Annotated in this window: 208 protein-coding genes, 6 pseudogenes and 1 riboswitch (1 of these 215 only partly in view); of the genes and pseudogenes, 87 read left to right on the top strand and 127 right to left on the bottom strand. The window is 66.8% G+C overall.

Annotated features, from left to right (window positions below; all coding sequences use genetic code 11):
- The 5 genes from rpoD to HWX22_RS11095 form a co-directional block, all read right to left on the bottom strand.
- Positions 1–2,380, bottom strand: the 5' portion of a protein-coding gene (gene rpoD, locus HWX22_RS11115; protein ID WP_082721897.1) for an RNA polymerase sigma factor RpoD. It extends 38 nt beyond the left edge of the window; only the first 2,380 of its 2,418 coding nucleotides appear in the window; its start codon is at positions 2,378–2,380; its stop codon lies beyond the left edge, outside the window.
- Positions 2,381–2,468: 88 nt separating this feature from the next.
- Complete coding sequence (dnaG, locus tag HWX22_RS11110) at positions 2,469–4,346, bottom strand: DNA primase (protein WP_175915630.1); 1,878 nt, start codon at positions 4,344–4,346, stop codon at positions 2,469–2,471.
- Between the two features lie 72 nt (positions 4,347–4,418).
- Complete coding sequence (locus HWX22_RS11105; RefSeq protein ID WP_059524656.1) at positions 4,419–4,865, bottom strand: GatB/YqeY domain-containing protein; 447 nt, start codon at positions 4,863–4,865, stop codon at positions 4,419–4,421.
- Positions 4,866–5,050: 185 nt separating this feature from the next.
- The gene (rpsU, locus tag HWX22_RS11100) at positions 5,051–5,263 is read right to left on the bottom strand and encodes a 30S ribosomal protein S21 (protein WP_006479415.1); all 213 of its coding nucleotides are present in this window, start codon (positions 5,261–5,263) and stop codon (positions 5,051–5,053) included.
- 106 nt (positions 5,264–5,369) lie between these two features.
- On the bottom strand, positions 5,370–6,599 hold the full coding sequence (locus tag HWX22_RS11095) for an NAD(P)/FAD-dependent oxidoreductase (RefSeq protein ID WP_279610433.1): 1,230 nt from the start codon (positions 6,597–6,599) through the stop codon (positions 5,370–5,372).
- A 121-nt stretch (positions 6,600–6,720) separates the two neighbouring features.
- Between HWX22_RS11095 and tsaD the strand changes: the two genes are divergently transcribed.
- A complete protein-coding gene (gene tsaD / locus HWX22_RS11090; RefSeq protein WP_175915628.1) occupies positions 6,721–7,761 on the top strand; it encodes a tRNA (adenosine(37)-N6)-threonylcarbamoyltransferase complex transferase subunit TsaD in 1,041 nt (346 codons plus the stop codon).
- 108 nt (positions 7,762–7,869) lie between these two features.
- Here tsaD and folE2 read toward each other — a convergent pair whose 3' ends face one another.
- The 4 genes from folE2 to HWX22_RS11070 form a co-directional block, all read right to left on the bottom strand.
- Positions 7,870–8,679: a GTP cyclohydrolase FolE2 gene (gene folE2, locus HWX22_RS11085; protein ID WP_059819618.1), complete on the bottom strand. Its 810-nt coding sequence runs from the start codon at positions 8,677–8,679 to the stop codon at positions 7,870–7,872.
- A gap of 154 nt (positions 8,680–8,833) precedes the next feature.
- Entirely contained in the window at positions 8,834–10,738 is a 1,905-nt protein-coding gene (dxs, locus tag HWX22_RS11080) for a 1-deoxy-D-xylulose-5-phosphate synthase (protein WP_059531480.1), read from the bottom strand.
- Positions 10,739–10,818: 80 nt separating this feature from the next.
- Positions 10,819–11,703 carry a polyprenyl synthetase family protein gene (locus HWX22_RS11075; RefSeq protein WP_059678806.1) on the bottom strand — a complete coding sequence of 295 codons (885 nt, stop codon included), beginning with the start codon at positions 11,701–11,703 and terminating at the stop codon, positions 10,819–10,821.
- Positions 11,700–11,993, bottom strand: a complete 294-nt coding sequence (locus HWX22_RS11070) for an exodeoxyribonuclease VII small subunit (RefSeq protein ID WP_006479428.1) — start codon at positions 11,991–11,993, stop codon at positions 11,700–11,702. The genes HWX22_RS11075 and HWX22_RS11070 overlap by 4 nt, the downstream gene beginning before the upstream one ends.
- Before the next feature lie 271 nt (positions 11,994–12,264).
- Here HWX22_RS11070 and HWX22_RS11065 point away from each other — a divergent pair, with 271 nt between their 5' ends.
- A complete protein-coding gene (locus HWX22_RS11065) occupies positions 12,265–13,371 on the top strand; it encodes an aromatic ring-hydroxylating dioxygenase subunit alpha (RefSeq protein ID WP_175915627.1) in 1,107 nt (368 codons plus the stop codon).
- Between the two features lie 115 nt (positions 13,372–13,486).
- The gene (locus tag HWX22_RS11060; RefSeq protein WP_175915626.1) at positions 13,487–14,356 is read left to right on the top strand and encodes a sulfurtransferase; all 870 of its coding nucleotides are present in this window, start codon (positions 13,487–13,489) and stop codon (positions 14,354–14,356) included.
- A 52-nt stretch (positions 14,357–14,408) separates the two neighbouring features.
- Here the strand turns inward: HWX22_RS11060 and HWX22_RS11055 are convergent, their stop codons facing one another.
- The 3 genes from HWX22_RS11055 to polA all read right to left on the bottom strand — a co-directional run bounded on the left by HWX22_RS11055 (position 14,409) and on the right by polA (position 20,049).
- Positions 14,409–15,284: a dienelactone hydrolase family protein gene (locus tag HWX22_RS11055; protein WP_059689622.1), complete on the bottom strand. Its 876-nt coding sequence runs from the start codon at positions 15,282–15,284 to the stop codon at positions 14,409–14,411.
- A gap of 397 nt (positions 15,285–15,681) precedes the next feature.
- Complete coding sequence (locus HWX22_RS11050) at positions 15,682–17,016, bottom strand: NAD(P)/FAD-dependent oxidoreductase (protein WP_059531493.1); 1,335 nt, start codon at positions 17,014–17,016, stop codon at positions 15,682–15,684.
- A 279-nt stretch (positions 17,017–17,295) separates the two neighbouring features.
- Positions 17,296–20,049 (bottom strand): DNA polymerase I, encoded by a 2,754-nt coding sequence (gene polA / locus HWX22_RS11045; protein ID WP_175915625.1) that lies wholly within the window; start codon positions 20,047–20,049, stop codon positions 17,296–17,298.
- Between the two features lies 1 nt (position 20,050).
- Here polA and HWX22_RS11040 point away from each other — a divergent pair, with 1 nt between their 5' ends.
- Together HWX22_RS11040 and HWX22_RS11035 are read left to right on the top strand one after the other, a co-directional pair.
- The gene (locus HWX22_RS11040; RefSeq protein WP_059531499.1) at positions 20,051–20,809 is read left to right on the top strand and encodes a TIGR00730 family Rossman fold protein; all 759 of its coding nucleotides are present in this window, start codon (positions 20,051–20,053) and stop codon (positions 20,807–20,809) included.
- A gap of 389 nt (positions 20,810–21,198) precedes the next feature.
- The gene (locus HWX22_RS11035; RefSeq protein ID WP_059531502.1) at positions 21,199–21,489 is read left to right on the top strand and encodes a hypothetical protein; all 291 of its coding nucleotides are present in this window, start codon (positions 21,199–21,201) and stop codon (positions 21,487–21,489) included.
- Between the two features lie 125 nt (positions 21,490–21,614).
- Here HWX22_RS11035 and HWX22_RS11030 read toward each other — a convergent pair whose 3' ends face one another.
- A complete protein-coding gene (locus tag HWX22_RS11030; protein WP_175906510.1) occupies positions 21,615–22,547 on the bottom strand; it encodes a LysR family transcriptional regulator in 933 nt (310 codons plus the stop codon).
- A gap of 40 nt (positions 22,548–22,587) precedes the next feature.
- Between HWX22_RS11030 and HWX22_RS11025 the strand changes: the two genes are divergently transcribed.
- The 9 genes from HWX22_RS11025 to HWX22_RS10985 all read left to right on the top strand — a co-directional run bounded on the left by HWX22_RS11025 (position 22,588) and on the right by HWX22_RS10985 (position 30,170).
- Entirely contained in the window at positions 22,588–23,169 is a 582-nt protein-coding gene (locus HWX22_RS11025; RefSeq protein ID WP_244135214.1) for a cupin domain-containing protein, read from the top strand.
- 50 nt (positions 23,170–23,219) lie between these two features.
- Positions 23,220–24,032, top strand: coding sequence for a glucose 1-dehydrogenase (locus HWX22_RS11020; protein ID WP_175915624.1), 813 nt, complete (start codon positions 23,220–23,222; stop codon positions 24,030–24,032).
- A 24-nt stretch (positions 24,033–24,056) separates the two neighbouring features.
- Complete coding sequence (locus HWX22_RS11015) at positions 24,057–25,028, top strand: aldo/keto reductase (protein WP_175915623.1); 972 nt, start codon at positions 24,057–24,059, stop codon at positions 25,026–25,028.
- 165 nt (positions 25,029–25,193) lie between these two features.
- The gene (locus HWX22_RS11010) at positions 25,194–25,436 is read left to right on the top strand and encodes a hypothetical protein (protein WP_244135213.1); all 243 of its coding nucleotides are present in this window, start codon (positions 25,194–25,196) and stop codon (positions 25,434–25,436) included.
- Between the two features lie 75 nt (positions 25,437–25,511).
- Positions 25,512–25,694 carry a hypothetical protein gene (locus tag HWX22_RS11005; protein ID WP_175915622.1) on the top strand — a complete coding sequence of 61 codons (183 nt, stop codon included), beginning with the start codon at positions 25,512–25,514 and terminating at the stop codon, positions 25,692–25,694.
- Positions 25,695–26,473: 779 nt separating this feature from the next.
- Positions 26,474–28,222, top strand: a complete 1,749-nt coding sequence (locus HWX22_RS11000) for a DUF6531 domain-containing protein (protein WP_175915621.1) — start codon at positions 26,474–26,476, stop codon at positions 28,220–28,222.
- Positions 28,223–28,368: 146 nt separating this feature from the next.
- The gene (locus HWX22_RS10995) at positions 28,369–28,950 is read left to right on the top strand and encodes a hypothetical protein (protein ID WP_175915620.1); all 582 of its coding nucleotides are present in this window, start codon (positions 28,369–28,371) and stop codon (positions 28,948–28,950) included.
- A 317-nt stretch (positions 28,951–29,267) separates the two neighbouring features.
- Entirely contained in the window at positions 29,268–29,810 is a 543-nt protein-coding gene (locus HWX22_RS10990) for a hypothetical protein (protein ID WP_175915619.1), read from the top strand.
- Positions 29,811–29,843: 33 nt separating this feature from the next.
- Positions 29,844–30,170: a hypothetical protein gene (locus tag HWX22_RS10985; protein ID WP_208456472.1), complete on the top strand. Its 327-nt coding sequence runs from the start codon at positions 29,844–29,846 to the stop codon at positions 30,168–30,170.
- A gap of 578 nt (positions 30,171–30,748) precedes the next feature.
- Here the strand turns inward: HWX22_RS10985 and HWX22_RS10980 are convergent.
- Positions 30,749–31,060: pseudogene (locus tag HWX22_RS10980) on the bottom strand (Presumed portal vertex protein); the annotation flags it as partial.
- Here HWX22_RS10980 and HWX22_RS10975 point away from each other — a divergent pair.
- Both HWX22_RS10975 and HWX22_RS10970 read left to right on the top strand, forming a co-directional pair.
- Positions 31,056–31,229 (top strand): annotated as a pseudogene (locus HWX22_RS10975) (P2 family phage major capsid protein); the annotation flags it as partial. The pseudogenes HWX22_RS10980 and HWX22_RS10975 sit on opposite strands and share 5 nt — an antisense overlap.
- A pseudogene (locus HWX22_RS10970) lies at positions 31,229–31,698 on the top strand (tyrosine-type recombinase/integrase); the annotation flags it as partial. The pseudogenes HWX22_RS10975 and HWX22_RS10970, both read left to right, overlap by 1 nt.
- A 100-nt stretch (positions 31,699–31,798) precedes the next feature.
- On the opposite strand, the gene HWX22_RS10965 reads toward HWX22_RS10970, so the two are convergent.
- Positions 31,799–33,325, bottom strand: a complete 1,527-nt coding sequence (locus tag HWX22_RS10965) for an AMP nucleosidase (RefSeq protein WP_175915618.1) — start codon at positions 33,323–33,325, stop codon at positions 31,799–31,801.
- 129 nt (positions 33,326–33,454) lie between these two features.
- Between HWX22_RS10965 and HWX22_RS10960 the strand changes: the two genes are divergently transcribed.
- From HWX22_RS10960 to HWX22_RS10940, 5 genes are all read left to right on the top strand, one after another.
- Positions 33,455–33,862 (top strand): hypothetical protein, encoded by a 408-nt coding sequence (locus HWX22_RS10960; RefSeq protein ID WP_059466512.1) that lies wholly within the window; start codon positions 33,455–33,457, stop codon positions 33,860–33,862.
- Positions 33,863–33,969: 107 nt separating this feature from the next.
- Positions 33,970–34,968: a homoserine kinase gene (locus HWX22_RS10955; RefSeq protein ID WP_175915617.1), complete on the top strand. Its 999-nt coding sequence runs from the start codon at positions 33,970–33,972 to the stop codon at positions 34,966–34,968.
- Positions 34,959–35,768: a BPSS1780 family membrane protein gene (locus HWX22_RS10950; RefSeq protein ID WP_059531507.1), complete on the top strand. Its 810-nt coding sequence runs from the start codon at positions 34,959–34,961 to the stop codon at positions 35,766–35,768. Before HWX22_RS10955 ends, HWX22_RS10950 begins: the two co-directional genes overlap by 10 nt.
- Positions 35,769–35,920: 152 nt before the next feature.
- Complete coding sequence (locus HWX22_RS10945) at positions 35,921–36,373, top strand: MarR family transcriptional regulator (RefSeq protein WP_059818763.1); 453 nt, start codon at positions 35,921–35,923, stop codon at positions 36,371–36,373.
- 155 nt (positions 36,374–36,528) lie between these two features.
- Entirely contained in the window at positions 36,529–36,948 is a 420-nt protein-coding gene (locus HWX22_RS10940) for an organic hydroperoxide resistance protein (RefSeq protein ID WP_031399791.1), read from the top strand.
- A gap of 108 nt (positions 36,949–37,056) precedes the next feature.
- Here the strand turns inward: HWX22_RS10940 and HWX22_RS10935 are convergent, their stop codons facing one another.
- Both HWX22_RS10935 and HWX22_RS10930 read right to left on the bottom strand, forming a co-directional pair.
- A complete protein-coding gene (locus HWX22_RS10935) occupies positions 37,057–37,233 on the bottom strand; it encodes a DUF3563 family protein (protein ID WP_006753395.1) in 177 nt (58 codons plus the stop codon).
- A gap of 81 nt (positions 37,234–37,314) precedes the next feature.
- The gene (locus tag HWX22_RS10930; protein WP_175915616.1) at positions 37,315–38,424 is read right to left on the bottom strand and encodes a PHB depolymerase family esterase; all 1,110 of its coding nucleotides are present in this window, start codon (positions 38,422–38,424) and stop codon (positions 37,315–37,317) included.
- Between the two features lie 249 nt (positions 38,425–38,673).
- Between HWX22_RS10930 and HWX22_RS10925 the strand changes: the two genes are divergently transcribed.
- The 4 genes from HWX22_RS10925 to HWX22_RS10910 all read left to right on the top strand — a co-directional run bounded on the left by HWX22_RS10925 (position 38,674) and on the right by HWX22_RS10910 (position 41,806).
- Positions 38,674–39,372, top strand: a complete 699-nt coding sequence (locus HWX22_RS10925; protein WP_059818761.1) for a phosphatase PAP2 family protein — start codon at positions 38,674–38,676, stop codon at positions 39,370–39,372.
- Between the two features lie 140 nt (positions 39,373–39,512).
- Positions 39,513–40,310, top strand: a complete 798-nt coding sequence (gene modA / locus HWX22_RS10920; protein WP_175915615.1) for a molybdate ABC transporter substrate-binding protein — start codon at positions 39,513–39,515, stop codon at positions 40,308–40,310.
- Positions 40,311–40,320: 10 nt separating this feature from the next.
- Positions 40,321–40,998 (top strand): molybdate ABC transporter permease subunit, encoded by a 678-nt coding sequence (gene modB / locus HWX22_RS10915; RefSeq protein ID WP_059819617.1) that lies wholly within the window; start codon positions 40,321–40,323, stop codon positions 40,996–40,998.
- A 106-nt stretch (positions 40,999–41,104) separates the two neighbouring features.
- A complete protein-coding gene (locus tag HWX22_RS10910) occupies positions 41,105–41,806 on the top strand; it encodes an ATP-binding cassette domain-containing protein (RefSeq protein WP_059818759.1) in 702 nt (233 codons plus the stop codon).
- Positions 41,807–41,979: 173 nt separating this feature from the next.
- Here the strand turns inward: HWX22_RS10910 and HWX22_RS10905 are convergent, their stop codons facing one another.
- From HWX22_RS10905 to HWX22_RS10895, 3 genes are all read right to left on the bottom strand, one after another.
- Positions 41,980–42,825: a TOBE domain-containing protein gene (locus HWX22_RS10905; RefSeq protein ID WP_175906529.1), complete on the bottom strand. Its 846-nt coding sequence runs from the start codon at positions 42,823–42,825 to the stop codon at positions 41,980–41,982.
- 48 nt (positions 42,826–42,873) lie between these two features.
- Entirely contained in the window at positions 42,874–44,502 is a 1,629-nt protein-coding gene (locus HWX22_RS10900) for a CHAD domain-containing protein (protein WP_175915614.1), read from the bottom strand.
- A 139-nt stretch (positions 44,503–44,641) separates the two neighbouring features.
- On the bottom strand, positions 44,642–45,025 hold the full coding sequence (locus HWX22_RS10895; RefSeq protein ID WP_059818757.1) for a tautomerase family protein: 384 nt from the start codon (positions 45,023–45,025) through the stop codon (positions 44,642–44,644).
- Positions 45,026–45,133: 108 nt separating this feature from the next.
- Here HWX22_RS10895 and HWX22_RS10890 point away from each other — a divergent pair, with 108 nt between their 5' ends.
- From HWX22_RS10890 to HWX22_RS10870, 5 genes are all read left to right on the top strand, one after another.
- Positions 45,134–45,991 (top strand): LysR substrate-binding domain-containing protein, encoded by an 858-nt coding sequence (locus HWX22_RS10890; RefSeq protein WP_175906535.1) that lies wholly within the window; start codon positions 45,134–45,136, stop codon positions 45,989–45,991.
- A gap of 41 nt (positions 45,992–46,032) precedes the next feature.
- The gene (locus HWX22_RS10885) at positions 46,033–46,956 is read left to right on the top strand and encodes a DMT family transporter (RefSeq protein ID WP_059689599.1); all 924 of its coding nucleotides are present in this window, start codon (positions 46,033–46,035) and stop codon (positions 46,954–46,956) included.
- 67 nt (positions 46,957–47,023) lie between these two features.
- Positions 47,024–47,803, top strand: coding sequence for a HAMP domain-containing sensor histidine kinase (locus tag HWX22_RS10880; protein ID WP_175915613.1), 780 nt, complete (start codon positions 47,024–47,026; stop codon positions 47,801–47,803).
- A gap of 75 nt (positions 47,804–47,878) precedes the next feature.
- Positions 47,879–49,219: a hemolysin family protein gene (locus tag HWX22_RS10875; RefSeq protein WP_059689595.1), complete on the top strand. Its 1,341-nt coding sequence runs from the start codon at positions 47,879–47,881 to the stop codon at positions 49,217–49,219.
- Between the two features lie 22 nt (positions 49,220–49,241).
- Entirely contained in the window at positions 49,242–49,826 is a 585-nt protein-coding gene (locus tag HWX22_RS10870; RefSeq protein WP_175915612.1) for a thiamine phosphate synthase, read from the top strand.
- Positions 49,827–49,865: 39 nt separating this feature from the next.
- Here HWX22_RS10870 and HWX22_RS10865 read toward each other — a convergent pair whose 3' ends face one another.
- Positions 49,866–51,515 carry a DUF3459 domain-containing protein gene (locus tag HWX22_RS10865; protein WP_175915681.1) on the bottom strand — a complete coding sequence of 550 codons (1,650 nt, stop codon included), beginning with the start codon at positions 51,513–51,515 and terminating at the stop codon, positions 49,866–49,868.
- 302 nt (positions 51,516–51,817) lie between these two features.
- Between HWX22_RS10865 and HWX22_RS10860 the strand changes: the two genes are divergently transcribed.
- Positions 51,818–52,528: a class I SAM-dependent methyltransferase gene (locus HWX22_RS10860; protein ID WP_175906543.1), complete on the top strand. Its 711-nt coding sequence runs from the start codon at positions 51,818–51,820 to the stop codon at positions 52,526–52,528.
- A gap of 54 nt (positions 52,529–52,582) precedes the next feature.
- On the opposite strand, the gene HWX22_RS10855 is transcribed toward HWX22_RS10860, so the two are convergent.
- Positions 52,583–53,236, bottom strand: coding sequence for a DUF1345 domain-containing protein (locus tag HWX22_RS10855; protein ID WP_059531549.1), 654 nt, complete (start codon positions 53,234–53,236; stop codon positions 52,583–52,585).
- 136 nt (positions 53,237–53,372) lie between these two features.
- On the opposite strand from HWX22_RS10855, the gene HWX22_RS10850 reads away from it, so the two are divergent.
- Positions 53,373–54,098, top strand: a complete 726-nt coding sequence (locus HWX22_RS10850; protein WP_175906545.1) for a metallophosphoesterase — start codon at positions 53,373–53,375, stop codon at positions 54,096–54,098.
- Positions 54,099–54,186: 88 nt separating this feature from the next.
- Here HWX22_RS10850 and HWX22_RS10845 read toward each other — a convergent pair whose 3' ends face one another.
- The gene (locus HWX22_RS10845; protein WP_059818752.1) at positions 54,187–54,885 is read right to left on the bottom strand and encodes an RES family NAD+ phosphorylase; all 699 of its coding nucleotides are present in this window, start codon (positions 54,883–54,885) and stop codon (positions 54,187–54,189) included.
- Between the two features lie 2 nt (positions 54,886–54,887).
- Positions 54,888–55,307, bottom strand: a complete 420-nt coding sequence (locus HWX22_RS10840) for an MbcA/ParS/Xre antitoxin family protein (protein WP_059531557.1) — start codon at positions 55,305–55,307, stop codon at positions 54,888–54,890.
- Positions 55,308–55,540: 233 nt separating this feature from the next.
- On the opposite strand from HWX22_RS10840, the gene HWX22_RS10835 reads away from it, so the two are divergent.
- Positions 55,541–56,323 (top strand): ABC transporter substrate-binding protein, encoded by a 783-nt coding sequence (locus tag HWX22_RS10835; RefSeq protein WP_175915611.1) that lies wholly within the window; start codon positions 55,541–55,543, stop codon positions 56,321–56,323.
- A 978-nt stretch (positions 56,324–57,301) separates the two neighbouring features.
- Here HWX22_RS10835 and HWX22_RS10830 read toward each other — a convergent pair.
- Together HWX22_RS10830 and HWX22_RS10825 are read right to left on the bottom strand one after the other, a co-directional pair.
- Complete coding sequence (locus HWX22_RS10830; protein WP_175906550.1) at positions 57,302–58,774, bottom strand: sigma-54 dependent transcriptional regulator; 1,473 nt, start codon at positions 58,772–58,774, stop codon at positions 57,302–57,304.
- A gap of 431 nt (positions 58,775–59,205) precedes the next feature.
- Positions 59,206–60,123 (bottom strand): metal-dependent hydrolase, encoded by a 918-nt coding sequence (locus tag HWX22_RS10825; protein ID WP_175915610.1) that lies wholly within the window; start codon positions 60,121–60,123, stop codon positions 59,206–59,208.
- Between the two features lie 582 nt (positions 60,124–60,705).
- Here HWX22_RS10825 and HWX22_RS10820 point away from each other — a divergent pair.
- Entirely contained in the window at positions 60,706–61,047 is a 342-nt protein-coding gene (locus HWX22_RS10820; protein WP_059531564.1) for an FKBP-type peptidyl-prolyl cis-trans isomerase, read from the top strand.
- 26 nt (positions 61,048–61,073) lie between these two features.
- Positions 61,074–61,841, top strand: a complete 768-nt coding sequence (locus HWX22_RS10815; RefSeq protein ID WP_175915609.1) for an AraC family transcriptional regulator — start codon at positions 61,074–61,076, stop codon at positions 61,839–61,841.
- A 4-nt stretch (positions 61,842–61,845) separates the two neighbouring features.
- Here HWX22_RS10815 and HWX22_RS10810 read toward each other — a convergent pair whose 3' ends face one another.
- The gene (locus HWX22_RS10810; protein WP_059819614.1) at positions 61,846–62,316 is read right to left on the bottom strand and encodes a helix-turn-helix domain-containing protein; all 471 of its coding nucleotides are present in this window, start codon (positions 62,314–62,316) and stop codon (positions 61,846–61,848) included.
- 156 nt (positions 62,317–62,472) lie between these two features.
- On the opposite strand from HWX22_RS10810, the gene HWX22_RS10805 reads away from it, so the two are divergent.
- Positions 62,473–63,705 (top strand): MFS transporter, encoded by a 1,233-nt coding sequence (locus HWX22_RS10805; protein ID WP_175915608.1) that lies wholly within the window; start codon positions 62,473–62,475, stop codon positions 63,703–63,705.
- A 165-nt stretch (positions 63,706–63,870) separates the two neighbouring features.
- Here the strand turns inward: HWX22_RS10805 and HWX22_RS10800 are convergent, their stop codons facing one another.
- From HWX22_RS10800 to HWX22_RS10755, 10 genes are all read right to left on the bottom strand, one after another.
- A complete protein-coding gene (locus HWX22_RS10800) occupies positions 63,871–65,037 on the bottom strand; it encodes a glycosyltransferase family 4 protein (RefSeq protein ID WP_059531574.1) in 1,167 nt (388 codons plus the stop codon).
- Positions 65,037–66,221 carry a glycosyltransferase family 4 protein gene (locus tag HWX22_RS10795; protein ID WP_059531577.1) on the bottom strand — a complete coding sequence of 395 codons (1,185 nt, stop codon included), beginning with the start codon at positions 66,219–66,221 and terminating at the stop codon, positions 65,037–65,039. Before HWX22_RS10795 ends, HWX22_RS10800 begins: the two co-directional genes overlap by 1 nt.
- Positions 66,218–67,684, bottom strand: coding sequence for a glucose-6-phosphate isomerase (locus HWX22_RS10790; protein ID WP_059531583.1), 1,467 nt, complete (start codon positions 67,682–67,684; stop codon positions 66,218–66,220). The genes HWX22_RS10795 and HWX22_RS10790 overlap by 4 nt, the downstream gene beginning before the upstream one ends.
- Before the next feature lie 10 nt (positions 67,685–67,694).
- On the bottom strand, positions 67,695–68,831 hold the full coding sequence (locus HWX22_RS10785; RefSeq protein ID WP_059818745.1) for a glycosyltransferase family 4 protein: 1,137 nt from the start codon (positions 68,829–68,831) through the stop codon (positions 67,695–67,697).
- Positions 68,832–68,958: 127 nt separating this feature from the next.
- A complete protein-coding gene (locus tag HWX22_RS10780; RefSeq protein WP_175915607.1) occupies positions 68,959–69,918 on the bottom strand; it encodes a glycosyltransferase in 960 nt (319 codons plus the stop codon).
- 61 nt (positions 69,919–69,979) lie between these two features.
- A complete protein-coding gene (locus tag HWX22_RS10775) occupies positions 69,980–72,205 on the bottom strand; it encodes a polysaccharide biosynthesis tyrosine autokinase (RefSeq protein ID WP_175915606.1) in 2,226 nt (741 codons plus the stop codon).
- A gap of 50 nt (positions 72,206–72,255) precedes the next feature.
- Positions 72,256–73,434 (bottom strand): polysaccharide biosynthesis/export family protein, encoded by a 1,179-nt coding sequence (locus tag HWX22_RS10770; protein WP_124621109.1) that lies wholly within the window; start codon positions 73,432–73,434, stop codon positions 72,256–72,258.
- Positions 73,428–73,871: a low molecular weight protein-tyrosine-phosphatase gene (locus tag HWX22_RS10765; RefSeq protein ID WP_059531598.1), complete on the bottom strand. Its 444-nt coding sequence runs from the start codon at positions 73,869–73,871 to the stop codon at positions 73,428–73,430. The genes HWX22_RS10770 and HWX22_RS10765 overlap by 7 nt, the downstream gene beginning before the upstream one ends.
- A gap of 40 nt (positions 73,872–73,911) precedes the next feature.
- Positions 73,912–75,327, bottom strand: coding sequence for a UDP-glucose/GDP-mannose dehydrogenase family protein (locus HWX22_RS10760; protein WP_175915605.1), 1,416 nt, complete (start codon positions 75,325–75,327; stop codon positions 73,912–73,914).
- Between the two features lie 71 nt (positions 75,328–75,398).
- A complete protein-coding gene (locus HWX22_RS10755; RefSeq protein WP_059532388.1) occupies positions 75,399–76,772 on the bottom strand; it encodes an undecaprenyl-phosphate glucose phosphotransferase in 1,374 nt (457 codons plus the stop codon).
- Between the two features lie 427 nt (positions 76,773–77,199).
- Here HWX22_RS10755 and HWX22_RS10750 point away from each other — a divergent pair, with 427 nt between their 5' ends.
- A complete protein-coding gene (locus HWX22_RS10750; protein ID WP_175915604.1) occupies positions 77,200–78,726 on the top strand; it encodes a mannose-1-phosphate guanylyltransferase/mannose-6-phosphate isomerase in 1,527 nt (508 codons plus the stop codon).
- Between the two features lie 121 nt (positions 78,727–78,847).
- Here HWX22_RS10750 and HWX22_RS10745 read toward each other — a convergent pair whose 3' ends face one another.
- From HWX22_RS10745 to HWX22_RS10705, 9 genes are all read right to left on the bottom strand, one after another.
- Positions 78,848–79,789 (bottom strand): DUF6566 family protein, encoded by a 942-nt coding sequence (locus tag HWX22_RS10745; RefSeq protein WP_175906568.1) that lies wholly within the window; start codon positions 79,787–79,789, stop codon positions 78,848–78,850.
- A 723-nt stretch (positions 79,790–80,512) separates the two neighbouring features.
- Positions 80,513–81,094 (bottom strand): DUF3501 family protein, encoded by a 582-nt coding sequence (locus HWX22_RS10740; protein ID WP_059531610.1) that lies wholly within the window; start codon positions 81,092–81,094, stop codon positions 80,513–80,515.
- 44 nt (positions 81,095–81,138) lie between these two features.
- A complete protein-coding gene (locus HWX22_RS10735; protein ID WP_175906570.1) occupies positions 81,139–82,476 on the bottom strand; it encodes a heterodisulfide reductase-related iron-sulfur binding cluster in 1,338 nt (445 codons plus the stop codon).
- A gap of 123 nt (positions 82,477–82,599) precedes the next feature.
- Positions 82,600–83,022 carry a rubrerythrin family protein gene (locus HWX22_RS10730; RefSeq protein ID WP_059466550.1) on the bottom strand — a complete coding sequence of 141 codons (423 nt, stop codon included), beginning with the start codon at positions 83,020–83,022 and terminating at the stop codon, positions 82,600–82,602.
- 311 nt (positions 83,023–83,333) lie between these two features.
- A complete protein-coding gene (locus HWX22_RS10725; RefSeq protein ID WP_175915603.1) occupies positions 83,334–84,602 on the bottom strand; it encodes an RNA polymerase sigma factor in 1,269 nt (422 codons plus the stop codon).
- Positions 84,599–85,015 carry a VOC family protein gene (locus tag HWX22_RS10720; protein ID WP_059531616.1) on the bottom strand — a complete coding sequence of 139 codons (417 nt, stop codon included), beginning with the start codon at positions 85,013–85,015 and terminating at the stop codon, positions 84,599–84,601. The genes HWX22_RS10725 and HWX22_RS10720 overlap by 4 nt, the downstream gene beginning before the upstream one ends.
- 35 nt (positions 85,016–85,050) lie before the next feature.
- Positions 85,051–85,470 carry a YciI family protein gene (locus HWX22_RS10715; protein ID WP_175915602.1) on the bottom strand — a complete coding sequence of 140 codons (420 nt, stop codon included), beginning with the start codon at positions 85,468–85,470 and terminating at the stop codon, positions 85,051–85,053.
- Between the two features lie 125 nt (positions 85,471–85,595).
- Complete coding sequence (locus HWX22_RS10710; RefSeq protein WP_059689518.1) at positions 85,596–85,949, bottom strand: YciI family protein; 354 nt, start codon at positions 85,947–85,949, stop codon at positions 85,596–85,598.
- Positions 85,950–86,530: 581 nt separating this feature from the next.
- Complete coding sequence (locus tag HWX22_RS10705) at positions 86,531–86,740, bottom strand: hypothetical protein (RefSeq protein WP_159085694.1); 210 nt, start codon at positions 86,738–86,740, stop codon at positions 86,531–86,533.
- Between HWX22_RS10705 and HWX22_RS10700 the strand changes: the two genes are divergently transcribed.
- From HWX22_RS10700 to HWX22_RS10690, 3 genes are all read left to right on the top strand, one after another.
- On the top strand, positions 86,739–87,125 hold the full coding sequence (locus HWX22_RS10700; RefSeq protein WP_059531622.1) for a DUF883 family protein: 387 nt from the start codon (positions 86,739–86,741) through the stop codon (positions 87,123–87,125). The genes HWX22_RS10705 and HWX22_RS10700 overlap by 2 nt on opposite strands.
- A 64-nt stretch (positions 87,126–87,189) precedes the next feature.
- A complete protein-coding gene (locus HWX22_RS10695) occupies positions 87,190–87,774 on the top strand; it encodes a YSC84-related protein (protein WP_059531625.1) in 585 nt (194 codons plus the stop codon).
- A gap of 231 nt (positions 87,775–88,005) precedes the next feature.
- Positions 88,006–89,058 carry an AI-2E family transporter gene (locus HWX22_RS10690; RefSeq protein ID WP_059531628.1) on the top strand — a complete coding sequence of 351 codons (1,053 nt, stop codon included), beginning with the start codon at positions 88,006–88,008 and terminating at the stop codon, positions 89,056–89,058.
- A 9-nt stretch (positions 89,059–89,067) separates the two neighbouring features.
- Here HWX22_RS10690 and HWX22_RS10685 read toward each other — a convergent pair whose 3' ends face one another.
- The 6 genes from HWX22_RS10685 to HWX22_RS10660 form a co-directional block, all read right to left on the bottom strand.
- Entirely contained in the window at positions 89,068–89,571 is a 504-nt protein-coding gene (locus HWX22_RS10685; RefSeq protein WP_175915601.1) for a thioesterase, read from the bottom strand.
- Positions 89,572–89,737: 166 nt separating this feature from the next.
- Positions 89,738–90,754: an NADP-dependent oxidoreductase gene (locus tag HWX22_RS10680; RefSeq protein ID WP_175915600.1), complete on the bottom strand. Its 1,017-nt coding sequence runs from the start codon at positions 90,752–90,754 to the stop codon at positions 89,738–89,740.
- Between the two features lie 34 nt (positions 90,755–90,788).
- Entirely contained in the window at positions 90,789–91,577 is a 789-nt protein-coding gene (locus tag HWX22_RS10675) for an SDR family oxidoreductase (protein ID WP_175915599.1), read from the bottom strand.
- Between the two features lie 424 nt (positions 91,578–92,001).
- Entirely contained in the window at positions 92,002–92,589 is a 588-nt protein-coding gene (locus HWX22_RS10670) for a phosphatase PAP2 family protein (RefSeq protein WP_175915598.1), read from the bottom strand.
- Between the two features lie 80 nt (positions 92,590–92,669).
- Positions 92,670–93,986 (bottom strand): Nramp family divalent metal transporter, encoded by a 1,317-nt coding sequence (locus HWX22_RS10665; RefSeq protein WP_175915597.1) that lies wholly within the window; start codon positions 93,984–93,986, stop codon positions 92,670–92,672.
- Positions 93,935–94,996 (bottom strand): helix-turn-helix domain-containing protein, encoded by a 1,062-nt coding sequence (locus HWX22_RS10660; protein ID WP_175906582.1) that lies wholly within the window; start codon positions 94,994–94,996, stop codon positions 93,935–93,937. The genes HWX22_RS10665 and HWX22_RS10660 overlap by 52 nt, the downstream gene beginning before the upstream one ends.
- Positions 94,997–95,463: 467 nt before the next feature.
- On the opposite strand from HWX22_RS10660, the gene HWX22_RS10655 reads away from it, so the two are divergent.
- Positions 95,464–96,384 (top strand): LysR family transcriptional regulator, encoded by a 921-nt coding sequence (locus HWX22_RS10655; RefSeq protein WP_059818729.1) that lies wholly within the window; start codon positions 95,464–95,466, stop codon positions 96,382–96,384.
- Positions 96,385–96,503: 119 nt separating this feature from the next.
- A complete protein-coding gene (locus tag HWX22_RS10650; RefSeq protein ID WP_059466564.1) occupies positions 96,504–96,905 on the top strand; it encodes an OsmC family protein in 402 nt (133 codons plus the stop codon).
- Positions 96,906–97,005: 100 nt separating this feature from the next.
- Here HWX22_RS10650 and HWX22_RS10645 read toward each other — a convergent pair whose 3' ends face one another.
- Positions 97,006–97,887: a Dyp-type peroxidase gene (locus HWX22_RS10645; RefSeq protein ID WP_059531647.1), complete on the bottom strand. Its 882-nt coding sequence runs from the start codon at positions 97,885–97,887 to the stop codon at positions 97,006–97,008.
- A 485-nt stretch (positions 97,888–98,372) separates the two neighbouring features.
- Here HWX22_RS10645 and HWX22_RS10640 point away from each other — a divergent pair, with 485 nt between their 5' ends.
- Together HWX22_RS10640 and HWX22_RS10635 are read left to right on the top strand one after the other, a co-directional pair.
- A complete protein-coding gene (locus HWX22_RS10640) occupies positions 98,373–100,235 on the top strand; it encodes an ABC transporter ATP-binding protein (RefSeq protein WP_175906584.1) in 1,863 nt (620 codons plus the stop codon).
- Positions 100,236–100,350: 115 nt separating this feature from the next.
- Positions 100,351–101,064 carry a riboflavin synthase subunit alpha gene (locus HWX22_RS10635; protein ID WP_175906586.1) on the top strand — a complete coding sequence of 238 codons (714 nt, stop codon included), beginning with the start codon at positions 100,351–100,353 and terminating at the stop codon, positions 101,062–101,064.
- A gap of 86 nt (positions 101,065–101,150) precedes the next feature.
- On the opposite strand, the gene HWX22_RS10630 is transcribed toward HWX22_RS10635, so the two are convergent.
- From HWX22_RS10630 to HWX22_RS10580, 11 genes are all read right to left on the bottom strand, one after another.
- Positions 101,151–102,392, bottom strand: a complete 1,242-nt coding sequence (locus tag HWX22_RS10630; protein WP_175915596.1) for a voltage-gated chloride channel family protein — start codon at positions 102,390–102,392, stop codon at positions 101,151–101,153.
- 79 nt (positions 102,393–102,471) lie between these two features.
- Positions 102,472–102,574: riboswitch (Fluoride riboswitch) on the bottom strand.
- A gap of 57 nt (positions 102,575–102,631) precedes the next feature.
- Positions 102,632–103,651 carry a chemotaxis response regulator protein-glutamate methylesterase gene (locus tag HWX22_RS10625; protein WP_175915595.1) on the bottom strand — a complete coding sequence of 340 codons (1,020 nt, stop codon included), beginning with the start codon at positions 103,649–103,651 and terminating at the stop codon, positions 102,632–102,634.
- Positions 103,648–105,963: a hybrid sensor histidine kinase/response regulator gene (locus HWX22_RS10620; protein WP_175915594.1), complete on the bottom strand. Its 2,316-nt coding sequence runs from the start codon at positions 105,961–105,963 to the stop codon at positions 103,648–103,650. Before HWX22_RS10620 ends, HWX22_RS10625 begins: the two co-directional genes overlap by 4 nt.
- A complete protein-coding gene (locus tag HWX22_RS10615; RefSeq protein ID WP_175915680.1) occupies positions 105,960–106,664 on the bottom strand; it encodes a chemotaxis protein CheW in 705 nt (234 codons plus the stop codon). Before HWX22_RS10615 ends, HWX22_RS10620 begins: the two co-directional genes overlap by 4 nt.
- A 45-nt stretch (positions 106,665–106,709) precedes the next feature.
- Positions 106,710–108,125 (bottom strand): CheR family methyltransferase, encoded by a 1,416-nt coding sequence (locus tag HWX22_RS10610; RefSeq protein ID WP_175915593.1) that lies wholly within the window; start codon positions 108,123–108,125, stop codon positions 106,710–106,712.
- Positions 108,122–108,634 carry a chemotaxis protein CheW gene (locus HWX22_RS10605; RefSeq protein ID WP_175915592.1) on the bottom strand — a complete coding sequence of 171 codons (513 nt, stop codon included), beginning with the start codon at positions 108,632–108,634 and terminating at the stop codon, positions 108,122–108,124. Before HWX22_RS10605 ends, HWX22_RS10610 begins: the two co-directional genes overlap by 4 nt.
- The gene (locus HWX22_RS10600; protein ID WP_175915591.1) at positions 108,631–110,307 is read right to left on the bottom strand and encodes a methyl-accepting chemotaxis protein; all 1,677 of its coding nucleotides are present in this window, start codon (positions 110,305–110,307) and stop codon (positions 108,631–108,633) included. Before HWX22_RS10600 ends, HWX22_RS10605 begins: the two co-directional genes overlap by 4 nt.
- 123 nt (positions 110,308–110,430) lie before the next feature.
- A complete protein-coding gene (locus HWX22_RS10595) occupies positions 110,431–111,564 on the bottom strand; it encodes a hybrid sensor histidine kinase/response regulator (RefSeq protein ID WP_175915590.1) in 1,134 nt (377 codons plus the stop codon).
- 515 nt (positions 111,565–112,079) lie between these two features.
- Complete coding sequence (locus HWX22_RS10590; RefSeq protein ID WP_175915589.1) at positions 112,080–113,663, bottom strand: Na+/H+ antiporter; 1,584 nt, start codon at positions 113,661–113,663, stop codon at positions 112,080–112,082.
- A gap of 251 nt (positions 113,664–113,914) precedes the next feature.
- Complete coding sequence (locus tag HWX22_RS10585; RefSeq protein ID WP_059689501.1) at positions 113,915–115,348, bottom strand: aldehyde dehydrogenase family protein; 1,434 nt, start codon at positions 115,346–115,348, stop codon at positions 113,915–113,917.
- Between the two features lie 28 nt (positions 115,349–115,376).
- Positions 115,377–117,017, bottom strand: coding sequence for an acetolactate synthase large subunit (locus HWX22_RS10580; protein ID WP_059531686.1), 1,641 nt, complete (start codon positions 117,015–117,017; stop codon positions 115,377–115,379).
- A 376-nt stretch (positions 117,018–117,393) separates the two neighbouring features.
- On the opposite strand from HWX22_RS10580, the gene HWX22_RS10575 reads away from it, so the two are divergent.
- Entirely contained in the window at positions 117,394–117,711 is a 318-nt protein-coding gene (locus HWX22_RS10575; RefSeq protein ID WP_107938181.1) for a type II toxin-antitoxin system RelE/ParE family toxin, read from the top strand.
- A gap of 3 nt (positions 117,712–117,714) precedes the next feature.
- Positions 117,715–118,014 carry an addiction module antidote protein gene (locus tag HWX22_RS10570; protein ID WP_006750245.1) on the top strand — a complete coding sequence of 100 codons (300 nt, stop codon included), beginning with the start codon at positions 117,715–117,717 and terminating at the stop codon, positions 118,012–118,014.
- A 48-nt stretch (positions 118,015–118,062) separates the two neighbouring features.
- On the opposite strand, the gene HWX22_RS10565 is transcribed toward HWX22_RS10570, so the two are convergent.
- The 5 genes from HWX22_RS10565 to andAc form a co-directional block, all read right to left on the bottom strand.
- A complete protein-coding gene (locus tag HWX22_RS10565; RefSeq protein ID WP_175906600.1) occupies positions 118,063–119,349 on the bottom strand; it encodes a DUF445 domain-containing protein in 1,287 nt (428 codons plus the stop codon).
- A 164-nt stretch (positions 119,350–119,513) separates the two neighbouring features.
- Positions 119,514–120,734 (bottom strand): anthranilate 1,2-dioxygenase system ferredoxin--NAD(+) reductase, encoded by a 1,221-nt coding sequence (gene andAa / locus HWX22_RS10560; protein ID WP_175915588.1) that lies wholly within the window; start codon positions 120,732–120,734, stop codon positions 119,514–119,516.
- Positions 120,724–121,050 (bottom strand): anthranilate 1,2-dioxygenase ferredoxin subunit AndAb, encoded by a 327-nt coding sequence (gene andAb, locus HWX22_RS10555; protein WP_039344765.1) that lies wholly within the window; start codon positions 121,048–121,050, stop codon positions 120,724–120,726. The genes andAa and andAb overlap by 11 nt, the downstream gene beginning before the upstream one ends.
- Positions 121,051–121,066: 16 nt before the next feature.
- On the bottom strand, positions 121,067–121,552 hold the full coding sequence (andAd, locus tag HWX22_RS10550; RefSeq protein WP_059531699.1) for an anthranilate 1,2-dioxygenase small subunit AndAd: 486 nt from the start codon (positions 121,550–121,552) through the stop codon (positions 121,067–121,069).
- Positions 121,553–121,569: 17 nt separating this feature from the next.
- The gene (gene andAc / locus HWX22_RS10545) at positions 121,570–122,841 is read right to left on the bottom strand and encodes an anthranilate 1,2-dioxygenase large subunit AndAc (protein WP_059448779.1); all 1,272 of its coding nucleotides are present in this window, start codon (positions 122,839–122,841) and stop codon (positions 121,570–121,572) included.
- A gap of 212 nt (positions 122,842–123,053) precedes the next feature.
- On the opposite strand from andAc, the gene andR reads away from it, so the two are divergent.
- Positions 123,054–124,010, top strand: a complete 957-nt coding sequence (gene andR / locus HWX22_RS10540; protein WP_175906604.1) for an anthranilate 1,2-dioxygenase regulatory protein AndR — start codon at positions 123,054–123,056, stop codon at positions 124,008–124,010.
- Positions 124,011–124,184: 174 nt separating this feature from the next.
- On the opposite strand, the gene HWX22_RS10535 is transcribed toward andR, so the two are convergent.
- Entirely contained in the window at positions 124,185–125,075 is an 891-nt protein-coding gene (locus HWX22_RS10535; protein WP_175915587.1) for a LysR family transcriptional regulator, read from the bottom strand.
- A 91-nt stretch (positions 125,076–125,166) separates the two neighbouring features.
- Between HWX22_RS10535 and HWX22_RS10530 the strand changes: the two genes are divergently transcribed.
- From HWX22_RS10530 to catC, 3 genes are read left to right on the top strand one after another with little or no spacing between them, the layout of a single operon-like run.
- A complete protein-coding gene (locus HWX22_RS10530; RefSeq protein WP_175915586.1) occupies positions 125,167–126,300 on the top strand; it encodes a muconate/chloromuconate family cycloisomerase in 1,134 nt (377 codons plus the stop codon).
- Positions 126,301–126,336: 36 nt separating this feature from the next.
- Complete coding sequence (gene catA / locus HWX22_RS10525) at positions 126,337–127,239, top strand: catechol 1,2-dioxygenase (RefSeq protein WP_059531711.1); 903 nt, start codon at positions 126,337–126,339, stop codon at positions 127,237–127,239.
- 40 nt (positions 127,240–127,279) lie between these two features.
- Positions 127,280–127,570, top strand: a complete 291-nt coding sequence (catC, locus tag HWX22_RS10520) for a muconolactone Delta-isomerase (protein WP_050017398.1) — start codon at positions 127,280–127,282, stop codon at positions 127,568–127,570.
- Positions 127,571–127,709: 139 nt separating this feature from the next.
- Here catC and HWX22_RS10515 read toward each other — a convergent pair whose 3' ends face one another.
- Positions 127,710–128,495, bottom strand: a complete 786-nt coding sequence (locus HWX22_RS10515) for an NAD(P)H-dependent oxidoreductase (RefSeq protein ID WP_175915585.1) — start codon at positions 128,493–128,495, stop codon at positions 127,710–127,712.
- Positions 128,496–128,581: 86 nt separating this feature from the next.
- On the opposite strand from HWX22_RS10515, the gene HWX22_RS10510 reads away from it, so the two are divergent.
- Both HWX22_RS10510 and HWX22_RS10505 read left to right on the top strand, forming a co-directional pair.
- Positions 128,582–129,475, top strand: coding sequence for a LysR family transcriptional regulator (locus HWX22_RS10510; protein ID WP_175915584.1), 894 nt, complete (start codon positions 128,582–128,584; stop codon positions 129,473–129,475).
- Positions 129,476–129,661: 186 nt separating this feature from the next.
- On the top strand, positions 129,662–130,066 hold the full coding sequence (locus HWX22_RS10505) for a DUF2471 family protein (protein ID WP_059601528.1): 405 nt from the start codon (positions 129,662–129,664) through the stop codon (positions 130,064–130,066).
- Between the two features lie 125 nt (positions 130,067–130,191).
- On the opposite strand, the gene HWX22_RS10500 is transcribed toward HWX22_RS10505, so the two are convergent.
- Positions 130,192–132,225, bottom strand: a complete 2,034-nt coding sequence (locus HWX22_RS10500) for an NADPH-dependent 2,4-dienoyl-CoA reductase (RefSeq protein WP_175915583.1) — start codon at positions 132,223–132,225, stop codon at positions 130,192–130,194.
- Positions 132,226–132,301: 76 nt separating this feature from the next.
- Here HWX22_RS10500 and HWX22_RS10495 point away from each other — a divergent pair, with 76 nt between their 5' ends.
- Positions 132,302–133,384, top strand: coding sequence for an AraC family transcriptional regulator (locus tag HWX22_RS10495; RefSeq protein WP_175906616.1), 1,083 nt, complete (start codon positions 132,302–132,304; stop codon positions 133,382–133,384).
- Between the two features lie 124 nt (positions 133,385–133,508).
- Here the strand turns inward: HWX22_RS10495 and HWX22_RS10490 are convergent, their stop codons facing one another.
- From HWX22_RS10490 to HWX22_RS10480, 3 genes are all read right to left on the bottom strand, one after another.
- Complete coding sequence (locus HWX22_RS10490; protein ID WP_175906618.1) at positions 133,509–133,958, bottom strand: DUF126 domain-containing protein; 450 nt, start codon at positions 133,956–133,958, stop codon at positions 133,509–133,511.
- A complete protein-coding gene (locus HWX22_RS10485; RefSeq protein ID WP_175906620.1) occupies positions 133,951–135,198 on the bottom strand; it encodes an aconitase X in 1,248 nt (415 codons plus the stop codon). The genes HWX22_RS10490 and HWX22_RS10485 overlap by 8 nt, the downstream gene beginning before the upstream one ends.
- 68 nt (positions 135,199–135,266) lie before the next feature.
- Entirely contained in the window at positions 135,267–135,695 is a 429-nt protein-coding gene (locus tag HWX22_RS10480; RefSeq protein WP_175906622.1) for a MarR family winged helix-turn-helix transcriptional regulator, read from the bottom strand.
- 110 nt (positions 135,696–135,805) lie between these two features.
- Here HWX22_RS10480 and HWX22_RS10475 point away from each other — a divergent pair, with 110 nt between their 5' ends.
- The 5 genes from HWX22_RS10475 (at position 135,806) to HWX22_RS10455 (ending at position 141,474) form a co-directional block, all read left to right on the top strand.
- Positions 135,806–136,726 carry a LysR family transcriptional regulator gene (locus HWX22_RS10475; RefSeq protein WP_175906624.1) on the top strand — a complete coding sequence of 307 codons (921 nt, stop codon included), beginning with the start codon at positions 135,806–135,808 and terminating at the stop codon, positions 136,724–136,726.
- Between the two features lie 107 nt (positions 136,727–136,833).
- Positions 136,834–137,265 carry a MarR family winged helix-turn-helix transcriptional regulator gene (locus HWX22_RS10470; RefSeq protein WP_059531741.1) on the top strand — a complete coding sequence of 144 codons (432 nt, stop codon included), beginning with the start codon at positions 136,834–136,836 and terminating at the stop codon, positions 137,263–137,265.
- A 64-nt stretch (positions 137,266–137,329) separates the two neighbouring features.
- The gene (locus HWX22_RS10465; RefSeq protein WP_175906625.1) at positions 137,330–138,421 is read left to right on the top strand and encodes an HlyD family secretion protein; all 1,092 of its coding nucleotides are present in this window, start codon (positions 137,330–137,332) and stop codon (positions 138,419–138,421) included.
- Positions 138,422–138,434: 13 nt separating this feature from the next.
- A complete protein-coding gene (locus HWX22_RS10460) occupies positions 138,435–140,009 on the top strand; it encodes a DHA2 family efflux MFS transporter permease subunit (RefSeq protein WP_175915582.1) in 1,575 nt (524 codons plus the stop codon).
- Positions 140,010–140,025: 16 nt separating this feature from the next.
- Positions 140,026–141,474 carry an efflux transporter outer membrane subunit gene (locus tag HWX22_RS10455; RefSeq protein WP_175915581.1) on the top strand — a complete coding sequence of 483 codons (1,449 nt, stop codon included), beginning with the start codon at positions 140,026–140,028 and terminating at the stop codon, positions 141,472–141,474.
- A gap of 69 nt (positions 141,475–141,543) precedes the next feature.
- Here the strand turns inward: HWX22_RS10455 and HWX22_RS10450 are convergent, their stop codons facing one another.
- Positions 141,544–141,954: a TIGR02594 family protein gene (locus HWX22_RS10450; protein WP_175915679.1), complete on the bottom strand. Its 411-nt coding sequence runs from the start codon at positions 141,952–141,954 to the stop codon at positions 141,544–141,546.
- Positions 141,955–142,299: 345 nt separating this feature from the next.
- Between HWX22_RS10450 and HWX22_RS10445 the strand changes: the two genes are divergently transcribed.
- The gene (locus HWX22_RS10445; protein ID WP_175915580.1) at positions 142,300–143,253 is read left to right on the top strand and encodes a hypothetical protein; all 954 of its coding nucleotides are present in this window, start codon (positions 142,300–142,302) and stop codon (positions 143,251–143,253) included.
- A 210-nt stretch (positions 143,254–143,463) separates the two neighbouring features.
- Here the strand turns inward: HWX22_RS10445 and HWX22_RS10440 are convergent, their stop codons facing one another.
- From HWX22_RS10440 to HWX22_RS10425, 4 genes are all read right to left on the bottom strand, one after another.
- Positions 143,464–145,911 (bottom strand): heavy metal translocating P-type ATPase, encoded by a 2,448-nt coding sequence (locus HWX22_RS10440; protein ID WP_279610432.1) that lies wholly within the window; start codon positions 145,909–145,911, stop codon positions 143,464–143,466.
- Between the two features lie 219 nt (positions 145,912–146,130).
- Positions 146,131–146,397, bottom strand: coding sequence for a DUF5676 family membrane protein (locus HWX22_RS10435; protein ID WP_175915579.1), 267 nt, complete (start codon positions 146,395–146,397; stop codon positions 146,131–146,133).
- Between the two features lie 72 nt (positions 146,398–146,469).
- Positions 146,470–147,126 (bottom strand): isoprenylcysteine carboxylmethyltransferase family protein, encoded by a 657-nt coding sequence (locus HWX22_RS10430; RefSeq protein WP_059699793.1) that lies wholly within the window; start codon positions 147,124–147,126, stop codon positions 146,470–146,472.
- A complete protein-coding gene (locus HWX22_RS10425; protein WP_244135210.1) occupies positions 147,110–147,364 on the bottom strand; it encodes a DUF2933 domain-containing protein in 255 nt (84 codons plus the stop codon). The genes HWX22_RS10430 and HWX22_RS10425 overlap by 17 nt, the downstream gene beginning before the upstream one ends.
- A gap of 488 nt (positions 147,365–147,852) precedes the next feature.
- On the opposite strand from HWX22_RS10425, the gene HWX22_RS10420 reads away from it, so the two are divergent.
- Genes HWX22_RS10420 through HWX22_RS10410 form a run of 3 tightly spaced genes read left to right on the top strand, consistent with a single transcriptional unit; the run spans position 147,853 to position 149,866 of the window.
- A complete protein-coding gene (locus HWX22_RS10420; RefSeq protein WP_175915578.1) occupies positions 147,853–148,515 on the top strand; it encodes a LemA family protein in 663 nt (220 codons plus the stop codon).
- 17 nt (positions 148,516–148,532) lie between these two features.
- Positions 148,533–149,366: a TPM domain-containing protein gene (locus HWX22_RS10415; RefSeq protein ID WP_175915676.1), complete on the top strand. Its 834-nt coding sequence runs from the start codon at positions 148,533–148,535 to the stop codon at positions 149,364–149,366.
- Positions 149,367–149,368: 2 nt separating this feature from the next.
- Positions 149,369–149,866, top strand: a complete 498-nt coding sequence (locus HWX22_RS10410; RefSeq protein WP_175915577.1) for a TPM domain-containing protein — start codon at positions 149,369–149,371, stop codon at positions 149,864–149,866.
- Positions 149,867–150,029: 163 nt separating this feature from the next.
- Here HWX22_RS10410 and glmS read toward each other — a convergent pair whose 3' ends face one another.
- The 7 genes from glmS to HWX22_RS10375 all read right to left on the bottom strand — a co-directional run bounded on the left by glmS (position 150,030) and on the right by HWX22_RS10375 (position 159,874).
- Positions 150,030–151,847 carry a glutamine--fructose-6-phosphate transaminase (isomerizing) gene (gene glmS / locus HWX22_RS10405; RefSeq protein WP_059531768.1) on the bottom strand — a complete coding sequence of 606 codons (1,818 nt, stop codon included), beginning with the start codon at positions 151,845–151,847 and terminating at the stop codon, positions 150,030–150,032.
- Between the two features lie 47 nt (positions 151,848–151,894).
- Positions 151,895–152,983, bottom strand: coding sequence for a hypothetical protein (locus tag HWX22_RS10400; protein WP_175906632.1), 1,089 nt, complete (start codon positions 152,981–152,983; stop codon positions 151,895–151,897).
- 92 nt (positions 152,984–153,075) lie between these two features.
- A complete protein-coding gene (locus HWX22_RS10395; RefSeq protein ID WP_175906634.1) occupies positions 153,076–155,229 on the bottom strand; it encodes a hypothetical protein in 2,154 nt (717 codons plus the stop codon).
- Positions 155,230–155,526: 297 nt separating this feature from the next.
- The gene (locus tag HWX22_RS10390; protein WP_175906636.1) at positions 155,527–156,297 is read right to left on the bottom strand and encodes a hypothetical protein; all 771 of its coding nucleotides are present in this window, start codon (positions 156,295–156,297) and stop codon (positions 155,527–155,529) included.
- Between the two features lie 14 nt (positions 156,298–156,311).
- Positions 156,312–157,328 carry a YaiO family outer membrane beta-barrel protein gene (locus HWX22_RS10385; protein WP_175906638.1) on the bottom strand — a complete coding sequence of 339 codons (1,017 nt, stop codon included), beginning with the start codon at positions 157,326–157,328 and terminating at the stop codon, positions 156,312–156,314.
- Between the two features lie 11 nt (positions 157,329–157,339).
- On the bottom strand, positions 157,340–158,335 hold the full coding sequence (locus HWX22_RS10380; protein WP_175906640.1) for a polymer-forming cytoskeletal protein: 996 nt from the start codon (positions 158,333–158,335) through the stop codon (positions 157,340–157,342).
- A 3-nt stretch (positions 158,336–158,338) separates the two neighbouring features.
- The gene (locus HWX22_RS10375; RefSeq protein ID WP_175906642.1) at positions 158,339–159,874 is read right to left on the bottom strand and encodes a glycosyltransferase; all 1,536 of its coding nucleotides are present in this window, start codon (positions 159,872–159,874) and stop codon (positions 158,339–158,341) included.
- Between the two features lie 1,243 nt (positions 159,875–161,117).
- On the opposite strand from HWX22_RS10375, the gene wecB reads away from it, so the two are divergent.
- Positions 161,118–162,335: a UDP-N-acetylglucosamine 2-epimerase (non-hydrolyzing) gene (wecB, locus tag HWX22_RS10370; RefSeq protein ID WP_175915576.1), complete on the top strand. Its 1,218-nt coding sequence runs from the start codon at positions 161,118–161,120 to the stop codon at positions 162,333–162,335.
- 38 nt (positions 162,336–162,373) lie between these two features.
- Here the strand turns inward: wecB and HWX22_RS10365 are convergent, their stop codons facing one another.
- The 6 genes from HWX22_RS10365 to HWX22_RS10340 form a co-directional block, all read right to left on the bottom strand.
- Positions 162,374–163,147 carry a hypothetical protein gene (locus tag HWX22_RS10365; RefSeq protein WP_175915575.1) on the bottom strand — a complete coding sequence of 258 codons (774 nt, stop codon included), beginning with the start codon at positions 163,145–163,147 and terminating at the stop codon, positions 162,374–162,376.
- A 101-nt stretch (positions 163,148–163,248) separates the two neighbouring features.
- Positions 163,249–165,111: a methyl-accepting chemotaxis protein gene (locus tag HWX22_RS10360; RefSeq protein ID WP_175906646.1), complete on the bottom strand. Its 1,863-nt coding sequence runs from the start codon at positions 165,109–165,111 to the stop codon at positions 163,249–163,251.
- A 151-nt stretch (positions 165,112–165,262) separates the two neighbouring features.
- A complete protein-coding gene (locus tag HWX22_RS10355; protein WP_175915574.1) occupies positions 165,263–165,940 on the bottom strand; it encodes an OmpA family protein in 678 nt (225 codons plus the stop codon).
- Between the two features lie 18 nt (positions 165,941–165,958).
- Positions 165,959–166,723 (bottom strand): flagellar motor protein, encoded by a 765-nt coding sequence (locus HWX22_RS10350; RefSeq protein ID WP_175906648.1) that lies wholly within the window; start codon positions 166,721–166,723, stop codon positions 165,959–165,961.
- A gap of 23 nt (positions 166,724–166,746) precedes the next feature.
- A complete protein-coding gene (locus HWX22_RS10345; protein WP_059819607.1) occupies positions 166,747–167,994 on the bottom strand; it encodes a cyclic nucleotide-binding domain-containing protein in 1,248 nt (415 codons plus the stop codon).
- A gap of 235 nt (positions 167,995–168,229) precedes the next feature.
- Positions 168,230–168,892, bottom strand: coding sequence for a glutathione S-transferase family protein (locus HWX22_RS10340; RefSeq protein ID WP_175906649.1), 663 nt, complete (start codon positions 168,890–168,892; stop codon positions 168,230–168,232).
- 303 nt (positions 168,893–169,195) lie between these two features.
- Between HWX22_RS10340 and phaZ the strand changes: the two genes are divergently transcribed.
- The gene (gene phaZ / locus HWX22_RS10335) at positions 169,196–170,554 is read left to right on the top strand and encodes a polyhydroxyalkanoate depolymerase (protein WP_175906651.1); all 1,359 of its coding nucleotides are present in this window, start codon (positions 169,196–169,198) and stop codon (positions 170,552–170,554) included.
- Positions 170,555–170,677: 123 nt separating this feature from the next.
- Here phaZ and HWX22_RS10330 read toward each other — a convergent pair whose 3' ends face one another.
- From HWX22_RS10330 to HWX22_RS10300, 7 genes are all read right to left on the bottom strand, one after another.
- Positions 170,678–171,145 carry a hypothetical protein gene (locus tag HWX22_RS10330; protein ID WP_175906654.1) on the bottom strand — a complete coding sequence of 156 codons (468 nt, stop codon included), beginning with the start codon at positions 171,143–171,145 and terminating at the stop codon, positions 170,678–170,680.
- Between the two features lie 68 nt (positions 171,146–171,213).
- On the bottom strand, positions 171,214–171,351 hold the full coding sequence (locus HWX22_RS10325; RefSeq protein WP_167359252.1) for an HHHH-motif protein: 138 nt from the start codon (positions 171,349–171,351) through the stop codon (positions 171,214–171,216).
- Between the two features lie 293 nt (positions 171,352–171,644).
- Complete coding sequence (locus HWX22_RS10320) at positions 171,645–172,079, bottom strand: cupin domain-containing protein (protein WP_059531811.1); 435 nt, start codon at positions 172,077–172,079, stop codon at positions 171,645–171,647.
- A gap of 70 nt (positions 172,080–172,149) precedes the next feature.
- Positions 172,150–172,917, bottom strand: a complete 768-nt coding sequence (locus HWX22_RS10315) for an ATP-binding cassette domain-containing protein (protein ID WP_059511632.1) — start codon at positions 172,915–172,917, stop codon at positions 172,150–172,152.
- A 33-nt stretch (positions 172,918–172,950) separates the two neighbouring features.
- Complete coding sequence (locus HWX22_RS10310) at positions 172,951–173,664, bottom strand: ABC transporter permease (RefSeq protein WP_059466623.1); 714 nt, start codon at positions 173,662–173,664, stop codon at positions 172,951–172,953.
- The gene (gene hisQ / locus HWX22_RS10305; protein ID WP_059531818.1) at positions 173,661–174,350 is read right to left on the bottom strand and encodes a histidine ABC transporter permease HisQ; all 690 of its coding nucleotides are present in this window, start codon (positions 174,348–174,350) and stop codon (positions 173,661–173,663) included. The genes HWX22_RS10310 and hisQ overlap by 4 nt, the downstream gene beginning before the upstream one ends.
- A gap of 175 nt (positions 174,351–174,525) precedes the next feature.
- The gene (locus HWX22_RS10300; protein ID WP_175915573.1) at positions 174,526–175,299 is read right to left on the bottom strand and encodes an ABC transporter substrate-binding protein; all 774 of its coding nucleotides are present in this window, start codon (positions 175,297–175,299) and stop codon (positions 174,526–174,528) included.
- Positions 175,300–175,793: 494 nt separating this feature from the next.
- On the opposite strand from HWX22_RS10300, the gene hutC reads away from it, so the two are divergent.
- The gene (hutC, locus tag HWX22_RS10295; protein WP_059466626.1) at positions 175,794–176,489 is read left to right on the top strand and encodes a histidine utilization repressor; all 696 of its coding nucleotides are present in this window, start codon (positions 175,794–175,796) and stop codon (positions 176,487–176,489) included.
- A 16-nt stretch (positions 176,490–176,505) separates the two neighbouring features.
- Here hutC and HWX22_RS10290 read toward each other — a convergent pair whose 3' ends face one another.
- Positions 176,506–177,747, bottom strand: coding sequence for a glycosyltransferase (locus HWX22_RS10290; protein ID WP_175906657.1), 1,242 nt, complete (start codon positions 177,745–177,747; stop codon positions 176,506–176,508).
- A 94-nt stretch (positions 177,748–177,841) separates the two neighbouring features.
- Between HWX22_RS10290 and HWX22_RS10285 the strand changes: the two genes are divergently transcribed.
- The gene (locus tag HWX22_RS10285; protein WP_175915572.1) at positions 177,842–178,462 is read left to right on the top strand and encodes a TetR/AcrR family transcriptional regulator; all 621 of its coding nucleotides are present in this window, start codon (positions 177,842–177,844) and stop codon (positions 178,460–178,462) included.
- A 252-nt stretch (positions 178,463–178,714) separates the two neighbouring features.
- The gene (locus tag HWX22_RS10280; RefSeq protein ID WP_059531827.1) at positions 178,715–179,068 is read left to right on the top strand and encodes a hypothetical protein; all 354 of its coding nucleotides are present in this window, start codon (positions 178,715–178,717) and stop codon (positions 179,066–179,068) included.
- Between the two features lie 51 nt (positions 179,069–179,119).
- Here the strand turns inward: HWX22_RS10280 and HWX22_RS10275 are convergent, their stop codons facing one another.
- The 4 genes from HWX22_RS10275 to HWX22_RS10260 form a co-directional block, all read right to left on the bottom strand.
- Positions 179,120–179,947, bottom strand: a complete 828-nt coding sequence (locus HWX22_RS10275) for an alpha/beta hydrolase (protein WP_175915571.1) — start codon at positions 179,945–179,947, stop codon at positions 179,120–179,122.
- A 112-nt stretch (positions 179,948–180,059) separates the two neighbouring features.
- Positions 180,060–180,977, bottom strand: a complete 918-nt coding sequence (locus HWX22_RS10270; protein WP_059448822.1) for a LysR family transcriptional regulator — start codon at positions 180,975–180,977, stop codon at positions 180,060–180,062.
- A gap of 239 nt (positions 180,978–181,216) precedes the next feature.
- On the bottom strand, positions 181,217–181,462 hold the full coding sequence (locus HWX22_RS10265) for a DUF3717 domain-containing protein (protein ID WP_006761486.1): 246 nt from the start codon (positions 181,460–181,462) through the stop codon (positions 181,217–181,219).
- Between the two features lie 263 nt (positions 181,463–181,725).
- The gene (locus HWX22_RS10260) at positions 181,726–183,261 is read right to left on the bottom strand and encodes an amino acid permease (RefSeq protein WP_175906664.1); all 1,536 of its coding nucleotides are present in this window, start codon (positions 183,259–183,261) and stop codon (positions 181,726–181,728) included.
- A 598-nt stretch (positions 183,262–183,859) separates the two neighbouring features.
- Here HWX22_RS10260 and HWX22_RS10255 point away from each other — a divergent pair.
- The 3 genes from HWX22_RS10255 (at position 183,860) to argG (ending at position 188,283) form a co-directional block, all read left to right on the top strand.
- Complete coding sequence (locus HWX22_RS10255; RefSeq protein ID WP_175906665.1) at positions 183,860–185,392, top strand: sensor domain-containing diguanylate cyclase; 1,533 nt, start codon at positions 183,860–183,862, stop codon at positions 185,390–185,392.
- A gap of 153 nt (positions 185,393–185,545) precedes the next feature.
- Positions 185,546–186,616 (top strand): FUSC family protein, encoded by a 1,071-nt coding sequence (locus HWX22_RS10250; RefSeq protein WP_059818683.1) that lies wholly within the window; start codon positions 185,546–185,548, stop codon positions 186,614–186,616.
- Between the two features lie 329 nt (positions 186,617–186,945).
- Positions 186,946–188,283, top strand: a complete 1,338-nt coding sequence (gene argG, locus HWX22_RS10245) for an argininosuccinate synthase (protein ID WP_059531840.1) — start codon at positions 186,946–186,948, stop codon at positions 188,281–188,283.
- Positions 188,284–188,414: 131 nt separating this feature from the next.
- On the opposite strand, the gene HWX22_RS10240 is transcribed toward argG, so the two are convergent.
- A complete protein-coding gene (locus HWX22_RS10240; RefSeq protein WP_175906667.1) occupies positions 188,415–189,218 on the bottom strand; it encodes a hypothetical protein in 804 nt (267 codons plus the stop codon).
- A 460-nt stretch (positions 189,219–189,678) separates the two neighbouring features.
- Here HWX22_RS10240 and HWX22_RS10235 point away from each other — a divergent pair.
- From HWX22_RS10235 to HWX22_RS10220, 4 genes and pseudogenes are all read left to right on the top strand, one after another.
- Positions 189,679–189,864: pseudogene (locus tag HWX22_RS10235) on the top strand (LysR substrate-binding domain-containing protein); the annotation flags it as partial.
- 128 nt (positions 189,865–189,992) lie between these two features.
- Positions 189,993–190,619, top strand: a complete 627-nt coding sequence (locus HWX22_RS10230) for a LysE family translocator (protein WP_059531846.1) — start codon at positions 189,993–189,995, stop codon at positions 190,617–190,619.
- Positions 190,620–190,633: 14 nt separating this feature from the next.
- A complete protein-coding gene (locus tag HWX22_RS10225; RefSeq protein WP_175906669.1) occupies positions 190,634–191,395 on the top strand; it encodes a class I SAM-dependent methyltransferase in 762 nt (253 codons plus the stop codon).
- 50 nt (positions 191,396–191,445) lie between these two features.
- Entirely contained in the window at positions 191,446–192,669 is a 1,224-nt protein-coding gene (locus tag HWX22_RS10220) for an RtcB family protein (RefSeq protein WP_175906671.1), read from the top strand.
- 114 nt (positions 192,670–192,783) lie between these two features.
- On the opposite strand, the pseudogene HWX22_RS10215 reads toward HWX22_RS10220, so the two are convergent.
- Positions 192,784–192,918: pseudogene (locus tag HWX22_RS10215) on the bottom strand (methyltransferase); the annotation flags it as partial.
- A gap of 91 nt (positions 192,919–193,009) precedes the next feature.
- Here HWX22_RS10215 and HWX22_RS10210 point away from each other — a divergent pair.
- Positions 193,010–194,305 (top strand): aminotransferase class I/II-fold pyridoxal phosphate-dependent enzyme, encoded by a 1,296-nt coding sequence (locus HWX22_RS10210; RefSeq protein WP_175906673.1) that lies wholly within the window; start codon positions 193,010–193,012, stop codon positions 194,303–194,305.
- Positions 194,306–194,405: 100 nt separating this feature from the next.
- Positions 194,406–195,131: a hypothetical protein gene (locus tag HWX22_RS10205; protein ID WP_175906674.1), complete on the top strand. Its 726-nt coding sequence runs from the start codon at positions 194,406–194,408 to the stop codon at positions 195,129–195,131.
- Positions 195,132–195,141: 10 nt separating this feature from the next.
- Here HWX22_RS10205 and HWX22_RS10200 read toward each other — a convergent pair whose 3' ends face one another.
- The gene (locus tag HWX22_RS10200; RefSeq protein ID WP_244135209.1) at positions 195,142–195,639 is read right to left on the bottom strand and encodes a hypothetical protein; all 498 of its coding nucleotides are present in this window, start codon (positions 195,637–195,639) and stop codon (positions 195,142–195,144) included.
- 33 nt (positions 195,640–195,672) lie between these two features.
- Positions 195,673–195,948 carry a DUF4148 domain-containing protein gene (locus HWX22_RS10195; RefSeq protein WP_175906880.1) on the bottom strand — a complete coding sequence of 92 codons (276 nt, stop codon included), beginning with the start codon at positions 195,946–195,948 and terminating at the stop codon, positions 195,673–195,675.
- Positions 195,949–196,263: 315 nt separating this feature from the next.
- Between HWX22_RS10195 and HWX22_RS10190 the strand changes: the two genes are divergently transcribed.
- Positions 196,264–197,424: a porin gene (locus HWX22_RS10190; protein WP_175906676.1), complete on the top strand. Its 1,161-nt coding sequence runs from the start codon at positions 196,264–196,266 to the stop codon at positions 197,422–197,424.
- A gap of 205 nt (positions 197,425–197,629) precedes the next feature.
- Here the strand turns inward: HWX22_RS10190 and HWX22_RS10185 are convergent, their stop codons facing one another.
- Positions 197,630–197,878 carry a hypothetical protein gene (locus tag HWX22_RS10185; protein ID WP_244135208.1) on the bottom strand — a complete coding sequence of 83 codons (249 nt, stop codon included), beginning with the start codon at positions 197,876–197,878 and terminating at the stop codon, positions 197,630–197,632.
- A 294-nt stretch (positions 197,879–198,172) separates the two neighbouring features.
- Between HWX22_RS10185 and HWX22_RS10180 the strand changes: the two genes are divergently transcribed.
- Positions 198,173–198,463 (top strand): DUF4148 domain-containing protein, encoded by a 291-nt coding sequence (locus HWX22_RS10180; protein ID WP_175906678.1) that lies wholly within the window; start codon positions 198,173–198,175, stop codon positions 198,461–198,463.
- A 94-nt stretch (positions 198,464–198,557) separates the two neighbouring features.
- Here the strand turns inward: HWX22_RS10180 and HWX22_RS10175 are convergent, their stop codons facing one another.
- From HWX22_RS10175 to HWX22_RS10125, 11 genes are all read right to left on the bottom strand, one after another.
- Positions 198,558–199,985, bottom strand: a complete 1,428-nt coding sequence (locus tag HWX22_RS10175) for a heavy metal sensor histidine kinase (RefSeq protein WP_175906679.1) — start codon at positions 199,983–199,985, stop codon at positions 198,558–198,560.
- A complete protein-coding gene (gene irlR / locus HWX22_RS10170) occupies positions 199,982–200,665 on the bottom strand; it encodes a heavy metal response regulator transcription factor IrlR (RefSeq protein ID WP_059466657.1) in 684 nt (227 codons plus the stop codon). Before irlR ends, HWX22_RS10175 begins: the two co-directional genes overlap by 4 nt.
- Complete coding sequence (locus HWX22_RS10165) at positions 200,665–203,877, bottom strand: CusA/CzcA family heavy metal efflux RND transporter (protein WP_175906680.1); 3,213 nt, start codon at positions 203,875–203,877, stop codon at positions 200,665–200,667. The genes irlR and HWX22_RS10165 overlap by 1 nt, the downstream gene beginning before the upstream one ends.
- A 56-nt stretch (positions 203,878–203,933) precedes the next feature.
- A complete protein-coding gene (locus HWX22_RS10160; RefSeq protein ID WP_175906682.1) occupies positions 203,934–205,403 on the bottom strand; it encodes an efflux RND transporter periplasmic adaptor subunit in 1,470 nt (489 codons plus the stop codon).
- A 26-nt stretch (positions 205,404–205,429) separates the two neighbouring features.
- Positions 205,430–206,734 carry a TolC family protein gene (locus tag HWX22_RS10155; RefSeq protein WP_175915570.1) on the bottom strand — a complete coding sequence of 435 codons (1,305 nt, stop codon included), beginning with the start codon at positions 206,732–206,734 and terminating at the stop codon, positions 205,430–205,432.
- A gap of 228 nt (positions 206,735–206,962) precedes the next feature.
- Positions 206,963–208,171 carry a phosphotransferase gene (locus tag HWX22_RS10150; protein ID WP_175906686.1) on the bottom strand — a complete coding sequence of 403 codons (1,209 nt, stop codon included), beginning with the start codon at positions 208,169–208,171 and terminating at the stop codon, positions 206,963–206,965.
- 36 nt (positions 208,172–208,207) lie between these two features.
- The gene (gene pnuC / locus HWX22_RS10145; RefSeq protein WP_175915569.1) at positions 208,208–208,819 is read right to left on the bottom strand and encodes a nicotinamide riboside transporter PnuC; all 612 of its coding nucleotides are present in this window, start codon (positions 208,817–208,819) and stop codon (positions 208,208–208,210) included.
- A gap of 59 nt (positions 208,820–208,878) precedes the next feature.
- A complete protein-coding gene (locus HWX22_RS10140) occupies positions 208,879–211,110 on the bottom strand; it encodes a TonB-dependent siderophore receptor (RefSeq protein ID WP_175915568.1) in 2,232 nt (743 codons plus the stop codon).
- Positions 211,111–211,729: 619 nt separating this feature from the next.
- Positions 211,730–211,933: a DUF2970 domain-containing protein gene (locus HWX22_RS10135; RefSeq protein ID WP_059531896.1), complete on the bottom strand. Its 204-nt coding sequence runs from the start codon at positions 211,931–211,933 to the stop codon at positions 211,730–211,732.
- Positions 211,934–212,057: 124 nt separating this feature from the next.
- Complete coding sequence (locus HWX22_RS10130; protein WP_175915567.1) at positions 212,058–214,130, bottom strand: pyridoxamine 5'-phosphate oxidase family protein; 2,073 nt, start codon at positions 214,128–214,130, stop codon at positions 212,058–212,060.
- A gap of 31 nt (positions 214,131–214,161) precedes the next feature.
- A complete protein-coding gene (locus tag HWX22_RS10125) occupies positions 214,162–214,806 on the bottom strand; it encodes a glutathione S-transferase (protein WP_175906691.1) in 645 nt (214 codons plus the stop codon).
- A gap of 126 nt (positions 214,807–214,932) precedes the next feature.
- On the opposite strand from HWX22_RS10125, the gene HWX22_RS10120 reads away from it, so the two are divergent.
- Positions 214,933–215,877: a LysR family transcriptional regulator gene (locus HWX22_RS10120; RefSeq protein WP_175906692.1), complete on the top strand. Its 945-nt coding sequence runs from the start codon at positions 214,933–214,935 to the stop codon at positions 215,875–215,877.
- Positions 215,878–215,940: 63 nt separating this feature from the next.
- On the opposite strand, the gene HWX22_RS10115 is transcribed toward HWX22_RS10120, so the two are convergent.
- Positions 215,941–216,597: a TetR/AcrR family transcriptional regulator gene (locus HWX22_RS10115; protein WP_175906693.1), complete on the bottom strand. Its 657-nt coding sequence runs from the start codon at positions 216,595–216,597 to the stop codon at positions 215,941–215,943.
- An 88-nt stretch (positions 216,598–216,685) separates the two neighbouring features.
- On the opposite strand from HWX22_RS10115, the gene HWX22_RS10110 reads away from it, so the two are divergent.
- The 3 genes from HWX22_RS10110 to HWX22_RS10100 are packed head-to-tail and all read left to right on the top strand — an operon-like array spanning position 216,686 to position 220,141.
- Positions 216,686–217,588 (top strand): SDR family NAD(P)-dependent oxidoreductase, encoded by a 903-nt coding sequence (locus HWX22_RS10110; RefSeq protein ID WP_059531908.1) that lies wholly within the window; start codon positions 216,686–216,688, stop codon positions 217,586–217,588.
- On the top strand, positions 217,585–219,147 hold the full coding sequence (locus HWX22_RS10105; protein WP_175906694.1) for an NAD(P)/FAD-dependent oxidoreductase: 1,563 nt from the start codon (positions 217,585–217,587) through the stop codon (positions 219,145–219,147). Before HWX22_RS10110 ends, HWX22_RS10105 begins: the two co-directional genes overlap by 4 nt.
- 7 nt (positions 219,148–219,154) lie before the next feature.
- Positions 219,155–220,141, top strand: coding sequence for an alpha/beta hydrolase (locus HWX22_RS10100; protein WP_059818661.1), 987 nt, complete (start codon positions 219,155–219,157; stop codon positions 220,139–220,141).
- A gap of 40 nt (positions 220,142–220,181) precedes the next feature.
- On the opposite strand, the gene HWX22_RS10095 is transcribed toward HWX22_RS10100, so the two are convergent.
- The gene (locus HWX22_RS10095) at positions 220,182–220,580 is read right to left on the bottom strand and encodes a carboxymuconolactone decarboxylase family protein (RefSeq protein WP_175915566.1); all 399 of its coding nucleotides are present in this window, start codon (positions 220,578–220,580) and stop codon (positions 220,182–220,184) included.
- A 378-nt stretch (positions 220,581–220,958) separates the two neighbouring features.
- Positions 220,959–221,849 carry a highly repetitive protein gene (locus tag HWX22_RS32360; protein ID WP_347879467.1) on the bottom strand — a complete coding sequence of 297 codons (891 nt, stop codon included), beginning with the start codon at positions 221,847–221,849 and terminating at the stop codon, positions 220,959–220,961.
- Between HWX22_RS32360 and HWX22_RS32355 the strand changes: the two genes are divergently transcribed.
- From HWX22_RS32355 to HWX22_RS10070, 5 genes are all read left to right on the top strand, one after another.
- On the top strand, positions 221,794–223,035 hold the full coding sequence (locus tag HWX22_RS32355; protein ID WP_347879466.1) for a collagen-like triple helix repeat-containing protein: 1,242 nt from the start codon (positions 221,794–221,796) through the stop codon (positions 223,033–223,035). The two genes, HWX22_RS32360 and HWX22_RS32355, sit on opposite strands and share 56 nt — an antisense overlap.
- A 120-nt stretch (positions 223,036–223,155) precedes the next feature.
- Positions 223,156–224,439, top strand: a complete 1,284-nt coding sequence (locus HWX22_RS10085; protein ID WP_175915564.1) for an isoprenylcysteine carboxylmethyltransferase family protein — start codon at positions 223,156–223,158, stop codon at positions 224,437–224,439.
- Between the two features lie 234 nt (positions 224,440–224,673).
- Entirely contained in the window at positions 224,674–224,823 is a 150-nt protein-coding gene (locus HWX22_RS10080) for a hypothetical protein (protein ID WP_156441416.1), read from the top strand.
- 105 nt (positions 224,824–224,928) lie between these two features.
- Positions 224,929–225,606 (top strand): histone acetyltransferase, encoded by a 678-nt coding sequence (locus tag HWX22_RS10075; RefSeq protein WP_175915563.1) that lies wholly within the window; start codon positions 224,929–224,931, stop codon positions 225,604–225,606.
- Between the two features lie 54 nt (positions 225,607–225,660).
- Entirely contained in the window at positions 225,661–226,233 is a 573-nt protein-coding gene (locus tag HWX22_RS10070) for an NADPH-dependent FMN reductase (protein WP_059818655.1), read from the top strand.
- 37 nt (positions 226,234–226,270) lie between these two features.
- Here the strand turns inward: HWX22_RS10070 and HWX22_RS10065 are convergent, their stop codons facing one another.
- The 3 genes and pseudogenes from HWX22_RS10065 to HWX22_RS10055 all read right to left on the bottom strand — a co-directional run.
- Positions 226,271–226,906, bottom strand: a complete 636-nt coding sequence (locus HWX22_RS10065) for a DUF2894 domain-containing protein (RefSeq protein ID WP_175906703.1) — start codon at positions 226,904–226,906, stop codon at positions 226,271–226,273.
- On the bottom strand, positions 226,903–227,547 hold the full coding sequence (locus HWX22_RS10060; protein WP_175906705.1) for an OmpA family protein: 645 nt from the start codon (positions 227,545–227,547) through the stop codon (positions 226,903–226,905). Before HWX22_RS10060 ends, HWX22_RS10065 begins: the two co-directional genes overlap by 4 nt.
- Before the next feature lie 3 nt (positions 227,548–227,550).
- Positions 227,551–228,861 (bottom strand): annotated as a pseudogene (locus tag HWX22_RS10055) (DUF802 domain-containing protein); the annotation flags it as partial.

Genomic DNA, 228,861 nt, shown 5'->3' with positions numbered 1-228,861 from the left:
GGCTCGGGTGACGCAGCTTGCGCAGCGCCTTCGCCTCGATCTGACGGATCCGCTCGCGGGTAACGTCGAACTGCTTGCCGACTTCCTCGAGCGTGTGATCGGTGCTCATCTCGATACCGAAACGCATCCGCAGCACCTTCGCCTCGCGCGGCGTCAGCGAATCGAGCACGTCCTTCACGACGTCGCGCATGCTTGCATGCAGCGCGGCATCCGCCGGCGCGACCGTGTTGTTGTCCTCGATGAAGTCGCCGAGATGGGAATCGTCGTCGTCGCCGATCGGCGTTTCCATCGAGATCGGCTCCTTCGCGATCTTCATGATCTTGCGGATCTTGTCTTCCGGCATCTCCATCTTCTCGGCGAGCGTTGCCGGATCCGGCTCGAGACCGGTTTCCTGCAGGATCTGCCGCGAGATGCGGTTCATCTTGTTGATCGTTTCGATCATGTGAACCGGAATACGGATCGTGCGCGCCTGGTCCGCGATCGAACGCGTGATGGCCTGGCGGATCCACCACGTCGCGTAGGTCGAGAACTTGTAGCCGCGACGGTATTCGAACTTGTCCACCGCCTTCATCAGGCCGATGTTGCCTTCCTGGATCAGGTCGAGGAACTGCAGGCCGCGGTTCGTGTACTTCTTCGCGATCGAGATCACGAGACGCAGGTTCGCCTCGGTCATTTCACGCTTCGCCTGACGCGCCTTCAGTTCGCCGGCCGCCATCTGGCGGTTGGTTTCCTTCAGGTCCTTCAGCGGCAGCACGACGCGCGCCTGCAGGTCGATCAGACGCTGCTGCTGTTCGCGGATCGCCGGAACGTTACGCGACAGGACCGCGCTGTACGGATGGCCTTCGGCCGTGATCTTCTCGGCCCAGTCGAGATCCGTCTCGCTGCCCGGGAAGCGCGCGATGAATTCCGAACGCGGCATGCCGCACTTGTCGACGACGATGTGCAGGATCTGACGCTCGACCTGACGCACTTCGTCCACTTGCGCACGCAGCGTGTCGCACAGACGCTCGACGGTACGCGCGGTGAAGCGGATCGTCATCAGCTCGGTCTGGATCGTTTCCTGCGCCTTCAGGTAGGACTTCGACTTGTAGCCTTCCTTCTCGAACGCGCGGCGCATCTTGTCGAACCACTCGCTGATCTGCGAGAACTTGTCGAGCGATGCACGCTTGAGGGCTTCGAGTTGAGCGGCGTTGGCCGACGCCTGAGCGGCACCGTCATCCTCCTCCTCTTCCTCTTCTTCCTCTTCCTCTTCGGCTTCCTCGTCCTCGTTCTCGATGGCTTCGGCTTCCTTCGCGGAGAAACCGTCCGTATCGGCGGAGTCCGAAGCATTCGGATCGAGCAGGCCGTCGACGAGTTCGTCGACGCGGATCTCTTCGTTCGCGACGCGCTCGGCCATCGCGAGGATGTCGGCGATCGTCGTCGGGCACGCGGAAATCGCCATCACCATGTGGCGCAGGCCGTCCTCGATCCGCTTCGCGATCTCGATTTCGCCTTCGCGCGTGAGCAGCTCGACCGTGCCCATCTCGCGCATGTACATCCGGACCGGATCGGTCGTGCGACCGAATTCCGAATCGACGGTCGACAGCGCGACTTCCGCTTCTTCCTCGACTTCGTCGTCCGACGATGCGGCCGGCGCGTTGTCGTTCAGGAGCAGCGTTTCCGCGTCCGGAGCCTGCTCGTAAACCGCCACGCCCATGTCGTTGAACGTGCCGATGATGCCTTCGAGGGCTTCAGTTTCGGTGAAGTTGTCCGGCAGGTGGTCGTTGATTTCGGCATACGTGAGGAAGCCGCGCTCCTTGCCGAGCTTGATCAGCGCGCGCAGCTTCACGCGGCGCTCTTCGAGCTCCTCGGCCGTGCCGGGCGTGCTCGTCGCGAACGCTTCCTTCAGCAGCGCCTTTTCCTTGGCGCGACGATCGCGCACCTTGGATTTGCCCGGGGCAGCCGCGGCTGCGGGCTGCTCGTCGCTCTGATTTGCGTCGTCATCGACGGATACTTCGTTCAGCTTTTTGGTCATGGAGTTCGCCGTACCGGCTATATCGACTCGCGGCTGCTGGACGACAGCCGGTTGAACCGTGGGTGCATGAGTAGTACGTACTGCCGTTTCGTCCGCGGCGGCAGTCGTGTCCCTTGCGCTTTTCGCACTTGCCCGCTTCGCCGCCGGCTTGGCCGGCCCGGAGTCGGGTCTGGCGGCAGCCCGTGTTCTGGCTGCCGGCGCCGGCGCAGCCTGAGCAGTGCCGGCCGCGGTTTTCTTTCCTGCAGGGGCTGACGTGGCTGAAGACGTTGTCCTGGTGGAAGAAGCAGACTTGGCCGCTGTGACCTTCGTGGTCGGCTCCGTCGAGCCCTTGCCTGTTGCTTTCTTTCCGCCTGTCGTCTTTGCCATCGCGATTCTCGCCTCTGCTTGGAAAACAAACCGCTGGAAACCTTATATTATAGCACGCTGGGGCGCCCTCTCTTGGCGCCCCGGCCGCCTACAGCCCGAGCCGACGCTTCATGTCGGTTCGCTGCTGGTTCAATTCCGTCAATTCCGCCAGTTCCTCGGGTGTGAAGGTGGACTGCCGCGCAAGCCGGTCGAGCCGGTCGCAGCAGGCGTCATAGCGCATCTTGAGCACCGCGGCCTGCAGTTCCTCCCCCGCGATCCGTTCCTGTTCACGCTGCCGCTCGGGCACCGTCTCGTCTTCCGGATTCTGTAACAGCAAATCGCGGACGTTTTCATCATAGTCCAGAATTTCGCGGAAGATTTCCTCGTAAGTCGCGCCATTCGAGGACGTCCGCAGGACATCCGACAGCAGCCGGAACTCCGCGCCGTCGCCCAGCGCACGCGCATGCTCGACGACTTCGGCGAACAGCTCGCCGATCCGCGGCAGCGCGCGCAGGGTCGCAAGCTGTTCGTCGTCGAGCTGCGTCGCGATCCGCGGATGCATCACGAGCGTACGCAACGCGCGCTTTTCACTGTCGGTCACACGCCGCCGTTCGCTGCGCGGGGGCGCCTGGCGCGCCGGCGTCGCGATGCGCGCATCGACGTCCGACAGCCCCGCGACTTCCTCGAACGGGATATCGAGCCGGTCGGCGAACATGTGCATGATCTGCGCACGCAACGCGTTCGCCGGCAGCGCCTGCAGCAGCGGCTTCGCGTCGAACAGCGCCTTCGCGCGACCTTCCGGCTGGTCGAGCGCCTTGCCGGCAATTGCTTCGTTCAACAGAAATTGTGACAGCGGCATTGCGCGCTCGACCTGCTCGGAAAACGCTTCCGCGCCGAATTCGCGTACGTAGCTGTCCGGATCGTGCTCGGACGGCAGGAAAAGGAATCGGATCGTCCGGTTGTCCGCCGCATGCGGCAGGCACGCCTCGAGCGCGCGGCGCGCCGCACGCCGGCCGGCCGAGTCACCGTCGAAGCTGAAAATGACCGTGTCGGTCTGACGCAGCAACTTCTGCACGTGAATCGGCGTGCATGCCGTGCCGAGCGTCGCGACCGCGTTCGGAAAGCCGAGCTGCGCGAGCGCGACGACGTCCATGTAGCCTTCGACAACCAGCACGTACTTGCGCTCGCGGATCGCGAGACGCGCCTCGAACAGCCCGTACAGCTCACTGCCCTTGTTGAACAGCGGCGTTTCGGGCGAATTCAGATACTTCGGCTCGCCGCTGCCGAGCACGCGGCCGCCGAACCCGATCACCTGCCCCTTCACGTTGCGGATCGGGAACATGATTCGCTCGCGGAACCGGTCGTAGCGGCGCGCGACGCCCTGTGCATCGGTTTTCTCGCTGACGATCACGAGGCCCGATTCGACGAGCGAGTCGTCGCGGTAGTCCGGGAACGCTGTTTCGAGGTTTTGCCAGCCGTCCGGCGCATAACCGAGCCCGAAGCGCGCGGCGATCTCGCCGGTCAGGCCCCGGTTCTTCAGATACTGGATCGCGACCGTCGCGCCGCGCAACTGCTTGCGGTAGTAGTCGCACGCGGCGGACATCACGTCGGACAGCGCGGTCGCGACCGATTTCGACACGGGCGCCGGATAGTCGCCGCCACCCGCACCGCCCCCGCCACCCCCGCGCATCGACGGTTCGTGCGGCACGGTCAGCCCGACCGATTGCGCGAGCTCCTGCACGGCTTCCGGGAACGTGAGCCCCGCGTGTTCCATCAGGAAGCCGATCGCCGTGCCGTGCGCGCCGCAGCCGAAGCAATGATAGAACTGCTTGGTCGGGCTGACGGTAAACGACGGGCTCTTCTCGTTGTGGAACGGGCACAACCCCATGAAGTTGGCGCCGCCCTTCTTGAGCTGCACGTACCGGCCCACCACGTCGACGATATCGACGCGGTTCAGCAAATCCTGCAGGAACGAATGCGGAATCACCGTGGGATCGAGCGAAAAAAAGACAATACGACGCCCCGGTGCACGCGAACGCGGCGCGCCGGGAAGCGGGTTTTACTTCGACAGCGCGGCCTTGACCTGCGCGGAAACGGCCGTCATGTCGGCGCGGCCGGCGAGCTTGCCCTTCAGCACGCCCATCACCTTGCCCATGTCCTGCGGGCCAGCCGCGCCCGTTGCCGCGACCGCGGCCTGGACTTCGGCAGCCACTTCGGCGTCCGACAGCTGCGCGGGCATGTATGCGCCGAGCACGGTCAGTTCGGCCTGTTCCTTCGCGACGAGATCGTCGCGGCCGGCGGCTTCGAACTGGCTGATCGAGTCCTTGCGCTGCTTGATCATCTTGTCGATCACCGCGGTGATGCCCGCGTCGTCGAGGGTGACCCGATCGTCGACCTCGCGCTGCTTGATCGCGGCCATCAGCAGGCGAATCGTCGCCAGACGCTCGCTTTCCTTCGCGCGCATCGCGGCCTTCATGTCTTCGCTGATCTGCTCTTTCAAACTCATCTTGCACCCGGGATGGAAACGTGACTTCGACGCCCGCGAACGGGCGTCAACACAAAAACCCGCTTGGGACTAAGTCTCAAGCGGGTTGCTCGAATCCGGCATCGGCGACTCGCGGCCCCGGATCGAGGCCGATCGCGCGGAGGTCGCCGGTGCGCCGCTCAGTGAATCGTGCGGCGCTCAATCGTTCAGTACAGCTTCTTCGGCAGCGTCTGGCTGCGGATCCGCTTGTAATGACGCTTCACCGCGGCAGCCTTCTTGCGCTTGCGCTCGGCGGTCGGCTTCTCGTAGAACTCCCGCGCACGAAGCTCGGTCAGCAGACCGTTCTTCTCGATCGTGCGCTTGAAGCGGCGCATGGCGACTTCGAACGGCTCGTTTTCTTTAACGCGAATGATCGTCATGATCCGACACGAATAAAGGTTTGCAGGGAAGATTTATGAGTATAGCAGAGCGCCAGGCAAAGACATAAGGGCCGGGTCCCGTCAATGGCGGGCCCGCGCAGCCGTGTCAGGCGCCCCGCGCAAACTCCGCCGCCGCCTGCCCGGCCGCCGTGCCGGATGCCCACGCCCACTGGAAGTTGTAGCCGCCGAGCCAGCCCGTCACGTCCACCGCCTCGCCGACAAAGAACAGCCCCGGCACCCGCGCGCTCATCATCGTCGCCGACGACAGTTCGCGCGTATCGACGCCACCCTTCGTCACTTCGGCCTTCTTGTAGCCCTCGGTGCCGTTCGGCGTCAGCGTCCAGCCGGACAGCGCGTCGCCGATCTGTCGCAGCGTCTTGTCGGGCAGGTCCGCGAGCCGCGCATCGGCCGCGACACGGTGCGTGTCGAGCCAGACGTGAGCGAGGCGCGACGGCACCCAGTCCGCGAGCAGCGAGCCGATCTGGCGCTTCGACGTGCGTTTCGCGTCGAGCAGGTCGGCTACCGCGTCGCGCTGCGGCAGCAGGTCGATGCGGATTGGATCGCCGGACTGCCAGTAGCTGGAAATCTGCAGGATGCCGGGGCCCGACAGGCCCCGATGGGTCAGCAGCAGGTCCTCGACGAATTCGCCGCCGCGCTTCTTGTCGCCGGTCGACACGCGCACTTCGAGCGACACGCCGGACAGCGCCGCAAACGGTTCCCAGTCCTGCTGCGCGAAGGTGAGCGGCACGAGCGCGGGCCGCGTATCGACGAGCTTGTGGCCGAACTGCTTCGCGAGCCGGTAGCCAAAGTCGGTCGCACCGATCTTCGGGATCGACAGGCCGCCGGTGGCAACGATCAGCGCGCGTGCGCGGATCGACCCCGCCTGCTGCGTGTCGAGCGTGAAGCCGTCGGCCGACGCGTGGCGCACCGCGTCGACAACCACCGGCCGGCGCCAGGCAATGCCGCCCGCGTCGCATTCGTGCTTCAGCATGTCGATGACCGCGTCGCTGCCGTGATCGCAAAAGAGCTGCCCCTTGTGCTTTTCGTGCCAGGTGACGTGATGGCGCTTGAGCAGCCCGAGGAAGTCGCGCGGCGTGTAGCGCGCAAGCGCCGAGCGCGCGAAATGCGGATTCGACGACAGGTAGTTGTCGGGGCCCGCGTAGAGATTCGTGAAGTTGCAGCGGCCGCCGCCCGAGATGCGGATTTTCTCGGCAAGCCGCGGCGCGTGGTCGATCAGCACCACGCGGCGGCCGAGTTGCCCGGCGACCGCGGCGCTCATCATCCCGGCGGCGCCCGCGCCGATCACGGCGATGTCATATGTTTCCATGGCGCGGATTGTACCTGCCCGGCCGCGCACCCGGGCCGCGCCCCGGCGGCGGCAGGCCCTCGCCTGCTATAATTTGCGGTTACGTTTACCTTCCTGCGGCGCGCTCGACGCAGCTCGCCCCGCCTCTACCATGCTCGTTCTCGGCATCGAAAGCTCCTGCGACGAAACCGGCCTCGCGCTCTACGACACGCAGCGCGGCCTGCTCGCGCACGCGCTTCATTCGCAGATCGCGATGCACCGCGAATACGGCGGCGTCGTGCCCGAGCTCGCATCGCGCGACCACATCCGCCGCGCGCTGCCGCTGCTGGAGGAAGTCATGGCACAAAGCGGCACGCGCCGCGAGGACATCGACGCGATCGCATTCACGCAAGGCCCCGGCCTCGCCGGCGCGCTGCTGGTCGGCGCGAGCATCGCGAACGCGCTCGCGCTGGCATGGAACAAGCCGACCGTCGGCATCCATCACCTCGAAGGCCATCTGCTGTCCCCATTGCTCGTCGACGAGCCGCCGCCGTTCCCATTCATCGCGCTGCTGGTGTCGGGCGGCCACACGCAGCTGATGCGCGTGACCGATGTCGGCGTGTACGAGACGCTCGGCGAGACGCTCGACGACGCGGCCGGCGAAGCCTTCGACAAAACGGCGAAGCTGATCGGCCTCGGCTACCCGGGCGGCCCGGAAGTGTCGAAGCTCGCGGAAACGGGCACGCCGGGCGCCGTCGTGCTGCCGCGTCCGATGCTCCATTCGGGCGACCTCGACTTCAGCTTCAGCGGCCTGAAGACGGCCGTGCTCACGCAGATGAAGAAGTTCGAGGCGGCAAAACTCGAAGGCGAAGCGCTCGAACGCGCGAAGGCCGATCTCGCGCGCGGCTTCGTCGACGCGGCCGTCGACGTGCTCGTCGCGAAGTCGCTCGCCGCACTCAAGAAGACGAAGCTCAAGCGCCTCGTCGTCGCGGGCGGCGTCGGCGCGAACCGCCAGTTGCGCGCGGCGCTGTCGGCCGCCACGGCCAAGCGCGGCTTCGACGTGCACTATCCGGATCTCGCGCTCTGCACCGACAACGGCGCGATGATCGCGCTCGCCGGCGCGTTGCGGCTCGGCCGCTGGCCCGAGCAGGCGAACGCCGACTACGCGTTCACGGTGAAACCGCGCTGGGATCTCGCGTCGCTCGCACGCTGATTCGCACGACGCACCGGCACGTTTCGGAATACGCCAGCCAAAACACAAAGGCCGCTCGATCGAGCGGCCTTTTCCGTTGCAGCGGCAAAACGCCGCAGCAGCGCAACGTTACGCGGCGTGCCGCTTGTCGCGCTCGATCAGCGCATACGCGCTGTGATTGTGGATCGACTCGAAGTTCTCGGCTTCGAGCACGTAGGCGACCACGCGCTCGTCCGCATCGAGACGCTGCGCGACGTCGCGCACCAGATCCTCGACGAACTTCGGGTTTTCGTACGCACGCTCCGTGACGAACTTCTCGTCCGGACGCTTCAGCAAGCCCCACAGTTCGCACGACGCCTCTTCTTCCGCGATGCGGATCAGCGCCTCGACCGGCAGGTCGGCCGCGAGCTCGGCGTCGATCGTCACGTGCGAGCGCTGGTTGTGCGCACCGTACTGCGAAATTTTCTTCGAGCACGGGCACAGGCTCGTCACCGGCACGAGCACCTTCAGGAACAGGCGCGCTTCGCCGTTGCGGCTCTCGCCCGCGAGCGTCACTTCATAGTCGAGCAGGCTCTGCACGCCCGACACCGGCGCCGTCTTGTTCACGAAGTACGGGAACGTGACCTCGATGCGGCCGGCCTCAGCTTCCAGCTTCTCGAGCATCGACGCGAGCATCGCACGGAAGCGCTCGACCGTCAGCGGCGCACGATTCTCCTCGAGCAGCGCGACGAAGCGCGACATGTGCGTGCCCTTCTGATCGGCAGGCAGGCGCACGTCGAGATTCCAGACGCCGACGGTCGGCTGCACGTCGCCGCTCTCGGTGCACACCGTCAACGGATGCCGGACCGCCTTCACGCCCACGCGCTGAATCGGAATCTGGCGGGTATCCACCGTGCTCTGCACGTCGGGCATCACGAAGGCGGGATTCATCTGGTTCATCTTGTTCAATCCTTGTAAGCCGCGCGTCCGACGACGCGCACGCCGCGTCATGCGGCAGCCGGAAAAGCAACATGGGCCCGCAGGCCCATGTTTTCCGCATCAATGTAGACCGGTTGCGCCAGTCGCACCGACGCCGCCCGCAGGCGGCGCCAGCTTATGCGACGCGCTTCGCCTGACCGGCGACATCGGCCGCCGGGCTCAGGAAGCGTTCGCGAATCGACTTCGCGATGCCCGCGCCGTCGAGGCCGCATTGCGACAGCAGCTTCGCCGGATCGCCGTGATCGATGAACTGGTCAGGGAGGCCCAATTGTATTACGGGTCGGATAACCCCACTGTCCATCAGGGCTTCGACGCAGGCCGAGCCCGCACCGCCCATCACGCAGCCTTCCTCGACCGTGACGAGGTAGTCGTGCGTCTCGGCGAGTTCACGCACAAGCGCCGCGTCGACCGGCTTCACGAAGCGCATGTTCGCGACCGTTGCATCGAGCTCTTCGCCCGCCACGAGCGACGGCGCGACCATCGTGCCGAACGCGAGAATCGCGACGCGCTTGCCTTCCGGCTGCGACGTGCGGCGACGCACTTCACCCTTGCCGAGCGGGATTTCGGTGAATTCCTTCACCGTCGCCACGCCCGTGCCCGCGCCGCGCGGATAGCGCACCGCGGTCGGGTTCGGCTGCTGCAGCGCCGTGTGCAGCATCTGGCGGCATTCGTTCTCGTCGGACGCTGCCATGATCGTCATGTTCGGAATGCAGCGCATGAACGCGAGATCGTACGCGCCCGCGTGCGTCGCACCGTCCGCGCCGACGAGGCCCGCGCGGTCGATCGCGAATACGACCGGCAGGTTCTGCAGCGCGACGTCGTGGATCAGCTGGTCGTACGCACGCTGCAGGAACGTCGAGTAGATCGCGACGACGGGCTTCAGCCCTTCGGTCGCGAGGCCGCCCGCGAACGTCACCGCGTGCTGCTCGGCGATGCCGACGTCGTAATAGCGATCCTTGAAACGCTTCTCGAACTCGACCATGCCCGAGCCTTCGCGCATCGCGGGCGTGATGCCGACGACGCGCGAATCGCGCTCGGCTTCATCGCACAGCCATTCGCCGAACACCTGCGTGTACGTCTTCTTCGCGGGCGTGGTCGACGGCTTGATGCCTTCTGCCGGGTTGAACTTGCCGGGGCCGTGGTAGAGCACGGGATCGGCTTCGGCGAGCTTGTAGCCCTGGCCTTTCTTCGTCACCACGTGCAGGAATTGCGGGCCGCGCAGTTCGCGGATGTTCTGCAGCGTCGGGATCAGCGAATCGAGATCGTGACCATCGATCGGGCCGATGTAGTTGAAGCCGAACTCTTCGAACAGCGTGGCCGGCACGACCATGCCCTTCGCGTGCTCCTCGAGCTTGCGCGCGAGTTCGAGCACCGGCGGCGCGACGCTCAGCACGCGCTCGACGCCCGCGCGCGCGGCCGCGTAAAAGCGGCCCGACATCAGGCGGGCGAGATGGCGGTTCAGCGCGCCGACCGGCGGCGAAATCGACATGTCGTTGTCGTTGAGGATCACGAGCAGCTTCGCATCCTCCGACACGCCCGCGTTGTTCATCGCCTCGAACGCCATGCCGGCCGTCATCGCGCCGTCGCCGATCACCGCGATCGAGAAGCGGTCGTCGCCGTTCAGCTGGCTGCCGATCGCCATCCCGAGCGCCGCCGAGATCGACGTGCTCGAGTGCGCGGTGCCGAACGTGTCGTATTCGGACTCGCTGCGGCGCGGGAAACCCGAGATGCCGTCGTACTGGCGCAGCGAATGCATCTGGTCGCGGCGGCCCGTCAGGATCTTGTGCGGGTAGGTCTGATGACCCACGTCCCAGACGATCCGGTCGTTCGGCGTGTTGAACACGTAGTGCAACGCGATCGTCAGCTCGACCGTCCCGAGGTTGGACGACAGATGGCCGCCCGTCTTCGACACGCTGTCGAGCACGAACGCGCGCAGTTCATCCGCGAGCGGTTGGAGTTGGCGACGATCGAGGCGGCGCAGATCCGCCGGGTCGTCGATGGTTTTCAGCAAGTCGTACATCGTCGTTCCATTGTAGGAAATCAAACGCGCCCGCATTCTATTGCACGCACCGTAGCGTGTGCGCAGCGGCGGGCTTCGCGTCAGCTGACCCGGTTCACCACCAGGTCGGCAAGTTCGGCGAGACGCTGTGCGCGTGCGCCGAACGGTTTCAGCGCATCGTGCGCTTCGGCGCGCAGCTGGGCCGCGAGCTCACGCGATGCGTCGAGGCCGAGGATCGATACGTACGTCGGCTTGTCGTTCGCCGCATCCTTGCCGGCCGTCTTGCCGAGCGTCGCCGAATCGGTCGTGACGTCGAGAATGTCGTCGACGACCTGGAAGGCCAGACCCACGGCACCCGCGTAAACGTCGAGCGCGGCCATCGCTTCCGCCGACGGCGTGTCGCCTGCCAGCGCGCCCATCCGCACGGCGGCACGCAGCAGCGCGCCCGTCTTCATCCGGTGCATCGTCTCGAGCTGTTCGCGCGTCAGCTTGAGGCCGACGCTCGCCAGGTCGATCGCTTGCCCGCCGGCCATGCCGATCGAGCCGCTCGCCAGCGCCAGCTCGCGCACGAGCGCAGCCTGCTGCACCGGAGTCAGTGCCGCGGCGTCGGTCAGCGCGACGAATGCCTGCGACTGCAGCGCATCGCCGACCAGCAGCGCCGTCGGCTCGTCATACTGCACGTGCACGGTCGGCTTGCCGCGTCGCAGCGCGTCGTCGTCCATGCACGGCATGTCGTCGTGCACGAGCGAGTAAACGTGGATCATCTCCAGCGCCGCCGCCGCTGCGTTGCGCGCCGCTTCGGTCGCGCCGGTCAGTTCGCCTGCTGCATGGCACAGCAGCGGGCGAACGCGTTTGCCGCCGCCAAGGACCGCGTAGCGCATCGCCTCGTGAAGTTGCGTGGGCACCACATTATCAGCCGGCAAATAGTGGCCGAGTGCGTCCTCGACACGGTCGAGCACGGACCGCATCCATTGTTCGAATGTCATAGATCGTCGTCTTCGCCGTCCGTGGCGGCCGTTCCGGACGAAAGCGGCTTCAGCGTCGCGCCGTCGAGCACGCGAACCTGCTGCTCCACTTTCTCGAGCTGCTGTTGGCAAAACGCAACGAGGGTCGCACCGCGGCGATACGCCGCCAGTGAATCCTCGAGGCTCAACGCGCCGCCTTCCATCCGGGCAACCAGCGTCTCGAGTTCCGCGAGCGCCATCTCATAATTGTCCGGCAACGGTTCGGTGCCATTGCCGGGCGGCGTGGCGCCTGGGGATGCGGTTTTCGCCATGGACGAGGGTGTCAAATTTCAAAACAAGTCGGACATTCTACGGCAAAAGAGAATTCTCCGATCTGCCGACGTGGGCAGCCCGGCACATCTTCCGGCCCCATCTTCGACACACGGGGTGCGCACCCGGATTGCCTGCCGACAAAAAATTGACACAAATCAGGCACTTAATCCTAGCCTTGCGAGGCGAACCGGGTATAATTCCGCGTTTCCCTAAATCGATTTTTCGATGGTTGGGTTGTTCACTGCTTTCACGCTAACACCGGGAGTGGGAATGTCCAATCTGAGCGATGCGCTTCAGTTGAAGTCGGCTCACAGCCAGCTTCCAGTCACTGCATATTTCGATGAGGCGCTCCTTGAGCGCGAGATCGAAACCCTCTTCAAGAAAGGACCTCGTTACGTCGGGCACGAATTGATGGTGCCCGAGGCGGGGGATTATTTTGCGCTGCCGTCCGAAAAGGAAGGCCGCGTGCTGGTCCGCAACCCGGCGAACCAGATCGAACTGCTGTCGAACGTGTGCCGTCACCGGCAGGCGATCATGCTGAACGGGCGCGGCCATACGCAGAACATCGTGTGTCCGCTGCACCGCTGGACGTACGATCTGGAAGGCCAGCTGCTCGGCGCGCCGCACTTCCCCGACAAGCCGTGCCTGAACCTCGGCAAGAGCCCGCTGCAGAACTGGCAGGGGTTGCTGTTCGAGGCCGAAGGCCGCAACGTCGCGCGCGATCTCGCGAACCTCGGCACGAAGCATCACTTCGACTTCTCCGAGTATCACTTCGATCACGTCGAAGTGCACGAGTGCGACTACAACTGGAAGACGTTCATCGAGGTCTACCTCGAGGATTATCACGTCGTTCCATTCCACCCGGGCCTCGGCAGCTTCGTGTCGTGCGACGATCTCAAATGGGAGTTCGGCGACTGGTACAGCGTGCAGACGGTCGGCGTGCACAACGCTCTCGCGAAACCGGGCAGCGCGACCTACCAGAGGTGGCACGAGCAGGTGCTCAAGTTCCGCAACGGCGTGCCGCCGGAGTTCGGCGCGATCTGGATGGTCTACTACCCGGGCCTGATGATCGAGTGGTATCCGCACGTGCTCGTCGTGTCGTGGCTGATTCCGCGCGGCCCGCAGAAGACGACCAACATCGTCGAGTTCTATTACCCCGAGGAAATCGCACTGTTCGAGCGCGAGTTCGTCGAGGCCGAGCGCGCCGCCTATATGGAGACGGCCGTCGAGGACGACGAAATCGCGATGCGGATGGACGCAGGCCGCCGCGCACTGATGGCGCGCGGTGAATCGCAGGTCGGCCCGTACCAGAGCCCGATGGAAGACGGCATGCAGCACTTCCACGAGTTCCTGCGCCGCCACCTCGGCGACATCTGACCGCGCGCGGCGCGCCGGCGCCGCATGGCATTCGGCATATGAAAAGACGGGTTTCGGCCCGTCTTTTTTTGTTTAGACTTGGAGTATCAGGCCGTTTGCACTCCAGGGAGCCGTCATGCCACATACCCACTACACCACGCTCATCTCCGCAGCCAATCTCGCCGAGCGGCTGGCCGCGGCGCCGGGCAGCGTCGCCGTGTTCGACTGCCGCTTCGACCTCGTCGATCCGGGCGCAGGCGAGGCCGCCTATGCGACCGGCCATATTCCCGGCGCGCAGTATCTCCATCTCGACCGCGACCTGTCCGGCCGCAAGACCGGCACCAACGGCCGCCATCCGCTGCCGACCCGCGACGCATTCGCGACGCTGATCGCCAGCCGCGGCGTCAAGCAGGGCCAGCAGGTCATCGCCTATGACGCACAAGGCGGCGCCTATGCGGCGCGGCTATGGTGGCTGCTGCGCTGGCTCGGGCACGATTCCGTCGCGGTGCTCGACGGCGGCCTGCAGGCATGGGAAGCGGCCGGCCAGCCGCTGACCGCCGACGTGCCACACCAGGCCGCCGGCGACTTCCGCGCAACGACCCCGCTCGAATCGACGGTCGACGCGGCGGCCGTGCTCGCGAACGTGACGTCGGCCAAGCGCGTCGTGATCGATGCGCGCGCACCGGATCGCTATCGCGGCGAAAACGAAACGATCGATCGTGTCGGCGGCCACATTCCCGGCGCACGCAACCGGTTCTTCAAGGACAACCTGGCCGCCGACGGCCGTTTCAAGACCGGTCATGAGCTGCGCGAGACGTTCACCACGCTGCTCGCCGGCACCGAACCGAACAGCGTGATTCTGCAATGCGGGTCCGGCGTGACCGCATGCCACAACGCGCTCGCGCTCGAAATCGCGGGGTTGCATGGCGCGTCGCTGTATCCGGGCTCGTGGAGCGAATGGAGCGCCGATCCGTCGCGACCGATCGCGACCGGCCCGAACCCATAAGCACCTGCGTGGCGCGACGACAAGGCGGCGGCATCCGCCGCCGCTGCTTCGTTTACATCACGCCGTACTTGTGGAACCACTCGATCGCGCGCTTCCAGCCGTCCTCGGCATCGCCCTTCACGTAACTCGGCCGATAATCGGCGAAGAACGCGTGTCCCGCATCCGGATACACGACGATCTCCGATTGGCGCGCGAGCTTCGAGTCGCTCGTCTGGATCGCCTTGCGCATGTCCGCGAGCGACGCCTGCGTGATGTTCGTGTCCTTCTCGCCGTACAGCCCGAGCACGGGCACCTTCAGCAACGACGCATGATCGACCGGATTGAACGGCGTCATCTCGTCGGTCGTGCCCTCGACGAACCCGTACCATGCGACGGCCGCCCGCACGTGCGGATTGTGCTCCGCGTACAGCCACGCCTGGCGGCCGCCCCAGCAGAACCCCGTCACGCCGAGACGCGACAGGTCGCCGCCGTTCTTGCCGGCCCATGCGACGGTCGCATCGAGATCCTCGGTGACCTGCCGGTCGGGCACCTTGCTGATGATGTTGTCGAACAGCTCCTTCATCGTCGGATACTTCGATGCATTGCCCTGGCGCGCGAACAGGTCGGGCGCGATCGCCAGATAGCCGAGCTTCGCGAAGCGACGGCAGACGTCGGCGATATGCGCATGCACGCCGAAAATCTCGTGGATCACGATGACGACCGGCAGGTTCGTCTTGTCGACCGGCTGCGCGCGATACGCAGGGATGCTCGCGTCGCCCGAGCGGATCTCGATGGTGTCGACGTCCAGCCCGCTGCTGTCGGTCGTGATGGTCTGCGCCGACACGGGCAGCACGGCCGCCGCGAAGGTGCCGCCCAGCGCGGCCTGCATGAACTTGCGGCGCGAGAACGGAACGTGGGGAACCAGGCTGTCGACTTCGGGTTTCAACATGAATGCACTCCTCGATTGGGCGCCGCCGTCACGGCCAGGGACTCGCCCCGGCACCACGCCGGCGGACGGCGCGGATGTCGCGGCGGTTGGCACCCCGCCGCAAGCGGAAACCCGGACAAGATGCCCAATAATCCGTTGTCGCGTCAACTGTCAGATGTGTAAGACTCGATTACGACGATGCAATGCCGTAGCACCCATCGGTATCGATAACCGCGGCAACCCGGCCCGGCAAGTCCATGCGCGGCACGATGCGGCGAGCGCCGGCGCGCGCGCGAATGTCCGTGGATTGAGTCGAAATGACGCGCAATGAACAGGCCCGGTGCGCGAATCCGCGGTCAACCGCACCTGAAACGACAACGGGCAGGAATCCCTGCCCGTCGGTGCACGAACCGTGCGGTCAGTGCAGCTTGACGCGCGGCAGCGTCGTGCGACGCAGCCAGTGCGCGAACGTATCGAGCACCATGCGCGGATAGCCGTGCAGCGCCGCAATGTGCAGGCGGTACAGCGACATATACATGAAGCGTGCGAACAGCCCTTCGATCAGCATGTTGCCGCCGATCAGTCCGCCCATCAGGTTGCCGACCGCGCTGAAATGGCCGAGCGACACGAGCGAACCGAAATCGCGATACGTGAATTCGGGCAGCTGACGTCCGTCGAGCCGGCAGCCGATCGCCTTCAGCAGAAAGCTCGCCTGCTGGTGCGCGGCCTGCGCGCGCGGCGGCACGTTGCGCTCGTTGCCGGGCCATACGCATGCCGCGCAATCGCCGAGTGCGAAGACGTTGTCGTCGGTGAACGTCTGCAGTGTGCGGCGCACGTCGAGCTGGCCGAGCTTGTTGACCTGCAGGCCGTCAAGATTCGACAGCACGGACGGCGCCTTGATGCCGGCCGCCCAGACCGTGAGATCCGCGCGCACCGACTTGCCGCTCGCCGTATGCACGAAACCCGGCGCGACCTCGGTCACGCGCTCGGCAAGCATCAAGCGCACGCCGAGCTTTTCGAGCAGCTCGGCCGTTGCGGTCGAGACGCGCTCCTGCAGCGCAGGCAGAATCCGCGGCCCCGATTCGATCAGCACGATGCCGACGTCGTGCTGCGGGTCGAGCTTGTGCAGCCCATAGACGGACAGCACCTGCGCAGTGTTGCGCAGCTCGGCGGACAGCTCGACGCCCGTCGCGCCGCCGCCGACGATCACCACCTGGATGCGCGGCTCGTCCGCCGCTCCCGGCGCGGGCTGCGCCGGCGCCTGGTGCTCGGCGCGCATGCACGCGGCGATCAGGCGCTTGCGGAAGCGCTCGGCCTCGCCGACCGTATCGAGCGCAATCGCGTTTTCAGCCGCGCCCTGCACGCCGAAGAAATGCGTCGTGCTGCCGATCGCGATCACGAGCGTGTCATATTCCAGGTCGCGCGCAGGCAGCAGTTCCGCGCCGTCGCTGTCGTTGACGGGCGACAGCGTGATGCGCTTCGCCGCGCGATCGAGCGCGGTCAGTTCGCCCTGCTGAAACTCGAAGCCATGCCAGCGCGCCTGGGCCGCGTATTCGAGTTCCTGCGTGAACGGGTCCATGCTGCCGGCCGCGACCTCGTGCAGCAATGGCTTCCAGATGTGGGTCGGATTGCGGTCGACGAGCGTGACGAGCGCACGCGCGGGACGATTGCCGCGCGCGCCGTAACGGTCGCCGAGCCGCGTCGCCAGTTCCAGGCCGCCCGCGCCTCCGCCTACGATGATGATCCGATGCATCCGATTCCCCCTTTGCGATTCGAAACTGCTGCCGCCGGACGATGCAGACGCGATACGTTCGCGCCGCCCGTTGGATTAACCGGTTCGGACATCATCGATGTGCAGTTCGAAACACTTCGACGCACCGATCCCGGAACGCGGGGCGCGCTGCCCCCGCGACAATGACCTGACTGACATGCATTGTCCGGGAGCTTGCGCGTTGACCACAAGCAAACCATCTCGATATTCAGCATCCCTGCAACAATATGCCGCGGGACGCGGGAATCACGCGGGGGTGCGTCAGTGTGCCTCTTCCCAGTTCGCGCCGGCACCCACTTCAGCGACCAGCGGCACCTTCAGCTTCGCCACACCGCACATCATTTCCGGCAGTTTCTCGCGCACGAGCGACAGTTCGTCGTCGGGCACCTCGAGCACCAGTTCGTCGTGCACCTGCATGATCATCCGCGATGCGAGCTGGTCGCGCGTGAGCCAGTCGTCCACCGCGATCATCGACAGCTTGATCAGGTCGGCCGCCGTGCCCTGCATCGGTGCATTGATGGCCGCACGTTCAGCGGCCTGGCGGCGCGGGCCGTTGCCGCCGTTGATCTCCGGCAGCCACAGGCGGCGGCCGAAAACCGTTTCGACGTAGCCCTTTTCCTTCGCCGCCGCGCGCGTGTCCTCCATGTACTGCGCGACGCCCGGGTAGCGCGCGAAATAGCGGTCGATATACAACTTCGCCGCATCGCGCGTGATGCCGAGGTTCGACGCGAGGCCGAACGCGCTCATCCCGTAGATCAGCCCGAAGTTGATCACCTTCGCGATCCGGCGCTGATCGGAGTTGACCTCCAGCGGCGTCACGCCGAACACCTCGGCGGCCGTTGCGCGGTGGATGTCCTCGCCCTGCGCGAACGCGCGCAGCAGCGACGCGTCGCCCGAAATGTGCGCCATGATCCGCAGTTCGATCTGCGAATAGTCGGCCGACACGATGCAGTGACCCGGCGACGCGATGAACGCTTCGCGGATCCGCCGGCCCTCGGCCGTGCGCACCGGAATGTTCTGAAGATTGGGATCGTTCGACGCGAGGCGGCCCGTGACCGCGACGGCCTGCGCATAGTTCGTGTGCACGCGGCCCGTTGCGGGATTCACCATGCGCGGCAGCTTGTCGGTGTAGGTCGACTTCAGCTTCGACAGCCCGCGATGCTCGAGCAGCAGCTTCGGCAGCGGGTAATCCTCGGCCAGCTTCTGCAGCACTTCTTCGTCGGTCGACGGGGCGCCGCTCGGCGTCTTCTTCACGACCGGCAACTGCAGCTTCTCGAAGAAGATTTGCCCGATCTGCTTCGGCGAGCCGAGATTGAATTCGCCGCCGGCCAGTTCGTACGCTTGGCCCTCGAGTTCGATGAGCCGCGTCGCGATCTCGCTGCTTTGCGCCTGCAGGCGTGCGTCGTCGATCAGCACGCCGGTGCGCTCCATCTTGCGCAGCACGAGCGACACCGGCATCTCGATCTCGCGATACACGCGCTCGAGGCCCGGTTCGCGCGCAACCTGCGGGTACAGCGCATGATGAAGCTGCAACGTGATGTCTGCATCTTCGGCGGCGTACGCGGCAGCCTGCTCCAGCGCCACTTCGTCGAAGCCGATCTGCTTCGCGCCCTTGCCGGCCACGTCTTCATACTTGATCGTCTTCACGCCCAGATGGCGCAGCGCGAGGCTGTCCATGTCGTGCGTGCGGTGGGATTCGAGCACGTACGATTCGAGCAGCGTGTCGTGCTCGATGCCGTTCAACGCGATGTCGTAGTTCGCGAGCACCTGCGCGTCGTACTTCAGATGCTGGCCCACCTTCTTGCGGTCGGCCGATTCGAGCCATGGCTTCAGGCGCGCGAGCACGTCGTCGATCGGCAACTGCTCGGGCAGGTCGGGGCCGCGGTGCGCGACCGGAAGATACGCGGCCTTGCCCGGCTCAACCGAGAACGACAGGCCGACGAGCCGCGCGGTCATCGGATCGAGCGAGGTGGTCTCGGTATCGAATGCGGTCAGTGCGGCCGCATCGATCTTCGCGAACCATGCGTCGAACTGTTCCCAGGTCTGGATCGTGTCGTATTCGCGGACGATGTCCGCCGCGACCACTTGCGCCGGCTCGCCTTCCGGCGCATCGGCGCCGCCGCCTTCGGCGGGCGCGCTGTCGACTTCGCGCAGCCACGTCTTGAAGCCGTATCGCGCGAAGATGTCGCGCAGCAGGTCGCGTGCTGCGCCGTCGCTCTTCAGCGACGCTTCGATCGATTCGAGATGCGGTGCGAGATCGCAGGCCGTGTCGACGGTCACGAGCTTGCGGCCGAGCGGCAGGAAGTCGAGCGCGCGGCGCAGGTTGTCGCCGACCACGCCCTTGATCTCGCCCGCGTGTTCGATCACGCCGTCGAGGCTGTCGTATTGCGACAGCCATTTCACGGCCGTCTTCGGCCCGCACTTCTCGACGCCGGGCACGTTGTCGACGGTGTCGCCGATCAGCGCGAGGTAGTCGATGATCCGCTCGGGCGGCACGCCGAACTTCTCGATCACGCCGCCGCGATCGAGCGTCTCGTTGGTCATCGTGTTGACGAGCGTGACGTGATCGGTGACGAGCTGCGCGAGGTCCTTGTCGCCGGTCGACACGATCACGTTCATCCCGTGCCGCTCGGCTTCGCGCGCGAGCGTGCCGATCACGTCGTCGGCCTCGACGCCCTCGACCATCAGCAGCGGCCAGCCGAGCGCACGGACCGCGCCGTGAATCGGCTCGACCTGCAGTGCAAGATCGGGCGGCATCGACGGACGGTTTGCCTTATAGTCGGCATAAAGGTCGTCGCGGAACGTCTTGCCCTTTGCATCGAACACGCAAGCGCTATACTCTGCACTGACTTCCTTGCGCATACGGCGCAGCATGTTGATGATTCCGTAGAGCGCTCCGGTCGGCTCCCCGCCAGGGCCACGCAAATCAGGCATCGCATGGTAAGCCCGATACAGATAGCTCGAACCGTCAACCAATAGCAGGGTCTTACCTTCCAGATTTCGTTCTTCAGGCATTATGAACAAGAGAAAAGTGATTCCGAGTCTGCGTTCGCTCGCAGATCAAGAACGCGCGACGGCCAAGAAGGCGCGCGCATCGTGGCAGATGTTCACGATTATGGCAGAGTTTATCGAGGCGACCGAGTACCTGTCGGAGATCCGCCCGGCCGTCAGCATCTACGGTTCTGCCCGTCTCAAACCGGACACGCCGCACTACAAGCTGGCCGTGCAGATCGCGCGCAAGCTGTCCGACGCCGGCTTCGCGGTGATCTCCGGCGGCGGCCCCGGCATCATGGAAGCCGCGAACAAGGGTGCGCACGCCGGCAAGGCGCCGTCGGTCGGCCTGAACATCGAGTTGCCGCACGAGCAGGCGGGCAACCACTATCAGGACATCTCGTTGCGCTTCCGCCACTTCTTCACGCGCAAGGTCACGTTCGTGAAGAACTCCGACGCGGTGATCGTGATGCCGGGCGGCTTCGGCACGCTCGACGAGTTGTCCGAGGTGCTCACGCTGATCCAGACGAAGAAGTCGCGCCTCGTGCCGATCATTCTCGTCGGTAGCACGTTCTGGCAGGGGCTGCTGCAATGGTTCCGCGACCAGCTGATTCCGATGGGCCTCATCAATCCGGAAGACATGAATCTGATGCAGGTGATCGACGATCCCGACCAGGTGCTCGACGCCGTGCTCGCGTTCTACGAGGACAGCGGCGAGGAAGAAGGTGCGGACGGCGAAGACCATCCGCCGCGGCCCGAAGAAGACCGCATGTTCTATCTGTAATTCGATCGGTGCGATGGCCTGCCTCACGGCCGGCATCCCGTCTCCCGCGCGGCAGGCACGGCAATTCCGCCACCTGCCGCGCGTCATTTTGTAACGCCGTATTAATCCCGCCGTGCGGCCGAGCGCCGCCGAATGTCAAATCCGGGCAGCCTGCATCGCGCAATGCCGTCGACGCTTCCCATGCCCGGCCCGTCATTGTCAAATCATGCAGCCTGTCGTCGATCCGGCCGGCGTGCCTGGCGTCAATCCACCGTAACAAACCCGTCTCGCCTTTTTCGCGCCGCACCTGCACACTGCATCTCGTCGGCGTGGCGTCCCCCCGGTGGAACGATCCCCCTCGCGTCCATCGCGTCGCGCCGGCCTTTGACAACGACATCACGGAAAACAACATGAAACGCTCACTGATCGCCCTCGCCTTCGCCGGCCTCGGTCTTTCGCTGTCCGGCCTCGCCCATGCCGTCAACGTCGACGTCAACATCGGCACGCCCGCGCCGGTCGTCGTCGCGCCCGCGCCTGTCGTGGTCGCACCCGCGCCGGCGGTCGTGATCGGCTGGCACGGCGATCGTTACTGGGACGGCCGCCGCTACTGGGAGCGTCGTGAGTGGGAAGATCATGAGCGCCATCGCGGTCACGGCGGCTACCATTGCCCGCCGGGACACGCGAAGAAGGGCGAGTGCTGAGCACCACGGCTCGAACGTCGACGGCAAGGCCACCTGCGCGCTACGGCGCTAGGCGGCCTTGCCGCTTCTGAACGACACGCTCCGGACCGACGGGCCGCCGCCGGAGCCCGAGCCACGTCACTTCGTCACGCCGCGGCATCGGCCAATGGAAGCGGCGCCAGATCCGGATGCGCGCGGAGCCGGTCGGCAAGAAAATCCATCAGCAACCGGTTCCTGCGCGGCAGATGCGTGCGTTGCGGCATGCACAGGTAGAGGCCGTAGCGGGACGTCGCGTGCCGGGTCAGCAACGGCACGAGGCGCCCTTCGCGCACGTGTGCGTGAACCGAATAGCCGAAGAACTGGCCGATAGCCGCGCCGCTCAGCACGGTGTCGAGCTCCGCGTCGATATCGTTGGTCGCGATGAACGGATTCATCTGCCGTGTATGCACGCTGCCGTCGACGAAGAATTCCCACGGAAACGGCTTGCCGGTGCGCGGGTACAGAAACGCGGTACAGCGATGCTCGCTCAATGCGTCGATCGTCTGCGGTTCGCCATGACGACACAGATAGGCCGGCGCGGCACAGACGATCAGCTGCAGATCGGCGACGCGGCGCGCAACCAGTCCGCTGTCGGGCAGATTGCCGGTCCGAACCGCGAGGTCGATCCGCTGCTCGACGACGTCGGCCATATCGTCGCTGACGATCAGCTCGGCGGTAATGCCAGGCTGACGGTCGCAAAACTCGCCGAGCAACGGCGCGAGAAAGCGTCGGGCCAGCGAATACGGCGCCGCGACGCGGATCGTCCCCACCGCCTGCGCGCGATCGTCGTCCAGCATGCGCAGCGCACTCTCCAGCTCACCGACCGCGCCGCGACACTGGGAAAACAGGCGCTCGCCCTCGACCGTCAGCACAATCCGGCGCGTTGAGCGCTGGAACAGCCGAACGCTCAGCAATGCTTCCAGCGCGGCGATCTGCTTGCTCGCCGCCTGTGGCGTGATACCCAGCTCGCGGGCGCCCGCGCTGATGCTGCCCGCCGCCGCGACGCGGACGAATACCGTCAGCGCTTTCAAACGATCCATTCGTTACTCCGTCGAGCCCGACTCGCGCGGGCATTCATCGATGGCTTCGCAACGCGTGTCGGTCGCGTTGAAGCGGTTTCAACCGAACCGGCACTATTCGCACCGCGGCCGGCTTCGCACAATGGCGCTGTCTTCAACGCTCCGGCCCGGCAGGCCGCACGCCATGAACCAGCGCCCATTCTCCATCGTTTCCCGGACCGTTGCCGCCATCGCGCTGATTGTCACGGGTGCGTCGCAAGTCGCCGCGCAGGACGCCGCCCCGAACGTCCGCGCGATCGAAACGGTGTTGCTGCGAACCACGGATGCATGGGATGGCTCGCGATATCGCGCCTACCCGCGGCAGCAACCGGAAGTCACGGTCGTACGCTACACGATCCCGCCGCACGCGGTGCTGCCCTGGCACATGCATCCGTCCATCAACGTCGGCTACGTGCTGTCCGGGCATCTCAGCGCAGTACGCCGAAGCGACGGCAAGCGGCTCGTGCTCGGTCCCGGCGACGTGGTACCGGAAATGGTCGGCGGCGTGCACCGCGGCGAAACCGGCGACGAACCCGCCGAGCTCATCGTGTTTTATGCCGGCACGCCCGGACAACCGCTGACGGTACCGATCAGCGAAGACTGAGCACCGGTCCGCCGGCCACCCCGTTTCCCTTCATTCCGGAGTCCTCCATCATGTCCGAATCACGCATTTCGCCCGCCCCGCTCGCGCCGTTCGCCGACACGCCATCCCGCCTCGACGGCCGCGTCGCGCTCGTCACCGGCGGCGGCACCGGCATCGGCCGCGCCGCTGCACTGGCGTTCGCACGACGTGGCGCCCGCGTGGTCGTCGCCGGCCGGCGCGCGGCGCTGCTCGACGAAACCGTGCGGGCGATTACCAAACGCGGCGGCGAAGCCTTCGCGATGGCGGTCGACGTCTCCCGCGCCGAGAGCGTGCGGGCGCTCGTCGACGCGGCAATCGGGCGCTACGGCGCATTGCATGTTGCCTTCAACAATGCCGGGGCCGAAGGCACGTTCGCACCGATCGTCGAACAGACGGAGGCCGACTTCGACGACGTGATGGCGACCAATCTGAAGGGTACGTGGCTGTCGATCAAATACGAAATGGAAGCGATGCTCGCGCACGGAGGCGGTGCGATCGTGAACACGTCGTCGTGGCTCGCCAAAGGCGCGCTTGCCGGCTCGTCGACCTATTCGGCAAGCAAAGGCGCGCTCGATGCGCTAGTGCGCGCGGTTGCACTCGAAGGCGGGCCGCACGGCATCCGGATCAACAACGTGAACCCGGGCATCATCGACACGCCAATGGCACGCCGCTTCGGTGACGACGAGATGTTTCGGCCGTTCGCCGCGTTCACGCCCGCGCGGCGGATCGGCACGCCCGAGGACGTCGCCGACGCGGCCGTCTGGCTCTGCAGCGATGAAGCGCGCTTCGTGACCGGCGAATCGATCCTCGTCGACGGCGGCTACACGATCGCCGGCATGCGCTGAACGGCGCCGCGGGAGATCGAACCCATGGAGTACGTGAGACTGGGAGAGTCCGGGCTGAAGGTGTCGAAGCTGTGCCTGGGCTGCATGACCTACGGCGATCCGTCGTGGCGGCCGTGGGTCACGACCGAGGACGTGGCTCGCCCGTTCATCCGCGCGGCGCTCGACGCGGGCGTGACGTTCTTCGATACGGCCGACGTCTACTCGGGCGGCGAGAGCGAGCGCATTCTCGGACGCGCGCTGCGCGACTTCACGACCCGCGACGACGTGGTGATCGTGACCAAGGCGTTCTTTCCGACCGGCGACGGACCGAATGCGCGCGGGCTGTCGCGCAAGCATCTGCTCGCGAGCATCGACGCGTCGCTGCAGCGCCTTGGAACCGACTACGTCGATCTCTACGTCATCCACAGGTTCGATCCGGAGACTCCGATCGAAGAAACGCTCGACGCGCTCGATACCATCGTGAGGAGCGGCAAGGCCCGCTATCTCGGCGCATCGTCGATGCACGCGTGGCAATTCATGAAGATGCTCGCCTTCCAGCGACATCACGGCCTCGCGCCGTTCGTGTCGATGCAGAGCCAGTACAGCCTGATCTGCCGGGAAGACGAGCGTGACATGCTGCCGCTGTGCATCGACGAAGGCATAGCGTACACGCCATGGTCGCCGCTCGGTCGCGGGCTGCTGGCCGGCTCGCGCGGCGCACGGACGACGCGGGCCGCGACCGACCAGCAGATGGTGTCGTGGTACGACGGCCGCGACGCGGTCGCCGCAACCGTGGAGACGGTCGGGCAGGTCGCGCAGGCTCGCGGCCTGCCCGCCGCCCGGATCGCCCTCGCCTGGGCGCTGCGGCAACCCGGCATCACGGCGCCGATCGTCGGGTTGTCAAAGCCGCATCACTTGACCGATGCGCTCGCGGCACTCGAGCTGACGCTCGACGATCGCGAAACCGCGTTGCTCAAGGCGGCATTCGACCGGACGATCGAACCGGCGCAATGGTAAGCGCGGCGCCGGCAATCGGATCGGGCCAGGGTATCGATGGCAAACCGGCCATAGCGGGCGCGCGACCGTCCATCGCACTCGCCTTGGACGTCCGGTCCGGCGGCTAGCCGGACCGTATGGCGCCGGTGGCAGCATTGCCCTTGCGCGAGGCCAATCCCGCCAGTCATGCCGCTCATCCGAATCCGGGTCGTCGACGATGCCCTCGCGTCCGGCATCGTCGCGCCGACCGACATGCTCACGGCGGCCAATCATCTCGCGTCGTCGACACCGCAAGGCCGCGCGACTTCACCGTTGCGCTGGCGCGTCGAATCGATCGGCGGACGGCCCGTGTGCGCGGCTTCCTGCCAGTTCATCCTGGTCGACGGCGCGATCGACGACGGCAGCGCCGCCGACGCACGGAAGGCGTAGCGCGCCGACGCCGTCGCGACACGCAAGTGGGTGTTTCCGACGGAGATCGAAGGCTGCTGGGGCAGCCGCGGCACCGTGCGCCGCCTGCCTGACATCATGGCGCATTTCGGCGGCGCGACCCTGCAGGCGCTCGGAGAGCAGCGGCTGGCGGCCAAGCGGCGCACGCATGCGACCAGGATCATCGACGCGCTGCATGATTCGATGCACGAGACGGGCCTGGGCGAATCGCACGAAGCGGCCGCGCAAGCTTTGCGTTGACAGACGTTCGCAACGCGCATCGTGGCCGAACGCGCGTGTCGACGAGAGAAAGGCCGGCCGGCCCCGGTCGCCGGTACGTCGCACATCGCGACGCCCATCGTCACCGGGGTCGGCGTTCACATCACTGAAACGCCACTTCCGCAAAGCTCCGCAGCTTGCGGACACAAAATCGCATCAAGTCAAGGCGTTCCGCCATTTCCTCAAACTTTTTGCGAAGATACCACTTACGATTACACGGGGATTTCAACAGCATTCTTGGAGCAAGTTAGACGACTTTTTCGGGCGGTCAAACACTGCCTTCGGAGTTTTATCGACAAGCCAAGATTCATTAAAAATCAAAACCTTGCGCAACTCGCAAAATGCAAAATGCAAAATGCAAAATGCAAAACCAAGTCTAATTTCACTGTAGTTTGCGCACAACTTCGGTCGAACAGTTCCGCACGCCATTCCCCAGGTGCTACGCATCCAATCTCTCGCACGAGATCCTCGACCGGTGTCTACCCCGAACGCAAAAAAACATTCCAAATTGTCCAACGCGCGGCACTGCCGCAGAAGTCCGAAGAGCCGCATGCGCTTCGCCGCAACCTGTGTCACGAGAATTTCGTAGTCGTCGAATGACACAAGTTGCTCGCCGCACCAACCGATCAACCTGCAAGCCCTATTCATTTGTCATTGTACAAAAATCCCCTCTGACAAGATATTTTCTGACTTGTCATAGTGACCTTGATCAAAAGACACTCGACAGTCTAACTCTATTTAATTGAGTTTCGAGACATTAGATGCGTGACGAGAGAAATCGGAATATTCCCATTTTTTGCAGCCCTTCTGATTGGCTATATCGCCTAACGGTCGCCCTCGCATTACTCCTGATTGCATTTGGAGCACGTGCAGATGCTTGCTTCACGCTTTACGCACAATCAGGAGCCAGACCAGGAACGAAGACCTGCGAACTCGATGTGGTCAGCGGTACTCCTGGCGGAATGGCCAACTATGCGTGTATCAACGATCTTGCGCAGATTACGCAATGGTGCAATGCAATTGAATCTGATCCCGAGCCTGAAAATACTTGTCCGGTAGCCGACCCGGTGTTCCCCGGGAGCGGCGCAGTTACGCTTAGTGCGACCGACTTCGCTAGCGGTGACGACGTACCGTTACTGTTTACGCGGACCTATCGATCCAAGCCCCTAGCACAGAATCTGAATGCGATGGGGATAGCATGGTTCCATAACTGGCAACGTCATCTGGTGCTGGCGAGTGCCAATATTAGCAATTCATCAAAGATACTTGCGTATCGCGAGAACGGCGAACCCATCACGTTTAACTGGACGGGGGATTCTTGGCGCACTAAGGGCTTTGCCGCTTTAACGCTAGAGAAGAGCGACTCCGGCTGGACGCTTACCAATCAGATTAATGATCGGATCGAATCCTATTCGGCTGAGGGTGTTTTGTTGTCGGAAACGACGAGATCGGGCTTTGCGCGAACATTGACGTATGACAGTACTGGCCTGCTAACCACGATCACTCAGCACGCTGCAGGGACAAGCTCCTACTACGATTTGGCACTTCGCTTGGACTACGATGACCAGCGCCGTCTTTTACGCCTTAATGATCCAATGGCGGGCATGACGCAGTATGGATACGACGCGAATAACAATCTCGTTTCCGTTACTTGGCCTGATGGTAATACTCGCAGGTACATGTACGATGACCCTCGATTCAAGAACGCTTTGACAGGTGAAATCGATGAAGCGGGGACGCGAATCGCGACGTGGGAATATGACGCACTGGGGCGGGCTTCAACAGTAAGTCACCCGGATACAACGCGCAACGTGCAGCTGGTGTATGGCCACGACTCTACCTCCGTCACAGATAGCCGAGGCACGACGACACTGAATTTTTCGTCAGTTGGCGAAAAGCTGCGCGAAACCGGAAGTAACTCCGTCGGCGGCAGTGGGAATTTGAAATGGGATGCGTCCGGGCGGCTACTGAAGCGCAGTTACGCGAGCGGCAACGTCATCGAATACAGCTATGACGATTTTGGCCGTCCCATTCGAATGGCTGTTCGCAGTACTACTGGCATGGCAGTTACCTCGATACGCTACGCCGACGCGATCAGTCTGCACCCTTCGATGATCGCATCGCCACGCATGCTATTGAGTCTTGTCTACGATCGGCGGGGCAACGTAACCGGAATCAGCGAAACGCCAACGACTGATATTAGTGGTGAAAATGGATTCAACGCGTTTAGAGGCGAAGGTGTATCACGCGCCTATGGGAGGACCTATGATCAATTCAATCGTCTAATTTCGACTCGCGTTTATGAAGATGGTCGCGAGACGGGGGCGTTTAATTTTGAATACCATTACGATGGCAATATTTTTTCGGTCAAACGACTTGGAAAAAATGGTGCCGCATCGAGCCTAATAGGCAGGCGCGACAATATCCATCGCATTGATAGCGGTATTAATCAAAACCGCCTTTTACCGTTGGATATGACCAGCGCGGTCGTCCGAACACTCTCTCGATAATAGAACAGGCTTCTCCCGTAAATGGCGAGATAAAGCGCAGTGTGATATTGAGGTACCAGTATTTACCTGACGGACAGATCGTTTCGCGTACCGGAAAGCTATATTCAACGACTCTAGGCCATCCCCGCCTGTTAAGTAGCGATGAGATGGATCGATGGGTCGCCAGTCTTGAGGCCAATGATCCGTCGATTAGCCCGCCTATAATCGATTTGCGGCTTGGCATGGCGCCATTTGAGTCTGCGCCTGATGCCATTAAGCCGATTTGTGTCGAGTGCTTCCTCAATCCTGCGCTGTCTTGGGGGTGGGTGGCGGCGTCGAACCAAGACGATCCATTTACAATCGTCGGACTGGCCGGTGCAATCCGTGGCGCGTTGCAAGGGATAGCACAGCAGTGTAGCCCGACACAGCTGACCAATGATCAGCTGATTGCAGCGGCAACCCGCTCGTACAATCACACTGGACTATCCACGTTGTCCAGAGCATGGGGGAAACATTCAGAGCGCAATGGACAAATTAACAAATACTATCCAAGACTGACAGGAAACATTGCTCAAAATAATGCTTTTACGGAAAAATGGGCGAGAGATCTATTGGAGAATCCTACTACCACGAGAAAAGAATTGGGCCGCGGCGGTATCGAGTATCGCGCACCGAATGGAACGGGTATGCGATTCGAGCATGATGGGTCATTTAATACAGTGCTCGATCCCACATGGGAAAAATATTGACACACCAGTGAAGAGAGAACGAAAAGTGCGATAATATACCTCCTGTCACCGTGCAGTTTCGAGCATAACAAAATTGAGGCTGTACGGTAGAGACTGAAATATGACAGGCAGTGCTTTGTCGCTTGAGCAAGGGAAACCGTCTATGCCGAGCCGGCCGATCTGTTCGCTGCTTGGCACTAAATCCCAAACCAATTTTTCGTGACCACTTAACGTTCTTGAGATGACAACTGGGCGACTACTGCAGTTTGACTGCAGGCGCTGTTCTATCATGACGGTGCCGAGCTAGCACAGTCTCAATATGGAGCAACTGTATTCAGATGAAAAAATGGAAACCAGGGGATATCGCCGCACGATCGGACGTGCCCCCGTGGCAACAGATTCTCGATCTTTTTGACAGTGACATCCACTCTTTGCCAGATGTATTCGTGGACGGCCTGACCCCAGATCAAGCGGTAGCGGTTTACGAATGGGTCATGTCACAGTGTCGAGCGTCTGAGGATTGCACCGTCTGGTATGTCAAAGAGCAGAAGGATCTTCCAATTAGCTCTTTTCCAACGCCCGCACGGGCGTACGTTGCGGGTGAAATCGAACCATTTCGACATGGTCTTGTTGGCCTTTCAATCAATGGTGTCGAGTTGCCTTACTTAACTATTTGCATGGAAAGCATCGGGAGCTTGTCGTTCGATTATCAAAAAGGGCCGAAATGGAATGAGATTACCATTAATGCCTTTCTTGAATTATTGGTCCACATCCGTAAATTGGCACCTCATGCTCTGATATGGCACGCCGAAGAAGGTCATAGCAGTAGGCCTACTCCTCAATTCGCTGAAGCGCTTCTCCAATTCGAGATTGAGCGGTAAGACGACACACCACTATTAGCATTGTGGCCACTGATGGCGCCGCCCATCGGCGACACTATTCGCAAAGAAGCCGCAATGAAGACAATAATCGTTGAAAATTATTCGCTCGACTGGTCTTCCATCCCATTCGAATACGATTACTTAACACTAGAGATTCGGCTTGGTATTGATCCAGTCGTTGTCGTTAATCGAGAGCATGGGCTAGACAATCTGGAAGTCGAACTCTATGGCCCAATTCCGAACGGTACAATGTGTTACAAAATTCCATTGGACCGTCTGATTGATGCTTTGATTGAGTGCCGCGATTCAATGAAAGGGGCTAAATGGCGCGATATGTCAAGTGATGACCGCAAAAATTGATATAACAGATTCCTCGCAAGAGTGCTGGGGAGCGCGTGAGACCAACAGCACACGCGGGCCTTCACGGCAGACGATCGTTGCCCGCTCCGTCAAGGACGCATCGCGATTCTCTGGACGAGTCATGGAAGCCAAGGGACATGCGGTTTTCGAAGTACGACGGAAGGGTACAGGAAGGGAATCCGTGTGCCGAAATTGCATAAGCAAGGCGCGTAAAATTGCATAAAGTAATCGGGCTGCCGAGCGCCGCGCGGCCCTTGTTGGCCAGCCCTGAGCGGCCAGCGCATGCGTGCATAAAGACCACTCGTTTTTGCGGGCAGGTGGGGCAGGGTCACAACTGCGCGCGCCGGGTCTGAATCGTCATTCCAGGGGCAGGGTCGGGCCCCTGGAATGACGCCTCCGATGCGTCAGGCGGCCCGCCTCGGCCCTGCGGCGGTCCGATCCAGCCCTAAAGGGTGTGTCGACGCGGCGGCCGCTCAGAGGCGCCCTAATCCGCCGAGGCTACGCACTGGCGACGGACGCAAAAAAGCCGCCGACACCAAAGTGCCCGGCGGCTTTGCTTTGCCGGTTGTGGTCGGGCGTCAGCCCTTCGGCGTCTCGAAGTCCCTGAACCGCACGACCTCGATACCGAGCCAGTCGTTCACCTCCCGGAGTCGCGCCTTCAGCGGTTTGATCTCGAGACCGTTGAATACCTCCGCCGCCTTTTCCACGTCACCGAATCCGCCCGCGTTCGACGGAATGATTCCCATAAGCTGCGGCGGCACCCGGTGCGCCGCGAGCTGATCCTCGACCGTCACCTACTTGATGTTCCAGAATTCGTCCTTCGCCGCGACCTCGCCGATCGGCAGGAGCTGGATGCCGTCCTTCTTCCCCTTCGGCGCGTACATGAACATCCGCTATCAGCAGCTCGACGCGTGGGCGAAGTACCCCGACTTCCAGGCGCGCGTGCGCGATTCCATCATCGTGCGCCAGGCACTCGATCGCATCATGATCGGCTGGAACGGAGAAAAGGTTGCGGCCGACACCGATCTCGCCACGAACCCGCTTCTGCAGGACGTGAACAGACTGCTCAACGTATCGGCGACCTGCTCGCGCTCAACTGGCAGAACGTGTCCGATGAGGGGATTTCGTTTCACCCGAGCAAGACGGTCAACAGCAGCGGCGTGCGCCTGCTGATCGAGATGACGCCCGACCTGCGAGAAACACTGGATCGAGCGCGAGGCGGCAAGATCACCGCCATCGGGCCGGTGATTTGCACACACGCCGGCGGTCGCTTCACTTATATCGGTGCGTACTCAGGGTGGAAGCGCGCTTGCGAGCGCGCACGATCGGCCTACGAGAAAGACTGCGAAGAAAAGGGAATCTCCCCGAACCCGCTTTACCTGATCGGCATGCACTTCCACGATCTGCGGGCGAAGGCGCTGACCGATCTGAAACGGCAGCGTGGGGCTGCGGCAGCGCAATCACTGGCCGGGCACACGACCGAAAGCATGACAGCGCACTACACGAAATCGCGCGAAGTCGAACGCGTGCAACCAGTTGCATTGGCACGCGCAAGTTAGACACTGACGCTCATGTTAGACGCGAAGGTTCCCCGGACCTGCCGGGGAGCCTTTTACCTCAAAGGTTTGTTACTGAAACGCCACTTCCGCGAAGCTCCGAAGTTTCCGGCTATGAAGCTTGTCGAGCCCGTTCGTGCGCAGAATCTCCATCGCCTTCACGCCGATCTGCAGATGCTGGTCGACCTGGCCGCGATAGAACGTGTCGGCCATGCCCGGCAGCTTCAGCTCGCCGTGCAGCGGCTTGTCCGATACGCACAGCAGCGTTCCGTACGGTACGCGGAAACGGAAACCGTTGGCGGCGATCGTCGCGCTTTCCATGTCGAGCGCGATCGCGCGGCTCTGCGACAGCCGCTGCACGGGCTCGCGGTGATCGCGCAGTTCCCAGTTGCGGTTGTCGACGCTCGCGACCGTGCCCGTGCGCATCACGCGCTTCAGTTCGGCTCCCTCCAGACGCGTGACCTCGGCCACGCCGCGCTCGAGCGCGAGCTGCACTTCGGCGAGCGCCGGGATCGGCACCCACAGCGGCAGGTCCGCATCCAGCACGTGATCCTCGCGCACGTAACCGTGCGCGAGCACGTAGTCGCCGAGGCGCTGCGTGTTGCGCAGGCCCGCGCAGTGGCCGAGCATCACCCAGGCATGCGGACGCAGCACCGCGATGTGATCGGTGATCGTCTTCGCGTTCGACGGACCGACACCGATGTTGACCATCGTGATCCCGCTGCCGTCCGCGCGCTTCAGGTGATACGCGGGCATCTGCGGCAGCCGCGGCGGCGCGGCGCCCTCGGCCGGCTCGCTGCCGAGGTTCGCGTTGTACGTGATGACGTCGCCCGGCTCGACGAACGAACTGTACTGGCTGCGGTACGAGCGCACGTCCGGATCAGTGCTTTCCGTCATCATCGCGCGGCCGAGCTTCACGAACTCGTCGATGTAGAACTGATAGTTCGTGTAGAGCACGTAATTCTGGAAGTGCGTGGGCGACGTCGCCGTGTAGTGACGCAGCCGATGCAGCGAGAAGTCGACGCGCGCGGCGGTGAACAGCGCGAGCGGATGCGGCTCGCCGGGTGCCGGCTCGAACGTGCCGTTGACGATGCGGTCGTCGAGGTATGACAGGTCGGGCGTATCGAAGATGTCGCGCATCGCGAGCAGGCGGTCGCGATCGAGCTCTCCTTCGAGGTGGATGCCTTCGGGAAACGCGAAGTGAACCGGAATCGGCTGCGACGACACGCCGATCTCGATCTTCACATGGTGGTTCTTCGACAGCAGGCGCAGTTGCTCGCGATAGTAGTTCGCGAACAGGTCGGGACGCGTGACGGTCGTCTCGAACACGCCGGGGCCCGCGACGAAACCGTACGAACGGCGCGAATCGACGTGCGTGTTGACGTCGGTGCGAATCCGCACGAACGGATAGCACGCGCGCACGTGCTCGGTGATCGATTCATGGCGGCGATAACGCGCGAAGGCGTCGCGCAGGAAGCCCGTATTGGTGTCGTAGATGGCCGACAGCCGCGCGACGGCGGCAACGGAATCGTCGAATGCTGCGACGGGCGGGCTCTCGGGCGTCAGCACCCGATGCCGGCGGCTCAAATCGTTCTTCATTTTCATCACCTCGTCTGATCGAACGACATTACCACGGAACCCGGTCACGCTCATGGCCGCCCGCTTGCACGCGAGGGCCGGGCCGCGCGCAGTATTTGCTAAAATCGGAAGGTTCACTGGAGACTCATCATGAAGCCGCTCATTCTCGTCGCCGCTGCCGCCGTGCTCGCTGGCACGTTTGCCGCCGCCGGCGCCGCCTACGCCGCCGGCGGCACGCCCGACGCCGACGCGCAGGCCCGGGCCGAGGCCAACGAAGCCGCCGGCCTGCCCGATCTCCGCAAGATCAACCGGCCGGGCGCCGAAGTCACGTCGAAAGTCGACTTCGCCGACATTCGCCGCACGCCGAGCTTCCATGAAAAGAGCAAGAACGGCACCGAGGTCACCGAGTATCGCGATCGCGGCAAGCCGGTCGAGATCGACGTGAAGTCGAACTTCGGCACGCGCTACCAGATGAGCTCGACGCTCGACACGTCGCCGAAGCCGCACGACGCGGGCGTCCCGATCACGCGCCTGCCGTCGGTGAACCTCCGCTACTGATTTCCCCCCGCGCCGCGTCGATCCCGACGCGGCGCGCCGGCTTTCCCTTCACCTCCTGTCGCGCCGCACGCCGCGCGCGTGCCGACAACTGACCAGACGCATCTCGCATGGCCGTTTTCACCGCTGTTTCCGACTCCGATCTCGCGCAATGGATGCGCCACTACGAACTGGGCGACGTGCTGGCGTTCCGCGGCATTCCGTCCGGCATCGAAAACAGCAACTTTTTCCTGACGACGACGCGCGGCGAATACGTCCTGACGATCTTCGAAAAGCTGACGGCGGAGCAACTGCCGTTCTACCTCGATCTGATGCGCCATCTGGCCAGCCACGGCGTGCCGGTGCCGGATCCGATCCCGCGCGACGACGGCGCGCTGTTCGGCATACTGCACGGCAAGCCGGCGGCGATCGTCACGAAGCTCGACGGCGCGGCCGAACTCGCACCGGGGGTCGAACACTGCATCGAGGTCGGGCAGATGCTCGCGCGCCTGCACCTGGCGGGGCGCGACTATGCGCGCCATCAGCCGAACCTGCGCAGCCTGCCGTGGTGGCAGGAAAACGTGCCGGCGATCGTCCCGTTCATTTCCGACGCGCAGCGCACGCTGCTCGAAGACGAACTCGCGCATCAGGCCGCGTTCTTCTCGTCGGACGACTACGCGGCGCTGCCGAGCGGCCCGTGTCACTGCGACCTGTTCCGCGACAACGTGCTGTTCGCGCACGCGGCGCCCGGCACCGGTCATGACGTCCGGCTCGGCGGCTTCTTCGATTTCTATTTCGCGGGCTGCGACAAATGGCTGTTCGACGTCGCGGTGACCGTCAACGACTGGTGCGTCGACCTCGCGACGGGCGTGCTCGACGTCGCGCGCGCGGATGCGCTGCTGCGCGCGTACCAGACGGTCCGGCCGTTCACGGCCGAGGAGCGCCGCCACTGGAGCGACATGCTGCGCGCGGGCGCGTACCGCTTCTGGGTGTCGCGCCTGTACGATTTCTACCTGCCGCGCGCGGCCGAAATGCTCAAACCGCACGACCCCGGTCATTTCGAACGCATCCTGCGTGAGCGTATCGCCCACACGCCCGCGCTTCCTGAGACCCATACCGCATGCAACTGATCGAAGTGCCCGCGAAAGCGGGCTATGTCTGGTTCCGTCAAGGCATCTGGCTGTTCCGCCGGAACCCGCTCGCGTTCATCACGCTGTTTTTCACGTACCTGCTGGCGATCACGCTGGTGTCGATGGTGCCGGTCATCGGCGCGGCGCTGCCGCTGCTGTTCATCCCCGGCATCGCCGTCGGCTTCATGGCCGCGTGCCGCGACACGGTGGCCGGCAAGCCGGTGATGCCGACGATCCTCATCGACGGCTTCCGCTCGTACGGCACCGTGACGACACAGCGGCTGCTCGTGCTCGGCGTGGTCTATGTCGCGCTGATGGTGCTGGTGTTCGCCGCGTCGTCCGTCGTGGACGGCGGCGGGCTGCTCACCATGATGCTGGGCGCGACGAGCGAAACGAGTCCGACGCCGGAAGCGCTTGCCGCGCAAGGCACGCTCGGCGCGCTGCTGCTGGCGACGCTGCTCTACGCGCCGGTCGCGATGCTGTTCTGGTTCGCGCCGGTGCTCACCGCGTGGCACGACATCCCGCCCGCCAAGGCGCTGTTCTTCAGCATCGTCAGTTGCTGGCGCAATCGCGGCGCATTCGTGGTGTACGGGCTGCTGTGGTTCGGCGTCGCGCTCGGCACGTCGTTCGGCCTGTCGCTGCTGCTGCAGGCGCTCGGCGCCGGCGCCTACGTGCTGACGATCATGATGCCGGTGACGATCATCATCGTCACGATGATGTACTGCTCGTTCTACGCGACCTATCGCGGCTGCTTCGGCGTGCAGGAACCGGGAGCCGCGACGCCCGCGTCGGGCCGTTGACGCAGACTCGGCCGGCGCACGCCGCCGGCCGTCCATCTCCCCTCCCGGCCCCGGCGCCCCAACCTTCGCGCCGCCCCCTGTTCAATCGAATCCGTTGCGCGCAAAATAATTTGCATGCAAATCGTTAGCGCGTCCGCCGCGCCCCCCGAATCATGGACCGCCTGCCCCCGCTGCCCCAGACGCTCGACGAGCAACTGTGCTTCGCGCTCTATTCGACTTCCCATGCGATGACGAAGGCGTACAAGCCGCTGCTCGACAAGCTGTCGCTGACCTATCCCCAATATCTTGCAATGCTCGTGTTGTGGGAGCGCGACGACATCGCCGTGAAGGACATCGCCGCCCGCCTCGACCTTGACCCGGCTACCGTCACGCCGCTGCTGAAGCGGCTCGAGGCGCTCGGCTACGTCGAACGCGTGCGCAGCGCGACCGACGAGCGTGTCGTCAACGTGCGCGTGACCGCGGAAGGCCGTGCGCTGAAGCTCAAGGCGCGCTCGGTGCCCGCCGATCTCTTCTGCGCGATGCAGCAAACGCCCGAGTTCCTGGTCAGGCTGCGCGCGGATCTCCAGCAATTGCGCAACGCGCTGTCGACCGCCAACGAAGGCTGACGGCACGTCGATCTCAAACAAGCCCGGCACCGCCGGGCTTTTTCTTCAAAATTTCATTTGCACACAAATCATTTGTGTTCTATATTTCGTTCGTGGCCGGCGACACCCCGTCCGACCGGACCGCTTCCTACCACTCTTCCGACAGGAGCTGCACCATGAACATTCTGTACAAGACCAGCGCCACGAGCACAGGCGGCCGCGACGGCCGCGCGGTATCCGCCGACAACAAGCTGGAAGTGAAGCTGGCCGCGCCGCGCGAGCTCGGCGGTACGGGCGCGGAAGGCACGAACCCGGAGCAGCTGTTTGCCGCAGGTTACTCGGCTTGTTTCCTGAGCGCGATGAAGTTCGTCGCCGGCCAGAACAAGCAGGCGCTGCCGGCCGACACGCAAGTGACCGCGGAAGTGGGCATCGGCCCGAACGATGCCGGTGGCTTCGGGCTCGACATCGAACTGCGCGTGTCGCTGCCGGGGCTCGACAAGGCCGACGCACAGGCGCTGGTCGACAAGGCGCACCACGTGTGCCCGTATTCGAACGCGACGCGCAACAACGTGCCGGTGCGCCTGACGGTCGTCTGACGCAACGCGCGGCGCCGAATGCAAAAAGGGCGTGTGCGGCTGCTTGCCACACACGCCCTTTTGCGTGATTCGCCGGACCGGCTGGTAAGCCGGCCCGCGCTGCGCTGCTTAACGCGAGCCGAACGAGAACGGACGGTTCATCGCCGCTTCGCGATCGATCTTGCGCATGCGGAATTCGAGATCATAGATGTCGGTTGCTTCGGACAGGTACGCATCGGCGCGCTCTTTCGCGGCCTTTTCAGCGTTCTTGGTCAGCATCAGGAAGAGGTGGCTCAGCAGGTACATGGTCGATCTCGCAATCCAAAGGTTCTTTGACTAGGGTTTTCCCGAATTATAGGGAAAACCCTAGCCTTTGGCCAGCGTCGATCAGACGGTGCGTCGTTCGGTCGCCACAGTGCGCCGATTCTCTTCGAAAAAGGACCAGATCATCGCGCTCGCATCGGGGCCGACCGCCGCATGAAACGGCACCGCTTCGTCGCCCCCCGCCCATGCATGATCGAGCCCTTTCACGTGACAGAGCCGCACGATCGACTCGCCGTCGCGACGCACATCGGTGATCTGCGCGCCTGCCTCGCGCGTTTCCACACGCTCGCCGCCGCGCAGTGCGCCGCGGCTGTCCGCGAGCCCGTTCAGGCGCATGAACTGCACCATCAACTGGTCCGCATTCTTCGGCGCGACGACATGGTCCCGGTCGCCCTGCACGATCAGCACGGGCATGCCCGGATACGCGCCAGCATCGACCACCGTGTCGACCACCGCGGCCGGATTCTGCCGGAGGCCGCGCCGCATCACGTCCATCGCACTGATCCCGGAATTCGCCTCGCCGAGCGCGGGGCCGGAGTGCAGCGCCACCGCCGCGAAGCGATCCGGGTGGTGCAGCGCGAGGAGTGCCGCCAGGCCCGCGCCGGCCGATAGCCCGGCGACGTAGACGCGCGATGCGTCGAAGCCGTGCTCGTCGACGAGCGCGTCGACGAGCGATGCGACCGCATCCGCCTCGCCGCGGCCCGCGCGGTCGGTGTCTTCGTACCAGTGCCAGCAGCCGTGCGCATGCGCACGGACCGACTGCTCCGGATACAGCACGGCGAAGCCGTACTTGTCGGCCAGCAGGTTCATCCGGGTGCCCTGCGCGAACTCGTCGACCGATTGCTGGCAACCGTGCAGCATCACGACGAGCGGTATCGCACCGCGCCGCCGGCCAGGCGGAACGTACAGACCGTAGGCGAGCTGCTGGACCAGGCGGCCGAGCGCGGGCGCCATCGGGTGTTCGCCGCGCGTCCACTCGCCGGCCGCCCATGCAGCCGCGCGCGGCCGCACGCGCGACTCACGCGGTGGGGACAGATCGGTCGCGGCGGGCGACGCCGCAGCCTCGAGCGTATCGCGCGCGATACGCTGTGCATCGCGCGCCGCACGTTTGGCGGCCGGAGACAGCATACGTTTCATGCCGCCCAGCCATACCTTCGTCAGACTTTTGGTCATCGATCGGGCTCGCAGTCAGGAAAAATAGGGGGACAACACTCGGTGCATCGTTTGACTTTGTGCAATGCACCATAACATTGTTTCTGGGATTTTTCCTGCGCGCGGATAGTTCCGCCACGGCGCAAAAAACGGGCCTCGAGCATACGCGGCGCTATACTGGGGTTTAGCCGCTTGTTTCCGTTGTAGTCGTTCTTCCCGGCTCGCGCGTTGATTTAAGCATTCGTCCCGCCTCTGCTCGTTCCCCTCCCGATGTTCGACCTGCCCTCTCACCTGTGGATCATGATCACCGCGTTCGGTGGCGCCGGCCTGACCTTGCCGCTCGCGATCACGATCGCCGTGTGGCTCGCGCTCGGCTACTCGTGGCAGCGCGCGGCCGCGTGGCTCGGCGTGCTCGCCGTCGCGATCGGGGTCGTCGCGCTCACGAAGATCGCGTTCCTCGGCTGGGGCGTCGGCATCCGCGCGTGGGACTTCACGGGATTCAGCGGCCACGCGATGCTGTCGACGTCGGTCTATCCCGTCGCGATCTTCCTCGCGCTGATCCGCACGCGCACGCCGGTGCGGATCGCCGGCATCGCGCTCGGGCTCGCGGCCGGCATCGCGGTCGGCGTGTCGCGCGTCGCGCTCGACGCGCATTCGCCGTCCGAATCGATCACCGGCTGCATCGTCGGCGCGATCGCCGCGCTGGCATTCATCGCTGGCTCGTGGCACGCAGTGCCGCACCGCTGGTCGGTGCCGGCGGTCGTCGTGAGCCTCGCGCTCGTCACCGTCGCGCTGCACGGCATCACGGTGCCGTCGCACCGCTGGGTCACCCGGGTCGCGCTGGAACTGTCGGGGCACGAGCGCCCGTTCGTCCGTGCCCGCTGGAAAGCCAATCCCAACTACCGGCCGGCATCGCAGCCGTCGTCGCTGCACCGCACCGGCTCGCCGCCGCCGTCGATGCACGCGTGACGGGGCGCCCGCACATCCTTCCCGTCGCCTTCCAGATCTGAAGATTTCATGCGCGCCGGCGCATGAACGGTATGTCGAGCGTTATAACCCGCCCTATATTACGATTACGGTTTCAACCATTCCATTCGAACGACCAGACCATGCGCCCAACCGTCCACCCGCTTCGCCGCACCCTGCTCCGCCTGCTGCCGCTCGCCGCGCTTGCCGCAGGCATCGCGTTCAGCGGGCCGGCTTCCGCTGCCGATGAGCTGGTCGTGTCGGCGGCCGCAAGCCTGACGAATGCGTTCAAGGCCGTCGGCGATGCTTATCAGAAGCAGCATCCGGACACCAAGGTGCTGTTCAACTTCGGCGCGTCGGACGTGCTGATGCAGCAGATCGCCAAGGGCGCGCCGGCCGACGTGTTCGCATCGGCCGACCAGAAGGCGATGGATCGTGCGATCAGCGAAAAAGTCATCGTGCCGGGCACACGCCGCGATTTCGCGGCGAACTCGCTGGTGCTGATCGTGCCGGCCGACAGCCACGCGGCCGCGCCGACGTCGCTGAACGACCTGACGGCGCCCGGCGTGAAGCGCATCGCGTACGGCGACCCGGCGTCGGTGCCGGTCGGCCGCTACACGGAAGGCGCGCTGCGCGCGGCCGGCGTGTGGGACGCCGTCAGCGCGAAGGGCGTGCTGGCCGCCAACGTGCGCCAGAGCCTCGATTACGTCGCGCGCGGCGAAGTCGACGCGGGCTTCGTGTTCGGCACCGACGCGGCGATCATGCCGGGCCGCGTAAAGGTCGCGCTGACGGTGCCGACGCAGACGGCCATCACCTATCCGATCGCGGTGGTCAAGGACAGCCGCCATGCCGCACAGGCGCAGTCGTTCATCGACTTCGTCGCGTCGCCGCAGGGCCAGGCCGTGCTGGCGACGTTCGGCTTCAAGCCCGCAGGCAAGTGAGCGCAGCATGATGCAGGACGCCTGGGTGCCGCTGCTATTGTCGCTGAAGGTCGCCGGCTGGGCGACCGCGCTCGACATCGTGCTCGGCGTCACCGCCGCCTTCATGCTCGCGCGCTGGCGCTCACCGATGCGCGACGTGGTCGATTCGCTGCTGACGCTGCCGCTCGTGCTGCCGCCGACGGTGCTCGGCTATTACCTGCTCGTGCTGCTCGGCCGACGCGGCGTGTTCGGCGCGTGGCTCGACAAGCTCGGCATCGAACTCGTCTTCACGTGGCAGGGCGCGGTGATCGCATCGATGGTCGTCGCGTTTCCGCTGATCCTGAAATCGGCGCGCACGGCGTTCGAAAGCGTCGATCCGCATCTCGAGCGCGCGGCACGCACGCTCGGGCTCGGCGAAGCCGCGGTGTTCTTCCGCGTGACGCTGCCGCTCGCCACGCGCGGCATCCTGGCCGGCGCGCTGCTCGCCTTCGCGCGCGCACTCGGCGAATTCGGCGCGACGCTGATGATCGCCGGCAACCTGCCCGGCCGCACGCAGACGCTGTCGGTCGCGATCTATGCGGCGGTGCAGGCCGGCGACGACAGCACGGCCAACTTCCTCGTGCTGGTGACCTCGATCACCTGCGTGCTCGTGCTGCTCGCGACCGGCTGGCTCGTGCCGTCGCGCGCCGGGCGGAGCCAGCTGACATGACGCGCCGGCCGCCTCCGTACCGCCGCGCCTCACGGGCCGCGGCAAAACGCCTTCCCGTCGCGCAAGCGGCTTCCCGCACGCGCGGCGCGGCACGACGGAGGCCCGCATGAGCGTTGCCGTCGACATCCGCAAGACCTACGTGAACGCGGAGCGCCGCTTCACGCTCGACGTGTCGTTTACGGCCGCCACGCAGCGCGTCGTGCTGTTCGGGCCGTCCGGCGCGGGCAAGAGCATGACGCTGCAGGCGATCGCCGGCCTGCTGTCGCCCGACGAAGGCACGATCGCGCTGAACGGCGAACCGCTGTTCGATTCCGCGCGCGGCATCGACGTGCCGACCCGTGCGCGCCGCGTCGCGTATCTGTTCCAGGACTATGCGCTGTTTCCGCACCTGAACGTGCGCCAGAACATCGCGTTCGGGCTCACGTCGGGCCTGCGCAACCCGCGTGCGAAGACGGTGCCGCCCGAAGTCGCGTACTGGCTGCAGGCGTTCGAACTCGACACGCTCGCCGGGCAATTCCCGTCGCAGTTGTCGGGCGGACAGAAGCAGCGCGTCGCGCTTGCCCGCGCGCTCGTTGCGCAGCCGCGCATCCTGCTGCTCGACGAGCCGTTCGCGGCGCTCGACGGCGCGATGCGCCAGCGCATGCGCCACGAGCTCGCCGAACTGCAGGCGCGGCTCGATATCCCGATGGTGCTCATCACGCACGATCCCGACGACGTCGCCGCGTTCGGCGACCAGGTCGTGCAATTGAGCGAAGGACGCGTGCAGGCCACCACGCCGCACGCCGAGTGGCCGACGCGCGTCACCTGATCGCGCGAAGGCGGTGGCCCGGGCGGCCACGTTCGACCTGAGAGAAGCCGCACTGGCGGCACAAGTTGCAAACGGGATCGAAGCCGGCGCCTCGCGTACGTCGGGCGGCGCCGGTTTCGCCTCGTCCGCCCACGGTCATCGCCGGAAACGGCTCATACCGCCGTCGCGCGCGATCAGCCCGTCACCGCGAGAATCACGCTCGATGCCTTGAACAACGCGATCGCACGCCGGCCGGCGTCGAGCTGCAACGCCCCGACGCTGTCGTTCGTGACCACGGCCGTGAGCGTCCCGCCGCCGTCGAGCGCCAGCGTCACCTCGCTGTTCACCGCGCCCGCCGCGACGGCGTCGACCGTCCCGCGCAACTGGTTGCGCGCGGATACCTTCAGAGACGCTTCGGCGCCGCCTTCGTCGTCAACCGCCAGCACGACCCACGACGCCTTCACGAGCGCGCACGCATCCGCGCCCGGCTGCAGGCCGAGCGCGTCGGCGCTTTCGTGCGTGAGCACCGCGACGATCACCTGCCCGCCGGGCAGCACGAGCGTCACCTCGTCGTTTACCGTGCCGCGCACGATCGATTCGACCTTCCCGAACAACTGGTTGCGCGCGCTCGTCTTCATCCCGATCCGGCCGATCAGCGCCCAGTCGACGTCGAAACCGGACACCGCCGCGCTCGCGGCGTCGATGAAGCGGCGATGCTCGCGCTCGATCGTGCGGAACGCGGCGATCAGCGAGGTCGCGCGCGGCGTCAGCGTCGTGCCGCCGCCGCCCTTGCCGCCCGTCGCGCGCGTCACGAGCGGCTCGCCGGCCAGGTTGTTCATCGTATCGATCGCATCCCACGCGGCCTTGTAGCTAAGCCCGACGGCCTTCGCCGCGCGCGTGATCGACCCGGTGTCGCCGATCGCCGCGAGCAGCGCGATGCGGGTGGCGCCGCCGAGCGTCTGCTCGCCCGCGCGCAGCCACAGTTCGCCGCCCAGTTCGAGCGGTCCGGCGGAAGAGGAAGGAGGCGACGCGTCGCTCATCGGTCTGTCTGAAGAAAACGGGTGGCCATTATAGTGAGCGCGCGAGGCTCAGCGCGGCTTGCCATCCAGCTTCGGCGGACGCAGGCTCGCGAGCAGCGTCTCGGCGTCCCTCGCCGCGCGTTGCTCGAGCGCGGCACCGTAGCCGCGCACGAAACCCAGCTGGTAAGCGGGCGCCGCCAGTTGCTCGAGATGATGCAGCGCGACGATCGTGTCGTTCGCCTCGCCGAGCACGCTTTGCACGCGCGCGAGCGTCTTGACCGTCTCGTTGCGCGTGCGGCGCGAGGCCAGCGACGCGAAGAATTCGAGCGCATAGCGCAGCCGCTTCGCGTCGATCCGCACCTGATGCCGCGCGGCCGTGTCGAGCGACGTGAGCGACGGCGACGCATACAGGTGACCGAACAGCCGCCGCACGCGCTTGGTTGCATGCCGCCGCAGCGACGGTGTGTCGTCCGCATCGGTCGGCGGCAGCGCGAGCCCGCACAGCCACTCGAGCCAGCCGAGCGTCAGTCGCGCATAGCGCGCCGAATGCAGCGCCTGGCGCAGTTCGACGCGCGCGGTCAGCGCCTGTACGCGCGCGGCGTCGAGCGTGCCGTCCCAGTCCGCGCTGCCGCCGTCGGCAGCGATCAGCGCGGGCAGGCTCTCGGTCGAGAACACGTCCCAGTCGCGCACTGTGCCGAGCAGGGCCGCAAGCCAGCGCAAGTCGACGCCGAACGTGTTCTGCCATTGATCGTCCGCGAAACGCGGGAAGAAGCGCATCAGCGTACGCAGCCGTCGCAGCGCGACGCGCATCTGGTGCACGAATTCGGGATCGTCGCGGTCGAGCACGCCGCGCTCGTTGCCGAGCCATTGCGCGGCGATGTCGCCCGACAGCGCGAACAGCGCGGCCCGCTGCGTGCGGATGCCGGTGAGGTCGACGAGTTGCGCCTTGACCGGCCCGGCGACGGCAGGCTCGCCCGCGCACGCGCGATCGATCACGCTGGTCAGCTGCACGAACGCGGGCCATGCGCCGCTGAGCTCGCGCGCGGCGGCAAACAGCGCGCGAAGCGCGGCCGTGCGTGCGGCGGCGGTTTCCCAGTCGGGCGCCGCGAGGCGCAACTCGACATGGCGGCGCGGCGGTTCGGTGCCGCCGTGCAACGTGATGTCGTCGAGCGTCATCTCGACCACCACGCCGCTGTCGTCCGCCCAGCGCCCGCGCCGCCGCTCGCTGACGAGCCGCGGCCGCGCCGGCGCCGACGCTGCGGCGACCGCCGCTTCATCAACGTGGCCGGGCACGACGCGGTCGCCCTCGCCCGCGGCCTCCGCCGATTCCGTATCGGCAACCGGCCCGGACGCCGGCGCGGCCACGACGATGCCTGCATGCTCGGCATCGAACAACTCGCGCTCCACGACGCCGGGCGCGAATGCCTTCGTGCGTGACGCAACGACCCGCCGCCCCTGCACGTTCGACTCGATCCACGTCCACCAGCATTCGCCGGGGTTCGGTTCGGCCTCCTCGACCTGGCACGGCTCGATCGTCACGCGCTCCTGGCCGCGCCGCATCCGCACCTGCGGACAGATCCGCCACGCACGGACGAGTTCGGCACCGAAGTCGCGCTGCTCGCCACGGGCGCGGCTTCCCGTCTTGACCGGCCAACCTTCCAGCGACAGGCACAACACGATTTCCAGCACACGCGACATGGAGGCTCCTGCACATGAAGAATCGCCGGCGCATCCTTCGCGCCGGCGTGGCCCGTGAAGCAGCTTCCATAGTACACGCCGCGAAAACGCGCGGGAAACGATCTGGCCCTGTCGCGCCTGTCGCGTGTCAAACGACGTATCAGACGACGTATTGCGCGATGCCGTTGCCGAACGACCAGTCCTCCTTCAGCACTTCGACGAGACTGATGAATACGTCCTGCGGCCGCACGCCGGGCTGCCGCGCGAGGTTTTCGGCGATGGTCCGGTACAGCGCCTGCTTCTGCTCGAGCGTGCGCGTGTTGTTCGCCGTGATCTGGATCATCACGAGATCGTCGCTGCGTTCGATGTCGAGGTAATGGCGGCCGAACACGAAGTTATCGGCCGAATGCTCGGTCACGACCATGAAGATGTCGTCCTCGGGCACGTTGAACGTGTGCATCAGCGCGCGATGCACGCCGTCGACGAGCGCCGCGCGGTAGGCGGCGGGTTTGCCTTCGCGCACTGCGATACGGGTGAACGGCATGGTCTGCTCCTTTCGGTGACGTTGAAAAGTGGAAACGCCACGCCAGATTAGGCGCGCATAACTATAATGAACAGTCATCGATCAATATTTCATTCATTTTCATCTGAAATGAAAGTCCTCGACCTCGATGCAGTGCGCGCGTTCGTGCTGGTCGCCGATCTCGCGAGCTTCACACGCGCCGCCGACGCGCTCGGCACCACGCAATCGGCCGTCAGCCTGAAGCTGAAACGGCTCGAAGCGCACCTCGGCAGGCCGCTGCTCGCGCGCACGCCGCGCGTCGTCAAGCTGGCCGCTGACGGCGAGAACTTCCTGCCGGCCGCCCGCGCGCTGCTCGACGCGCACGACCAGGCGCTCGGCGCGATTTCGGCCGGCACGCATCGCCTGTCGCTCGGCGTCAGCGAGCACGTTGCGGTGCCCGACCTGCCGGCCGTACTGACGAGCCTGCACCGGCAGGATCCCGGGCTGTCGCTGGAAATGCATCTGGGAATGTCGGCGAGCCTGCTCGCGCAATACGACGAAAGGCGGCTCGACGCGGCGATCGTGCGGCACGAACCGGGCGAGGATCCGCCGCGCGACGACGGCACGCTGCTGTTCACCGAGCCGCTCGCGTGGCTCGCCGCGCCCGACTGGACGCCGCGCGCCGGCGAGCCGCTGCCGCTCGCGGTGCTGGCCGGGCCGTGCGGCGTGCGGGCCGCCGCGCTGCGCGCGCTCGAGCATGCTGGACGCCCGTGGCGCGAGCGCTTTACGGGCGGCGGCGTCGCGGCGGTCACGGCGGCCGCCGCGGCCGGGCTCGCGGTCTGTCCGCTGGCCCGGCGCGTCGCGCCGCGCGCGCTGGTCGACGTCGGCGCGAAATTCGGCTTGCCGCCGCTGCCGCACTCGCAGGTCGTGCTGTATTCGCGCGTGCGCGACGCCCGCGCGGCAGCCGCACTCCGAAGGTTTTCCGACAGCCTTGCAATCTCGGCGTAAACTAATCCGTTTCGCCGTTCGCAATCTTCCGAAGAATTCCGATGAAGCCCGAAGCCCGCAAGCACCTCCGCGCCAACCTGCTGATGCTCGCCGCCGCCGCGATCTGGGGCTCGGCGTTCGTCGCGCAACGACTGAGCCTCGACGTGATCGGGCCGTTCCTGTTTACGGGGCTGCGTTTCCTGCTCGGCGCACTGGTGCTGATCCCGCTGCTGACGTTCAACGCGGGCTCGCGCGCGCAGCTTGCGGCGATTCGGCGCGAACCGGCGCTCCTCGCGCCGGGCCTCGCGCTCGGCGGGCTGCTCGCCGTGTCGATCTCGCTTCAGCAGTTCGGCCTGCAGTACACACGGGTCGCGAACGCGGGCTTCATCAGCTCGCTGTACGTCGTGATCGTGCCGCTGATGGGCGTGTTCGTCCGCCACCGGATCGGCGCCGGCACGTGGTTCGGCGCGCTGCTCGCGGCGATCGGCCTGTATTTCCTCAGCATCGACGAGCATTTCTCGGTGCTCTACGGCGACTGGTTCCAGCTCGTGGGCGCGGTGATCATCGCCGCGCACGTGATGACCGTCGGCCATTTCGCGAAGCGGCACGATCCGCTCGTGCTCGCGTTCCTGCAGTTCGTCGCGTGCGGCGCGCTGTGCCTCGCGGTCGGCCTCGTGATCGAGCCGGTCAGCGTCGCGATGCTGCGCAGCGCGCTGCCGACGCTGCTGTACGGCGGGCTGCTGTCGGTCGGCGTCGGCTATACGTTGCAGGTCGTCGCGCAGCGCGATGCGGCGCCCGCGCACGCGGCCGTGATCTTCAGCATGGAAGGCGTGTTCGCGGCCATCGCGGGCTGGGCCGCGCTCGGCGAGACGCTGACGCTGCGCGCGCTGGTCGGCTGCGCGCTGATGCTGGCCGGCCTGCTCGCGTGCCAGTTGCTGCCGAACGGCGACGCCCGGAAAAAGGACGAGGACGCGCTGCCGGCGTGACACGCGCGATCCCTATAATGGCGGTTCGCGTGTTTTTCATGCCAACCGCTTCCGACAGGCCAGCTCCGTGACGTCCCATCCCGTCGATCCCGCCGCCGACCTCCTGCGCGAACGCGCAGCGCACTATGCCGCCGAGGCCGCGCTGTTCCTGCGCGACCAGGCGCTGTCCACCGCATCGCACGACCTGCGCAGCCCGTTGAACGCGATGCACAGCTGGGCGTACGTGCTCGAGCGCCAGCTCGCCAGCGCCGACCCGAACCTGCAACGCGCGCTCGCGGGCATCCGCGCGGGGATCGACCAGCAGGTCGCGCTGATCGACGACGTGCTCGACGCGCCGCGCGCGGCAACGCGCACGCTCGCGATCGCCGTGCAGCCGTTCGCGCTGCGCCCGTTGCTCGACGACACGCTCGCACTGGTGCGCTTCGCGCTCGCCGACGCGCGGCAGGTGACCATCGACGCGACGCTGCCTGACGGCGAACCGTCACTGAGCGCCGATCGCGAACGCATCGCGCAGGCGCTCTGGACGATGCTGACGACGGCCGTCGAAACCAGTGCCGCCGGCAGTCGCGTGACCTTCACATGCACGCGCGACGGCGCGCTGTGCGTCGCGCACGTCACCTGCGACGTGAGCGCCAACGCCCTCGCCGATCCCGCGCTGCCGCACGCATTCGAACCGTTCGCCCGCAGCGAGATGCTGCGCGCGCGCGACGCGAAGCGCGTCGCGTGGACGCTCGCGTTGTGCCAGCGTGTCGCGCTCGCGCACGGCGGCACCTTCACCCACACCCCGTTCGCCGACGGCTCCGCCGTCACCCTCTCGCTCTCCGTCCCCTGCGAGGCGCCGGTGTAACCGATCGGCGCCCGAATAATTACATTTCCCTTTCCGGCCCTATACTGATGGGCCTGTCATGACTGGAGCGATTCTTTGTTACAGATCTTCGCGCTCATCGGCGCGTTGTTCCTGGTGGCCCTGAACGGGTTTTTCGTCGCGGCCGAATTCGGCCTCGTCAAACTGCGCGCGACACGCGTCAAGACACTTGCCCGCAAGCACGGCCTGCGCGGCCGCATCCTCGCAGTCGTGCACGGCCGGCTCGACGCGTATCTGTCCGCCTGCCAGCTCGGCATCACGCTCGCGTCGCTCGGCCTCGGCTGGGTCGGCGAGCCGGCGTTCGCGGAACTGATCGGCCCGCTGCTCGACCTGATCGGCGTGCAGTCCGAACGCATCGTGCACCTGATCTCGCTGGTGTTCGCGTTTTCGCTGATCTCGTTCCTGCACATCGTGGTCGGCGAGCTCGCACCGAAATCGATGGCGATCCGCCAGTCGGAAAAGGTCGGCCTGTGGGTCGCGCTGCCGCTCTACGCGTTCTACTGGGCGATGTATCCGGCGATCTGGGTGCTCAACAGCAGCGCGAACGCGGTGCTGAGGCTTGCGGGCCTGTCGGCCGACCACGGCGGCGACGCGCACTACTCGACCGACGAACTGAAGCTGATCCTGCGCAGCCGCCGCAGCGCGGGCAACGCGGCCCAGCCGGCCCGCGGCACGTACACCAACGACGAGTGGAACACGCTCGCGCATTCGCTCGATTTCTCGTCGATGACGGTGTCGGACCTGATGCGTCCGGCACACGAAATGATCGGCCTGCGCCGCGACCTGCCGCTGCCCGACAACATGGAGATCGTCGCGCGGCACCGCTTCAGCCGCTATCCGCTGTTCGAGGATGCGTCGCGCGAACAGGTGAGCGGGCTGATCCACCTGAAGGACCTGCTGCTCGCGCGTCATGCCGGTGCGGCGCTCGAGGATCTGTCCGACTACGTGCGCCCGGTGCAGTACGTGAAGCCCGACATGCCCGCGCTGGAACTGTTCCGCCGCTTCCGCAAGGGCGCGCCGCACTTCGCGCTGGTCGGCAACAAGGGCGAGAAGCCGATCGGCTTCCTGACGCTCGACAACCTGCTCGGCGCGCTGGTCGGCCAGATCCACGACGAGTTCCGCCAGGGCGATGCGGACTGGAGCCGCCTCGACGACGGCACGCTGATGGGCAAGGGCAGCCTGCCCGTCGTGTCGCTCGAGCAGGCGCTCGGCATCGACATCGACGAAGGGCGCGCAGAATCGGTCGGCGGCCTCGTGATCCAGGCGCTCAGCGATTTGCCGACCGAAGGGCAGCGCGTGTCGTTCGATCGCTTCGACGTCGTCGTGAAGAAGATGAACGGGCCGCGCATCGTGCTGGTGCGCGTCTATCCGAAGATCGCGAAGGAGGCCGACGAATGACGGCCGCCGCTTGCCGCACGCGATGACGCCGACGCTGCCGCGCTGCTGCGTGATCACACCGGAGCCGGCGTCCGCGTCGGCCGCCGATTGCCGCGCATTCCTCGACAGGCTGTCGGCCGTGCTCGCACGCGGCGAGACGCTCGTGCAGTTGCGCGTGAAGTCGTTCGATGCGGACGCGTTCGCGCGGCTGGCCGCCGATGCGCTCGCGCGCTGCGACGCGGCCGGCGCGCAACTGATGCTCAACGGACCGATCGACGCGGCGGGCGTGATGCAGCTCGACGGCGCGGGCTGGCACCTCGACGGCGCCGCCCTGCGCGCCGTCGCGCAACGGCCGCTGCCGGCCGCGCGCCGCATGTCGGCCGCATGCCACGCGGCCGACGATCTCGAGCTGGCCGCGCGCGCGGGCGTGGATTTCGTCACGCTGTCGCCCGTGTTGCCGACGCTCAGCCATCCCGGCGCACCGACGCTCGGCTGGACGCGATTCGCCGCGTTGGCCGCGCAGGCCGCGATGTCGGTCTATGCGCTCGGCGGCATGACACGCGCGCATCTCGACGACGCGCGCCGCCACGGCGCGTATGGCGTCGCGGGCATTCGCGGCTTCTGGTAAGTGTGCGGCCGGGCGCGCCAGCACCCGGCAATTCAAACATCATGCGCCAGGAACGGGACGCACTGCGCGCCGTGCGCTGTCGTCGATGCGGCGCACGTCGTGCGTCAGCGCGTAGCGGTTGACGTCACCCGTCAGCCACGCGACGAGCGAATACGGCGGCAACTCCCCTTCATCGACCCGGTCGCGTGCGCGTGCCGGCGTCTCGAACACGACCTGCCCACTCGGCGCATCGAACGGCACCGCGTCGGGCGACAAGTTCAATGCGATGGTCAGCGTCTCGTCATCGGCGAGCCACCATGATGCGAGCAGCGCATCGGCATCGCCGTCACCGCTCGCCTTCAGCGCATGCGCGTCCTGCGGCCGGCAATCGGACAGCCGCGGCGCAATCAGCTTCGCGCGCACCGCGAGCGCCGACTGCACGAAATGCGCACGATCGACATCGCGCGCGGTTTCATCGAAGATCAGCGGGATCTGCGGCGTGAGCAGCGACAGCGCAAGCGCCGCGAGGCCCGGCGTTTGCTCGTGGTCGCCATGCTCGCTCTCGTGCCATGCGCCATCGGACAGCACCAGCGACGTGAGCGACAACCCTTCGGCGCATGGACCGTCGCCCGCCGTGGCCGGCTGGAATGCCGCGCCTGCCGCGGTCAGCGCGCGAGCAAGCGTATGGATCGACTGGTGAGGCGAAATCCCTTCGTGCGCCGACACGTCGCGCCCCGTCAGCCGATGCAGCGCGCGTTCTCCGCAACCGTTCCACTGCGCATCGAAATGCGTATCGGCCAGATGCACCGGATGACGCTCGCTGCCTAGCACGAGATGGATCATCCGGTCGGCCGGCACGGCCGCACGCACGCGGTCGGCGATCTCGCGCAGCCACGACGTGCCGATCCGGTCGGCCTCGCGCAGCCGCAAGCCGTCGCAACGGTATTCGTCGATCCAGTACAGCGCGTTGTCGCAGAAGAAGTCGCACACCTCCGGATGGTCGAGCGCGAGCGGCGGCACCTGCAGCGGATCGTCGCCCGTGTGGAAGAACGGCGCCGCGTAATGACGCAGCGCGTCGGTGCCGCTGCCGAAGCGCGCGTAGTCGAGTTCCAGCAGCACCGCGAGACCGTAGCCGTGCGCATCGTCGATCAGCGCCTTCAGTGCGTCGGGACCGCCTTCCGCCGCGAGCGGCGCGAACGGCAAGCTGTCGTGCGGCGACGCGAGCAACTCCAGCGCGGTCACGCCGAGACGGGCAAGCTGAGGCAACCGGCGGCGCACGCCGTCGAAGCCGCCCACCGCGTGCGGACGAATCGCGTACAGCGCAATGTCTTCCCACGCACGTCCGCGCCAGAACGTGTTACGCCACGTGAACGCGCGCGGATCGACGACCTCGCTCGGGCCGTTGAGCCCGTCGGGTTGCGAACGCGACGCGGGATCGGGAATCGACGTGACGTCGTCGAGCCGATAACGGTAACGCGCGCCCGCACCGCATTCGACGAACGCTTCGAACCAGTGCGGGCCGGCCGCCGTCATCGGAACGAGCGTCGGGCCCATGCCGGTATCGAGTTCGAGCTGGACATGCGTGCTGCCCGGTGCCCACACGCGGAAATGCGTGCGCGGCGACGTACCGATCGCGCCGCAGGGCTGCGCGCCGGACGGCAGGCAGTGAATGTAGTGCTGCGCATACGGATCGTGCGGACAATCTGACATCATGCGCTCCTCGTGCGTGCCGAGCGGCATGGCCGCGCGGTCGGCGCGGCGCATCGTGGCCCGGCATGCGACGGCCAGGCAGAGGGGGAGAAAAGTATGCGCCGGTTTCACGGCCGCGATGCATCGAATCCTCACATTTTTAAATGCGAATCGACCCCGCCAATGTTTGCGCGTATCGCGCGCCGAATCGGGTAGTCCGCATACCGGAATGTCCGCTCGCCTTGTTGCGCGGCCGGCCCGAGCTTACGCTCCGTGCGATGCGCGTGGGCACCCCGTCCGCGCCCGAACCCGAGGAATCCGCCATGTCGCTCCCCGCCAGCGCCGCGAAGTTCGATCCGGCACGCGCGCACGAATACGCCGAACAATCCCGCATCGCGCTCGCCGGCTACGACGCGTGCCACGAGCTCGCCGCTTGCATGCTCGCGTCGGCGATCGATGTGCCGGAGGCACGGCTCCTCATCGTGGGTGCGGGCGGCACCGGGCAGGAAATCTGCGTACCCGCGGCGCTGGAGCCCGGCTGGCAGTTCACGGCCGTCGATCCGTCCGCGCCGATGCTCGCGCTCGCGCGTGCCAACGTCGAAGCGGCGGGTTTCGCCGCCCGCACGCAATTCGTCGAGGCCGGCGTCGACGCGCTGCCCGATGCGCCCGCCTTCGACGGTGCGACGTTGATCGGCGTGCTGCATCACGTCCCCGGCGACGCGGCGAAGGCCGCGCTGCTGGACGCGATCGCGCGCCGCCTGAAGCCCGGCGCGCCGCTCGTGATCGCGGGCAACTATCGCCGCTACGCGGACCACCCTCGCCTGCTCGACGCGTGGCAGCAGCGCTGGCGGATGAAGGGCGCATCGCCCGACGCCGTGCGTGCGCAGCTTGCGAAAATCCTGCAGGGTGCCGATCCGCCGGTTGCCGAGGAAGCCGTGTTCGCGTTGCTGCACGATGCGGGCTTCGATGCGCCGCTACGCTTTTTCTCTAGCCTCTTCTGGGGGGCGTGGATCGCGGTGCGGCGCGGCGCGTGACAACGCGAAACGCCGTGAAGCGGCGGTCTCCACGAGCCGCTCGAATTACCCGCGTCAGCTCAACAGCCCTGCCGCGACGTTGATCGATAGCCCGAGCACGGCCATGTTGAAGTAGAACGACAGGATCGACTGCGCGAGCACCGCGCGCCGAGCGGAGCGGTTTGCGAGCGACACGTCGGCCGTCTGCGACGCGACCGCGAGCGTAAACGCGAAATAGAGGAAATCCCAGTAATCGGGCTCGGGGTTGCGGTCGGGGAACCGCAGTGCGCGATCGCTGCTCGGCGAGCCGTAATAGAGCCGCGCATAGTGCAGCGTGAAGATCGTCGGAATCAGGAACCATGCGCCGAACAGCGTCGCGCCCGTGACCGCGTAATGGCCGAGCCCGGCACGAAAGCCGACGTTCTTCGCGGTGGCGAGTTCGATCGCGATCGCGGCGACGCTCGCGACCGTCGCGATGCAGATGACCGTCAGCACGGTCGTCGCGTTCTCGTCCTCGCGGATCGCGATCTCGCGCACCTGATGATGATGCGCGGTGACCATGCGCACCCACATCAGCACGAGATACAGCCAGATCGTGCAATCCCAGCCGATCAGCGCGCGCGCGGTCGGCCTCAACTGCAACGGCAGCAACACCGCGCACAGCACGCCCGCGGCGAGGGCGGCGACCATGCGCGGCCGATTGCGTAACACCTGCGGATAAAGCGTCATCGTACGATTCCGAAAGCGGATGGAAAGGATTCGGCCGGCGTGCGAGCGACCCGCTGCGCCGCGCCGGGCGGTACCGCCCCGATTATCGCCATTCCTGCATGACGTTGCGATGGGCGTGAGCGCCTAAGATATCGGGATGACTCCCGTCCTCTGCCATCATCCCGCGAACGCGGCCGGCCGCGACTTCGTCGTCGGCGATCTGCACGGTTGCGTGGATGTGCTGCGCGCGCTGCTGCACGACATCGGCTTCGACCCGGCTCGCGACCGGCTGTTTTCGGTCGGCGATCTCGTCGATCGCGGCCCCGCCTCCGAAACCGCGCTCGAGCTGCTCGACCGCCCGTGGTGCCACGTGGTGCGCGGCAATCACGAAGAAGTGCTGAGCCTGGTGTCGCGGGGCAAGCTGTCGCCCGACGCGTGGCGCGGAATCGGCGGCGACTGGGGCGCCGATCTCCCGCCGGAACGACTGCACGCGCATGCGGCACGCGTCGACGCGCTGCCGCTCGTGCGCGTGATCGGCGACGGTCCCGCGCGCTTCAACGTGCTGCATGCGGAATTCTTCGGCCCGGACGCCGAACTCGACACGGGCAGCTATTCGCCCGACGTGCGCGAGCGGCTGATCTGGGGGCGCGACCTGGTGCAGGGGCTCGCCGACCCGGCCCGGCAGGCCGGCCTGTCGCTGACCTGCACCGGCCACACGCCCGTGCGCGCGCCGCAGCGCATCGGCGCGCAATGGTTCATCGACACCGGCGCGTTCGCACCATCCGGACGCCTGACGATCGTCGAGCCGCGCACGGGCGAGACGTGGTCGCTCACCCAGGCCGACGCGCGCGCACGTCACGCGGGCGACCTGCCGCTGCCTTGAGGCCTTCACGCCGATAACGGACCTGAGGCCCGCGGCGTTCATGGCGTGCCCCACCCGCACGCGTTTGCGTTCGCGAGCACCGCGCGAGCTAGCCGACCTGGTTCAATTCGAACACCGCATCGATCGCGGAACCGTTCCAGTTGTATTCGAGGTACGCCGCGTGATGGCAGTCGCGCAGCACCGTCGTGCGGAACGCCGCGAGACACTCGCCGCGCGGGTCGCGCACCGACGGATAGACGATCCCCGCGCCGCCCGCGCTGCGCACTGCACGGCCGAACGCCTGCCCGGCGCTGTAGTCGAGCGGATCGAGCAGCCCCGGGCTGCGCTGCGGCCAAGTGCGCACGTCGGCGACGTCGCCCTGCGCGTACACCGTGTACAGCCGCATCTGCTGGCGCATCGGCGCCTCCTTCGTCGCGGCCAGGAACAGCCCGCTGTGATAGCGCGTCTCGGCGATCGCCGTATCGCGCGACCGCCCGCAGTAGAACACGCCGTAGCTGCCGTCGGAAAAGCGGCTGCCCTGCGGATTCAGGTGCGTGAACGCGGCCATGATCGGCCCCCAGCCCTGGCCGTAGCGGCGCTCGGCCGGCGGCACGAGTTCGAGCGTGCCGACTTCGTTGCGGATGCGGTCGTTGGTCAGCGATTCGAGCGCATAGAGCGCGTCGAAATCCTCGGCGGACGCGACGCGGTCGAACAGGTTGATGGCCGGAAAACGGGTGGGAATCACGCGATAGGCAGGTGCCCAGTCGACGACGGTCGTGGGCCAGTGTTGGACTGCTTCGATCGGCATCGTCACGCCCAGCCACCCCGCATCGCGTCGAGATATTGACGCACGGCAACCAGGTCGCCGACGTTGCCGGCGAGCATGCGGTCGAGCGCGCGCTTGCCGCCGAACGGCGCGGCGTCGTTGGGCCGCTTGACCCAGGTGTCGGCCGCGGCCGGCTGCGGCAGCAGGATCTGCAGCGCCTTGTAGATGCCGAGCAGCAGCGATAGCCGCTCGAGCGTATCGCGCGGCAGGCGCGCCGATTCCGGCGCGGCCTTCCACTTGAAGAACGTCGAGCGGCCGGGCGACCCGAGCAGCACGATCTGTTCGTCGATCGTCAGCTCCCAGTCGCGCGCGATGTTGAAGAATGCGCGCAGGCCGGCCGCCGACATCTGCGCGACCGAGGCCTGCCGCGGGGCGGAATGCGGATCGAAAGCGGGCTGTGACATGATCGTTAGTCTCGAAACGAATTTACTAACAAGATTAGTCCATTTTCGTATTTTTGCAAGGGTCGTCCCCCACCGCGTCGGCATTCCGTCCGAAGGATCGATATTTTTTGTCCATTCTGGACTGCGATTTTATTTTCTGCGTTAATGACCGTGCGGACGGCGCACCGGGACGCGGTACGTCCCCGCAGCAACCGTGTCGCCCAGAACCGGATAGACCACGCCAAGGAACCACCATGAAGAGACTGATTGCCGCCGTTTCGATCGCCCTGCTCGCGGTATCGGCAGGCCCCGCCGTCGCGAAGGACTGGACCACGCTGCGCTTCGGCACCGACGCCAGCTACGCGCCGTTCGAATCGAAGGCGCCCGACGGCAAGCTCGTCGGCTTCGACATCGACCTCGGCAACGAGATCTGCACGCGGCTGAAGGCGAAGTGCGTGTGGCTCGAGAACGATTTCGACGGAATGATCCCGGCGCTGAAGGCGAAGAAGTTCGACGCGGTGCTGTCGTCGATGTCGATCACGCCGCAGCGCGCGGAACAGATCGGCTTCACGACGAAGATCTACAACCAGCCGACGCGGCTCGTCGTGAAGAAAGGCTCGCCGCTGCAGCCGACGGCCGAATCGCTGAAGGGCAAGTCGATCGGCGTCGAACAGGGCACGACGCAGGAAGCGTATGCGAAGGCCTACTGGGCCAAGCAGGGTGCGAACGTCGTGTCGTATCAGAACCAGGACGGCGTGTATGCCGACCTGACGTCGGGCCGCCTCGACGCCGCGCTGCAGGACGAGGTGCAGGCCGCGATCGGGTTCCTGAAGTCGCCGCGCGGCGCGGGCTACCAGTTCGTCGGGCCCGAACTCGTCGACGAGAAGGTGCTCGGCATCGGCGCCGGCATCGGGCTGCGCAAGGAAGATACCGACCTGAAGGCGAAGATCGATCGCGCGATCCTCGACATGGTCAAGGACGGCACGTACAAGCGGCTCGCGTCGAAGTACTTCGACTTCGACATCTACGGCGGCTGAAGCGGTGCCGCGCGCGCACGGGTGCGATGCCCGTCGCGCGCGGCCTGACCGCCCCTCCCCTGCTCGCCGGACGGCGACGCCTCCCTGACGTTCGCCGTCGCGCCGGTTCGTCGTCCGTATCGCGCATCCGGACGCGGCACGTCATTCGCATTGCAAACGGATCGCCTGCGCTGGCGACCGCAGGCGCTCGACGTCGTCAATAAGCGAAGATCGGGCGCCGGGGGACCGGTGCCCGCGTGCACATCCCCATGCGGATCGGGTTGGCGAGCGAGAAAGCGCCGGCCCGGCGCGGATGACCGGGTATCAGCCGGATCCGCCTCGCACCGGGCGCGGAGAGGTGGCCTGTCGACGCATGCCGGCCGGCAGCAAGATGCGCGGTCGACCGGCGATGGGTCGAATCACTGCGATCGCGGCCTGCCGGCCGCGGCGTGTGGCGATCGTTCGTCATTTTTCTACCCCGTATTCGATCCGTAGCTTGTACCGGAAACCGGACAACGCCGGCGCCCCGACGATCCGTCGACAACGGCCCATGCCGTTCGGAGCAGGGCTGTGCTGCCCGTCCGTCCGGTCATCCCCCGGACTGCGTCCTTGCCGGTCCTCGCATGGTTCGCTGCCGAACCGGCCGGACGCCACGTCGTCGACTTTCGCACCTCAAACTTCGCAAGGAGCGGGCCAGCTTCGTTCCGGGCCGGCCGCACAAGGCTTTCGTCGGACAAGCCCGCGGCCGGAACGGTCGGGGCAGGCAGGACGTTGCGAAACTGAAACATGGCGGGCGCGGGCGCGCGCGCCCGTGTGACGGCGACGCCTTGTCAGACAAGGCGCGCGGACGATCCGGAAAATTTTCCCGGCGCGGGCGGCACGCCGCCGCGCGCGTTTGCATGGGCGATTCGGGCGGCCGCCGGCAGGAAACGTTTCACGCGCTTTACATGGCGCCGGCCGCCCGCGCACGGGACGACCGCGGACGCTTCCCGCCGCCGTTCAGCCGACTCGCTGATGGTCGGCGTCGTCCGGCGGCGCGCCGTCCTTTCCGCCGTTGTCGCCGTTGTTGTCGTGGTCGTTGAGCCCGTGCTCGATCATCATCCGGTAAAGCGTGACGCGCGAGATGCCGAGTTCGGCGGCGGCCTTGTTGATCCGGTGATCGTTGCGCAGCAACGCGTTTTCGATCGCGGTGCGCTCGGCGAGCGAACGCGCCTGCTCGAGCGTCACGGGCTCCGTTTCGCCCGGGACATCGAGCCCGAGATCGTGCGGCGTCAGGAGCCGGCTCTCGGCCATCACGATCGCGCGGCGCACCCGGTTGATCAGCTCGCGCACGTTGCCGGGCCACTCGTAGCGGCGCATCGCGTCGAGCGCGGCCGACGTGAAGCCGCTGATCTTGCGGCCGCTGTCGGCCTTGTATTTCTGCAGCACGTAATGCGCGAGGATGTCGATGTCCTTGCCGCGCGCACGCAGCGGCGGCTCGTGAATGCGCAGCACGCAGAGCCGGTGATAGAGGTCCGCGCGGAAGCGTCCGGCTTCGACCGCGCCGTCGAGATCCACGTGCGTCGCCGAGATGATCCGCACGTCGACCGGAATCGATTCCTGGCCGCCGAGCCGCTCGATCTTCCCTTCCTGCAGGAAGCGCAGCAGGCTCGCCTGGCTTTCGACCGGCATGTCGCCGATTTCGTCGAGAAACAGCGTGCCGCCGTTCGCGGATTCGATCCGGCCCGCGCGCCGCTGGTTCGCCCCGGTGAATGCGCCGCGCTCGTAGCCGAACAGTTCCGACTGCAGCAGGTGATGCGGAATCGCACCGCAGTTGATCGCGACGAACGGCCCTTTGCCGCGCACCGAGCGCTCGTGGATCGCGAGTGCCGTCAGCTCCTTGCCGGTGCCCGACTCGCCGGAGATGAACACGCTCGCGTCCGTTTTCGCGACCTTGCGGATCGTGCTGAACAGCTGCTGCATCGCTTCGCAGTTGCCGATCATCCCGTGCTCGCCGATCGACGCCGCGTACGCCGCGCCGTCGACGCGATCGAGCGCGGCCATCCCGCGCGCGTGGCCGAGCACGTGCGAAATCCATTCGTACGGCAACGGCAGCGTCACGTAATCGAAACAGTAGCTGCGGATCAGCTCGCGCACGGCAACGCCGATCGTGATGCCGGCCTGCGCGACGGAAATCCAGCCGATCGCCGGCTGGCTCAGACACGCCTTCAGCGCGGGATAGTCGCGCGACGTGAAGCCCGAGAAATCGACGAGCCCGGCGGCAACGTTCACGCCGGACGTCATGTTCTGCGCGGCGCCGGCCGTCTTCGCGACCGAGATGTCCCAGCCGAGCTCGCGCAGTTGCGCCAGTAACGGCTCGTCCGGCGAACGCATGATGACGAACAGCTTGCGTCCGGCCTCGGGAGCGGTAACGGACACGAACGGCATCTCGGACGCCGTCGTCCCGCTTGCGTCGGGTGACCTTGCAACCATCGTTGTTCCCCGCTTGGCGTTGGTATCGTGCGCCGGCTCGCCGCCGCATCCGAAGGACCTCGATCGAACTGACATATTGGCCGCATTTCCGTCCGAATAAAATCCCCCCGGGCAATAATCGCGCGCCGGGCGGATCCTTTCATGAACGGTATATCGGTGCCGCCGACGCGCGGCTAGATGGGTGATATCCCGGTGGCGCGGCGCGTGAGAAACCACGGCCGTACGGGTATCGGGCGCGCGAAGCCGCGCCGGTGCGGGCGCGCCGGTGCGCCACGCGACGCCGGGCACGAGGAATCGGACCGGCGGCAGGCGCCGGCGCGGCCGCGCCGGCCGTACCGGCGCCTGCTCGCGCAACCGTTTTCCGCTTGACGCCAGTCAATCGTCGGAAGAAGTGGAGTTGATGCACGAACGCAACACGTGGCGCGGCGGCGTCAGCGCCCCGATGCGAGCGGCGCGAGTGCGTTGGCGCGGCCGCGTCCGGCCGACGCGCCGTCGTGTTCGCCGTAGGCGGCGACGAGCGCGTCGACGCGCGCGAGGTGGTGGCGGTTGTCGTGGTCCCACGGATGGAAGCCCGGCCGGAAGAAGCTCAGCCATTCACCCGCGATACGCGGGAACAGCCCGCGGCGCGGCCCGTACAGGAATGCCATCATGCGCAGCATGCCGCGCACGCGATGCCTGATGTCGCGATCGCGCGACAGCAGCGTCACGTGCATCAGGAACACGGTCGGCCAGAACGTCAGCGTCGTCACCAGGTACACGCCGACGCGGATCAGATAGCGGCGCGGGCCCGGCTTCATCACGGCGTTCCACACGTCGTAGGACACGGCCTTGTGCTCGGTTTCCTCGAGCGCATGCCACAGCCACATCTGCCGGTAGCCTTCGACCGAGCCGTCGAGGCGCGTCGGGTCGCTCAGGAGCCAGTCCGCGAGCATCGCCGTGTAGTGTTCGGCGGCGACCGTGTGCGCGAGCTGCACCGAATGCGGCAGCGTGCGCTTCACGAAGCCGAGCACCGTCCATACGCGCTTGTCGAGCTTGCGCGCGGGCAGGCGGTTGGCCTGCATCAGCTCGTTGTATTCGACGTGCTCGCGCGTATGCATCGCCTCCTGGCCGATGAAGCCGAGCACCTGCCGCTTGAGCACCGGGTCGTCGATCCGGTCGCGATAATTGCGCACCGAATCCATGAAAAAGCGTTCGCCGGCCGGAAACAGCAGCGACAGCGCATTGAAGAAGTGGGTCACGTGCGGGCCGAGCCCATTCCAGTCCTTCGCGCGTTCGACCGGCAGGTCGAAGCGCAGGTCGCGGCGCACCGGCATCACCTCGGCGGCGGTGGCGGAAGCGGCTGACTTCATGTTCGTCGTTCTCCTGGTTTTCGGGCGGCCCGGCAGCCGTCGCGGCCTTGTCGGCGCGGGCCCGGGCAGCGCATCGCGCAACGCCGAAATCTTGACATCGATAGCTGTAAAGATAGGCGCCGGCCGGCGCCGCGCGCAAGCCGCGCGGTAGACGCGCGCTTCCAAACAGGGCACGGTCGGCAGCGCGGAAAAAGCGACGTTCGAGCGGCGTTCGCGCATGCCTCGATTCGAACGCGCATGCCGGTACGGGACCGCCAGCCGGGCGGCGCGCGCACGCGCCGAAATCGGCACGAAAACGCCGCGTGACGGGCGTTTCACGGGATCGCGCGATGGCGCTCGACGTGACGCCGAGCAGCCGGGTGGCGCCGATTCATACGCGCGCCCCGTTCGCGCGGTGCAACCCCGTCGCTCCGGTTCGCGAAAAATTCAAACGCGCGTTCCATTGGCATATCGGGCGGGTTATGCGAAGACCGCCGCGACCGACCCGCGATCGGCACGCGGACGGGCGCTCGCCGCGTACGGCGGCCCCCTGCCCGCTCGCCTACAATAGCGGTTTTACCCAACCCCTTTTCAGGAGAAGTCATGTCTGTCACCACGACCGCATCGGGCCTCAAAATCGAAGACCTGACCGAAGGCACCGGCGCGCAGGCGCAAGCCGGCCAGACCGTCAGCGTCCACTACACGGGCTGGCTGACCGACGGTCAGAAATTCGACTCGAGCAAGGACCGCAACGACCCGTTCGCGTTCGTGCTCGGCGGCGGCATGGTCATCAAGGGCTGGGACGAAGGCGTGCAGGGCATGAAAGTCGGCGGCGTGCGTCGCCTGACGATCCCGCCGCAACTCGGCTACGGCCCGCGCGGCGCAGGCGGCGTGATCCCCCCGAACGCGACGCTCGTGTTCGAAGTCGAACTGCTCGCCATCTGACGACGCCGCCGGCCGACGTCCTTCCGATGGAACGCATCCCGTCTCCCGCCATCGCGCTGCGCCGTTACGACACGTGCGAAGCATCCGACGTGCACGACTTTCACCAGGTCGTGATCGGCGTCGATGGCGCGATGGTGATGGCGGTGGACGGCGTCGGCCAGCGCATCGACCGGCACGCGGCGTGGCTGATTCCGGCCGGCGCGCGCCACGATTACGCGGGCCTCGGCGACAATCGCCAGCTCGTGCTCGACTTGCCCGCCGCGTCGCTCGCGGTGCCGCGGCGGCTGTTCGACAGCGCGCGTGCCGTGTCGATCGACCCGGCGCTGACGTCGCTCGTCGCGCAGGTCGCGGCGGCGGCCGCGCAACTCGACGGGACGGCTGGCGACACGCGGCGCGCGCATCGCTTCCAGTGGCAGGCCGCCGCGCGTCTGTGCGACGCGCTGCTCGACGATGCCGGCCTCACCGCGCCCGCTGTGGGCCTGGATTTCGCGCGCATCGACCGCTGGCTGCGCGCGCGGCTCGCGGAACCGCTGCGCATCGCCGATCTCGCCGCGCACTGCGGTTACGGGATGCGCCGCTTTCATCAACTGTTCGTCGACGCGTTCGGCGAAACCCCGCATCGCTACCTGCAGCGGCTGCGGCTCGACGCCGCCGTCGTGCTGCTCGCGGACGGCCGCCATCCGCTCGTCGACATCGCCGGCATGGTCGGCTTCGCCGACCAGAGCACCTTCACGCACGCTTTCACGAAGCGCTTCGGCGTCGCGCCCGGGCGCTGGCGCGGCGAGCGGCACTGAGCGCTCACGCGCGCTTCCCGCCCCCCTCGTCGCCCACTTTCCGCACGACCGTCTCCGCCGCCTTCAGCGGCCGGCCGTCGTCGTGCCGAAGCGCGAGCTTGCGGATCGCGCGGCCGGTCTTGCGCTCGACCAGCACCGAATGCGGCTCGCCGCGCTCGAACAGGTTCGCCTCGCCCCACTGCCGCAACATCACGATCACCGGAAACAATCCCTCGCCCTTCTTCGTCAACGCGTATTCCTGATACGCGCTGCCGTCCGACGCGGGCACGACTTCGAATACGCCTGCGTCCACCAGCATCCTGAGCCGGTCCGACAGGATGTTGCTCGCGACGCCGAGGCTCGCACGGAAATCGCCGAACCGGCGCACGCCGTCGAACGCGTCGCGCACGATCAGCAACGCCCAGCGATCGCCGACGATATCGGTCGCCCGTGCCACCGGGCACGGCGAATCCGCAAGACTTTTCTGCCTGGCCATATTGCTCTCCGCTGTCGCGCCGGCGCCCTCGCGGGCCGCCGGCCGTCCGTGCGCGGGCCCGTCGCCCGCCGTCACACAGGTTGCATTTTAAAACTACTTTTCCTACACTCACACTGATTTCAAATTGCAACCACTTGAGCAAGCATGAGGCCCACCATGAAATCGTCCTGTTCAGGAACGGTCGCGTCGAACGCGGCATCGCGCGCCGCTCGTCCGGTCGCCATGTCAGGCGTGCCGACGGCGCTCGTCGCGCTGCTGGCCGTGTGCTGCGCGGCGAGCGTCGCGAACGTGTACTACGCACAGCCGCTGCTCGACTCGATCGCACATGACTTCGGTGTATCGCAGGCGGCGGTCGGCGGCGTCATCACCGCGACGCAGCTCGGCTGCGCGCTCGCGCTGCTGTTCGTCGTGCCGCTCGGCGACCTGCTGAACCGCAAACGCCTGATCGCCGTTCAACTTCTGCTGCTGACGGCGGCATGCATCGGCGTGGCCGCCTCGTCGACGCGCATCGCATTGCTGGCGGGCATGGTCGCGGTCGGGCTGCTCGGCACCGCGATGACGCAAGGGCTGATCGCCTGCGCGGCCGCGCTTGCGGGCGCCGGTGAGCGCGGCCGCGTGGTCGGCGCGGCGCAGGGCGGCGTCGTGATCGGCCTGCTCGCCGCGCGCTCGCTTGCGGGTGTCGTCACGGATGTCGCCGGCTGGCGCGCGGTTTATCTGGTGTCGGGCGCGCTTGCGATCGCGATGCTGATCGCGCTGGCGCGGCTGTTGCCCGATGCCCACGCGCCGCGCGAGCGCATCGGCTACGCGGCGCTGCTCGGTTCGATGGTCACGCTGCTGCGCAACGAGCGCGTGCTGCGTGTGCGCGGGGCAATCGCACTGCTGATGTTCGCGGCGTTCAGCATCTTCTGGAGCGCGCTCGTGCTGCCGCTGAGCGCGCCGCCGCATGCGATGTCGCATACGCAGATCGGCGCATTCGGACTGGTCGGCGCGCTGGGTGCGGCCGCCGCCGCGCGCGCGGGCCGGCTCGCGGATCGCGGCCTCGGCGAAGCCACGACCGGCGCCGCGCTCGCGCTGCTCGCGCTCTCGTGGCTGCCGCTCGCGTTCGCCGGTACGTCGATCGCGCTGCTGGTTGTCGGCATCGTGCTGCTCGACGTCGGCGGGCAGGCCGTTCACGTCGTGAACCAGAGCATGATCCTCGGCGCGCGGCCCGATGCGCATGCCCGCCTCGTCGGTTGCTACATGCTGTTCTATTCGGTCGGCAGCGGGCTCGGCGCGATTGCGTCGACGATGATGTATGCGCACGCCGGATGGATCGGCGTCTGCGCGCTCGGCGCGGCGGTCAGCGTGGTTGCATTCGCCGTCTGGGCCGTGACGCTCAGGCGTGCATGACGCGTCGCGACGTGTCGAAGTGTCGAACGCGGAGCGCTGAGCGCGAATCGCGGCGTGCCTCGCATAGAACGAAAAAACCGGCTCGCCCGGTTCGGGCGGCCGGCATGCGGACCGGACGCATGCGCGTGCGCCGGCCCGACCGTCGCGGCGGCGTGCCGCGTTCGCTTACCCCGCCGCCTGGATCGCCTCTTCGTACACGCCGGCGACGCGTCGCGCGATCACCGCGTTGTCGAAATGGTCGCGCGCGTAGCGCTTGCATGCGGCCTCGTCCGGCAGCGTGATCGCGCCCGACAGCGCGCCGCCGAGCCCTTCCGCGATCGCATCTGCGCCCGTCGACGGCAGCACGAGATCGCTGGACAACCCGGCCACCGCCTCCGGCAGCCCGCCGACCGGCGTCACCAGCACCGGCGTACCGGACGCCAGCGATTCGACCGTGATCAGCCCGAAGCCTTCGAGCGCGACCGTCGGCACCACGCTGACCGTCGCCGCGCGGTACAGCGCCGCGAGATGATTGTCGGGCACGAAGCCGAGCAGCTTCACGTTGTCCTGCAGCCCCGCGTCGTCGATGCGCTGCTGCAGTTCCTCGCCGATCTTGCCCTTGCCGGCGATCAGCAGCAGCACGTCCGGGTGACGGTGCTTGACGAGACCGATCGCGTCGATCAGGTCTTCCAGCCCCATGCGCCGCACGAGCCGGCGCACGGCCAGCACGATCGGCCGGTCCTGCGGCAGTTGCAGCTTGTGCCGCGCCTCGGCCGGCGTGAGCGGCGTATCGAACTGCGCGGTATCGACGCAGCCGGGAATCACGCGCACGCGCGACGGATCGATGCCGTAGCGGTTCGTCAGGATCTGGCCGAACGCCTGCGACAGCACGATCAGGCGCGACGAGCGCGTATAGACGGCCTGTTCGAGATAGCGCTTCGCGCGCTGCCCGAGCGACGCGGCGCCCTCGACCTGACTTTCGTCGGCCCACGGCCCCTGGAAATGCGACACCTGCGGAATCCCGCGCGTCACGTCGAGGCCCGGGAAGGTGTACAGCGCGAAGTGCGACGAAATCACGTCCGGCCGCTCGCTGCGAATCTCGTCGCGCAACGCGCGGCGCGCGGCGAGCATGCGGCGCGCGAGCGGCTGCGACGCGGGTCCGAAGCCCTGGATCGCACCGCCCGTGTCGTCGGCGACCTTCGGCGAACCGGCGACGAGCCCGCGCACCTCGACGCCCGCGCCGGGCAGCGCGCCGACGAGCGAGTAGTACATCCGGTCGAGGCCGCCCGCGCGTTCGGGGAACCAGTGCATGCCGATCTGCAACGATTTGATCGGCCGGGAAGATTGGGACATTACGACTGCTCCTGCGTAACCGCATGCTCGACCCGCTCGAACGCGGACGGCTGCGAGGGTTGGCCGATGCGCCGATAGAGCGCGACATACTGGGCGCCCATATGGGCCCAGCCGAAACGGGTCATCAGTTCACGGGCCGCGTCGCCCATCGCGCGGCAGGTGTCGCGCGACGCCGCGAGCGAGCCGATCGCCTGCGCGAGCGCGGCCGGATCGTCGGGGTCCTCCAGCACGATCCCGCAGTCGCGCGTGATGATTTCCGCGCCGCCGGCGGTGCGCGCGGTGACGACCGGCAGCCCGGCCGCCATCGCCTCGAGCAGCGACAGGCTCATCGCTTCGTAGCGTGACGGAAACACGTATGCGTCGACCGAGCGCATCAGCGTCGGCATGTTCTTCACGAGACCGAGGAAATGCACGCGCGAATCGATGCCGAGCGCGCGCGCCTCGTCCGGATACGGGCTGCCGGGCAGATAACCGGCCACCGCGAGATGGACGTTCGCCGGCAGCTTCGTCAGCGCCTTCAGCACGGTGCCGAGGTTCTTGCGCGGCGTGCGCAGATCGCCGACGAACAGCAGCAGGAACGCATCGTCCGGCAGCTTGAACGCCGCTCGATCGGCCTGCGCGCCCGCGAACGCGCTGCCGTCGACGCCGTTGTAGATCACGCTGATCTTGCCGCTGTCGATGCCGAGCCCGGCGATCTCGTCGGCCACCTTCTGCGACACGGCCGTGATCGCGCGCGAACGCCGGTACGCCCAGCGCTCGAGCGCCGTATTCACGCGCGTGTAGACGTACTGGTACGCCGACCACAGCCCCTTCGTCAGCCCGAACGGGTAATACGGACTCTTGAACCAGCCGCCGTGCACGAAGTGCGCGGTATTCACGTCGGCCTTGATCCACGAAATGAAACCGTTCACGTGCAGCACGTCGTACTCGCCGCGATGCGCGCGCAGCCACCACGCGCTCTTCAGCGCGAACACCTGCTGCTTGACGAGATTCGACGGCCAGAAGCCGCCGACCTTCACCGGCACCCAGCGCACGCGCGGGTCGGCCAGCAACTCGGGCGCGACATGCGACGCGACCAGCGTGACCTCGTAGTCTTCGGCCAGCGCCGCGCGCGCGATTTCGTAATTGACGCGGCCCTGCCCGTCGTTATGTCGCACGACGTGCGTGACGATCGCGATTCTCAATGGTCGCCTCCCCGTGAACGCGCGGCGGCCAGCAGGCGCTGTGCCTTCTGCCAGTGCGCCGCGGATAGTATTGAAAAAATGGCCGTGAACAGCAGCAGGCCGCCCGTGCCGATCAGCGAGTTCGTGAACACGAGCATCGCGAACACCGACAGGCACAGGCTCAGGCATGCGCCGACGAACTTGTCCTTGCGCAGCTTGAACGCCGCGCGCAGCGTGCGGGCGAGCAGCATCACGACGCCCGACAGGTACAGCAGCGTGCCGGGCCAGCCGAGCACGAACGGCACGTTCATCACGCCGCTGTCGAAGCTGCCGTACTTGCCGAGCTCGCCGCTGTCGCTCGACAGCTTGGTGGACGCGCCGGTCGCGCCCATCCCCTCGCCGGCGACGTCGGTGAACGCCGTTTGCGCGAAGGTCGCGTAGAACTTGTTGCGGTCGTCGTAGCTGCGATCGTCCTTCAGGTTCGTGATCGACTGCAGGCGCGCGCCGAGCCGGTCGGCCACCGGCCCGACGGTCAGCAGCGGCACGCACAGCCCGACCAGCACGACACCGCTGATCAGGATCCGCATCCGCACACGGTTGCTCGACTGCACGAGCTGGATCGCGAGCGCGATCACCCAGCCGCCCCAGGTCGAGCGCACGAGACACAGCGCGAACGACACGAAGCCGGCGGCGCCCGCGAACCAGCGGACCTTCTGCGGCGCCGCGAACACGAACACCAGCGCGCCCATGATCGCGAACGCGAACGGCCCCGACGAGTTCATCGTGCTGAAGACGCGGACACCGTACGGCACCGGCTCGCCCTGCGAACCCATGTCCGAGCCGATCATCCACAGCACGTCCCACTGCGGCATCACGAAGTACTGCACGACCCCGTACACGCCCATCACGAGCATGCCCCACATGAACGTGGACAACAGCACGTCGCGGTACTCGGGATAGTCGCGCGAGTTGACCATGATGTGAAAGCCGATCAGCACCGGGTACACCCAGTTCGCGAGGTCGTAGGTCGCGGCCATCACGCCGCTCGACACGATCCCGACCAGATACGCATACGTGAGCCCGAACAGCATCAGCAGCACGGGAATCCCGCGCCGCTGCGCGAGCACGCGGTAATGCCTGAGCAGCCCGAACCCGGCGATCATCGTCACTGCGAGCGGCGCGACCTGGATCAGGCTCGTCGGCGTGAACGCGCCCTTCGACCAGTCGGCGAGACGCCGCACTTCGGGGCTCAGGAACCACACCCACCACATGAAGCCGACGTAGCGCGCCGGGCTCTTGAAATACAGCCAGATGCCGACCGCGATCGCCAGCACCGGAAACGCGAGCGTCAGCACCTTGCCCTGGTGAATGGCGATCAGCGCGGCGGTAAACGTCCACAGCCCGGCCTGCCCGACCCAGTGCTTCGGTTCGGGCAATCGGCTGCGGCTGCGCGACGGTGCGCGTTCGGCGGCAATCGTACTCATCGATCCGCTCTCACCGCGACGACGGGCGTGAATCCGCGAGCGGCATCGCGAGACCGGCCGCCGCCGGCGTGCGACGCCGGCGCAGCATGTCGCGCGTGATCCGCACGTGCTGTTCGGCGAACGCCTGCGTGGTCAGGTCGCGCTCGCGCAGGCACGCGGCCGCGGCACGCGCGCATTCGAGCGCGGCGACCGGATCGGCCGCGAAGCGATCGGCGGCCTGGCGCATCGCCGCCGCATCGAACGCCGGCACGTAGGCGGCCGTGTCGTGCGGGAAGTAGTCGCTGAGCCCGCCGACGTCGGACACGATCATCGGCTTGCCGACCGCCGCCGCCTCGAGCATCACGGTGATGCCCGATGCGTGGAAGTTCGGCCGCAGCGGCACGACGATCACGTCGGCCCACGCGTACAGCTCGTGCTGCTTCGCGAGGCCCGAGGCCGAGCCGATCTTCACGTTCGGCGCATGCCACTCGCGCGGCACGCGGCGCCGCGTCGCGAGCCGCACGTCGTAGCGTTCGTCGCCGCCGAACGCGGCGAGGAACGTGCGCCAGTCGCGATCTCGGTCGTTGCCGATCGCCGCGATCCGCAGCGGCCGGTTCGGCTGCCACTGCCGCGGCTCCGTCGGCGGGAAGTCCTGCGTGTTCAGCCCGTAGTAGACGAACTCGGCTTCGCGCCCGAGAAAGCGGCGGCACAGCTCGGCGTTGTCGCGGGCGAGCGTCGTCAGCGCGTCGGCGCGCGCGAGCAGCTTGCGGTACAGCCAGCGGCGCGGGCCACCGAACGTGTTCCACTTGTCGAACAGCCACACGCTCTGCGCGAGCAGCAGCGGACGCTTGCCCTGTGCGCCGGCGAGCTTCAGGATCAGCGCGGCGGCGAGATGCTCCTGCTCGGTGTGCGTCCAGATCACGTCGGTGCCCAACAACGCGGCGCGATTGCGCCACGCATGCACGACGTCGAAGCCGAGCGCCGCCTTCAGCGCACGGCGCGCGAGGCTCGCGACGCGGTTCTCGCGCCGGTCCTGCGAATAGGTCAGCCGGAATTCGTCGGATTCGGCGTGGTGATAGCCGTACAGGCAGCCGATGTTCTCGCCTTTCCGGTAAGTACGCGGATCGGCGCCGTAGAACAGGTGGACGTGAACCTTCGTGGAATTCATGCAAGCCTCCGCCGGGCCGCCCCAAGGAGGCTGACCGTCCCCTCGGGGGACAGCGAACAAAGTGAGCGTTGGGGTCGTACCATTTCAAGCCCTCCGGGGATGGCCGCGCGTCGTGCGCGCAGCCCGTTCAAGACGTCACCGGCGGCATCGCCGCACGATGGGGGGCAAGGTCGGCGCGGCGCGCATCGCGTGCGCCGCGGCGCACCGCGCGCCAATGCTCGCGCACGCGCTCGCGCCGCGCGGTATGCAGCGACAGCAGCACATGTGCGAAGCCCGGATAGACGCGCGTGCCGATCAGCGTCCACCACCACCACGCGATCTCGCGCCGCACCGGCGGCAGATGCTCGCGCAGGATCAGATGCAGGTTGTACGCGCCGTTGCTGATCGCATTGAGCGATGCGGCATCGCGCCGGTCGTCGTCGAAACGCTCGGCCGGAAAATGATCGACCGCGATCGCCGGGTCGTAGACGAGCGTCCAGCCGTCGCGCTGCACCTGCATGCTGAAACCCATGTCGTTGTGCACCTGCGCGCCGGCGCCGCGCAGCCGCGTATCGAAGCGCAGACGTTCGATCGCGGCGCGGCGGTAGCTCATGTTCGCGCCCTTGAGCATGTCGACTTCGCGCGCGCCGCCGACGCCCAGATGATGGTTGCCGATGATCTTGCCCGACAGCGTGAGCTGACCGACGAGCTCGCGCGACTCGTCGAGCACGCGACCCTTCTCGTGCACCCAGTCGCGGCCGCCGACCGCACCGACGCGCGGGTCGGCCAGGAACACGGCCTCGATACGCGCGAGCCAGTCGGCGCGCGGCGCCGCGTCGTCGTCGGTGATCGCGACGATGTCGCCGTTCGTCGAGTCGAGCCCCTTGTTCAGCGCGGCGACCTGCCCCGGCACGTCGACCGGCACGATCCGCAGCGGCAGCATGCCGCCGACCGACGGGTCGGCGAGGCGCTCGTGCGTGGCATCGTCCTCCGGGCGCGCGACCACGATCACCTCGTCGGGCAGCCGCTGCTGACGCTGCAGCGCCAGCAGGCAGCGCGCGAGGTCGGCGGGACGCCTGTAGGTCGGAACGAGCACGGAAATTTTCATCGAGGGTTCTCCAGTCGGCCGGGCGGCGCTGCGCACGCCGGCCCGGTTTCGTGCAATGCCGTCAGGCGCTCAGGTATTCGTGGACGGCCGCATAGCCGCGGCCGTAGCCGCGCGCCTTCGGCGGCACGCCGTTGAAGATCCCGCCTTCCAGATCGACGCCCGCGGTACGCAGGCGCTTGATCGCGTCGGCGATCTCGCCTTCGGTATGCATGCCCGAGCGCAGCACCATGAAGGTCGCGCCGGCCATGCGGCCGATGATGGTCGCGTCGGTCACCGCCAGCACCGGCGGCGAGTCGATCAGCACGACGTCGTAGCGCTTGCCGAGGCCTTCGAGGTATTGCGGCAGGCGCGTCGACATCAGCAGCTCCGACGGGTTCGGCGGGCGCGTGCCGGCCGAGATGAACGACAGGCCCTGCACCGGCGTCTCGCGGATCGCCTCCTCGAGCGGCGACTGATCGCTCAGCAGTTCCGACAGGCCCGGCTGCGCGGTAAGGCCGAAGTAGCGGTCGAGCATGCCGCGACGCATGTCGGCGTCGATCAGCAGCACGCGCTTGCCCGAATGCGCGAGCAGCACCGCGAGGTTGACCGTCAGGAAGCTCTTGCCGATGCCCGGCGTCGGACCGGTCAGCACGACCACGCGATTCTTCGCGTCCATCATCGCGAACTGCATCGCGGTGCGCAGGCTCCGCATGCTTTCGACGCTCAGGTCCTTCGGACGCAGGCTCGCGAGGATCGGCCGCGCGCGGCCGCCGCCCTTCTCGGCCATGGCGTCGAGCTTCACCTGCTCGGTGCTTTGCGGCACCAGCCCGTACAGCGGCAGGTTGAAGGTGCGCTCCACGCGATCCGGATCCTCGATGCCCTGGAACAGGTTGCGGCGCAGGAACACGACGCCGGTACCGAGAATCAGCCCGAGGAACACCGCGGCCGACAGGATCAGTACCTTCTTCGGCTTGACCGGATCGCCCGGGCGCAGCGCGGAATCGACGAGGTGGATGTTGCCGCCCGTGCCGGCCTTCTGCACCGACAGTTCCTGCACGCGGTTCAGCAGCAGCACGTAGATGTCCTCGGCGACCTTCGCGTCACGCTGGAGCTGGACGGCCTTCACTTCGGTCGCCGGCAGGCTGCGGAAGCGGTTGCTGAACTTGTCCTTCTCGCCCTGCAGCTCCGCGAGCTGCTGCTTCGCGGCGATCACCATCGGATGCGAATCGGTGAAGCGCTGCGCGAGCGACGCGAGCTGCAGGCGCTGAGCCGCGATCTGCTGCTCGTACTGCACGCTACCTTCGAGGTAGACCTTCGCCTCGTCGCTCGCGTTGATCGAGCCGGACGTGCGCTGATACTGCGTCAGCGCGGCTTCCGCGCGCTCGAGGTCGGACTTCAGCCGCGGCTCCTCGCCCTTCAGGAAGTCGAGCATCTTGGTCGCTTCGGCCTGCTTCGCGATCACGTGCTGGTTCAGGTACGACTGCGCGAGCGCGTTCGCGATCGCGGCGGTCTGGTCCGGGTCCTTGCCTTCGAGCGAGATCTGCACGACGCCCGTCTGCTTGCCCTGCTCGGACACCTGGATGCCCGACTGGAAACCGGTGATCGCATCGAGATCGTTGTAGCGGACCACGGTGAACTGCGTGCCCGGACGCGCGACCAGCTTCTGCACGAGCAGCGTCACGCCGCCGCCCTGCTCCGATTCGCCGACACGACCCGACAGCAGGCGGCTGCCGTTCGGTCCGACCAGCGTATACGTGCCGTTCGGGCCGGCCGTGAGCGTCATCTTCTTGCCTTCGAGCGCGGGCACGACGTTGATCGTGTCGACGTCGGCGACTTCGCCGCCCCATGCGTACGACCGCAGGCCGAACCACGCGCGCGACGGCTCGCCCGGCGTCGCGACGCGCGCGGACAGGCTGCCGAGCAGCGGAATCGTCTTCGGCACGACCGAGAAGTTCAGCTTGAACTGCTCGACGACCGGCGTGACGACGCCGCGGCTCTTGATGATCTCGATTTCCGCGTCGGTCTGCGCCTGCTGCGGGCCGCTGTTGATCGTCGCCCCTGTCTGCGTCTGCGTGAGCGCCTGCGACGTGTTGTCGTTGCTCTCGACCCGCACGTGCACGTCGGCCTGGTACACCGGTTTCGCGATGTAGCAGTAGAGGCCGGCAAGCGCGATGACGGTCACCGCGATGCCGAGCAGCAGCCAGATGTCGTCCATCAACACCTGGAGCAGCTGGCCGAGGACGACGTCCTCTTCCTCGGTTTTCGCGGTCAGATCCGCGTAGGCGTGTTTTGCTTGCGTGTTCACCATTCGTTCCCGCTTGAGTGGTGCCGGGGCGGAGGCGCCGCCCCGGCGGGCTATCAGCGCGTGATTTGCCGCATGTAGAAGATCGTCTGGATCGTCGGCAGCACTTGCTGCAGCACACGGTTGAACTGCACCGAGCTGGCCGTGCTGACGTAGACGACGTCGAGCGGCTGGAGCGGGAAGCGGCTCGACAGCATCAGCGCATCCGGCTGCGTCATGTCGAGACGGAACACTTCCGGCTTCGTCGGGTTGTCACGCATCCCGCGCATCACGTAGATCTTGCGCGGGTTCGCATCGGTGTCGAGGATGCCGCCGCCGGCCGTCAGCGCGTCGGCGATGGTCAGCCTGCCCTTGAGCATCGGCACCGTGACCGGTGTCTTGACCTCGCCCATGATGAACACGCGGCTGTCGCTGCGGTCCGGCACGTTGACGATGTCGCCCTGCTGCAGCATCACGTTCTGCTTCACTTCGCCGCGGTCGAGCACGCCGTTCGCGTCGAGCGTGTACAGCTTGCCGTCGCGCGTCAGGCGCACGCGCTGCAGGTCGGCCTCGGCGGTCGAGCCGCCCGAGCGCGAGATCGCGTCGACCAGCGTCAGCGGCACGTCGCTCATCGCGAGCGGGCCCGGCGTCTTCACCTCGCCCGTCACCTGCACCTTCTGGCTGCGGAACGACAGCACGCGCACATCGAGCTGCGGATTCTTCACGTAGCGCGCGAGGCGCGTGGCCAGCTCGTCGCGCGTCTGCGCGATCGTCTTGCCCGCCACGTGGATGCGGCCGACGAACGGGAAGAAGATCGTGCCGTCGGCGGCCACGGTCTGGCCGTACGGATCGGCCTGGCCCGGCAGCGACGACGAATACGGCTGCTGCAGCGCGCCCGCGATCGTCTGCGTCGTGTTGCCGCCGCTCGAGAACGACTGGCCCTGCGGCGTCGTCAGCTCGGGGTGGTCCCACACGGTGACGCCGAGAATGTCCTGCGGGCCGATGCGGTAAACGTACTGCGACGGATCGGTGTAACGGCCCGGCGGCAGCGGGTGTTCGACCTGCTGCTTCTGCAGCTGATCCATCACCAGCTTCGCGTCGATGTAATGAACCGGATAGGTTTCGGCCTGGCCTTGCCGGCCTTCGTCCTTCAGGTTCGACGAGTCGAGATAGTTGCCGGGCGCGGTCGCGCACGCCGACAGGAATGTCGTCATCGCGACGGCGAGCGCCAGCGGGCGCATGGGACGTTTCAGCATAGTTTTTGCAGCCATCCTTGAACCAGACGTTCGATCAATGAGTAGCTCTCGCGATAGTCGGCCTCGGGGCCGCCATGCGGATCCGCGATCTCGGCGTCCTCCCACTTGCCCAGCAGGTGGACCTTGCCGCGCGCGAACGGATCGACCGATTCGACGGCCTTGATCTGTTCGCGCTCGCTGACGAGAATCAGGTCGGCGTCGCGCACGATCCGGCGCGACAGCCGCCGCGACCGGTGCGTCGTTGCATCGACGCCGCGCTCGGCGAGCAGTTGCCGCATCACCGGATCGATGCCGTCGCCGTCGTTCGCACGCACGCCGGCGGAGTGGAACGTCACGCGCGGGCCGCCACGCGACGCCGCGTGCGACTTGAACAGCAGTTCCGCCGCCGGACTGCGGCAGACGTTCGCGTGACAGACGATCAGGATGTTCCGGAACATGGCGTCTCGATTCGGGTTACGGGTAACGGCGACGCGCGGATTACGCGTTGGCGCGCGCGGCGCCCGGCACACGGGCGGCGACGGCCTGGCGCGAGCCGGGGCGGCCGATCGGGTGGTATTCGATGCCTTGCTCGCTCATCGTTTCCGGCTCGTACAGGTTGCGGCCGTCGAAGATCACCGGCGATTTCCATTGACGGCCGAGCGCGACGAAATCCGGGCTCTTGAACGCCTTCCATTCGGTAACGATCACGAGCGCGTCGGCATCGCGCGCGGCCTGGGCCTCGTCGTCGACGAAGGTGAGGCGCTCGAGCCAGCTCGGGTGATCCGCGAGATCGAGCGCGAGCACGCGGCGCGCTTCCTGCTGCGCGACCGGGTCGTACGCCGCGATGCGCGCGCCGCGCGACAGCAGCTCGGCGATCAGCTCGCGGCTCGGCGCCTCGCGCATGTCGTCGGTGTTCGGCTTGAACGCGAGACCCCAGATCGCGAACGTGCGGCCCGTCAGGTCCTCGCCGAAACGCGCGACGATCTTGTCGGCGAGCACGCGCTTTTGCGTCGCGTTGACCGACGACACGGCCTTCAGGATCTGCAGCGACTGGCCGTGCTCGTCGGCGGTGCGGATCAGCGCCTCGACGTCCTTCGGGAAGCACGAGCCGCCGTAGCCGCAGCCCGCATACAGGAAGTGATAGCCGATGCGCGGATCGGAACCGATCCCGCGGCGCACGGCCTCGATGTCGGCGCCGAAGCGGTCGGCCAGGTTCGCGAGCTCGTTCATGAACGAGATGCGCGTCGCGAGCATCGCGTTCGCCGCGTATTTCGTGAATTCGGCCGAGCGCACGTCCATGTACAGCGTGCGTTCGTGGTTGCGGTTGAACGGCGCGTAGAGCTTCTTCATCAGCTCGCGCGCGCGCTCGCCCGGCACGTCGTCGTCGCAGCCGATCACGATGCGGTCCGGCCGCGTGAAATCGTCGACCGCCGCGCCTTCCTTCAGGAATTCCGGATTCGACACGACCGAGAACATCGGGGCATCGCCGCCGCGTTTCGCGAGTTCCTCGGCCACCGCCGCGCGCACGCGCTCGGCCGTGCCGACCGGCACCGTCGACTTGTCGACGATCACCTTGAAGCCCTTCATGGTGCGGCCGATGTTGCGCGCCGCCGCGAGCACGTATTGCAGGTCGGCCGAACCGTCCTCGTCGGGCGGCGTGCCGACCGCGATGAACTGCACGTCGCCGTGCGCGACCGCGGCCTCGATGTCGGTCGAGAAGCGCAGGCGGCCGGCCGCGCGGTTGCGCGCGATGACTTCCTTGAGGCCCGGCTCGTGGATCGGCACGCCGCCGTTGTTCAGGACGTCGATCTTCGCCTGATCGACGTCGAGACAGAACACGTCGTGCCCGATGTCGGCGAGACAGGCGCCGGTGACAAGACCTACGTAACCGCTGCCGATGATAGTCAGATTCATGATGTGTCGGACCTCGTGACCAATGATTCGAAATTCGTGAAACCGGAGTGTCTGCGCGGGATGAAACCGCGTCAGTACGCGTTGCTGCCGGTGAAGCCTTTCCAGAGCGTCAGCACGACGATCTTGATGTCGAGCCAGAACGACCAGTTCTGCATGTAGTACAGATCGAGCTTCACGCGTCCCATCATCTTCTCGATCTGGTCGGTCTCGCCGCGAAAGCCGTTGATCTGCGCCCAGCCGGTGATGCCCGGCTTGATCCGGTAGCGGAACATGTAGCCCTTCACCAGATCCTTGTAGATGTCGTCGTGCGCGAGCGCATGCGGCCGCGGGCCGACGACCGACATCTCGCCCTTCAGCACGTTGATGAACTGCGGCAGTTCGTCTAGGCTCGTGCGGCGCAGGAAGCGGCCGACCGGCGTCACGCGCGAGTCGTTCTTGGTCGCCTGCGTGACCTGCCCCGCGACTTCCTGATGCACCTTCATCGAGCGGAACTTGTAGATCTCGAACTCGTGGCCGTCGATGCCCTTGCGCTTCTGGCGGAAGAACACCGGCCCGCGCGACGTGAGCTTGATCAGGCACGCGATCAGCACCATCGCCGGCGCGAGCGCCGTGAGCGCCGCCAGCGCGAACAGCCGGTCGAACACGAACTTCGGCAGGATCCGCACGTCGGTGATCGGCGACGCCGCGAGGTTGATCGCCGGCACGCCGAGCACCTCGACCACTTCCTGGTTGAAGAACGACAGCGTGCGCACGTCCGGAATGAAACGGATATTCACGAAGTCGTGGCGGAACACCGTCACGATCTGGTGAATCCGGCGCTCTTCCGTGATCGGCAGCGTGAGCCACAGCTCGCTGATCGCGCGGCTGCGCACCAGCCACACCAGCGATTCGAACTGCCGCTCGATGCGCACGTCGTCGAGCGCGACTTCGCCCGGCACTTCGCTTTCGTCGTACACGCACACCGGGTTGAAGCCCGCTTCCGGACGCGCCCGCATCTGTGCGATCAGCCGCCGCGCCGCCGGCGTGCCGCCGACGATCGCCACCGCCTTCAGGTTGTAGCCGCCGCGGCGCAGCTGCCGGAGCACGACGTGCACGCAAGCCTTGGAGCCGGCAAGCAGCGCCATCGTCACGAGTGCCCAGTAGCCGAGCCACAGTCGCGACAGGTCGCCCGACTGGTGGAAGCTGAAGCTCATCAGGATGCCCGCGAGCTCGACCACCAGCCACGCGAACGCGACGCGCCCCACCAGCCCGACGAGGCGCTTGCCACGCCACGACTGGTAAATGCCGATGGCCGGAAAGAACACGACGACCAGCAGGCAGTCGAACAACACCGTCGTGCGCTGCAGGTCGTTGAGCCAGATGCTGCCGCCGTGCAGCGCGGCGGCGATCAATGCCCCCAACACGACCATCGCAATATCGATGACTCTCGCCAGCACGCTCAACATGTCCGCTTCCTCTTTGAACAGGCGTTTGCCGAACAGCTCCTCGTGCAGCCCGTGCCGCACCTTCGATTCAAACGTTGCATGACGCTATTGAAGCGACAAGAAAATCGCGCCTCAAGCGCTCAAGTATTTCGAAAAATAATCGGAAATTCTTGCCGCGAGATTCTTGAATTAAATCGGCACGTTTTCCCGAATCGGTCGTGAATCGGGATTTTTTCGAGAACTTTACGGACCCCGCCAACCCTTTGCAGGATGGGGCCCCAGCCAGATTCAGCGAATTATTTTTTATTTTTTTATTTGCATCGCGTGCGATAGGGGAAAAATTTCCATGACGCATGCGCGCCGAATATCGCGCATATCGCCCGGTTTTATTGTCGATTTACTTCATGCTACAAAACAGGCACTGACTTCAATCGAGGAGAGTGTCATCATGAATGCTCCGGCCGTGGCAGCCGATACGCGCCCTTCTTCTTCCGCCGCAACCGACGCCGCGACGCGTGTCGCGGTGCAGCCGGTGATCCTTGCCGGCGGTTCGGGCACGCGTCTGTGGCCGATGTCGCGCGAACACTATCCGAAACAGCTGATCGGCCTGCTCGGCGATCATTCGCTGCTGCAATCCACCGCGCTGCGGCTCGACGGCCTCGCGACCAGTCATCCGCTGAACGACGACGTGCTGATCGTGTGCGGCGAGGATCACCGCTTCACGACCGCCGAGCAACTGCGCCTGACGGGCAAGCGTGCGGCCATCATGCTCGAGCCGCTCGGCCGCGACACCGCGCCCGCGCTGACGCTCGCCGCGCTGCGGATCGTCGCCGGCGGCGGCGATGCCGTGATGACCGTGATGCCGGCCGACCACGCGGTGGCCGACCAGCCGCGCTTTCATGCGGCCGTCGCGGCCGGCGTGCACTGCGCGGCCCAGGGCAAGATCGCGACGATGGGCATCGTGCCGGGCCGCGCCGAAACGGGCTACGGCTACATCCGCGTCGGCGCGCCGCTCGGCGACGCCGCCACCGGCAACCTCGACGTGCGCCGTCTCGACCGCTTCGTCGAGAAGCCGCATCTCGAACTCGCGCAGCAGTACGTCGCATCCGGCGAATACTGGTGGAACAGCGGGATCTTCATCGTGCGCGCGTCGGTGTGGCTGAACGCGATCCGCCAGCTCGAACCCGAGATCCTCGCGGCCTGCGAGCAGGCCGTCGCACGCGGCAAGGACGACGGCGACTTCTTCCGCGTCGATCGCGACGCGTTCGCCGCGTCGCCGTCGAACTCGATCGACTACGCGGTGATGGAGCGGCTCGTGAACCTGCCGCAGCTGTGCGAAAGCGTCGTCGTGCCGCTCGACGCGGGTTGGTCGGACGTCGGTTCGTGGGACGCGATCTGGCAGATCCTGCCGAAGGACGAAGCCGAGAACGTCGGCCGCGGCCACGTGCTGTTCGAAAACGCCGAATCGACCTTCGCGCATTCGGAAAGCCGGCTCGTCGCGTGTGTCGGCACACACAATCTCGTCGTCGTCGAAACGCCCGATGCCGTGCTCGTCGCCGACAAGTCCCGCGTGCAGGACGTGAAGAAAATCGTCGGGCGCATCAAGGCCGAACGCGGCGCCGAAGCGACCGATCACCGCAAGGTCCATCGCCCGTGGGGGCATTACGACTCGGTCGACACGGGCGAGCGCTTCCAGGTGAAACGCATCGTCGTGAAGCCGGGCGCGCGACTGTCGCTGCAGATGCACCACCACCGCGCCGAACACTGGATCGTCGTGCGCGGCACCGCGCGCATCACGCGCGGCGACGAAACCTTCCTGCTGTCCGAAAACGAATCGACGTACATCCCGCTCGGCGTGTCGCACCGTCTCGAGAACCCGGGCAAGATGCCGCTCGAACTGATCGAAGTGCAGTCGGGCGCGTATCTCGGCGAGGACGACATCGTCCGCTTCGACGATACCTACGGACGCCAGTGACGCAATGCCTGCCGGGCGCGCCGTCTCGACGGTGCGCCCGGCATCACGGAAATAACGAACACAAAAAAACGCGCGGGCGTCGTGACGGACGACGACCCGCGCGTTTTCGTTCGGACGACGATCAACCTACGCGATACGCGTATTCGCGGCGGTCCGCTTGCACCGGGTCGTTGCGGCCCTCGGACAACGCGCCCGCACGACGCTCGGCGATGAAGCGCTTGATGTCCGACTCGGCACGCGCCAGCGCGGACAGGCCGGCCAGCACCTCGCTTTGCGGCGCACGCACCGGTTCGTCGCTCGCTCCATGGCGATCGATCCACTGACGCGCCCAGTCGAGCGCGTACTGCTCCGCTTCCTCCGCATCGGTGAAGCGCGGACCGATCAGGCCCGAGCGCTCGACGCGCCGGTCGTCCTGCATGATCTCGGCCCACGCGCGGTACATCAGGTTCTGCACCGGCTGCGCGCTGCCGCGGATCGTATAGCCGCGGTATTCGTCGACTTGCGGTTCGGCAGCGGCGAAGCTCGCGGCGGACGGACGCCCGTGACGCAGCCCCGCGGGCTGCGCGCCCGGCACCGCGAACGACGCACCGGACGATGCTTCGGCGGCGCCATTCGGCATCGCGGTCAGCGAAGCGCCCTCGCCATCCCAAACGTTTGCCTGCGCGACCGGCAGTTGCCACGACTCGGGGTTCTGCCAGAACACGCCGCGCAGACGGTCGTTGTCGGGCACGGGCTCCGCACGGCATGCCGGCGCGACCGGCACCGGCGGCGGCGGCACGTACGCGAACGTGCGCCCGCTGAACTGGGTCAGCACGTCGATCATCTGCAGCAGCGTGCCGTTCGCGAGCCACTCCTCGTAGCGGCGGCGGCACGTCGGCCCGGACGGATAGCGCCCGGGTAGTTTCGACCACGCTTCACCGGTCGTCAGGATCCAGAGAACCGCGTTGGCGACGACGCGCGGTTCGGCTCGCGGACGGCCTCGACGGTTCAGCCGAATGGGTTCATCGGCGATCAGCGCTGAAAGTCGAAACCACTCTTCATCGTTAAGCTCATCGAAGAACATAGTCGATTTCTCCACGCAGCCAGGCCGGGGCTGCGATTGTCGGCGCCGTCGTCACGCATCGCGTCACGGGGCGGCCCGGTTGCACATTATGGTTATCCGATTGTTGTGCATGCCGGTGCGACACCGCACTTTCACGGTGCCGCCATTCACGGCAATGGCGCACAAACTACGGTCTCACTCCAATGTGGGAATTTTTGTGCACGAAGCATACCATCCTCAGGGTTTATCTCAATATGACAATGACTTAATGTTACGCACTGAAACAACCTGCCATGGATGCGCAATCAATTTACGCTTGAATTTTTTTACGCAATCCTTATGCGAGATGCTGGGAAGCCCCGTCTGGCGGGGCTTTGCGAGGCCCGCCAGACAGGCCTCCGGCGTTGTTCCGACCCTTGCCCGCAACCCTCCCGGGAATCGCCGCCGAAAATCGGTAAATCAGGGAAAATTTCGTAACAAGATATTCACGGATCGGTAATTCGTTCAAATTGCATTCAACTGAATTTTCCCCGCGCACAATCTTGTTATTGTTTCTCCGCGAGTAATGAAAGCGGTCTGAGGCCGATGCACATCGTTTCTGCGCATGCAAGCGTCGACGGGTTTGTTACATCTCGGCGTAGCAGACAGCCAACGGCGGCGGGCGCGACGATCGGGCGCCGCGTTTCGGGTCGGAACGATGTGGGGAATCCGCGCGATACGGGAAGCGGCGCCGGGCCGCGCGCGTCAGCGCAAGTCGCCGGCCAGCGACGCGGCGACGTCCGCGTCCACGCGTTGCGGCGGCATCGTATAGGCCGGGTGATCGCAGCCGATCGACAGCGTCGCGCCGCCCTTGAGCGCCGCGCGCATCGGCCCGTCCAGTTCGAAGCGCACGAAATGCACGGCCGAGGTCTTCTCCGCGTTGTCGCGATCGAGATCCTCGTCGGCGATCGCGTAGACGTCAGGGTGCCCGTCGACGCGCAGGTACACGCGATCCTCGACGCCGATCAGCCGCGCGAGCGCCGCCCGCCGTTCGGCCTCGTGCTCGTATTCGATCTGCAGCGTCGCCTTCAGGTTGGTGCCGTCGGGCACGAGCGGCAGATAGGCCTCCAGTTCGCCTTCGATGCCGGCCTCGTCGAAGATCTTCTCGATGTGCAGCATTTCCTGGATCTGGTAGCGGATCGTGGTCTCGTCCTCGAACAGGAGGCGCAGATGGTTGCCGAGCGCCACCGCGCGGCGGCGCTTGTACGCGACGAGCCTCGCGTGTTCGGCCTTGCGGATCTTCGCGTACGCTTCGAGCGTCAGCAGCGAGTCGCGGGTCAGCGTCATGGCGTGTCCTTGGATAGCGTCGATGTCTTCGTTGAGCGGCCGGTTCAGATGCCGTACGCGCGGCGCAGCAGCGTCAGCGGATGCGCGAGCGGCGCGGCGGGCAACCCTTTCTCGTCGATGCCCTGCACGATGTGATGGCCGGCGAGCGCGCAGTCCGACGACACGACATCCGGCTTCGGCTCGGCCATCGCCTTGAACACCGGCGCACCGATCCGCATCGCGTCCGCATGAAAGGCCTTCTTCACGCCGAACGTGCCCGCATGCCCCGAGCAGCGCTCGACGACGTTCACGCGCGTATCGGGCACGAGCGACAGCGTGTCGGCCGTCTTGCGGCCGATGTTCTGCACGCGCGCGTGGCACGGCACGTGATACGACACGGTGCCGAGGCCCTGCTTGAAATCGGTCTTCAGCAAACCGTCGCGATGCCGCGCGATCACGTATTCGAACGGATCCCAGAATGCGTCGGCCACCGCGCGCACGGCGTCGTCGCCGGGAAACATCAGCGGCAGTTCGCTCTTGTACATCAGCACGCAGCTCGGGATCGCGCCGATCAGCGCATAGCCTTCGCGCGCATAACGCTCCAGCACCGGAATGTTCACGGCCTTCTTCGCGGCGACGCCCGCAAGGTTGCCCTGCTCGAGGAGCGGCATCCCGCAGCACGCTTCGCGCGTGACGAGCTCGTACGGGATCTCGTTGTGCGCGAGGATCGCGAGCAGGTCGTGGCCGATGCCCGGCTCGTTGAAGTTCACGTAGCACGTCGCGTAGATCGCGACCTTGCCCGGCGTGCGTTCGCCATCACGTGCCGGCGGGCCGTCCGAGCGCTTCGCGGCACGCCGAAACTTGCGCGGCGCGAACTCCGGCAGCCATGCGTTGCGATCGACGCCGAGCGCCGCTTCGAGCGCGTGGCGCGCGGGCGGCGTGCGATTCACCGCGTTCACCGCCTGCGTGACGATCGGAATGCCCGCGAAATGGCCGAGCGCGTCGGTGTTCGACAGCACCTTGTCGCGCAGCGGCGCCTCCCCGCGCTTGTAGCGCGCCGCCTTGCCGCGCAGCATCAGGTGCGGGAAGTCGACGTTCCATGCGTGCGGCGGCACGTACGGGCATTTCGTCATGTAGCAGAGGTCGCACAGGTAGCACTGGTCGACGACCTTGCCGAACGCGTCCTTCGGCACTTCCTCGATGTCGCCCATCGGCGTGTCGTCGACGAGATCGAACAGCGCGGGAAACGCGCCGCACAACGACACGCAGCGCCGGCACCCGGCGCAGATGTCGAACACGCGCGTCATTTCCGCATCGATCGCGGCCTGGTCGTAGAACGCTTCGGACTGCCAGTCGAGCGGATGCCGCGTCGGGGCTTCGAGACTGCCTTCCTTGTGTGGCATGGGGCGCTCCAGCGTGGCGCGCATGCGCGCGGACGCGCCGCCCGCGTGATGCGGGCAGCGATCAACGCACGGCCGGCCGCAGGATGTCGGGCCGGGCCGTGCTGCCTTGCTGCCGGACTCGCGTCAGTCGACGAGTGCGTCGAGCGCCTTCGTATAGCGGTTGGCGTGGCTGCGCTCGGCCTTCGCGAGCGTCTCGAACCAGTTCGCGATTTCGTCGAAGCCTTCGTCGCGCGCCGTCTTCGCCATGCCCGGATACATGTCGGTGTATTCGTGCGTCTCGCCGGCGATCGCCGATTCGAGGTTCAGCCGCGACGAGCCGAACGGCAGCCCCGTCGCCGGATCGCCGACTGCTTCGAGGTATTCGAGGTGGCCGTGCGCGTGGCCCGTTTCGCCTTCGGCAGTCGAGCGGAACAGCGCGGCGACGTCGTTCTGGCCTTCCACGTCGGCCTTCGAAGCGAAATACAGATAGCGCCGGTTCGCTTGCGATTCGCCCGCGAATGCGGCCTTCAGATTCTCTTCGGTCTTGCTGCCCTTGAGTTGAGCCATTTGCGCCTCCGTTCGAGTCGGCGCGGCCGCGTGCGAAGCCGGGCCGATGATGTATGTGGGGAACGAAGCGCAGGCCGGACGCGCACGCTTCGTGCCTTTTAATCTAGGCGCTGGCGTTCGCATCCCCCAATAGGCTTTTTCAATCCGCTCGATAGCGGAGGGCGGGAATGAGGGACAGTTGACGGGAGGGAGCGGGATGGGTCGCGTCGTCGGGTGGGTCGGCGTTATGCTCGGGATTCGGCTTCGGGCTTCGGGCTTCGGGCTTCAGGCGCGACGCCCGGTGCGCTCGCACCGGCGTCGCTCGTCACGCGTCACGCATCCGTCGCGCGCTTCAACAACAATTCCCTTTCACGCTCGTTGCGGGTCAACTCCGCCGCACGACGGAACTCGACCTTCGCTTCGTCGGCGCGGCCGAGCTTCGCGAGCAGGTCGCCGCGCACGCTCGGCAACCAGTGATAGCGTGCGAGCGCCGGATCGTCGCGCAGCACGTCGACGATTTCCAGTGCCGCGGCGGGCCCGAACGCCATTCCCACCGCCACCGCGCGGTTCAGCTCGACGACCGGCGACGGCGCGACTTCGGCCAGCGCGTCGTAAAGCGCGACGATCTGTGCCCAGTCCGTTTCCGACGCATGCCGCGCGCGGGCATGGCACGCCGCCAGCGCGGCCTGCAGCGCATACGGGCCGCGCACGCCGCCGAGCTTCGTCGCCCGCTCGAGCGCGGCGAGGCCGCGCCGGATCAGCAGCGGATCCCAGCGGCTTCGGTCCTGGTCGAGCAGCAGCACGGGCCGCCCCTGTGCATCGGTCCGCGCGTGCATGCGCGACGCCTGCAGTTCCATCAGCGCGACCAGCCCGAGCACCTCGCTTTCGTCCGGCACGAGCCCGGCCAGCACGCGGCCGAGACGCAGCGCCTCGTCGCACAACGCCGGGCGCGTCCAGTCGTCGCCTGCGGTCGCCGCATGGCCTTCGTTGAACACCAGGTAGATCACTTCGAGCACCGACGCGAGCCGCGCGGGCCGCGCATCCACGGCTGGCACCTCGAACGGCACGCGCGCCGCCGCGAGCGTGCGCTTCGCGCGCACGATGCGCTGCGCGATCGTCGGCTCGGGCGACAGGAACGCGCGCGCGATCTCGCTCGTGGTCAACCCGCCGAGCAGCCGCAACGTCAGCGCGACGCGCGCATCGGTCGACAGCACCGGATGGCACGACGTGAAGATCAGCCGCAGCAGGTCGTCGCCGATATCGTCGTCGCTCGCATCGGCGAGCGCATCCGCGATGTCGGGGACGACGTGCGCTTCGAGCGCGTCCATTTCATGCCCGAGCTGGTCACGCTTCGCTGCATGCAGCGACTCCTGCCGGACCCGGTCGAGCGCGCGCCGCTTCACGGCCGTCATCAACCATGCGGCCGGGTTGTCGGGCACGCCGTCGACGGGCCAGTGCTCGAGCGCCGCGACGAGCGTGTCCTGCGCGAGTTCCTCGGCCACGCCGACGTCGCGCACCACGCGCGCGGCGCGGGCAATGATCTTCGGCGCCTCGATCCGCCAGACCGCTTCGATCGCACGGTGAGTCGCCTCACGCGTCACGACGCCTGCCCCTGGGTGGCAGCGTCCAGCGGCATGGCCATCAGCTCCCATGCGTGGCCGTCCGGATCATCGAAACCGTGGCCGTACATGTTCGGATACTCGCGCGGCGCTTGCGGCGCGGAGCCGCCGGCCGCGAGCGCCTTCGCGACGATCTCGTCGACCTCGGCGCGGCTGTCGCACGACAGGCACGACAGCGCCTGCACCTGCGTCGCCGGATCGACGATGGTCTTGCCGGTGAAGGTCTGGAAAAACGGCCGCACGAGCAGCATCGCGAAAATCGTGTCGCTGATCTTGATGCAGGCGGCCTGATCGTTGGTATAGGCCGGTACGACTTCGAAGCCGAGTGCCTGGTAGAACGTCTTCGAGCGAGGCAGGTCGGCCACGGGCAGGTTGATGAAGACCATCTTGTGCATGACGGATGCTCCGGTGAGATTGGATTCAGGCAGATTCAGGCTTGGGTGCGGCCGACGTGGAGATCGCGGAACCGCTCGACCGCCTCGCTCGGTGTGAGGTCGTCGAGCTCGAACAGCGGCCGCACCTCGATCTCGCAGTCCATTTCGGCGCCGAACGGCGCGGGAAACCGGCGCGTCCATTCGAGCGCCTCGTCGCGCGAGCGCACCTGGATCAGCGTGTAGCCGGCAATCAGCTCCTTCGTCTCCGCGAACGGGCCGTCGACCACCGTGCCCTTGCCGCCGGTGTACCGCACGCGCCAGCCGCGCGCGCTCGGCCGCAAGCCGTTCGCGTCGAGCAGCACGCCGGCCCTGGCCAGCTCCTCGTGGTAGACCGTCATCGCCTCGACCAGCCGGTTGTCCGGCAACGCATCGGATTCGCTGACGGCGTTCGCCCGGATCATGATCATGAATCGCATCGCTCACTCCTTGTCATCGGTGAAAAGGGGCGTCCGTTCATCGGCGCCTTATCCGGACGACGGGCGGCAGACCGCCGGATCGACGTGCCGCGCGACGAATCAGGGTAAATACCGAGGTGCAGCCGTTACAGAAAGCACGGGCCGACCGCGCGCACTTCGACCGTGCACCATTGCGCGGCCGGGCACTGGCGCGCGATCTCGATCGCTTCCTCGCGCGTGTCGACATCGACGATGAAGAAACCGCCGACCATTTCCTTCGCCTCGGCGAACGGGCCGTCGACGAGGCGCGTCTCGCCTTCGCGCACCTGCACGCGCGTCGCGCGTTCGGAGCGCTCCAGCGACTCGACGCCGCGCAGCACGCCGCGCGCTTTCAGCGTCTCCGCGAAATCGACCATTCGCGCGTACAGCGCCTGCCCGTCTTCGAGCGTACGTTCGGCGCGCTGGCCGGTCGGTTCGACAATCAACAGCATGTAGGACATGGAAATCTCCTGTGGGGGCCGTGCGCGGACGCGTTCGGATCGCAGGCCGGAACGATGCGTCAGATGCGAAGCGTAGCAGCCCGGGCCGGCCCTGCCTTCATCGTTGGCCGTTCGGCACTGGCCTGATGGCCAATTCGATCACAACACACGATTTTGCCGTCAGGATGCTTGCCCGGACCTTCGAATTTTCTTCCCGTGGAGCGCTCCATGTCACACCTGCCGCCGTTCATGCCGCCGCCTCGCTTCGCCGGTTTCGCCGCCCGCGTGAAGGCCGTGCATGCCTGACACACCAACGCCGCTGAGCCGATCGCGCTGCAATCCGTGCTCGATTACAAAACCCCGGCGCAACGGGCCGCCTGTTACGCATCCGATGCATATCGCTCGTCGGACCACGATCCCGTCGTCATCGGCCTCGGGCTGGACGACGGCGCCGCCTACGGCCATCGCGGGCACAAACCCTGCTCCACGAAGAAATGGACGATTAGTGCAATTGCATCGGTATGGCACGTGCAATGGCACTATTTACCTGACGCATCGGGCGACGCCATATTTACCGGACTTTCACGTCGCGCAACGGCTCGCTAGGTCGTTTCGCCCGAAGCGCGAAATTTTTTCAACCGCCGCCGCGCCCCGTCGCGCGGGGCTTCCCGGGAAACTTGCAGACGAATTGAAAATTTGTCTCGAAACTCAATTGGCTGATGTGAATCACATTGGTTGCTGGGATTCGTCTTATCTTCAAATGGGCCTGCAAATCCGGGCTGCAAACCAAATCCAAGGAGGATAAACATCATGGCGCTCACCGACTCGATCGAACACAAGCTGGACCGCGGCCTGTCCGATATCCGTCGCACCGGCCGGCGCGTGGGACGCTCGGCACGCTCGGCCGCCCGCGACCTGCATGCGGACGTGTCCGACGATCTGCGCGGGCTGGTCGATGAACTGGAAGACCTGCTGAAGAACGACGGCGACGGCGATATCGCCGCGCTGCGCAAGCGCGTGCAGTCGCGGCTCGACGAAGCGCGCAGCACGCTCGACTACGCGTCGGGCAGCGCGGCCGCCCGGCTGCGCGATTCGGCCGAGCGCGTGTCGCAAGCCGTGCACGACAACCCATGGCAGACCGCGGGCGTCGTCGCGGGCCTCGCGTTCGTCGCGGGCCTGCTGCTTGCCCGTCGTTGAACGGGGCTGCCCGCACCGCCGCCCGCCCCATCCGTTCTCAACCCGACAACGAAGGAGAAACGCCATGCAGAAGTCTCTCGCCCTGAAGGCCGCCGCCGCCGTCATGCTCGGCAGTCTCGCCCTTGCCGGTTGCACCACCACGCCCGACAAACCCGACAACGCATCGGCCAGCGCGTCGAAACGCGAATCGATCGACGCGAGCGTGAATGCGACGCTATCGCGTCTCTATTCGACGGTGCCAGGCTCGCGTGAACTCGTCGCGAAATCGCGCGGCGTGCTCGTGTTCCCGAACGTGCTGCAGGCCGGCTTCATCGTCGGCGGTCAGTCGGGCAACGGCGCGCTGCGTGTCGGCGGCAGCACCGTCGGCTACTACAACACGTCGTCGCTGTCGGTCGGCCTGCAGGCGGGCGCGCAATCGAAGGCGATCGTGTTCCTGTTCATGACGCAGGATGCGCTCGACTCGTTCCGCAAGTCCGAAGGCTGGTCGGCCGGCGCCGACGCCTCCGTCGCGGTCGTGAAGGTCGGCGCGAACGGTGCGGTCGATTCCAACACGGCCACCGCTCCGGTCGAGGTACTGGTCCTGACCAACGCGGGCCTGATGGGCGACCTGTCGGTCAACGGCACCAAGGTCACCCGCCTCCACATCTGACGAGCCGACACGGCCCCAGGGCCGATTTGCTTCCCGGCAACGCCGCGACTCCGGTCGCGGCGTTTTCGCGTGCGCCGCGCGCAGCGGCTATGATGGCGGCACCTTTGCGGGCATACTGCCCGTCGGGCCGCCCTGCGCGCGCTTCGCCGCGAACCCGTGACGTTCGCGAGCCGATCGCGCCCGAGGCAACGAAATTCAATCAAACCAGGCATCAATCTGCGTGAACCATCCATGGATAGCGGACACGATCACCAAAAATTCTTCTATTTCCTGCTGTTCGCGGTCACCGTCGGACTGTGCTGGATTCTCGCGCCGTTCTCCGGCGCCGTCTTCTGGGGCACCATTCTCGCGATCCTGTTCCAGCCGGTGCAGCGCTGGCTCGCCGCGCGCTTCGGCAAGCGGCGCAACCTGGCCGCGCTCGTGACGATGTCGCTGATCATCCTGATCGTGATCCTGCCGCTCGTATTCGTCGCGGCGACGCTCGTGCAGGAAATCGCGTACGTGTACCAGGAACTCAAGAACGCGCAACCGAATTATTCGCAGTACTTCCATGACATCATTCACGCGCTGCCGACGTCGATCCAGAACCTGCTGCAGAAATACGGGCTGACCAACATCCCCGGCATCCAGAAGAAGCTGACCGACGGCGCCGCGCAGATCAGTCAGTTCGCGGCAACCCAGGCGCTCAGCATCGGACAGAACACGTTCCAGTTCGTCGTCAGCTTCGGCGTGATGCTGTACATGGTGTTCTTCCTGCTGCGCGACGGCGGCGAGATCGGCCGCCGCGTGCGCCGCGCGATGCCGCTCGACGAAGAGCACAAGAACCTGCTGCTCGCGAAGTTCACGACGGTGGTACGCGCAACCGTGAAGGGCAACATCGCGGTCGCGCTCGTGCAGGGCGCGCTCGGCGGCCTGATCTTCTGGATCCTCGGGATCGAGGGCGTCGTGCTGTGGGGCGCGCTGATGGCGTTCCTGTCGCTGCTGCCGGCGATCGGCGCGAGCCTCGTGTGGGTGCCTGCCGCGCTCTACTTCCTCGCGATCGGCGCGATCTGGAAATGCGTGATCCTCGTCGCGTTCTGCGTCGGCGTGATCGGCCTCGTCGACAACCTGCTGCGACCGATCCTCGTCGGCAAGGACACGAAGATGCCCGACTGGGTCGTGCTGATCTCGACGCTCGGCGGGATGGCGCTGTTCGGCATCAACGGCTTCGTGATCGGACCGCTCGTCGCCGCGCTGTTCATGGCGAGCTGGGACATCTACGCGCGCGCCGAACAAGGGGAATGACGCAACGCGTCACGGATGTCGAATCCTGATCACGACGGGCGCCACGGCGCCCGTTTCCATGTCCGGCCCCGCGACCGTCAGCTCGCCGCCATACGGGCCGACACGATGCGCACGCCCCGCTTCCAGCGGCACGATCCGATCGTCGCGCGCATCGCGCCATGTCGCGCGAACCTGCGCTTCCGCGGGCCGCGAAAGCGGCTGGCCGTCCAGTTCCACCAGCGTCACATGCGCGCCGGGCAGGCGCCGGCCATGCGCATCGAACCGGAGTGCCGCCGCGGTCGCGCTGCTTGACGCGCCGATCGACGGCGCGTCGAATCGCACGTCGTACAGATCGACGAGCGCGCCGGTGAATTGCACGATCCCATTCGCGTGAGCCTGCTCGGCCGCACCCGCGCCCGACATCGCGAACGCGATGCCGAACCCGGTTGCGACGATCCGCAACTTTGTGCCAATGCGCCGCTTCGTTCGATCACGCACCGCCGCCGGTGCCGCCTGCCCCGTCTTCGTTTGCATGTTTCGCCTCCCGTTTTGCCGTGCAAATGAAAAACGGCGGCGTGACGCGCATGTCACGCCGCCGTTTGCTGGCAATTACTTTAAGGAGAGCGGCCGGAACAATATATGGGACGAGTCTTAAATTGATACCGGACGATGCAGACTCAACGCGCGCGCATGCCGCGGCTCATGCGTCCGGATCGACGCGCAGCACGAGCTTGCCGCGATGGTCGCCGTCGAAAAGTCGATTCAGCACGTCGGGAGCGTTCTCGAGCCCGTCGGCGACGGTTTCCTCGGCCTTGAGCCGGCCGTCGCGCAGCCATCCGGCGAGCGTCTGCACCGCTTCGCGGCTCTTGCGGTAATCGAGGATCAGGAAGCCGCGCATCGTGAGCCGCTTCGAGATCAGCACGCCGACGTCGTCCGCCGCGCGGCCGCTGTTGTAGTTCGAGATCACGCCGCACAGCGCGACACGCCCGCCGATCACCATCCGCGACAGCACCGCGCGCATCACCTCGCCGCCGACGTTCTCGAAGTTCACGTGCACGCCGTCCGGTGTCGCTGCCTTCAGTTGCTCTCGGAAATCGTCGGCCTTGTAGTCGACGGCCGCGTCGAAGCCGAGCGTCTCGGTCAGGTAGCGGCACTTGTCCGCGCCGCCCGCGATCCCCACCACGCGCGCGCCGTGAATCTTGCCAATCTGGCCGGCGATCGAGCCGACCGACCCGGCCGCCGCCGACACGACGAGCGTCTCGCCGGGCTGCACCGGCGCGATGTCGGTCAGCCCGTAATAGGCGGTCAGGCCGCTCATCCCGCACGCGCCGAGCAGCGTCGGCAGCGGCAGGCCCGACTGCGCGGGCAGCTTCACGAGCTGCGCGGCCTGCTCGGCCGGCACGACCGCATAGTCCTGCCAGCCGACCAGCCCCTGCACGAGATCGCCCTGCGCGAAACCCGCATGGCGCGACGCGACCACGCGCCCGATGCCGAGCGCGCGCATCACTTCGCCGATCGCGACCGGCGGCAGGTATTGCGGAACGTCGCGCATCCACACGCGGTTGGTCGGATCCATCGACAGATACAGCACGCGCACGAGCACTTCGCCGTCGGCGAGCGCCGGCACCGGCGTTTCGACGAGCGAAAAGTGTTCACGGCCGACCCGCCCTTCCGGGCGCGTCTTCAGCAGCAGCTGGCGGTTCACGGGTGTCGACACGATGTTCTCCTCCGGTTGTTGTCGTCGATGCGCGTCAGACCGCGCACATGCCGCCGTCGATCACGAGTTCGGCGGCCGTTACGAAGCGGCTTTCGTCGGATGCGAGATAGACGGCCGCATGCGCGACGTCGTCCGGATCGCCGAGCCGGCGCAGCGGAATGCCGCGTGCGAGCTTGCGCGTCGCATCGCGTTCGCCGAGCGACTGGAACAGCGGCTCGACGATCCCCGTGCGAATGAACGCCGGGTGAATCGAGTTGCAGCGCACGTCGAGCTCGCGGCGCGCGCAGTCGATCGCAACCGACTTCGTCAGCGACGCGACCGCGGCCTTCGACGCGTTGTACGCGGTGAAATCCGGTTCGACCTTGAACGCGGCCACCGACGAGATGTTGATGATCGACGCCGGATGGCTCGCGCCCAGGTACGGCAGCGCGTGCTTGCAGCCGAGCACGATGCTCTCGACGTTGATCGCCATCACGCGCCGCCATTCGTCGAGCTCGATCTGCGCGGGCGCGCCGATCGACCCGACGCCGGCATTGTTGACGAGCACCGACAACCCGCCCATCGCTTCGTTCGCCTGCGCGAGCAGCGCCTGCCAGCGCGCCTCGTCGCGCACGTCCTGCGTGGCCGCAAACGCGACCGGCGCCGCGTGTCCCGCATTGAGTTCCTGCGCGAACGCGTCGAGCACCGGCGCGTCGGCGACGTCGGTCAGGAACACGCGCGCGCCCTGCTCGACCATCCGGCGCGCGATCGCGCGGCCGAGGCCACCGGCGGCGCCCGTGATGTACGCGCACTTGCCTGCGAGGCGCGGGGAAACGACTGTCATGGGACCTGCTCCTATCGTGAATCGTCGTGGCGGACCGGTGCCGCGACGGCGGTTGCCGTGCGCGGGCCGACGGCCGCGCGGTTTGCGCGAGTATAGCGAGCCGACCGCACCGCGTCGGACAAATCGGGCGGGCCGCCGCTGCCGGCCACGATCGAACGAACGCCAGCGTACGCGATTGCCGCCGATCGATGAAATGAATATTCGTAATGCCCGGTCATAGACCCGGCTCATGACCTTCGCCTCTCCGAGCGACGGGACGAGCCTGTCCGGCGCGCCGGATCACCGCGAATATCGATTCAATGAACGCGCAACGCCGGATTTTGGTAACGACGAGGAAAGAATTGGATGTGACTCGGCGGGGCCGCCGCTGCGGGCAACAACATCACCTGACACCGGGATACCGACGCCCCGGGAAAAACGACCGTCAGAACCCGTTGCCGGACGTGCGCATGAATGCGCAGAACTGCGGGGAATGCGTATCGATCATCTGCTGGAACGGTGCGCGATTCCCGTACGCGATGCCGGACACGAGCAGCAGGCAGACGGCCGCGATGCGCGGTGAGAACGAGCGCTTGTGCGCCCGTTCGTAGGTCCGCAGGAACACCAGCGCGACCAGCGCGCCGAGCAGCCAGCCGACGACGACTTCGGGAATCGTGTGCGAGTGGTCGAACACGCGCGCGACGGCCGTCACTGCGCCGACGGCGAGGCCCGCCGCCACGCCCGGCACCTTGCCCGCACGGAAGGCCTGCCACAGCATCGACAGCGCGACGGTCCACACGGACGTCGACAGCATCGTATGGCCGCTGATCACGCGGAAGTCGAACTGCGGGATCTCGACACCGCAGCCCGCATAGAGAATCTTGGTCGCCCCGACCAGGCTCATGCCGGCCGCGAGCAGCACGATCCAGCGCACCGCGAGCCGCCAGTCGGACAGTGCGAGCCAGACCGCGCAGGTCAGCGCGACCGGCAAGGTCAGCGCGGCGTCGCCGATGTTGCTGATTTCACTCCACATAACGGACGTCGAACGGCTGACAAAACGCGCAGTTTAACGCACGCGCGCCACGCGCCTGTTTCAGCCTGTGACAGGCTGTATCAGCCCGCGACACCCGTAATCAGCAGCAGGTTAGTGCCGGTAATGACGGCGAACAGCGTCCATGCGGCGACCTGCATCCTGCGGCCGATCGCATGCTCGCCCATCACGTCGCGATCGCTGACCGACCGGATCAGCGGCCACATCGCGAACGGCAGTTGCAGGCTCAGCAGCACCTGGCTCCAGACGAGCAGTCGCCCGACCGAGTTCTCGCCGAGCCACAGCACGCCGATCAGCGCAGGCGCCAGCGCGAGCCCGCGCGTGATCAGCCGGCGCTGGTAGCACGGAATCTTCGTGTGCAGGAAGCCGTCCATGATCACCTGGCCGGCGATCGTGCCGGTCAGCGTCGAGCTTTGCCCCGACGCGAGCAGCGCGATGCCGAACAGCAGCGCGGCCGCACCGCCCGCGATCGGCGTGATCAGCCGGTACGCCTGTTCGATGTCGGTCACGTCGTGCTGGCCGGTCGCATGGAACGCCGCGCCCGCGACGACCAGGATCGCCGCATTGACGAGCATCGCGACGAACAGCGACACGCAGGTGTCGATCCGCACCAGCGCGAGCGTGTCGCGGATCAGGCCGCGCGCGCCGCCGACGACATGGCGTGTCTGCACGACCGACGAATGCAGATACAGGTTGTGCGGCATGATCGTCGCGCCGACGATGCCGAGCGCGAGCACGATCGCGTCCTTGCGGTCATGGCCCGGATCGCCCGGCACGAGCCCCGAAGCGACCGCATGCCAGTCGGGCGGCGTGATCGCGACCTGCGCGACGAAGCAGAACGCCATCGTCGCGATCAACCCGAGCACGATCGCCTCGATCTGCCGGACGCCCTTGCCCTGCAGCCCGAGGACGATCACGGTGTCGAGCGCGGTGAGCACGATCCCCCACGCGAGCGGCACGCCGAGCAACAGCTTGAACGCCAGCGCGCAGCCGAGCACTTCGGCGATGTCGCACGCGATGATCGACACCTCGGCGGTCACCCACTGCACGATGCGTCCCAGGCGGCCATAGCGGTCGTAGCTGGCCTGCGCGAGATCCTTGCCCGCGACGAGGCCGAGCCGCGCGGCGAGCATCTGCAGGAAGATCGCGGCGAGGCTCGAGAACGCGACGACCCACAGCAGCGAATAGCCGAACTGCGAGCCGGCCTGGATGTCGGTGGCCCAGTTGCCGGGATCCATGTAGCCGATCGCGACCAGCAGGCCCGGGCCGAAGAAGCGCTTGAGCTTCATCCAGCGCGACGCGCCGGCGTCGATCGTAATGCTGCCCTTTACTTCCGACGGGCAGAAGGGGGCTGTGGCGGTAGTGGGGAGCAAGGGCATGGAAACCGGGGATCGTGATCGCGACACGGTGATTTTACGGTTATCCGGCCCGTTTTCTCCCGCGCATCGGCGCGCGCGCCCCGGCTCGCCCGCTCGCCCCCGGATTTCGCGGGCCGCGGCACGAGTTGCGGATCGGCCGCGCCGGCGCCGTTCGTCAGGATCCGCTCGCGCTCGGCGACGCGAAATTCGGTCGGCGACACCCGCAGGCGCTGGCGAAACAGCTTCGCCAGACGCTCGCCGCTGCCGAAGCCCGTGCGCCGCGCGACCTTGTCGGCCGGCAGCGTCGTGTGGATCAGCATGTGGCATGCGCGCTCGAGCCGCACGTGCTGCACGAACTCGGTCGGCGTCACGCCGATTTCCTTCTTGAAGCGCCGCAGGAAATTGCGCTCGCTCATCGCGGCCGTCTGCGCGACTTCCGCGATCGAAATGCGGTTCGCGCTCTGCGCGCGCAGCCGTTGCGCCGACATCCTGATCGACGGGCTCGCGCTCAGCTCGCGAAACGCCCACATCGACTGTGCATAGCGCTGCTCGACCGGCCGCATCAGGTTGCTGGCGATCTCCTGCGCGGCGCTGTCGCCGAGATCGGCGCGAAACATGTCGAGCACGGCCGAGAACACGTCGGCCTCGCCGGCCTGCAGTTCGACCGTGGCCGCCGTCCGGCGCGCGCGATCGGTTCGCGCGTGACTTCCATCCGTCTGCCGCTGCGACGCGGCGAGCGTCGACAGGTCCATCGCGTCGACGATCCATCGCGCATGCCGGCGGATGTCGCTGAGCCGACGCCGCAATGCATCGTTCCAGTTGACCGACGCGCGGTCACCATGAAGATGAAAGAACGCGAGCGCACGATGGCCGTGCTCGTCACCGAGCGGATCGGCGGCGATCTGCACGCCCGACGACGACTGCAGCAATCCCCCGCTTTCCGATACGTACTTCAGCTGGTAATCCGCACTGAACGCGTGCAGGCGATTCGCCAGATTGAAGGCCTCGCCAAGGCGCGCGGCCTGCGCCAAGGAAAACCCCGTACTCAAATAGATTACGACCCACCTCTGATCTGCTGCTTCCACTGCCAAGCCCCCGGACTGTTTCGACTTCTTGTAATACCGTCGAACTGTCAGGCTTATATTTGGTTTGAACTCGTGCGACAGGGACGGCTATCTCGAAATATGAAGCGACGGCATCTTAGCCGAACGGGTCGTGTCTTTGGCATGAAATGGCTGACCGGGACAGTATGATGGCGGATTTCTACAGGCTGTCGCCGAACGCTGGTGCGACCGCACGGATATGCGCATGCCGACGGGCAGGCTCGCATCGTGCGCACGATCCGCATCGCGCATCGGATGCGCACGCTCGCATATCGGGTCGATCATCATCGACACGCATCGAACGGCATCGATCGTCTCTCTAACGCACGCACCCGCATGCCGTTGTTCGCGCATCCATTAGAATCGCCCCACCGTCCACCACGCCGACTTCGTCCGTGCCCGCCGATCATCGTCTCGACCTGAACCTGTTCCGCGTGCTCGACGCCGTCTACGTGCACGGCGGCATCGGCGCGGCCGCCCGTGCGCTGCACCTGACGCAGCCGGCCGTCACGCATGCGCTCAACCGGCTGCGCGCGCATTTCGACGACCCGCTGTTCGTTCGCCAGGGCAACCGCGTCGTGCCGACCGAGCGCACGCGCACGATCATCGCGGACGTGCAGCTTCACCTCGCCGGCCTGCAACGCGCCGCGCGCGACCCGTCGGCATTCGACCCGGCGACGCTCGACCTGAGCATCGCGGTCGGCATTCGCGACGTGCTCGAATCGATCGCGCTGCCGCAGATCGTCGCCGCGTTCGCCGACGAAGCGCCGGGCCTGCGATTCGTGAGCCGCCGCATCGCAGTGCACGACATCGAACGCGAACTCGCGTCGGGCAATCTCGACCTGGTCGTCGATCGACGCGTGCAGACCGGCCCGCGCATCGCGACCGAACATCTGCTCGACGATTCGCTCGTCGTCGCGATGCGGCACGATCATCCGTTGACCGACGGTCCGCTGCGGCGCGGCGACTATTTCGCCGCACGGCATGTCGCGGTGTCGCCGCTCGGCGAGCCGCAATCGCTCGACGTGCTGCTCGGCAACGACGGGCGCTTCCGTCACATCCAGCTCGTTTGCCAGCATTACTTCGCCGCCTGCCAGATCGCCGCGGCGGGCGACCTGCTGCTGACGCTGCCGCGCACGTATGCGCTGCGCATGGCGGCGCTGCTGCCGATCGCCGTGCAGCCGCTGCCGCTGCGGCTCAAGCCGTTTCCGCTGCTCGCGTACTGGCACGAGTCGCGCGAGACCGACCGCGCGCACCAGTGGGTACGCGAACGCGTCGCCACGCTCGTGCGCCGGAGCGCCGGCGTCGCCGGCTGACTCTGGCGAGCCGCGTCGACGCACGCAGCGCCCGCGATTTTCGTCGAGACGGTATGCTGACGGCTCGCTCGCCGCGCATCGTCGCGGCCGCCTCTTTCCCCGCTTACCGGAGTCTTGCCATGCCGCTCATCCATGCTGCCGCCACCCTCGCCGCCGACGCGCCCGACTACGTCGTCCAGCTGCAGGCCGGCACGCACGCGCTGACCGGCGACGAAGCGCCGCGCGAAGGCGGACAGGGCCTCGGGCCGGCGCCGTTCGAGTTCGTGCTGGCCGGCCTCGCGCAATGCACGGCCGCGACGCTGCGCATGTACATGCAGCGCAAGACGTGGCCGGCCGTGCGCATCGACGTGCGCACCGAACTGCACGCCGATCGCGAAGGACAGCAATACGTGCGCCGCGTCGTGACGCTCGACGGCCCGCTCGACGATGCGCAGCGCCAGCGGCTCGCGGAAATCTGCGAGAAAACGCCGGTGACGCTGTTCATCAAGCGCGGCACGCGCATCGAAACGACGCTGAACTGACGGGCGGCGCAGCGCGCCGCACACGATCGCTACGCAACAAGCAAAACGGGCGGGCCGCGCACGATGCGCGACCCGCCCGTTTGCGGATGTCGTCCGGCGTTCAGAGTCCGAGCGCGGACAGGTCCAGCTTGCCGTCCTTCACCGGCGGGCACCAGAAATACGCGCCCGTCAGCGGTCGCGTGAAACGGAACAGGCCGTCGACGATGCCGTCGTCCGCGCCGCTCATCCGGCGCATCTGCACGTCGAACGCGCGGAACGAACAGCCGAACGCGACGAAGTAGAGGCCCGCGCGACGCGCGTCGGACCACGGCGACGACCGGCGCAGCATGAACGCCTCCGGCTCGAAGCTCTCCTGCGCGGTGCGCTTCACGTGCGCGAACTCGGGCGCGTCGTCGAGCTCCTCGTTGTCCGAGCGGCGGCGGCCGACGATGTGATCCATATCGCCGGACGCAATGCGCTCCATCTGGTCGAAGTCGTGCAGCCATTGCTGAACCGCGACGAAGCTCGAACCGTCGAGACCCGCGCCCTGCCCCGTGACGATCGCCGCGGCCAGCGCGTCGTCGCCGGTCGGGTTCTCAGTGCCGTCCTCGTAACCCGACAGGTCGCGATCGTTCGAATAGCGGAATCCGTCGACCGCGTCCTGCAGCGCGAACGCCGGCGCAAGCGCCCGCTCGATCGCCCGCGCACGCAGCACGAGCTCGCCGCGATCGTCGCCGCGCAGCCAGACCCAGATGTCGGCCGGCGTGATCGGCAGCGTGCGATCGTTCACCGCGAACGCCGGATATTCGGTGAGGCCCGGGACCGGACGCCCGAGGTGTGCGGCCAGCGCGTGTCCGAAGCCCGCGACCGTGTCGCGCCCGTCAACGAGCTCGCGCAACGCCGTCAGCGCCGCTGCCACGTTGCCGTTGTTCGAAATCGTGAAAGTGAGGTATCGGGCCGCCGTGTCGATCGGAGCCAGGATGCCTTGCTGAACGTCGCTCATCGTTTCCTCAGGAATGTATCGGGGTGAATCCGCGCGGCCTCGGCGGCCGGCGCGCAACGGCAAAGTGTAATCGATGCGGCCCGCCGACCCGTGCGGCACCGCACCGCGGAACCCGCACGAAAAAGGGCCGAAACCCCGAATACTAACCGTATCGACGCTGCAACGCCGCATTCGTCAGACGTTGCGGCGACTCCGGCAGTGCTGATAAAATCCCTTCACGTCTTTTCGGCGTCCTTTCAACCGTTCACTTCAGGGAGGTGCAGATGTTCCGAATGCCAGCAGCCTTCCCGAACGTGGTCCCACGGCGCGGCTGATCCAGCCCGTCGTCCGCGCCGGCTCCCGAGTGCTCCGCTAACTCGCCGGCCCGCGCATTTTCCCGACAGTCCGTTTCGTTTCGCCCGCGTCATCCGCGCGGCCGGGCTGTTGCGTTTTCGACGTTCTCCGAACCGGAAAGTCCCGTCGCGCGATGCGCCGGGCAACGATACATGACCAGAAAAACCACCCATCTGGGCGGCCAGGCATTCCAGGCCGTCTTCGGCTTCACGTTCCGCTACTGGCGCAAGCAGCCGGTGCGCATCGCGACGATCACAACCCTGGCGCTGCTCGGCGCGCTTGCCGACGTGCTCACGCCGCTGTTCGCCGGGCGCCTCGTCGATGCGCTGTCGACCGGCCTGACCGACCGCGCCGCCGCGTGGCATTCGGCCATCGTCGCGTTCGGCACGCTGGCCGCGCTCGGCATCGGCGCGACGCTGTTGCGGCAGGGCGTCTACCTGAACATCATCACGCTCACGCTGAAGATGATGAGCGAGATCGCCGCCGCGTCGTTCCATCGCGTGCAGCGGTTCTCGACCGACTGGCACGCGAACAGCTTCGCGGGATCGACCGTGCGCAAGATCACACGCGGAATCTGGGCGCTCGACCTGTTGAACGACACCGTGCTGATCGCACTGCTGCCGTCGGTCACGATGCTCGTCGGGGCGACGGTGCTGCTCGGCACGCACTGGCCTGTCATGGGGCTCGTCGTCGGCGTGGGTTCGCTGCTGTACATCTCGGTGACGGTCGCCGTGTCGCTCGGCATCGTTGCGCCGGCCGCGCGGCTCGGCAACATGTGGGACACGCGCATGGGCGGCGCACTCGCCGACGCGGTGAGCTGCAATGCGGTCGTCAAGGCGTTCGGCGCGGAAACGCGCGAGGAAGCGCGGCTCGCGCGCGTGATCGGCAAATGGCGCCAGCGCACGCGCCGCACGTGGGTACGCGGCACGCTCAACGGCGGGCTGCAGGGTGCGATGCTCGTCGCGATGCAGGCGGCGATGATCGGCGTCGCGCTGCGGCTGTGGGCGAACGACGAAGCGAGCGTCGGCGACATCGCGTTTTCGCTGACGATGTTCTTCATGCTGCAGGGCTACCTGCGCGACGTCGGCATGCATATCCGCAACCTGCAGCGTTCGGTCAACGACATGGAAGAGCTCGTCGCGCTCGAGCGTCAGCCGCTCGGCATCGACGATCGTCCCGGCGCGCCGGCGATCCGGATCGGGCAAGGCGAGATCCGCTTCGAGCACGTGACGTTCCGCTACGGCAACCATCCGGTGCCGCTGTACGACGACTTCTCGATGCGCATCGCGCCCGGCGAGCGTGTCGGCCTCGTCGGCCATTCCGGGTCGGGCAAGACGACGTTCATCAAGCTGATCCAGCGTCTGTACGACGTGTCGGGCGGCCGCATCACGATCGACGGCCAGGATATCGCGCAGGTGCGGCAGGATTCGCTGCGCAACCAGATCGCGATCGTCCAGCAGGAACCCGTGCTGTTCCACCGCACGCTGGCGGAGAACATCGCGTATGCGCGTCCCGACGCGAGCCGTGCGGACATCGAGCGCGCCGCGCGTCTCGCCAGCGCGCACGACTTCATCGCCGCGCTGCCGGACGGCTATGACACGCTCGTCGGCGAGCGCGGGATCAAGCTGTCGGGCGGCGAACGCCAGCGCGTCGCGATCGCGCGCGCGTTCCTCGCGGATGCGCCGATCCTGATCCTCGACGAAGCGACGTCGAGCCTCGACAGCGAAAGCGAAGTGCTGATCCAGCAGGCGATGGAGCGGCTGATGGTCGGCCGCACGACGCTCGTCGTCGCGCACCGGCTGTCGACGGTGCGCTCGCTCGACCGGCTGCTCGTGCTCGATCGCGGCAAGGTGATCGAGGAAGGCAACCACGACGCGCTGATCCGCATCGACGGCGGGATTTATCGCCGGCTGTTCGAGCGGCAGGCGCTGGAGCTGGCGAAGGGCCTGATCGATTCGCCGCGGCGCACGGTCAACGGCGATGCCGGCCCGCGGGGGGAGCCGGCGGAGGCTTGATGGCAACCCGGTTGCGGCCGGACGTGCGGCAACTGCCGCCGCGCGTCCGGCCCCGACGCCACGCGCCGCGATCACTTATCATACCGGCCAGGCAATTTGCGACGAAAGGCGGATCATGTTTACAGGCATTGTTCAGGGTGTTGGCGTCATCAAGGCCATCAAGGATCACGGCGAACTGAGAACGTTCAGCATCGAATTCCCCGAGCGGTTCACCACCGACATCGAGATCGGCGCGAGCGTCTCGGTCGACGGCGTCTGCCTGACGGTGACGACCATCCACTCGCCGCTGCTGATCGACTTCGACGTGATGTTGCCGAGCCTGAGAATCACCACGCTGGCCGACCTCACGACCGGCGCCCGCGTCAACGTGGAACGGGCCGCGAAGGACGGCGCGGAAATCGGCGGGCATCCGCTGTCCGGTCACGTCGACTTCATGGGGACCATCCTGCAAATCGCATCGTCCGAGCACAACCGGATGATCCGCATCGGCGTGCCGGCCGATTTCAAACGTTATGTGTTCGCGAAGGGCTATATCGCGATCAACGGCTGCAGCCTCACCGTGTCGGACGTCGATCGCGACGAAGGCTGGTTCGACGTCTGGCTGATTCCCGAAACGCGACGCGCGACCACCTTCGACGCCAAAGGCGTCGACGACAAGGTCAATATCGAGATCGAGCGCAGCACCCAGGTCGTCGTGGATACGATCCGCGAGTCGGTCAAGGAAACGCTCGGGGAGCTGACCGGCGTCGTGACGGCCTTGCTCGCGGAGAAAGGCATCGACATCGAGGAACTGCTCGCGCGCAACGTCGCGAAACTGCCGAAGGCGTAACGGACGCCCCCGTTCCCGGTGATCGCGCGATCACCGGGAGCCGGCTTTCGTCGACACACCGCGGTCGGCCGCCCCGCGCGCCGCCGTCACTCCGCCTCCACCCGCGCCCCCTTCCCCACCGCCACCCGCTGCGATCGATAAATTCCCGCGTGCCCGGAAAACAGATAGGCGACCACGCAGGCGACGATCGCATAGACGCCGACATCCGCGCCGAACAGTTCGATCGCCATGATCGTCGACGCGATCGGCGTGTTGGCCGCACCCGCGAACACCGCGACGAAGCCGAGCCCCGCGAGCACCGGCACCGGCAGCGCGAGCACCTGGCCGAGCGCGTTGCCGAGCGTCGCGCCGATATAGAACAGCGGCGTCACTTCGCCGCCCTTGAATCCCGACGCGAGCGTGACGACGGTAAACGCGAACTTGCCCGCGAAATCGTAAGCCGGCAGCGGCCCGTGAAACGCGGCCTCGATCGTCGGAATCCCGAGCCCGAGATACTGCGGCACGTTCAGCGCGGTCGCGGCCACCGCCACCAGCGCGCCGCCGAGCACCGGCTGCAGCGGCGCGTAGCGCACGACGCGGCGGAACCATGCGGTCAGCGCATGCGTCGCGAACGCGAACAGCCGGCCGACGACGCCGAACGCAACGCCCGCGACGACCGTCGCGGCCAGCCCCGTCGCCGACACGGCCGGCACGAACGGAATCGCATAAGCGGTGTGATGCACGCCCCACGCGCGGCACACGACGTCCGCAACGATCGCCGACGCGACGCAGGTCAGCAGCGCGTCGTACCGAACGCGGCCGATCGCGAGCACCTCGAGCCCGAACACGGCGCCCGCGAGCGGTGTGCCGAACACCGACGAGAAGCCGGCCGCGATGCCGCCCATCAGCAGCACGCGCCGATGCTCGCGATCGAGCCGGAACAGATGCGTGACACGATCGGCGAGCGCGCCGCCCATCTGCACGGCCGTGCCTTCGCGGCCGGCCGACCCGCCGAACAGGTGCGTGACGACGGTCGCGACGAGCACGAGCGGCGCCATCCGCTTCGGCACGAGCGCCTTCGGGTCGTGAATTTCGTCGATCAGCAGGTTGTTGCCGCGCGCGACCGACTGGCCGAACCGGTGATAGACCCAGCCGGTCGCGAAACCGGCGGCCGGCAGTCCCCACAACAGCCACGGATGCGCGACACGCGTGCCGGTCGCCCAGTCGAGCGCGATCAGGAACAACGCGGAAGCCGTGCCGGCCAGCGCGCCGAGCAGGGCGGAAAGCGCGAGCCAGCGGCACACGTAGCGCACGGTCGCGAAAAAATCGGCAGAAGTCGAGAAAAACATGATTTCCAGATTCGACGGGACATCAAAACCTGGGCGGCAGAATACCGCATGGACGGCCTGCGACCTCCTGACGACCCAGGAACACGCAGGCATCATCAGCCGGGCAACCGGCGGTTGAGGGCCGAACCGCGCGCGACGCGCCAGGATCGACCGCAGGGAGGCATGCCATCTCCGCTGGCGGCAATTGTACGCGACGCCGCGCGGCGCGTGCAACGCGGCCCCGCCGGGGCCGCGCGCCGTCAGTCGAGCGGCATGCGCGTCACGCGCGAGATCAGTTGCGGCGCGATCCGCTCGAGCGGCAGGATCGCCGACGCGGCGCCGATCGCCGCGGCCGCCTTCGGCATCCCGTAGACGGCGCTCGTCGCCTCGTCCTGCGCGATCGTGTAGCAACCCTTCGCGCGCATCGCCTTCAGCCCCAGCGCCCCGTCGCGCCCCATTCCGGTCAGCAGCACGCCGAGCGCATCGCCCTGCCAGCCGTCGGCGACGCTGTTGAAGAACACGTCGATCGACGGCCGGTACGGCGTCTCGGCCGGATGCCGCGTATAGCCGAGCACGCCGCGCGGCGACATGTACAGGTGATCGTTGGTCGCCGCGAGCAGCACCTCGCCCGCCTGCGGCACGCTGCCCTCCCGCGCGACGCGCACGGGCAGCCGCGTATAACCGTCGAGCCACTCCGCCATGCCGACCGCGAACGCCTGGTCGACGTGCTGCACGATCACGAGCGCAGCCGGAAAATCCGCCGGCAGCGCGCGCAGCAGCGCGGTGAGCGCGGTCGGCCCGCCCGCCGACGCGCCGATCGCGATCAGCGTCGGCAGGCCGCGCGTGAGCGACGGCCCGGGCGGCACGAGCGTCACGGTTCGGCTTTCGAGCAGCCGGCCGATCTGGTCGATCTTCGCGAGCAGCGGCTGCGGCCCCGCATCCGACGGCAGGCCGAGTGCGAGCGTCGGCGTGTCGACCGCGTCGAGCGCACCGGCGCCCATCGCCTCGTAGACCGACGACGTGTTCGCGCTGACGCTCGCGGTCACGACCAGGATCGCGCACGGCGCGCGCGCCATGATCTGCCGCGTCGCGGCCACGCCGTCGAGCTTCGGCATCACGAGATCCATCAGCACGAGGTCGGGCGGATGCGCGACGCAGAAATCCACCGCCTCGTCGCCGTCGGTCGCCACCCACAGCACGCGATGATCGGTGCGCAGCGCGATCACGCGGCGCAGCGCCTCGACCGCGAGCGGCAGATCGTTGACGATGCCGATGTTCATCCGCGTGCATCCCCGATCAGGTCGTGCACCGCATCGAGCAGCGCCTCGTCGTGGAAACTGCTCTTCGCGAGGTAATAGTCGGCGCCTGCGTCGAGCCCGCGCCGGCGATCCTCGTCGCGATCCTTGTACGACACGATCATCACCGGCACGCGCTTGAGCATCGGATCGCCCTTGATCAGCGTGACGAGTTCGATCCCGTCCATGCGCGGCATGTCGACGTCGGTGACGACCAAATCGAACGCGTCGCTGCGCACCGCGTTCCAGCCGTCCATCCCGTCGACCGCCACGGTCACGTCGTAGCCGCGCTTTTCCAGCAGCTTGCGTTCGAGCTCGCGCACCGTCAGCGAATCGTCGACGACGAGCACGCGGCGGCGCTGGTCGGCGAGCGCGAGCTGCGGATCGCGCTTGAGCTTCGCGAGCTGTCCGCCGCGCACGAGCTTGTCGACGGAGCGGATCAGGTCTTCGACATCGACGATCAGCACCGGGTCGCCGTTCTCGAGCAATGCACCGGCCGCGATGTTCTGGATCTTGTTCAGGCGGCTGTCGAGCGGCTGCACGACGAGCATCCGTTCGCCGAGGAAGCGGTCGACGGCGACACCGTAGAGTTCGGGCTCGCCGCCGACGACCACGACCGCCGTGCTCGCGCGCGCGACGTTGGGTTCGCCCGCATCGAGCAGCTGATGCGCGCCGACGAGGCCCGCGCGCCGGCCGTCGAACGGAAAATGCGGCTGCCCTTCGAGCACGTCGATGTCGTCGTGCGACAGTTCAAGCGTGCGGCGCACGTGCGCGAGCGGGAACGCGTACGGCTCGCCGCCGACCTCGACCAGCAGGCTGCGGATCACCGACAACGTGAGCGGCAGCTGCAAGACGAAGCGCATGCCCGCGCCGGGCTCGTTGAAGATGCGCACCGCGCCGCGCACGCCGCGCACCATTTCCTGCACGGCGTCGAGGCCGACGCCGCGCCCCGACACGTCGGTCACCGCGTCGCGCATCGAGAAGCCCGGCAGCAGCAGGAATTCGAGCAGTTCGGGATCGGACAGCCGCGCGGCCGTCTCGTCGTCGGTCAGGCGCTGGCGCACGACCGCCGCGCGCAATGCGTCCATGTCCACGCCCGGCCCGTCGTCGATCACGCTGACGAGCAGCGAGCCGGCGCTGTGGCGCGCCTCCAGCGTGACGCTCGCCTCGGCCGGCTTGCCGCGTGCGCGACGCGCGTCGGGCGCGTCGACGCCGTGATCGATCGCGTTGCGCAGCAAGTGGCCGAGCGGCGCGTCGAGCAGGTCGAGGATGTCGCGGTCGACCTGCGTGCCTTCGCCGACGATCGAGAAGCGCACCTGCTTGCCGAGCGAGCGCGCGAGATCGCGGACGATGCGCGGATACGCGCGCGTCGCGTCGCCGAACGGCCGCATCCGGCACTGCAGCGCCTCGTCGTACAGCTGCTCGGCGATGTGCGTGCTGCGCCGCTCGAAGCGGTCGAATTCGTCCATGCGCTCGGCGAGCGAGCGCTGCAGATCGTTGAGCATGTGCCGCACTTCGTTCACCGACGCGAGCACGCCCGCGTCGAGATCGTCGGCAAACTGTTCGTACAACAGATCGAGCGAACGGGCCGCATCGCGCTGCGCACGCTTCACACGCAGCATCGATTCCGCGAACGGCTTGAGCCAGCGCGATTCGACGAGCGACTCGCCGGACAGGCTCAGCAGCCGGTTCAGCGTATCGGCCCGCACGCGGCGCATCGCGCCCGCGCCGGCCGCGCGGCCGGCCTGGACCGGATCGGGCACGGCCGCCGACACGGCGAGCGGCGGCACCGCGGCGCCGGCCCCCACGGATTCGTTCGCGGCGCCGTCGTGCTCGCGAAGCGGCACGACGGACGGCGGCGCCGGCGGTGGCGCGAAGGCCGAGGCCGAGACCGGCATCGCGTGCGCGCCGTCGGCACCCGTCAGCGCCAGCGCGAACGCCTCGATCTCCGTCGATGACACGGGCTGCGCCTGCGGATCGGCGACGCGCACCAGCAGGTCGACGCCGGCGAGCAGCACGTCGACGTGCGTGGCCGTCAGCGCGATCGTGCCGGCCTGCGCGGCGACGAAGCATTCTTCCATGCGCCCCGCGATGTCGACGCCGAGCGGCACGCCGACGATGCGTGCGGCGCCCTTCAGCGAATGCGCGGCGCGCATGCACGCCTCGAGCGCGACGGAGTCGGGCTCGCCCGATTCGAGCGCGAGCAGGCGTTCGGACAGCGCCTGGGTCTGCGTGCGCGTCTCCTCGCGATACAGCTCGAGCAGCGACAGGTGGCTCAGATCGTCATCGCCGCTCATCGCATGCTCCGTGTCACGGCGTCGAACAGCCGATCGTCGTCGAGCAGGCCCACCGACTTGCCGCGCCACGACAGCACGCCGCGCGACAGGCCGGCGCTCGCGCGCCCGACCGTCGCCGGCACGGGCACCCATTCGGATGCGCTGAAGCGCAACACGCCCTCGACTTCGTCGACCGGAAACACGACCGGCTCGCCCTGGTGCGCGGCGACCAGCAGCCGCGTGAAACGGCCGTCCGTGCCGCCGTTGCCGCCCTTGCCCGCGTCGAGGCCGAGCAGCGCGCCGATCGAGATCGCGATGCGCAGCGTGCCGCGAATGTTGACCACGCCGCGCACGGCCGAATGACGGCGATACGGCAGCGAATGGATCGGACGCGTGCCGGCGATCTCGCGCAGCACGCCGATCGGCAGCGCGAGCCATTCGTCGGCGACGCGAAATGCCAGCGCTGCCTGGCGCGTATCGTCGTCGCCATGCGCGTGGGTCGCGTCGAACGCGCTGATCCGCTGCGTGGCGTCGGCCATCTCGGCGACGCCGAGCGGGCGCTCGAGCAGCTTCGCCGCGTGATACGCGTAGACCGGACAGTTCAGGCAGCGCAGGCAGTCGGCCAGCCGCTCGCACGAGCGGTCGCCGTGCGTGCCGATCCGGTTCCAGCAATCGTCGACGCCGATCGTCGTGTCGTCAGTGGCAACGGCGTCGCGGTTCATTCTTTCCTCGGTCATCCCGATATCGGCTCCCAACCCGTATTCCCGTTATCCGGCCGAGCGCCGCGCACGCTCGAGCAGCCATCGCGCGCCGGCGCCGTCGCCGCCGACGTCGAGCAAGGTCGCGAGATGCGTCAGCGCTTCGTGGTGCGTCGGCCGCAGATACAGCGCCTTCCGGTAGAAGTCGCCCGCTTCCGCGACGCGCCCGCGCGCATCCGCGATCAGCCCGTTCAGGTAGAACGCGTCGGCGTGCGGCCCGGCGTGCGCGGAGAACTGCGCGAGCACGCGCTCTGCCTCGTCGAACGCGCCCGCGTTGGCCAGCGCCTGTGCTTCCTCGAGCGTCGGTGCGGCGCTGCCGGCGACCGGTGTCGCCGGTGCGGGCGTGTCGGCCACGTTGGCCGCACGGGTCGGCGAGTCGGCGTGCAGGTCGGCCCGCGGCTCGAGCGCCGTCGGGCGCTCGGCCGGCGCGAACGCGGCGCGCGACGACGCGGCATCGCTCCACGTCGGCGGCACGACGGCCAGCAGCGGGCGCGTCGCGGCGGGCGGCGCCACCGTGAAACACTCGGCGCGACGGTACGGCGCGATCGCGGGCATCGGTGCCGCCTGGCCGTCCGCCGCGGCGCCGCCGCGCACGCGATGAAACGCGAACGCCAGCGGCACGCGCGCCGAGCGCATCCCGTGCCGCATCGCGACGCCCGTTTCGGCGGGACCGACGAACAGCATCCCGTCGTCGGCGAGCGCGTTTTCGAGCGAATCGATCACGCGATCCTGTGCGTCGCGGTCGAAATAGATCAGCACGTTGCGGCAGAACACGAAGTCGTAGCGGATGCCCGTGTCGGGGCCCGGTTCGACCAGGTTCGCCTGGCGAAACTGCACGCACGCGCGCACGCGTTCGTCGAGCAGCCAGCCGTCGGCGACCGGCGTGAAGTAGCGGCCGCGAAACTCGGTCGCCGTGCCGCGAAACGCATTGCGCCCGTAGCAGCCGAGCCGCGCCTGTTCGATCGCGCGCGCGCTCAGGTCGATCGCGTCGATCGTGAAGCTGGCCGGATCGAGCCCGGCGTCGAGCAGCGCCATCGCCGCCGAATACGGTTCCTCGCCGGTCGAGCACGGCGCGCTCAGCACGCGGATCACGCGCCCGGGCATCGCGGCAAGCCGCTCGGCCGCGAGCCGCGCGAGCGTGGCGAACGCCTCGCGATCGCGGAAGAACCACGTCTCCGGCACGACGAACAGTTCGATCAGCGCGCGCCGCTCGTCGGCCGACGCGTTGAGCTGCTGCCAGTAGGCGTCGAGCGCTTCCGGCGTGACGGGCGGCCGCGCCGCCGACGGCAGCCGCTCGCCGTCGCCCTGCAGCGCCTGCACGCGCTCCGTCAGCGCGCGGCTCAGGAAATCGTTGCCGAGCGAATCGGGGTCGATGCCAGTCTCGCGCAGCAGCCAGCCACGAAATCGCGAATCGGGTTCTTTCATGCGGACTCCCCTCCGTGGCCCGGCAGGCCGTCGAACAGATACAGGCGCGCAACGTCGTCGATCAGGTCCGACACCGAGACCTGCTGCACGATCCCGTCCGGCGTGTTCGCGACGCGCCCGAGCCAGCGCGTGCGCGCGGTCGACACGCCGCTGGAGCGGAACGCGGTGCGGTCGATCCGCAGCGTCTGCGTCGCGCGCTCGACGATCAGGCCGACCACGCGATCGCGGTCGGGCTGCCCGACGCGATAGCGCGCCATCACCAGCCGCGTCGACCGCAGCGCATGCGCGCGCCGCCCGAGCGCCAGCATCGGCACGTCGATCACGGGCACGGGCTGACCGCCGCGCATCAGTAGCCCGGCAATCCATTCGGGCGCGCCGGGCACGGCCTTGGCGGTCGCAAGCGGCAGCACCTCGTCGATGTCGGCCGCGTCGAGCGCATAGCGCTCGCCGTCGAGCTCGAACATCAGGAACAGCGCGTGCGCGCCGCCGTGCGACTCGGCGCGCGTCACGCGTCGACCTTGAAGCGCGACACGCTGGTGCGCAACTGGTTCGCGACGAGCGTCAGGTCGTCGATCGCCTGCGACGACTGGCGCAGCGATTCGGCCGTCTGCTGCGCGGCTTCCGACAGTTGCGACAACGCCTGCGTGATCTGCTCGGCACCGTTCGCCTGGGTCTGCATCCCTTCGTTGACCATCTGGAAGCGCGGCGCGAGCGTCTGCACCTCGGCGATGATCTGCGACAGCTGGCCGCCGACCTGCTGCACGTCGAGCATCCCGCGGCGCACTTCCTCCGAGAACTTGTCCATCCCCATCACGCCCGCCGACACGGCCGACTGGATCTCCTTCACCGTCTGCTCGATGTCGTACGTCGCCACCGCCGTCTGGTCGGCGAGGCGGCGGATCTCGGTCGCGACGACCGCGAAGCCGCGGCCGTATTCGCCGGCCTTCTCGGCCTCGATCGCCGCGTTCAGCGACAGCAGGTTGGTCTGGTCGGCCACCTTGGTGATCGTCGCGACGACCTGGTTGATGTTCAGCGCCTTCTCGTTGAGGATCGCGAGCTTCGCGTTCACCGAACCGGCCGCGTCCATCACGCTGCGCATCGTCTCGCCCATCCGCGTGAGGCCGCTCTGGCTCACGCCGGCGAGCGTCGCCGACTGCTCGGCCACGCCGGCCACCTCGTTCATCGTGCGCAGCAGGTCGCGCGACGTCGCGAAGATCTCGCGCGAGGTCGCGCCGATCTCGGTCGTGGTCGCCGCGGTCTCGTTCGCGGTCGCCTGCTGCTCGCGCGACGTCGCCGCGATTTCGGCGACCGACGTCGTCACCTGCAGCGACGACTGCTGCGCGCGCGCGACCAGCTCGGTCAGCTCGTCGGCCATCCGGTTGAAGCCCGTCTCGAGCGTGCCGAACTCATCGCGGCGGCGCAGGTCGAGGCGGCGCGTCAGGTTGCCGGTGCGCATCACGTCGTGCACCTCGACGAGCCGCGCCATCGGCACGGTGACGGAACGGTACAGCCCGTAGCCCAGCCCCAGCGCGGACAGCAGCACGATCGCCAGCGCGGTCGCCAGGACGATCTCGGTGTCCTGCACGGATTCGCGGATCAATTTCGCGGACTGGTCGGCGAACTTGCGGTTTTCCTGCACCAGGATATTCGCGTTGCGCACGACCTCGGCCCACGCAGGCTGCACCTTCGCATAAGCGGCGACGGCCTCCTCGCGCGACGCGCGGCTCTTCTGCACCGCGTCGTTCAGCAGCGGCAGGTAGCGGTCGAACGCGCCGCGAAACGCCGCGAAGCGCTGGCGGTCGTCATCGCGGAACGTCGTGTTCTGATAGTCGACCGACAACGACTCGACCTCCTTGAGCGTCTCGCCGATCTTCGCGAAATCGCGCTGCACGAGTTCGGGATCGGTGTCGACGAACGTCGCCTGCTGCAACATCGCGAACGATTCGTTGACCGCCCCGCGCAGCGACGCCGCCAGATACACGCCCGGCAGCGAATCGCGTTCGATGCTGACGGCCTCGGTGTTGATCGCACGCAGGCGCTCGTAGGACACGCCGGCCGTCACCAGCATCAGCACGAACAACACGCCGAAGCTGAACAGGATACGGTTGCCGAGCGTCAGCCGGGCGGCGCCGATCGTCGGGTGCAGGCTTTCATTGGTCGCGCGAGGCGTCACGGTGGCCATGTTCGTTATGGGCTTTCTAAAATCAGCGTTGAAAAAAACCGCGCCCGCCCGCGCGCCGGACGGCGCGCCACGAGCGCATCGGGGTCTGCGGGCGGCGCGGCACCGGCCGGCCGCGCCGCGAAATCATCGCTCCGCTTGCGCCGGCAGCCGAAGCGCGACCATGAAGCCGCGCGCCGTATTGCGCATCAGGATCTGGCCGCGATGCCGCGCGGCCGTCGCGCGGACGAACGCAAGCCCGAGGCCGAAGCCGCTGCGCGCCGCGCCATGCGCGGATTCGAGCCGCACGAACGACTCGGTCGCGGCCGTGCGCTGCTCGGGCGCGATGCCGGAGCCGGCGTCCTCGACCCCGATCAGCCACGCGCCGTCGTCGTCGCTCAGCGTGCAGTGCACGTCCGTGCCGGCCGGGCCGTACTTCAGCGCGTTGTCGATCAGGTTCGCGACCGCGCGCGTGAGCATCATGCGGTCGCCCATCGTCACGCACTCGGTGCCGGGCACGTGGGCAAATACCCGGCTGCCGAATCCGGCCGCCTTCTCCCACAGCTGGTCGACGGCGTCGAGCACGATCTCGTTGAGACTCAGGACCTCGTGCGCGCGGCGTTCCGACCGCGCGCGGGTCAGGTGGATGAAGCCGTCGGCGAGCGCGAGCGCGCGCCGTGCGTGGCCGGCAATGCGCTCCATGATCGGCGGCATGTCGCCGTGCTCGCTCCGGTAGACCTCGAGCAGCGCGAGGATCGACGTCTGCGGCGAACGCATGTCGTGCGACAGGAAATCCAGCGCTTCGTCGCGCTGGCGCGACATCAGGTACGAATTCGAGTGATAACGGATGCGCGCGGTCAGCTCCATCGCGTCCGGGAGCTTCACGAGGTAGTCGTTCGCGCCGGCGATGAACGCCTCGCGCTTGACGATCGGCTCCTCCTTCGCCGACAGCACGATGATCGGCACGCGTGCGGTGTCGGTGTCCGCGCGCCACGCGCGAACAAGGTCGAGGCCGTCGATTTCCGGCATCACGAGATCCTGCAGGATGACCGTCGGCTTCACGTCGCGCGCGACCGCCATCGCCCGATGTGCGTCCGTGCACACATGCAGGTCGATATCGTGCTCGCTGCGCAACGCGCGGCGGATCACCTCGCCGACGAACGGCTGATCGTCGACGAGCAGAACCGATAGCCCCGACTCCAGACAATCCGGCGCATTTTCACCGCTGGATTCTTTCATAAATACCGTTTCAAACGCCAAATCTCCAATTGATTCTTTCATAGGAGTTGTTTATCCGACTTGGACGCCATCTTAAAACTGGCGGCGGAGAAATCCGCCAGTTGTTGCCGATCTGGCCTGTCGGCATTGCCTCGCGGGGATCCGAGCGCCGAATTCACCCCGACGACGGTCGCATTACCTCCGCGCGCTTTCTCTCAATAAAGATAACCGGCTGATTCTAAATGAAATTAGAACACAGCATCTATCTCCTTCCGGTTTAGTTTTGCCAAATATGGTGAAAGAGCGGGATTCAGATAAATCAGATCATTTCCGGATGCGAAAGACGATAACGTTTGCGAAGCCGGCACCGCGAGGTTTGCATGCGCTGCAAGGCCGTCGCGTCGAACGTTCTGGGGCCGGATTCCGAAGCGGCGGAATCGGAAGAGATGGGAGGGGAAAAATCGTGCGCCGCGCCTGGACCGGCGCGACGCGAAGGCTCGCGGCGCCGCGCGACGAACACGATCGGCGCGGCCACGCGGCCACGCGGCCGCGCGTTCATGGCCCGCGCGCGCCGCCGGCTACCCGCGCGCGTGCTGCGCGGATACTTCCTGCAGGTCGAGATCGCGCTCGAGCATGTGCAGCATCTCGTCGTGGATGCGGCCCGAACGATGCAGACGCAACAATTCCGCACGCCCGGCCTTGATCGCGGCCAGCACGACGTCGTAGTGCGCGGTGCGTACCTCCGCCGGATAAGCAGGCTCGTTCTTCGCCCGCTCGGTCAGTTCCGCGCGATACGTGTATTGCTCCAGCAGGCGCGGGTGAATCACCTTGCCGCTCTCGTCGCGCACCAGCGGCTGGATCGCCGCAAGCTGCGCGGCCTCGATGTGCGCCCACGCCTGCGGCTCGGTCAGGTGATGCGCGGCGCGCTCCTCGCGCTGAGGCAGGCGCAGCAGCCGGATCAGCGGCCCGATCGTCGTGCCCTGCATGAGCACGGTGACGAGGATCACCGCGAACGACGCGACCAGGATCACGTCGCGGCCCGGCATCGCCTCCGGCAACGACAGCGCGATCGCCAGCGTCACGACCCCGCGCATCCCGGCCCAGCTCATGATCGTCGCGGCCTTCCAGTCGGGTGCGGCACCACGCCGAATGATCCCGCGCACCGGCACCTTCAGCGCCTCGACCGCGTAGATCCAGACGAAGCGCGACACGATCACCGCCACCAGCACCGCAAGCACCGGCGGGACCATCGTCGCGAGCACCTGCTCGAAACCGCCGAGCCGGTGGATCGCACCGCGCAGCGACAGCCCGATCAGCACGAACACCAGCGCTTCGAGCAGGAACACGATGACCTGCCAGAACGCGGTGCCGCGCGTGCGCACGGCCGCCGAGAACACCTCGTGCTGATGCCAGCCGACAATCATGCCGGCCGTGACCGTCGCGATCACGCCCGACACCTCGACCATCTCGCCCGCGATATACGCGATCCATCCGGCGATCACCGCGACGGTGATCACCAGATAGTCGTCATCAAGCAGCTTCAGGAACCACACGACGAGCTTGCCGACCAGGAAGCCGACCACGACACCGCCGAGCCCGAGTTCCGCGAAGCGCACGACCGCGTGCTCGAGGCTGAACGCGCCCGTGAGCGCGGCGGCGACCGCGAAGCGGAACAGCACCAGGCCCGCCGCGTCGTTCAACAGGCTTTCCCCTTCGAGCAACACCATCAGCCGGCGCGGCAGCGCGACGCGTTCGAGCACCGCCTTCGCGGCCACCGCGTCGGGCGGCGACACGATCGCACCGAGCGCGAAGCACGCGGCCCACGGCAGCGACGGCACGACCCAGTGCACGGCAAAACCGACCGCGAACGTCGTGAACACCACCGCGCCGATCGCGAGCATCATGATGCCGCCGACGTTGCGCTTGAATTCCTCCCATACCGAGAAATACGCGCCGTCCATCAGCAGCGGCGGCAGGAACACGAGCAGCACCAGTTCCGGATCGAGGTTGATCGGCGGCAGGCCGGGAATGAACGCGATGCCGATGCCGCCGATCAGCAGCGCGGCCGCGGGCGGCAATCGCAACCGCTTGGCGATGTATTCGAGCGCGACGATCGCGAGGAATGACAACAGAACCAGCTTGAATGCCGAGACGGGGGACATGAATCGACCTCGTGAGGAATGAATGCGCACGCCAGCCGGTGTCGTACCCCGGTTGGCCAATTCGCGCGATTACATCACGATGCGATGCAGGCAGTCGAGCGCGTTCGGCAAGCACGGCGCGCGGTGCCGCCACGATGACGCAATGGCGGGCATCGCCGCGCCCGTCGGCGTGCGCCGAGACGAAAACGGCACGCGGGCCGGCACGATCGCCCGCCCGCGTGCCGTCAGCCGTCAGGCCGCCGCCCGTCGCGCTAGCGGCGCCGCACGACCATCAGGCGCGGCTCGGTCATGTCCTCGATCGCGTAGCGGATCCCTTCGCGGCCGAGCCCCGAATCCTTCACGCCGCCATACGGCATGTTGTCGACGCGGAACGACGGCACGTCGTTGATCACGACACCGCCCACCTCCAGCTCGTCCCACGCGCGCTGCGCATGCGCGAGCGAATCGGTGAACACGCCGGCCTGCAGCCCGAAGTCGCTGTCGTTGACGCGCGCGAGCGCATCGTCGAAGCGCTCGAACTTCTCGAGGATCGCGACGGGACCGAATGCCTCCTTGCGGTACAGGTCCTGTTCGCGACCGACGTTTTCCAGCAGTGTCGCCTCGAACATCGCGCCGTCGACCTTGCCGCCCGCGACGATCTTCGCGCCCGCCGCGACCGCCGCATCCATCCAGCCGGACAGCCGGCGCGATTCGGATTCGGAAATCATCGGGCCGACGAACGTCGACGGATCCTTCGGATCGCCCATCTTCAGCGAACGCGTTTTCGCGATCAGCTTGTCGCGCAGCGCGTCGTACAGATCCGCATGCACGAGGATCCGCTGCACGCCGATACAGCTCTGGCCCGACTGGTAATACGCGCCGAACGCGAGACGCTCGACCACGTAGTCGAGCTGCTCGCGCTGGTCCGCGTCGACGATCGCCGCCGCGTTGCCGCCGAGCTCCAGCACGACCTTCTTCTTCCCGGCCTTCTCCTTGAGCGCCCAGCCCACGGCCGGCGAACCGGTGAACGACAGCAGCTTGAAGCGCTCGTCGGTCGTGAACAGGTCCGCGCCGTCGCGATGCGCGGGCAGCACCGAGAATGCCCCCTTCGGCAGGTCGGTTTCGGCGAGCACCTCGCCGATGATCAGCGCGCCGATCGGCGTGCGGCTCGCGGGTTTCAGCACGAACGGACAGCCCGCGGCCAACGCGGGTGCGACCTTGTGCGCGGCGAGGTTCAGCGGGAAGTTGAACGGCGAGATGAACGAGCACGGGCCGATCGGCACGCGCCGCGTATAGCCGGTGTAGCCTTGCGCGCGTGCCGAGATCTCGAGGTTGATCACCTCGCCGTCGATGCGCACCGATTCCTCGGACGCGACGCGGAACGTATCGATCAGCCGCGTCACTTCGCCCTTCGAATCGTTGATCGGCTTGCCGGCCTCGATGCACAGCGCCTCGGCCAGCTCGTCGAATCGCTCGCGAAAGCGCGCGACGCAGTGGTCGAGCACCGCCTGACGCTTGTACGCCGGCAACTCGCGCATCGGCTTCGCGGCGTCGACCGCCGCGCCGATGGCCGCATCGATCGCCTTCGCGTCGGCCAGCGCGACGCGGGTCGCGACCTTGCCGCTGAACTTGTCGGTCACTTCCAGATCGGTGTTCGCGTAGACGGCCTCGTTGGCCAGATAGTACGGATAGGTATCCTTCAGCATGGAACGCTCCTTCCGGTGAACTGCGGATTCAGAGTTGCGCCGACAGGCGCTTGATTTCGCGGTTGAGCACGCGTTCGTTGTCCGAATAGTCGATCGGCACGTCGATCACGTGCACGCCCGGCGTCGCGAAGCAGTCGCGCAGCAGCGGCTCGAGATCGTCGGCCGCTTCGACGCGATGCCCGTGCGCGCCGTAGCTCTGCGCATACGACACGAAATCGGGGTTCTTCAGCGTCATCGCGAAATCGGGGAAGTTCATGTTCTCCTGCTTCCAGCGGATCATTCCGAACGCGTCATCGCGCAGGATCATCACGACGATGTCGAGCTTCAGCCGCACGGCCGTTTCGAGTTCCTGCGAATTCATCATGAAGCCGCCGTCGCCGCACACGGCGATCACCTTGCGCTGCGGATGCACGATCTTCGTCGCGATCGCCGACGGCAGGCCCGCGCCCATCGACGCGAGCGCGTTGTCGAGCAGCAGCGAGTTCGGTTCATGTGCACGCCAGTAGCGCGCGAACCAGATCTTGTACATCCCGTTGTCGAGACAGACGATCCCGTCGGTCGGCAGCGCGTTGTACAGGTCGTTCACGATCCGCACCGGATACATCGGGAAGCGCGGGTCGTGCTGGCCTTTCTGCAGGTGCGCGTCGAAGTGCTCCTTGATCATCGCGAAGCGCGCGAAATCCCAATGCGGCTGCGGCGCGATCGCCTCCTTCATCTGCCACACCGCGTTCGCGATGTCGCCGACCACCTCGATCTGCGGGAAGTAGACGGGATCGACCTGCGCGCCGAGGAAGTTCACGTGGATCACGGTCTTGTCGTCCGTGCGCATGAAGAACGGCGGCTTCTCGATCACGTCGTGGCCGACGTTGATGATGCAGTCCGCATGCTCGATCGCGCGGTGCACGAAGTCGCCGTCGGACAGCGTCGCGTTGCCGAGCCACAGCGGATGCGTTTCGTCGATCACGCCCTTGCCCATCTGGGTCGTGAAGAACGGGATGCCCGTCTTGTCGACGAATTCGAGCAGCATCTTGCAGGTCGTCTTGCGATTGCCGCCCGCGCCGATCATCAACAGCGGGTGGCGCGCGGCCTGGATCGCGTCGACCGCGTGCGCGACCGCCTTCTCCTCGGCCACCGGCCGCCGGCTGTAGCTGCGCGGAATCGGCTTGCCGTCGCCCTCCTCGTGCGCGATGTCCTCCGGGAGTTCGAGGTGCGCAGCGCCCGGACGCTCCTCCTCCGCGCGACGGAACGCCTCGCGCACCGCCGACGGGATGTTGCCGATCGACACGATCTGTCGCGTGAACTTCGTGAGCGGCTGCATCATGCCGACGACGTCGACGATCTGGAAGTGCCCCTGCTTGCTGGACTTGATCGGCTTCTGCCCGGTGATCATCAGCATCGGCATGCCGCCGAGCTGCGCATACGCGGCAGCCGTCACGAAGTTGGTCGCGCCCGGCCCGAGCGTCGCGAGACACACGCCGGTGCGGCCCGTCAGCCGGCCGTAGGTGGCGGCCATGAACCCGGCCGCCTGCTCGTGCCGGGTCAGCACGAGCTTGATCTTCGATCGCCGCAGCGATTCGAGCAGATCGAGGTTTTCCTCGCCGGGGATGCCGAACACATACTCGACGCCTTCGGCTTCCAGCGCCTTCACGAACAGATCCGATGCTTTCATGGGGGACTCTCGGTTGATGCCGCTTGCCCGGCTTACGAGCGCGCGACGTTCAGAACGCGCGCCGGCCTACGGCACGCGGACGCTTACCTACTGGTGACCACGGCACTGCCCGCCGCGCAACCCACGGCGGTGCCTCCCTGTGCAGGAGGACAAACGGATCCGCCCGCGCGCGGCAAGCACGCACGGGCGGCAAGGACGTTTTTGATTGTAGACGGATTCGCGGAATTCCGACTTCGGCCGAATGGCCAGGTCCGGCCGCGCGAAAGGATCGGCCTGACGGCCAATTCGACCTCAAACGGCACGCGCGGCCCTATTGTTGGACGCACCCCGATTCCATTCACCAAACATGTGAACCATGGTTGACATAGCGCGATCCATGTCCTACAGTGCGCCTACATTCAGTATCCGGACTACCGACGTCTTCGACGCGTGGTTTGCCCGCCTGCAGGATCGCGTCGCCCGGCGGCGCATCCAGGCGCGCATCGACCGTCTGTCGATGGGCAACCCGGGCGACTGGAAATCCGCCGGCTCACCCGTCGTCGAAATGCGTGTCGACCACGGCCCCGGCTATCGCGTCTATTACGTCAGACGCGGAACGATATGGGTGATCCTGCTCTGCGGCGGCGACAAGTCGACGCAACAGGCGGACATCCGCGCCGCGCACGCGATGCTCGAGCGGCTCGACCTGGAGTGATCGATGGACAAGATCAAGACCCGGCCGTGGGATTCGGCCGAACACCTGAAAACCGACGACGACATGGCCGACTACTTCGAGGCCTGTCTGCAGGAAGCCGGCGACGACCCGGCCTTCATCGCGCATGCGCTCGGCGTGATCGCCCGCGCGCGCGGCATGTCGCAGGTCGCGCGCGATGCGGGCCTGTCGCGCGAAGGTCTGTACAAGGCGCTGTCGCACGACGGCAATCCGAGCTTCGGCACGATCCTGAAAGTGATCAAGGCCCTCGGCCTGCAACTGCACGGCGCGAAGGCACACGCTTGATTCAGCGGCGTACGGCGGCGCGCCACGTGCGCGACGGCCGCGCCCGCATCAATGCAACCACTCGGCCGCCCAGCGCGGCACCAGCGAGACCAGATACAGCCCGAGCCCGATCAGCCCGCCGACCAGCGTGCCGTTGATGCGGATGTACTGCAGGTCCTTGCCGATGTTCAACTCGATCTGCCGCGACATCTCGCGTGCATCCCAGTTGCGCACCGTATCGCGGATGTGACGCATCAGGAAATCCGCGAAATCCGGCGCCATCTCGTGCACGGCCTTCTCGATGTGCTCGTTCAGCGACGCGCGCAGCGCCGGGCTCTCCGCGAGCCGCGCGCCGAGCCAGCCGCCGAGCGTCGCGGCCTGCCGGTGCAGCGTCGAATCGGGCCGCGCAAGATCGGCCTTCAGCCATGCGCGCAACTGGTCCCACAGATCGCGTACATAGTCGTTGAACGCGTCGCCGTCGCGGATGTAGCGCTTGATTTCGTCGCCCTTCGCGATGAACACCGGGTCATGCTTCAGCCGCTCGGTGAGCCGCACGACCGTTCGGTCGAAGCGCTGTCGCAATTCGTGCTCCGGATCGGCCGCCACGCCCTCGAGCACGCGGCTCACCGCGCTCGCCAGCATGCGCGCGCCGTTCTCGCCGAACCACTGCGTCGGCATGATCTTCTCGACCTTCGGGTATTGCGTCTTCAGCCATTCGACGATGAAGCCCGCGATCACCTCACGGTTCTCTTCCTTGTCGAGCACGTCGACCACCTGCCCGATCGCGTCGTCGAGCAACGCCTGGTGACGGCCGTCCTTCGTCAGCGTGTCGAGGATCGCGCCCACCGACTGCGACAGGTCGATCCGGTCGATCACCGCGCGGAACGCGTCGTGGACGAACGACTGGATCCGCGCATCGTCGGTCATGTCGAGCGCGAAGCTCATCAGCTTCGTCACGTAGCCGCCGAGCGCGTCGGTGTTCGCGGGCTCGCCGAGCCATGCGCCGAGTTTCCGTGCGGGATCGTGCTGGCGAATCTGCGCGACGAGTGCGTCGGGGCCGAGGAATTTCTCGCGCACGAACACCGCGAGGTTGTCGGCGATCTTGTCCTTGTTCTTCGGGATGATTTCGGTGTGACGCGACACGAACGGGATCGGCACGCGGCGGAACAGCGCGACGACCGCGAACCAGTCGGCGAGCGCGCCGACCATCGCGGCCTCGGCCACCGCCTTGAAACCGTCGACCCACGGGCCGCGCGGCAGCAGGATCGTCGTGACGAATACCGCGACCGCGGCCAGCAGCAGCCATAGCGCGCGGCGCTTGCTGCGTTTCAGTTCGAGGGCTTTGTCTGGCGTCATGGGCGACCGGTGAAACGGCAATGCCGCTAATATGCACCGATCGCCGGCCCGCGACAAACCCGCGCGCGTGGCGCGAGCCGGAAAGGTTGTCCGGAACAGGTTTCCCTCGACGTTTCAGCTACCCGACGCGAACACGACCGCGCCGGCCGCGTTCGCGCACTGCCTCAGAGAAACGTCTTCAGGTTCACCGCCGGATCGGCGAGCTTCGCCGGATCGGGCACGGCGCCTGCCGCGATCAGGCGCCGCGATGCACCGATGTCGCGCCCCAGATTCGCCGCGGCCACCGCGGCGATCTTCCCGTCGTCGTCCAGCCCGAACACCGTGAACGGCCCGCTCACGGGATCGCCACGCACGACGGTCGTTCGCTCGTCGCCGAACAGCCCGAGCATCTGCAGGTTGCAGTCGTACTGATCAGACCACAGCCACGGCAGCTCGGCATAGATTTCGTCCGCGCCCAGCAGGTTCGCGGCCGCGACCGCCGGCTGATTCTCCGCGACCTGCCACGACTCGATCCGCACGTGACGCCCGAGCAGCGGATTGAAGTGCATCGTCACCTCGCCCGCCGCGAAGATCGCGCGATCGGCCGTCCGGCATCCCGCATCGACACGGATGCCGTTGTCGACCGCGAGGCCGGCTGCCTGCGCAAGTTCGACGTTGGGCACGACGCCGATGCCGATCACGACGACATCGGCCGGCACGTCGCCGCGATCGGTCTCGATGATCGCGCCGCCGCCCGGTGCGCGGCGAATCGCGCGCGGCAGCGTCGCCATCTGGAAGATCACGCCGCGTGCATCATGCAGTTGCCGCGCATACGCGCCGACGACTTCCGGCAATGCACGCTGCAGCAAGCGTTGAGCCGGGTCGATCACCGTCACGTCGCAACCGAGCTGGCGTGCCGCGGCCGCCACTTCGAGGCCGATGAAGCCGCCGCCGAGCACCGCCACGCGACGCCCCGGCGCGAGCTGCGCGCGCAACGCACGCGCGTCGGCAACGGTGCGCACGTAATGCGGGACGACGCCTTCGTCGACCGGCCCGCCGAACGCACGCACGCGCGAGCCCGTCGCGAGCACGAGCCGGGCGTACGGCAACGTCGCGCCGTCGTCGAGCCGCACGCGCTGCGCATCGCGCTCAATCGCGTCGACGCGCGTGCCGAGCCGCAGCTCGATGCGCTGCGCGTCATACCAGGCCGCATCGCGGATGAATGCACGCTGCTCGCCGCCGTCGCCCAGCAGCGCGTCCTTCGACAGCGCGGGCCGATCGTACGGCAACTCGCGCTCCGCGCCGATCATCACGATGCGCGCGTCGGCGTCGCGCGCGCGCAGCGCCTCGGCCGTGCGCCGCGCCGCGTGGCCGGCGCCGACGATCACGAACGGGTCAGCCGACATTGACTTCCACCTGACCGTCGACGATCCGGATCGGATACGTCCGTACGGGCTCGGTGATCGGCGCGCATTTCGGCGCACCGGTGCGAATGTCGATCAGCCCCTGGTGCAGCGGGCATTCGACGCAGCCGTCTTCCACATAGCCTTCGGACAGCCGCGCGTGACCATGCGAACAGAGGTCGTGCATCGCGAACAGTTCGTCGCCGATCCGGAACACCGCGATCGGCTTCTGGCCGGCGACGCGCGCGGCCGGTTCGTCTTCGGAGAATTCGTCGAATGCGCCCAGCGGATGCCATTCGGCGAGCGTTGCTTCGGTCATGTCGTTTCCTTCGCAGTCAGATCGGGGTGGCGAGCAGCGTTTGCACGCGCGACGTGTCGTAGATCACGCGCTTGGTCTTGTAGCGCAGCCCGTCGGGCGTGCGCACGACCGTGTCGTAGTACTTGCCGGCCTGGTACACGTTCGATTCGCCGTTGCTGCGCGTCTGCACGACCACGTAGTTGCTCTCGGTGTCGATCTCGCCGTCGCGCTCCGCGACGATCGTGAGGCCCGACGTCATGTGCCGGTACGTGTGCTCTTCAAAGATGTTCGCGTGCCGCAGCGACACCACGCGGTCGCGCAGCATCCGCTGGTTCGTGCAGTGGACGATCCCGACCGGCAGCCCGAGATCAGCATTCTCCTTCGGCACGATTTCGTACGTGCAGTCCTCGGTGAACATTTCCGGCCAGTGTTCGAGCCGGTCGTTGTCGAGGTGGCCGATGTAGCGGTTCTGGAGCATGTAAATCTCGAACCACGTCTTCATGTCTTCCGTCAGGTTTTCCATCGTTCCGCGCTCCCGCTTCAATAGCCCATCAGCTTCTGGTACCCGACCCAGAACTTGCGGATCAGGCTTTCGGTGATCACCGTGTCCTGCTGGTCCGGGTTGCCGCGCGACATCTCGATCACCGACGTCGCATCCGCATCTCGCACCGTGCCGCGCTGCACCAGTTCGGTCGCCTCGGTGTCTTCCATCGAGATGTAGCCGGCCGGCCCGACCAGGTTCGCCTGCTTGATGCGCAGCGCGCGCAGTTCGGGCGTGTCGTCCGCGTAGCCGAAGAAGTGGAAGATCAGCTCGAAGTTGTCCGGCCCCTTCGGCAGGATCTGGCGCGCGACCAGCGTGTTGTGGATCTGCTGGATCACGAGTTGCGGAAAGATCGGCTGGATATGGTTCGTGCAGTCCTCGTCGTATTCCGACACGAGATCGAGGATCGATTCGTCTTCCAGATGGAAGCCCTCGTCGAACGAGCGGATGTTCTGCTGCTTGTACGCGGCCGACGTGTCGTCGCCCGTCTTCGTCACGGTGATGATGCTGTGCAGCCCGTGGTTCGCATCCGGAATCGAGCGCGCCTTCATCCCGACGCGGAAGATGTTGAAGGTCGTATGGAACAGGTGCAGCATGCTCGCGTGATACGGATCCTTCACGTTCTCCATGTACAGCTTCCAGTTCGACTTCGAATACTGGCGCGTGCAACCGAGATACTCGATCGGCTTGTGGAAGATCCGGTCGATCCACGGGCGCATCTGCTCGCCGAGATAGTCGGGCAGCGGCGCCACGTCATCGCTGAAGGTCGCGAACACGAGCCCGCGATAGCTGTCGACACGCAGCTTGCGCAGCCCGTGCTGCTTCGGGTCGAAGTCGGCCGGCATCCCGGTCATCCCCTTCTGGCCGCGCCGGAACGGCACGCCGAGCAGGTTGCCCTGGTTGTCGAAGCTCCACTGGTGGTACACGCACGTGTGCGAGCTCGCGTTGCCGCGCGACTTGCGGCACACCTGCGCGCCGCGGTGCGCGCAGCGGTTCACCCATGCGGACAGCGTGCCGTCCTCGGTGCGCGTGACGACGACCGGCGTGTCGCCGACGAACGTGCTCTTGAAGTCGCCGGCGTTCGGGATTTCCGCTTCCAGCGCGACGAAGTTCCAGGTCGGGCCGCGGAAGATGCGTTCCTGCTCGCGATCGTAGACCGCGCGCGAGCTGAAGACCTTGTACGGCACGCGCGAGCCGTCGTCGTGCGGAAAGCGCACATCGGACGCGTCGTCGCGCGCGGCGAATACGACGGGCGATTCTGTCTGCTCCATGTCGGACTCCTTCTGGTTCCGTTTCGTTGATTGCATGGAGGCGATTTTTGAAAAGCTAATATTCGGCGTCTATCCGGAAAGTGCGATTGCGGCGGCGCAATATCCACTTTCGGCGGATTTCTGCGCTAGCATGGCGACACACGCGACCCGCGCACGATCGCGACCCATTCGTCGGATCGAAGCGCCCGTCGTTCATACCAAGGCCGATGCCCATGTCCCCAACGTCGTTCGAGCCGCTTGCGCTGCGTGCGCACCGGCTGTTCGAATCCCGCGATCTCGACGAGACGCGCGAGCGGATCTCGCGCGTGATGCAGCCGCATGCGCTGCTGCCGAGCGGCCGCGTGCAAGGCGCGTCGCACATGGATTTCGTGCGGCTCGGCGGGCTCGGGATCGGCACCATCGCGTTCGGCGACGCGATGCGCGTGCAGGTCGACGCCGTCGACGGCTATTACCTGCTGATGTTCTGCCTGTCCGGGCAGGCGGAAGTCCACGCGATGGGGCGCCGGCTCGGCGTCGACGGGCAGACCGGCGTGCTGTGCGCGCCCGGCGAGCGCTTCGACGCGGTGCTGTCTGCCGATTGCGAGCAGTTCGTGCTGCGCATCGATGCCGCGACCGTCGGCTCGCTGACCGGCGACCCGCGCGCGGTGCTCGACCCCGTGCTGCACATCAGCGATGCCGCGCTCACCGCGTGGCGCCAGCAGTTGATGCTCGTCGCCCGCTCGCCGGCGCTGCTCGAACGGGCGAACGCGAACCCGCGCGTCGCGTCGCAGCTCGAGCATCTGCTGATCGATTTGCTGATCGAAGGCCACCCGCCGTCGGCGCCGAGCGCGCGCCAGGATCCCGCACCGGGCTTCGTGCGGCGCGCGCAGGAGTTCGTGAACGCGCACTACGCGCAACCGCTGCAGCTCGCCGATATCGTCCAGGCCGCCAACGTGCCGGAGCGGACGCTGCGCGACGCTTTCCTGCAGTTCCGCGGGATGAGCCCGATGCAATACCTGCGCGCGACGCGGCTCGAGCATGCGCGGGAGTTGCTGCGCGGGTCGGTGTCCGAGCGACGGATCGCCGATATCGCGCTCGATTGCGGGTTCACGCATCTCGGGCGATTCGCGATCGCGTACCGGGAGAAGTTCGGCGAATCGCCTTCGGAGACGCTCGACGGGAAGCGGTAGGCGGTAGACGGGCGCGGGCTCCCCGCCTTGCCGATTGCCGGCCGGGGCAGCTTGCCGGCTTGCTGCCCGCCTGCATCAGCGGCATATGACATCTGCATCACGATCCCGGCTCCGCATTCGGCCTGGCTCGCCGAATTTGACCGTTAGTTGCAGTCAATACGGAAACGACCGTCGCTACGCCGCCGGCGCGATCATCTCCCGCGCGATCGCGCAGAACGCCGTCGTCGCGGCGCTTTCGCCGTGCAGCCGGCGGCTCATGATGATCGGCGACGTCGCCGTGGGCTCCGGCAGCCGCCGATAGACGACGCCCTTCACGCGCACGCCTTCCACACTTTCCGGCACTAGCGACACGCCCACCTGCGCGGCGACGAGCCCGAGCGCCGTCTGCAGTTCGCGCACCTCGTGCACGGCCGCCGGCACGAGCGCGCCGTCGCGCAACGCGGACAGTTGCTGGTCCGCGAAGCTCGGCCGCGGCGTGCTCGGATAGACGATCAGCGTCTCGTTCGCGATGTCCGCGAGCGTCAGCGGCCGGTCCGGATCGGCGAGCAGATGCCCGACCGGCAGCGCCGCGATCAGCTTTTCCTCGATCAGGGCCTCGCGCACCAGCTGGTCGTCGTCGAAGCGCAGGCGGCCGAACCCGACGTCGATCCGCCCGCCCTTCAGCGCGCCGAGCTGCTCGAGCGTGAACATTTCGATCAGCGACAGCTCGACGCCCGGATGCGCCTCGCGAAACGCGCGGATCACGTCCGGCAGCGCGCCGTAGAGCGTCGACGGCACGAAGCCGATCACGATCCGCTCCGACAACTGCGCGAGCCGCCGCGTCAGCGGGCCGAGCTCGTCGGCCTGTTCGACGACGCGCGTCGCCTGCGCATAGAACACGCGGCCCGCGTCGGTCAGTTTCAGCGGCCGCGCGCCGCGCTCGAACAGCGGCAGCCCGACCTCGTCCTCGATCGCCTGGAGCTGACGGCTCAGCGGCGGCTGCGTCATGTGCAGCCGCTCCGCGGCCCGCGTGATGTTCATTTCCTCCGCGACGGCGATGAAGTACCGAAGCTGGCGCAATTCCATTTCATGCCTCGAAGGTATGGAAGTAGTCGGAAAGAGTGTTGGACGCCGCCGGGCGGGAATTCCTACCATGTGCACCAACAGGAGGAATCGCATGATAGCAACTACCGCCACCATCGAACGCATCGAGACGCTGCTCGTCGACGTGCCGACGATCAGGCCCCACAAGCTCTCGGTCGCCACGATGAATTGCCAGACCCTGGTGCTGGTCCGCGTTCGATGCACGGACGGTATCGAAGGCGTCGGCGAGGCGACCACGATCGGCGGTCTCGCGTATGGCGAGGAAAGCCCCGAGAGCATCAAGGTCAACATCGACACCTACTTCGCGCCGCTCCTGCAAGGCATGGACGCGACGCGCCCGGGCGCCGCGATGGCGCGTGCGCGCAAGCTGTTCCAGGGCAACCGGTTCGCGAAGTGCGCGATCGAGACCGCGCTGTTCGACGCGCAGGCGCGCCGCCTCGGCGTGCCGCTGTCCGAGCTGTTCGGCGGCCGCACCACCGATGCGGTCGATGTCGCGTGGACGCTCGCGAGCGGCGACACGCAGCGCGACATCGCGGAAGCCGAGGCGATGCTCGACGCGCGCCGCCATCGCGCATTCAAGCTGAAGATCGGATCGAACGCGGTCGACGACGATGTCGCGCACGTGATCGCGATCAAGCGCGCGCTCGGCGAGCGCGGCGACGTCCGCGTCGACGTGAACCAGGCATGGACCGAAACCGACGCGATCCGGGCCGGCGCACGACTCGCGGAGGCCGGCGTGAGCCTCGTCGAGCAGCCGATCGCCGCGACCAATCGCGCGGGGCTCAAACGCCTCACGCAACTCGCGCAGATTCCGATCATGGCCGACGAAGCGCTGCATGGCCCCGTCGATGCGTTCGCACTCGCGCAGGACCGCGCGGCCGACGTGTTCGCGGTGAAGATCGCGCAATCGGGCGGCCTGCTCGGTGCGGCGAGCGTCGCATCGATCGCGTCGGCCGCCGGCATCGACCTGTACGGCGGCACGATGCTCGAAGGCGCGGCCGGCACGATGGCGTCCGCGCAACTGTTCAGCACGTTCGGCTCGCTGAAATGGGGCACCGAGCTGTTCGGCCCGCTACTGCTCACCGAGGAGATCCTCGTCGAGCCGCTGCGTTACCAGGATTTCAAGCTGCACCTGCCGGCGACGCCCGGCCTTGGCATCACCTTCGACTGGGCCCGCATCGAACGGATGCGACGCAACGCCCGCTGATCCCGCATGACACGACAACCGAAACCGGAGACACAGATGAACAAGCAAGCCATCGACGCCCTGCTGAAAACCTTCGACGACGCCGCGGAAAAGCCCGGCAACCCGCGCGTGCGCGCGATCGTCAACCGGATCGTGAAGGACATCTGCTACACGATCGAGGACTTCGACGTGCAGCCGAGCGAGTTCTGGACCGCGCTCAACTACCTGAACGAAGCCGGCCGTGAATTCGGGCTGATCGCCGCGGGCCTCGGCCTCGAGCGCTTCCTCGACGTGCGGATGGACGAGGCAGAGGAGAAGGCCGGCTTCCACGGCGGCACGCCGCGCACGATCGAAGGGCCGCTGTACGTCGCGGGCGCGCCGGAATCGGTCGGCCATGCGCGTCTCGACGACGGCACCGATCCGGGCCAGACGCTGATCATGCGCGGTCAGGTACTCGGTCAGGACGGCGCGCCGATCGCGAATGCGCTCGTCGAGGTGTGGCACGCGAACCATCTGGGCAACTATTCGTACTTCGACCAGTCGCAGCCGGCGTTCAACCTGCGCCGCTCGATCCGCACCGATGCCGAGGGCCGCTACAGCTTCCGCAGCGTGCTGCCGGTCGGCTACAGCGTGCCGCCGGGCAGCAAGACCGAGCAACTGCTCGACCAGCTCGGCCGTCACGGCCATCGTCCGGCGCACATCCACTTCTTCGTTTCCGCGGACGGATATCGTAAGCTGACGACGCAGATCAACATCGAAGGCGATCCGCACATCTGGGACGACTTCGCATTCGCGACCCGCGAGGGGCTGATCCCGAAGATCAAGCAGGCCGAGGGCGCGGAAGGCAAGCCGTATGGCGTCGACGGGCAGTTCGCGCTGATCGACTTCGATTTCTCGCTGCTCAAGGACAAGCAGGACGTGCCGGCGAGCGAAGTCGAGCGGGCTCGTGCACAGGCCTGAGCGGTCCCGTTCGACGAATCGACAACGCAAGGAGCGCAGGATGCTGTTTCATGTGGAAATGACCGTCCGTCTGCCGGCGGACATGGATCCGGTCAAGGCGGCCACGCTGAAGGCCGAAGAGAAGGCGATGTGCCAGCGGCTGATGAACGAAGGGACCTGGCGGCATCTGTGGCGGATCGCGGGGCAGTATGCGAACGTCAGTATTTTCGACGTCGAAAGCGTGCAGCAACTGCATGACGTGTTGAGTCAGCTGCCGTTGTTTCCGTATATGGAGATGGAAGTGCGGGCGCTGTGCCGGCATCCGTCTTCGGTGCGGGAGGATGATCGGTAAGTGAACGCGACGCGCGGCGCGACTGAACGGCCGCGAAGAGGACGACACGGGCGGCCGGCGATTTTCTCGCCGGTCGCCCGTGTCGTTTTGCAGCCGTCACGTCCGGGTATCGCCCCGTATCACGACGATGCGGCGACGATCACCGCTCCTGCGCCAGATGCGCCGCGAACCCCACCGTCCCCGGCGCGATCTCCGCCTTCAACGTCAGCGCCGGAATATCGTAATCGCCCGCGTTTTGCCGCCGGAACGGAATCGGCTGCGCGGTCCACAGTTCGTCGAGCCGTTTGCCGAGCGCAGCACGCGTTTCATCGAAGCGCGCATCGTCCATCCGGTGCGTCTGGTAGATCACGAACGGCGGCAGCACGTCGAAGCCGGGGTAATAGAGAATCCCGTGCTGGATCGGAAACAGCACGTCGTCGATCGGCCCGTTGATGCCGCGTGCGCTGTAATGCGACTCCCAGCCGCCCGTCGTGACGACGATCATCGCGCGCTTGCCCGCAAGCGAACCTTCGCCGTAACGGTCGCCCCAGTGCAGGTCGGAATGTTCGCCGACGCCGTATGCAAAACCATACGCATACACGCGCTCGACCCAGCCCTTCATGATCGCAGGCATCGAAAACCACCACAGCGGAAACTGCAGGATCACCGCGTCGGCCCACTTCAATTTTTCCTGTTCGCGCGCGATGTCTTCACTTTGCGTGCCCGTCGCGAACGCGTGCTTCGAGTCGAGCGACGGATTGAAACGCGCGTCGGGCGTGCGATCCGTCACGTCGTTCGCGTCGAACGCGGCCTTCCAGTTAATCGCATACAGGTCCGTCACCTGCACGCTATGCCCCGCCGCTTCGAGCCGCTCGACGGCAAAGTCGCGCAGCGCGCCGTTCAGCGAACGCGGTTCCGGATGGGCATAAACGATCAGCACATTCATGTTCGTCACTCCGTTGATTGAATGACTGCAGGATGCCGTCGCCAGAGGTATATTTGAAATGAATTCCTGATATTCCAGGTATAGCCATGAACAATCTCAGACGACTGGATCTGAACCTGCTGGTCACGCTCGACGTGCTGCTCGCCGAGCACAACGTCACGCGTGCAGCCGAAAAACTGAACATGTCGCAGCCGTCGGTCAGCGTGCAGTTGCAGAAACTGCGCGATTTCTTCGGCGATCCGCTGTTGCTGCCCGGACCGCGCGGCATGCGGCCGACCGCGCGCGCGGAAACGTTGCGCGAGGCGCTGCGTGACGCGCTCGACGCGGTCGAGCGCGCGGTGCTGACGGCCACGCCGTTCGATCCGGCAACCGCGACGAACACGTGGCGCGTGGCCGCAACCGACTATGGCGAATCGACGATCGTCCTGCCCGCGCTGAACACGCTGCGATCGGCCGCCCCCGCGACGCGCGTCGCCGTCGTCGAGCTCGTGCCGCCGCGCATCGAGCAGGACGCGGAGCGAAACGGCATCGACCTGGCCTTCCACACGACGGAAGGTTCACCGGAAGGGATGCGGCGCCTGCCGCTATTCGTCGAGCGCTACGTGCTCGTCGGCCGCGCCGGTCATCCGAAGCTGAAGCGGCGCCCGACGCTCGCGCAGTTCGGCGCGCTGGAACACGTGATCGTGTCGCCCGACGGCGGCGGCTTCTTCGGCGTGACCGATGAAACCCTCGCGAAAGCGGGCGCCGCGCGGCGTGTCGTGCTGTCCGTTCCGCATTTCCTGTTCGTGATGTCGGCCGTCGCCAGCACGGATCTCGTCGCGATGCTGCCCGAGCGTCTGGTGCGCGACGTGCCCGCGCTGCGCGTGGTGGAAGCGCCCGTTCACGTTCCCGGCTATGAAATGTCGATGTTGTGGCACGAGCGCGTGCACCGCGATCCCGCGCATCGATGGTTGCGCGAGACGATCGCCGCGTCGGTGTAAGTCGTTCGCGAAAGCCGCGCGGCGCGCGCGCCGGCCACCGTCGCCACCGCACTCGACCCGGTGCCGGCAAACCGACATGCATTCAGGACTTGAAACCGCCTCGAACACTGTATATATTTACAGTGCTTTTGCACCATTTGACCCGAATTCCGTCACCCATGACGGACGGACTTTTGTGAGGCGACCATGTTCCAGTCATCCGCATTCGATCCCGAGCAACCCGGCTTCAACCCCGCCCACTTCGAACGCGCCGCGCAGCGGGCGGTCGTCGACCTGCAGCGTGTCGTCGGCGGCCCCGCCCAACGCGCGCTCGGCCTGCGGCGCCGCACCCATCCAGCCGCCGTCCGCACGATGAGCTGGCAGGCGCTGCTGAACGTCGAGGAACTCGCGTTCTCGAATACCGGTTTCCTGAGCCGCAACGATCCGACGGTCGTCGACGCGTTCATCCGCCTGCGCGACAGCCGGCTGGTCGCGGCGGATGTCGAGGAGCCGGTCGACTGGCGTCGCGACGACGACGACCTGCCGGCCGTCTATCTGATCGTCAAGGCGATGCTGGAGGCGGAAGAGGAAGAGCGGGCCGAAGCGGCCTGACGCACGCCGGCCGATCGCGAATGGCGTTCTGACGGAATCGCGTCGCCACGTTGCATGGCGACGCGGGAAGTCGCCAGCGCGTCGCGCGACGCACGCCGCCGTTTCGCAACCCGGAACGACGCCCGTTACAGCCGCGCCGCGAGTCGCGATCCCTGATCGATCGCACGCTTCGCATCGAGCTCGGCCGCCAGTTCCGCGCCGCCGATCAGGTGCACCGAGCGTCCGGCCGCCTGCAACGGCGCGAGCAGCGCGCGCTGCGGCTCCTGCCCCGTGCACAGCACGATCGTGTCGGCTTCGATCAATTCATGATCGGTCCGCTGCTCGCCGTACGACACGTGCAACCCGCGCGCATCGATCCGTTCGTAGTTCACGCCGCCGATCATCTTCACCTGCTTCATCTTCAGCGTCGCGCGGTGAATCCAGCCGGTCGTCTTGCCGAGCCCCTTGCCGAGCGGCGCGGCCTTGCGCTGCAACAGCGTCACTTCGCGAGCCGGCGCCGCGACCTGCGCGCGCGTCACGCCGCCGCGCGTCGCGGCCGGATCGGTCACGCCCCACTCCGCTTTCCACTCTTCCAGATCGAGCGTCGGCGACTCGCCGCCCTGCACCAGATATTCTGCGACGTCGAAGCCGATGCCGCCGGCGCCGACCACCGCGACACGCCGGCCGACCGGCTGCCCGCCGGCCAGCACGTCGATGTAGCTGAGCACGTTCGGCCCGTCCTGGCCGGGAATCTTCGGGTCGCGCGGCGCCACGCCGGTCGCGAGCACGATTTCGTCGTAGCCGCCCGCGATCAGGTCGCTCGCATCGACACGGCGATTCAGGTGCAGGTTCACGCCGGTCAGCTCGACCTGACGGCCGAAATAACGCAGCGCTTCGTCGAACTCCTCCTTGCCCGGAATCCGCTTCGCCATGTTGAACTGGCCGCCGATCTCCGGCGCCGCGTCGAACAGATCGACGTGGTGGCCGCGCTGCGCGAGCACGGTCGAGCACGCGAGCCCGGCCGGCCCCGCGCCGACCACCGCGATGCGCTTCGGCTGCTGCACGCGGGTATAAATCAGCTCGGTCTCGTGGCATGCGCGCGGATTCAGCAGGCATGACGCGATCTGATTCTTGAACGCGTGGTCGAGACACGCCTGGTTGCAACCGATGCAGGTGTTGATCTCGTCTGCCCGGCCCTGCGCGGCCTTGACGACGAACTCGGCATCCGCGAGCAGCGGGCGCGCCATCGACACCATGTCCGCGCAGCCGTCCGCGAGAATCTGCTCGGCCACCTCGGGCCGGTTGATCCGGTTGGTCGTCACGAGCGGGATGCCGACCTCGCCCTTCATCTTCTTCGTGACCCACGCGAACGCGCCGCGCGGCACCGACGTCGCGATCGTCGGCACGCGCGCCTCGTGCCAGCCGATCCCCGTATTGATGATGGTCGCGCCCGCGCGCTCGACGGCTTTCGCGAGCTGCACGGTCTCGCTCCAGTCGCTGCCGTCCGGAATCAGGTCGAGCATCGACAGCCGGTAGATCAGGATAAAGTCGCGCCCGACCGCCTCGCGCGTGCGCTCGACGATCTCGATCGGCAGGCGGATCCGGTTCTCGTACGAACCGCCCCATTGGTCGCCACGCTTGTTCGTATGCATCGAGATGAACTGGTTGATCAGGTAGCCCTCGGAGCCCATGATCTCGACGCCGTCATAGCCGCCCTCGCGCGCAAGCTGCGCGCAGCGGACAAACGCGCGGATCTGCCGCTCGACGCCGCGCGCGCTGAGTTCGTGCGGCGCGAACGGCGAGATCGGCGACTTGATCTTCGACGGCGCGACCGCGAACGGGTGGTAGCCGTAGCGGCCGGTATGCAGGATCTGCAGCGCGATCTTGCCGTCGTCCGCATGCACGGCGTCGGTGATCACGCGATGGCGCCGCGCGCCGGCCGACGTCATCAGCGTGCCGCCGAACGGCTTGGTCCAGCCGGCCACGTTCGGCGCGAAGCCGCCGGTCACGATCAGGCCGACGCCGCCGCGCGCACGTTCGGCGAAATAGTCGGCGAGCCGTGGCAGCGTCTTGCGGCTGTCCTCGAGGCCCGTGTGCATCGAGCCCATCAGCACGCGATTCTTCAGCGTGGTGAAGCCGAGGTCGAGCGGCGCGAGCAGGTGGGGAAAGGAAGTCGTCATGGTGAGTCTGCCGATAAGCGATACGTGCCATCGTAGGCTGCGCGCCGCCTTGAACGTGAGGGGGCAAACAGCCATAATGCTTGTCATTTCCGGCCAAATCGACATGACCTCCCCGTCACGCAAGGACCACCTCGGGCTACGCCGGCCGACGATTCCGGTCGCCTACACGCGCCTGCTGCTGCAGGCGCTGGCCGCGCGCGGCGTCGATCCGGCCGCCGTGCGCACGGGCACCGGGCTGCGCGATGCCGTATTGGCCGAACCGGACGCGCGCGTCGCGCCGTCGCAATGGGGCCGGCTCGTGCTCAACGCGATCGAGATCGGCGGCGATCCGGGCATCGGGCTCGCGTTCGGGCTGCTGTTGAAGCCAACCGTGCACGGCTTCCTCGGTTATGCGACCCTGACCGCGCGGGACATCCGCGAAGCACTGGTCGTCACGCAGCGCTACTTCCGGATGCGCAACCGCCAGTATCGGCTGACCTATGCGGAGGACGACGACGGCGCGACGCTCGAACTGCACGGCGTGCAGGCGAGCCCGGTGCTGCAGCATCACGTGATGTTCGAGTTCGTGCTGACGGGGCTCGCGCAGAACATCTCGCAGTGGTCCGGGCGCGCGTCGCCGCCGATCGCGCTGCGCTTCGCATGGCCGGAGCCCGATTACTTCGCACGCTATCGCGACCAGTTGCCACCGGTCGAATTCGGCTGCGCGGCGAACGCGCTGTGGATCGCGCACGACGTGCTGGACTGGCCGCTGCCGCTCGCCGACGAAGTCGCGCACCGGCAAGCGCTCGTGCAGGTCGAGCGCGAGTATGCGCAGGTGCGTCAGGAGGAAGGCGATCTGGTCGAGCGCGTGCGCGCGGAACTGGCGCGAACCGCCGGCAACTATTCAAGTCCGGAGGCGCTCGCCGACGCGCTGCTCGTGTCGACGCGCACATTGCGGCGCCGGCTCGAGGAAGCGGGGTCGAGCTATCGGCAACTGCTCGACGAAGCGCGGTTTCGCGATGCGAAGCTATTGCTGTCGGCGTCGGATCTCGACCTGAAGACGATCGCCGAGCGGCTGCAGTTCACCGACCCGGCGAATTTCACGCGCGCATTCCGGCGCTGGGCCGGGCAGACGCCGAGCGCCTATCGGGAAGCGGCCGCCGGAGCCACGCACGAATGACCGGAGAACGCGGGCGGCGCCACGCGCCCCGTTGATATTTCATCGTTCGGTCGAACGACGATCGGCCTCTTCGTGCAAGTACGCCGCACACCCGCTTCCTCCGAGCCGGCGAGCGCGTGACGCGTCAGCCGCCGACGTCGATCCGCGCGCCGCCGTCGCCCTCGCCTGCGTCGATTCGCACGTCGCCCGTCGCGGCGACGATCGCGTCGTACACCGCATCGGTCACGCACACCACCGGCACCGCGATCGCATACAGCTCGGCAGCAACGATCGCGCCGATCGAGATGATCAGGTCGCGCTCCTTCAGCACGATCCCGACCGGCCCCGTGCCGTTGCGCACCGCTTCCGCGAGCACGCTGCTGCTCGAACTCGAGCCCTTCGCATGCGGCATCACCATGATCCGGCCGGCCAGGCTCGCGCCCGCCTGCGGATGCCCGCGATCGACGATCCGCCCCGCGCCCGAGTCGTAGCCGCCCCAGAAGCTGAGCGGCTTGTCGAGCACGATCGTCGGCGCGCATGCGCTGCCCGACACGAGCGTATCGCCCGTCAGTTTCCGAACGCTTGCTTCAGTCATCGAATCGCACCTTTCCTTCGAACGCGGAACGCACGCACTCGCGCATGCTGCCGTACGCGACCGTGACGCCGATGTTCGCGGGCGCATACGACGCCCATTTCCCCGAGTTCGTCATCACCAGGCCCGACAGCTGTTTCATCACCGGCGTGATGTACGTGCAGGTGTCGACGACGATCTGGATGCCGCGCGCGTCGAACTTGTCGGCAAGCCCGAGTTCGCCCAGTTCCCACAAGATGAAGCGGCTCGTGTTCACGTAGAAATCGCACTTCGGCTTGCCGTCGAACTGGTCGAGCAGCGCGTCGAGCGTGCGGAATTCGGCCAGCGAGAAGTGCGGCGTGCCGAGCGCGACCGCGACGAGCGCATCGCCGGCCGCGCCGTGATTCAGCGTGCGGCGGATCTCGTCGAGATCGGCCATTGCGACATCGACCGTTCGCTGCGCCACCTGCCCGTGCAGCGCGGCGTCGAGCGTCGGCGCCTCGGGCGTGACGCCCACCGCATGGAACAGCGCGACCGCGCCGCTCGATGCGGCGGCCGCGCCGAGCGCCTTGAGTTCGTCCTCGGTGGTGTCCGCCGGCAGCCCGACGATCGCCGGCACGGTCGCGCCGGCAATCCGGCCGATCAGCAATCCGAGCGCGGCGAAATAGATGTCGCGCGACGGCCGGTGGCCGAAGTCCGGCGCGTTGAACACGATCCGCGCCGCGCGATTCGATTCGACGTGCAGCCCCGCATACGGCGCGCGCCCGGTGATCGCGGCGGCCAGATCGAGAAAGTCGCCGTAGCGGCTGGTGCGCGCGCCGAGCACCGAGTTGGCGAACACGATCGCATTGGATTCGGCCCACGCGATCTGCTCGCCCAGGCGCGGACGATTCTTCAGCTGATACGGCGCGCACGTGAAGCTCGACTCGCAGCCGAGCTGGAGATGCGCATGCATCAGGCGTTGCGCGTCGCGCTGGATCGTGCGGTCGCCGTGATACAGCTCGGGATGGATCAGGTCGAGCGACCCGACGTTCAGCGTGGTCGGCACCGCGACCTGCGCGCCGGTGTCGACGAAATACTCGACGAAGTCGAGACTGGTCTGGCCGTGGTAAAGACAGCCGTCGATATGCGCGGACGTGATGTCGATCAGGCGCGGCGCCGACATGACCTCGGCCGTGCGCGAGACGATCCGCATCGCGCGCGCGACGCCGTCGCCGAATGCGCCGCGCAACATCGCGTCGTCGCGCTCGCTCAACTGCAGCATGGGGGTGCTCCTCGTGTCTCGTCCGGTGGATCCGGATCGCTTTTGTAATACTACCGCGCGCGTCGCGCCTATCGCTGCGCCGTCAGGCTGAACAGCTCGTCGCGCAGCGCCTTGGCGCGGCCGCGGCCGAACTGCGTCTCGAACTCGTCCTGCGCGGCCTGCCACGCGACTTTCGCCTGCGCGTAGGTGCGCTCGCCGAGCTTCGTCAGGCTGAGCGCATGCGCGCGCGCGTCATGCTCGGACGCGGCCGCGGCGACGAAGCCGTCGCGCTGCAGCGGCTTCAGCGCGCGCAACAGCGTCGTGCGATCCATCACCAGCGCATCGGCGAGTTCGCTCATCACCAGGCCGGGCCGGTGCGACAGGTTCGCCATGATCGAGAACTGCGCGGGCGTGACCCCGACCGGGGCCAGATGCCGCTCGTAAAGCTGCGTGACGAAGCGCGCCGCCTGACGCAGCGCGAGGCAATTGCAGGCGTGGGCCATCTGGAGATCGTTCATGACCGGCAATTTATATGTGCATATGCATAAAGTCAATGTACACTCCGCCGTAACATGGCCGGGCCGGCCGCGTGGATCAGGCGCCCCGCCATCGCCTCGAGGAGACGGACATGGACTACATCGACAAGCTGCGGATTTTCCGGTCGGTGGTGGAAATGCGCAGCTTCACGCGCGCCGCCGACATGCACGGCCTCGCGCGGCCGGTCGTGTCGCGGGCGGTCGCGGATCTGGAGGCGCGCTTCGGCAGCCGCCTGCTGCATCGGACCACGCGCCAGGTCTCGCTGACCGAGACCGCCGAGCGCATCTACGAACGCTGCGCGGCCGTGCTCGACGAACTCGACTCGCTGGAAGCGCAGGCGCAGTCGCACACGCGCGAGCCCGAGGGGCTGCTGCGCCTCGTCGCGCACACGACGGCCGCGCTGAACCGGCTCGTGCCGCTGATCGCCGGCTTCAAAGCCGCGCATCCGAAGGTGCGCCTCGACGTCACGCTGACCGAGCGCCCGGTCGACCTCGTCGGCGAAGGCTACGACATCGGCATCGTCGTGCCGTACATGCTGACGAGCGAGACGACCATCGTGCGGCTGGTCGAACGCATTCCGGTGGTGATCGTCGCGACGCCCGCGTATCTGCGCACGCATCCGCGTCCCGAAACGCCGGCCGGCCTCGCCGGTCATGCGTTCGTGCCGCTGTCGCCGTCGCTGCGCCGGCCCGCGCTGTCGTTCCGCGTCGACGGCGACACGCTGACCGTGCCGTTGAGCTTCGACATCTCGTCGAACAGCCCCGTCTTCAACCGCGAAATGGTGATGCACGACTTCGGCATCGGCGTCGTGCCGAAAACGCTCGTCGAAGCCGAGCTCGCGTCGGGCGCGCTCGTGCAGTTGCTCGACGGGGCCGACCTCGTCGACGCGTTCGTCGAAATCAAGCTCGCGTACGCGAATCGCGCGCTGCTGCCGGCGAAGGTCAAGGCGTTCATCGACTACACGGCCGCGTACTGCGACCGCGAAGGCGGGATTGCTCCGGCCGCCGCCTGATCCGGCGCGAAAACGCGCCGTTGCACCGTCGATTGGTACAGCCACGGCACCAATCTGATCCTGCCTCGCCGCTCGCTTCAGGCTGCGCTGCCACCTAACATGTGCACATGCACAAGTCCACGCTTACCGATGACGATTGCTTCGCGGTCCGGCAAGCCGCCCGGCGGATCTCGCAGTTCTACGAGCGCTACCTGTCGCAGGCGGGCGTCACGCCGTCGCAGTACAGCATTCTCGCGCTGCTGCGGGAGCGCCCGGGTCTGACGATGGCGACGCTGTCGGCGGTACTGGTGATCGAACGCACGGCGCTGCTGCGCGCGCTCAAGCCGCTGATCGGCGCGACGCTGGTCGCGGGCCGGATCGAGCCGCGCTGCCGCCGCCAGACGTTCGCGCTGACCGCGCACGGCGAAACGAAGATCGCCGACGCGCAGGTGCACTGGCTCGCCGCGCAGGAGGCGTTCGAGCAGCGGTTCGGGTCGGCGCAGGCCGCCCGCCTCAGAGACGAATTGTTCCGGATCACACACAACCTCCCGGAACGCTGACCCCTTCCCCGATCGGCGACGCGTCGTCGGTCGTTTCAATTAGTGCATATACATAGGTGAATCGATGGACACGACCCAAGCCGCTGCCTCCCGCGAGGCAGCCACAACCGACCGGCCGGCAAGGCAGCAACGCCGCGTGCCGTGGATGCGGATCGCGGTGGCCGCCGTCGTCGTCGCGATCGCGGCCGCGGCGCTCGACTGGCTGTTCGTGCTGCGCTTCCAGGAAAGCACCGACGATGCGTATGTCGGCGGCGACGTCACGGTGCTCGCGCCGAAGGTGAACGGTTTCGTCGACAAAATACTCGTGACCGACAACCAGCGCGTGAAGGCCGGCGACGTGCTCGTGCGGCTCGATGCGCGCGACTACGATGCGAAGCTCGCACAGGCGACCGCCGAAGTCGACAGCGCGCGCGCCGCGGTGACCGAACTCGAGGCGAAGCAGCAGCTTCAATACGCGGTGATCGGCCAGCATGCGGCGGACAGGAATGCGTCGTCAGCCGAGCTCACGCGTGCGTCGTCCGATCGCGTGCGCTATCGCGAACTGGTGAAATCCGATGCGGTGTCGAACCAGATCGTCGAACGCGCGGACGCCGATTATTCGAAGGCGGATGCGGCCGTCGCGCGCAGCGACGCCGCGCTGCTCGCATCGAAGCGGCAGCTCGACGTGCTCGGCGCGCAGCTCGCCGATGCACGGGCCCGTGTGAACACGGCACTCGCCGCGCAACGCGTCGCAGCGCTCAACGTCGAGTACACGACGATCCGCTCGCCGGTCGACGGTTACGTCGGCAACCGCACGGGCCGCGTCGGGATGCTCGCGAACGTCGGCGTGCCGCTGCTGACGGTCGTGCCCGTGTCCGGGCTGTGGATCGACGCGAACTTCAAGGAAGACCAGCTGCGCAAGATGCGCGCGGGCGATCGCGTCGACGTCGCGCTCGACGCGTCGAGCACGCGCCTGCACGGCCGCGTCGACAGCCTGGCGCCCGCGACCGGTGCGACCTTCAGCGTGCTGCCGCCCGAGAACGCGACCGGCAACTTCACGAAGATCGTCCAGCGCGTGCCGGTGCGCGTGCATCTCGATCCGCAGCCGGGCATCGAGCATGTGCTGCGTCCCGGCCTCTCCGCGGTCGTGACCGTGCACACCGACCACACGAACTGAACGGGAGCCTGCGATGACCACCGCGTTTTCCGGCGACCCCGCGTCGCAACCGACGAAGCAGCGCGTCTTCGCGTTCGCGCTGATGTGCGTCGGCTTCTTCATGGCGACGCTCGACATCCAGATCGTCGCGTCGTCGCTGCGCGACATCGGCGGCGGCCTGTCCGCGAGCCAGGACGAGTTGTCCTGGGTGCAGACGGCCTACCTGATCGCCGAAATCATCGTGATCCCGATGTCGGGCTGGCTGTCGAGGGTGATGTCGACGCGCTGGCTGTTCGTCGCGTCGGCCGTCGGCTTCACGATCACGAGCATGCTGTGCGGGCTCGCGTGGGACATCAACTCGATGATCCTGTTCCGCGGGCTGCAGGGCGCGCTCGGCGCCGCGATGATCCCGACCGTGTTCACGACCGCGTTCGTGCTGTTTCCGGGCAAGCAGCGGCTGATCGCGTCGACGACGATCGGCGCGCTCGCGTCGCTCGCGCCGGCGATCGGGCCGGTGATCGGCGGCTGGATCACCGATCAATGGTCGTGGCACTGGCTGTTCTACCTGAACCTCCTGCCGGGCATCGCGGTGGCCGCGCTGGTGCCGCGCTACGTGCATATCGACGCACCCGATCTCAGCCTCATCAAGCGCGGCGACTATCGCGGCATCGCGCTGATGTCGGGCTTCCTCGGCTGCCTCGAATACGTGCTGGAAGAAGGCCCGCGCAAGAACTGGTTCAGCGACGATGCGATCGTCATCTGCGCGTGGATCTCCGGCATCTGCGGCTTCCTGTTCATCGTGCACGCATTGACTGCGGAAGACCCGATCGTCGATCTGCGCGCGCTCGCCGTGCGCAACTTCGGGATCGGCAGCCTGCTGTCGTTCGTCACGGGCATCGGGATCTTCGTGACGGTGTTCCTGACGCCGCTGTTTCTCGCGCAGGTGCGTGCGTTCAGTTCGCTGCAGATCGGCATCGCGCTGCTGTCGGTCGGTGTGTTCCAGCTGCTCGCGCTCTGCGCGTATGCGTTCGCCACGCGCTACTTCAGCATGCGCGCGCTGCTCGTGTTCGGGCTCGTCTGCTTCGGCCTCGGCTGCTACCTGTACACGCCGATCACGCACGACTGGGGCTGGCGGGAACTGCTGCTGCCGCAGGCGCTGCGCGGCATCGGCCAGCAGTTCAGCGTGCCGCCGATCGTGACGATGGCACTGGGCTCGCTGCCGCAATCGCGGCTGAAATCGGCGAGCGGCCAGTTCAACCTGATGCGCAACCTCGGCGGTGCGATCGGCATCGCGGTGAGCGCGACGATGCTCAACGACCGGCTCAACTTCCACTACCTGCGCCTGAACGAACACGTGAGCGCCGGCGAGCCGCAGGTCGCGTCGCTGCTCGATCGCCAGACCGCGTACTGGACCTCGGTGGCCGGCAACACGCTCGATACCGCGCAGGCGGGCCTCGCGAACCTGCACCGCCTGATCTATCGCGAAGCGCTGACGCTCACCTACGCGGATGCGTACTACGCGCTGTCGCTGTGCTTCGTGGTCGCGCTGCTTGCCGTCGCGTTTTCCCGTCCCATCACCCTGAACGCGCCGCCGCCGGACGCGCACTGAAGCCAAGGTCGTCATCATGAAAAAGCTACTCGTCGCGCTGGCCGTCAGCGCATTCGCCGCAGGGTGTGCGGTACAGCCCGCGCAGCACCCGGCGCTGCACGATTCCGTGCAATCGCTCGCGCCCGCCGCGTGGGACACCGACGTGCCGCGCGCGGACATCGACGCCGCCGCGTGGTGGGCGCAGTTCAACGACCCCGTGCTCGACCGGCTGATCGCGACCGTGCTCGACGGCAACCTCGATCTGCAGGCCGCGGCCGAACGCGTGAAGCAGGCGCAGGCGCTGACCGTGCAGAAGCGCGCGGCGCTGCTGCCCGAACTCGACGCGACCGCGCGTGCGTCCGACGCGCGCCAGAACACGCCGCCGCCGCTCGGCTACGTGCGGCAGGCCGGCGCGGGACTCGCGCTGAGCTGGTCGCCGGACGTGTTCGGCGGCGAACGGCTCAACCTGCTGGCGGCGCAGGCCGAGCTGGTCGGGCAAAAGCACGCGGAAGACGCGATGCGGCTCGCGCTCGCGGCCGATGCGGCCTCGGCCTATGTGGATCTGCGCTGGGCGCAGCAGGAACTGGTGATCCTGCAGGACAACGCGGCGATCCGCCGGCATGCGCTCGAACTCACGCGCAAGCGGCAGGCGTTCGGGTTGTCGACGGAGCTCGACGTCACACGCGCGCAGAACCAGCTCGATGCGCTCGAAGCGCGGATTCCGCCAACGCAGGCGCAGATCGCGCATCAGCTCAACCTGATCGCCGTATATTCGGGCCGCACGCCCGAGTCGATCGACCGGCTCGTGCTCGCGCAGGCCGGCGCGATTCCGGCGCCGCCTGCCGGGTCGCCCGCCACGCTGCCGTCGCAGGCGCTGCTGCGCCGGCCGGACGTGCTCACCGCGTACGCCCAGGTCGAGCGGCGCGCGGCGCAGGTCGGCGTCGCGAAGGCCGAGCGGTATCCGAAGTTCTCGCTGAACCTGACGGACGGGATTCTGGCCGCGTCGTATCTCGGGTTGCCGACGCTGACCGACAACCTGTTCAGCGCGGCGTTGAGCGCGACGAGCCCGATCTTCAACGCGGGGCGAATCACCGCCGACATCACGCAAAGCGAAAGCCGGATGCGCGAGTCGGAACTCGGGTTGCGGCAGACGATGCTGCAGGCGCTGCGGGAAGTCGAGGACGCGCGTGCGAACCTCGTCAGCAGCGATGAAGCGACGCGGCGCCTCGATAGCGCGCTGTCGGCGTCGGACAAGGCGCTCGGGCTGGCGAACCAGCTCTACAAGGGCGGCGCGACGGATTTTCTGGACGTGCTGTCAGCGCAGGAGGTGTATCTGCGGGATTCGGATGCGCTCAATCAGGTCCGGCGCGAGCATGCGCTGGCGGCGGTCGCGTTGTATCGGTCGCTCGGCGGCGGGTGGAGCCGGAACGATGCGGCGGGTGAAGCGCAGGCCGTGGCCGCCACCGCCACCGCCGCGCAGGATTGACCGCGGCCGCCATGCGACGCCGACGCACGCGCCGTCGTCCGTGCACGGGAGGCCGGGCGTGCGGCGCGGTCAGCCCGCGTCCGGCCACCGGTATCCGATCACCTCGCTCACCGGATACGCAAGCTCGCGCACTTCCTCCAGCTGATTGCCGCCGAACAGGTGCACACGCTCGTCGTCGTGGCGCAGATAGAACCCGACGTGCCCCTTCCAGCTCACGGGGTCGTCGCGCGTCAGGATCGCGACGCAGCCGTACACCGGACGCTCCAGCGGTCGCCCCCATTCGAGCCACGAACGCGCGAGCGCCGACCCCGTGCCGCGAATGCCCGCATGCGTCATGCACCAGTTGACGAACGACGAGCACCACGAAATCTTGTCGTCGTAGCCGACGAGATTCGTGTGGTTGTTGTATTCGACGATGCGCGGATTGATGCTGCCGGGCGGGAAGCGGCGAATGCCCAGCTCGGCCAGTGCGACGGCCATCCACGGCGGATGGCCGGCTGGCGGGTTGCCCTCGGGGTTCGATCGGATCACGACGGTCTCGATGGAATGCGGGTGGGATGTCGCTCGATCTTCGCACGAATGCGGCGGTATGGTGGTGTCGATTCGGGTCGCCTCGGGTGAACCGGTCGAGCATTGGGGCTCCGCCGTTACAACTGATGCCGTCGTCTTTCCGGATTCCCGACACAGAAGAAAACAATCGGCCGGATTCTTTTGCTTTCGTGCGGAGAACCCTGATTCCGGTGCGAGCCGTTCCACCAGATCGATTACCATCCGAACGATCCACCGATCTCCAAAACACATCCTGCGAACAAGGGGCCACGCGCCATGACTACCCGCTCAGACGACGCGTCGAACCAATCCGCCCCGGACACAAGCGCAAAACCGCGAGTCATCACGCTGCCTGCGCACCTTCGACAGATACCGACATGCAAAGGAATTCCCGATCGGTTCAATACCTATCTGCTGAATATCGGTGTCATGCTGTTTTTCGGCACGATGTTCGTCGGATTGCTCGTTGCGCCATTCGACGATGCATCCTTTTCGCGAGTCGGGTTCATCGGTCTCGTTCTATGGCTTTGCATTCTGGCCTGCCTCGCCTGGGCGGTAGTGATCGTGATTCGCGCGACGATGAATATCGGCGGCTGGTTTCAAGTCGACGCAACCGGCTTCCGATATGGCGTCGGCAAGCGCTCGGACCAGGCGGCCCTGCAGCAGGAACAGTGCATCGAATGGGGTGAAGTCGTGCGGCGCGAGGACATGTGCTGCGACGTTGAATTCAACTCGCCTTCCCGGGTGACCATGAGCCCGGCGAACTTCCAGTTCTGGCGACGCGGTGGGAAGCGAGAACCTGCGAAGCGATACACACTGCGCACGAGCCTCGTGGATTGCGACGCCGACAACGCTATTCGCTGCGTTCGCTTCAAGAATCGTCACGAATTGCTAGTCGCGCTGCTGTGCGGCCTCGCGCATCAGGGGTTGCGTTTCAATCCGAGCGCATTCATTGCCGCCGGAATTCATCCCGAAACGTGGCAGCCGCTCGCAAAAGCGCGACGCCCGGCCATGATCTATTTTGCGATCGTCGCCGTACTCGGGATGCTTGCCTTCTGGACATGGGGGCGCCTGTCGCTGCCATTCTCCGTGGCGATTCTGCTCGTCTCCTTCGCGTACTACTGGACCGAGGGCAAGTACGATTTCTCTCCGGACATCAAGCACTATCCACGAGATCCAATCGTATTCCGGATCGACGGCGACACATCTGCCTTCAACCCGGAATCGTAACGGCGCGGGCGATCGCGCTTGAATCGCCTTCGTTCGCCGCTGCCGTCTCGGGACCGTTCAGCCTCGTGCCGAGCGGTCTCGTCGAAGTACATTAATTGGTGACGCACCACCAGAGGTTCTGGTTACGCCCGAGCCTTCCCGGCAGTCAATGACTTGCTTGGCCGGCCCGACGACGTCAAATCGTACGGACGTTTGCGTGCCAACCGCTGCTCAAATTCTGGCGTTACGCAACCTTAGCGCGTTCGAAATGACCGAAGTGGAGCTTAGACTCATTGCAAGTGCCGCAATCATCGGCGAGAGCAGCAAACCGGTGAATGGATAAAGTGCCCCTGCCGCCAGCGGAACGCCAAGCGCGTTGTAGATGAACGCGAAGCCGAGATTCTGCTTCATGTTCGCAACGGTTGCCTCGGACAGCACTCGAGCACGCGCGATACCGCGCAAATCGCCCTTGACGAGCGTCACCTGAGCGCTACTCATTGCCACATCCGTGCCTGTTCCCATGGCCACGCCGACATCGGCCTTGGCAAGCGCGGGGGCGTCGTTTATGCCGTCTCCCGCCATCGCGACGACATGCCGGGCTTGCTGAAGCAGTGATACCAGATTGAGCTTATCGGCAGGCTTCACCTCGCCATGGAATTCGTCGATGCCGAGCTTCTCGGCCACTGCCTTCGCAGTGACCACGCCATCACCGGTCGCCATTACGACTCGAATACCGTTCTCCCTCAATGTCGAAAGCGCTTCCGGCGTCGTCGCCTTTATCGGGTCGGCGACCGCCAGCAGTCCGGCCAAACCGCCATCGACAGCCAGGTACATGACACTGGCGCCTTGCGCACGCAGGCCGTTCGCCTCCTTGGCCAGCGATTCGACGGATATGGCGTCAGCCTGCATCAGCGCGGTGTTGCCAAGCGCAAGTCTCCTGCCGGCGACCATTCCTCTCACGCCGATACCCGTCGCGGATTCGAAATTTTCCGTACGTTCCAAAGTCAACTTCTTCTCACGGGCTGCCGCAACGATGGCTGCTGCAAGCGGATGCTCGCTACCCTGGTCGAGGCTCGCCGCCAGACGAAGCACTTCGTCGGCCGTGTATCCGGTTGTGCCCACGGCTTGCTCGAACGCTGGACGCCCCTCGGTCAGCGTTCCGGTCTTGTCGACGATGAGCACATCGACCTTGCGAAAATTCTCAATCGCAGCCGCATCGCGAAAGAGGATCCCCGTTGTGGCTCCTTTTCCGCTCGCGACCATGATGGACATTGGCGTCGCGAGGCCCAGCGCGCAGGGACATGCAATGATGAGCACCGCCACCGCATTGATGAGACCGAACACCCAGCTGGGCTCGGGGCCGACGATGCCCCACACGAAGAACGCCAAAAGAGCGACGCTGACGACCCCGACGACAAACACGCCAGCCACCTTGTCAGCCATACGTTGCATGGGGGCACGGGACCGCTGCGCCTGCGCGACCATCTGCACGATTTGCGACAGGACGGTTTGGGAGCCGACCTTTTCCGAGCGGATGACGAGACTGCCCGTCGCGTTCATCGTTGCGCCAATGACGTGGTCGCCAACACGCTTCGTGACGGGAATGGGCTCGCCGGTAATCATGGACTCGTCAAGCGAACTCGTGCCGTCCGTCACTACGCCATCCACAGGAACTTTCTCGCCCGGCCGCACGCGAAGCAGGTCTCCCACATGTACATTGGACAACGGAATATCTTCTTCGGCGCCATCCGGGTTGATGCGTCGCGCAGTCTTGGGTGCGAGCCCGAGTAGTGCCTTGATGGCGGCGGACGTTTGCGAGCGCGCCTTCAGTTCGAGCATCTGCCCGAGGAGCGTCAGCGAAATGATGACTGCCGCCGCCTCGAAATACACGCTGACTCGGCCGTGCGCGCTGTACGTTTCCGGAAACACGCCGGGGAAGATGGTCGCGATGACACTGTAGATGTAAGCGGCACCTGTCCCAAGCCCAATAAGGGTCCACATGTTGGGGCTGCGGTTCATGAATGAGCGTACGCATCGCGCGAAAAACGGCAGGCCTGCCCACAGGACGACCGGCGTAGAGATAATGAACTCGACCCAGCTCTCGGTGTCGACGTCCATCGATCCGAAGCGATGGCCGAACATCGCAAGGACGAAGACTACGACGGTCAGTGGTAGCGTCCACCAGAATCTGCGTTGGAAATCGACCAGTTCCGGATTCTCGCCTTCGTCAACGCTGGGCAGAATCGGCTCCAGGGTCATGCCGCACTTTGGACATTGACCCGGATGGTCCTGGCGAATTTCCGGGTGCATCGGGCACGTGTAGATGGTTCCGTCTGGCACTGCTTGCCGCTGCTCGATGGTCGAGGGCTCAACATACTTGGACGGCGCAGCCTGGAATTTCGTCAAGCACGCCTGGCTGCAGAACGCGTACCACTCGCCATTGTGTTCGCCGTGGAAGCGGGATTTATCGGACACCGTCATTCCGCAGACGGGGTCGCGAAGCGAATCCGTGGAACGAACGTGCTCGGCCCGGCCCTCATGTTGATGCGCACGCGCGCCGTGTCCGTGCGCGGCGGAAGGGGCGTGCTTGTCCGCCTCACGAGCGTGATGTTCGCCCGATGACACGCGGCCGGAAATCCGTTGATGATGAAGATTGTCTTCGCCGGGTCGGCCGCTCATTTGACGCTCCTATGTTCACCCGTTCCGCTTCCATTGAGGCCCGTCGCCCTGCGCATCAGAGGGCGCCACCGACGACGTGTCGGTATGTCGAGCGCTAGCACGGGAGCAACGATCATTCCGTGCTTTCCCGTTCAACCCGTTATCTCACTCTCCTGATTTCCGGAGACGGACACGGGCAACGTGTGGTCCGGGAGAGAGGTACGGGCGTACGGAATTGCGTCAGCCCGGTCCACTCAGGCGGTTGTGTAACCACGCGAAGAAGGCGCCAACTGCAAAGAACCAGACCGCGAACACACCGGCCGGGTAGACGACGAACCACCACGACAGTGGCTCGCCCGTCTGAAGGCGCCGAAAATCGAGTCCGTGAAAAAGCGTGTTCATGAAGTTCATGAACGGTTCAGGAAGTGCCATCCATACGAGTGTGCACAGGATATAGAAGAGCACAACCGTGGCTGAAAGCGTCACGCCAGTCTTGACGGGCTTCATGGCAGCCTCCTCATCCCGGAAGATTGCGATTGAGTTCAGCAGCGGTGCCAGCTATCGATGAGCCGCCTGAAATCAATGTATTTGGGCCGGGCGTTTTCCAAAAACGTTGGGTACAAATCGCGGCGTATGTGCCGCGTATTCACGCCACGCCGCGCCGAACTGCGCCTCCGAATCGCGTTCCTCTTGTATCGCTAGTCGAACGTACATGAAAACGAGAATGGGAAACATTGCCAAGGTCACCAGCGTGGGCCATTGGAGCAGGAAACCCAGCATGATGACGACGAACCCGACGTACTGAGGATGTCGGATTTTCGCGTAGGGGCCGGTGGTGGCCAACTCCTTGCTACGCTGAGCTTCATACAGTACGTGCCACGCCGTGGACAGCAAGTAGAAGCCGCCCAATATCAAGAAGAAGCTGAGAAGATGCGGAAGTCCGCCATGCGGGTCGCCGTGCCTGCCAGTCAAGGTCCACCACAGGTGTCCTGTATCGTGCGACAGCAAATTTGTTTGCGGAAAGCGTGTCTGCAACCAACCCGATAGCAAATAGATGGTGAGCGGAAACCCGTACATTTCCGCGAATAGCGCGACGATGAAGGCAGAGAATCCACCGAACGTTCGCCAGTCCCGCTTTGTCGCCGGCTTGAAGAAGCTGAACGCGAAGATGATGAAGACAAGTGAATTGATCGCTGCGAGGCTCCATAACCCGTAACCGTCATCGATGCTGGTCATGACCCTCTCCCGAATCAGGACGCCCCTCGGTCGATTTCGTTCCATCGTGCCCGTGCCCATGGTGCATAAACAGATGCATCAGCGGGCACGAGAGCAACAGCAGATAGGGCAACACCCCAAGGAAGTGGGCTCGGTGTTCGGAAAGCAGGAGAAACAGTGCCATTGCAGCGAACGCGACGAGTGCAATGGCCGACCGTGATTTCCAGAACGGCTGAGCACCATGTGAGTTGTCATTCACCGCTGCCTCCCATTTCGTACCGTCTCACTTCCCGGCCGGATGCTGCCGCGCAGTTTGCCTTGCTCGGCACTTTTGCGGTCGCCGTATTGGGATGATGGCGATCGCGAGCTGCATTGTCCGTGGCCGCCGGCGGACCGGCGATTGCAGCGCCATGAACATGCCGAGCGCCGCAACTGTGATTGCCGGTTTTTTTCGGCAATGCCATCGCGTTCTACACGAGCATGGCTCCGGATAGCCGGTCGAGCCCTGAAATCACTCTATGCTGACACCCCTTCGATGGCTTGACGTGGCTCAACGAATCACGAATCGAACGCTTCATACGTAGCACAGCCGCGGGGCGGACAAGCGACCGGGACGGGGTATCGCTGCGGGCACGCTCGACAATGCAGCATTGACATGAATCAACTCTGCGACCGCGCTGCCACTTACGATAAGCAATGCACACGCGAGCGGCGGAATGCCGAGGAATATCGGACAGAGGCGCGTCCATGTCGACAAATCCTGCAGCAATCTCTGCGCGGCGCAGTCTGGCCCGCGCACTTCTGATAGCCGCATTGGCGGCGAGTCTGCTTTCTCTCTCCGGGTGCGGTTATAACGCCATCCAGAGCGAAGACGAGCAGGTAAAGGCCAGTTGGTCAGAAGTTCTAAATCAGTATCAACGGCGCGCCGACCTCGTTCCCAACCTCGTCAACACAGTGAAGGGGTACGCGAACCAGGAAAAGGAAGTGCTCGTCCGCGTGACTGAGGCCCGGGCACAAGTCGGCTCGATTCGCGCCACGCCCGAACTCATTGCCGACCCGCAGGCGTTCGCAAAGTTCGAAGCGGCGCAGGGACAGCTCACGTCGTCGCTGTCACGCCTGCTCGTGGTATCGGAGAACTATCCGCAATTGAAGTCGGACGCGAACTTCCGGGACCTGCAGGCGCAGCTCGAGGGTACGGAAAATCGCATTGCCGTAGCCCGCAACCGATACATTCGCTCCGTCCAGGCGTACAACACGACGATACGTTCGTTCCCGAACAATTTGACTGCGAAGGCATTCGGCTATCTGGAGCGCCCCAACTTCTCGGTGAGCAACGAGGCCGAGATTTCCAAACCGCCTCGGGTCGAATTCGGCTCGACGCCGGCATCTGCAGGCAAGGCCTCCAATTGAACACGTTCCGACTGGCGATGGTCGTCGTCTTTGCCTGCTTTGTCCTAGGGGTAGCACACGCGCACGCGGACGCCGCCATCCCGCCACTGACGTCCAGAGTGACCGATGAGACCGGAACCCTGACCAGCGACCAAACGGCCAGCCTTGAGAAGACGTTGAGAGAGTTTGAGGCGAAACGAGGAACGCAGCTTTCAGTTCTCATTGTCCCGACCACGGAGCCCGAAACCATCGAACAGTATTCGATGCGAGTCGTCGAGCAATGGAAGCTTGGGCGCAAGAATGTCGACGACGGCGCGCTCCTGATCGTCGCCAAAAACGACCGGGCACTTCGAATCGAGGTCGGGTACGGCCTCGAAGGTGTGCTCACCGACGCAACGAGCAATCGCATCATCAACGAAGCGATAGTCCCGCGATTCCGAAACGGGGACTTCTACGGTGGCATCACCGCCGGCCTCGACGGCATCATGCGCGTCACCAGCGGCGAGCCGTTACCTCCGCCGCAGCGACCACCTCGGGCCAGCGACGGCGCCGGACGGTTGCTTCCTGTTCTTTTCCTCCTGACGGTCATGGCCGGCGGGCTGCTGCGCGCCATGTTCGGGCGTCTGCCAGGAGCCGTCGTTACCGGCGGCGTCGTTGGGATACTCGCGTGGATTTTATCGCAGGCGCTTTTTGTCGCCATCGCGGCGGGAATGATGGCGCTGCTCTTCACATTGCTGGGTGGCGGGATGCGAGCCGCTGGCGGGCGCTTCATTGGCGGTAGCGACGCACGTTTCGGTCGTGATTCGAATCGCGACATCTTTCGCGGAGGCGGTGGGGGCTTCGGCGGCGGTGGCGCATCGGGACGGTGGTGAGCATGGACCTGAAACGCCTCTTCCGGCATCTTTTCACGACCCACTGGCAGGTCAACAGCGTATTTTCACGGCGGGCGCTTGACGCTATCGACGAGGCTGTACGTACTAGTCATCGCGCGCACGTGGGTCAAGTCAGGTTTGCTGTGGAGGGGGCGCTGCACATTGGCGCCTTGCTGAAGGGCACAACTGCGAGGGATCGTGCCATCGAGGTGTTCTCGAACCTCAGGGTTTGGGACACGGAGCACAACAACGGCATTCTCATCTATCTTCTTCTTGCGGACCGCGACGTCGAAATTGTTGCGGACCGAGGCATACACGCCAAGGTGGATAGCCGCGAATGGGAGGCGATTTGCCAGGCCATGGAGGCTCATTTCCGGCAAGGCGATTATCCGTCCGGTGTTCTGCGAGGTGTCGAGCAAGTGACCGAACTGCTGCAAAAACACTTTCCAGTTCACGGTCCGCAGCGCGATGACCTTTCGAGTTCTCCCATCGTGATATGAGCTCCGGAGCTCGAGATCAGTCCTCTCCTCTCCGCGAGCGGCAAGCCGCCGATTCGTTACACGAGGTCGTCTGGATGAGACCGTGGACGGTTACTTCGTCGGCAAAGCGAGCGCCAGCAAGAAAAGGGAGCTAAAAAAGGTTTAGCCCCCTTCGCACCTCCCGTCACTCCACCGTCACCGATTTCGCGAGGTTCCTCGGCTTGTCGATATCCGCGCCGCGCAGGCAAGCCGCGTGATACGCGAGCAGCTGAAGCGGCACGACGTGCAGGATCGGCGACAGCAGTCCGTAGTAATCCGGCATGCGCAGCACCGACACGCCTTCGCCGTTGTCGATCCGCGTATCGGCATCGGCGAATACGTAAAGCTGCCCGCCCCGCGCCCGCACTTCCTGCATGTTCGACTTGAGCTTCTCGAGCAACGCGTCGTTCGGCGCAATCGTCGCGACCGGCATCGCGTGCGTCACGAGCGCGAGCGGCCCGTGTTTCAGTTCACCGGCCGGATACGCTTCCGCGTGGATGTACGAAATCTCCTTCAGCTTCAGCGCCCCTTCGAGCGCGATCGGGTAATGCAGCCCGCGCCCGAGGAACAGCGCGTTCTCGTGCCGCGAGAATTCCGCAGCCCAGCGCTCGATCTGCTGTTCGAGCGCGAGCACGTCCTCGAGCGCGTTCGGCAGCCGTCGCAACTGCGTCGTATAACGCGCGAGCTGCGCATCGTCGACGTAGCCGCGCAGCCGGCCGAGCGTCACCGCGAGTATGAACAGCGCAACGAGCTGCGTCGTGAACGCCTTGGTCGACGCGACGCCGATTTCCGGGCCGGCGCGCGTCAGGAACCGCAAGCCGGTCTGGCGCATCATCGCGCTGGTCGGCACGTTGCAGATCGCCAGCGTATCGATGTGGCCGAGCGCCTGCGCATACTTGAGCGCGGCGAGCGTGTCGGCGGTCTCGCCGGATTGCGACACGCTGACCACCAGCGTGTTCGGCAGCGCGAGCGCGTCGCTGTAACGGTATTCGCTCGCGATCTCGACCTGCGCGGGCAGGCGCGCGATCGTCTCGAGCCAGCGGCGCGCGGTGAGGCCGGAATAGTGACTCGTGCCGCACGCGAGAATCAGCACGTTGTCGATCTGTTCGAACGCGCGTGCGGCATCCGGGCCGAATATCGCCGGATCGAACAGCCCCGCATCGGGAATCGTCGCGGCGACGGCCTGCGGCTGCTCGAAAATTTCCTTCTGCATGAAATGCCGATACGGCCCGAGCTCGACCGCGGCCTGCGCCGACGAGACGGTCTGGATCGGGCGATCGACCGGCGTGCCGCCACGCTCGAGGATTCGCACGCCGCCCGGCGTCAATTCGACGATGTCGCCTTCCTCGAGAAAGATGAAGCGATCGGTGATGCCGGCGAGCGCGAGCGCGTCGGATGCGAGAAAACATTCGTCGTCCTTCAGGCCGACGACGAGCGGCGATCCGACCCGCGCGCCGATCAGCCGCTGCGGCTCATGCTTGCTGAACACCGCGATCGCGTATGCGCCGTGCAGTTGCGACGTCGCATCGCGCACGGCGGCGAGCAGATCGCCGCGATACTTGCTGTGAATCAGATGGGCGACGACCTCGGTGTCGGTCTGGCCATCGAACTGGTAGTGCTCGTCAGACAGTTGCCTGCGCAACGTTTCATGATTCTCGATGATGCCGTTGTGCACGAGCGCGATTTCGTCGCGCGAGAAGATCGGATGCGCATTGCAGGTGGCGGGCGCGCCATGCGTCGCCCATCGCGTATGCGCGATGCCGGTGCTGCCGGACAGCCCGGCGCTGCGCACGTGCGCGTCGAGATCGGCGACCCGCGACACACTGCGCTCTCGTCGCGCCTGGCCGTCGACGACGGTCGCCACGCCGCATGAATCGTAGCCGCGATATTCGAGGCGGCGCAAACCTTCAATCAGAATCGGAACGATGTTCCGTTGCGCGACCGCGCCGACGATGCCACACATGACACGTCTCCTTCCCTGTTTCCGTTCATCGACCGTGCGCCGTCGTGTCAGCGCGATCCGGTCACCGTTATCTCCGCCGTCGTGAACCCGCATTTGGCGGGCGCGAGCGGGTCGGCCATCCGGCTTTCGAATGCCAGATACAGCGCCTCCTCCAGTACGTTCCAGTGCGAGCCATGACGGTACGGGCCCGAGCGCGCATACCAGCAGGCGACGGTGCTCCAGTCGTTCATCTTGAATGCGACCAGCGCGATCAGCCCCCACGGAAAATCGGAGCCGGCCAGTTGCATCCAGGTCTTGCCGTACTTCTGCATCCACTGCGCATAGATCGTCTCGTTCGACTGGTCGGGCACCTGGATGCCGGACAGGATCGGGAAGATCTGCGCGACTTTCGCCGGATAGAAGCTCGTGTCACTGATTTTCTGCGTGCTCGCGCGAAAGCCGGATTGCGTGCCGCGCCAGAACACCTTCACGATCGCCGACGACAGCCGGTCGGCGCGCTGGCTCCACGGCCCTGCGCGCGCGTAGTCGGCGCGGCGCACGTAATACGCGGCGAGCGCCTGGAACGCGCTGTGCACCTCGACGTTATCCATCAGCAGCGCGACATGCAGCGACGACGAGATCTGATAGACGCCGCTCGCCTTGTCGAGCAGCGTGTCCAGGTGCGCGCCCGCGCGGTTCAGGCTGAGTTCCCAGGCAGCCGGCATCCCGTCGGCAGGCGCAAAGCGCGCGAGCAGTTCGATCCAGGTCGCCATCATCGCGTCGTCCGCGTCGGCTTCCGCGCACGGGCCGACCTGTCCGCTCTTCACGCAGAAGCGGTCGAATCCGCCGTCCAGCCGCTGGCGCGGCAACACCCATCCGATCCACGCGAGTGCGGCCTGATGGGCATCCATATGGGTGTCGGCGGCGGCAAGCAGCGCCTTCGCCGCGAAATAAGGATCGATGCCGGCGCCGTTCAGGCGCACGGTGATCGCGCCGTCCGGGCGTTGATACAGCCCGTTCAGCTGAAGTTCGGCGGCGCCCGCGTGCAGCACGGAGCAGCACGCGGCGACGCAACAGGCAACGCGCCATGCATGGCACAGCCTGACAAGGGCCGCCACGCACGCGCGTGCGGCCGGGAAAAGCGCGGGCCGGTTCATGATCGGGGGCTCCTGCGCGGTAGTCCTGCGCAATTCGCGCCGGGCGCGGCGTTGGCCGCGTCGCGCGCCGGCGAGTGTATCGACGTTGCGGCTCAGTGCACCTTGGCGCTGGTGAACTTGAGGCTGGTGCCGCTATTCGCGGTCACGAGCCAGTACGTCGAGTCGGTGATATTCACGCTGCCGCTGCCTTGCGTGATGATCGGCAATGCATACGCGGCCTTCGGCAACAGCCACGTCATGTTCGTCAGGCTGGTCGGGTGGCTGGCGGAGAAAGCCCAGCCGCTACCCGTGTCGGTAGCCGACCACGTGACGTTCAAACGCGCCCGGTCGAAGATCGTTATATCGCTCATCGTGTACCACCGGAACTGACCGAGCAGTTTCAGCGAATTGGCTTGCGTGAAGATCGCGGACAACGTCGACGGGTAGAACGACGCGCCGTACGGGTGCGCATAGATCAGCCGGCTCGTGCGGTTCGCGACGACGAAGTTCATCAGCGCGGCGTACCAGTTGTTCACGTCGGTCGTCGGCACTGCGTACTGCTGGAACTCCTCGAACGTCGCGTATTTGCCGAACGGCATCACCGGGTACGCCCACAGCCCCGGGTTCAGCAACGCGCCGTTGCGATATGCGCGGGTCGGCGCCGAGCCGGTGTGGCCGGTGAAGTAGTACCCGTTGAAGCCATTGCTTTCGAGCCAGTTCACCGACCAGGTCGGCGTGTTGCCTTCCGGCGCCGCGTATTCGACGTCGGGCTGGAGCGTCGCGGCCTGCACGGCCTGGTGGTTCATCACGAGGTACTGCGTGAACGTGCTCGCGTTCGTTTCACTCGCATTCGCACCCCAGTAGTCGTGAATCCAGCCGCCGTGACTGCCGACATGATGGCCCCTGCTGACGAAGTACTTGAGGAGATTCTGCGCCGTCGGGTTGTTGGCGAGATTGATGCCGTCGCCGTCGCCGAAGGTTGCCTCGTCCGGACCGGCCGTCACGACGAGCGAGAACGGTCCGTTGTTCCACACGCCGAGGCTCTTCAGGTAAAGCGCCGGCTGGATCTGGTCGCCCGCGCAGAAGTGCCAGTTGAACACGAGCCCGGCCTGCGCCTTGGGCAGCGGCGACAGCGACGGAAGATTCAGCATCTGCGTGCCGAAATAATGCAGGTAGCCGTGAATCAGCATGCCGTCGGTCTGGCCGTCGAGGTAGGCGAGCGGCAGGTTGACGAACAGCACGCCGCCGTTGCCGTACGGGTTGTAGCCCGACACCAGCCCGAACGTCGGCGAGGTCAGGATCGTCGTGCCGGAATACGTGCCCTGCGTGACGAAGCTCGGATAGGTCAGGAAGCCGTACACGTAGCCCGAAATCCCTTCGAGCGTGTCGGTGGTGGTCGCCAGCGTGGATGCAAGCGTGTTGGCCGTCGTTCCGGTCGCGGTGCTCAGCAGCGAGCCCGCGCTATACGTCGTGGTCTTCTTCAGCTTGCCGGTCACGGTGCCGGTCAGCTTCGGGAGCGTCTGGCTCAGCACGCCGCTGCCGGTGGGCGACGTCGTGTACTGGAACCATGCCTGGTGGTTGTAATTCGCGAGGCCGCCCGGGTTCGACGGGCTGGCCGCCAGGAACAGCGCGCTGCCGGACGTCGATGCCGACGTCTTCGACGAGCCGGAGCTGCTCGTCGACGCGAACGAAGTCGTGGGGCTGGCGGCCGTGGTCGCCGAAGTCGTCGTCGTCCATGCCATCGACTTGCCGGGGGGCACTTGCAGCGTGCGCAGCCAGCTGCTCATGCCGGTCACGTTGCCGAGGCCGATCATGTTGCCGCCGTATTGGTCATACAACACGTAGTCGACGCCGACCATGTTGCTGAAACGAGACTTCGGGCTCACGTAGAAGCCGGCCGAGTTCAGTACGCCGAAATCGTAGACGAGCATCACCTTGCCGCCGTTCAGCGCATAGTTCTGGATTGCCGTCACGAGCGCGTCGGCGGCCGTCGTATGCACCTGGTCCGGCAGGATCAGGCCCGGATACTGCGACAGCGACGAGCCGGCGGCCATGAACTGGCTGTCGGTCATGACGGTGATCTGCAACCCTTCTTCCTGCGCGGTATCGAGCCACGCGGACACGCGAGAATCAGGCAGCGTCAGCGTGTCGGGCACCAACAGGAGAAGCTGGTTGGTGGCCGCCCGAACGCCGCCCGGACTGAATGCGAACGCCAGCGCGAATAGCGCGAACAGTATCCGCAAGAACTTGCCTGACTTTGCCAACATGGTGTGCTCCTCGCTTAAGGAATGGGTGGCGCCACAGCAGCGATGAGCGTGCCGCCAGCTCGGCCCACCTTGCCCGGTAGATGTGTGCGGCTGCCCAGTTCGTCGAGCATCGAACGACGTCGGCCATCGGCGGCCGTGCCGTCGTCTCCGTTGGAAACGAATCGATGCGACGCAGGAAGAGAAGCGAACAACGTGCCATTGGCTCCGAAAGCCCTGTCGTGCTCGCTCGGTGCGTCGCGTGCCATGCGGTGCGGCGAAAAACGCGGCCGAATCGTTTCATCACTGATACGGCGGCGTTTAGCACGAATCGTCGGACGGATTCGTCAGCGAGCCGGGCCAGCTCGCGCAGTAGGTATAGAGCGTGACGAGCAGGCCGATCAGCAGCGGGCCGCCGAGCAGGAAATAGCAGAACGGCAGGAACAGCAGCGAGCCGTGATGGATGACGACCGCGTGCAGCAGCATCACGAACGGCAGCGCGAACACGAAGTAGCCGACCACGAGAAGCGATGCGGCGATCTTCTGAAGCGGCGTGAAATCGAGCGGGTAGTAAAGCGCGGCCATCACCAGCGGAATCAGCGCGATCGCCGCGCCGTGCAGTACGAACATGTCACGCAAATGCAGCATCGGCACGTACGGGAACGCGCCCGGCGCGAGCCAGAAATACGCGCAGATCAGTAGCTGCGTGAAGCTCGCGATACGTAACAGATATGCAACGGGCAACCAGTTCGCACGCCGGAAGAACGACGCGCCGAAGCCGATCGCGCACAGCACCGCAGTCACGGCAAGCTGCGTCCCGCTCGGCATTCGCGCGGCGAGATCGATCGACAGCAGCGGGACGCGCGGCGCATCGGGCGGATAGCCGATCACGATCACGTGCAGCGCCGGATCGATCTCGTGCGCCCCCCACGCCATGACCGCGCGCCAGTAGCGCCACGCGAGCGGCAGGCCAAGCCACAGCAACGCATAGAGCGTCGGGGTCAGCAGCACGATCGATATCAGCCAGCGCTGTGGATGCGGATGGATCCGCAGCGAACGGTCGACGGGAGGACGGACGGGATGCGTCTGCATGGCGCCCGTTCCCGTTACCAGCGATAGAACACGCTCAGCTCGCCGCCGATCCGTGAATAGTAAGGGTTATGGTAGTAGTCGAATTCGACTTGCGTACCCCACTTGCGCGTGAACCAGTAGCGCCATTTCGCGATCACTTCGTGACTGCGGAAATCGGCGATCTGCGAACCGGATCCGGTGACCTGATACGCCTCGCGGCCGAACCCGCCACGCAGCACGATCACGCTTTTCCCGACCTCGCCGTAGGTGACGGCGCCGTAGTATTGCGGCGCCTTCACCGACCCCGGCGAATCGACCGTGTAGTTCGTACCCGCCTCGAAGATCCACTTCGGCAGCGCATACCAGATCACGCCGGCGTGATACAGCTGATCCCGGTGGCCGCTGCGGTTCCATGCATAGCCGGCGCCCAGCGACACGATCAGCGACCGGTTGGACAACAGCTTGCGGTTGATCGAGAGGTCGACGCGCGCGCTCGGCAGGAGCGTCCCGGACGTCGTGCCAGAAAAGCCGATCCCGCCGAACCAGTCCGGTCCCAGGTCCTGCACGTACGTCAGTGCGCCGAGCTGCGTGTTCTCGCCGAAGCGATGCAGTTGCGCCAGCTCGCCGAGTATCGTGCGGCCGCCGTCCTGATAGACGCCGCGCACGTGCACGCCGTACCAGTCGCCATACCCGTGCGTCAGGTGTGCGCTGGACACGCCGAGCGACATCTCGGCATGCGGCTCGCTCGGCGCCTGCACGTGCGCGATCACGGCGTCGGGCAACGGCGGCCGGTTCGTATCGTCAGGCGAGAATTCGGCGAGCGGCGTGCCGTCCGGCAGGCCGTCGGCGGACACGCGCACGAACGTGGGCGCGTCCAGCGTGCGCGGCACGATGACGGGCACGACGGCGTCGGGCGACTGCGCGGGTACCGGCGCGCCGGCATCATCCGGCTGCGCCGCGAGCACCGGGAGCGGGCCGACGGCAACGCCGCACAGCACCGCCAGAGCGGCGACCGGAGCGCGCGAGCCGCGACGGCGGGAACGATCGGACATGGAGGCGCTCCTTAACGGGCTGCGTGGAACCAGCCGCTGCGGCATGCGACGAGGTCGCCGTGCACGCATGCATGGCCGACGACCGAAACGTCGCGCGCACAGGCGCTGACAGGATGACCGGCCACGCCGATGCGCGCGCCGGTCAGGCGCAGCAGGCCGCCGGCCGATACGACGCCGTCGATGCAGCTGCCGCTGGCGAGCAGCACGTCGTCCCGCGCGAACACCGAGCCGTGCAGCAACGCGTGGCGCTCGAGCTCGACGCGATGCGCCTTGACGCCACCGCGCAGCACGCAACCGTCGCCGAGCACCAGCGTGCCGTCCACGACGAGGTTCCCCTGCACGACCGTATGCGCGGGCAGACGCACGTCGCAGGGCAGCAGGTAGCGGCCGTGCACGTAGCGATGCGGCAGCGTCGAGAAGTGGCGGGTCAGCGAGATCGCACGGCGCGGTGCGACGGCCGTATCGTCGGTCGGCACCGTCGGTGCCTTGCCGAACACGATCGGCTCGCCGTACAGGCACGCGAAGCCGCCGGCGCCATGCAGGTATACCGTCCCGCCCACCACGACGCCGCGCAGCACCGCGCTGTCGACATCGATCTGCGGCGCGTGCGCGAGCATGCCGATCGTCGCGCCGGCATGAACGTCGATGCGCTGCTCGGCGAACGCATACGTGGCCCGCGCGCCGCGGTCGAGCGTGATCGCGCGATCCGCGTACAGCACATCCTCGCAATGTTCGTCGTGCACGACGCGGATCTCGTCGTCATGCCGCACCAGGAGCCCGAGCGCGTGCCACGGCGGCATCGCGGACGCATCGGCCGGCCGCGCACCGCCCGCGTGCGCGCGCAGCGCATCGCGCCAGCGCGCGGCGAGCAGCGCCTGGTCGACGAACGGTCCGTCGCCGATCGGCAGTGCCGCCACGTCGCTGCGCCGGATCAGCTCGTGCAGCAACGGCAGGAACGGCAGGCTCAGCACGCCTGCCACCGGCACCATCACATTGAAGGTCGTCATCGTTCACCGCCCCGGTTTCAGTTGCCGGCGAAAACGCTCGGTCTTGTCCCATTTCAGTTCGCGGCGCAACGCGGCGTCGAGCACAAGCCCCCAGAGCGCGGACACCACGGCCGCGATCGTCACGCAAAAGCCGACCACGTTGACCGGCACGAGCCGCAGGCGCGTCGCGCGACCGTCGAGCCGCGCGGCGACGACGATCTCGAAGAACACGCCGAAGTTGCCGAAGGTGCTGAACGCGAACAGCGCGAACAGCGACACGAGCAGGCCGAGCGCCGTCGAGTTGACGCCATTGAGCAGATAAAGCGTGATCGCGGTGCCCCACGCGATCGCGAGCAGCGCGGGCATCAGGAACACGCCGAGCAGCAGCGCGCCGTCCAGCCGGCAGCGCCGCGAGATCAGCGGATTGCGCAACACCGGACCGAGATAGCGCAGCAGCGTCTGGTTGTGCCCCTTCGCCCAGCGCGTCAGTTGCCGCGCGCGCACTGCCCAGCGCTCGGGCACTTCCTCGTAGCATTCGGCGTGATTCAGGTAGACCGTGCGCCAGTCGCTCAGCAGCAGGCGATAGGTCATGTCGGTATCCTCGGCGAGCATGTCGTCGCACCATCCGCCGACCGCATCGAGCGCGCCCTTGCGGATACCGCCGACCGTGCCGCCGTATTGCGGCACCAGGTTCAGGTTGTTGCGCGCCTGCTGGTTGACCTGATAACCGCCCGCGCGCTCGAGATCGAGCAGCCGCGCGAGCAGATTGCTGTCGGCGTTCTGCGGCACGACGCGGCCCATCACCGCGCCGACTTCCGGATCGAAGAACGGCGCGACGAGTTCCTTCAACAGCCCGGGACGCGGCAGATAGTCGGCATCGAACACCACCATGATGTCGCCGCGGATGAAGCGCAGCGCGTCCTTCAGCGCGGCTGCCTTGCCCGGCTTGCCGCTCTCGCGATGAAACGGCTTGATGAGCTCCGGCGCCAGCGCGCGCACCTCGTCGATCAGCGCGCGCGTGTTGTCGGTCGAACGGTCGTTGACCGGAATGATCGTCAGCCGGTCGTGCGGATAGGTCGTCGCGAGCAGCGCCATCAGGCAATCGACGACGACGGCTTCTTCGTTGTGCGCGGCGACGAACACCGTGAGCCGCGGCCATTCGCCGTGGGTCACCGCCCGATAAGGCGCGTGCTGCGGCTTGAACAGACGGTCGAGACTGAACACGTAATGCCGCGCCGCATAGACGCAGGTCAGAAGCGTGAACAGCCACAGGTAGGCGACACAGGGAATCAACAGCACGTCGGGATCGAATGTGGCCTGCGCGGTTCGGGCCGGCGCCGGTTCGAGCCACGAGTCCGCATCGGTCGACGCGCGCACCGCGAGCGGCGCGGCACCGGCATAGGCGGCGCTGCGCTCCGCCGCGCCTGCCGCAGGCATGCCGATGCGCACTGTGTCGGCGAACGGCCGCGATGCGGTGTCATGCACGACCTGGGAGCAGGCCAGCACGATCAACAGCAGGATGCCTTCGACGCAGAGCGACACCGTCCGACGGTTCTTCATGTCCTGCCCCCGTGCCGGCGACGGGCGGCAGCCAGGCGCTTGCGCCCGAGCCGTGAGTCGCGCGGATGACAATGGGAAGCAGCCTTACGTTCGTCGGGCTGGCGCGGGCGTCTTCCGCGCCGGACGAACGTGTCGTGCCGCTTTCCGGATTCGTTGCTTTGGCGTCCCTGTCCGTCTGCTGTCGTTGGAACACGTCGGAACGCGCCTGTCCGTCCAGAACAAGCAAGCGGCGAGCCATCGGCCGCCGCGCCCCGTGCGGCAAGGACCCACGATCAGGCGGCGGGCGCAGCCGGGGCCGCGGCCGAGTGTTTTTGATTCACCGGCGAATCAGCTTTTGGCACGGCATGTGCGGTCGGCATCGCGATCCGTTCGCGTTGCGCGACGAATCGTCTGTTCATCGCACGTATGTCGCCTCGCGCGCTTCGGCTTCGAGACGCGATCCGTCGCGAATCGCCATCGCACGGGCCATGTCCGGAAAACGTCCGCGCCAACGCTGCGGCGCGCGCTGGAAGGCCGTCATGCGTGCATGCCAGCCGCATTCCGGCCGCGCGTTACAGATACGCAACATTTCGCGCCTGTCGGCTCGAGCAGCGCGAGCGATGCGGCACGACGGGCAAATCATTTCTCCGCGACCCGATCCGGACAATCGGCGACATGCCTTTCATTGCCCAGACAAAATTCGCATATCGAAGCGATTCAATGCGCTTCGAACGATGGATGCCGTTCGAGCGGTAGTCGACGCTCGATCCACGCCGCCGTGCTTCGCATGTCGCGACCGCACTGCTCGCGCGAATGGACGCCCGTTTATCTGCATCGCGCCCTTGCGCCGATCCGGCGTCCGTAGCAGTTGTGAAACGTTCCGTAACGAACCGCGCGTGCCGCTCGAATCGGACCCGGACGCAGGGGCCGCTGGTTTGAATATTGCTGTATGGAATGCGGGATCGCCTTTCCGGTGCGCCGGCGTGCAGCGACGCGAATCGTGTGACGGAAGGACGTGGCGATCGACACAATGAGGAACGCTAATGACGTGATTGACGAGATGCAAGGGGACGTCCGTAGTCCGACGAATGCGCGGCGGAGACCGCGCGGACAAGAACGGTGCGCTCGCCCCGCCGCGCCGCTGAATGTCGTGCGGCCGACGCCGGCCGGCGTGGCCGCATGCGGGACGGGACGAGTCGCCTGCAACCAGGCTTGGCGCCAGGTGCCGGGTCTTCCGGCGCGAAGATGCTCAACGAGGATAACGATGAAGAAGATCTTGCTTGTATTCGGGACTCGGCCGGAAGCCATCAAGATGGCGCCGCTCGTTCGCGCGCTGAAGTCGCGCAAGGATGTCGACGCCCGCGTATGCGTGACCGCCCAGCATCGGGAGATGCTGGATCAGGTCCTCACGTTGTTCGACATCAAGCCAGACTACGATCTCAATCTGATGCGCCAGAGCCAGACGCTGACCGACGTGACGACCGGCATTCTTCAGGCGATCGGGATCGTCTTCGACGACTTCCGCCCCGACGTCGTCCTGGTGCACGGCGACACGACGACGACGCTGGCCGTCAGTCTCGCGGCGTTCTACCGCTATCTGCCGGTCGGGCACGTGGAGGCGGGCCTGCGCAGCGGCGATATCTGGTCGCCGTGGCCGGAGGAACTGAATCGCCGCGTGACCGATGCGGTGTCGTCATGGCATTTCGCGCCGACCGGCCAGGCGCGCGACAACCTGTTCAGCGAAGGCGTGCCGGTTGGCGCGGTCGTGATGACGGGCAACACCGTGATCGATGCGCTGCACGACGTCAAACGCATGCTCGACCACGATACCGTGCTCAACGACAAGATCGCCGCGCACTTTCCCTTTCTCGATCCGTCCCGCCGCGTCGTGCTGATCACCGGCCATCGCCGCGAAAGCTTCGGCGAGCCGTTCCGGCATTTCTGCGAGGCGCTCTGCACGCTCGCGAACCGCTATCGCGATGCGCAGTTCGTCTATCCGCTGCACCTGAATCCGAACGTGCGCGAGCCGGCGCGCGCGCTGCTCGGCAGCGTGCCGAACATTTACCTGATCGATCCCCAGGAATATCTTTCATTCGTATTCCTGATGTCGCGCGCGCATTTCATCATCACCGATTCGGGCGGCATTCAGGAGGAAGGGCCCGCGCTCGGCAAGCCGGTGCTCGTCACGCGCGAGACGACCGAGCGGCCCGAGGCGATCCAGGCCGGCACCGCGCGGCTCGTCGGCACGGACCGGGAACGAATCGTCTGGGAGGCGTCGCGGCTGTTCGACAGCGAGAGCGCGTACGAGGAAATGGCGCGCGCGAGCAATCCGTATGGCGACGGCCATGCGAGCGAGCGGATCGTTCACGCGCTGATGCATTCGCCGGGGGCGACCGCGAATGCGACGAGCTTTTCGCTGGGCGCTGCGGAGATGCCGTTCAACGCGCTCACGCTGGGGCTGCAGGCGTTGCGGTCGCCTTGAATCCGGTCGGCGGGCGACAGGCCGACGCCTACCGTCCGCTACCGGACCACGGCATCGGCCATCGATTGCGCCTGCGCGATCAGCCGCGGGTAGATCCGCTGTGACACCACCTGCGTGGCGAAACACGCCTGCCGCGCATCCTCGGGCACGCGCCCCGCGCCGCACGCCAGGATCGGGCGCAGCGTCACGCTCTTCCACTGGATATAAACCCGTTCGCCCTGCCGGACCGACACGGCCAGCGTGTTCGGCCCGTCCGGCACGCCGTCCTGGCTTTCGCCCAGCAGCCACGCCTTCACCACGCCGTCGGCCGGCTGCCGCTTGACGGGCAACTCGGCGAAGCGAAACGCCGCGGCGTCGTCGCCGAATACGTCCGTGTAAAGCGTTTCATTGTCGAGAATCGCGGCCACGTCGTCCGTCGGCTTGATGCCCGCATCCGCCGTGCTCGCCCACGCCTTCAGCAGCGGAACCGTCGTCACGACGAGATTCGTCTTGCCGTCGGCCGACTTGAAGGCCAGCCCGTCCGGCCCCGGCGGCATCCCGTCGACGGGGCCGACGCTCTGCACCGTGCCCGCCGCCTTCGCGGCAAACCCTTTCGCCCGGACCGTGCCGACGAGCCTCGCGAGCCGCGCATTCACGTCGGCCGTGTACTGCTGGTCGACACGCGGTCGATCTTCCGTTCGCGCCGCGGCCTTCTTCCGATACGCAAGATACGAATCTGCCGGCGATGCGATCACCTTCGCCCCAACCGCGCCGAGCACCGCCGCGACCACCACCGCCCCTACCCCGACCTTCAATCTTGAAATGCGCTTCATTTTTATGACGTTGACGAATCCCGCGCCGACAGCAAGAACGTCCGCCGTCATCCCACGGCCGACGTCCCTCAGAAGCGCATCATTCTAACGTCGCGCGCGCTTCATTCATCCACCTTGAATGCCGATACCAGCTGCGTCAGTTCCGCCGCCTGCTGCTTCAGGCTTTCCGCCGCCGCCGCGCTTTCCTCCACCAGCGCCGCATTCTGCTGCGTCATCTGATCGAGCGACTGCACCGCGTCGCCGACCTGGTCGATGCCGGCGCTTTGTTCCAGGCTCGCTTCGGCGATCTCGCTCATCATCGCGCTGACGCCCTGCACCTGCGATACGACGTCGCTCATCACCTTCCCTGCCTCGCTGACGAGCCGCGACCCGGCGTCTACCGTCCCCGCGCTGTGCTCGATCAATGCCTTGATTTCCTTCGCCGCCTGCGCGCTGCGCTGCGCGAGATTGCGCACTTCCGACGCGACGACCGCGAACCCGCGGCCCTGCTCGCCGGCGCGTGCGGCCTCGACCGCCGCGTTCAGCGCGAGGATGTTCGTCTGGAACGAAATGCTGTCAATCATCACGATGATCTCGGAGATGCGCTGCGACGCATCGCTGATCTGCTCCATCGTCGTCACGACTTCGCCTACGACGTGCCCGCCGCGCATCGCCGTATCGGATGCGCCGGTGATCAGCTTCGCGGCCGTCGTCGCGGTTTCGGTGTTGTTGCGCACGACCGCCGTGATTTCCTCCATCGACGAAGCCGTCCGCTCGAGGTTGCTCGACTGCCCTTCGGTCCGTTCGCTGAGGTCTGCATTGCCCGACGCGATCTGCGCGGAGCCGGTTGCGATCGACGCGGACGCCGCGCGAATCCGGTGAACGAGCGTCGACAACGACGACACGAAGCGGTTGAACGCGTCCGACAGCTGGCCGATCTCGTCCTCGCTCTCGACCGTCATCCGGCGCGTCAGGTCGCCCTGGCCGCTCGCGATCTCCGACAGCAGCGTCGCCGCTCGGCGGATCGGCGCGGCGATCGCGCGCCCGACCAGCCAGATCACGACCAGCGCGACGCCGAGGCCCGCGACCGCGGCGACCAGCGCCGCGCTGCGAATCGCACGCGTCACCGGGCCGAGCAGTTCGGCCTGCGGCACTTCGACGACCACGTACGCATTCAGCTCCGGAATGAACGACGTCGCGATGAAGCGCGCACCGCCGTCGCCGTCGTAGCTCAGGTACGCATACGGCTGGCCGGCCAGCAACGTCGACGATGCATCGCCGGGCAGCCCCGGTTCGTCCTTCAGGAAGTGCTTGCCGTCGATCAGCGACGTATCGCGATGCATCATGATCGCGCCGTCGGGCCGCACGAGGTATGCGAACCCGGTATCGCCGATCCGGTACGCGGCGATCCCCTTCGCGAGCGCGTCGACGGACAGGCTCATGCCGGTCGCGCCGACCGGCGTGCCGTCGAGTTCCACGCGGCTGTTGATGAACATCATGTAGCCGCCGGCGGTGACCTCGCGATCCATGTTCACCTCGTAGGTCTTGCCCGATGCGAGGAAGGTCGCGAGCCATCGATCGTTCTCGGTGACCTTCCGCTGCAGGCCGGCCTCGTTGTAGTAGTTGCGGCTCTTCACCGACACCCACTGCACGGACGCCGCCTTCTGCTCGTCCTTCACGTTCCTCGCCAGCTGGATCCAGTTGCGCGTGCCAGCGTCGGGCTCGCCGTCGGCTTCCCATTGCAGCAGGAACGCATCGCGCGCGAGGACGCGCGATGCGGCGATCGGCCCGGCCAACTGCCGCTGCACGTCGGCGCGAATGCCGCTCACGGCCGTCGGCAGCCCTTCGCGGACGACGCGCTCGCGCACGGCATTGCCGATCAGACGGACACTCAACCCGCTCGAGATCGCGACGAACACGAGCAGGCAGCTCGTCATGCTGAGAATCAGCTTGTTCTGAATGGACAGCTTGCGCCAGAAATGCATGGGGAACCCTCGATAACCGCTCGGTCTGAGCCAGCTTGGGTTATCGGCAGGCGTGCGCGGAATCGCATCGCCGGGTTCACATGTTCGTCATGCGAGATCGAATATGTCGTTGACGGGTAACCGTCTCGCGCGCCTGTCGAGGCTCGCACGCTCAATACGCGACGAAGATCGTCACGCGCCGGTTGCGCGCCCGCGCGGCCGCATCGTCGCCCGCGACGAGCGGTTGCGTATCGGCCCGCCCGATCGCGGCGAGCCGGTGCGGGGCGACGCCGCGATCGGCCAGATAGCGCACGACGCTGCCCGCCCGCGCGGACGACAGCTCCCAGTTCGATTCGTATTTCGCATTCGCGATCGGCACGCTGTCGGTGTGCCCTTCGACGAGAATGTCGCCGGTCGCATGTTCGCTCAGCGCCTGCGCGATCTGGCCGAGCACCGGCGTCGCATCGGGCAGCAAGCGTGCATCGCCGACGTTGAACAGAACTTTCGCGTCGATGCCGATCTCGATGCCATGCCGCGCACGCACGAGCGAGATGCGGCCGTTCGACTTCAGCGCGTCGAGCGATGCCAGCCAGGCGGGGGCACGCTCAGGCATCGCTGCGCCGGGCGCGCTGGCGGTCCCGCTGTCGTGCCGTGCAAGCGTCTGGTAGCGCGCATCGAGCGCGTTGTATTTCGCGAGCTGCAGCACGTACAGCGCGAGAAACAGCACCATCAGCGTCGTGATGAGATCCGCGTAGGAAATCAGCCAGCGTCCGGACTGCGTGCCTTCGCCTTCGTCGTCGCGATCGGTGGCGAGCGAGCCCGCCCGCGCGCCGTCAGTTCGAGCGGTCATGTCGAAGCTCCCGGTGCGTCATGCGAGGGACTCCGCCGCGCGGCCGCGCACGTCGCCGGTCAGCCGCGTCTCGATCGTATGCGGCGACTCCTTGCGCGAAATCGCGAGCAGGCCGTCGAGATACAGCTTGCGGAATCGCAACTCGCTGTCGATCTGCGCGCGCAGCTTGCCGTAGAGCGGCAGAAACACGAGGTTCGCGAACGCGAGGCCGTAGAGCGTCGCGATGAACGCGACCGCGATGCCCGGTCCGAGCTGCGCCGGTTCGAGAATATGGCTCGTCACCTGGACCAGCCCGAGCACCGAGCCGAGAATGCCGAACGTCGGCGCATAGCCGCCGGCCTGCTGCCACACGCGCGCGGCCGCGAGCCGGCTGCGCTCGTATGCGTCGAGCTCGCGGTGCAGCGCATCCTCGAGCACGGCGGTCGACACGCCGTTCGCGAGCAGTTCGAGCCCGCGCCGCGCGAACGGATGGATACCGCTCACGTCCATCGATTCGAAGGCGAGCAACCCGTCGAGCTTCGCGCGATCGCCCCACTCCAGCAGGTCGGTCAAGTGCTTGCGGTCGACTTCCTGCGCACGCACGAACGCGAGCCGCAACTGTTTCACCGCATCGAAGAACCGCGCCCACGTGTTCTGGATCATCACCGCGCCGAGCGTACCGCCGAGCACGATCACGAGCGCCTCGAACTGGAACAGCGTCGAAAAATGTCCGCCTTCCAGTGCGAAGCCGAATATGATGGCCGCGCCGCCGAGCAGCACGCCGGCCAGGGTCAACAAATCCATGGGTGTCTCCGTCGGGTTGCGCGTCACGCGTCGGATGAAGCCAGCGGCATGGGTGCCGCACCTGCCGCCGGCGCCTTGGCCGCGCGCACGGCATCGAGCACGCGCCGTTCGATCTCCTCGATCTCGATCGGGTCGAGCTTCAGCTCGCGACGCATCACCCACGACACCTCGTTGCGCCGCGCTTCCGTCATCACGGAGAACAGCTTGTCGGCCACCGCGCGATCGTCGAGGCTCGCGATCAGCTTCGCAAGATCGTACGTATCGAACGCGCTGATCACGTCGAACAGCGTGCGCTGGTCGACCCACACGATATCCTCGAGCGCGCGCACGTCGCCGCCGGCGCGCGGGCTGCGCCGCGAGAAATACGCGACGCCCTTCTGCTCGACGTAACCGAGCACCTTCGACTTGCGGAACGCAAACACCTCGTCGGCGATCTCGCCGTGCGACAGCTTGTTGAGCAGCAGCTTCCGGTCGACGCCGATCAGCGCTTCGAGATCGGCCAGCTCGATCAGTTCCAGCTCGCTGTTGATCGACAGATCGAGATCGTGATCGGCGACCTGCTGCGCGCGATCGACCACGCGCGCGGCATCGAACGTGACGACCTGGCGCGCATCCGATGACGCCGTGTAATCGGCCGCGCCGCCGGCATGGTCCGCCTGCGCGGCTTCGATCGTGACGAGATTGAGCTTCTCCATGCGGCGCAGCATCGCAAGCACGTGCGGGCGCGAATGGCCGGCGATCGCGCGACAGCGGCGAATCACGTCAGCGAGCGGAACCGATGCCTCGCCCGCTTGCGCCTGCATCGGCCGCCGCGACCACGCGTCGTCCGATCCGCGCGTGTCGGCGCCCGCCATCAGCGACAGCACATGCGCATACGACAGCACGCCCGGCATGAAATCCGCGTGCGTATAGGTCGCGAGCTGGTCGTCCTTGCGCTTCACGCGCCGGATCATCGTGCGCACGACATGACGGAGCAGCGCGGACACGTGCTCGATTTCCTCGTCGAGCAGCGTGGCCGGCACGACCGTGAGCTGACAGAACGACAGCGCCTTCGCCGTATGCGCGCGCGGCTCGGAAGCGAGCAACGCGGATTCGCCGAAGAACTCGCCGCGCCCGAGCGTCGCGACGACGACACGCTTGTCTTCGCAGCGCGTCGACAGCTCGACCTTGCCGTCGGCGATCAGAAAGATGACGGGCTCGCCGGCGAAGCCCTCCGAGTAGATGATCTCGCCGGGCGCGGCCGTACGCGTCCAAGATTGCTGACGGTTCAAGTTGGTTCCCCTGCTGCGCTGGTTGTTGCGGACTGCGCGTCGCATGTTGCATGCATGCGATCGACAGTCGTCCCCGTGCCCGTTTAACGTCATCGGCACCAGCATCCTTTAGGGAATTCGTCCTCGTTTCCAGCGAAAATCAACGTAAAACGTTTGCGAGTTGCGCAGTTGCGGCGGCGGTTCGTTTCGATGGACGTGCCGGCGTCCGATTCAACGCACGAAGGTGCGTCGCGCGTCAGAACTCCATGTCCAGTTCGTCGATGTCTTCCTGCTCCGCTTTCGCGGCATCGATCCACTCCGCGACGAACGGATGCGCGAGGACGCGCATGCAGTACTCGGCGATGTCGGGTTCGAGTTTCACGTCGTAGGTCAGGAATCGCGTGACGACCGGCGCGTACATCGCATCGGCGACGCCGATCCGCTCGCCGAACAGCCAGGGGCCGCCGTACGCGCCCAGACAATCGCGCCAGATCGTCACGATGCGCTCGATGTCGTGCTGCGCACGCGACCAGATCCGGAAACCGGGGAAGTGCGCGCGCAGGTTCATCGGCAACGCGGAGCGCAGCGCGCTGAAACCGGAATGCATCTCGCCGCAGATCGACCGGCAATGCGCGCGCGCATGCCGGTCGTCCGGCAACAGCCGCGCCTGCGGCCGGATCTCGTTCAGGTATTCGGCGATCGCGAGCGTGTCCCACACCGTGCTGCCGTCGTGCGTCAGGCACGGCACGAGGATCGACGGCGACAGCAGCAGCAGCTCCGCGCGCGATGCCGCGTCGATCGGCACGCTGACGGTCTCGAACACGAGCCCGCTCAGCCTCGCGAGCAGCCAGCCGCGCATCGACCACGACGAGTAGTTGCGGCTGCTGATGGTCAACGTCGTCCGTCCGGTAGATTCCATGTCGCTCTCCCGCTGATTGCCGTTCGTGCCCCTGCACCGAAAGCGCACGCCGCGCCATGCGAACCGCACCACGCCAGTGCGGCGCGTTCGCCGAAGTGGCGCATCGCCGCCTGGTGCAGAGGCACGGCCGTTACCCCGAACCGCAGCAGCAGCGCGCGGCGTTCGGTCGCCCGGCTGCACGGGGACCGCATGTATCGCCGTGTCCGTCGCCGCATTCGCGAACCGCGTGCAACGCGCGTGCCAGCCGCACGCTGGCACACGGCTTGCCTCGGTCCATGCAACGTGACGCAACGAGCGACGGACATGAACCTGCTTGCCTATCCGTACTACCAATGGTCTGCGGAATGCCTGCGCCCGGCGCGCGCATGGGCGGCAGTCACACGCGCGACGATGTCGCAGTGGCCGGCCGCCACGTCGACGCCGACGGGCCGCATGGTCGACGCGCTGTGCGAACTGCTCGAATGCTGCGCGTTCTCGCACCGGCGCCCGCCGTTCGGCATCGCGTCGGTCGTCGTCGACGGCGAATCGGTGCCGATCGTCGAGGAAGCCACGGCGGCCACGCCGTTCGGCACGCTGCTGCATTTCCGCAAGGCGCGGCCGGTTGCGCGCCAGCCGCGCGTGCTGATCGTTGCGCCGATGTCCGGGCATTTCGCGACGCTGCTGCGTGGTACGGTCGCCACGATGCTGGCCGATCACGACGTGTACATCACCGACTGGCACAACCCGCGCGACATCCCGCTTTCGGCCGGGCGATTCGGCTTCGACGAATACGTCTGGCACGTGATCGATTTCATTCACCAGATCGGCCCGGACGCGCACGTGCTCGCGATCTGCCAGCCGACCGTCGCCGCATTGTCGGCCGTCGCGCTGATGGCCGCCGCCGGCGATCCGACCCAACCCGCGAGCCTGACGCTGATGGCGGGGCCGATCGACTGCCGCGTGAATCCGACGAAAGTCAACGCGCTCGCCACGAGCCGGCCGATCGAATGGTTCGCGCGCAACCTGATCAGTGTCGTGCCGACCGGCTTCGTCGGCGCGCAGCGTTGCGTGTATCCGGGCTTCGTGCAGGTCGGCGCGTTCATTTCGATGAATCCCGACCGCCATGCCGCTTCGTTCGCCGACCTGTACTACGAGCGTGCGAAAGGCGACCCCGCGAAAGCGGACACGCTGCGCCACTTCTACGACGAATACTTCGCGACGGCCGATCTCACCGCGGAGTTCTATCTGGAAACGGTCGAGAAAGTATTCCAGCAATACGCGCTCGCGCGCGGCGAGCTGCTGGTCGGCGACCGGTTGGTGGAACCGGCCGCGATCCACCGCACCGCGCTGCTGACGATCGAGGGCGAGAAGGACGACATCTGCGCCGTGGGCCAGACGATGGCCGCGCAGGAGCTGTGTTCGGGATTGCCGCCGTACCTGAAAACGCACCACGTGCAGACGGGCGTGGGCCACTATGGCGTGTTCAACGGCAGTCGTTGGGAAACGCAAATCTATCCGATCGTGCGTGCGACGATCCATGACAACGAGCCGTACGATCGCACCGCCGATACGGACGGCGGCGCGAGCGGCGCGCACTACGTGACGCTGCGGTCATTGCTCGATGCCCGCGCGGCCGATCACGATGCGGCGGCGACCGCGCCGCAATCCGATCGCGTGCACTGAACCCGCGCGGTACGGCAGCAATCGACGCGGCACATCGGAGTTGAAAACGAAGCGCCCCGCACGGATGGCGGGGCGCGATGCCGGTCAGTGCGCGAGCGGCAACGCTCGCGCATGCCGTCGATATTACGAACAGGCCTTGCCGTGCGATGCGTGGTAGCCCTTCGCCTTCGCATCGGCTTCCGACATGTAGCTGCCGTGCTTCGTCTTGCCGTAGTACTTGTCGGTCGAGCAGTGGTAGACCTTCGTGCTGTCGTTGGCCCAGACCTTGCCCGCGCCGCCGCCGGGCGCCGCTGCCGCGGTCGTCGCGGGCGCGCTCTTCGCCGGTGCCGCGGCCGATGCGGCGGAAGCGGAAGCCGCGGTCGCGGGGGCTGCGGCCGGTGCGCTGGCCGCAGCTGCCGACGATGCGCCGTACCACGTCTTCACGCCCTTGTGACCGGCGCATGCGCCCTTCTTCGACGCGCCCGAGTAGAACGAGCCATCCTTGCACAGCCCGGTCGTGCCGGCCGGCGCGCTGGCCGGAACCTGTGCGAACGCACCGATCGACATGCCCATGCCCGCGACGAGCGCGGCGATCAACATCGTCTTTTTCATAGTCCTCTCCTGATTTGCCTGAATGGGAAAAACGTCCCGACGCGATGCCGGGAATACCGCGCCACGGGTCAACGAACCCAGCGGCACACGCGGTGATGGTGGTGATCGAAATGGCACACGCGGTGCGAATGGGCTTCGGCCAGCGCCGGGACGAGAGCGGCGCAAGCGACTGCCGTCACGGTCAGGATCTTCGCGATGCGGGTCATGACATTCTCCTGGGTAAGCCAGCCGGTGATCCGGCTGTTATCCCCTTAACGCCGGCCACCGATATGCCGTGCACCGCACCCGCTTCGAATTGACGATCTTTGACAGCGTGTAACGAAACGTCACGCGAGGCTGACAAACAACCGTCCGTTATTTCGATTTCCTTACATGGAGAACGCTTCGGATGTCGAATGACCGAAGGAGGGCAACGCGACTAAAGAAGGCCAATAAAAAAAACCGCCCGAAGGCGGTCTTTCCCAGGCACGTGGATGCCTCGCATGCGAAACGACGGCGGCTACGCGCCTGCGTCGCCCCACGGCGTCGGCGCAGGCACTTCGCACGGCCCTTCGACGTCGATCGACTTGAAATCGGCCGGCCCGACGATCTCCAGATACTCCATGTCGGGCGAGTAGTCGAACAGGTAATGCACGATTCCCGGTGCCTGGTGCACGCAGTCGCCGGCGTTCACCAGCGTCTCGCGCTCGCCATACATGAAGCGCGCCCAGCCCTTCAGCATGATCACGATGTGGAACTCGGCCTCGTGACGGTGCCAGCCGGTGCCCGCCGTCGGTGCATGATTCGCCCTGACGAGTTGCGCGACGACCTTGCCGTTCGTCGCGGCCGCAATGCCGAGATCGCGATACAGGAAGAAGTCGCGCAGGCCTTCGCCTTGATACGCGGTGTCCTGCGGCCTCACATGGGAAAACGCGGTAGGGGTCGGCGTGCTCATCGCGGCGCTCCTCGATCGAAAGAGTCATCCGGGACAAGCATTTAGCGTTCCAGGCCGCGGCAGCGTCCGCTTACTTGAGCCGCCCCGACAGGAACTGCCCGAGCCGCTCGCTTTTCGGATTGACGAGAATCTCCCGCGGATCGCCCTCTTCCTCGATCTTCCCCTGGTGCAGGAAGATCACGTGGTTCGACACGTTGCGCGCGAAGCCCATCTCGTGCGTGACGACGACCATCGTGCGGCCTTCCTCGGCGAGCTTCTGCATCACCTTCAGCACTTCGCCGACGAGTTCCGGGTCGAGCGCCGACGTCGGTTCGTCGAACAGCATCACTTCCGGCTCCATCGCGAGCGCACGCGCGATCGCGACGCGCTGCTGCTGGCCGCCCGACAGGTGCGACGGATACATGCCTTCGACGCGCGGCGCGAGGCCGACCTTCTCCAGATACTTGCGCGCCCGCGCGACGGCCTCTTCCTTGCCGATCCCGAGCACGGCCATCGGCGCCTCGATCACGTTCTCGAGCACCGTCATGTGCGCCCACAGGTTGAAGTGCTGGAACACCATCGACAGCTTCGTGCGCATGCGCTGCAGCTGCTTCTGGTCGGCCACGCGCAGCGAGCCGTTGCGGTCGCGCGTGGTCTCGATCGGCTCGCTGCCGATCGTGATCTGCCCCGAGCACGGCTGCTCGAGGAAGTTGATGCAGCGCAGGAACGTGCTCTTGCCGGAGCCGCTCGAGCCGATGATGCTGATCACGTCGCCGGCCTTCGCCTTCATCGACACGCCCTTCAACACCTCGTTGTCGCCGAATTTCTTGTGCAGGTTGTCAACGGTGAGCTTGTACATGCTTGGTCCTTCCTTGCGAATCTTGCGAATGCGTTAATGGCCGCGCGGCGACAGGTACGCGAGCCAGCGCGTCTCGAGCTTGCGGAACGCCCAGATGAGCGCGAACACGACGATGGCATACAGCACGGCCGCGATGCCGTAGGCCTGGAACGACATGTACGTGGCGGAGTTGACGTCGCGCGTGACCTTCAGGATGTCGGGCACGGTCGCGGTGAACGCGAGCGTCGTCGCGTGCAGCATCAGGATCACCTCGTTGCTGTAGCTCGGCAGCGAGCGGCGCAGCGCGGACGGCAGGATGATGCGCGTATAGAGCTTGAAGCGCGACATCCCGTAGGCCATCCCGGCCTCGATCTCGCCGGCCGACGTCGCCTTGATCGCGCCCGCGAAGATCTCGGTCGCATACGCGCATTCGTTCAGCACGAACGCGAGCAGCGTGCAGTTCATCGCGTTGCGGAAGAACGTGTCGAGCAGCACGTGGTTGTGCACGACCTGCAGGCTGTAGATGCCGGTGTAGCACATCAGCAGCTGCACGTAGAGCGGCGTGCCGCGGAACACGTACGTGTAGAGCCACACGGGGCCGGAGATCCAGCGGTTCGACGACGCGCGCGCGATCGCGAGCGGCACGGCCAGCGCGAAGCCGAGCGCGATCGACACGACCAGCAGCCACAGCGTGATCGCGAGGCCGCTGAAGCGGTAGCCGTCGGTGTAGAGATAGCTTTGCCAGTACTGGCTGACGAGTTCGATCACAGTGCAAGCCTCCGGACGCCCGCGGAATAACGCTTCTCGAGGTGGTGCAGCACGACGTTCGACACCGTCGTGATCGCGAGGTAGATCGCGCCCGCCGCGAGCGTGAAGAAGAAGAAATCGAGCGTGCTCTTGCCGGCGTCCTGCGACGCCTTCACGACATCGGCGAGGCCGATGATCGATACCAGCGCCGTGGCCTTCACGAGCACCTGCCAGTTGTTGCCGATGCCCGGCAGCGCGAAGCGCATCATTTGCGGGAACAGGATCCGGTGGAACACGCGCCAGCCGCTCATCCCGTATGCGAAGCCCGCTTCGAGCTGGCCGCGCGGCACCGCGAGGAACGCGCCGCGAAACGTCTCGGTGAAGTACGCGCCGTAGATGAAGCCGAGCGTCACGACGCCGGCCACGAACGGGTCGATGTCGATCTGATCCCAACCGAGCAGGTCGGTCGCGTCGTTCAGCAGGATCTGGATCCCATAGAACAGCAGCAGCATCAGCACGAGATCGGGCACCGCGCGGATCAGCGTCGTGTAGAACGTGCCGACCGACTTGAGCGCGCGGTTGGTCGACAGTTTCGCGCCCGCGCCCGCGAGGCCCAGTATGAGCGACGCGGCGAGCGACAGCACCGCGAGCTTCACGGTCTCGACCGTGCCGGCCCACAACAGCGGGCCAAATCCTTGGAAGATCATATAAGGGATCCAGAACGAAGTGGCTGGATTGTCAATAGCCATTAACCGCGCATCAAACGATATCTGCGCACTACCTGATGCGACTTGCTCATCAAGCCGGACGCATCATGCGAAGCGGGTTGCACGCGGCAACCGACGCGGCGCGCGCCACAGCCGACGCGCGCCGCATGGACGATCAGCCGCCGTAGACGTCGAATGCGAAGTACTTCTTCTCGAGCTTCTTGTACGTGCCGTCCTTGATCATGTCGGCGATCGCGTGGTCGATTTTCGCCTTCAGGTCGGCGTCGTCCTTGCGCATCCCGATGCCCGCGCCGTTGCCGAGCGTCTTCGGATCGTCGATGTCCTTGCCGGCAAATTCGAAGTTCGCGCCGCGCGGCGTCTTCAGGAAGCCGAGGTCGGCCTGCACCGCGTCCTGCAGCGCGGCGTCGAGGCGGCCGGACATCAGGTCCTGGTACACGCCGTCCTGGTTCTGGTAAGGCACGACCTGCACGCCCTTCGGCGCCCAGTAGGCCTTCGCGTAGGTCTCCTGAATCGTGCCCTGCTCGACGCCGACCGACTTGCCCTTCAGCGATTCGGCCGTCGGCTGCAGGTTCGCGCCTTTCTTCGCGACCAGGCGCGTCGGCGTGTTGAACAACTTGTCGGAGAATGCGATCTGCTCGGCGCGCGCCGGCGTCATCGACATCGACGACAGCACGCCGTCGAACTTCTTCGCCTTCAGCGCCGGGATCATCCCGTCGAAGTCGTTCTCGAGCCACACGCATTTCGCCTTCAGCCGTGCGCAGATCTCGTTGCCGAGATCGACGTCGAAGCCGACGACCTTGCCGCTTGCGTCCTTCGATTCGAACGGCGGATAGCTGGCGTCGACGCCGAACCGGATCGTCGACCAATCCTTGGCGTGGGCACCGACCGCGAGGCAGGCAAGGGCAATACTGAGCGCGAGTTTCTTCATGGCGTTCCTGTCTTAGGCGAACTGGGCACGGATCCCGTCGGCGTCGCCGCCGCGAACCCTTCCAACCCGGGAGCCGCCTGTCCGGTGACTCTCGAAGTTGTACATACAACTTTGCCTTTTTCAGGTCACTGCCAGCAATCCGTGTTTATCTCTAATTGTCGGTTGATTGTTTCCATGAGCGAATTTCCCTTATATTTCAATTCGCTACATATTACATGCGGATGAAATCCAGCTTTCTGTGTGGATTCCGTGCGTCGTCGGCGCGCCCGCATTTGTCTATACTTTTCCGTCTATCGAGCTCGCCGACGCGGCGGCCGCGGTCCGTACGGCCACTGCGGGCCTCCGACCGGCGCGCCGGATGCAGGCCGGAATTACCCGAATCCCGGGCCCACAGTCGGGCCCGCGCCGCGTCGAACCCGGTACACTCCGCCCGGACACCGCACGAAGGCCGGCCTGCGACGGCACGCGGCCGCCGTCTCTTGAACAGCAATGCAATGACCACACCGATCTATCAGGAAATCAAGGACTTCATCCTCGCGCGCATTCATGCGGGCGAGTGGGCGGAAGGCGACCAGGTGCCATCGGAGAACGAGCTCGCGCGCGAATTCAACGTCGCGCGGATGACGGTCAACCGCGCGCTGCGCGAGCTGACGGCCGAACAGGTGCTCACGCGCACGCGCGGCTCGGGCACGTACGTCGCGTCGCCGAAATACGAATCGACGCTGGTCGCGATCCGCAGCATCTCGGATGAAGTCGCCGCGCGCGGCCATGCGTATCGTGCGCAGGTGCTGGAGGTCGGCGCGGCCGTCGCCGACGCGAAACTCGCCGACGAGCTGCAGCTCGATACCGGCAGCCCGATCTTCCATTCGCGCGTGCTGCACTTCGAGAACGACACGCCCGTGCAGCTCGAGGAGCGCTGGGTCAACCCGGCCTGCGCGCCCGAATATGCGTTGCAGGACTTCACGACGACGACGCCGAACCAGTACCTGACGCGCGTCGCGCCGCTGCAGCGGGTCGAATACCGCATCGAGGCCGCGATGCCCGATGCGGCAACGCGCCGCCACCTCACGACGGACGAACGCGAGCCGTGCCTGCTGCTGCATCGGCGCACGTGGTCGCAAGGGATGGTCGCGTCGGTGGCCAATCTGTGGCATCCGGGCAGCCGCTACCGGTTCACCGGGCATTTCTGACGCGGGGCGGACGCGTTCAGCGCACGCCGGGGCGCCCCCAGCGCTCGATCGCGCCGACCGCCAGCCGCACCCCGTCTTCCCGCGCGATCCGCGCACCGAGTTCGGCGGCACGCGCTTGCGTGTCGGCTCGCGCCGCGAACGCGATCGCGCGTGCGAGCGCCGCAGCGTCCACACGTCGCCCCGCCACCGGCCCATCGGCCACACCGAGGCGTTGCAGCCGGCTCGCCCAGAAGAACTGATCGCCCGCGAACGGCAGGACGACCGACGGAATCCCCGCCCGCGCGGCCGAATGCGTGGTACCCGATCCGCCGTGATGGATCGCCATCGATACATGCGGAAACAACCAGTCGTGCGGCGTCTCGCCGATCACGCACACGTGCGCCGGCAGCATCGACGCATCGATGCCGCTCCAGCCCGGATGGAACAGCGCGCGCCGGCCGTCGAGCGCCTGCAGCAGCGCGTCGACCATCGCGCCCCGGTCGAACCCGGCCATGCTGCCGAAGCCGATATACACGGGGCGATCGCCCGCATCGAGGAAGCTCGACAGCGCGGGCGGCGGCGTCCACGCCGGCGCGTCGACGCGCCACTGACCGCATGCCAGCACATGCGACGGCCAGTCGGCCGGATCGGCCAGCAGCGCGGGCGACACGCCGTACAGCATCGGATGATCGGTCCATACGCGCCGGCGCGGCGGCAGTCCGCACACGCTGGCGCGCGCCGCATTGGTCGCCTTCCTGAACGCGTGCCACAGCAGCGCGTTCACGAACCTGTGGCTCGCGCGATTCAGCCAGCGCGGCACCTTGCCGGGCGGCAGAAACGGCGACGCGAACGCCGCGGTCGGCGTGATCGGGATCATCCCCGTGCCGATCGCCGGCACGCCGCGATACTCGGCGATCGACAGCCCGACGAACGACGCCAGCCCCGACACCAGGATCGCATCGCAACCGGCCGACGCGACCGCGACTTCGCGCATCCATGCCGCCGTATTCGTATTCGCGATCGCGGCGAGCGCCTTCGACGTGTCGTTGAAACCGCCGCGCCCGCGCACCGCGTCGGACAACGCGCCATCCGGCGCGATCGCCGCGCGGATGTCGCCGGACAGCGGCGCGCAAGGCACGCCGAGCGCGGCGGCCGAACCGAGCGTCGCGGCGTCGGCCAGCAACCGGACCTCATGGCCGGCATCCAGCAGCGCGCGGCCGAGCGCCGCGAGCGGGCGCGTGTCGCCTTCGGTGCCGTAGGTGGCGATGACGAGCTTCATGCGTGGCTCCTCCTGCACGATGCAGGCGAGTGGATTCATAAAAATGCACGTCGTATACTAATGCAATTCGTGCACTTTAAGTCGATACCGAACCATGCCGACGACGACCGACGATCCGGGCCGCCGCGCACGCAAGCGCATCCAGATGCTCGCGCATCTCGCCGACACCGGCGCACGCCTGTTCGATGCGCACGGCTACGATGCCGTGACGATGGAACAGATCGCCGCACAGGCCGATGTCGCGAAACGTACGCTGTACAACCACTTTCCGACGAAGGAGGCCGTGCTCGCGCACTGGCTCGAAGGCGAACTCGCGCGCGACCTCGCGCACCTGCAGCGTGACGTCGCGCGACGGCGGACCTTCGCATCGCGGATCGCCTGCGTGCTCGACGCGTCGGCCGCATGGTGCGAACAGCATCCGGTGTATCTGCTCGCATACCTGCGGCATCGGTTCCTGAGCATCGGCGTGGTGGAAGCGGAAAGCGGGAAGGACGGCGGCGGCGACATCGCGCTCGTGTGGCAGCAACTGATCGCGGCCGGACAGCAGGCGGGCGAACTGAACCCGGCGCTGGCGGCCGACCAGCTCGCCACGTGGTTTCATCACCTCTATCTCGCGGCGATGCTGCGCTGGCTGACCGTGCCGGGGCTGTCGCTGAAGCGGGAATTCCAGTCGGTCGCGAAGCTGTTCGTCGAAGGCGCGCACGCGAAAGCGTGAGCGGTCGCGCAGGCGCCGCCCGGTCAGGAACGTGCGTCCGCGTCGAACGCGCACCGCGCGCGACGACCGTTGAACGCATCGCATGATGCGGAGGGGTTTTTACAACGATCGCACGGACGGGATGCCAAATTTCCCGCGCGGCAGTATGCTGGTGTCGTACGACCGCGCACGATGCCTCGGGCAATCCCTTAGTCCGCACGTCGTCGCGCCGCCGTCGCGACCGCAATCATGCGTTGCAAGGAGGGCTTCTTGATGGCTACCACGCATCAGCACTTCCACCTCGAACTACGGCACGCCACCGCGCCGACGTATTTCATCAGCTACCTGTTTCCCGCCTTGCTGTTCGTCTACGAACTGCTGCGCGTCGGCCAATGGATCCGCGATCACGGGATGCAATTCGCCGCGTACAAGCAGATGGGTTACGAATATCTGCTGATGCTGCTGTTCGTCGGACTGCAGATCGTCGTCGAGGCGATCTTCCTGCTCGGTGCCGCGATGCGCCGCGACAATCGCGACTTCGAACACCGGCTGCCGAACGTGGTTCTCGGCATCGGCTGCTCGATCGCGATTCTCGCGATCGACCTCGCAATCCAGCTGTCGTTCTGAGCCCCGGCGGGCTCGGCCCGCCGGCCGCATCGCACGCCGGCGCGCTGGCGTTCAGGCGAGCGCGTCGCGCAGGAACGTCGCCACGGCCGCGAGAACGTCGTCGGTCCGCTCGCGATGCGGCATGTGTCCGCATCGATCGAGCAGTAGAAACGACGACGGCCCTGCGACGCGCGCGGCGATCCGTTTCGGATGCACGTCGGACCCGTATTCGTCCTGCTCGCCGTGAATCGCGAGCGTCGCGCAACGCACGCGCGGCAGGTCGTCGTCGAGACACCAGTCGCGAAACGCCGGCGACAGCCACGTATCGACCCACGCACGCAGCACCCATTCGGCCTTGTCGCCGTGATAACGCGCGAGCCGGTCGAGCTGGCCGGGCGCGTCGAACTGCTGCGCCGCCTCGCGAATGCCGTCGCGCGTGCGATCCTCGACGAACGCCTGCGCGGAGACCGTCACCAGTGCGCGGCAACGCGCGGGATACGCGGCCGCGCATCCGACGGCCATCCCGCCGCCGACGCTGTGCCCGAACGCCACGAACGCGTCGATGCCGAACCGCTCGAGCAGCGCATGGAATCCGTGGTCGGCCTCGTCGCGCACGAACGTCATGCCGAGTTGCCCCGGATGACGATCGGACCGGCCGAAGCCCAGCCGGTCATATGCGATCACGTCCCGCCCGGTGGCACGCGCGAGTTGCGCGGGGAAGTCGCGCCAAAGCTCGACACAGCCGAGCGAATCGTGCAGCAGCACGATCGGCGCGGCCGGCGCAGGCGCGGCCGGCTCAGGCGCGGCCGGTACCTGCGCGGGCACACCGCGCCAGCGCTTCGCGAAGAGACGCCCTTGCGGCGTCTCGACCCAGGTCTCCTCGGTCACGATTTCAGTCATGTGTGTCGTCGTCTGCATGAAGGCGGCCGCACGCGGGCGGGCCGCATCGAATGCCGACGATGGTGGCCCGGCGACGCGCGCGGCGTCAAGCAAGCCCCCACCGCCCGCACGCTCATTCGGGCTGCGGCGGCAGATACTCCATCTGCGACTCGTCGTACAGCCGGTAGATCAGCGCCTGCATCGCGCGGATGTCCTCCGATTCGTCGAGCATCCGCATGCTCATGATGATCGGCGACACGAGGTTCGGATCGTCGAGCGGCTTGTAGCTGATGTCGTCGCGCTTCAGGCCGTACACGCTGTGCGGCACGACCGACACGCCCTCGCCCATCGCGACGAGTCCGAGCGCGATCTGCAGTTCGCGCGTCTCGTAGATCTTGCGCGGCTGCAACGCGCGATCGTGAAAGGCGGCGAGCACCTGGTCCGCGTAGCTCGGCCGCGGCGCCTTCGGGAAGATGATCAGCGTGTCGTTCACGAGATCGTGCAGCGACAGCACGGGCTTCGCACCGTCGAGCACGTGACCGACCGGCAGCGCGACGATCATCCGCTCCTCGCGCAGCACGACGCGCCGCACGCTCGGATCCTCGTGGCGGATGCGCCCGAACCCGACGTCGATGCGCCCTTCCTTCAGCGCCTTGATCTGATCCATCGTCGACATCTCGTGCAGGCTCAGCTCGACGGCCGGATATTCGCTGCGAAAGCGCCGGATGATCTTCGGCAACATCCCGTACAGCGTCGAGCCGACGAACCCGACCGACATGCTGCGCTCGATCTTGCCGACGCGCTTCGTCATCGATTCGAGTTCGGTGGTCTGCGCGAGCAGCTGCACGGCGTGCGAATAGAAGAACCGCCCCGCGTCGGTCAGCTTCAACGGCCGCGCGTTGCGCTCGAACAGCGGCACGCCGAGCGCCTCCTCGAGCTGCTGGATCTGCCGGCTGAGCGGCGGCTGCGCGATGTGCAGGCGCTCGGCCGCGCGCGTGAAATTCCGCTCCTCGGCAACCGCGACGAAGTAGCGGAGGTGTCTCAACTCCATGTTCGATCCCTCCCGGACCGGCAACGGACGTTCATTCGGCCCCGCGCGCATGCGTGCCGCGCCGGTCGTCCCGTGATCGCCTGATCCCGATGCCATGACGATACCTCAGCCCGCGCCGATACCGGCGCGAGCAGCGCGGTGCCGCCCTGGCGTCCGGCACCGCGCAAAGCAAAACGGGAAGCCGTCAGGCTTCCCGTTGCTTCATCGACGCCGCGTCGCGGCGGCGTCTCGACCGCGCGTCACGCCTCGGTCGCGTACAGCGCATCGCGCTGCGCGTCGCTCAGCGAGTCGAGCGGCACGTCCGGCAGCCGATAGCAGATCATCGCGCCGTACAGCTCGGCCAGGCAGTTGCTGCCGGCATCGAGCGCGTAGCCGTCCTCGCCGTCCGGCGCCGGCGGATACACTTCGCGCCACGCGTTGATCGCGGCTTCGATTCGCACGATGGAAACGGGTCCGGCCTTCCGCTCGGCGGGTGATGCGCTCATGGATTCCTCTGGGTTGCGCGCTCCGCAGGCCGTGCCGGCCGCGGCGGAGCGATGAAAACGCCGGGCGCCGCCGGCCGCCGCGACAGGCGCGCGCCGGATGCCCGATCCGCGCCGCGCTCGTCGCGCAGGCCGGGCCGTGGCCCGGTAGGGTCGGGCAATATAACCGGCTTTGACCCCGTGCAGGGAAAAGCGGACAAAAAAAACGGGAAGCGCGCGGCTTCCCGTTTCGTTGCGCCATCGCGCGGCCGCATGCCGCGCCGGCATCAGCCCACGGTTTCGCGGTTCTCCACGCGCTGCAGCTGCGCGCCGCGGTTCGCGGCGACCCACGGTGCGATCTCCATGTCCTCGTAGCGCACGAAGCGGCTCTTGTTCAGGAACCGGTAGCCGAGCCACACGACGAGGAACAGCGGAATGCCGACGTAGGTCGCGGCCACGCCCGCCCAGTCGATCCGGTTCGCGAGGAACGCCTGATAGTCCTGGCCGAGCGCGATCACGAGACACAGGACGAATGCAAACAGCGGGCCGAACGGAAACCACTTCGACTGGTACGGCAGCTGGTCGAGCGCGTAGCCTTGCGTCACGTAGCCCTTGCGGAACCGGTAGTGGCTGATCGCGATGCCGAGCCACGCGATGAAACCCGTCATCCCCGACGTGTTGAGCAGCCACAGGTACACCGTCTTGTCGCCGTACAACGACGTGAAGAAGCACAGCGCGCCGACGGCGGTCGTCGCATACAGCGCGTTGCGCGGCACGCCGCCCGGCGACAGCTTCGCGAACAGCTTCGGCGCGCGGCCTTCCGTCGCGAGGTTGTAGAGCATCCGCGTCGACGCGTACATGCCCGAGTTGCCGGCCGACAGCACGGCCGTCAGGATCACCGCGTTCATCACGCCGGCCGCGAACGCGAGGCCCGCGTGGCGGAACACGAGCGTGAACGGACTTACGCCGATGTCGGTCACGTCGCTCTTCAGCAGGTTCGGATCGGTATAGGGAATCAGCACGCCGATCACGAAGATCGCCAGCACGTAGAACAGCAGGATGCGCCAGAACACCTGACGCACCGCGCGCGGGATCGTCGTGCGCGGGTTCTCCGATTCGCCGGCCGCGACGCCGATCAGCTCGGTGCCCTGGAACGAGAAGCCGGCGATCATCGCGACGCCCATCAGCGCCGGCAGGCCGCCCGCGAACGGCGCGTCGCCGATCGTCAGGTTGCCCCAGCCGTTGCCCGGCGCGCCTTTCAGAATGCCGAAGATCATCAGCAGGCCGACGCCGATGAACGCAACCACGGTGACGACCTTGATCAGCGCGAACCAGTATTCGGCTTCCCCGAAGCCGCGCACGGTCAGCGCGTTGAGCAGGAACATCACGCCGAGGAACGCGGCGCTCCACCAGACGCCCGGCACGTCCGGGAACCAGTAGTGCATCACGAGCTGCGCGGCGACGAGTTCGACCGCGATCGTCACGGCCCAGTTGTACCAGTAGTTCCAGCCGAGCGCGAAGCCGAAGCCTTCGTCGACGTATTTCGCGCCGTAAGTCGCGAACGAGCCCGACACCGGCATGAACGCGGCCATTTCGCCGAGGCTCGTCATCAGGAAGTAGACCATCAGGCCGATCAGCATGTACGCGACCATCGCGCCGCCGGGGCCGGCTTGCGAGATCGACGCGCCGGACGCGACGAACAGGCCCGTGCCGATCGAGCCGCCGATGGCGATCATCGTCAGATGGCGCGCCTTCAGCGCGCGATGAAGCTTGGGTGGGTTCGCGGACGAACCGGGTTGGTCGGAATTCGGAATTGCGGACATAAACGAGACGAACGTTGAGCGGGCCGGCATCCGGAGCCGGCGCATGCGGGATCGGGGCGCGGCGCGCCGCCTGCGGCGATGCATTCGATGCGGCCCCGATACGCGTTGCGCGCCGGGCGCCTGCGGCGAAGCGCGGATTCTACCTGATTCGCCGCGCGGACAGCTGAGCGCCGGCCGCCCCGCCTCCGCACGCAGACGCAGCAGAATCAACAAGTTGGATGCGGCGCGGCGACGAGACGGCGGCACGGCCGCGGGTGGCGCGGCACAGGTCGTGCCATTCGGTGGCCATCCGCGATGGCGCACCGTGCAATGTGTAATCGCGCCGGCGCAATCGTCGGATCCTGTATTAAACCGACAAATCGAACGGCATTCATCGCCAATAATCAGACAAAATATCGGCCACCCGTGAATTGATTCAAATCAGTTTGGGCACCTGGTTCACGGTAATGACATGTAATCGCTCCAAATCGTGAACGATGCATGCATGTTTTGCATCGCGCGACGAAATTCGGGAATTCGCGAGATAATCCCGATTAATGCGAATTAATCAGTGCGCGGAATCGTCGACGACGCAAATTTCCGCCCCCCGCCCCCGAGGATGAAGCCACACACGCCGCTCGCCAAGCTGCGCGGTCATACCGCGTCGGCCGTGGCACGCATTCTGTCGCCCCGCGGCGTGCTCGTCGCGGGCATCGTGCTGCTGCTGTTCAGTTGGGGGCTCTCGACGTCGCTTTTAATCGAGGCACGCCACGACGCATACGACCATGCGGTCGAAAATGCGCGCAACCTGATGCTGCTGATCGAGCGCGATATTTCCCGCAATATCGAACTGTATGATCTGTCGCTGCAAAACGTCGTCGACGGCCTCGCCGATCCGGAACTGATGGCATTGCCGCCGCACCAGCGTCACCGGCTGCTGTTCGACCGAGCCGCGAGCGGCGCGTATCTCGGCGCCATTTTCGTGATGGATCCGCACGGCAATATCGTGATCGATTCGGCCGCATCGCCGCCGCGGCAAGGCAATTTCGCCGACCGCGAATATTTCGCCGTGCATCGCGACCGGCTCGCACAGGGCCTCTACATCAGCCGGCCCTATGCGTCCCGCCTGCGCGGCGGTGCGCTGACAATTGCGCTCAGCCGACGGATCACGCTGGCCGACGGCCGCTTCGGCGGGATCGTCGTCGGCACGCTCAGCATCGACTACTTCCGCGCGCTGCTCGACGGTCTCGCGGTCGGCAAGCACGGCAGCGCGGCGATCGTCGAGGACAACGGCGTGCTCGTATCCCGCCTGCCGTTCGATGCGCGCGTGGTCGGCCTCGACCTTCACGACTCCCCGCTCTTCATCGAGGCGCAGCGCAGCAGCGAAGGCGCGCTGACCGGCGTCGGCGCGATCGACGGCGTGCGGCGCATCTATGTTTACAAGCATCTCGCGAATCTGCCGCTGATCGTCGACGTCGCGCCCGCCGAGATCGACATCTACGCGTCGTGGCGCCATCGCACGATCTGGACCGCCGTGCTGATGGGCCTGTTTACCGTGTTCATCGCGTGGGGCTCGCTCGCGCTGTCGCGCGAACTCAGGCGCCGGCAGATCGCCGAGTCGAAGCTGTACCGGCTCGCGCACACCGATTCACTGACCGGGCTCGACAACCGCGGCACGTTCGACACGGTGCTCGCGAAGGAAGCGCAGCGCGCGTCGCGCAGCGGCCGCCCGCTGTCGGTGCTGTTCGTCGACGTCGATCATTTCAAGGCGTTCAACGACTATTACGGCCACCTCGCCGGCGACGACGTGCTGCGCCGCGTCGCGCAATCGGCGTCGCACTGCCTGCGGCGCGACAGCGACCACGTCGCGCGCTACGGCGGCGAGGAATTCGTCGTCACGCTGCCCGACACCGATGCGCGGGGCGCGGCGACCGTCGCCGAAGGGATCCGCCGCGCGATCGCCGGGCTCGACATCGCGCACGGCCGCAGCCCGTACGGGCACGTGACGGCGAGCATCGGCGCCGCGACCGCCACAGGCGGGCGCGTCAACGCCGCGACGCTGCTGCGGCAGGCCGACGAGGCGCTGTACCGCGCGAAGTCCGGCGGACGCAATCGCGTGTCGCACGCCGAGGCAAGCACGGCCGACGCGTAACGCGGCCGCCGCCGGGGCACCCGCGCCGCGCCGCCGTGGACAGCCCGCGCGCGTTCGGCTAGCGTTACGTCAGCTGCGCGTGCGGCGCGGCGCCGGCCCGCGCTGGCCGCCCGCGCGTATTCCGGCCACCCCGCCGGCCACCCCCGCACCGTCATGACCGCCCAGCTCCCTGCCCGACTGCCGCCGCTCCTGCGCCACGCCCTCCGTCCCCTGCTGGACCCTTACCGCCGCTACCGGCACGCGAAGCTGATCCATGCGGCGCGCGTCGCGCTCGCGATCCTCGTGTCGATCGCGTTGTCCACCGGGCTGCGCGTGCCGCACGGCGAATGGTCGACGATCACCGTGCTGATCGTCGTCGGCGGGCTGCAGCACCACGGCAACATCCGCAAGAAGGCGGCCGAACGCGCGCTCGGCACGTCGATCGGCGCGCTCGCGGGGCTCGGGTTGATCCTGCTCTACTCCGTCCTGCACGCGCCGCTCGCGATCTACCTGCTGATGGCGATCGCGTGCGGGGTCTGCGCCTATCACGCGATCGGCAAGGCCGGCTACATCGCGCTGCTGTCGGCGATCACGATGGTGATCGTCGCCGGGCACGGCGACAACGAGATCGTCGACGGCCTGTGGCGCGCGGTGAACGTGCTGGCCGGCATCGCGATCGCGCTGGCGTTCTCGTTCGCGCTGCCGCTCTACGCGACCTACTCGTGGCGCTACAAGCTCGCCGACGCGCTGCGCGCGTGCGCGGCCGTGCATACGCGCCTCGCGGGCGACCGCCACGTGAGCGACGACGCGCACCTGAAGGAAATGGCCGCGCTGAGCGCGCTGCTGGTGCAGCTGCGTTCGCTGATGCCGTCGGTGTCGAAGGAATGCGAGATCTCGGTCACGCACCTCGAGGCGATCCAGCGCAGCCTGCGCCTGTGCATCGGCTACCTGGAGATCCTGTCGAGCATGGTCCCGGCCCGCGACGACCTGGCTGCCCGCGAATACATGCGCAGCGACATGAAGGCCGTGAACCGGCGCATCCGCGATACGCTCGTCGGCGCGAGCCGCGCGCTCAAGTTCGGCACGCCGAGCCGGCTCGCGGCCCGCCGCCGGCCGGCCGAGCCGCCGCACGACCTGCCTCCGCCGCAGTTGTCGGGCTACGTGTCGATCACGGCCAAGCTGGCCGGCGAAGTGGATCAGTTGCGCGAGAAACTGCTCGATACCGCGCAGGCGTGGAATATCTGAAGACCGGCGGATGGCGAGAAACGTCGGCAATACTTTCAAATATCTTTCATGAAGACGGACCGGCATCCCGTCCACGGCGACCGTGCCCGTCGGCCGATCCGGCCCCGGAAACCGGGCCTGCGCGCCGCCGCGTTTCCGCCGGTTTCGACAGCCGCCCGCGGCCGGTTCCCGCCGGATTCTCCGGCCGGTTAACCGCCCGCCGGGCCCGCCGCGACAGGCCCGACGACGTATTGGCGCGAAAATCAGGTCTTGCCCCAACTTCCCGGACAGCCGATACTCGCATATTCCGCGAAATACGATCCCACCGGCTTCAATCCACGGTAATTCCTATGAGCACGATTCTCGAAAGCCTCCCGACCGGCCAGAAGGTCGGTATCGCCTTCTCCGGCGGCCTGGACACCAGCGCCGCGCTGCACTGGATGAAACTGAAGGGCGCCGTCCCGTACGCATATACGGCGAACCTCGGCCAGCCCGACGAAGACGATTACGACGCGATCCCGAAACGCGCGATCGAATACGGCGCAGCCGGCGCCCGCCTGATCGACTGCCGCGCGCAGCTCGTCGCCGAAGGCATCGCCGCGCTGCAAAGCGGCGCGTTCCACATCACGACGGCCGGCGTCACGTATTTCAACACGACGCCGATCGGCCGCGCCGTGACGGGCACGATGCTCGTCGCCGCGATGAAGGAAGACGGCGTCAACATCTGGGGCGACGGCAGCACGTACAAGGGCAACGACATCGAGCGCTTCTACCGCTACGGCCTGCTCGTGAACCCGGATCTGAAGATCTACAAGCCGTGGCTCGACCAGACGTTCATCGACGAACTCGGCGGCCGTGCCGAAATGTCCGAATTCATGAACCAGGCCGGCTTCGCATACAAGATGTCGGCCGAGAAGGCGTATTCGACCGACTCGAACCTGCTCGGCGCGACGCACGAGGCGAAGGATCTGGAAAGCCTCGAAAGCGGCATCAAGATCGTGAACCCGATCATGGGCGTCGCGTTCTGGCGCGACGACGTGAAGATCGCCGCCGAGGAAGTGACGGTGCGCTTCGAAGCGGGCCAGCCGGTCGCGCTGAACGGCGTCGAGTTCAAGGACCAGGTCGAGCTGCTGCTCGAGGCGAACCGCATCGGCGGCCGCCACGGCCTCGGCATGAGCGACCAGATCGAGAACCGCATCATCGAGGCGAAGAGCCGCGGCATCTATGAAGCCCCGGGCCTCGCGCTGCTGTACATCGCGTACGAGCGTCTCGTCACCGGCATCCACAACGAAGACACGATCGAGCAGTACCGCGAGAACGGCCGCCGTCTCGGCCGCCTGCTGTACCAGGGCCGCTGGTTCGACCCGCAGGCGATCATGCTGCGCGAAACGGCACAGCGCTGGGTCGCGCGCGCGATCACCGGCGAAGTGAAGATCGAACTGCGCCGCGGCAACGACTACTCGATCCTGAGCACGAAGTCGCCGAACCTCACGTATCAGCCGGAACGCCTGTCGATGGAGAAGGTGGCATCGACGTTCTCGCCGCGCGACCGGATCGGCCAGCTGACGATGCGCAACCTCGACATCACCGATACGCGCGACAAGCTGCGCGTGTATTCGCAAGTCGGCCTGCTGACGCCGGGCGAGGCTTCGGCGCTGCCGCAGATCAAGAGCGACAGCGGCGAGTAAGCAAGCCGTTTTCGTGAGCAGCCGGGCGGCATGAACACCGCCCGGCTGCGTGCAGCACTTCCTTCCCTCCCCCCTTCAAGCACGGCCGGATCGCGAACACGCATCGCGACGATCCTGCCGTCGCGTCATGGTCATTTCGATGCCGTGGCCGTCCCGGTCGCGGTCGCGGTCGCGGTCGTCGTCATCGTCGTGGAAGCAGTCGCCGGCGCCGGCGTGCGGGCCAGATCCTGACCGATCGTGTCCACGACCGACTTCTCGCACGACTTGATCCCTTCCACCGACTTGTCGAAATTCTTCTCGAGATCGCTGAAGCTGCCGTACGTATAAGCGAAATCGCTGTCGATGTGGACGCTGTTCGACTTGATGTCGTAGCCGCATGCGAACGTCTTGTAATAGATGTCCTGCTTCGTCTTCGCGTCGAGAATGCGCGCGCGGACGACCACCCACGGAATGTAATCGGGCTCGGTCGGCGGCGAGATATAGCCGAACGACGTGAACCAGACGTTCATGACGGCATCCGCGTCGGTCTGGATCGCGGAGTAGTCGTCCGACTTGCCGTCGTCGCTGAGCTTCACTTTCTGGCCGTCCAGCTTCACGACCTGATAGCCGTTGCTGGTGAGGCGGCCGGTGACGCCGTCCACGATGTCCGGTGCGAACACGATCTTGCCGGCCGCCACGTGATCCGTGTAGGTGCTCGAATGGCTCGCATTGACGGCGGCTTGCGCGAGCGCGCCGATCAGGCCGAACCCGCCCGCCGCGCCGCCGAGATTGACGACCGCGACACGCTTCGGCTCGTTGACCTCGAGGATCGCGATCGAATGCAGCTTCTGACGTGCTTCGGGTTTCATGTCGGTGTTCGGCAACGTGACGCAGCCGGAAAGCAGCGTCACGAGCAGGCCGCAAGCGAACAGGGTGGCTTTGGATGAGTTCTTCATGAGGTGTGTGGCTTTTTGTTGTTGACGGAACGTTTTCGCCGGGCCGTCGCACGTGGCGCGTCCAGGTGCTGCGTGCGAGTCGGCCGTACGCTTATTGTTTGATGACCTGACCGCAGGCGATGAAGCTGTAACCGGCCGCTCGCGGCACGTACGGGATCGAGCACTGGAAGCCGTGGGTTCCCGTGATCGACATGAACATGATTGCGGCGCGTCCAGACAGCGGAACGCCTGCCGGCAGTTGTCGTGCGGCTTGGTAATACTTTGGTGCGCTACCGAGAAAGGGTAACGGCGGGGCTTGATGTTTCTTTAGGGCGCGCTATCGAACAATTTTTCTAATCATTTCGATATTACAAACAGGTTTCTGCACGCGCGTTCCATGCGGCTCGTCGTCTTCGTATCGGGCGCGGTATGAACGCCGGCCCGTGCGCCCGAGTGTCTCTACGGCCGCACGGCTCCCGCGCACGGGATCCTGATGCGCGCCGAATGGGATATCCGCGACTATCTTGCGGACGGGCGCCTCGTCGTCGTGCTGCCGGATTACGAGACGCCGAGCGCGGACATCTATGCGGTGTATGCGCAGCGGCATCAGATGTCCGCGCGGATACGGGCGTTCGTGGATTTTCTGGCGGGGGAGCTGGGCGACTGAAGGCCGGTGGGCGGCGCAAGCATCGGTGCCCGAAACGCTGATATTCTGGCGAATCGACCGCTGAACGATCGGAATATTTGCGCCGCCGCGTCATCCCCCGCCGCTGCGCCAACCTTGCCGGAGCCGCCATGTTCGACCTGACCACGCTGACCACCTTCACCGCTGTCGTCCTGGGTCTGTTCCTGATTCCCGGCCCCGCCGTGCTGCTCGTGCTGAGCCGCACCGTGCAGGGCGGCCGCAAGACCGGCATCCTGACCGGGCTCGGCGTCGCAAGCGGCGACTTCGTGCACACGCTGTTCGCGGCGGTCGGGCTGTCGGCGCTGCTGATGACGTCGGCGCTCGCGTTCAACGTCGTGAAGCTGGTCGGCGCCGCGTACCTGATCTACCTCGGCGTGCGTGCGCTGCTCGACAGGCCGTCCGATCCGTCGCTGCCGAAAGTGTCGCCCGTCACACCGTTGAAGGCGTACCTGCAGGCGATTCCCGCCGAAGTGCTGAACCCGAAGACCGCGCTGTTCTTCCTCGCGTTCATGCCGCAATTCGTGCATCCGGAACGCGGCTCGACGTTCGTGCAGTTCGCGGTGCTCGGGCTGATCTTCGTCGTGCTCAGCTCGCTCTACACGACGCTGATCGCGTGCTCGATCCGCCCGCTCGGCCGCCTCGTGAAGCGGCTTGCGTGGCTCACGCGCTGGCAGGGGAAGATCATCGGTTCGATCTTCATCGCGCTCGGGCTGCGCGTCGCGGTCCAGCAACGCTGACGCGCGCGTTTCGCATGACGTCCGACGCGGCAACCGCCGGCGAAATCCTCTATACCGACCCGCGCCTCGTCGCGGTCTACGACCGGTTCAACGCAGGCGATCGCGACTTCGCGTTCTACGCATCGCGCATCGGCGCCACGCGGCAACGGATTCTCGATCTCGGCTGCGGCACCGGCACGTTCGCGCGCCGGCTTGCGGCGGCCGGGCACGACGTCGTCGCGATCGATCCCGCGCCCGCGATGATCGACCATGCGCGACACCAGCCTGGCGCCGGCGCGGTCGGCTGGCTCGCGTGCGATCTCGGCGGCCTGCCGCCCGGCGCGCCGTTCGATGCCGTCGTGATGACCGGACACGCATTCCAGTGCCTGCTGACCGACGCGGACATCGACGCGACGCTGCGCGGCGTGCGGCGCGTGCTGGCCGACGGCGGCCGCTTCCTGTTCGACACCCGCAACCCGCGTATCGAGCCGTGGCGTGACTGGACGCCGCAGGCGTCCGCGTCCCGCATCGATTCGCCCGAGTTCGGCAGCGTCGAGCTGCACCATGCGGTCACCGCGGTCGAGGGCCCGATCGTGTCGTTCGACACGGTCTACCACTTTCAGCGCGACAATACGCGGATGAAGAACGCGAGCCGGCTGCGCTTCATCGCGCAGCCCGACCTGCGGGCGCGCGTGGCGGCCGCCGGCTTCACGTCGGCGGAATGGTGCGGCGACTGGCACGGCGCGCCGTTCGACGACGCGGCCAGCGCGGAGATCATTGCAATCTGCCACGCGTGAGCGGATGAATGCCGCGCCGGACGCGAATAGTGGAATGAAGGGTGAAGCAAATGAGTAGCGACGAATTCCAGGTGATGGAATTGTCGAACGGCAAACCGGTGAAGATGTGGACGCAAGGCGTCGCGGTCGAGGACGATGCGCGCGCGCAGTTGCGCAACACCGCGCAGATGCCGTTCATCTTCAGGCACGTCGCGGTGATGCCGGACGTCCACCTCGGCAAGGGCTCGACGATCGGCAGCGTGATTCCGACGAAAGGCGCGATCATTCCGGCCGCGGTCGGCGTCGATATCGGCTGCGGGATGATGGCGGCGCGCACGACGCTCACGGCAGCAGACCTGCCGGACTCGCTCGGCGGGCTGCGCGGCGCGATCGAACGCGCGGTGCCGCACGGCCGCGTGCCGGGGCGCCGCGATCCCGGAGCATGGGGCGATCGCATGCCGCCTGCCGTGACCGAGTCTTGGAAGTCGCTGCTGCCGGGCTTTCAGCGGATCGTCGACAAGTATCCGAAGCTGGAGAAGACGAATCACCGTGCGCATCTGGGTACGCTCGGCACGGGCAACCATTTCATCGAGGTGTGCATCGACGAGGCCGGAAGCGTGTGGTTCATGCTGCACAGCGGCTCGCGCGGCGTCGGCAACGCGATCGGCAGCCTGTTCATCGAGCTCGCGCAGGCCGACATGCGGCAGCACATCGCGAACCTGCCGGATCGCAATCTGGCGTATTTCACCGAGGGCAGCCGCCACTTCGACGATTACGTCGAAGCGGTCGGCTGGGCGCAGGACTACGCGCGCCGCAACCGGCAGGCGATGATGGATGCGGTGATCGGCGCGGCGCGCGGCGTGATCGCGAAACCGTTCGCGCTCGACGAGCACGCGGTGAACTGCCACCACAACTACGTGCAGCGCGAACGTCACTTCGGCGAGGACGTGCTCGTGACCCGCAAGGGCGCGGTGTCCGCGCAGAAGGGGCAGCTCGGGATCATTCCGGGCTCGATGGGCGCGAAGAGCTTCATCGTGCGCGGGCTCGGCAATCCGGAGAGTTTCTGTTCGTGCAGCCACGGCGCCGGACGCTCGATGAGCCGAACCGAGGCGAAGCGCCGCTTCACGGTCGACGACCAGTTGAGCGCGACGCGCGGTGTCGAATGCCGGAAGGACGCGGGTGTCATCGACGAGATCCCGATGGCCTATAAGGACATCGACGCGGTGATGGCGGCGCAGCGCAGCCTCGTCGAAGTGGTGCACACGCTGCGTCAGGTGGTCTGCGTGAAAGGATAGCGCGGCGCGCGCAATGAAAGTCAATGGCCGCGACCGTATCGCGCGGCCCGCCGACGATCGCGCTGACGCATCGCCGTCACGTCACGCGCCGACGATCGAGATCGAAAACCCGTCCCAGCCGCCGAGCGTGCCGACTTCGAGAATGCTCCGTGCGCCGCGAATCGTCGCCAGCAGTTGCATCAGCTTGCCCTGGTTCGGCGCGACGTTGATCGCGGGCAGCCCGGCCGCGTCGCTCGCCGCAAGCGCGGCGGCCCCATAAGCAACCAACCATTCGTTCTAAAGGCGGCAGCGCACCTGCTCCTATAATCGCTCGACCATGACAACAACAGACGGAGCACCCATGACCGATCAGGCCACTTCGAACTGGCGACTCGAAACCATCGCCGTGCACGGCGGCTATCGCCCCGACCCGACCACGCGCGCGGTCGCGGTGCCGATCTACCAGACCGTTGCGTACGCATTCGACGACACGCAGCACGGCGCGGACCTGTTCGACCTGAAGGTCCAGGGCAACATCTACACGCGAATCATGAACCCGACGACGGACGTGCTCGAGCAGCGGATCGCCGCGCTCGAGGGCGGCATCGGCGCGCTCGCGCTGGCGTCGGGCCAGGCGGCCGTCACGTACGCGATCCAGACGATCGCCGAAGCCGGCGACAACATCGTGTCCGCCAGTTCGCTGTACGGCGGCACCTACAACCTGTTCGCGCATACGCTGCCGCAATACGGCATCACGACGCGCTTCGCCGATCCGCGCGACCCGGCGTCGTTCGAGCCGCTGATCGACGCACGCACGAAGGCGATCTTCGCGGAATCGGTCGGCAATCCGCTCGGCAACGTGACCGACATCGCCGCGCTCGCGGAAGTCGCGCATCGTCACGGGATCCCGCTGATCGTCGACAACACGGTGCCGTCGCCGTATCTGCTTCGCCCGTTCGAACACGGCGCGGATATCGTCGTGCACTCGCTGACGAAGTATCTCGGCGGCCACGGCACGAGCCTCGGCGGCGCGATCGTCGATTCGGGCAAGTTCCCGTGGGCGCAGCACGCGGACCGCTTCAAGCGGCTCAACGAGCCCGACGTCAGCTATCACGGCGTCGTGTACACCGAAGCATTCGGGCCGGCCGCCTATATCGGGCGCGCGCGGGTCGTGCCGCTGCGCAACATGGGCGCGGCGATCTCGCCGTTCAACGCGTTCCAGATCCTGCAGGGCATCGAGACGCTCGCGCTGCGCGTCGAGCGCATCAGCGACAACGCGCTGAAAATCGCGCAGCATCTCGCGCGCCACGAACACGTCGAGTGGGTGAACTACGCAGGGCTGCCCGATCACCCGGATCATCCGCTCGTCGCGCGCTACCTGTCGGGCCGCGCGCCCGGCATCCTGACGTTCGGCGTGAAGGGCGGCCGCGACGGCGGCGCGAAGTTCCAGGACGCGCTGAAGCTGTTCACGCGGCTCGTCAACATCGGCGACACCAAATCGCTCGCGACGCATCCGGCCTCGACGACGCACCGCCAACTGTCGCCGGCCGAACTCGCGAAGGCCGGCGTGAAGGAGGAAACGGTGCGGCTGTCGATCGGCATCGAGCACATCGACGACCTGCTCGCCGATCTCGACCAGGCGCTCGCGCAGCTGTGACCCGAAGCGGGCGTGCCGACACGCCCGCTTCGAATGTCTTGACCTTGAAGCGGCTTCAAGGTGTTCAATCCCCGGTTGATGCTCCACCGCCGAGGCCCACATGACACCGACCGCGAAGCTCGCGCTGCTCACGTTACCGCCGCTGCTGGCGGCTTGCTTCGGCGCCCTCGCCGCCGCATGGCGCGCACCGGGCCCGAAAACGTCGAGCGTCATCCAGCATTTCACCGGCGGCATCGTGTTCGCGGCGGCCGCGCTCGAACTGCTGCCGCAGGATCGCGCGCACGCGCTGTTTCCGGTCGTCGTCGGCTTCGTGCTCGGCCTCGCGCTGATGCTCGCGATCCGCGCGCTGTCCGGCGCGGTCGAAACGCGCTTCGAGGACGCGCGGCTGCCGGTCAGCATGATCATCGTCACCGCGATCGATCTCGTCGTCGACGGTCTCGTCCTCGGCATCGCGTTCTCCGCGAGCGACGAAAGCGGCATCATCCTGACCGTCGCGCTGACGCTCGAGGTGCTGTTCCTCGCGCTGTCGGTCAGTGCGGCGCTGGCTTCGGCAGGTGTCGGCCGCCTGCTCGCGATCGTCGTGCCCGTTGCGCTGGCCGCGTTGCTGAGCATCGCGGCCGTCGTCGGCAATGCGGTGTTCGCGGGGCTGCCGGCGAATCTCTACGCAGCGCTGCTCGGGCTCGGCACGGTCGCGCTGCTCTACCTCGTCACCGAGGAACTGCTGGTCGAGGCGCACGAAGTGCCGGAGACGCCATTTGCAACCGCCGCGTTCTTCATCGGCTTCATCGTGTTCTTCCTGATCGAAGGTTCGGTGAAGGCCGGCTGAAACGCGAGCATCACCACGTCGTCGCGGCGGTCGGATACGTCTCGACGATGCGTGTGCCGTTGACAGGCGTCACGCCTTCGTTGCGCAATGCGGCCCACAGGTCGATCGCGTGTTCGCGCGACTTGCGGCTGCCGTCGTCGGTCAGCACGTTCAGCGCGATCATTTCGTCGCGCGTGGTCAGTTGCAGTTGCTCCTTCAATTTGCGCGACTGATGCGACGCGGTACGCACCTCGCGAAGCATGATCTGCTGCTCGGCGAGCGGCGCCGGCACGGCGCCCGCCTCGGCGGGCAGGAACGTGAGCCGCCCGTTCCCGACTTCGCATTGCCCGCGCGTGAACGTCGCGCTCCACGCCCCCGCCGGCACGGCCGCGAATTCGCAGCGCATCCGTTCGCTCGCGCGGCGGCCGACGTCGTGTTCCGGCGCATGCGACAGCGCGCGCTCCGGCCAGCCGGCCGCCGTCGCGGCTGTCGCCGTCAGGCACGCAGTCAGTGCGATCGCTTTCATCATGTTGCGCATCGTCCGTTCCTCCTCGAAAAAAAATCAACGCACTGCCAGGCCGTTGTCATGCGCATCGATGACCGGCGCGGATTCGCCGCGATGCACCGTCGCGCGATGGATTTCCTGATTGCGGGCGATGGTGGCCGGGCTCGGCGGATAGTCGTGCTTCGGACTCGGGATCACGCCGTCGTGACGGGCGCGCAGCAGCTCCTGGCGCACTTCCTGCCGAGTCTTGGACTGCGCGGTGGCCGACTGCGAGAAAGCGGCGATCGACAGCGCGGCAACGGCGATCGAAATCAGGGGTCGTCGAATGTTCATGAGCTTCGCTCCTTGTCCGGAATGGGTAACGTGAGTTCCAAGATTGATCCGGCGGCGGTGCGCGATCATGAACACGGGATGACGATTTCGTCATCGCACGCCCCGCCCTGAATCGCAGTGCGAAGCAAATCGACGAGATGCTGCGACTCACATGACGCGCGGATGACATTTTTCTCATTTGTCCCTCACCGTCGCGATTCGAACGGTTCCCAGAATCGCTTGCACGTTCGCCATATTCGTCGCCCGCAAGCGGAACGCGCGGCGACACGATCGACGGACGCACGAAACGATCAACTCGAACCTCAGGGACCCAACATGAACACTCCAGCTCGGCTCGTCATGCTGTCCGGTGCGCTGCTCACGACCGCCCACGCGGTTCACGCGTCGGAAGTCAGCCTCTACGGCCTGTTCGATACGTCGCTGACGTATGTATGGAACGCCAATGCAGACGGCAAGAATCTCGTCGGCCTGGGCAACGGCAACCTGCTCGGGAACCGCTTCGGCGTGAAAGGCGCGGAAGACCTCGGCGGCGGGCTGAAGGCGATCTTCACGCTGGAGAACGGCTTCAATCCGAATACCGGCGCGCTCGGGCAAGGCAACCGAATGTTCGGCCGGCAAGCGTTCGTCGGTCTCGACAGCTTGCGCTGGGGCACGCTGACGATCGGCCGCCAGTACGACGCGCTTGCCGATGTCGCATGGCCGATTACCGGCGATTTCTACTTCGGCAGCGTGTATGCGACGCCCGGCGACGTCGACAACTACGACACGTCGTCGCGAACCGACAACGCGGTGAAGTACACGTCCCCCGTGATCGCCGGGTTCCAGTTCGTCGGTATGGTTGCGCTCGGCGGCGTGGCCGGCAAGACGAGCGCGGGACAAACCTGGTCGGCCGGACTTTCGTACAGCAACGGCCCGATCGATGTCGCGGGCGGCTATTACTACGCTGCCAACAAGTCGCCGCTTGCCGACGGTATCCGGACCGGCTGGAACGGCACCTCCGACGGCACGTTCGACGGATCGCTGGTCAACGGCGGCTACATCTCCGCGAAGTCGATCGGCATTGCACGCGGCGCGTTGCGCTACAGCTTCGCGCCCTTCGCGGTCGGCATCGACTACAGCAACGCGCAGTACAAGGCCGATGCGATGTCGGCGTTTCGCAACACGCAGAAATACGATACCGTGCGCGGCTTCTTCAACTATCAGGCGAGCGCGAGCCTGCTCGTCGGCGTCGGCTACAGCTACACGAAAGCCCACGGCGATACGCGCGCGACCTACCATCAGGTGTCAGCCGGCGCGGACTACGTGCTGTCGAAACGCACCGATCTCTATGCGGTCGGCGCGTGGCAACGCGCGAACGGCGAGCAACGCACGCTCGACGGCGGCACGCAGACGGCGCAGGCGTCGATCGGATCCTACGGCTACGGCGGCACGCGCACGCAAGGGATCGTCAATCTCGGGCTGCGCCATCGCTTCTGATCGGGGCAGCGGCAACGCGCGAGCACGCGCATGACGAAAATTTCATCTTCCGATCAGGTTCGCGATGCATCGTGTCGCTACCATCGAATGCGTGACGGGCGATGCCCGTTGCAATCCACGCAAGCGGATCGCTGTCGCACGGCACGATCACGCGTTCGGCCCGGACACTGTGAGTGCCGGGCTTTTTTTTCGTCAGTATGACGGATCAAGGCGTGACGTTGCGCTTCGGGAACAGGCACGGGTGCGTCTTCACGTGGAAGTTCGGATTGCCGCAGCGATGTCCCGCATAGTCGATCTGCTCGCCGGGCGTCAGGCCGGCGGGCACCGCATTGCGCGCGGCCTTCGGTGCGGACGATCCGACCGTTCCTGCATCGTGACGGGACGAAGCGCAACCGGCGACCAACGGGGCAATCAGAAACGCTAGCAACGACAGGCGAATGGCGGGACGATCCACTGTTTGGTCCGGAATGAAAGTCAAAACGAAGCCGGCCGCCTTCCATGCCGGTGCGGCGAACGGCGCGCATTCCGACGACACCATCGGCCGTCGGCAAGCGACATGCTCCGCTTTCCGTTCATCGCACGCATGACCCGAACATGACGATTACGTCATGTCGGCCAGGGCCCGCACGTTGGATACGCCGCCGCGCAATCTGACGGATTTTTCATCTGCCGATCACGGTCACGCTCGACTGCTTTCGCATACTGGCTCCATGGATCGCCACCCGGCGGCCTCATCAAGGAGAGCTCCATGAAAACGGTAAAACTCGCTGCCCTGTTCGCCACCGCGACCCTGTCGCTCGGCATCGCCACGCAAGCCGCATTCGCGCAAACGCAAACACAAATGCAGGGCAAGACCCGCGCGGAAGTCATCAACGAACTGAAGCAGGCGCAGCACGACGGCGTGGTGCCGACGAGCAAGACCCAGTACCCGCCGACCGGCGAGATCGTCGCGCGCAACAAGGAGCTTCACGGGATTTCGGTGCATGCCGGCGAGAAGGCGCCGCAGCCCGACAATCACGACAGCCTCGCGACCCGCTGATGCCGGTCAGGCGCGGGCGCTGCCGCGCGATCGCGGGCAGCGTGCCGCGCGCCGCCGTATCGCGGCGAACGCGCGGCCGTGCCGGCGTGCGATCTCAAGCATGGGCCGCCGGCATCGTCTTCGGCGCACCCGGCGGCCGCTGCGGAAAGCGCAGCCAGAATGTCGTGCGCCGGCCGGGAACGCTGTCGACGCCGCATTCGCCGCCATGGTTGTCCATGATCGACCGGACGATCGCGAGGCCGAGGCCCGTCCCCGACGCCGAATTGTGCCGCGACGGATCGACGCGATAGAAGCGCTCGAAAATCCGCGCGACGTGCTGCGCATCGATGCCCGGCCCCGTATCCGATACGGCGATCGTCGTCGCGCCAGCCTGTTCCGAACAATCGATCGTCACGACACTGCCGCGCGGCGCATACGCCAGCGCATTGGACAGCAGGTTGCTCAACGCGCGCTGATACAGCGTGAGATCCGCGTCGACCCATGCGTAGCCGTCGACCTTCACCGACACACCCGCGTCCTCCGCGAGCGGCTCGTAGTAGCCGGCGACTCGCGAAGCCTCCTCGGCCGCATCGAGCCGCCGCACGTCGATCGACGTGCCGGCCTGCTCCGAGCGCGCGAGGAACAGCATGTCCTCGATCATCCTCGACAGCCGCTGATACTCGTCGATGCTCGACTCGATCACGCTGCGATATTCGTCCGCGCCGCGCGGCTGCGACAGCACGACCTGCGCGGCCGCCTGCAGGTTCGTGAGCGGCGTGCGCATGTCGTGCGCGAGATTCGACGAGAACTGGCTCAACCGCGTAAACGATTCGTTCAGGCGCGCGAGCATCCCGTTGAACGCATGCTCCAGTTCCTTCAGTTCGCCTGACGTTTCGAGTTCCGGCAGCGGATGGGCCAGGCGGCTCGTCGACATCTGCTCGGCCCGCGCCGCGAAGCGCCGCAGCGGGCTCAGCCCGAGCGCCGCGATGCCGTATGCGATCGCGGTCGCCAGCACGACGCCGAACACCTCGATCACGACGATCGTATAGGCATGCGTGCGCAGCAGCAGCACGTCGGCGCTGCGATCGTACTGCACCGCGACGCGCACGACGGGCGCGCCCGCGCCGGCGAGCGGCACGGTCATCACCAGATACTGGTGCCGTACGCCGGGCGGCGCGACGAATACCGGAATACGGCCCGCGTCCGTCGACAGCAGCGGCGCGTAGGTCCGGAATCCCGGCGTGCCGACGATGCGCGTGCCGGCCGCATCGTAGATCGCCAGGTCCATGTTCGGATGCCCATGCAACTGGTCGATCCAGATATCGGGGTTGCGCGCGACGTCGGCCGTCGAACGCGCTTCCGCCAGGTGCGTGCCCAGCGCGGTCGAAATGCCGGCCATCTGCTCGGCCGCCGTCGTCTCGATGCGATTGCTCAACGCCTCGTACAGCGCGACGCCGCTCGAGGCGAGGATCACCGACGTCGACAGGATGATCAGCGCGGTCAGGCGTCCGCGCAGCGTGCGCGGCAGCAGGCGCGCGATCATTTGGCCGCGCCGTCGCGCACTTCGAGCACGTAGCCCATCCCGCGCACGGTGTGGATCAGCTTCGGTTCGTAGGCGTCGTCGATCTTCGAGCGCAGTCGCCGGATCGCGGAATCCACGACGTTCGTATCGCTGTTGAAGTTCATGTCCCACACCTGCGACGCGATCGTCGCGCGCGGCAGGATCTCGCCTTCGCGACGCATCAGCAGCCACAGCAACGCGAATTCCTTCGCGGTCAGCAGGATCGTGTCGCGCTGCCGCGTGGCCTTGCGGCGCGTCAGGTCGAGTTCGAGATCGGCCACGCGCAGCGTGTTCGAATCGCGCGGCTGGCCGCGCCGCAAAATCGACTTGATGCGCGCGGTGAGTTCGACGAAGTCGAACGGCTTGGCCAGGTAATCATCGGCGCCGAGTTCGAGGCCCTTCACGCGATCGCCGACGTCGTCGCGCGCGGTGAGGAACAGCACGGGCGTCGACTTGCTGCGACGCAGGTTCTGCAGCAACGTCCAGCCGTCCTGCCCCGGCAGCATCACGTCGAGCACGAGCAGATCGTACTCTTCGGTCTCGGCCTGGTGCTGGCCCGTGATGCCGTCCTCCACCCAGTCGACGACATAGCCGGCTTCGGTCAGGCCCTTGCGCAGATAGGCGCCGGTTTTCGGTTCATCCTCGACAATCAGAATTCGCATCACGCATTACCCTTGAAGAAACCCAGCCGGCGCAGCACGCCCGCGCCGAACCCGCCGCGCAATACCGCGCGCCACGACACCGCGTGGCTCACGCGGTACAGCACCGGCAGCACCAGCAGCGTCAGCGCCGTGGACGACAGGATACCGCCGATCACGACCGTCGCGAGCGGGCGCTGCACCTCGGCGCCGGTGCCGGTCGCGAATGCCATCGGCAGGAAGCCCAGCGACGCGACGAGCGCGGTCATCAGCACGGGCCGCAGCCGCGTGAGCGCGCCTTCACGCACGGCCGCGTCGAGCGGCATCCCGTCGTCGCGCAGGTTGCGGATGAACGAGATCATCACGAGACCGTTGAGCACCGCGACGCCGGACAGCGCGATGAAGCCGACCGCCGCGGTGATCGACAGCGGAATCCCGCGCAACCACAGCGACACCACGCCGCCGCTCAGCGCGAACGGAATGCCGGTGAAGACCAGCAGCCCGTCCTTCACGTTGTTGAACATCACGAACAGCAGCACGAACACCATGAACAGCGCGAGCGGCACGACGAGCTTCAGCCGCTCGCTCGCGCTCTGCAACTGCTCGAACTGGCCGCCCCACGACACCCAGTAGCCGGCCGGCACGCGCACATCCTGCTGCAATTGCTCGCGCGCATCGGCGACGAACGAGCCGACGTCGCGGCCGCGCACGTTCGCGCTGACGACGACGCGCCGCTTGCCGTCCTCGCGGCTGATCTGGTTCGGGCCGGGCGCGACCTCGATCGTCGCGAGTTCCGCGAGCGGCACGTACGGCGCCTGCGCGAGCGGCGCGCTGGCACCCGCGGCCGGCGCCGGCAGCGCGATCGGCAGACGCTTGATCGCCTCGATGTCGGAGCGCAGTTCGTCCGGCAGCCGCACGACAATGTCGAAGCGGCGATCGCCCTGGAACAGCGTCCCCGCCTTCTGCCCGCCGACGGCCGCGGCCACCGTATCCTGCAGGTCGGCGACCGTCACGCCGTACCGCGCGAGCTTGTCGCGGTCGAGGTTGACGGTCAGCACGGGCAGGCCGGTGGTCTGCTCGACCTTCACTTCGGATGCGCCCGGCACCTTCTGCAACGCGGCCGCGATCTGCTCGCCGGTCTGGTTCAGCACGGTCATGTCGTCGCCGAAGATCTTCACCGCGACGTCGCTGCGCACGCCCGAGATCAGCTCGTTGAAGCGCAGCTGGATCGGCTGCGAGAACTCGTACGCGTTGCCCGGCAGTTCCGCGAGCGCCGCCTCGATCTCGCGCACGAGCTGATCGCGCGGCTTGTTCGGATCGGGCCACTTGTCGGGCGACTTCAGCATGATGTAGCCGTCCGACAGGTTCGGTGGCATCGGATCGGCCGCGATCTCAGCCGTGCCGGTGCGCGCGAACACGCGCTCGATTTCCGGGAAGCGCGCCTTCAGCGTCTTCTCGATCGCCTTCTGCATCTCGACCGATTGCGACAGGCTCGTGCCGGGAATGCGCAGCGCGGCGACCGCGAGATCGCCCTCGTTCAGGCTCGGGATGAACTCGCTGCCGAGCCGCGTCGCGAGCCCGAGCGTGACCAGCACGATCGCGCCAGCGCCGAGCATCACGCGCGCGGGGCGCGACATGAACGCGGCGAGCACGGGTTCGTATGCACGCCGCGCCCAGCCCATCAGCCGGTTTTCCTTTTCCTCGACGCGCTCGCCGATGAACAGCGCGACCGCTGCCGGAATGAACGTGACGGTCAGCACCATCGCCGCCGCGAGCGCCATCACCACGGTGACGGCCATCGGATGGAACATCTTCCCTTCGACGCCGGTGAGCGCGAAGATCGGCAGGTACACGACCATGATGATCAGTTGCCCGAAGATCAGCGCGCGGCGCGCCTCCTGCGACGCGCCGAATACTTCCGCGAAGCGCTCGTCGCGCGTCAGCGGCCGGCCTGCGACGGCCTGTGCATGCGCAAGCCGTCGCACGCAGTTCTCGACGATCACGACCGCGCCGTCGACGATGATCCCGAAGTCGAGCGCGCCGAGGCTCATCAGGTTCGCGCTGACCTTCGCGTTGACCATCCCGGTGAACGTCATCAGCATCGACAGCGGGATCACGAGCGCGGTGATCAGCGCCGCGCGGATGTTGCCGAGAAACAGGAACAGCACCGCGATCACGAGGATCGCGCCCTCGAGCAGGTTTTTCTTCACCGTCGCGACGGCCTTCTCGACGAGCACGGTGCGGTCGTAGACGGGAATCGCCTTCACGCCGGCCGGCAGCGTGCGGTTCACGTCCGCCATCTTCGCGGCGACGGCTTTCGCGACCGAGCGGCTGTTCTCGCCCATCAGCATGAACACCGTGCCGAGCACGACCTCCTCGCCGTTCGACGTCGCGGCGCCGGTGCGCAACTCGCGGCCGATGTCGACCTGGCCGACCTCCTTCATCCGCACCGGCACGCCGCCGACGTTGGTCAGCACGATGTTCGCGATGTCGTCGACGGTGCGCGCCTGGCCCGGCACGCGCACCAGGTACTGCTCGCCGCGCTTCTCGATGTAGCCCGCGCCGACGTTGTCGTTGTTGCGTTCGAGCGCGCGCACGACGTCGGCGAGCGTCAGCCCGTACGACATCAGCTTCGCCGGGTTCGGCGCGACGCGGTATTCCTTCACGTAGCCGCCGATCGAATTCACCTCGGTCACGCCGCGCACGTTTCGCAGTTGCGGCCGGACGACCCAGTCCTGCAGCTCGCGCAGGTCGGCCGCCGTGTAGCGCGTGCCGTCGGGCTTGCGCGCAGCCGCGTCGGCCTCGACGGTCCACAGGTAGATCTCGCCGAGGCCGGTCGACGTCGGCCCCATCGCGGGCGCGATGCCGGCGGGCAGCTTGTCCTTCGCTTCCTGGATGCGCTCGTTGACGAGCTGCCGCGCAAAGTAGATGTCGGTCCCGTCCTTGAAGATCACAGTGACCTGCGACAGACCGTAGCGCGAAATCGAACGCGTCTGCTCCAGGCCTGGCAGGCCGGCCATCACGGTCTCGACCGGATACGTGATGCGCTGCTCGGCCTCCAGCGGCGAGTAACCGGGCGCGGCCGTGTTGATCTGGACCTGCACGTTCGTGATGTCGGGCACCGCGTCGATCGGCAGCTTCTGGTAGCTGAACACACCCAGCGCGGCCACTGCCGCGATCGCCAGCATCACGAGCCAGCGGTGCGCGATCGCAAAGCGGATCAGGCGCTCAAACATGGCGGGATTCCTCGAAGCGGGGAACGTCCACTGCGTGGGCCTTCGATACGTGACGCTCATTCATGTTCCGCGCTCCCCTTGCCGAGCTCGGCCTTCAGCACGAAGCTGTTCGCGGCCACATATTCCTGGCCCGGCTTGAGCCCCTTCAGCACTTCGGTCGCACGGTCGTCGCGCCGCCCCGTCTCGACGGCCTGTGCGACGAAGCCCTTCGGCGAGCGCACGAATACCGACGGCACGCCGTCGACGTCCTGCAGCGCGTCGCTCGTGACGGCGAGCGGCACGGCCTGCTTGCCCGCGTCGACCGACACGTTCACGAACATCCCCGGCCGCCACACGCCGTCCGGATTCGGCAGCACGACGCGCGCGGGCGCGGTGCGCGTCTGTTCGCCGAGCAGCGAGCCGACGTAAGCGATCGGGCCGCTCGAGCGCGATTCGAACGCGGTCGCGCTGACCGTCGCGTCGCGGCCGACGCGCACGTCGTTCAGCCGCTGTGCGGGCACGGCCATCTCGGCCCACACCGTCGACAGGTCGGAGATCACGAACATGCTCGCGTCTGCGGCGATCGCTTCGCCGGGCGTCGCATGCTTCTCGACGATCGTGCCCGCGAACGGCGCGCGCAACTCGTAGCGGTTCAGCGCGCCCGCGCCGGCCGGCGCGTTCAGCGCGGCCAGTTTCTGCCGCGCATTCTGCACGGCGATCTCGGCCTCGCGCAACTGAACCTGCGCCTGCTGGTAGTCCTGTTCCGCAGAGATGCGCTCCTGCCACAGCGTGCGTTCGCGTTCATAGGTCGCGCGCGCGCCCGACAACCGGCGTTCGGCGGTCAGCAGTTCGCTGCGACGGTCCGCGAGATCGGTGCTCGCGATCACGGCCAGCACCTGCCCCTTCGCGATGTTCTGTCCGAGCGACACCGACACCTGTTCGACGATGCCGGCCACGCGCGGCACGACGTGCGCGGTGCGATCCTCGTTGAATTTGATCTCGCCCGGCAGCTGGAACGGCGTGGCGATCTGCGCGGGGCCGGCCTTCGCGAGCACGATCTTCGACGTCTTCAACTGCTCATCGGTGAGCGCGATCGCGCCGTCCGCACGGGCGAACGGAAACGACGCGGCCTCGTTGCCCGCCTTGACGTCGATCGTCGCGTCGAATACGTGCGGCTTCGCGATCGATTGCGCCGACACGAACTTCTGGCCCGCCGCGTCGAATCGCATCGGTTCGTGCGAGCGGTCGTACCGCACCAGCGTGCCGGACACGGCAACGCCCTTGGTCGCAGGCTTGCCGTCGACGAACGGATAGACGACGAGCCGCGCGTCGCCGGGCTTTTCCGTCATCACGATCTCGACGGACAATGTGCCGCGCGTGAGCACGACGCCGCCGTGCGAGCCGGTGCCGACGCCGTCGGCCGCCTGCGCGGCTTCGGTTCCCGCGGGCACGGACGCGCCGCCTCGCGTGACGGCGAGCGCGCCGAGCACGATCCCGACGCCGCCGAGCACGGCCGCCGCAATGATGAAGATTCTGCTGCGTGACATGATGATCCTTCAGGTAAGAAGCGCGGCTATTGCGCGACGGCCGCGAGCGGCGTGCCGACGAGCCGGCCGATGTCGGCGCGGGCCGCATGCGCGTCGGCGAGCGCCCGCACGTATTGCGATTGCCCCTGGAACAGCGTGCGCTGCGCGTCGAGCACGTCGAGGAAGCTGAACTTGCCGAGCTCGTAGCCGCGCGACATCGCATCGAGCGCGAGCCGCGCGCCGGGCAGGATGTCGCTCTTCAGCCGCCGCGCTTCCTGCGCGGCCGCGTCGAAATTCGCGTACGCCTGCGTGAGTTCGAGCCGCAGCCGCGTGCGCTCGCGGTCGAGATCGGCATTCGCGCGCTCGGCCTTGTGCGTCGCTTCGAGCAGCGCGCCCCGGTTCGTGTCGAACAGCGGAATCGGAATCGACACGCCGACCACCGCCTGGTTGTCGGGCACGCCGCCCGTCGTCACCCGCTTCATGCCCGCGCTGACCGTCACGTCGGGAATGCGCCGCGCGCGTTCGAGCGACACGGCCGCGTTCGAGCGCAGCATCTGCGCGCGCGCGACGCGGGCGAGCGGCGCGTCGTCGAGCTGCGCGGTCAGCGCGGACAACGGCTCGACCGCAGGCACCGTTTCGAGATCGCCGAGCGCGACGCGGCGGTCGCCGCGCGCTTCACCCATCACCGCATTCAGCTTCTCGCGCGCGACGTCGACACGGCCGCGCGCGGTCGCCACCTCGATCTGGACGCCGGCCGCCGCCACCTGCGCCTTGGTCGCCTCGACCGGCGACACCTTGCCGGCCTGCGCGCGGCGGCCCGCGAGGTCAGCCGAGCGCGCGGCGATCGCGGCCGACTCTTCGGTAACCTGAAGTTGCCGCTGCACGGCAAGCAATCCGTAGAACGCCGCGATCACATCGGCGCGCACGGCGGCGCCCTGCTCGTCGAGCGACGCATTCGCGGCCTCGCGGCCGTATGACGCGACATCGAGCCGCGCGCGGCGCTTGCCCCCAAGTTCGATGGTCTGGTTGATCAGCGCAGTCGACGTGCGCTCCGCACGGCTGAAGCCTTCCTGCAGGAACGACACTTCCGGATTGGGACGCGCGCCGGCCTGCATCAGCGCGCCGGCCGATGCGTCGACGTCCGCGCGCGCGCCGCGCAACGCCGGGTTGTTGCGGGCCGCTGCCGCGAGCGCGTCGGACAGCGTTAGCGATGGGGAAAAAGCGGCGTCGGACGGCGGTGCAACAGCGGAAGCCGTCGAGGCCAAGGCCGGGGCCGCGACCTGCAGTGATTGCGCATGGGCCGTCGCGGCCGTCGCGAAGACGACGGCCACGGCGAGGGTGAGCTTGAGCATGTTCGGTTCTGCGATAACGGTTCGCACCGATGCTACGGATCGGGTGCAGTGCGAACATGAGCCGAAGATGACATTTCCGTCATGTTGGATGCGACGGCGTGCGGACGTGCGGCGTCCTGAGCGAGCAGAGTCCGCTTCGTGGATCGGATGATTTCAGTGAATGTGCGGTGCGATCGCCGCACGGAAGGAAAATGGCTTTGCCGGCTCGACGACGTCCGGCACGCAGCTTTACACGCTGCCCCGCTTCGCGCGCCGGCGTTGCACCAGCCAGTCGAGCAGTTGTCGTCCGTCGCGTTCGCCGAACCAGCGTGCGTGCCCCAGCAAGTAGCCGTCGTACGCGACGTCGACGATCGCCGGGGCCTCGATGATGCAACCGAAATACGCGACTTCCGACAGCGCGAACTCCGTATGCACGATCGGCAGCATCGCGACCAGCGCCGCATACGCGTCGTCGCTCAACGGTTCGAGCGATTCGTAGCCGTCGAGCAGCGCATCGATGTGCGCGTATTCGATGCGGCGCGCATCGGCCGGCGCCATCCAGTCGATCGTATTGCGCTCGATCGCCAGCGCGACGTCCATCACCGCACACGTGCGATCGGACAGGCCGAAGTCGAGCACGGTGCGCACCTGTGCGCCGGGGCCGGCGTTGGTCCACAGCAGGTTCGACGCATGCCAGTCGCCGTGCGTCCACAGCGGCGGCAGCGCAGGCAGCAGCGGCACGAGGTGCGCGTGATACGGGCCGATCGTATCCGCTACATCGCCACGCCAGTCGCGCGTGCCGAGCGCACGCACCAGCAGCGGCTGCGCATCGACCCAGCGTTCGAGCGCCCCCGCCAGATCGGTGGACGACAGTACGCGAAAACTCGACAACAGCGTGCGCACGGGCCGCGCCGGCGCATCGTATCCGGCCGATGCGCGATGCAGTTCGGCCAGCGCGCGGCCGGCCGCGTAGGCATGCGAAGGATCCGTGAACGGCTGCCACGACATCACGCCGCGATACGCGTCGACGCCGGGCGCGACCACGTGCACTTCATAGGTCCAGTCGCCGGATGCGATCGCGGTCCCGCCGTCGCGACCGGCGAGCACATCGGCGACCGGAACATCGCGTGCACGCAGATGCGCGATGAAGCGATGCTCTTCCTCGAGTCCGGCGACATCACGCAGGCTCACGTGATGACGCTTGACGAACAGCGTGCGCTCGTCTGTCGTGTGCACCAGCACGGCCGCCGAGAACGGCCGCGGGCTGTGCCACGTGAGCCGCGCCGGCACGCCGACGCCGTCGATCCGCGCCAGCACGCCCGCGACTTCGTCGTGCGTCATCAGCGGCCAGTCGCGTTCGGCCTGCTCGCCGTCGACGCCGAATTGCGGCGGTGCGACGTCCCACGCGTCGGCGGCGTCACGCGACGCAGGCGCGTTCGGCTCGAGAGGGAATGTCATGAACGACGCAGCTCCATAGTTGAATCGGCCCGTGAATCAGCCCGCCGGGCTCGCCGTCGCGCGCAGCGCGTCGGCCGTGCGGCTCCAGTCGCGCCAGCCGATGACGGCGAGCGCGATGAACAGCGCATAGAGTCCGGCCGTCAGATACAGTTCCTTGAACACGAACATCCCGACGTACACGACGTTCACGACGATCCACAACCCCCACGACGCGATGTAGCGCCGCGCGGTCCAGTATTGCGCGACGAGGCTGAATGCGGTCAGCGACGCATCGACGAACGGCAGCGCCGCGTCGGTCCAGCGCGCCATCATCCCGCCGAGCAGCGCGCTGCCGACGACGGCAGCGACCAGGTCGGGCAGCATCTGCCGCGGCCGCATGCCGGTGACGGGCGCGACATCGCCTGCCGGCGCCGCGCCGCCGCCCGCCTCCAGCGTACGCTGCGCGATCCAGCGGCGCCAGCCGTACACCTGCAGCACAGCGAACGCGCCCTGCAGCAGCATGTCGGAATACAGCTTCGCGTCGAAGAAGATCCAGCCGTACAGCGCGACCGACGCGAGCCCGACCGGCCAGCACAGCATGCGCCGTTTCGCGGTCAGCCAGATCGCGAGCGCGCTGACGATCACGCCGGCGATTTCGAGTGGGGACATCGTCTGTGCTCTCCTGGGTGGCTGCCGGGGCCGCGCATCACGCGGCCGGATCCGGGCGATCAGAAATCATAGGTCAACGATACGCGGGCGGTGCGCGGCGCGCCCGGGAACAGGTACGCGTCGCCCTGCTGCTCGCCCGCGTCGCGCCAGTAGAACTTGTTGAACAGGTTGTCCACCGACACGCGCAGCACCGTGCGATGGCCCGCGATCTTCGTCGTATAGCGCGCGCCGAGATTGAACACGAACCACGACGGCACGCGCGCGGTGCCTTCCTCGTTCGCATTGCGCGCGGCGCTGTACTCGACGCCGCCGAGCACGTTCAGACCGGCGACGCCCGGCACCGCGTAGTCCGCATACAGCGATGCGCGCAGCGCCGGCACGTTGATGATCTGATGCCCTTCATAGGCCGGCGAACCCGAATCGTACGCGCGTGCGCGAATCGCCGTGACGCTGGCCGTCAGTCCGAGCCGCTCGGTCACGCGCCCGGCCGCACCGAGTTCGATCCCCTGGTGGCGCTGCGTGCCGCGCTGCACGAACGTATAGCTCGTGCCCGACGCATCGGGGTCGGCGAACTGGAACGGCTTGCTGATCGAGAACACGGCGGCCGTGAGGCTCAGCCGGTCGAGCCAGTCGTATTTCGCGCCGAGTTCGAACTGATGCGATTCGACCGGCGGCAGGAACGCATACGCGTTGGTCGTGCGCACCGGCGCCTGGTCGCCGAGCGACAGCGCCTTGCTGTACGACGCGTACAGCGACAGCACGTTCACCGGCTTGTAGACGAGCGCGACCTGCGGCAAGAACACCGAGCGGTCGGTGTGCGTCGCGTCGCCGTCGAGGCTGTTCCAGCTGCGCTGGCGCAACAGCACTTCCTTGCCGCCCGCGAGCACCTGCCAGTGCTCGCCGATGCTGATGCGGTCGAGCCCGAACACGCCGTACTGCCACGAGTCGAGCTGCGGATACGACGGCCCGGCCGTGTTCGGCGACGGCGCGAACGCGATGTCGGGCCCGTAGATGTTTTCGCTGCCCACGTAGTCGTACACGGCGTTCGCCATGTGCACGACGCGGCGCTGCACGCTCACGCCGAGCGTCAGCTCGTGGCGCAGCGGGCCTGTCGCGAACCTGCCCGTCGTCACCGCGCGCAGGTCGTCGTTGCGGCGGTATTCGCCGGGGCTGCGGAAATCGTACACGTCGTAGTCGCCGTTCGCGCCGAAGAAGAACTGCGACGTCGTGCCGGCCGCGCAGCTCGGCGCATACGAGCAGCCGTACGCGAACGCGCTGTTGTCGTCGATCATCGTGCGGCTGCGGCCCGCGGCGATGTAGGCCTTCCAGTCGTCGTTGAACTGGTAGTCGAAGCGCGCGTTCAGGTTCAGCGCGTCGGTCGTCACCGGCTTCGCCCACGGCTGCGTGCCGAGCGCCTTCGACGTCGTGTTGACGGACGGCACGACGGTGCCGCCGAGCAGCTGGTAGCCGGGCGCGGAGCGCTGGATCCACTGCTGGAATTCCGCGTTCAGCTGCAGGCTCGCGCGCGGGCTGATGTCCCAGTCGGCGGCGATCGAGCCGAACGTGCGTCGCCCGTTGGTGCCGTCGATGTACGAATGCATGTTCTCCTTCGCGGCATTGATCCGGAAGCCGAACTGATTGTCGGGGCCGAAGCGGCGGCCGAGATCGACGGCCGCCGACGTCGAGCCGCGGCTGTCGACGCCGGTCGTCACGCTCGCGACGTTCGCCGAGCGCTTCGTCACGAAGTTGATCACGCCGCCCGGCGCAACCACGCCGCTGTCGATGCCGGCCAGTCCCTTCAGGATCTCGACACGCTCCTTGTTCTCGAGCGGCACGTTCTGCTCACCGGACACCGTCAGCCCGTCGATCCGGATTGCGCTCGCGAGATCGACCGGAAAGCCGCGGATCGCGAAGCCTTCGAAGTAGCCGACCGGCGCATAGTCGTTGACGACCGACGCGTCGTTGCGCACCACGTCGCTCAGGCGCTTCGCCTGCTGGTCGTCGATCAGCGCCCGCGTGACGACGTTGACGGAGGCCGGCGTGTCGCGCAGCGGCACGTCGTCGAGCCCCGCGACCGACGCCTCGCGCACGCGAAACGAGCCGCCGCGCTCGCCGCTGACCGTGATTGTCGGGAGCGTCGCGGCCCCGGCCGCATCAGCATCGGATGCCGGCGCGTCGCCCTGTGCCGCGACGGCATGCGCCGCGAAAAGCGTGATGCCGAGACCGACGCCAAGCCCGACCTTCGCGCGCCGCCGCCGTGCGGGCGCCGCTGTTGTTCTATTCACCGTCATTGTTCTGGATGGAAAACTCGCCACTCGACCCTGTCGAAACACTCGAAACGCGTTATGCAGCCGCGAAGCGCGACCTCGCGCAAGAACCCGCGGCGGCCCAGCGGACGCCGGGCACGAACGTCGATACGATATTCATCAGACGAATCGGACGATCGGGCAGCATGCGTGCCGATCGATCGGGAAAGCGCAGGATGGGACATCGGATGACGGTGACGCGCCGCGTACCGACGCAGCCGCCGACCGGTTCGTCGGGGGCGTGTCGGGCGGCCGGCTGCATCGCGCGCGGCTTGTCATGCGGGGGGACGCTTCGAACGCCCCGTTACGGGCGCGACGTACTTGCGCGCGCCGTTCGCTGGAACGGCGGCATGCCCGTCGCGCGCGACATCGCGGCGCGGCGCGCATTTTACCCCGGGCGGGGCTGACTGCCCTGGAATCGGGCAAATCGGGGGCGAGGAAGGCGAGAACGGAAACCGCGCGATCCATGCGGCACGGCGACGGCGCCGAGGTGCGCGTGACTGGCGTCGTGCGCGGGCACCTCGATGGCCGGCACGGTCACGTGCCGGTCACGCGGCCGGAGACCGGAGCGGGAACGTTCGCCCGCTCGTGATTCGGCGGTCGGTCAGAACCCCTGCATCGTCGCGGTCGGATCGACGACCAGGTGCACCACGCCGTAGATCACCGCGCCGACCAGCACCGCGAGCACGATCGCCACGAACGGCAGCAACGTGTAGTTGACGTTCGCGAGATCGGCGGCGTGCGCCTTGCTGTTGCGTACGCCGAAGAAACTCCACAGGACCAGCTTGATCATGCCGAGCAGTTTCATGGTTGTGCTCCTTTTATCGAATCGGTTGACGCTATCGTCGACCCGACCGGCATCCGAAAAAAGCAGCAGTTGCGCGCGCTTTTCGCGCAGCAGGCCATCTGCGGCGGCATGTCGCATGGTGCGTTCAGCGCTCGAGCACGAGCGGTGCCACGGCCCCTTCGGCAGGCTGCGCGACGCACAGCAGCACGCAGCCGGGTTCGACCGGCGCATCGCGCGACTGCACGTAATCGACCGCACCGGACAGCATGCGCGTCGCGCACGTGCCGCACGATCCCGACCGGCACTCGGACGGCACCGCCACGCCCTGGCCTTCGGCGAATTCGAGCAATGTACCGTCGGCGGGTGTCCAGGCAGCTTCGCTGCCCGTGCGCTGGAATACGACGGGCACGCTCGCCACTGGCGGCGCTGCTGCCGCTCGCGTCGCACTGCGCACGACGCTCGACGGCCCAAACGCCTCGAAGCGGATACGCTCGTCCGGCACGTTCAGCGCGCGCAACCCGTCGTACAAATCGCGCATGAACGCGGACGGCCCGCAGAGGTAGAAATCGTAGTCGTCGAACGGCAGGATGCGCTTCAGTTGCGCGATGTCGATGCGGCCCGGTCGCGCCGCGCCGTCGCGCTGCGGCCGGCTGTCGAACCAGTGCAGCGACACGCGTGCGTCCGCGTCGGCGATGCGCATCAGTTCCGCCGCAAACGGTCGGTCGGCCGTGTCGCGCGCGCCGTGCACGAACACGATGCGACGCGACGCCTTGTCGTCGGCCAGCGCGCGACGCAGCATCGCGATCATCGGCGTGATGCCGATGCCGGCCGACACCAGCACGGCCGGGCGCGGGCTCGCGACGTCGAACGTGAAGCGGCCGCGCGGCATCTGCGCGTCGAGCGTCATGCCTGCCTGAGCATGATCGTGCAGCCACGCCGACACGCGTCCTTCGCGCTTCACGGTGATCCGGTAACGCGGCGCGCCCGGTGCATCGGACAGCGTGTAGCTGCGGATCGTCGGCGCATCGCTGCCCGGCAGCGCGACGCGCAGCGTCAGGTGCTGCCCGGCTTCGTACGTCGGCAACGCGTCGCCATCGGCCGCTTCGAAATGAAACGAGCGGATCGCGCGCGCTTCGTCGACGATCTTCGCGATGCGCAGTGGGCGCCATGCGGGAGCCGATGCGGTTACCGACAAAGGTGCCGATGCGAGTGCGGACGGCACCGGCCCACCCGCCGCAACCGCGCCCGCCGCCATCGCCGCGAACTGCGGCGCCCGCTCGACCGCCGACCACCTGAACGGCAGCACCGCGCGCATGCGCCGCACTTCCCGCACATGAAACCGCACGACCCGCTGCGCGCCATCGAACGACGCGACGAGCGGCCCGTCCCACACGATCTCCGCCCGCGCGGCGACATACAGCAGATCGCCGCTGTCGAAATCGACGAACAGCAGCCCCGCGCGCGGATCGTGCTGCAGGTTGCCGAGCGTGTTGAAGAAGCGGTTGCCGCTGAAATCCGGCGTCGTCAGCGTGTGCGCGTCGTCGACGCGCACGAAGCCCGGCATGCCGCCGCGATGCGACACGTCCGCGCCGCGCGCGGCGCCCGCGTCGGCCGACGTGTTCGCACTCGCGACGAAGAACGTATCGGCCTGCGCGAGCAGCGCGCGATCCGCGTCGCTTAGCCAGTCCGACACGTCGGACGCAACGGACGCCCCGGCTTCACGCGCGACGAACGTGGGTTTGCGGCCCTGGATGTACTTCGCACAGTTGCCGAAGCTCTGCTCGACCGCGATCGTCAGCGCGCCGCCGTCGGCCGAACGCACGACGCCGTTCACGCGATTGCGCCGGCGCGTATCGAATTCGATCCCGAGCCCGCCGAGCGGCGCCCCCGGCCGCCACGCGCCGGCCAGCGGATCGCCTGGCAGCGCATCGCCGTCGATGCGCAGCGTGCGCGCGTCCGGCGCCGTCACGAAGCCGGGCGTCCCGACCCGCAGCGTGGCCCACGGCTGGCCGTGCGCATCGACGCCGCCGAGCACGAAGAACGGCACCTGCGCAAAGAACGTCCGGTGCTGGTCCGGCATGAAGCGGCGAATCCCGCGCCGGCCGGCCGTGCCTGCGGCCTCCGTCACGCCCGCACGCTGCTGCACGGCAAGCTCGCCCGCGTGAAACGGCGCGACGTCGAGTTCCCAGCCCGGTACGGCGGCGGTCGGCGTGGTCATCGCGTTCTCCCGGTCAAGGCGCGGCTTCGTGTCAGGCGGCAAGCAGGCCGGCACGGGTCGTCGGCATCGCGACGAAGCCCGGCAGCGCCTCGACGCGCGCCAGCCACGCGCGCACGTGCGGATACGGTTCGAGCGACACGCCGCCTTCCGGCGCGTGCGCGATGTACGTGTAGGCGGCGACGTCGGCGATCGTCGGCTGCGCCCCCGCGGCGAACGGCTTGCCGGCGAGTTCCCGGTCGATCACGGCCAGCACCTTCGCGGCCGTGCGCTTGGCCGCGTCGTGATCGAGCGGCGCGCTGAACACGGTGACGAGCCGCGCGGCCGCCGGCCCCGATGCGATCGGCCCGGCCGCGTACGACAGCCAGCGCTGCACCGTCGCCGCGCCGGCGTCGTCGTCGGGCAGCCAGTGCGCGTCGCCGTAGCGCTTCGCGAGATAGACGAGGATCGCGTTCGAATCGGCGAGCACGGTGCCGTCGTCGTCGATCACCGGCACCTGGCCGAGCGGATTGAGCGCGAGGAAGGCGGGTTCGCGCTGCGCGCCGGCCGCGAGATCGACGTCGACGGTGTCGAACGGCAGCCCCAGCAGCGACAGGAACAGCCGAACGCGATGCGCATGCCCGGACAGCGGGAACGAATAGACACGAACCGGACGGGCGGGCTTGCTGGCGGCTGGCATGGAGAGGCTCCTGGATCTCGCGCCGCCGGGAATCGGCGACGAACGGCCCCAGCGTAGCGCTCGCCGTTCGCGTCCAGAAGACGGATAATCGCTGAAACATTATCCGCTTCCATAGGACAATCGACGATGGCCGATCTTCGCGACGTGAACCTGAACCGGCTGGCGATCTTCGTCGCGGTGGTCGATGCCGGCTCGCTGACGGCTGCGGCCGAGCGGCTCGGCCTCGCGAAGACGGTCGTCAGTACGCACATGCAGCGGCTCGAATCCGAGGTCGGCGCGAACCTGCTGGTGCGCACCACGCGGCGGCTGAGCGTGACCGATGCGGGGCGCGCGTTCTACGACGCGTGCCGCGACATCGTGCGCGCGACCGAAAGCGCGCTCGACGCGGTGTCGTCCGACGCGGGGCCGCTGCGCGGCACGCTGCGCGTGAGCGTGCCGATCGACTACGGCGCGCTCGTCGTCGCGCCGGCCGTCGTCGCGCTGCGCGACGCGCATCCGGGGCTCGACGTCGAACTGATCGCGAACGATCGCGTCGTCGATCTCGTCGCGGACAATCTCGACGTCGCGATCCGCATCGGCCGCCTCGCGGATTCGAACTATCGCGCGGTGCAACTCGGCGAGTACGAGAAATGGCTGGTCGCGAGCCCGGCGTTCGTCGCGCGGCACGGGCTGCCGCGCGCCCCGGATGCGCTCGCCGCGCTGCCGTTCGTGATGCTGTCGACGCTGTCGCGCCCGCATACGCTCGAACTTCTCGACGCGAGCGGCGGCCATGCGTCGGTGCGCTGCGTCGCGCCCGTCGTGTCGAACACGGCGACGGCCTGCCGTGCGATCGCGCTCGCGGGCGGAGGCTTCGGGCTCTTGACGGATTTCTCGATCGCGGAGGACGTCGCGGCCGGCCGGCTCGTCCGGCTGCTACCCGCATGGCGCTCGGCGCGGGCCGGGATTCACGCGGTGTATCCGTCGACGCGGCTGCCTTCGCCGAAGGTGCGTGCGTTCATCGATGCAATGAAGGCGAGGATCGGAGAAGCGCGATCAGCGACGCCGGCACGATCGAAACGCTCGAGGATGTGAAGCGTCGGATGGCTCCGCGACGCAACCGGATGCGAATCGCGCAAGTCCGATCGTCGCCGCATCCTAGCCCGCTTCGCGCAACGTCCCCAGCAGCACCTTCCTGCAACTCGCGACCATCTGGGCCTCCGGGTCGCGATACCCGGTGAGCAGCCACGCCGCGCCGACGTTCGTCATCGCGCCGACCAGCGCGAGCCCGACGAGCCGTTGCTCGGTGCGCTCGGCAGGCGTCACGGCCTCGCGCGCCGTGCCGATCGCCATGATCAGCTTGCCGAAGTCGATCAGTATCCGCTGGTACGTCATGTCGGTATCCGCGCTTACGCCCATCACCTCGAGCAGCAGCACGCGGGCCGCGCACGGATCGCGCAGGAATCCGAAGAACGCGGCGAGCCCCGCGTCGACGCGCTCGCGCAGATCGCCGCCGCGCGCCGCCACCGCCCGCGCGACCGCGTCGTGCAACTGCTGCGCGTGATGCAGGTAGGTGCAGCGCAGCAGATCCTCGGTACTGTCGAACGCCGCATAGAAATAGCGGTCGTTGAGCTTCGCTTCCTGGCAGATCGACCGCACGGTCGCCTTGCGGAACCCGACCGTGCCGAACACGCGCGTCGCCGCGCGGATCAGCGCATCGCGCCGCTCGGCGGCACGCACCTCGGGCGCCACGCCGCCGTACGCCCGGCCCCGTTTTTCCGTTTCGAGTGCTTTCTCCATTTCGCTATTTGACATCAGGACACCCGAAAACTAAAGTGGTGACGAATAACACCACAATAGGCGCGCCGCCGACGCAGCGCAAGCGGAACGGGAGGAACGACGAATGAAGGGGTTTTCCGGCAAGGTCGCCGCGATCACGGGCGCCGGTTCGGGCATGGGCCGCAGCCTCGCGGTCGAGCTCGCGCGGCGCGGCTGCGAGGTTGCGCTCGCCGACGTCGACGAAGTCGGGCTCGCCGGCACGGCGGCCGCGTGCGCGAAGCACGGCGTGCGCACGAGCACGCGGCGGCTCGACGTCGCCGACCGCGATGCGGTGTTCGCGTGGGCCGATTACGTGCGCGCCGAACACGGCAAGGTCAACCTGGTCTTCAACAACGCGGGCGTGTCGCTGGCCGCGAGCGCCGAGACCGCGCGCATCGCCGATCTCGAATGGATCGTCGGCATCAACTTCTGGGGTGTCGTGCACGGCACGCAGGCGTTCCTGCCGCATCTGCGCGCGTCGGGCGACGGGCACGTGATCAACACGTCGAGCCTGTTCGGACTCGTCGCGATGCCGACGCAGAGCGCCTACAACGCGACCAAATTCGCCGTGCGCGGCTTCACCGAGGCGCTGCGGATGGAGCTCGAACTCGACGGCGCGCCCGTCAGCGCGACCTGCGTGCATCCGGGCGGCGTCGCGACCAACATCGTCGACGCGAGCCGCGTCGACACCAGCATCCACGCGCTCACGGGCCAGGACGAAGCGACCCACCGCCGTCAGGCGAACCGCCTGATCAACGCGACGACAGCCGACGATGCCGCGCGGCAGATCCTCGCCGGCGTCGAGCGCAACGCGCGCCGCGTGCTGGTCGGCGCCGATGCCCGCCGCCTCGACAAGCTCGCGCGCCTGCTCGGCGCCGGCTACCAGCGGCTGGTGCTGCGCCACGTGCGCCGCGCCCGCGCGCGCAATCTCGAGCGCATCCATGCGCCGGCCGCGCTCCCGACCACCCCGACCAAGGATCCCGCATGACCTCGACGACGACCGACCGGCGCGACGTGCCGCCCGCCCGCGGCGACAGCCGCGACCTCGACGTGCTGATCGTCGGCGCCGGCCTGTCCGGCATCGGCGCCGCCTATCACCTGAAGCGGCGCTGCCCGTATGCGAGCGTGGCGATCGTCGAGGCGCGCGACGCGATCGGCGGCACCTGGGACCTGTTCCGCTATCCCGGCGTCCGTTCGGATTCCGACATGTTCACGCTCGGCTACAGCTTCCGCCCGTGGCACAGCGACAAGGCGATCTCGGACGGCCAGACGATCCTCGACTACATCCGCGACACTGCGCGCGCGTACGGCATCGACCAGACGATCCGCTACGGCCAGAAAGTGGTCGCGGCAGACTGGGATTCGAACCGCGCGCGCTGGACGGTGCACATCGAGCGCACGCGGGACGGCGCGGTCGACACGCTGGTCTACACGTGCCGCTTCCTCTACATGTGCAGCGGCTATTACGACTACGACGGCGGCTACCTGCCCGACTGGGCCGGTATGGAATCGTTCGAAGGTCGAATCGTTCATCCGCAGCAATGGCCGAAGGACCTGTCTTACGCGAACCGGCGCGTCGTCGTGATCGGCAGCGGCGCGACGGCCGTCACGCTGGTGCCGTCGATGGCGGCCAATGCGAAACACGTGACGATGCTGCAGCGCTCGCCGACTTACATCGTGTCGCTGCCCGCACGCGACAAGATCGCGAACGCGTTGCGCCGCGTGCTGCCGTCGAGCCTCGCGCACCGGATCGTGCGCATGAAGAACGTACTCCTGACGATGTACCTGTACAACGTGTCGCGCCGCAAGCCCGAGCAGACGAAACGGTTCATCATCCGCGCGGCCGGCAAGCAGCTCGGCCCCGACTTCGACGTCGCGAAGCATCTGACGCCGCGCTACATGCCGTGGGACCAGCGCGTGTGTCTCGTGCCGAACGGCGATCTGTTCAAGTCGATCCGCGCGGGCCGCGCCTCGATCGTCACCGACGAGATCGAGCGCTTCACGCCGACCGGCCTGAAGCTGAAGAGCGGCCAGCAACTCGACGCGGACGTGATCGTCACCGCGACGGGACTGAAAGTGAAGATGCTCGGCGGCGCGCGCGTCACGGTCGACGGCCGCGCGGTCGATCTGCCCCAGACCGTGTCTTACAAGGGAATGATGTACAGCGACGTGCCGAACCTCGCATCGTCGTTCGGTTACACGAACGCGTCGTGGACGCTGAAGGCCGAGCTGATCGCGCGCTACGTGTGCCGGCTGCTCAACCACATGCGCGCGAACGGCTACGACACCTGCGTGCCGCGGCTCGGCGCGGGTGATCTCGGCGACGTGCCGGCGGTGAACCTGAGCTCGGGCTACATCCAGCGCGCGGCCGGCATCCTGCCGAAGCAGGGGCATCGCAAGCCCTGGAAATTCCATCAGAACTACGTGCTCGATCTCGCGTCGCTGAAGTTCAGCGGGCTCGCCGATTCGGCGATGCAGTTCGAACGCCGCGCGAAAGCCGGCCCGGCCGCCGCGCCGGTCGCCGATCCCATACTCGAAACCCGTTGAGGCCGACATGAGCCATACGCTCCACCTGATCCAGAACGTGCTGCTCGGCGTCGTCGCGGTGCTCGCCGCGCTTGCGCTGTTTTCCGGCTACGTCGCGCGCCGCGTGACGCGCGCGTTTCCGCCCGAAGGCCGCTTCGTCGACATCGGCGGCGACCACATCCATTACGTCGAATACGGCAGCGGCCCGCCGCTCGTGTTCGTGCACGGGCTCGCCGGGCAGTGGCGCAACTTCGCGTACCTGCCGCTCACGCGGCTCGCGCAGCATCATCGCGTGATCCTCGTCGACCGGCCCGGCGCCGGCCGCTCGCTGCGCGGCGCCAACTCGCAGGCGAACGTGTTCGCGCAGGCCCGCACGATCGCCGCGTTCATCGACGCGCTGAAGCTCGATCGGCCCGTGCTCGTCGGCCACTCGCTCGGCGGCGCGATCGCGCTCGCGGTCGGTCTCAACCATCCGGAGCGCGTGAGCCGGCTTGCGCTGATCGCGCCGCTGTCGCACGAGCAGACCGAGCCGCCGGCGCCGTTCAAGCCGCTGATGCTGCCGTCGCCGCTGGTGCGCCGCTTCGTGTCGTGGACCTTCGCGATCCCGCTGACGATCCTGACCGGCCGCAAGGCCGTGAGCCAGGTGTTCGCGCCGGAAGCCGTGCCGCGCGACTTCCCGGTGAAGGGCGGCGGGCTGCTCGGGATGCGGCCGCACGTGTTCTACGCAACGGCGACGGACCTGCTGTCGGCGCCCGTCGACCTCCCCGCGATGGAGCGCCGCTACGCGGACCTCGCGTTGCCGGTCGACGTGCTGTACGGTCGCGCCGATCCGATCCTGAACTGGCGTACGCACGGCGAGGCGCTCGCGCAGAAGTCGGCGCGCGTGCGGCTGAAAGTCGTCGAAGGCGGGCACATGCTGCCCGTCACGATTCCGGACGCAACGGCGGACTGGCTGCTCGAAGTCGCCGCCGCGCCGGTCGAGACGCCAACGCAGAGCGCGCACGTCGCGCATTGATCGGCCGCGGGCCTGCCGGCCGCAACGCGCCGCGTGCCGGTCAGCCTTCGTCATCGGGCAGCGACAGCCCGAGCTCCGTGATGACCTCGCGCGCGCTGCGGAACGCCTCGACCGCCGCCGGCGCGCCCGCGTACAACGCGCTGTGCAGCAGCACCTCGCGGATCTCGACGAGGCTCGCGCCGTTGTTGAGGGCGCCACGCACGTGGCCCTTCAGTTCCGTGCTGCGGCCGAGCGCGGCCAGCATCGCGCAGGTACAGAGGCTGCGCGTCTTCAGGTCGATCCCGCCGCGCTGCCACGTGCTGCCCCACGCGTGCTCGTTCAGCCAGTTCTGCAACGGACGCGAAAAACCGTCGAGGTCGCGCATCGCACGCTCGACGAACGCCTCGCCCATCACCTCGGTGCGGCGCGCCTTGCCCTGTTCCCTGTCCTGTTCGCTCATGTCGTGTCCTGTCTGAAGTCGTGGCCGCTTCGGCGTTGCCCGCGGCCGGGTGGGTCCGCTTCATGTTCGCGGCACGCGGACGTTTCGTCAAAGACCGTGTCCTCGGGTCGTGGCCGGCCGCGTCACGCGCGGAACGTCGGGTCGAACGCTACGTAACATCCGGCCCGGCGTTACGGTTCCTTACGGGAACATCACGGCGAGTGCGCCGGCACGTCCGGCGCCTCCGTCTCGCGAAAGCGCCATTCATCCGTTTAAATCGCGTCGATATTCCCGATTCCCGCAACAAAGCGCTGACGCGTTTCGCGAAAGGTGTCATGGCGCGGAATTTGCAGTAATGGCCCGGACACAACTTCCAATGTCGAGGCCTCCAATGCACCATTACTTAAAGAAGTCGGCGGTATCGCTGGCCGTCCTGTCGCTGCTCTCGCTGTACGGCTGCGGTTCGGTCGACGGACCGGTCACGCCGTCGATCAAACCGAGCACGTCGGGGACGTCCGGCACTTCGGGGACTTCAGGGACGTCGGGCGGCGGCTCGTCGGGCACGTCCGGCGGCGGTAGTTCGGGGACGTCGGGCACTTCCGGTACGTCGGGTACCTCCGGTACCTCGGGCACCTCTGGTACGTCGGGCACTTCCGGTACCTCGGGCACCTCCGGGACGTCAGGCACTTCCGGTACGTCGGGCACCTCCGGGACGTCGGGCACTTCCGGCACTTCCGGCACGTCGGGCACTTCCGGCACTTCCGGGACGTCGGGCACTTCCGGTACGTCGGGTACTTCCGGTACGTCGGGTACTTCCGGTACGTCGGGCACTTCCGGTACGTCGGGCACTTCCGGTACCTCGGGCACTTCCGGCACGTCGGGCACTTCCGGTACGTCGGGTACTTCCGGTACGTCGGGTACTTCCGGTACGTCGGGCACTTCCGGTACGTCGGGCACTTCCGGTACGTCGGGCACTTCCGGTACGTCGGGCACTTCCGGTACGTCGGGCACTTCCGGTACGTCGGGCACTTCCGGCACGTCGGGCACTTCCGGCACGTCGGGTACCTCCGGTACGTCGGGCACTTCCGGCACGTCGGGCACTTCCGGCACGTCGGGCACTTCCGGCACCTCCGGCACCAACGTCACCCCGCTCGGCAACGTCCTCCAGCAAACCGGCACGCTCGTCACGGCACTCGGCACGACGGTCGCGAACGGCGGTTCGCAGATCGGCGGCGTGCAAGTTCCGGGCACGAACCCGACGACGGCCACCAGCATCGGCAACGCGGTCACCAGCCTCGGCAACGGCGTGCAGTCGCTCGGCAACGGCGTCGCGGCCGGCCTCGGCTCGATCGGCGTGTCGCCGAACCCGCTCGGCCCGACGCTCACGTCGACCACCGGCCTGCTGACCGGCGCCGGGAGCGCGGTCAACAACCTCGGCAACGCGGTGACGAGCCTCGGCACCGGTCCGCTGTCGCCGCTCGCGCCGGCGACGACCCTGGTCGGCAGTCTGGTCAACACGGTCGGCACCGCGGTCAACTCGACCGCATCGGCGCTGAACACCGCGCTGAACAGCGCGCCGGTCCAGCAACTCGAGACGCAGCTCGGCAGCGTGATCAACCCGATCACGAACACGCTGACCGGCGGCGCCACGACGCCTGGCGCCACGCAGATGCTCGGCGGCGCAACCCTGCTCGGCGCCCCGCTCAGTGGCCTGCTGAACACGCTCGGCAGCGGCCTCGGCCTCGCCGGTACGCAGGTCGGCAACGCGACCGGCAACCCGGTCGGCACGAGCGCAGGCAGCAGCGTGTCCCAGCTCGGCAACACGGTGTCGTCGGCTGGCGGCCTGCTGTCCAGCGGCAGCTCCAGCAGCGGCACCAACCCGCTCGCGCCGATCACCGGTCTGCTCGGTACGCTGACGGGCGGGCTCGGCGGCGGCAGCAGCTCGAGCGGCTCCGGCGGCACCAGCGGGACGAGCGGCACCAGCGGCGGCCCGCTCGCGCCGATCACGGGCCTCCTCGGCACGGTGACGGGCGCGCTCGGCGGTCTCGGTTCGAGCGGCACCAGCGGCACGAGCGGCACGAGCGGCACGAGCGGTACCACCGGCTCGGGCATCGGCGGCCTGCTGGCACCGGTCACCGGCCTCGTCAACTCGCTGACGCCGCTTGGCGCAAGCCTCACCGGCACGGTCACGACACCGGGCGGCAACCTGACCGGCAACCTCGGCGGTGCGCTGACGAGCGGCCCGGTCGGCACGCTGACGGGCTCGCTGACCTCGCCGGCCGGCGCGCTCGGTGCGCTCGGCACGGCCAGCCCGGGCGGCGCGGCCGGCACGGTAACGACGCCGTCCGGCAGCGGCACCGTCACGACCGGCCTCACCGGCACTTCGAACGGCACCACCACGGCTGGCGCGACCAACCTGCTGGCACCGGTGACGAACCTGCTCGGCGGTCTGCTCGGCGCCGTCCCGAAGAAGTAACGCTTCACCTATCAGAACCACAGGCCAGTGGCCGGGCACATACCAATCCAAAGCCCGGCCGATGGCCGGCGTCACCCGCCAGGCGGGGGCGCCGGCCATCACCCCGACGAGGATCCGATCATGAACTCCACGCTCGACGGCATCGCCGCGGTCCAGGACCGCCCGCCCCGTTCCGCCACGCCATTCCGCGCGGGCCTGCTCGGCATCGCGGCCGGCCTCTTCGCGCTGTGGATCACGCGCGACCAGCCGAACCTCGACGCGGCCACGCGCGCGGTCATCGCGAGCCTCGCGATCATCGGCACGATCGCGCTGCACGAAATCTTCATCTCGCGCGTCTACCTGCGTCCGAGCGCGGGACTGTCGCAGCAGGCCGTGCGCCCGCTCGGGCTCGCTCGCGTCGCGACGCGGCTCGGCGCGCTGACGTCGATCTACGCCGGCATCGGCATGATCTACTGGCTGCTGCCCGAATATCACGGCGCGTTCTACCTGCCGTTCTGGTCGCTGCTGCGCTCGCTCGCGCCGTACGTGATCGTCGCCGCGCCGTTCTACTTTGCGTGGATGGATCGCCACCAGCGCGAAACCGACGACGCATACCTGCTATGGGGCCGCTACCTGTTTCGCCGCGAGAAGCCCGCGAGCTGGCAGCCGGTGCGCGAGATGCTCGCCGGCTGGGGTGTGAAGGCGTTCTTCCTGCCGCTGATGACCGTCTACCTGTCGAAGGATGCCGATCACCTGAGTGCGTCGCTTGCGAACGCGCTGCACGCGCCGATGACGCTCGCGACGTTCGTATTCCTGTACGACCTGTCGTTCACGATGGACCTGATGTTCGGCACCGTCGGCTATCTGTGCACGTTCCGCATCCTCGACAGCCACGTGCGCACCGTCGAGCCGACCACGCTCGGCTGGGTCGCCGCGCTGATGTGCTACCAGCCGTTCTGGTCGCTGATCTCGAACAACTACATCCGCTACGAAGGCTCGCTGTTCTGGGACAACTGGCTGCTGTCCGCGCCGACGCTGCGCGTGATCTGGGGTGCGGCGATCATCCTGCTGCTGATGACCTACGCGCTGTCGACGATCTCGTTCGGGCTGCGTTTCTCGAACCTCACGAACCGCGGGATCATCACGTCGGGCCCGTATCGTTTCACGAAGCATCCGGCGTACATCACGAAGAATCTGTCGTACTGGATGGTGTCGGTGCCGTTCGTCGAACCGCTCGGCTGGCAGGTCGCGCTCATGCACTGCGCGGGGCTCGTCGCGGTCAATCTGATTTACTACACGCGGGCGAAGACGGAGGAGCGTCATTTGATGCGTGATCCTGACTATCGCACGTATGCCGAGTGGATTGCGCAGCATGGGTTGTTCGCGCGAATCAGGCAGGCGTTCGGGGCGCGGCAGGCGGTGTGAGGCGGCGACAGGTAGCCGGGCAGTATGTGATTTCGAGACAACCGCCGGCAAACGGCATCGACACACCCGCCCCCTTGCGACCAATTGTCGCGAAACACCCCGATTCCCCGCGTTTCGTCGCTTTTCTCCCGCAGTCCGATTGCCCGCCCCGTGCCCGTCGCGTATGGTGCTGACCGTCCGCGCGCCTGCCGCCCGGACCTCCGACCGTCGTCCCGCACGACGGCCGCGCGGGCCGTGCCCGCCATCACCGTCTCCGCGGCACCGCCTTCGGCGCCGCGCGTTCATGAGGAGAGAGGCGTGATCCACAAAGTCCTGATCCTGTTCGCACTCTGCATCGCGGGCCTCGCCGCGATCGCCGCCGGTTTCCAGCACATCCCCAGCTGATTCGCGGCCCCGGCTCGCTCGCCGAGCCCGGGGGCCGCTGCCATTTCCTTTTCCCGTTTGCGATGAACCCCTTTCTCGATGCGCCCGGGACGGGCGCCTTTTGCCATGCGTATCGACGTACAGCATTCCCAGCACGACATCGACGATGAACTCGACACGCTCTACGCGCGTCTGCACCAGCCGGGCCATCGCCTGCACGGCCTGCCGGCCGTCGCGCTCGGCGACTCGGGCCTGATCGTCCGCCACCGCGAGGCCGACGGCGAATACTTCCTTTACGTCGAGGATCCGTCGGCCCGGCAGCTCGCCGGCTACACGATCTTCAACCGGCTCCCCGAACTGCCGCGCCGCGCGGACCGCTACCTGCGCGCGCCGCACACGCGGCTGCGCGGGTCCGCGCAACGCAAGGGGCTCGCGACGACGCTGTATCGATGGGGCCTCGACGCGGGCCTGTGCCTGATCAGCGGCGCACGTCAGTCGATCGGCGCGGCGCAGCTCTGGACCGCGCTCGCGCACGACTATCGGCACGGCTTCGTCGACGTCGAGGACCGCGCGCTGCGCTATCTCGGCGAGGCCGTCGCGGACGACGTGCACGGTGCGCTGCATACGCGCCGGCTGTTGCTCGGCAACGGATGGACACTCGGCGACCTGGCACGCGTAACCGGGATGATCGATACACTCGCCGCGGAGCGTCCGGACGTGAAGTTTCCGCGGGAAGGATGCGAGTGGCATCGCCTGCACCGCGTCGCGAACGCGCGCCACGTCGCTCACGCACCGATGCGATAATCCGTCGGATTCGCGCGGCGTCGCCGCGCAAGCCACCCTCCCCGACGCTCCTTGATGGCTTCCGAACTCCGAACCGATTCCGAACGCTGCATCGACATCGTCGCGCTGTGCGGCAGCCTTCGTGCGCAGTCGTACAACGCGGCGCTGCTGGACGCAGCCGCACGCGTCGCGCCGCGCGGGATGCGCATCACGCGTTTCGATCGTCTCGGCGAGTTTCCGCTGTTCAATCCCGATGCCGAATATCCGTCGCCGGCCGCGGTGCGCGACCTGATCGAGCGGCTGAACGCCGCGGACGGCGTGCTGATCGCGAGCCCGGAATACGCGCACGGCGTGACGGGCGTGATGAAGAACGCACTGGACTGGGTCGTGGGATGCGAGGCCGTGGTGTACAAGCCGGTCGCGGTATTGAACGCGTCGCCGCGCGCGACGCATGCGGACGCGGCGCTGCGCGAAACGCTGTCGGTGATGTCGGCGTGCATCGTCGAGCGCGCGTCGATCACGTTGCCGATCCTCGGCAGCCAGCTCGACGCGGCGGGCATCGCCGCGCATCCGCCGTTCGCGTCGGCGCTGACCGACGCGTTGCACGCGCTGCGCGCGGCGATCGACGCGCAGGCGCCGGGTCGCTAGACGACAACCCGCGCGGCGGCGCGGCCGAAGGCGTGCGTTATCGCGCCTTGGCGCGCGTGGTCTTCCTCGCGGGTTTCGTCGGCTTCGCGACCTTCGCGCGCGGCGCTTCCTTCTCGGGCTGAGCGCCGCCGCCGGCGAGATCCTCGAGCCACGCCAGCGCATCGATGTACGACATGAATTGCTGCAGGTATTCCGGCGACAATTCGCGCATCGTCGCGAGCGACCGATGCACGAGACTGTTCGAATTGAGCGGCCCCGCGTTGCGCGGCACCTGGTCGAGCGACTGGCGATACTGCTGTTCGGTGCGGACCTTCGACCACGTCGCGCGGAAGTAGTCGATCAGTTCGGGATCGATCCCGTTTCGATCGGCCTGCGCATCGCGCGCGAGCTGCTCGACGAGCCCGCCGAGCAGGCCGTGCGCGGGCGCCCGGGCGGCGGCTTGCGCCGTCTCGCTCGCGGCTGCCGTCTCATCGGCTCGCGCGACGATCTCCGCAAACCATTCCAGCAGCGTCGCGAGCCGCGCATCGAGCAACGCGCGCGCGTCGCCATCGAGCGCGGCCGCGCGCTTTTCGAGCGCGTCGAGCCGATGGAAGCGCACCGGATCCAGCCGGTCGGCGCCCTGCTCGCGCCACGCGTCGAGCGTCGCGCGCACGTGCGTCGCGTCGTCCGTCACTTCGCCTTCCCCCCGCTCGAGGCGGTCTTGCGCGGCACCGGCGCGATCTCCACGCGGCGGTTCTTCGCGCGGCCTTCATCGTCCGCATTCGAGCTGACCGGCTGCTCGGAGCCGAACGCGGCCGCGAACACCGACGGCGCCGGCACGCCGGCGTCGATCAGCGCACGCGTGACCGTCAGCGCGCGCTTGGCCGACAGTTCCCAGTTGTCCGCGAACTGGCGGTTGCCGGCACGCACCTGCTGGTCGTCGGCGAAGCCGCTGATCATCAGGATCTCGTCGCGCGTCTTCAGGTACGCGGCCAGCGGCGTGGCGAGCGTCTTCAGCAGATCGCGGCCCTCGGGCTGCAGCTGGTCGGAGTTCAGCGCGAACAGCACGTTGCCGCTGATGCCGATGCGTCCGTTCACGAGCGTCACGCGGCCGGCCGCGAGCGGCCCGGCGAGCGCCTCTTCGAGCGACTTGCGCTGCTGCGCCTCCTGCTGGCGCGCACGCACGGCTTCCTCGAGCTTCGACGTGAGCTGCAGCTGCATGCCGATCACGCCGACGAGGATCAGCACGAATGCACCGAGCAGCACCGACATCAGGTCGGCGAACGCGGGCCACACCGGCGCGGAAGGCGCGCCGTCGTCGATTTCGTCGTGCATGCGTTACGCTCCGACCGAGGCCCGCCGACCGGCGATCTGCTGCAGGTCCTCGACGATCTGCTTCTGCGACATCATGCTCAGATCGATCACCTCGCGCGCCTGCGCGACGTAGTACTCGAGCTGCTCGTCGCTGCGCGCGAGCGATTTCTCGAGCGCGGCCTCGATACGCTGCAGGTGGTTCAGCAGCTTGTCGTTCGATTCGCCGAACACCTGCACGGCCGCACCGAATGCATCGCCGAGGCTCGCGACCTCGACCGCCCCCGCCGTGACCTGCGCGGCCACCGAATCGAGCTTGCGCGTTTCGGCATCGACGGTGTCGTTGAAGCGCGCGCCGACGCGGTCGAGCAGGTCGGCCGACGTACTGACGAGCGCGTCGATCGCGGTGCGCTGCTCGGTCGACGCGTGGTTGACCGCGCCGAGCAGCGTTTCGAGCGTCGCGAGCAGGCGGCTGCGCTCCTCGAGCATCGCGGTGTCGCGCACCATGCTGTCGGACAGACGCTGGCGCAGTTCGGCGACGACGTCGGCCGCGGCCTTCGGCGCTTCGGATGCGGCTTGCACGAGGCGCGAGATTTCGTTGATCGTGTCGCTCGCGTGCACCTGTGCCTGGGCGGTGATGTCGTTCGCGGTGCGGGTCAGCGTGTCGCAGATGTCCTGTTGGCGCGTCGCGGCCTGTGCGCTCGTCCGCGCCCATTCGTCGCGCAACGCGGCGGCCATGGCAGCGAGCGAGTCGTTCCATGCGGACAGGCGTGCTTCGTCGCGTGCGGCCAGTTGCGTTTGCAGGCTCGTGTGCGAATCGCGAATCGTCGACAACAGGTCGTTCGAACGTTGTTCGAACGTGGACGCCTGTGCCGTGAGATCGCGCGTCGTTTGCGCGAGCGCATCGCAGATTTCCTGCTGACGGCCTGCACTATGCACGCCCGCACGTTGCCACTCGTCGCCGAGCTTCGTCGCCATCGCGGCCAGCGAAGCATTCCACGTCGCCAGACGTTCTTCGTCACGCGCGGCCAGTTGCGTTTGCAGGCCCGTGTGCGATTCGCGAATCGTCGACAGCAGATCGGTCGAGCGTTGTTCGAACGTGGACGCTTGCGCGGTCAGATCGCGCGTCGTCTGCGCCAGCGCATCGCAGATTTCCTGCTGACGGCCCGCGCTGTGCACGCCCGCGCGCTGCCATTCGTCGCCGAGCTTCGCAGCCATCGCGGTCAGCGACGCATTCCACGCCGCCAGACGTTCTTCATCGCGCGCGGCCAGTTGCGTTTGCAGCGCCGCATGCGACTCGCGCATCGCGGCAAGCGCCCCGCCCGAATGCCGCTCGAA

This window comes from Burkholderia sp. BCC1638 (assembly GCF_902833195.1).
In the GTDB taxonomy this organism is placed as follows: domain Bacteria; phylum Pseudomonadota; class Gammaproteobacteria; order Burkholderiales; family Burkholderiaceae; genus Burkholderia; species Burkholderia diffusa.
Note: the sequence above shows the minus strand (reverse complement) of the source record. Positions and strands in the feature narration are given on the sequence as shown.

Bases quoted from the DNA above. Each gene is read 5' to 3' on its own strand.
- HWX22_RS10665 (WP_175915597.1), bottom strand. From the start codon at position 93,986: ATGCCCTTGCTCCCCACTACCGCCACAGCCCCCTTCTGCCCGTCGGAA.
- hutC (WP_059466626.1), top strand. From the start codon at position 175,794: ATGACCACACCGATCTATCAGGAAATCAAGGACTTCATCCTCGCGCGC.
- HWX22_RS10275 (WP_175915571.1), bottom strand. From the start codon at position 179,947: ATGACTGAAATCGTGACCGAGGAGACCTGGGTCGAGACGCCGCAAGGG.
- HWX22_RS11050 (WP_059531493.1), bottom strand. From the start codon at position 17,016: ATGCATCGGATCATCATCGTAGGCGGAGGCGCGGGCGGCCTGGAACTG.
- HWX22_RS10965 (WP_175915618.1), bottom strand. From the start codon at position 33,325: ATGAAGAACGATTTGAGCCGCCGGCATCGGGTGCTGACGCCCGAGAGC.
- HWX22_RS10635 (WP_175906586.1), top strand. From the start codon at position 100,351: ATGTTTACAGGCATTGTTCAGGGTGTTGGCGTCATCAAGGCCATCAAG.
- HWX22_RS10360 (WP_175906646.1), bottom strand. From the start codon at position 165,111: ATGCATTTCTGGCGCAAGCTGTCCATTCAGAACAAGCTGATTCTCAGC.
- HWX22_RS10885 (WP_059689599.1), top strand. From the start codon at position 46,033: ATGAAGCCCGAAGCCCGCAAGCACCTCCGCGCCAACCTGCTGATGCTC.
- HWX22_RS10285 (WP_175915572.1), top strand. From the start codon at position 177,842: ATGCCGACGACGACCGACGATCCGGGCCGCCGCGCACGCAAGCGCATC.
- HWX22_RS10735 (WP_175906570.1), bottom strand. From the start codon at position 82,476: ATGCCACACAAGGAAGGCAGTCTCGAAGCCCCGACGCGGCATCCGCTC.
- HWX22_RS10330 (WP_175906654.1), bottom strand. From the start codon at position 171,145: ATGAAAAAGACGATGTTGATCGCCGCGCTCGTCGCGGGCATGGGCATG.
- HWX22_RS10280 (WP_059531827.1), top strand. From the start codon at position 178,715: ATGGCTACCACGCATCAGCACTTCCACCTCGAACTACGGCACGCCACC.
- HWX22_RS10820 (WP_059531564.1), top strand. From the start codon at position 60,706: ATGTCTGTCACCACGACCGCATCGGGCCTCAAAATCGAAGACCTGACC.
- HWX22_RS10445 (WP_175915580.1), top strand. From the start codon at position 142,300: ATGACTACCCGCTCAGACGACGCGTCGAACCAATCCGCCCCGGACACA.
- HWX22_RS11060 (WP_175915626.1), top strand. From the start codon at position 13,487: ATGCCACATACCCACTACACCACGCTCATCTCCGCAGCCAATCTCGCC.
- catC (WP_050017398.1), top strand. From the start codon at position 127,280: ATGCTGTTTCATGTGGAAATGACCGTCCGTCTGCCGGCGGACATGGAT.
- HWX22_RS11000 (WP_175915621.1), top strand. From the start codon at position 26,474: ATGCGTGACGAGAGAAATCGGAATATTCCCATTTTTTGCAGCCCTTCT.
- HWX22_RS10810 (WP_059819614.1), bottom strand. From the start codon at position 62,316: ATGGCCAGGCAGAAAAGTCTTGCGGATTCGCCGTGCCCGGTGGCACGG.
- HWX22_RS10400 (WP_175906632.1), bottom strand. From the start codon at position 152,983: ATGAACCGGCCCGCGCTTTTCCCGGCCGCACGCGCGTGCGTGGCGGCC.
- HWX22_RS10890 (WP_175906535.1), top strand. From the start codon at position 45,134: ATGAAAGTCCTCGACCTCGATGCAGTGCGCGCGTTCGTGCTGGTCGCC.
- HWX22_RS10490 (WP_175906618.1), bottom strand. From the start codon at position 133,958: ATGACTGAAGCAAGCGTTCGGAAACTGACGGGCGATACGCTCGTGTCG.
- HWX22_RS10155 (WP_175915570.1), bottom strand. From the start codon at position 206,734: ATGCTCAAGCTCACCCTCGCCGTGGCCGTCGTCTTCGCGACGGCCGCG.
- wecB (WP_175915576.1), top strand. From the start codon at position 161,118: ATGAAGAAGATCTTGCTTGTATTCGGGACTCGGCCGGAAGCCATCAAG.
- HWX22_RS10585 (WP_059689501.1), bottom strand. From the start codon at position 115,348: ATGCTGAAGGATACCTATCCGTACTATCTGGCCAACGAGGCCGTCTAC.
- HWX22_RS11020 (WP_175915624.1), top strand. From the start codon at position 23,220: ATGTCCGAATCACGCATTTCGCCCGCCCCGCTCGCGCCGTTCGCCGAC.
- HWX22_RS10455 (WP_175915581.1), top strand. From the start codon at position 140,026: ATGAAAAAGCTACTCGTCGCGCTGGCCGTCAGCGCATTCGCCGCAGGG.
- HWX22_RS10410 (WP_175915577.1), top strand. From the start codon at position 149,369: ATGGACCTGAAACGCCTCTTCCGGCATCTTTTCACGACCCACTGGCAG.
- HWX22_RS10465 (WP_175906625.1), top strand. From the start codon at position 137,330: ATGGACACGACCCAAGCCGCTGCCTCCCGCGAGGCAGCCACAACCGAC.
- HWX22_RS10985 (WP_208456472.1), top strand. From the start codon at position 29,844: ATGGCGCCGCCCATCGGCGACACTATTCGCAAAGAAGCCGCAATGAAG.
- HWX22_RS10845 (WP_059818752.1), bottom strand. From the start codon at position 54,885: ATGCCGATCGAAGCAGTCCAACACTGGCCCACGACCGTCGTCGACTGG.
- hisQ (WP_059531818.1), bottom strand. From the start codon at position 174,350: ATGATCTTCCAAGGATTTGGCCCGCTGTTGTGGGCCGGCACGGTCGAG.
- HWX22_RS10450 (WP_175915679.1), bottom strand. From the start codon at position 141,954: ATGGCCGTCGCACTGGCCGAGCTGGGCATTCGCCGCTTCCCGCCCGGC.
- andAd (WP_059531699.1), bottom strand. From the start codon at position 121,552: ATGGAAAACCTGACGGAAGACATGAAGACGTGGTTCGAGATTTACATG.
- catA (WP_059531711.1), top strand. From the start codon at position 126,337: ATGAACAAGCAAGCCATCGACGCCCTGCTGAAAACCTTCGACGACGCC.
- HWX22_RS10850 (WP_175906545.1), top strand. From the start codon at position 53,373: ATGACTCCCGTCCTCTGCCATCATCCCGCGAACGCGGCCGGCCGCGAC.
- HWX22_RS10580 (WP_059531686.1), bottom strand. From the start codon at position 117,017: ATGAAAGCATCGGATCTGTTCGTGAAGGCGCTGGAAGCCGAAGGCGTC.
- HWX22_RS10650 (WP_059466564.1), top strand. From the start codon at position 96,504: ATGCCGCTCATCCATGCTGCCGCCACCCTCGCCGCCGACGCGCCCGAC.
- HWX22_RS10870 (WP_175915612.1), top strand. From the start codon at position 49,242: ATGACGCCGACGCTGCCGCGCTGCTGCGTGATCACACCGGAGCCGGCG.
- andAc (WP_059448779.1), bottom strand. From the start codon at position 122,841: ATGGAGCAGACAGAATCGCCCGTCGTATTCGCCGCGCGCGACGACGCG.
- HWX22_RS10105 (WP_175906694.1), top strand. From the start codon at position 217,585: ATGACCTCGACGACGACCGACCGGCGCGACGTGCCGCCCGCCCGCGGC.
- HWX22_RS10770 (WP_124621109.1), bottom strand. From the start codon at position 73,434: ATGCTGAAACGTCCCATGCGCCCGCTGGCGCTCGCCGTCGCGATGACG.
- HWX22_RS10230 (WP_059531846.1), top strand. From the start codon at position 189,993: ATGTTCGACCTGACCACGCTGACCACCTTCACCGCTGTCGTCCTGGGT.
- HWX22_RS10115 (WP_175906693.1), bottom strand. From the start codon at position 216,597: ATGTCAAATAGCGAAATGGAGAAAGCACTCGAAACGGAAAAACGGGGC.
- HWX22_RS10075 (WP_175915563.1), top strand. From the start codon at position 224,929: ATGCGTATCGACGTACAGCATTCCCAGCACGACATCGACGATGAACTC.
- HWX22_RS10765 (WP_059531598.1), bottom strand. From the start codon at position 73,871: ATGTTCCGGAACATCCTGATCGTCTGTCACGCGAACGTCTGCCGCAGT.
- HWX22_RS10120 (WP_175906692.1), top strand. From the start codon at position 214,933: ATGGCCGATCTTCGCGACGTGAACCTGAACCGGCTGGCGATCTTCGTC.
- HWX22_RS10515 (WP_175915585.1), bottom strand. From the start codon at position 128,495: ATGAATGTGCTGATCGTTTATGCCCATCCGGAACCGCGTTCGCTGAAC.
- HWX22_RS10135 (WP_059531896.1), bottom strand. From the start codon at position 211,933: ATGAAACTGCTCGGCATGATCAAGCTGGTCCTGTGGAGTTTCTTCGGC.
- HWX22_RS10675 (WP_175915599.1), bottom strand. From the start codon at position 91,577: ATGACAGTCGTTTCCCCGCGCCTCGCAGGCAAGTGCGCGTACATCACG.
- HWX22_RS10960 (WP_059466512.1), top strand. From the start codon at position 33,455: ATGAAGCCGCTCATTCTCGTCGCCGCTGCCGCCGTGCTCGCTGGCACG.
- HWX22_RS11035 (WP_059531502.1), top strand. From the start codon at position 21,199: ATGAAACGCTCACTGATCGCCCTCGCCTTCGCCGGCCTCGGTCTTTCG.
- HWX22_RS10485 (WP_175906620.1), bottom strand. From the start codon at position 135,198: ATGCTGCAGTTGAGCGAGCGCGACGACGCGATGTTGCGCGGCGCATTC.
- HWX22_RS10780 (WP_175915607.1), bottom strand. From the start codon at position 69,918: ATGAAAATTTCCGTGCTCGTTCCGACCTACAGGCGTCCCGCCGACCTC.
- HWX22_RS10590 (WP_175915589.1), bottom strand. From the start codon at position 113,663: ATGTCCCCCGTCTCGGCATTCAAGCTGGTTCTGTTGTCATTCCTCGCG.
- HWX22_RS10700 (WP_059531622.1), top strand. From the start codon at position 86,739: ATGGCGCTCACCGACTCGATCGAACACAAGCTGGACCGCGGCCTGTCC.
- andR (WP_175906604.1), top strand. From the start codon at position 123,054: ATGTCCCCAACGTCGTTCGAGCCGCTTGCGCTGCGTGCGCACCGGCTG.
- andAb (WP_039344765.1), bottom strand. From the start codon at position 121,050: ATGACCGAAGCAACGCTCGCCGAATGGCATCCGCTGGGCGCATTCGAC.
- HWX22_RS10265 (WP_006761486.1), bottom strand. From the start codon at position 181,462: ATGAGCGCATCACCCGCCGAGCGGAAGGCCGGACCCGTTTCCATCGTG.
- HWX22_RS10160 (WP_175906682.1), bottom strand. From the start codon at position 205,403: ATGTCACGCAGCAGAATCTTCATCATTGCGGCGGCCGTGCTCGGCGGC.
- modB (WP_059819617.1), top strand. From the start codon at position 40,321: ATGCAGGACGCCTGGGTGCCGCTGCTATTGTCGCTGAAGGTCGCCGGC.
- HWX22_RS10895 (WP_059818757.1), bottom strand. From the start codon at position 45,025: ATGCCGTTCACCCGTATCGCAGTGCGCGAAGGCAAACCCGCCGCCTAC.
- HWX22_RS10705 (WP_159085694.1), bottom strand. From the start codon at position 86,740: ATGATGTTTATCCTCCTTGGATTTGGTTTGCAGCCCGGATTTGCAGGC.
- HWX22_RS10740 (WP_059531610.1), bottom strand. From the start codon at position 81,094: ATGACGCTGACCCGCGACTCGCTGCTGACGCTCGAAGCGTACGCGAAG.
- HWX22_RS10615 (WP_175915680.1), bottom strand. From the start codon at position 106,664: ATGAACCGCGACGCCGTTGCCACTGACGACACGACGATCGGCGTCGAC.
- HWX22_RS10100 (WP_059818661.1), top strand. From the start codon at position 219,155: ATGAGCCATACGCTCCACCTGATCCAGAACGTGCTGCTCGGCGTCGTC.
- glmS (WP_059531768.1), bottom strand. From the start codon at position 151,847: ATGTGTGGCATCGTCGGCGCGGTCGCGCAACGGAACATCGTTCCGATT.
- HWX22_RS10955 (WP_175915617.1), top strand. From the start codon at position 33,970: ATGGCCGTTTTCACCGCTGTTTCCGACTCCGATCTCGCGCAATGGATG.
- HWX22_RS10225 (WP_175906669.1), top strand. From the start codon at position 190,634: ATGACGTCCGACGCGGCAACCGCCGGCGAAATCCTCTATACCGACCCG.
- tsaD (WP_175915628.1), top strand. From the start codon at position 6,721: ATGCTCGTTCTCGGCATCGAAAGCTCCTGCGACGAAACCGGCCTCGCG.
- pnuC (WP_175915569.1), bottom strand. From the start codon at position 208,819: ATGTCCCCACTCGAAATCGCCGGCGTGATCGTCAGCGCGCTCGCGATC.
- HWX22_RS10475 (WP_175906624.1), top strand. From the start codon at position 135,806: ATGGACTACATCGACAAGCTGCGGATTTTCCGGTCGGTGGTGGAAATG.
- HWX22_RS10380 (WP_175906640.1), bottom strand. From the start codon at position 158,335: ATGACGACCTTCAATGTGATGGTGCCGGTGGCAGGCGTGCTGAGCCTG.
- HWX22_RS10695 (WP_059531625.1), top strand. From the start codon at position 87,190: ATGCAGAAGTCTCTCGCCCTGAAGGCCGCCGCCGCCGTCATGCTCGGC.
- andAa (WP_175915588.1), bottom strand. From the start codon at position 120,734: ATGTCGGCTGACCCGTTCGTGATCGTCGGCGCCGGCCACGCGGCGCGG.
- HWX22_RS10945 (WP_059818763.1), top strand. From the start codon at position 35,921: ATGGACCGCCTGCCCCCGCTGCCCCAGACGCTCGACGAGCAACTGTGC.
- HWX22_RS10250 (WP_059818683.1), top strand. From the start codon at position 185,546: ATGACCGCCCAGCTCCCTGCCCGACTGCCGCCGCTCCTGCGCCACGCC.
- HWX22_RS11040 (WP_059531499.1), top strand. From the start codon at position 20,051: ATGAACAAGAGAAAAGTGATTCCGAGTCTGCGTTCGCTCGCAGATCAA.
- HWX22_RS10325 (WP_167359252.1), bottom strand. From the start codon at position 171,351: ATGACCCGCATCGCGAAGATCCTGACCGTGACGGCAGTCGCTTGCGCC.
- HWX22_RS10320 (WP_059531811.1), bottom strand. From the start codon at position 172,079: ATGAGCACGCCGACCCCTACCGCGTTTTCCCATGTGAGGCCGCAGGAC.
- HWX22_RS10240 (WP_175906667.1), bottom strand. From the start codon at position 189,218: ATGAAGAACTCATCCAAAGCCACCCTGTTCGCTTGCGGCCTGCTCGTG.
- HWX22_RS10645 (WP_059531647.1), bottom strand. From the start codon at position 97,887: ATGAGCGACGTTCAGCAAGGCATCCTGGCTCCGATCGACACGGCGGCC.
- HWX22_RS10900 (WP_175915614.1), bottom strand. From the start codon at position 44,502: ATGTCGCGTGTGCTGGAAATCGTGTTGTGCCTGTCGCTGGAAGGTTGG.
- HWX22_RS10415 (WP_175915676.1), top strand. From the start codon at position 148,533: ATGGTCGTCGTCTTTGCCTGCTTTGTCCTAGGGGTAGCACACGCGCAC.
- HWX22_RS10510 (WP_175915584.1), top strand. From the start codon at position 128,582: ATGAACAATCTCAGACGACTGGATCTGAACCTGCTGGTCACGCTCGAC.
- phaZ (WP_175906651.1), top strand. From the start codon at position 169,196: ATGAACCTGCTTGCCTATCCGTACTACCAATGGTCTGCGGAATGCCTG.
- HWX22_RS10530 (WP_175915586.1), top strand. From the start codon at position 125,167: ATGATAGCAACTACCGCCACCATCGAACGCATCGAGACGCTGCTCGTC.
- HWX22_RS10630 (WP_175915596.1), bottom strand. From the start codon at position 102,392: ATGTTTTTCTCGACTTCTGCCGATTTTTTCGCGACCGTGCGCTACGTG.
- folE2 (WP_059819618.1), bottom strand. From the start codon at position 8,679: ATGAACCAGATGAATCCCGCCTTCGTGATGCCCGACGTGCAGAGCACG.
- HWX22_RS10220 (WP_175906671.1), top strand. From the start codon at position 191,446: ATGAGTAGCGACGAATTCCAGGTGATGGAATTGTCGAACGGCAAACCG.
- HWX22_RS10800 (WP_059531574.1), bottom strand. From the start codon at position 65,037: ATGTCCCAATCTTCCCGGCCGATCAAATCGTTGCAGATCGGCATGCAC.
- HWX22_RS10070 (WP_059818655.1), top strand. From the start codon at position 225,661: ATGGCTTCCGAACTCCGAACCGATTCCGAACGCTGCATCGACATCGTC.
- HWX22_RS11010 (WP_244135213.1), top strand. From the start codon at position 25,194: ATGCCGCTCATCCGAATCCGGGTCGTCGACGATGCCCTCGCGTCCGGC.
- HWX22_RS10290 (WP_175906657.1), bottom strand. From the start codon at position 177,747: ATGAAGCTCGTCATCGCCACCTACGGCACCGAAGGCGACACGCGCCCG.
- HWX22_RS10710 (WP_059689518.1), bottom strand. From the start codon at position 85,949: ATGTCCTACATGCTGTTGATTGTCGAACCGACCGGCCAGCGCGCCGAA.
- HWX22_RS10095 (WP_175915566.1), bottom strand. From the start codon at position 220,580: ATGAGCGAACAGGACAGGGAACAGGGCAAGGCGCGCCGCACCGAGGTG.
- HWX22_RS10500 (WP_175915583.1), bottom strand. From the start codon at position 132,225: ATGACGACTTCCTTTCCCCACCTGCTCGCGCCGCTCGACCTCGGCTTC.
- argG (WP_059531840.1), top strand. From the start codon at position 186,946: ATGAGCACGATTCTCGAAAGCCTCCCGACCGGCCAGAAGGTCGGTATC.
- HWX22_RS10355 (WP_175915574.1), bottom strand. From the start codon at position 165,940: ATGACCGCTCGAACTGACGGCGCGCGGGCGGGCTCGCTCGCCACCGAT.
- HWX22_RS10620 (WP_175915594.1), bottom strand. From the start codon at position 105,963: ATGAGCGGCGATGACGATCTGAGCCACCTGTCGCTGCTCGAGCTGTAT.
- HWX22_RS10175 (WP_175906679.1), bottom strand. From the start codon at position 199,985: ATGATCGCGCGCCTGCTGCCGCGCACGCTGCGCGGACGCCTGACCGCG.
- HWX22_RS10125 (WP_175906691.1), bottom strand. From the start codon at position 214,806: ATGCCAGCCGCCAGCAAGCCCGCCCGTCCGGTTCGTGTCTATTCGTTC.
- HWX22_RS10685 (WP_175915601.1), bottom strand. From the start codon at position 89,571: ATGCAAACGAAGACGGGGCAGGCGGCACCGGCGGCGGTGCGTGATCGA.
- HWX22_RS10640 (WP_175906584.1), top strand. From the start codon at position 98,373: ATGACCAGAAAAACCACCCATCTGGGCGGCCAGGCATTCCAGGCCGTC.
- HWX22_RS10270 (WP_059448822.1), bottom strand. From the start codon at position 180,977: ATGGAGTTGAGACACCTCCGCTACTTCGTCGCGGTTGCCGAGGAGCGG.
- HWX22_RS10200 (WP_244135209.1), bottom strand. From the start codon at position 195,639: ATGATGAAAGCGATCGCACTGACTGCGTGCCTGACGGCGACAGCCGCG.
- HWX22_RS10420 (WP_175915578.1), top strand. From the start codon at position 147,853: ATGTCGACAAATCCTGCAGCAATCTCTGCGCGGCGCAGTCTGGCCCGC.
- HWX22_RS11075 (WP_059678806.1), bottom strand. From the start codon at position 11,703: ATGACATTCGAACAATGGATGCGGTCCGTGCTCGACCGTGTCGAGGAC.
- HWX22_RS10460 (WP_175915582.1), top strand. From the start codon at position 138,435: ATGACCACCGCGTTTTCCGGCGACCCCGCGTCGCAACCGACGAAGCAG.
- HWX22_RS10600 (WP_175915591.1), bottom strand. From the start codon at position 110,307: ATGGCCACCGTGACGCCTCGCGCGACCAATGAAAGCCTGCACCCGACG.
- HWX22_RS10745 (WP_175906568.1), bottom strand. From the start codon at position 79,789: ATGTTCTTCGATGAGCTTAACGATGAAGAGTGGTTTCGACTTTCAGCG.
- HWX22_RS10315 (WP_059511632.1), bottom strand. From the start codon at position 172,917: ATGTACAAGCTCACCGTTGACAACCTGCACAAGAAATTCGGCGACAAC.
- HWX22_RS10060 (WP_175906705.1), bottom strand. From the start codon at position 227,547: ATGCACGACGAAATCGACGACGGCGCGCCTTCCGCGCCGGTGTGGCCC.
- HWX22_RS10730 (WP_059466550.1), bottom strand. From the start codon at position 83,022: ATGGCTCAACTCAAGGGCAGCAAGACCGAAGAGAATCTGAAGGCCGCA.
- HWX22_RS10775 (WP_175915606.1), bottom strand. From the start codon at position 72,205: ATGGTGAACACGCAAGCAAAACACGCCTACGCGGATCTGACCGCGAAA.
- HWX22_RS10195 (WP_175906880.1), bottom strand. From the start codon at position 195,948: ATGAACATTCGACGACCCCTGATTTCGATCGCCGTTGCCGCGCTGTCG.
- HWX22_RS10950 (WP_059531507.1), top strand. From the start codon at position 34,959: ATGCAACTGATCGAAGTGCCCGCGAAAGCGGGCTATGTCTGGTTCCGT.
- HWX22_RS10760 (WP_175915605.1), bottom strand. From the start codon at position 75,327: ATGAATCTGACTATCATCGGCAGCGGTTACGTAGGTCTTGTCACCGGC.
- HWX22_RS10570 (WP_006750245.1), top strand. From the start codon at position 117,715: ATGGACAAGATCAAGACCCGGCCGTGGGATTCGGCCGAACACCTGAAA.
- HWX22_RS10495 (WP_175906616.1), top strand. From the start codon at position 132,302: ATGCTTGTCATTTCCGGCCAAATCGACATGACCTCCCCGTCACGCAAG.
- HWX22_RS10575 (WP_107938181.1), top strand. From the start codon at position 117,394: ATGTCCTACAGTGCGCCTACATTCAGTATCCGGACTACCGACGTCTTC.
- HWX22_RS10715 (WP_175915602.1), bottom strand. From the start codon at position 85,470: ATGCGATTCATGATCATGATCCGGGCGAACGCCGTCAGCGAATCCGAT.
- HWX22_RS10755 (WP_059532388.1), bottom strand. From the start codon at position 76,772: ATGTTGAGCGTGCTGGCGAGAGTCATCGATATTGCGATGGTCGTGTTG.
- HWX22_RS10205 (WP_175906674.1), top strand. From the start codon at position 194,406: ATGACACCGACCGCGAAGCTCGCGCTGCTCACGTTACCGCCGCTGCTG.
- HWX22_RS10260 (WP_175906664.1), bottom strand. From the start codon at position 183,261: ATGTCCGCAATTCCGAATTCCGACCAACCCGGTTCGTCCGCGAACCCA.
- HWX22_RS10300 (WP_175915573.1), bottom strand. From the start codon at position 175,299: ATGAAGAAACTCGCGCTCAGTATTGCCCTTGCCTGCCTCGCGGTCGGT.
- HWX22_RS10830 (WP_175906550.1), bottom strand. From the start codon at position 58,774: ATGGTTGCAAGGTCACCCGACGCAAGCGGGACGACGGCGTCCGAGATG.
- HWX22_RS11070 (WP_006479428.1), bottom strand. From the start codon at position 11,993: ATGGCGAAAACCGCATCCCCAGGCGCCACGCCGCCCGGCAATGGCACC.
- HWX22_RS10365 (WP_175915575.1), bottom strand. From the start codon at position 163,147: ATGAAGCGCATTTCAAGATTGAAGGTCGGGGTAGGGGCGGTGGTGGTC.
- HWX22_RS10085 (WP_175915564.1), top strand. From the start codon at position 223,156: ATGAACTCCACGCTCGACGGCATCGCCGCGGTCCAGGACCGCCCGCCC.
- HWX22_RS10535 (WP_175915587.1), bottom strand. From the start codon at position 125,075: ATGGAATTGCGCCAGCTTCGGTACTTCATCGCCGTCGCGGAGGAAATG.
- HWX22_RS10815 (WP_175915609.1), top strand. From the start codon at position 61,074: ATGGAACGCATCCCGTCTCCCGCCATCGCGCTGCGCCGTTACGACACG.
- HWX22_RS10385 (WP_175906638.1), bottom strand. From the start codon at position 157,328: ATGTCCGATCGTTCCCGCCGTCGCGGCTCGCGCGCTCCGGTCGCCGCT.
- HWX22_RS10480 (WP_175906622.1), bottom strand. From the start codon at position 135,695: ATGAACGATCTCCAGATGGCCCACGCCTGCAATTGCCTCGCGCTGCGT.
- HWX22_RS10720 (WP_059531616.1), bottom strand. From the start codon at position 85,015: ATGCACAAGATGGTCTTCATCAACCTGCCCGTGGCCGACCTGCCTCGC.
- HWX22_RS10440 (WP_279610432.1), bottom strand. From the start codon at position 145,911: ATGAGCGGCCGACCCGGCGAAGACAATCTTCATCATCAACGGATTTCC.
- HWX22_RS10825 (WP_175915610.1), bottom strand. From the start codon at position 60,123: ATGAAGTCAGCCGCTTCCGCCACCGCCGCCGAGGTGATGCCGGTGCGC.
- HWX22_RS10435 (WP_175915579.1), bottom strand. From the start codon at position 146,397: ATGAAGCCCGTCAAGACTGGCGTGACGCTTTCAGCCACGGTTGTGCTC.
- HWX22_RS10805 (WP_175915608.1), top strand. From the start codon at position 62,473: ATGAAATCGTCCTGTTCAGGAACGGTCGCGTCGAACGCGGCATCGCGC.
- HWX22_RS10150 (WP_175906686.1), bottom strand. From the start codon at position 208,171: ATGACATTCCCTCTCGAGCCGAACGCGCCTGCGTCGCGTGACGCCGCC.
- HWX22_RS10375 (WP_175906642.1), bottom strand. From the start codon at position 159,874: ATGAAGAACCGTCGGACGGTGTCGCTCTGCGTCGAAGGCATCCTGCTG.
- HWX22_RS10785 (WP_059818745.1), bottom strand. From the start codon at position 68,831: ATGAATTCCACGAAGGTTCACGTCCACCTGTTCTACGGCGCCGATCCG.
- HWX22_RS11065 (WP_175915627.1), top strand. From the start codon at position 12,265: ATGTCCAATCTGAGCGATGCGCTTCAGTTGAAGTCGGCTCACAGCCAG.
- dxs (WP_059531480.1), bottom strand. From the start codon at position 10,738: ATGTACGACTTGCTGAAAACCATCGACGACCCGGCGGATCTGCGCCGC.
- HWX22_RS11025 (WP_244135214.1), top strand. From the start codon at position 22,588: ATGGCTTCGCAACGCGTGTCGGTCGCGTTGAAGCGGTTTCAACCGAAC.
- HWX22_RS10610 (WP_175915593.1), bottom strand. From the start codon at position 108,125: ATGAAAGAACCCGATTCGCGATTTCGTGGCTGGCTGCTGCGCGAGACT.
- HWX22_RS10925 (WP_059818761.1), top strand. From the start codon at position 38,674: ATGTTCGACCTGCCCTCTCACCTGTGGATCATGATCACCGCGTTCGGT.
- HWX22_RS10840 (WP_059531557.1), bottom strand. From the start codon at position 55,307: ATGTCACAGCCCGCTTTCGATCCGCATTCCGCCCCGCGGCAGGCCTCG.
- HWX22_RS10935 (WP_006753395.1), bottom strand. From the start codon at position 37,233: ATGTACCTGCTGAGCCACCTCTTCCTGATGCTGACCAAGAACGCTGAA.
- HWX22_RS10750 (WP_175915604.1), top strand. From the start codon at position 77,200: ATGAATGCTCCGGCCGTGGCAGCCGATACGCGCCCTTCTTCTTCCGCC.
- HWX22_RS10905 (WP_175906529.1), bottom strand. From the start codon at position 42,825: ATGAGCGACGCGTCGCCTCCTTCCTCTTCCGCCGGACCGCTCGAACTG.
- HWX22_RS10255 (WP_175906665.1), top strand. From the start codon at position 183,860: ATGAAGCCACACACGCCGCTCGCCAAGCTGCGCGGTCATACCGCGTCG.
- HWX22_RS10670 (WP_175915598.1), bottom strand. From the start codon at position 92,589: ATGTGGAGTGAAATCAGCAACATCGGCGACGCCGCGCTGACCTTGCCG.
- HWX22_RS10165 (WP_175906680.1), bottom strand. From the start codon at position 203,877: ATGTTTGAGCGCCTGATCCGCTTTGCGATCGCGCACCGCTGGCTCGTG.
- HWX22_RS10910 (WP_059818759.1), top strand. From the start codon at position 41,105: ATGAGCGTTGCCGTCGACATCCGCAAGACCTACGTGAACGCGGAGCGC.
- HWX22_RS10860 (WP_175906543.1), top strand. From the start codon at position 51,818: ATGTCGCTCCCCGCCAGCGCCGCGAAGTTCGATCCGGCACGCGCGCAC.
- HWX22_RS11105 (WP_059524656.1), bottom strand. From the start codon at position 4,865: ATGAGTTTGAAAGAGCAGATCAGCGAAGACATGAAGGCCGCGATGCGC.
- HWX22_RS10690 (WP_059531628.1), top strand. From the start codon at position 88,006: ATGGATAGCGGACACGATCACCAAAAATTCTTCTATTTCCTGCTGTTC.
- HWX22_RS10340 (WP_175906649.1), bottom strand. From the start codon at position 168,892: ATGGAATCTACCGGACGGACGACGTTGACCATCAGCAGCCGCAACTAC.
- HWX22_RS10140 (WP_175915568.1), bottom strand. From the start codon at position 211,110: ATGACGGTGAATAGAACAACAGCGGCGCCCGCACGGCGGCGGCGCGCG.
- HWX22_RS10835 (WP_175915611.1), top strand. From the start codon at position 55,541: ATGAAGAGACTGATTGCCGCCGTTTCGATCGCCCTGCTCGCGGTATCG.
- polA (WP_175915625.1), bottom strand. From the start codon at position 20,049: ATGCCTGAAGAACGAAATCTGGAAGGTAAGACCCTGCTATTGGTTGAC.
- HWX22_RS10110 (WP_059531908.1), top strand. From the start codon at position 216,686: ATGAAGGGGTTTTCCGGCAAGGTCGCCGCGATCACGGGCGCCGGTTCG.
- modA (WP_175915615.1), top strand. From the start codon at position 39,513: ATGCGCCCAACCGTCCACCCGCTTCGCCGCACCCTGCTCCGCCTGCTG.
- HWX22_RS10180 (WP_175906678.1), top strand. From the start codon at position 198,173: ATGAAAACGGTAAAACTCGCTGCCCTGTTCGCCACCGCGACCCTGTCG.
- HWX22_RS10595 (WP_175915590.1), bottom strand. From the start codon at position 111,564: ATGAAAGAATCAATTGGAGATTTGGCGTTTGAAACGGTATTTATGAAA.
- HWX22_RS10395 (WP_175906634.1), bottom strand. From the start codon at position 155,229: ATGTTGGCAAAGTCAGGCAAGTTCTTGCGGATACTGTTCGCGCTATTC.
- HWX22_RS10470 (WP_059531741.1), top strand. From the start codon at position 136,834: ATGCACAAGTCCACGCTTACCGATGACGATTGCTTCGCGGTCCGGCAA.
- HWX22_RS10990 (WP_175915619.1), top strand. From the start codon at position 29,268: ATGAAAAAATGGAAACCAGGGGATATCGCCGCACGATCGGACGTGCCC.
- HWX22_RS10565 (WP_175906600.1), bottom strand. From the start codon at position 119,349: ATGACGCCAGACAAAGCCCTCGAACTGAAACGCAGCAAGCGCCGCGCG.
- HWX22_RS10995 (WP_175915620.1), top strand. From the start codon at position 28,369: ATGGATCGATGGGTCGCCAGTCTTGAGGCCAATGATCCGTCGATTAGC.
- HWX22_RS10505 (WP_059601528.1), top strand. From the start codon at position 129,662: ATGTTCCAGTCATCCGCATTCGATCCCGAGCAACCCGGCTTCAACCCC.
- HWX22_RS10210 (WP_175906673.1), top strand. From the start codon at position 193,010: ATGACCGATCAGGCCACTTCGAACTGGCGACTCGAAACCATCGCCGTG.
- HWX22_RS10190 (WP_175906676.1), top strand. From the start codon at position 196,264: ATGAACACTCCAGCTCGGCTCGTCATGCTGTCCGGTGCGCTGCTCACG.
- irlR (WP_059466657.1), bottom strand. From the start codon at position 200,665: ATGCGAATTCTGATTGTCGAGGATGAACCGAAAACCGGCGCCTATCTG.
- HWX22_RS10930 (WP_175915616.1), bottom strand. From the start codon at position 38,424: ATGACCAAAAGTCTGACGAAGGTATGGCTGGGCGGCATGAAACGTATG.
- rpsU (WP_006479415.1), bottom strand. From the start codon at position 5,263: ATGACGATCATTCGCGTTAAAGAAAACGAGCCGTTCGAAGTCGCCATG.
- HWX22_RS10790 (WP_059531583.1), bottom strand. From the start codon at position 67,684: ATGAGTACGATTGCCGCCGAACGCGCACCGTCGCGCAGCCGCAGCCGA.
- HWX22_RS11015 (WP_175915623.1), top strand. From the start codon at position 24,057: ATGGAGTACGTGAGACTGGGAGAGTCCGGGCTGAAGGTGTCGAAGCTG.
- HWX22_RS11055 (WP_059689622.1), bottom strand. From the start codon at position 15,284: ATGTTGAAACCCGAAGTCGACAGCCTGGTTCCCCACGTTCCGTTCTCG.
- HWX22_RS11030 (WP_175906510.1), bottom strand. From the start codon at position 22,547: ATGGATCGTTTGAAAGCGCTGACGGTATTCGTCCGCGTCGCGGCGGCG.
- HWX22_RS10430 (WP_059699793.1), bottom strand. From the start codon at position 147,126: ATGACCAGCATCGATGACGGTTACGGGTTATGGAGCCTCGCAGCGATC.
- HWX22_RS10625 (WP_175915595.1), bottom strand. From the start codon at position 103,651: ATGAACATCGGCATCGTCAACGATCTGCCGCTCGCGGTCGAGGCGCTG.
- HWX22_RS10865 (WP_175915681.1), bottom strand. From the start codon at position 51,515: ATGTCAGATTGTCCGCACGATCCGTATGCGCAGCACTACATTCACTGC.
- HWX22_RS10130 (WP_175915567.1), bottom strand. From the start codon at position 214,130: ATGACCACGCCGACCGCCGCCGTACCGGGCTGGGAACTCGACGTCGCG.
- HWX22_RS10350 (WP_175906648.1), bottom strand. From the start codon at position 166,723: ATGGATTTGTTGACCCTGGCCGGCGTGCTGCTCGGCGGCGCGGCCATC.
- HWX22_RS10390 (WP_175906636.1), bottom strand. From the start codon at position 156,297: ATGCAGACGCATCCCGTCCGTCCTCCCGTCGACCGTTCGCTGCGGATC.
- HWX22_RS10855 (WP_059531549.1), bottom strand. From the start codon at position 53,236: ATGACGCTTTATCCGCAGGTGTTACGCAATCGGCCGCGCATGGTCGCC.
- HWX22_RS10940 (WP_031399791.1), top strand. From the start codon at position 36,529: ATGAACATTCTGTACAAGACCAGCGCCACGAGCACAGGCGGCCGCGAC.